General features: G+C 59.2%; 206 protein-coding genes, 4 tRNA genes and 1 riboswitch (2 of these 211 running past the window's edge). Of the genes, 110 read left to right on the forward strand and 100 right to left on the reverse strand.

What is annotated here, in order from left to right:
- From TM1040_RS18020 to TM1040_RS18040, 5 genes are all read left to right on the forward strand, one after another.
- Window positions 1–271: the 3' end of an ABC transporter ATP-binding protein gene (locus TM1040_RS18020; protein WP_011540031.1), read on the forward strand. 569 nt of this gene lie to the left of the window's left edge; only the last 271 of its 840 coding nucleotides appear in the window; the start codon falls outside the window, past its left edge; it ends in the stop codon at window positions 269–271.
- Window positions 268–1,017, forward strand: a complete 750-nt coding sequence (locus TM1040_RS18025) for an ABC transporter ATP-binding protein (RefSeq protein WP_011540032.1) — start codon at window positions 268–270, stop codon at window positions 1,015–1,017. Before TM1040_RS18020 ends, TM1040_RS18025 begins: the two co-directional genes overlap by 4 nt.
- Window positions 1,018–1,020: 3 nt before the next feature.
- Window positions 1,021–1,509 carry a GAF domain-containing protein gene (locus TM1040_RS18030; protein ID WP_011540033.1) on the forward strand — a complete coding sequence of 163 codons (489 nt, stop codon included), beginning with the start codon at window positions 1,021–1,023 and terminating at the stop codon, window positions 1,507–1,509.
- Between the two features lie 229 nt (window positions 1,510–1,738).
- Window positions 1,739–1,900 (forward strand): DUF1328 domain-containing protein, encoded by a 162-nt coding sequence (locus TM1040_RS20105; RefSeq protein ID WP_044026923.1) that lies wholly within the window; start codon window positions 1,739–1,741, stop codon window positions 1,898–1,900.
- Window positions 1,901–1,954: 54 nt separating this feature from the next.
- Window positions 1,955–2,452 (forward strand): Dps family protein, encoded by a 498-nt coding sequence (locus tag TM1040_RS18040; RefSeq protein WP_011540035.1) that lies wholly within the window; start codon window positions 1,955–1,957, stop codon window positions 2,450–2,452.
- Between the two features lie 155 nt (window positions 2,453–2,607).
- Here TM1040_RS18040 and TM1040_RS18045 read toward each other — a convergent pair whose 3' ends face one another.
- Window positions 2,608–3,429 (reverse strand): response regulator, encoded by an 822-nt coding sequence (locus TM1040_RS18045; RefSeq protein WP_011540036.1) that lies wholly within the window; start codon window positions 3,427–3,429, stop codon window positions 2,608–2,610.
- 112 nt (window positions 3,430–3,541) lie between these two features.
- On the opposite strand from TM1040_RS18045, the gene TM1040_RS18050 reads away from it, so the two are divergent.
- The 3 genes from TM1040_RS18050 to TM1040_RS18060 are packed head-to-tail and all read left to right on the forward strand — an operon-like array spanning window position 3,542 to window position 6,144.
- Window positions 3,542–3,739, forward strand: a complete 198-nt coding sequence (locus tag TM1040_RS18050) for a NepR family anti-sigma factor (protein WP_044026925.1) — start codon at window positions 3,542–3,544, stop codon at window positions 3,737–3,739.
- On the forward strand, window positions 3,740–4,297 hold the full coding sequence (locus tag TM1040_RS18055) for an RNA polymerase sigma factor (RefSeq protein WP_011540037.1): 558 nt from the start codon (window positions 3,740–3,742) through the stop codon (window positions 4,295–4,297).
- A 5-nt stretch (window positions 4,298–4,302) separates the two neighbouring features.
- The gene (locus tag TM1040_RS18060) at window positions 4,303–6,144 is read left to right on the forward strand and encodes a sensor histidine kinase (protein ID WP_011540038.1); all 1,842 of its coding nucleotides are present in this window, start codon (window positions 4,303–4,305) and stop codon (window positions 6,142–6,144) included.
- A gap of 124 nt (window positions 6,145–6,268) precedes the next feature.
- Here the strand turns inward: TM1040_RS18060 and TM1040_RS18065 are convergent, their stop codons facing one another.
- Window positions 6,269–6,856: an exopolysaccharide biosynthesis protein gene (locus tag TM1040_RS18065; RefSeq protein ID WP_011540039.1), complete on the reverse strand. Its 588-nt coding sequence runs from the start codon at window positions 6,854–6,856 to the stop codon at window positions 6,269–6,271.
- Between the two features lie 213 nt (window positions 6,857–7,069).
- Here TM1040_RS18065 and TM1040_RS18070 point away from each other — a divergent pair, with 213 nt between their 5' ends.
- Entirely contained in the window at window positions 7,070–7,558 is a 489-nt protein-coding gene (locus tag TM1040_RS18070) for a hypothetical protein (protein ID WP_011540040.1), read from the forward strand.
- A 12-nt stretch (window positions 7,559–7,570) separates the two neighbouring features.
- Window positions 7,571–7,699: an entericidin gene (locus TM1040_RS18075; protein WP_044026926.1), complete on the forward strand. Its 129-nt coding sequence runs from the start codon at window positions 7,571–7,573 to the stop codon at window positions 7,697–7,699.
- A 42-nt stretch (window positions 7,700–7,741) separates the two neighbouring features.
- Here the strand turns inward: TM1040_RS18075 and TM1040_RS18080 are convergent, their stop codons facing one another.
- From TM1040_RS18080 to TM1040_RS18105, 6 genes are all read right to left on the reverse strand, one after another.
- Window positions 7,742–8,770, reverse strand: a complete 1,029-nt coding sequence (locus tag TM1040_RS18080; RefSeq protein WP_011540041.1) for an AbrB family transcriptional regulator — start codon at window positions 8,768–8,770, stop codon at window positions 7,742–7,744.
- Window positions 8,757–9,524: a citryl-CoA lyase gene (locus tag TM1040_RS18085; protein WP_011540042.1), complete on the reverse strand. Its 768-nt coding sequence runs from the start codon at window positions 9,522–9,524 to the stop codon at window positions 8,757–8,759. The genes TM1040_RS18080 and TM1040_RS18085 overlap by 14 nt, the downstream gene beginning before the upstream one ends.
- Window positions 9,521–10,708 (reverse strand): CaiB/BaiF CoA transferase family protein, encoded by a 1,188-nt coding sequence (locus tag TM1040_RS18090; protein WP_011540043.1) that lies wholly within the window; start codon window positions 10,706–10,708, stop codon window positions 9,521–9,523. The genes TM1040_RS18085 and TM1040_RS18090 overlap by 4 nt, the downstream gene beginning before the upstream one ends.
- Complete coding sequence (locus tag TM1040_RS18095; protein WP_011540044.1) at window positions 10,698–12,218, reverse strand: tripartite tricarboxylate transporter permease; 1,521 nt, start codon at window positions 12,216–12,218, stop codon at window positions 10,698–10,700. Before TM1040_RS18095 ends, TM1040_RS18090 begins: the two co-directional genes overlap by 11 nt.
- Before the next feature lie 12 nt (window positions 12,219–12,230).
- Window positions 12,231–12,716: a tripartite tricarboxylate transporter TctB family protein gene (locus TM1040_RS18100; RefSeq protein ID WP_011540045.1), complete on the reverse strand. Its 486-nt coding sequence runs from the start codon at window positions 12,714–12,716 to the stop codon at window positions 12,231–12,233.
- A gap of 86 nt (window positions 12,717–12,802) precedes the next feature.
- Window positions 12,803–13,783 carry a tripartite tricarboxylate transporter substrate binding protein gene (locus TM1040_RS18105; RefSeq protein WP_011540046.1) on the reverse strand — a complete coding sequence of 327 codons (981 nt, stop codon included), beginning with the start codon at window positions 13,781–13,783 and terminating at the stop codon, window positions 12,803–12,805.
- A 102-nt stretch (window positions 13,784–13,885) separates the two neighbouring features.
- Here TM1040_RS18105 and TM1040_RS18110 point away from each other — a divergent pair, with 102 nt between their 5' ends.
- The 3 genes from TM1040_RS18110 to TM1040_RS18120 are packed head-to-tail and all read left to right on the forward strand — an operon-like array spanning window position 13,886 to window position 16,940.
- The gene (locus TM1040_RS18110; RefSeq protein ID WP_044026928.1) at window positions 13,886–14,551 is read left to right on the forward strand and encodes a response regulator transcription factor; all 666 of its coding nucleotides are present in this window, start codon (window positions 13,886–13,888) and stop codon (window positions 14,549–14,551) included.
- Window positions 14,548–15,933, forward strand: coding sequence for a sensor histidine kinase (locus TM1040_RS18115; protein WP_011540048.1), 1,386 nt, complete (start codon window positions 14,548–14,550; stop codon window positions 15,931–15,933). Before TM1040_RS18110 ends, TM1040_RS18115 begins: the two co-directional genes overlap by 4 nt.
- Complete coding sequence (locus TM1040_RS18120) at window positions 15,903–16,940, forward strand: ABC transporter substrate-binding protein (RefSeq protein ID WP_044026929.1); 1,038 nt, start codon at window positions 15,903–15,905, stop codon at window positions 16,938–16,940. Before TM1040_RS18115 ends, TM1040_RS18120 begins: the two co-directional genes overlap by 31 nt.
- Window positions 16,941–16,944: 4 nt before the next feature.
- On the opposite strand, the gene TM1040_RS18125 is transcribed toward TM1040_RS18120, so the two are convergent.
- Window positions 16,945–19,329: a 1-deoxy-D-xylulose-5-phosphate synthase N-terminal domain-containing protein gene (locus TM1040_RS18125; RefSeq protein WP_011540050.1), complete on the reverse strand. Its 2,385-nt coding sequence runs from the start codon at window positions 19,327–19,329 to the stop codon at window positions 16,945–16,947.
- Between the two features lie 11 nt (window positions 19,330–19,340).
- Window positions 19,341–20,543 (reverse strand): methionine gamma-lyase, encoded by a 1,203-nt coding sequence (locus TM1040_RS18130; RefSeq protein WP_011540051.1) that lies wholly within the window; start codon window positions 20,541–20,543, stop codon window positions 19,341–19,343.
- Between the two features lie 113 nt (window positions 20,544–20,656).
- Between TM1040_RS18130 and TM1040_RS18135 the strand changes: the two genes are divergently transcribed.
- Window positions 20,657–21,115, forward strand: a complete 459-nt coding sequence (locus TM1040_RS18135; protein WP_011540052.1) for an Lrp/AsnC family transcriptional regulator — start codon at window positions 20,657–20,659, stop codon at window positions 21,113–21,115.
- 56 nt (window positions 21,116–21,171) lie between these two features.
- On the opposite strand, the gene TM1040_RS18140 is transcribed toward TM1040_RS18135, so the two are convergent.
- The 7 genes from TM1040_RS18140 to TM1040_RS18170 form a co-directional block, all read right to left on the reverse strand.
- Window positions 21,172–23,055, reverse strand: coding sequence for a beta-N-acetylhexosaminidase (locus tag TM1040_RS18140; protein WP_011540053.1), 1,884 nt, complete (start codon window positions 23,053–23,055; stop codon window positions 21,172–21,174).
- A gap of 35 nt (window positions 23,056–23,090) precedes the next feature.
- Entirely contained in the window at window positions 23,091–23,546 is a 456-nt protein-coding gene (locus tag TM1040_RS18145) for a GNAT family N-acetyltransferase (RefSeq protein WP_011540054.1), read from the reverse strand.
- Window positions 23,539–24,468, reverse strand: coding sequence for an ATP-binding cassette domain-containing protein (locus tag TM1040_RS18150; RefSeq protein WP_011540055.1), 930 nt, complete (start codon window positions 24,466–24,468; stop codon window positions 23,539–23,541). The genes TM1040_RS18145 and TM1040_RS18150 overlap by 8 nt, the downstream gene beginning before the upstream one ends.
- Window positions 24,458–25,270 carry an ABC transporter ATP-binding protein gene (locus tag TM1040_RS18155; protein ID WP_011540056.1) on the reverse strand — a complete coding sequence of 271 codons (813 nt, stop codon included), beginning with the start codon at window positions 25,268–25,270 and terminating at the stop codon, window positions 24,458–24,460. The genes TM1040_RS18150 and TM1040_RS18155 overlap by 11 nt, the downstream gene beginning before the upstream one ends.
- The gene (locus TM1040_RS18160; RefSeq protein WP_011540057.1) at window positions 25,267–26,175 is read right to left on the reverse strand and encodes an ABC transporter permease; all 909 of its coding nucleotides are present in this window, start codon (window positions 26,173–26,175) and stop codon (window positions 25,267–25,269) included. The genes TM1040_RS18155 and TM1040_RS18160 overlap by 4 nt, the downstream gene beginning before the upstream one ends.
- Window positions 26,175–27,152, reverse strand: coding sequence for an ABC transporter permease (locus TM1040_RS18165; RefSeq protein ID WP_044026931.1), 978 nt, complete (start codon window positions 27,150–27,152; stop codon window positions 26,175–26,177). Before TM1040_RS18165 ends, TM1040_RS18160 begins: the two co-directional genes overlap by 1 nt.
- A gap of 88 nt (window positions 27,153–27,240) precedes the next feature.
- A complete protein-coding gene (locus tag TM1040_RS18170; RefSeq protein ID WP_011540059.1) occupies window positions 27,241–28,896 on the reverse strand; it encodes an ABC transporter substrate-binding protein in 1,656 nt (551 codons plus the stop codon).
- Window positions 28,897–29,247: 351 nt separating this feature from the next.
- Between TM1040_RS18170 and TM1040_RS18175 the strand changes: the two genes are divergently transcribed.
- Window positions 29,248–32,538, forward strand: coding sequence for a hybrid sensor histidine kinase/response regulator (locus TM1040_RS18175; protein WP_011540060.1), 3,291 nt, complete (start codon window positions 29,248–29,250; stop codon window positions 32,536–32,538).
- Between the two features lie 5 nt (window positions 32,539–32,543).
- Here the strand turns inward: TM1040_RS18175 and TM1040_RS18180 are convergent, their stop codons facing one another.
- Complete coding sequence (locus TM1040_RS18180) at window positions 32,544–33,446, reverse strand: MurR/RpiR family transcriptional regulator (protein WP_011540061.1); 903 nt, start codon at window positions 33,444–33,446, stop codon at window positions 32,544–32,546.
- A 175-nt stretch (window positions 33,447–33,621) separates the two neighbouring features.
- On the opposite strand from TM1040_RS18180, the gene TM1040_RS18185 reads away from it, so the two are divergent.
- The 7 genes from TM1040_RS18185 to TM1040_RS18215 all read left to right on the forward strand — a co-directional run bounded on the left by TM1040_RS18185 (window position 33,622) and on the right by TM1040_RS18215 (window position 40,443).
- Window positions 33,622–34,143 carry a TRAP transporter small permease gene (locus tag TM1040_RS18185; protein WP_011540062.1) on the forward strand — a complete coding sequence of 174 codons (522 nt, stop codon included), beginning with the start codon at window positions 33,622–33,624 and terminating at the stop codon, window positions 34,141–34,143.
- The gene (locus TM1040_RS18190; protein WP_011540063.1) at window positions 34,140–35,426 is read left to right on the forward strand and encodes a TRAP transporter large permease; all 1,287 of its coding nucleotides are present in this window, start codon (window positions 34,140–34,142) and stop codon (window positions 35,424–35,426) included. The genes TM1040_RS18185 and TM1040_RS18190 overlap by 4 nt, the downstream gene beginning before the upstream one ends.
- Window positions 35,427–35,475: 49 nt before the next feature.
- On the forward strand, window positions 35,476–36,519 hold the full coding sequence (locus tag TM1040_RS18195; RefSeq protein ID WP_011540064.1) for a DctP family TRAP transporter solute-binding subunit: 1,044 nt from the start codon (window positions 35,476–35,478) through the stop codon (window positions 36,517–36,519).
- A 63-nt stretch (window positions 36,520–36,582) separates the two neighbouring features.
- On the forward strand, window positions 36,583–38,049 hold the full coding sequence (locus tag TM1040_RS18200; protein WP_011540065.1) for a M81 family metallopeptidase: 1,467 nt from the start codon (window positions 36,583–36,585) through the stop codon (window positions 38,047–38,049).
- A complete protein-coding gene (locus TM1040_RS18205) occupies window positions 38,049–39,104 on the forward strand; it encodes a D-TA family PLP-dependent enzyme (protein WP_011540066.1) in 1,056 nt (351 codons plus the stop codon). Before TM1040_RS18200 ends, TM1040_RS18205 begins: the two co-directional genes overlap by 1 nt.
- Window positions 39,101–40,027 (forward strand): sugar kinase, encoded by a 927-nt coding sequence (locus TM1040_RS18210; RefSeq protein WP_011540067.1) that lies wholly within the window; start codon window positions 39,101–39,103, stop codon window positions 40,025–40,027. The genes TM1040_RS18205 and TM1040_RS18210 overlap by 4 nt, the downstream gene beginning before the upstream one ends.
- A gap of 26 nt (window positions 40,028–40,053) precedes the next feature.
- A complete protein-coding gene (locus tag TM1040_RS18215) occupies window positions 40,054–40,443 on the forward strand; it encodes a RidA family protein (RefSeq protein WP_011540068.1) in 390 nt (129 codons plus the stop codon).
- 84 nt (window positions 40,444–40,527) lie between these two features.
- Here the strand turns inward: TM1040_RS18215 and TM1040_RS18220 are convergent, their stop codons facing one another.
- From TM1040_RS18220 to gpmI, 3 genes are read right to left on the reverse strand one after another with little or no spacing between them, the layout of a single operon-like run.
- Window positions 40,528–41,865 (reverse strand): S41 family peptidase, encoded by a 1,338-nt coding sequence (locus TM1040_RS18220; RefSeq protein WP_011540069.1) that lies wholly within the window; start codon window positions 41,863–41,865, stop codon window positions 40,528–40,530.
- Window positions 41,866–41,872: 7 nt separating this feature from the next.
- Window positions 41,873–43,018 carry a murein hydrolase activator EnvC family protein gene (locus TM1040_RS18225; RefSeq protein ID WP_049763253.1) on the reverse strand — a complete coding sequence of 382 codons (1,146 nt, stop codon included), beginning with the start codon at window positions 43,016–43,018 and terminating at the stop codon, window positions 41,873–41,875.
- Window positions 43,015–44,535 (reverse strand): 2,3-bisphosphoglycerate-independent phosphoglycerate mutase, encoded by a 1,521-nt coding sequence (gpmI, locus tag TM1040_RS18230; RefSeq protein ID WP_011540071.1) that lies wholly within the window; start codon window positions 44,533–44,535, stop codon window positions 43,015–43,017. The genes TM1040_RS18225 and gpmI overlap by 4 nt, the downstream gene beginning before the upstream one ends.
- Before the next feature lie 225 nt (window positions 44,536–44,760).
- On the opposite strand from gpmI, the gene TM1040_RS18235 reads away from it, so the two are divergent.
- A complete protein-coding gene (locus TM1040_RS18235; protein ID WP_011540072.1) occupies window positions 44,761–45,222 on the forward strand; it encodes a DUF1203 domain-containing protein in 462 nt (153 codons plus the stop codon).
- A gap of 3 nt (window positions 45,223–45,225) precedes the next feature.
- Here the strand turns inward: TM1040_RS18235 and TM1040_RS18240 are convergent, their stop codons facing one another.
- Window positions 45,226–45,699 carry a GNAT family N-acetyltransferase gene (locus TM1040_RS18240; protein WP_011540073.1) on the reverse strand — a complete coding sequence of 158 codons (474 nt, stop codon included), beginning with the start codon at window positions 45,697–45,699 and terminating at the stop codon, window positions 45,226–45,228.
- Window positions 45,699–46,628 carry an ABC transporter ATP-binding protein gene (locus tag TM1040_RS18245; RefSeq protein WP_044026936.1) on the reverse strand — a complete coding sequence of 310 codons (930 nt, stop codon included), beginning with the start codon at window positions 46,626–46,628 and terminating at the stop codon, window positions 45,699–45,701. The genes TM1040_RS18240 and TM1040_RS18245 overlap by 1 nt, the downstream gene beginning before the upstream one ends.
- A 70-nt stretch (window positions 46,629–46,698) precedes the next feature.
- Between TM1040_RS18245 and TM1040_RS18250 the strand changes: the two genes are divergently transcribed.
- Both TM1040_RS18250 and TM1040_RS18255 read left to right on the forward strand, forming a co-directional pair.
- Window positions 46,699–46,881: a zinc-finger domain-containing protein gene (locus TM1040_RS18250; protein ID WP_011540075.1), complete on the forward strand. Its 183-nt coding sequence runs from the start codon at window positions 46,699–46,701 to the stop codon at window positions 46,879–46,881.
- A gap of 53 nt (window positions 46,882–46,934) precedes the next feature.
- Window positions 46,935–47,420 (forward strand): flavodoxin family protein, encoded by a 486-nt coding sequence (locus TM1040_RS18255; protein ID WP_011540076.1) that lies wholly within the window; start codon window positions 46,935–46,937, stop codon window positions 47,418–47,420.
- A 67-nt stretch (window positions 47,421–47,487) separates the two neighbouring features.
- Here the strand turns inward: TM1040_RS18255 and TM1040_RS20110 are convergent, their stop codons facing one another.
- Window positions 47,488–48,021, reverse strand: a complete 534-nt coding sequence (locus TM1040_RS20110; RefSeq protein WP_011540077.1) for a hypothetical protein — start codon at window positions 48,019–48,021, stop codon at window positions 47,488–47,490.
- A gap of 30 nt (window positions 48,022–48,051) precedes the next feature.
- On the opposite strand from TM1040_RS20110, the gene polA reads away from it, so the two are divergent.
- Window positions 48,052–50,859, forward strand: a complete 2,808-nt coding sequence (gene polA, locus TM1040_RS18260; RefSeq protein ID WP_011540078.1) for a DNA polymerase I — start codon at window positions 48,052–48,054, stop codon at window positions 50,857–50,859.
- Between the two features lie 168 nt (window positions 50,860–51,027).
- Here the strand turns inward: polA and TM1040_RS18265 are convergent, their stop codons facing one another.
- Together TM1040_RS18265 and TM1040_RS18270 are read right to left on the reverse strand one after the other, a co-directional pair.
- Window positions 51,028–51,795 (reverse strand): hydroxypyruvate isomerase family protein, encoded by a 768-nt coding sequence (locus tag TM1040_RS18265; protein WP_011540079.1) that lies wholly within the window; start codon window positions 51,793–51,795, stop codon window positions 51,028–51,030.
- A 218-nt stretch (window positions 51,796–52,013) separates the two neighbouring features.
- The gene (locus TM1040_RS18270) at window positions 52,014–52,595 is read right to left on the reverse strand and encodes a DUF1285 domain-containing protein (protein WP_044026937.1); all 582 of its coding nucleotides are present in this window, start codon (window positions 52,593–52,595) and stop codon (window positions 52,014–52,016) included.
- 64 nt (window positions 52,596–52,659) lie between these two features.
- Between TM1040_RS18270 and TM1040_RS18275 the strand changes: the two genes are divergently transcribed.
- The 4 genes from TM1040_RS18275 to TM1040_RS18290 are packed head-to-tail and all read left to right on the forward strand — an operon-like array spanning window position 52,660 to window position 59,446.
- Window positions 52,660–53,667: an AAA family ATPase gene (locus tag TM1040_RS18275; RefSeq protein WP_011540081.1), complete on the forward strand. Its 1,008-nt coding sequence runs from the start codon at window positions 52,660–52,662 to the stop codon at window positions 53,665–53,667.
- Complete coding sequence (locus TM1040_RS18280) at window positions 53,664–54,572, forward strand: DUF58 domain-containing protein (RefSeq protein ID WP_011540082.1); 909 nt, start codon at window positions 53,664–53,666, stop codon at window positions 54,570–54,572. Before TM1040_RS18275 ends, TM1040_RS18280 begins: the two co-directional genes overlap by 4 nt.
- Window positions 54,569–57,358 carry a DUF4159 domain-containing protein gene (locus TM1040_RS18285; RefSeq protein ID WP_011540083.1) on the forward strand — a complete coding sequence of 930 codons (2,790 nt, stop codon included), beginning with the start codon at window positions 54,569–54,571 and terminating at the stop codon, window positions 57,356–57,358. Before TM1040_RS18280 ends, TM1040_RS18285 begins: the two co-directional genes overlap by 4 nt.
- 45 nt (window positions 57,359–57,403) lie before the next feature.
- Window positions 57,404–59,446, forward strand: a complete 2,043-nt coding sequence (locus TM1040_RS18290) for a membrane protein (protein ID WP_011540084.1) — start codon at window positions 57,404–57,406, stop codon at window positions 59,444–59,446.
- A 198-nt stretch (window positions 59,447–59,644) separates the two neighbouring features.
- Here TM1040_RS18290 and TM1040_RS18295 read toward each other — a convergent pair whose 3' ends face one another.
- From TM1040_RS18295 to TM1040_RS18305, 3 genes are all read right to left on the reverse strand, one after another.
- The gene (locus TM1040_RS18295; protein ID WP_166485566.1) at window positions 59,645–60,481 is read right to left on the reverse strand and encodes a 2-keto-4-pentenoate hydratase; all 837 of its coding nucleotides are present in this window, start codon (window positions 60,479–60,481) and stop codon (window positions 59,645–59,647) included.
- 65 nt (window positions 60,482–60,546) lie between these two features.
- Window positions 60,547–62,619, reverse strand: a complete 2,073-nt coding sequence (gene pbpC / locus TM1040_RS18300; RefSeq protein WP_011540086.1) for a penicillin-binding protein 1C — start codon at window positions 62,617–62,619, stop codon at window positions 60,547–60,549.
- Window positions 62,620–62,723: 104 nt separating this feature from the next.
- Window positions 62,724–68,171 carry an alpha-2-macroglobulin family protein gene (locus tag TM1040_RS18305; protein WP_011540087.1) on the reverse strand — a complete coding sequence of 1,816 codons (5,448 nt, stop codon included), beginning with the start codon at window positions 68,169–68,171 and terminating at the stop codon, window positions 62,724–62,726.
- 151 nt (window positions 68,172–68,322) lie between these two features.
- On the opposite strand from TM1040_RS18305, the gene TM1040_RS18310 reads away from it, so the two are divergent.
- Complete coding sequence (locus tag TM1040_RS18310; protein WP_011540088.1) at window positions 68,323–70,608, forward strand: response regulator; 2,286 nt, start codon at window positions 68,323–68,325, stop codon at window positions 70,606–70,608.
- Between the two features lie 44 nt (window positions 70,609–70,652).
- On the opposite strand, the gene lpdA is transcribed toward TM1040_RS18310, so the two are convergent.
- From lpdA to TM1040_RS18335, 5 genes are read right to left on the reverse strand one after another with little or no spacing between them, the layout of a single operon-like run.
- Complete coding sequence (lpdA, locus tag TM1040_RS18315) at window positions 70,653–72,011, reverse strand: dihydrolipoyl dehydrogenase (RefSeq protein ID WP_011540089.1); 1,359 nt, start codon at window positions 72,009–72,011, stop codon at window positions 70,653–70,655.
- Complete coding sequence (locus TM1040_RS18320; RefSeq protein ID WP_011540090.1) at window positions 72,012–73,277, reverse strand: dihydrolipoamide acetyltransferase family protein; 1,266 nt, start codon at window positions 73,275–73,277, stop codon at window positions 72,012–72,014. It abuts the gene before it with no gap.
- A 4-nt stretch (window positions 73,278–73,281) separates the two neighbouring features.
- Window positions 73,282–74,295 (reverse strand): alpha-ketoacid dehydrogenase subunit beta, encoded by a 1,014-nt coding sequence (locus TM1040_RS18325; RefSeq protein WP_011540091.1) that lies wholly within the window; start codon window positions 74,293–74,295, stop codon window positions 73,282–73,284.
- A 1-nt stretch (window position 74,296) separates the two neighbouring features.
- Entirely contained in the window at window positions 74,297–75,538 is a 1,242-nt protein-coding gene (locus TM1040_RS18330; RefSeq protein ID WP_011540092.1) for a 3-methyl-2-oxobutanoate dehydrogenase (2-methylpropanoyl-transferring) subunit alpha, read from the reverse strand.
- On the reverse strand, window positions 75,535–76,605 hold the full coding sequence (locus TM1040_RS18335) for a Glu/Leu/Phe/Val family dehydrogenase (RefSeq protein ID WP_011540093.1): 1,071 nt from the start codon (window positions 76,603–76,605) through the stop codon (window positions 75,535–75,537). The genes TM1040_RS18330 and TM1040_RS18335 overlap by 4 nt, the downstream gene beginning before the upstream one ends.
- Before the next feature lie 119 nt (window positions 76,606–76,724).
- On the opposite strand from TM1040_RS18335, the gene TM1040_RS18340 reads away from it, so the two are divergent.
- Window positions 76,725–77,192, forward strand: a complete 468-nt coding sequence (locus TM1040_RS18340; protein ID WP_011540094.1) for an Lrp/AsnC family transcriptional regulator — start codon at window positions 76,725–76,727, stop codon at window positions 77,190–77,192.
- 84 nt (window positions 77,193–77,276) lie between these two features.
- On the opposite strand, the gene TM1040_RS18345 is transcribed toward TM1040_RS18340, so the two are convergent.
- The 7 genes from TM1040_RS18345 to TM1040_RS18375 form a co-directional block, all read right to left on the reverse strand.
- Window positions 77,277–78,422, reverse strand: coding sequence for an iron-containing alcohol dehydrogenase (locus TM1040_RS18345; protein ID WP_044026938.1), 1,146 nt, complete (start codon window positions 78,420–78,422; stop codon window positions 77,277–77,279).
- 93 nt (window positions 78,423–78,515) lie between these two features.
- Window positions 78,516–79,898: an aldehyde dehydrogenase family protein gene (locus tag TM1040_RS18350; RefSeq protein ID WP_011540096.1), complete on the reverse strand. Its 1,383-nt coding sequence runs from the start codon at window positions 79,896–79,898 to the stop codon at window positions 78,516–78,518.
- 102 nt (window positions 79,899–80,000) lie between these two features.
- Complete coding sequence (locus TM1040_RS18355; RefSeq protein WP_011540097.1) at window positions 80,001–81,353, reverse strand: glutamine synthetase family protein; 1,353 nt, start codon at window positions 81,351–81,353, stop codon at window positions 80,001–80,003.
- Between the two features lie 75 nt (window positions 81,354–81,428).
- Window positions 81,429–82,463 carry a TRAP transporter substrate-binding protein gene (locus tag TM1040_RS18360; protein WP_011540098.1) on the reverse strand — a complete coding sequence of 345 codons (1,035 nt, stop codon included), beginning with the start codon at window positions 82,461–82,463 and terminating at the stop codon, window positions 81,429–81,431.
- Window positions 82,464–82,517: 54 nt separating this feature from the next.
- Window positions 82,518–83,837 carry a TRAP transporter large permease gene (locus tag TM1040_RS18365; protein WP_011540099.1) on the reverse strand — a complete coding sequence of 440 codons (1,320 nt, stop codon included), beginning with the start codon at window positions 83,835–83,837 and terminating at the stop codon, window positions 82,518–82,520.
- Window positions 83,834–84,421: a TRAP transporter small permease subunit gene (locus TM1040_RS18370; RefSeq protein ID WP_011540100.1), complete on the reverse strand. Its 588-nt coding sequence runs from the start codon at window positions 84,419–84,421 to the stop codon at window positions 83,834–83,836. The genes TM1040_RS18365 and TM1040_RS18370 overlap by 4 nt, the downstream gene beginning before the upstream one ends.
- Entirely contained in the window at window positions 84,418–85,182 is a 765-nt protein-coding gene (locus tag TM1040_RS18375; protein WP_044026940.1) for an N-formylglutamate amidohydrolase, read from the reverse strand. The genes TM1040_RS18370 and TM1040_RS18375 overlap by 4 nt, the downstream gene beginning before the upstream one ends.
- Before the next feature lie 113 nt (window positions 85,183–85,295).
- Here TM1040_RS18375 and TM1040_RS18380 point away from each other — a divergent pair, with 113 nt between their 5' ends.
- From TM1040_RS18380 to TM1040_RS18390, 3 genes are all read left to right on the forward strand, one after another.
- The gene (locus tag TM1040_RS18380; protein WP_011540102.1) at window positions 85,296–86,153 is read left to right on the forward strand and encodes a MurR/RpiR family transcriptional regulator; all 858 of its coding nucleotides are present in this window, start codon (window positions 85,296–85,298) and stop codon (window positions 86,151–86,153) included.
- A 63-nt stretch (window positions 86,154–86,216) separates the two neighbouring features.
- Window positions 86,217–87,371, forward strand: a complete 1,155-nt coding sequence (locus TM1040_RS18385; RefSeq protein WP_011540103.1) for an AMP-binding protein — start codon at window positions 86,217–86,219, stop codon at window positions 87,369–87,371.
- Window positions 87,371–88,474: a thiolase family protein gene (locus TM1040_RS18390; protein WP_011540104.1), complete on the forward strand. Its 1,104-nt coding sequence runs from the start codon at window positions 87,371–87,373 to the stop codon at window positions 88,472–88,474. The genes TM1040_RS18385 and TM1040_RS18390 overlap by 1 nt, the downstream gene beginning before the upstream one ends.
- Before the next feature lie 60 nt (window positions 88,475–88,534).
- On the opposite strand, the gene katG is transcribed toward TM1040_RS18390, so the two are convergent.
- Entirely contained in the window at window positions 88,535–90,751 is a 2,217-nt protein-coding gene (katG, locus tag TM1040_RS18395) for a catalase/peroxidase HPI (protein WP_011540105.1), read from the reverse strand.
- 178 nt (window positions 90,752–90,929) lie between these two features.
- On the opposite strand from katG, the gene TM1040_RS18400 reads away from it, so the two are divergent.
- Complete coding sequence (locus TM1040_RS18400; protein WP_011540106.1) at window positions 90,930–91,853, forward strand: hydrogen peroxide-inducible genes activator; 924 nt, start codon at window positions 90,930–90,932, stop codon at window positions 91,851–91,853.
- A gap of 9 nt (window positions 91,854–91,862) precedes the next feature.
- Here the strand turns inward: TM1040_RS18400 and TM1040_RS18405 are convergent, their stop codons facing one another.
- The 4 genes from TM1040_RS18405 to TM1040_RS18420 are packed head-to-tail and all read right to left on the reverse strand — an operon-like array spanning window position 91,863 to window position 96,174.
- Window positions 91,863–92,651 carry a carnitinyl-CoA dehydratase gene (locus TM1040_RS18405; RefSeq protein ID WP_011540107.1) on the reverse strand — a complete coding sequence of 263 codons (789 nt, stop codon included), beginning with the start codon at window positions 92,649–92,651 and terminating at the stop codon, window positions 91,863–91,865.
- The gene (locus TM1040_RS18410; RefSeq protein ID WP_011540108.1) at window positions 92,648–94,687 is read right to left on the reverse strand and encodes an acetate--CoA ligase family protein; all 2,040 of its coding nucleotides are present in this window, start codon (window positions 94,685–94,687) and stop codon (window positions 92,648–92,650) included. Before TM1040_RS18410 ends, TM1040_RS18405 begins: the two co-directional genes overlap by 4 nt.
- Before the next feature lie 6 nt (window positions 94,688–94,693).
- Window positions 94,694–95,008, reverse strand: coding sequence for a SelT/SelW/SelH family protein (locus TM1040_RS18415; protein WP_011540109.1), 315 nt, complete (start codon window positions 95,006–95,008; stop codon window positions 94,694–94,696).
- A gap of 2 nt (window positions 95,009–95,010) precedes the next feature.
- On the reverse strand, window positions 95,011–96,174 hold the full coding sequence (locus tag TM1040_RS18420; RefSeq protein ID WP_044026941.1) for an acyl-CoA dehydrogenase family protein: 1,164 nt from the start codon (window positions 96,172–96,174) through the stop codon (window positions 95,011–95,013).
- A gap of 84 nt (window positions 96,175–96,258) precedes the next feature.
- Between TM1040_RS18420 and TM1040_RS18425 the strand changes: the two genes are divergently transcribed.
- The gene (locus TM1040_RS18425) at window positions 96,259–97,206 is read left to right on the forward strand and encodes a GlxA family transcriptional regulator (protein ID WP_011540111.1); all 948 of its coding nucleotides are present in this window, start codon (window positions 96,259–96,261) and stop codon (window positions 97,204–97,206) included.
- Between the two features lie 45 nt (window positions 97,207–97,251).
- On the opposite strand, the gene TM1040_RS18430 is transcribed toward TM1040_RS18425, so the two are convergent.
- Window positions 97,252–97,635: an arsenate reductase family protein gene (locus tag TM1040_RS18430; protein ID WP_011540112.1), complete on the reverse strand. Its 384-nt coding sequence runs from the start codon at window positions 97,633–97,635 to the stop codon at window positions 97,252–97,254.
- An 87-nt stretch (window positions 97,636–97,722) separates the two neighbouring features.
- On the opposite strand from TM1040_RS18430, the gene ade reads away from it, so the two are divergent.
- From ade to msrA (TM1040_RS18460), 6 genes are all read left to right on the forward strand, one after another.
- On the forward strand, window positions 97,723–99,528 hold the full coding sequence (ade, locus tag TM1040_RS18435) for an adenine deaminase (RefSeq protein ID WP_011540113.1): 1,806 nt from the start codon (window positions 97,723–97,725) through the stop codon (window positions 99,526–99,528).
- Window positions 99,521–100,987 (forward strand): AMP nucleosidase, encoded by a 1,467-nt coding sequence (locus tag TM1040_RS18440; RefSeq protein WP_011540114.1) that lies wholly within the window; start codon window positions 99,521–99,523, stop codon window positions 100,985–100,987. Before ade ends, TM1040_RS18440 begins: the two co-directional genes overlap by 8 nt.
- A gap of 143 nt (window positions 100,988–101,130) precedes the next feature.
- Window positions 101,131–101,424: an HU family DNA-binding protein gene (locus TM1040_RS18445; RefSeq protein WP_011540115.1), complete on the forward strand. Its 294-nt coding sequence runs from the start codon at window positions 101,131–101,133 to the stop codon at window positions 101,422–101,424.
- Window positions 101,425–101,564: 140 nt separating this feature from the next.
- Entirely contained in the window at window positions 101,565–102,482 is a 918-nt protein-coding gene (locus TM1040_RS18450; RefSeq protein WP_011540116.1) for a DMT family transporter, read from the forward strand.
- A 121-nt stretch (window positions 102,483–102,603) separates the two neighbouring features.
- Window positions 102,604–103,053, forward strand: a complete 450-nt coding sequence (msrB, locus tag TM1040_RS18455) for a peptide-methionine (R)-S-oxide reductase MsrB (RefSeq protein ID WP_011540117.1) — start codon at window positions 102,604–102,606, stop codon at window positions 103,051–103,053.
- Entirely contained in the window at window positions 103,050–103,565 is a 516-nt protein-coding gene (gene msrA / locus TM1040_RS18460; RefSeq protein ID WP_011540118.1) for a peptide-methionine (S)-S-oxide reductase MsrA, read from the forward strand. The genes msrB and msrA (TM1040_RS18460) overlap by 4 nt, the downstream gene beginning before the upstream one ends.
- A 77-nt stretch (window positions 103,566–103,642) precedes the next feature.
- On the opposite strand, the gene TM1040_RS18465 is transcribed toward msrA (TM1040_RS18460), so the two are convergent.
- From TM1040_RS18465 to TM1040_RS18485, 5 genes are all read right to left on the reverse strand, one after another.
- A complete protein-coding gene (locus tag TM1040_RS18465; protein WP_011540119.1) occupies window positions 103,643–105,649 on the reverse strand; it encodes a hydantoinase/oxoprolinase N-terminal domain-containing protein in 2,007 nt (668 codons plus the stop codon).
- A 73-nt stretch (window positions 105,650–105,722) separates the two neighbouring features.
- A complete protein-coding gene (queG, locus tag TM1040_RS18470; protein WP_011540120.1) occupies window positions 105,723–106,766 on the reverse strand; it encodes a tRNA epoxyqueuosine(34) reductase QueG in 1,044 nt (347 codons plus the stop codon).
- A 108-nt stretch (window positions 106,767–106,874) separates the two neighbouring features.
- The gene (locus TM1040_RS18475) at window positions 106,875–108,221 is read right to left on the reverse strand and encodes a serine hydrolase domain-containing protein (RefSeq protein ID WP_011540121.1); all 1,347 of its coding nucleotides are present in this window, start codon (window positions 108,219–108,221) and stop codon (window positions 106,875–106,877) included.
- The gene (locus TM1040_RS18480) at window positions 108,202–109,626 is read right to left on the reverse strand and encodes an alginate export family protein (protein ID WP_011540122.1); all 1,425 of its coding nucleotides are present in this window, start codon (window positions 109,624–109,626) and stop codon (window positions 108,202–108,204) included. Before TM1040_RS18480 ends, TM1040_RS18475 begins: the two co-directional genes overlap by 20 nt.
- 387 nt (window positions 109,627–110,013) lie before the next feature.
- Window positions 110,014–110,089: transfer RNA gene (locus tag TM1040_RS18485), tRNA-Lys, on the reverse strand.
- A 246-nt stretch (window positions 110,090–110,335) separates the two neighbouring features.
- Between TM1040_RS18485 and dapF the strand changes: the two genes are divergently transcribed.
- From dapF to TM1040_RS18500, 3 genes are read left to right on the forward strand one after another with little or no spacing between them, the layout of a single operon-like run.
- Window positions 110,336–111,163 (forward strand): diaminopimelate epimerase, encoded by an 828-nt coding sequence (gene dapF / locus TM1040_RS18490; protein ID WP_011540123.1) that lies wholly within the window; start codon window positions 110,336–110,338, stop codon window positions 111,161–111,163.
- Window positions 111,160–112,425 (forward strand): tRNA (N(6)-L-threonylcarbamoyladenosine(37)-C(2))-methylthiotransferase MtaB, encoded by a 1,266-nt coding sequence (mtaB, locus tag TM1040_RS18495; RefSeq protein ID WP_011540124.1) that lies wholly within the window; start codon window positions 111,160–111,162, stop codon window positions 112,423–112,425. Before dapF ends, mtaB begins: the two co-directional genes overlap by 4 nt.
- 17 nt (window positions 112,426–112,442) lie before the next feature.
- Entirely contained in the window at window positions 112,443–112,964 is a 522-nt protein-coding gene (locus tag TM1040_RS18500; RefSeq protein ID WP_011540125.1) for a chloramphenicol phosphotransferase CPT family protein, read from the forward strand.
- Between the two features lie 141 nt (window positions 112,965–113,105).
- Here the strand turns inward: TM1040_RS18500 and TM1040_RS18505 are convergent, their stop codons facing one another.
- From TM1040_RS18505 to thiB, 7 genes are all read right to left on the reverse strand, one after another.
- Entirely contained in the window at window positions 113,106–113,897 is a 792-nt protein-coding gene (locus tag TM1040_RS18505) for a cytochrome c1 (RefSeq protein WP_011540126.1), read from the reverse strand.
- 18 nt (window positions 113,898–113,915) lie between these two features.
- Window positions 113,916–115,244: a cytochrome b gene (petB, locus tag TM1040_RS18510; protein ID WP_011540127.1), complete on the reverse strand. Its 1,329-nt coding sequence runs from the start codon at window positions 115,242–115,244 to the stop codon at window positions 113,916–113,918.
- A 15-nt stretch (window positions 115,245–115,259) separates the two neighbouring features.
- Window positions 115,260–115,820 (reverse strand): ubiquinol-cytochrome c reductase iron-sulfur subunit, encoded by a 561-nt coding sequence (petA, locus tag TM1040_RS18515; RefSeq protein ID WP_011540128.1) that lies wholly within the window; start codon window positions 115,818–115,820, stop codon window positions 115,260–115,262.
- Between the two features lie 224 nt (window positions 115,821–116,044).
- A complete protein-coding gene (locus TM1040_RS18520) occupies window positions 116,045–116,647 on the reverse strand; it encodes a glutathione S-transferase (RefSeq protein WP_011540129.1) in 603 nt (200 codons plus the stop codon).
- A 117-nt stretch (window positions 116,648–116,764) separates the two neighbouring features.
- Complete coding sequence (locus TM1040_RS18525) at window positions 116,765–117,460, reverse strand: thiamine ABC transporter ATP-binding protein (RefSeq protein WP_011540130.1); 696 nt, start codon at window positions 117,458–117,460, stop codon at window positions 116,765–116,767.
- A complete protein-coding gene (locus tag TM1040_RS18530; protein WP_011540131.1) occupies window positions 117,447–119,018 on the reverse strand; it encodes a thiamine/thiamine pyrophosphate ABC transporter permease ThiP in 1,572 nt (523 codons plus the stop codon). The genes TM1040_RS18525 and TM1040_RS18530 overlap by 14 nt, the downstream gene beginning before the upstream one ends.
- A complete protein-coding gene (gene thiB / locus TM1040_RS18535) occupies window positions 118,994–119,974 on the reverse strand; it encodes a thiamine ABC transporter substrate binding subunit (RefSeq protein WP_011540132.1) in 981 nt (326 codons plus the stop codon). Before thiB ends, TM1040_RS18530 begins: the two co-directional genes overlap by 25 nt.
- A 52-nt stretch (window positions 119,975–120,026) precedes the next feature.
- A riboswitch (TPP riboswitch) is annotated at window positions 120,027–120,131 on the reverse strand.
- 319 nt (window positions 120,132–120,450) lie between these two features.
- Here thiB and aroC point away from each other — a divergent pair.
- Window positions 120,451–121,563 (forward strand): chorismate synthase, encoded by a 1,113-nt coding sequence (gene aroC / locus TM1040_RS18540; RefSeq protein WP_011540133.1) that lies wholly within the window; start codon window positions 120,451–120,453, stop codon window positions 121,561–121,563.
- A gap of 247 nt (window positions 121,564–121,810) precedes the next feature.
- Here aroC and TM1040_RS18545 read toward each other — a convergent pair.
- Together TM1040_RS18545 and TM1040_RS18550 are read right to left on the reverse strand one after the other, a co-directional pair.
- Window positions 121,811–121,897: transfer RNA gene (locus tag TM1040_RS18545), tRNA-Leu, on the reverse strand.
- A 156-nt stretch (window positions 121,898–122,053) separates the two neighbouring features.
- Window positions 122,054–122,140, reverse strand: a tRNA-Leu gene (locus TM1040_RS18550).
- Window positions 122,141–122,341: 201 nt separating this feature from the next.
- Between TM1040_RS18550 and TM1040_RS18555 the strand changes: the two genes are divergently transcribed.
- Window positions 122,342–123,331 (forward strand): complex I NDUFA9 subunit family protein, encoded by a 990-nt coding sequence (locus TM1040_RS18555; RefSeq protein WP_011540134.1) that lies wholly within the window; start codon window positions 122,342–122,344, stop codon window positions 123,329–123,331.
- 58 nt (window positions 123,332–123,389) lie between these two features.
- Here the strand turns inward: TM1040_RS18555 and TM1040_RS18560 are convergent, their stop codons facing one another.
- Window positions 123,390–124,193, reverse strand: a complete 804-nt coding sequence (locus tag TM1040_RS18560) for an undecaprenyl-diphosphate phosphatase (RefSeq protein WP_011540135.1) — start codon at window positions 124,191–124,193, stop codon at window positions 123,390–123,392.
- A 232-nt stretch (window positions 124,194–124,425) separates the two neighbouring features.
- On the opposite strand from TM1040_RS18560, the gene TM1040_RS18565 reads away from it, so the two are divergent.
- The 5 genes from TM1040_RS18565 to TM1040_RS18585 all read left to right on the forward strand — a co-directional run bounded on the left by TM1040_RS18565 (window position 124,426) and on the right by TM1040_RS18585 (window position 132,241).
- A complete protein-coding gene (locus tag TM1040_RS18565; protein WP_011540136.1) occupies window positions 124,426–125,868 on the forward strand; it encodes an NAD(P)-dependent oxidoreductase in 1,443 nt (480 codons plus the stop codon).
- A 74-nt stretch (window positions 125,869–125,942) separates the two neighbouring features.
- Complete coding sequence (gene gltB, locus TM1040_RS18570; RefSeq protein ID WP_011540137.1) at window positions 125,943–130,475, forward strand: glutamate synthase large subunit; 4,533 nt, start codon at window positions 125,943–125,945, stop codon at window positions 130,473–130,475.
- Between the two features lie 144 nt (window positions 130,476–130,619).
- Complete coding sequence (gene mtgA, locus TM1040_RS18575) at window positions 130,620–131,363, forward strand: monofunctional biosynthetic peptidoglycan transglycosylase (protein WP_011540138.1); 744 nt, start codon at window positions 130,620–130,622, stop codon at window positions 131,361–131,363.
- A gap of 69 nt (window positions 131,364–131,432) precedes the next feature.
- Window positions 131,433–132,098 carry an FtsZ-binding protein FzlA gene (locus TM1040_RS18580; RefSeq protein ID WP_011540139.1) on the forward strand — a complete coding sequence of 222 codons (666 nt, stop codon included), beginning with the start codon at window positions 131,433–131,435 and terminating at the stop codon, window positions 132,096–132,098.
- A gap of 67 nt (window positions 132,099–132,165) precedes the next feature.
- Window positions 132,166–132,241: transfer RNA gene (locus TM1040_RS18585), tRNA-Thr, on the forward strand.
- 156 nt (window positions 132,242–132,397) lie between these two features.
- Here the strand turns inward: TM1040_RS18585 and TM1040_RS18590 are convergent.
- Genes TM1040_RS18590 through TM1040_RS18600 form a run of 3 tightly spaced genes read right to left on the reverse strand, consistent with a single transcriptional unit; the run spans window position 132,398 to window position 135,972 of the window.
- The gene (locus tag TM1040_RS18590; RefSeq protein ID WP_011540140.1) at window positions 132,398–133,882 is read right to left on the reverse strand and encodes a heme biosynthesis protein HemY; all 1,485 of its coding nucleotides are present in this window, start codon (window positions 133,880–133,882) and stop codon (window positions 132,398–132,400) included.
- 10 nt (window positions 133,883–133,892) lie between these two features.
- Window positions 133,893–135,212 (reverse strand): COG4223 family protein, encoded by a 1,320-nt coding sequence (locus TM1040_RS18595; RefSeq protein ID WP_011540141.1) that lies wholly within the window; start codon window positions 135,210–135,212, stop codon window positions 133,893–133,895.
- A gap of 49 nt (window positions 135,213–135,261) precedes the next feature.
- Complete coding sequence (locus TM1040_RS18600) at window positions 135,262–135,972, reverse strand: uroporphyrinogen-III synthase (RefSeq protein WP_044026947.1); 711 nt, start codon at window positions 135,970–135,972, stop codon at window positions 135,262–135,264.
- A gap of 101 nt (window positions 135,973–136,073) precedes the next feature.
- Here TM1040_RS18600 and tsaD point away from each other — a divergent pair, with 101 nt between their 5' ends.
- Genes tsaD through TM1040_RS18625 form a run of 5 tightly spaced genes read left to right on the forward strand, consistent with a single transcriptional unit; the run spans window position 136,074 to window position 139,275 of the window.
- A complete protein-coding gene (gene tsaD, locus TM1040_RS18605; RefSeq protein WP_011540143.1) occupies window positions 136,074–137,171 on the forward strand; it encodes a tRNA (adenosine(37)-N6)-threonylcarbamoyltransferase complex transferase subunit TsaD in 1,098 nt (365 codons plus the stop codon).
- Window positions 137,168–138,130: an NAD(P)H-dependent glycerol-3-phosphate dehydrogenase gene (locus TM1040_RS18610; protein ID WP_011540144.1), complete on the forward strand. Its 963-nt coding sequence runs from the start codon at window positions 137,168–137,170 to the stop codon at window positions 138,128–138,130. The genes tsaD and TM1040_RS18610 overlap by 4 nt, the downstream gene beginning before the upstream one ends.
- Window position 138,131: 1 nt before the next feature.
- Window positions 138,132–138,404, forward strand: coding sequence for a YciI family protein (locus TM1040_RS18615; protein ID WP_011540145.1), 273 nt, complete (start codon window positions 138,132–138,134; stop codon window positions 138,402–138,404).
- Complete coding sequence (locus tag TM1040_RS18620) at window positions 138,404–138,826, forward strand: EVE domain-containing protein (protein WP_011540146.1); 423 nt, start codon at window positions 138,404–138,406, stop codon at window positions 138,824–138,826. The genes TM1040_RS18615 and TM1040_RS18620 overlap by 1 nt, the downstream gene beginning before the upstream one ends.
- Window positions 138,827–138,879: 53 nt before the next feature.
- Window positions 138,880–139,275, forward strand: coding sequence for a DUF1761 domain-containing protein (locus tag TM1040_RS18625; protein ID WP_011540147.1), 396 nt, complete (start codon window positions 138,880–138,882; stop codon window positions 139,273–139,275).
- 200 nt (window positions 139,276–139,475) lie between these two features.
- Here the strand turns inward: TM1040_RS18625 and TM1040_RS18630 are convergent, their stop codons facing one another.
- On the reverse strand, window positions 139,476–139,817 hold the full coding sequence (locus TM1040_RS18630) for a DUF2853 family protein (protein ID WP_011540148.1): 342 nt from the start codon (window positions 139,815–139,817) through the stop codon (window positions 139,476–139,478).
- A 224-nt stretch (window positions 139,818–140,041) separates the two neighbouring features.
- Window positions 140,042–141,427 (reverse strand): adenosylhomocysteinase, encoded by a 1,386-nt coding sequence (gene ahcY, locus TM1040_RS18635; protein WP_011540149.1) that lies wholly within the window; start codon window positions 141,425–141,427, stop codon window positions 140,042–140,044.
- A gap of 278 nt (window positions 141,428–141,705) precedes the next feature.
- Between ahcY and TM1040_RS18640 the strand changes: the two genes are divergently transcribed.
- Window positions 141,706–142,302 (forward strand): HD domain-containing protein, encoded by a 597-nt coding sequence (locus tag TM1040_RS18640; protein ID WP_044027301.1) that lies wholly within the window; start codon window positions 141,706–141,708, stop codon window positions 142,300–142,302.
- A 2-nt stretch (window positions 142,303–142,304) separates the two neighbouring features.
- Here the strand turns inward: TM1040_RS18640 and TM1040_RS18645 are convergent, their stop codons facing one another.
- The 3 genes from TM1040_RS18645 to TM1040_RS18655 all read right to left on the reverse strand — a co-directional run bounded on the left by TM1040_RS18645 (window position 142,305) and on the right by TM1040_RS18655 (window position 144,789).
- The gene (locus TM1040_RS18645; RefSeq protein WP_011540151.1) at window positions 142,305–143,522 is read right to left on the reverse strand and encodes a glycosyltransferase family 61 protein; all 1,218 of its coding nucleotides are present in this window, start codon (window positions 143,520–143,522) and stop codon (window positions 142,305–142,307) included.
- Between the two features lie 8 nt (window positions 143,523–143,530).
- Entirely contained in the window at window positions 143,531–144,085 is a 555-nt protein-coding gene (locus tag TM1040_RS18650; RefSeq protein WP_011540152.1) for an ActR/PrrA/RegA family redox response regulator transcription factor, read from the reverse strand.
- An 80-nt stretch (window positions 144,086–144,165) separates the two neighbouring features.
- Window positions 144,166–144,789 (reverse strand): SCO family protein, encoded by a 624-nt coding sequence (locus tag TM1040_RS18655; protein WP_011540153.1) that lies wholly within the window; start codon window positions 144,787–144,789, stop codon window positions 144,166–144,168.
- Window positions 144,790–144,907: 118 nt separating this feature from the next.
- On the opposite strand from TM1040_RS18655, the gene regB reads away from it, so the two are divergent.
- From regB to trxA, 8 genes are all read left to right on the forward strand, one after another.
- Entirely contained in the window at window positions 144,908–146,305 is a 1,398-nt protein-coding gene (regB, locus tag TM1040_RS18660; protein ID WP_011540154.1) for a sensor histidine kinase RegB, read from the forward strand.
- A gap of 85 nt (window positions 146,306–146,390) precedes the next feature.
- On the forward strand, window positions 146,391–147,941 hold the full coding sequence (locus TM1040_RS18665) for a PAS-domain containing protein (RefSeq protein WP_011540155.1): 1,551 nt from the start codon (window positions 146,391–146,393) through the stop codon (window positions 147,939–147,941).
- Window positions 147,942–147,982: 41 nt separating this feature from the next.
- A complete protein-coding gene (gene tsaE / locus TM1040_RS18670) occupies window positions 147,983–148,459 on the forward strand; it encodes a tRNA (adenosine(37)-N6)-threonylcarbamoyltransferase complex ATPase subunit type 1 TsaE (RefSeq protein ID WP_011540156.1) in 477 nt (158 codons plus the stop codon).
- A complete protein-coding gene (locus TM1040_RS18675; protein ID WP_011540157.1) occupies window positions 148,456–149,454 on the forward strand; it encodes an aminoglycoside phosphotransferase family protein in 999 nt (332 codons plus the stop codon). Before tsaE ends, TM1040_RS18675 begins: the two co-directional genes overlap by 4 nt.
- Entirely contained in the window at window positions 149,451–150,131 is a 681-nt protein-coding gene (locus TM1040_RS18680; RefSeq protein ID WP_011540158.1) for a nucleotidyltransferase family protein, read from the forward strand. Before TM1040_RS18675 ends, TM1040_RS18680 begins: the two co-directional genes overlap by 4 nt.
- A 1-nt stretch (window position 150,132) precedes the next feature.
- Window positions 150,133–153,066, forward strand: a complete 2,934-nt coding sequence (addB, locus tag TM1040_RS18685) for a double-strand break repair protein AddB (protein ID WP_011540159.1) — start codon at window positions 150,133–150,135, stop codon at window positions 153,064–153,066.
- Window positions 153,063–156,428 carry a double-strand break repair helicase AddA gene (addA, locus tag TM1040_RS18690; protein ID WP_011540160.1) on the forward strand — a complete coding sequence of 1,122 codons (3,366 nt, stop codon included), beginning with the start codon at window positions 153,063–153,065 and terminating at the stop codon, window positions 156,426–156,428. The genes addB and addA overlap by 4 nt, the downstream gene beginning before the upstream one ends.
- A gap of 61 nt (window positions 156,429–156,489) precedes the next feature.
- Complete coding sequence (gene trxA, locus TM1040_RS18695; RefSeq protein ID WP_005616100.1) at window positions 156,490–156,810, forward strand: thioredoxin; 321 nt, start codon at window positions 156,490–156,492, stop codon at window positions 156,808–156,810.
- Between the two features lie 140 nt (window positions 156,811–156,950).
- Here the strand turns inward: trxA and TM1040_RS18700 are convergent, their stop codons facing one another.
- On the reverse strand, window positions 156,951–157,145 hold the full coding sequence (locus tag TM1040_RS18700) for a DUF1127 domain-containing protein (RefSeq protein WP_011540161.1): 195 nt from the start codon (window positions 157,143–157,145) through the stop codon (window positions 156,951–156,953).
- Between the two features lie 235 nt (window positions 157,146–157,380).
- On the opposite strand from TM1040_RS18700, the gene hslV reads away from it, so the two are divergent.
- From hslV to TM1040_RS18720, 4 genes are all read left to right on the forward strand, one after another.
- A complete protein-coding gene (gene hslV / locus TM1040_RS18705; protein ID WP_011540162.1) occupies window positions 157,381–157,938 on the forward strand; it encodes an ATP-dependent protease subunit HslV in 558 nt (185 codons plus the stop codon).
- The gene (locus TM1040_RS18710; protein ID WP_011540163.1) at window positions 157,935–158,990 is read left to right on the forward strand and encodes a membrane protein; all 1,056 of its coding nucleotides are present in this window, start codon (window positions 157,935–157,937) and stop codon (window positions 158,988–158,990) included. Before hslV ends, TM1040_RS18710 begins: the two co-directional genes overlap by 4 nt.
- Window positions 158,991–159,005: 15 nt before the next feature.
- Window positions 159,006–160,316 carry an ATP-dependent protease ATPase subunit HslU gene (hslU, locus tag TM1040_RS18715; protein ID WP_011540164.1) on the forward strand — a complete coding sequence of 437 codons (1,311 nt, stop codon included), beginning with the start codon at window positions 159,006–159,008 and terminating at the stop codon, window positions 160,314–160,316.
- A 79-nt stretch (window positions 160,317–160,395) separates the two neighbouring features.
- On the forward strand, window positions 160,396–161,517 hold the full coding sequence (locus tag TM1040_RS18720; RefSeq protein ID WP_011540165.1) for an alpha/beta hydrolase: 1,122 nt from the start codon (window positions 160,396–160,398) through the stop codon (window positions 161,515–161,517).
- A 7-nt stretch (window positions 161,518–161,524) separates the two neighbouring features.
- On the opposite strand, the gene TM1040_RS18725 is transcribed toward TM1040_RS18720, so the two are convergent.
- The 3 genes from TM1040_RS18725 to TM1040_RS18735 are packed head-to-tail and all read right to left on the reverse strand — an operon-like array spanning window position 161,525 to window position 163,838.
- Window positions 161,525–162,127: a Smr/MutS family protein gene (locus TM1040_RS18725; RefSeq protein ID WP_011540166.1), complete on the reverse strand. Its 603-nt coding sequence runs from the start codon at window positions 162,125–162,127 to the stop codon at window positions 161,525–161,527.
- Window positions 162,127–163,185 carry a murein transglycosylase A gene (locus TM1040_RS18730; RefSeq protein ID WP_011540167.1) on the reverse strand — a complete coding sequence of 353 codons (1,059 nt, stop codon included), beginning with the start codon at window positions 163,183–163,185 and terminating at the stop codon, window positions 162,127–162,129. The genes TM1040_RS18725 and TM1040_RS18730 overlap by 1 nt, the downstream gene beginning before the upstream one ends.
- A complete protein-coding gene (locus tag TM1040_RS18735; protein ID WP_011540168.1) occupies window positions 163,182–163,838 on the reverse strand; it encodes a Tim44/TimA family putative adaptor protein in 657 nt (218 codons plus the stop codon). The genes TM1040_RS18730 and TM1040_RS18735 overlap by 4 nt, the downstream gene beginning before the upstream one ends.
- 114 nt (window positions 163,839–163,952) lie before the next feature.
- Between TM1040_RS18735 and TM1040_RS18740 the strand changes: the two genes are divergently transcribed.
- Window positions 163,953–164,450: an FxsA family protein gene (locus TM1040_RS18740; RefSeq protein WP_011540169.1), complete on the forward strand. Its 498-nt coding sequence runs from the start codon at window positions 163,953–163,955 to the stop codon at window positions 164,448–164,450.
- A gap of 64 nt (window positions 164,451–164,514) precedes the next feature.
- On the forward strand, window positions 164,515–165,009 hold the full coding sequence (secB, locus tag TM1040_RS18745; protein ID WP_011540170.1) for a protein-export chaperone SecB: 495 nt from the start codon (window positions 164,515–164,517) through the stop codon (window positions 165,007–165,009).
- A gap of 59 nt (window positions 165,010–165,068) precedes the next feature.
- On the opposite strand, the gene dnaQ is transcribed toward secB, so the two are convergent.
- From dnaQ to TM1040_RS18765, 4 genes are read right to left on the reverse strand one after another with little or no spacing between them, the layout of a single operon-like run.
- Window positions 165,069–165,800, reverse strand: a complete 732-nt coding sequence (gene dnaQ, locus TM1040_RS18750) for a DNA polymerase III subunit epsilon (protein WP_011540171.1) — start codon at window positions 165,798–165,800, stop codon at window positions 165,069–165,071.
- On the reverse strand, window positions 165,793–166,386 hold the full coding sequence (gene coaE / locus TM1040_RS18755; RefSeq protein WP_011540172.1) for a dephospho-CoA kinase: 594 nt from the start codon (window positions 166,384–166,386) through the stop codon (window positions 165,793–165,795). The genes dnaQ and coaE overlap by 8 nt, the downstream gene beginning before the upstream one ends.
- Entirely contained in the window at window positions 166,386–167,216 is an 831-nt protein-coding gene (locus tag TM1040_RS18760) for a shikimate dehydrogenase (protein ID WP_011540173.1), read from the reverse strand. Before TM1040_RS18760 ends, coaE begins: the two co-directional genes overlap by 1 nt.
- Entirely contained in the window at window positions 167,213–167,812 is a 600-nt protein-coding gene (locus TM1040_RS18765; RefSeq protein ID WP_011540174.1) for a Maf family protein, read from the reverse strand. The genes TM1040_RS18760 and TM1040_RS18765 overlap by 4 nt, the downstream gene beginning before the upstream one ends.
- A gap of 418 nt (window positions 167,813–168,230) precedes the next feature.
- Here TM1040_RS18765 and TM1040_RS18770 point away from each other — a divergent pair, with 418 nt between their 5' ends.
- The 7 genes from TM1040_RS18770 to TM1040_RS18800 all read left to right on the forward strand — a co-directional run bounded on the left by TM1040_RS18770 (window position 168,231) and on the right by TM1040_RS18800 (window position 175,629).
- Window positions 168,231–168,686: a CopD family protein gene (locus TM1040_RS18770; RefSeq protein WP_011540175.1), complete on the forward strand. Its 456-nt coding sequence runs from the start codon at window positions 168,231–168,233 to the stop codon at window positions 168,684–168,686.
- Window positions 168,687–168,816: 130 nt separating this feature from the next.
- The gene (gene rho, locus TM1040_RS18775; RefSeq protein ID WP_011540176.1) at window positions 168,817–170,088 is read left to right on the forward strand and encodes a transcription termination factor Rho; all 1,272 of its coding nucleotides are present in this window, start codon (window positions 168,817–168,819) and stop codon (window positions 170,086–170,088) included.
- A gap of 30 nt (window positions 170,089–170,118) precedes the next feature.
- Window positions 170,119–171,405, forward strand: coding sequence for a tRNA uridine-5-carboxymethylaminomethyl(34) synthesis GTPase MnmE (gene mnmE, locus TM1040_RS18780; RefSeq protein ID WP_011540177.1), 1,287 nt, complete (start codon window positions 170,119–170,121; stop codon window positions 171,403–171,405).
- A 12-nt stretch (window positions 171,406–171,417) separates the two neighbouring features.
- A complete protein-coding gene (gene mnmG, locus TM1040_RS18785; protein ID WP_044027305.1) occupies window positions 171,418–173,292 on the forward strand; it encodes a tRNA uridine-5-carboxymethylaminomethyl(34) synthesis enzyme MnmG in 1,875 nt (624 codons plus the stop codon).
- Window positions 173,289–173,906, forward strand: coding sequence for a 16S rRNA (guanine(527)-N(7))-methyltransferase RsmG (gene rsmG / locus TM1040_RS18790; RefSeq protein WP_011540179.1), 618 nt, complete (start codon window positions 173,289–173,291; stop codon window positions 173,904–173,906). Before mnmG ends, rsmG begins: the two co-directional genes overlap by 4 nt.
- Window positions 173,899–174,711, forward strand: a complete 813-nt coding sequence (locus TM1040_RS18795) for a ParA family protein (RefSeq protein ID WP_011540180.1) — start codon at window positions 173,899–173,901, stop codon at window positions 174,709–174,711. Before rsmG ends, TM1040_RS18795 begins: the two co-directional genes overlap by 8 nt.
- Window positions 174,712–174,729: 18 nt before the next feature.
- Window positions 174,730–175,629: a ParB/RepB/Spo0J family partition protein gene (locus tag TM1040_RS18800; protein ID WP_011540181.1), complete on the forward strand. Its 900-nt coding sequence runs from the start codon at window positions 174,730–174,732 to the stop codon at window positions 175,627–175,629.
- Here TM1040_RS18800 and TM1040_RS18805 read toward each other — a convergent pair.
- Genes TM1040_RS18805 through rph form a run of 4 tightly spaced genes read right to left on the reverse strand, consistent with a single transcriptional unit; the run spans window position 175,619 to window position 178,447 of the window.
- Window positions 175,619–175,972 (reverse strand): YbaN family protein, encoded by a 354-nt coding sequence (locus TM1040_RS18805; protein WP_011540182.1) that lies wholly within the window; start codon window positions 175,970–175,972, stop codon window positions 175,619–175,621. The two genes, TM1040_RS18800 and TM1040_RS18805, sit on opposite strands and share 11 nt — an antisense overlap.
- 3 nt (window positions 175,973–175,975) lie before the next feature.
- Window positions 175,976–177,130 (reverse strand): radical SAM family heme chaperone HemW, encoded by a 1,155-nt coding sequence (gene hemW / locus TM1040_RS18810; RefSeq protein WP_011540183.1) that lies wholly within the window; start codon window positions 177,128–177,130, stop codon window positions 175,976–175,978.
- A complete protein-coding gene (rdgB, locus tag TM1040_RS18815; RefSeq protein WP_011540184.1) occupies window positions 177,123–177,737 on the reverse strand; it encodes an RdgB/HAM1 family non-canonical purine NTP pyrophosphatase in 615 nt (204 codons plus the stop codon). Before rdgB ends, hemW begins: the two co-directional genes overlap by 8 nt.
- On the reverse strand, window positions 177,734–178,447 hold the full coding sequence (rph, locus tag TM1040_RS18820; protein WP_011540185.1) for a ribonuclease PH: 714 nt from the start codon (window positions 178,445–178,447) through the stop codon (window positions 177,734–177,736). The genes rdgB and rph overlap by 4 nt, the downstream gene beginning before the upstream one ends.
- Before the next feature lie 138 nt (window positions 178,448–178,585).
- Between rph and hrcA the strand changes: the two genes are divergently transcribed.
- Together hrcA and TM1040_RS18830 are read left to right on the forward strand one after the other, a co-directional pair.
- Window positions 178,586–179,650 (forward strand): heat-inducible transcriptional repressor HrcA, encoded by a 1,065-nt coding sequence (gene hrcA, locus TM1040_RS18825; protein ID WP_011540186.1) that lies wholly within the window; start codon window positions 178,586–178,588, stop codon window positions 179,648–179,650.
- Between the two features lie 9 nt (window positions 179,651–179,659).
- Window positions 179,660–180,223: a nucleotide exchange factor GrpE gene (locus TM1040_RS18830; protein ID WP_011540187.1), complete on the forward strand. Its 564-nt coding sequence runs from the start codon at window positions 179,660–179,662 to the stop codon at window positions 180,221–180,223.
- A gap of 86 nt (window positions 180,224–180,309) precedes the next feature.
- Here the strand turns inward: TM1040_RS18830 and mutS are convergent, their stop codons facing one another.
- Window positions 180,310–182,949 (reverse strand): DNA mismatch repair protein MutS, encoded by a 2,640-nt coding sequence (mutS, locus tag TM1040_RS18835; protein ID WP_011540188.1) that lies wholly within the window; start codon window positions 182,947–182,949, stop codon window positions 180,310–180,312.
- Between the two features lie 120 nt (window positions 182,950–183,069).
- Complete coding sequence (locus TM1040_RS18840; RefSeq protein WP_011540189.1) at window positions 183,070–183,918, reverse strand: flagellin; 849 nt, start codon at window positions 183,916–183,918, stop codon at window positions 183,070–183,072.
- Window positions 183,919–184,243: 325 nt separating this feature from the next.
- Here TM1040_RS18840 and TM1040_RS18845 point away from each other — a divergent pair, with 325 nt between their 5' ends.
- Both TM1040_RS18845 and TM1040_RS18850 read left to right on the forward strand, forming a co-directional pair.
- Window positions 184,244–186,499 carry an NADP-dependent malic enzyme gene (locus tag TM1040_RS18845; protein ID WP_011540190.1) on the forward strand — a complete coding sequence of 752 codons (2,256 nt, stop codon included), beginning with the start codon at window positions 184,244–184,246 and terminating at the stop codon, window positions 186,497–186,499.
- Between the two features lie 19 nt (window positions 186,500–186,518).
- Window positions 186,519–187,391 carry a ribokinase gene (locus TM1040_RS18850; RefSeq protein WP_011540191.1) on the forward strand — a complete coding sequence of 291 codons (873 nt, stop codon included), beginning with the start codon at window positions 186,519–186,521 and terminating at the stop codon, window positions 187,389–187,391.
- 60 nt (window positions 187,392–187,451) lie between these two features.
- On the opposite strand, the gene msrA (TM1040_RS18855) is transcribed toward TM1040_RS18850, so the two are convergent.
- The 5 genes from msrA (TM1040_RS18855) to TM1040_RS18875 form a co-directional block, all read right to left on the reverse strand.
- Window positions 187,452–188,123: a peptide-methionine (S)-S-oxide reductase MsrA gene (gene msrA / locus TM1040_RS18855; RefSeq protein ID WP_011540192.1), complete on the reverse strand. Its 672-nt coding sequence runs from the start codon at window positions 188,121–188,123 to the stop codon at window positions 187,452–187,454.
- A 138-nt stretch (window positions 188,124–188,261) separates the two neighbouring features.
- The gene (locus tag TM1040_RS18860; protein ID WP_011540193.1) at window positions 188,262–188,543 is read right to left on the reverse strand and encodes an SCP2 sterol-binding domain-containing protein; all 282 of its coding nucleotides are present in this window, start codon (window positions 188,541–188,543) and stop codon (window positions 188,262–188,264) included.
- A gap of 90 nt (window positions 188,544–188,633) precedes the next feature.
- On the reverse strand, window positions 188,634–189,020 hold the full coding sequence (locus tag TM1040_RS18865; protein WP_011540194.1) for a DUF1036 domain-containing protein: 387 nt from the start codon (window positions 189,018–189,020) through the stop codon (window positions 188,634–188,636).
- 101 nt (window positions 189,021–189,121) lie between these two features.
- Window positions 189,122–189,583: a DUF1810 domain-containing protein gene (locus TM1040_RS18870; protein WP_011540195.1), complete on the reverse strand. Its 462-nt coding sequence runs from the start codon at window positions 189,581–189,583 to the stop codon at window positions 189,122–189,124.
- A complete protein-coding gene (locus TM1040_RS18875; RefSeq protein ID WP_011540196.1) occupies window positions 189,583–190,806 on the reverse strand; it encodes an argininosuccinate synthase in 1,224 nt (407 codons plus the stop codon). Before TM1040_RS18875 ends, TM1040_RS18870 begins: the two co-directional genes overlap by 1 nt.
- Before the next feature lie 130 nt (window positions 190,807–190,936).
- Between TM1040_RS18875 and TM1040_RS18880 the strand changes: the two genes are divergently transcribed.
- Complete coding sequence (locus TM1040_RS18880) at window positions 190,937–191,692, forward strand: hypothetical protein (protein WP_011540197.1); 756 nt, start codon at window positions 190,937–190,939, stop codon at window positions 191,690–191,692.
- 72 nt (window positions 191,693–191,764) lie between these two features.
- Window positions 191,765–192,991, forward strand: a complete 1,227-nt coding sequence (gene ilvA / locus TM1040_RS18885) for a threonine ammonia-lyase IlvA (protein WP_011540198.1) — start codon at window positions 191,765–191,767, stop codon at window positions 192,989–192,991.
- Window positions 192,992–193,022: 31 nt separating this feature from the next.
- On the opposite strand, the gene TM1040_RS18890 is transcribed toward ilvA, so the two are convergent.
- The gene (locus tag TM1040_RS18890; RefSeq protein ID WP_044026952.1) at window positions 193,023–193,346 is read right to left on the reverse strand and encodes an Hpt domain-containing protein; all 324 of its coding nucleotides are present in this window, start codon (window positions 193,344–193,346) and stop codon (window positions 193,023–193,025) included.
- 173 nt (window positions 193,347–193,519) lie between these two features.
- Between TM1040_RS18890 and TM1040_RS18895 the strand changes: the two genes are divergently transcribed.
- Window positions 193,520–194,791, forward strand: coding sequence for a PP2C family protein-serine/threonine phosphatase (locus TM1040_RS18895; RefSeq protein WP_011540200.1), 1,272 nt, complete (start codon window positions 193,520–193,522; stop codon window positions 194,789–194,791).
- 6 nt (window positions 194,792–194,797) lie between these two features.
- On the opposite strand, the gene TM1040_RS18900 is transcribed toward TM1040_RS18895, so the two are convergent.
- A complete protein-coding gene (locus TM1040_RS18900) occupies window positions 194,798–195,241 on the reverse strand; it encodes an NUDIX hydrolase (protein ID WP_011540201.1) in 444 nt (147 codons plus the stop codon).
- Window positions 195,242–195,317: 76 nt separating this feature from the next.
- Here TM1040_RS18900 and TM1040_RS18905 point away from each other — a divergent pair, with 76 nt between their 5' ends.
- From TM1040_RS18905 to TM1040_RS18940, 8 genes are all read left to right on the forward strand, one after another.
- Window positions 195,318–196,295 carry an Hsp33 family molecular chaperone HslO gene (locus TM1040_RS18905; RefSeq protein ID WP_011540202.1) on the forward strand — a complete coding sequence of 326 codons (978 nt, stop codon included), beginning with the start codon at window positions 195,318–195,320 and terminating at the stop codon, window positions 196,293–196,295.
- Window positions 196,296–196,300: 5 nt separating this feature from the next.
- Window positions 196,301–196,900 carry a CoA pyrophosphatase gene (locus TM1040_RS18910; protein WP_011540203.1) on the forward strand — a complete coding sequence of 200 codons (600 nt, stop codon included), beginning with the start codon at window positions 196,301–196,303 and terminating at the stop codon, window positions 196,898–196,900.
- Window positions 196,897–198,057 (forward strand): CCA tRNA nucleotidyltransferase, encoded by a 1,161-nt coding sequence (locus TM1040_RS18915; protein WP_011540204.1) that lies wholly within the window; start codon window positions 196,897–196,899, stop codon window positions 198,055–198,057. Before TM1040_RS18910 ends, TM1040_RS18915 begins: the two co-directional genes overlap by 4 nt.
- 227 nt (window positions 198,058–198,284) lie before the next feature.
- Window positions 198,285–200,123 (forward strand): ABC transporter ATP-binding protein, encoded by a 1,839-nt coding sequence (locus TM1040_RS18920; RefSeq protein WP_011540205.1) that lies wholly within the window; start codon window positions 198,285–198,287, stop codon window positions 200,121–200,123.
- Window positions 200,120–201,964 carry an ABC transporter ATP-binding protein gene (locus TM1040_RS18925; protein ID WP_011540206.1) on the forward strand — a complete coding sequence of 615 codons (1,845 nt, stop codon included), beginning with the start codon at window positions 200,120–200,122 and terminating at the stop codon, window positions 201,962–201,964. The genes TM1040_RS18920 and TM1040_RS18925 overlap by 4 nt, the downstream gene beginning before the upstream one ends.
- A 58-nt stretch (window positions 201,965–202,022) precedes the next feature.
- Window positions 202,023–203,267, forward strand: coding sequence for a class I SAM-dependent RNA methyltransferase (locus TM1040_RS18930; protein ID WP_011540207.1), 1,245 nt, complete (start codon window positions 202,023–202,025; stop codon window positions 203,265–203,267).
- 27 nt (window positions 203,268–203,294) lie between these two features.
- A complete protein-coding gene (locus TM1040_RS18935) occupies window positions 203,295–204,080 on the forward strand; it encodes an ion transporter (RefSeq protein WP_011540208.1) in 786 nt (261 codons plus the stop codon).
- A gap of 74 nt (window positions 204,081–204,154) precedes the next feature.
- The gene (locus tag TM1040_RS18940; protein ID WP_044026953.1) at window positions 204,155–204,670 is read left to right on the forward strand and encodes a L,D-transpeptidase family protein; all 516 of its coding nucleotides are present in this window, start codon (window positions 204,155–204,157) and stop codon (window positions 204,668–204,670) included.
- A gap of 106 nt (window positions 204,671–204,776) precedes the next feature.
- Here the strand turns inward: TM1040_RS18940 and TM1040_RS18945 are convergent, their stop codons facing one another.
- Window positions 204,777–205,271 (reverse strand): CAP domain-containing protein, encoded by a 495-nt coding sequence (locus tag TM1040_RS18945; protein WP_044026955.1) that lies wholly within the window; start codon window positions 205,269–205,271, stop codon window positions 204,777–204,779.
- 168 nt (window positions 205,272–205,439) lie between these two features.
- Here TM1040_RS18945 and TM1040_RS18950 point away from each other — a divergent pair, with 168 nt between their 5' ends.
- Window positions 205,440–206,057: a L,D-transpeptidase gene (locus TM1040_RS18950; RefSeq protein ID WP_011540211.1), complete on the forward strand. Its 618-nt coding sequence runs from the start codon at window positions 205,440–205,442 to the stop codon at window positions 206,055–206,057.
- 142 nt (window positions 206,058–206,199) lie between these two features.
- Entirely contained in the window at window positions 206,200–206,382 is a 183-nt protein-coding gene (locus tag TM1040_RS18955) for a hypothetical protein (RefSeq protein ID WP_011540212.1), read from the forward strand.
- An 87-nt stretch (window positions 206,383–206,469) separates the two neighbouring features.
- Here TM1040_RS18955 and hemH read toward each other — a convergent pair whose 3' ends face one another.
- Window positions 206,470–207,534, reverse strand: a complete 1,065-nt coding sequence (gene hemH, locus TM1040_RS18960) for a ferrochelatase (RefSeq protein WP_011540213.1) — start codon at window positions 207,532–207,534, stop codon at window positions 206,470–206,472.
- A gap of 101 nt (window positions 207,535–207,635) precedes the next feature.
- The gene (locus TM1040_RS18965; RefSeq protein ID WP_011540214.1) at window positions 207,636–208,475 is read right to left on the reverse strand and encodes a hypothetical protein; all 840 of its coding nucleotides are present in this window, start codon (window positions 208,473–208,475) and stop codon (window positions 207,636–207,638) included.
- An 11-nt stretch (window positions 208,476–208,486) separates the two neighbouring features.
- Between TM1040_RS18965 and TM1040_RS18970 the strand changes: the two genes are divergently transcribed.
- The 4 genes from TM1040_RS18970 (at window position 208,487) to TM1040_RS18985 (ending at window position 210,825) form a co-directional block, all read left to right on the forward strand.
- Window positions 208,487–209,218, forward strand: a complete 732-nt coding sequence (locus TM1040_RS18970; protein ID WP_011540215.1) for a ComF family protein — start codon at window positions 208,487–208,489, stop codon at window positions 209,216–209,218.
- Between the two features lie 71 nt (window positions 209,219–209,289).
- Complete coding sequence (gene grxC, locus TM1040_RS18975; RefSeq protein ID WP_011540216.1) at window positions 209,290–209,547, forward strand: glutaredoxin 3; 258 nt, start codon at window positions 209,290–209,292, stop codon at window positions 209,545–209,547.
- A 4-nt stretch (window positions 209,548–209,551) separates the two neighbouring features.
- Entirely contained in the window at window positions 209,552–210,385 is an 834-nt protein-coding gene (locus TM1040_RS18980) for a carbon-nitrogen hydrolase family protein (protein WP_011540217.1), read from the forward strand.
- Complete coding sequence (locus TM1040_RS18985; RefSeq protein WP_011540218.1) at window positions 210,385–210,825, forward strand: MarR family winged helix-turn-helix transcriptional regulator; 441 nt, start codon at window positions 210,385–210,387, stop codon at window positions 210,823–210,825. The genes TM1040_RS18980 and TM1040_RS18985 overlap by 1 nt, the downstream gene beginning before the upstream one ends.
- A 306-nt stretch (window positions 210,826–211,131) precedes the next feature.
- Here the strand turns inward: TM1040_RS18985 and ubiG are convergent, their stop codons facing one another.
- Complete coding sequence (gene ubiG, locus TM1040_RS18990; RefSeq protein WP_011540219.1) at window positions 211,132–211,875, reverse strand: bifunctional 2-polyprenyl-6-hydroxyphenol methylase/3-demethylubiquinol 3-O-methyltransferase UbiG; 744 nt, start codon at window positions 211,873–211,875, stop codon at window positions 211,132–211,134.
- A gap of 51 nt (window positions 211,876–211,926) precedes the next feature.
- Here ubiG and pip point away from each other — a divergent pair, with 51 nt between their 5' ends.
- The 6 genes from pip (at window position 211,927) to infB (ending at window position 219,382) form a co-directional block, all read left to right on the forward strand.
- Window positions 211,927–212,907, forward strand: coding sequence for a prolyl aminopeptidase (gene pip, locus TM1040_RS18995; RefSeq protein WP_011540220.1), 981 nt, complete (start codon window positions 211,927–211,929; stop codon window positions 212,905–212,907).
- Window positions 212,904–213,755: an ABC transporter substrate-binding protein gene (locus TM1040_RS19000; protein WP_011540221.1), complete on the forward strand. Its 852-nt coding sequence runs from the start codon at window positions 212,904–212,906 to the stop codon at window positions 213,753–213,755. Before pip ends, TM1040_RS19000 begins: the two co-directional genes overlap by 4 nt.
- Window positions 213,756–213,991: 236 nt before the next feature.
- Window positions 213,992–214,603, forward strand: coding sequence for a ribosome maturation factor RimP (rimP, locus tag TM1040_RS19005; RefSeq protein WP_011540222.1), 612 nt, complete (start codon window positions 213,992–213,994; stop codon window positions 214,601–214,603).
- Window positions 214,603–216,219, forward strand: a complete 1,617-nt coding sequence (gene nusA / locus TM1040_RS19010) for a transcription termination factor NusA (protein ID WP_011540223.1) — start codon at window positions 214,603–214,605, stop codon at window positions 216,217–216,219. Before rimP ends, nusA begins: the two co-directional genes overlap by 1 nt.
- Before the next feature lie 29 nt (window positions 216,220–216,248).
- Complete coding sequence (locus tag TM1040_RS19015) at window positions 216,249–216,866, forward strand: RNA-binding protein (RefSeq protein ID WP_011540224.1); 618 nt, start codon at window positions 216,249–216,251, stop codon at window positions 216,864–216,866.
- A gap of 8 nt (window positions 216,867–216,874) precedes the next feature.
- Complete coding sequence (gene infB / locus TM1040_RS19020; RefSeq protein ID WP_011540225.1) at window positions 216,875–219,382, forward strand: translation initiation factor IF-2; 2,508 nt, start codon at window positions 216,875–216,877, stop codon at window positions 219,380–219,382.
- A gap of 529 nt (window positions 219,383–219,911) precedes the next feature.
- Here the strand turns inward: infB and mutT are convergent.
- The 3 genes from mutT to TM1040_RS19035 are packed head-to-tail and all read right to left on the reverse strand — an operon-like array spanning window position 219,912 to window position 222,429.
- Window positions 219,912–220,322 carry an 8-oxo-dGTP diphosphatase MutT gene (gene mutT, locus TM1040_RS19025; RefSeq protein ID WP_011540227.1) on the reverse strand — a complete coding sequence of 137 codons (411 nt, stop codon included), beginning with the start codon at window positions 220,320–220,322 and terminating at the stop codon, window positions 219,912–219,914.
- Window positions 220,319–221,545, reverse strand: coding sequence for a bifunctional glutamate N-acetyltransferase/amino-acid acetyltransferase ArgJ (gene argJ, locus TM1040_RS19030; protein ID WP_011540228.1), 1,227 nt, complete (start codon window positions 221,543–221,545; stop codon window positions 220,319–220,321). The genes mutT and argJ overlap by 4 nt, the downstream gene beginning before the upstream one ends.
- A 32-nt stretch (window positions 221,546–221,577) precedes the next feature.
- Window positions 221,578–222,429, reverse strand: a complete 852-nt coding sequence (locus tag TM1040_RS19035) for a peptidylprolyl isomerase (protein WP_011540229.1) — start codon at window positions 222,427–222,429, stop codon at window positions 221,578–221,580.
- Between the two features lie 177 nt (window positions 222,430–222,606).
- Here TM1040_RS19035 and secA point away from each other — a divergent pair, with 177 nt between their 5' ends.
- The 3 genes from secA (at window position 222,607) to TM1040_RS19050 (ending at window position 227,903) form a co-directional block, all read left to right on the forward strand.
- On the forward strand, window positions 222,607–225,294 hold the full coding sequence (gene secA / locus TM1040_RS19040; protein ID WP_011540230.1) for a preprotein translocase subunit SecA: 2,688 nt from the start codon (window positions 222,607–222,609) through the stop codon (window positions 225,292–225,294).
- 135 nt (window positions 225,295–225,429) lie between these two features.
- Window positions 225,430–226,326 carry a hypothetical protein gene (locus TM1040_RS19045; RefSeq protein ID WP_011540231.1) on the forward strand — a complete coding sequence of 299 codons (897 nt, stop codon included), beginning with the start codon at window positions 225,430–225,432 and terminating at the stop codon, window positions 226,324–226,326.
- Window positions 226,327–226,349: 23 nt separating this feature from the next.
- Complete coding sequence (locus TM1040_RS19050; RefSeq protein ID WP_011540232.1) at window positions 226,350–227,903, forward strand: phosphate ABC transporter substrate-binding/OmpA family protein; 1,554 nt, start codon at window positions 226,350–226,352, stop codon at window positions 227,901–227,903.
- Between the two features lie 158 nt (window positions 227,904–228,061).
- On the opposite strand, the gene dxs is transcribed toward TM1040_RS19050, so the two are convergent.
- The gene (dxs, locus tag TM1040_RS19055) at window positions 228,062–229,999 is read right to left on the reverse strand and encodes a 1-deoxy-D-xylulose-5-phosphate synthase (protein WP_011540233.1); all 1,938 of its coding nucleotides are present in this window, start codon (window positions 229,997–229,999) and stop codon (window positions 228,062–228,064) included.
- Between the two features lie 30 nt (window positions 230,000–230,029).
- On the reverse strand, window positions 230,030–230,686 hold the 3' portion of the coding sequence (locus tag TM1040_RS19060) for a polyprenyl synthetase family protein (RefSeq protein WP_011540234.1). The gene runs 207 nt beyond the window's last position; only the last 657 of its 864 coding nucleotides appear in the window; the start codon falls outside the window, past its right edge; the stop codon is at window positions 230,030–230,032.

Raw genomic sequence — 230,686 nt, forward strand, 5'->3', positions numbered from 1 at the left:
GCAGGCGCAGGTTCTGGACCTCATCGACGAGCTGGTGCGCGACAAGGGCATGGGGCTGATCCTGATCTCGCATGACCTCAATCTGGTGGCGCGCTATTGCGACCGCATCCTCGTGATGCACGCGGGCGAAGTGGTCGAAAGCTGCGCTGCAGAGGACCTGCACAAAGCGACGCATCCCTATACCCAAGGCCTGCTGGCGGCGGTGCCTCGGATAGAAGAAACGCGCGAGGAACTCCCCGTCCTCGACCGCAGCGCATGGAGCGGCACATGAGCGCGATCATTTTGAAAAACCTCGATATCTCCTATGGCCACACCAAGGTGGTTGAGGGCGTGAATATCGAGGTCGCCGAGGGTGAAAGCTTTGCTCTGGTCGGTGAAAGCGGCTCTGGCAAGTCCACGATCCTGAAGGCCATCGCAGGCCTCGCGCCCGACTGGAGTGGCGAGATTTCGGTGCTGGGACAGCCCCGCGGTCGCGCTGTGGATCAAGGTTTTGCCACCCGCTGTCAGATGGTGTTTCAAGACCCTTACGGGTCACTACATCCGCGCAAATCCGTGGACACGGTGCTGAGCGAGCCACTCAAGATCCATGGGCTGGGCAATCGTGATACCCGCGTGATCGAGATGCTCGCCGCCGTGGGCCTCGACCAGCGGTTCCGCTTTCGCTACCCTCATCAGCTTTCGGGCGGGCAACGCCAGCGGGTCGCCATTGCGCGCGCCCTGATGCTCGAGCCCAAGGTAATGCTCCTTGATGAGCCCACATCAGCGCTGGATGTCTCGGTACAGGCGGAAATCCTGAACCTTTTGAAAAAACTACGCCGCGAGCAGGGGCTGACCTATCTGATGGTCACCCACAACCTGCCTGTCGTGAGCTTCATGTGCGACCGCATGGCTGTGATGAACAAGGGCCGCATCGTCGAGATCGCGCCCGCAACCGCGCTCCACGATGGCAGTTTCACCGACCCCTATACGCAATCCCTTTACGCCGCATCTGGCGGCAATCCAGACCGCAAGGACTAAGACATGACGGACACTCACACAGCGCGCCTGAGTTTTGAAAAAGCGCTGTCGGACGCCACCACCCAAGATCAGGCCTATGATGCGCTTTGTGCGCTGACCAAGGCCACCGTGGGCGCAAAGCTGTTTACGGTAATGACCGCCGATATGGACGCCATGCTTGCACGGCGGGTCTATACAGATGACGCGGAGAACTATCCGACGACCGGGACCAAAGAAATCGAGATGAACCGCTGGTTCGAGCAGGTTCATGGCCGTCACGAGACCTTTGTGTCCAACACATTGGCCGACATCGACACCGTCTTTCCCGATGCGGAGCTGATCGGCAAGCTCGGCTGCGGGTCGGTCATAAACCTGCCGGTGATCCTTGGCGGCAAGATGGTGGCCACGATCAACATCCTGCACGAAGAGGGCTATTACACCCCCGAGCGCGTCGCACTGGCACAAGAGGTCCTGACCCTTCCAGCAATGGCCGTGCTTGCGCTCGCCGCCTGAAAAGACACCCGCGTATCCCGGACAAGGTGCCGGGACACGCTTCTATTGTGACAGTCTTCCTTGCCCGCAGTCCTTGAATTAAGGCCCTGAAGAACCTTATATTTTCACACAGGGCGCATGCCGTTCCTGGTGCGGGCCTGAAATTCCGGGGAACAAAACCCGTCTCCCGCCGTTGTCTCCCCGAAGCCCACAGAGGGTGGGCACTAAAACACGGCAAAGGAGACACCCGATGCTTAGTTGGGCACTGGCATTTCTCGTGATCGCGCTGATTGCAGCCGTCTTTGGCTTTGGCGGCATCGCCAGCGCCTCGGCTGGGATCGCGCAGATCCTGTTTTTCATCTTCCTCGTGATGTTTGTCGTCGCGCTGATATTGCGCGCGGTGCGTGGCTAACAGCCACAGTCACAGCAACCACATCACACAACCTCCCTTTGGAAAGGAGATACCATGTCAAACGCATTGAATGTTAAACCGCAGTTGGCCCCCGTCGAAACCGGCGTGCGCGACACCAAAGCGATCGCTGAAGGCCTGAGTGACGTTCTGGCGGACACCTACCGCCTCACGCTCAAGTCTCATATCTACCACTGGAATGTGGAGGGGCCACTGTTCTTCTCACTGCACAACCTCACCGAGGAGCAGTACCAGAACATGTTCGCCGCCGCCGACGAGCTGGCAGAGCGCATCCGCGCCCTCGGACATCTCACGCCGGGCAAGATCAACGGTGTTTTGTCCGACAGCATTGTCGACGACCTCGGTCAGATGCCCAGCGCAGGCGAGATGTGCAAGGATCTGGAACAAGACCATATGAAACTGGCGCACCGCCTGCATGCGCTCGTCGAACTTGCCGAAGAGCGCAAGGATATGGTGACCGGTGACCTTGCAACGGAACGCGCAGCGTTTCACGAAAAAGCAGCTTGGATGCTGCGGGCTTTGTCTGCCTCGTAAGCCAGCAGTGATCCAAATCCGCGCCCCACACGCCCTCTGGTGTGTGGGGCGCGGCTATTTTGAAATGTGGATTCTGAAAGCGCCGCATATGGCGGTCAGTTCCATAGAAAAAGCCCCGGACCAATCCTTGTCCGGGGCTTGTTGCGCGCTTTCCCTTAACTGGTGAGCGTATCGGTCGAGGCAAAGAACATCGCCTGACTGATCGCAGAGATCACCTGGTCGGGCACATAAGGCTTTGCGATCATAAAGGCGGGCTCGTGACGTTCACCGGTCAGCAGACGCTCCGGGAAGGCGGTGATAAAGATCACCGGAACGTCGCCCAGCTCCTCCAGAAGATCCGCCACCGCATCGATGCCGCTTGAATTGTCGGCAAGCTGAATATCGGCAAGGATCAGGTCGGGCTTTTCCTCGAGCCCCAGTTTCACCGCAGCCTTGCGCGTGCGCGCAATCCCAGTGACCTCGTGGCCCATCATGGAACAGATGCCTTCGAGGTCCATGGCGATGATGGCCTCGTCTTCGATGATCATGATCTTGCCGCTCACGGATTGCTGCATCTCGTCGCGGGCCAGCTGGATCAATCCTGCAGCCTCGCTCTCAGACAGATCCATGATAAGAGCCACTTCGCCAACAGAGAAGGCTTCGACAGTATTGAGCAAGAGTGCCTCTCGGGTGTTTGCCGTCAGCGAGGACAGATGCTGCAGCGCCCGCGCACGGGGGCCTTCATCGGCCTCCAGCACCGGCTGACCAGAGCTGCTCCAGAGAGTGTGAAACACTTTGAACAATGCCACCTTGCCGCCTGCGCTCTGCGCATCAAAACAAGACGGATCGGCAAGGATCGCTTCGAGAGTCGAGGCCGCATAGGCATCACCGGATTGCTGCGCCCCGGTGAGCGCGCGCGCATAACGGCGCAGATAAGGCAGATGCGGAGTAATCACGTCCGACAGTGTCAGAGCCTGGCCTGTGGTAGAGGTCGACAATTTTTTTCTCCTGTCACCAATATTTCTCGGAACAAACGCATGTCCCGCGCGTTTGTTCCATGGAAATGCATTTTTTTGCGCGCGAGAGTCATAGGTGTTGCGGGAGAGACGAATGGCCAACAAATTTTCACAGCAGCCGTGGGACACGCTGATCGACGAGAACCTCAAGCGGGTTTTCGACGAAGATGCGAATGCGGATTTGCCACCGCATCTGATGGACCTACTTGACCGATTGGACAAGATCCCTGTCGCAGAGGGGTCGCAGGGCGCCCCAGATGCGTCCGCGTCTTCTGGCGAGGAGGCCGATTAAATGGACAGACAAAGCGCCAAGGCTGAATTGACCAGCCATATGAAGGTGCTGCGCGCCTTCGCCATGAGCCTGACCCGCAATGATGCGGCGGCGGATGATCTTGTACAGGACACGGTTCTCAAAGCGTGGAGCAACCTCGACAAGTTTCAGGAAGGCACCAACATGCGCGCCTGGCTCTTCACCATCCTGCGCAACACCTTTTACTCAGGCCGCCGCAAGGCAGTAAGAGAGGTGGAGGATTCCACCGGCAGCATCACCGAGAGCCTTTCGGTCAAACCCGCTCATGACGGACGTCTGCAACTGGAAGAGTTCCGGCGCGCCTTGGGTGAATTGCCCGTGGAACAGCGCGAAATCCTGACTCTGATCGGAGTGCTGCAATATTCCTACGAAGAGGCCGCCGAGGTCTGTGGCGTCAAGGTGGGCACCGTCAAAAGCCGTCTCAACCGGGGCCGTGAGGCGCTTGCAGCCAAGATGCAGTTGGATGCGAATGAGCAGTTGGAACTGACCGATGCTGCCACCCACGCGGTTGTTGCAGCCAACAATGGGACTGCCGCGTGAACCGAATGAACTTCCCGTCTCTCGCCCTCTTGAAGGGCGGGGACGCCCGCACGCACGAAACCTCGCTCTCTGAAGATCCGACCGCGCAGAACCGCGCGGCAGGCTGGACACGCAGCCTGTCCCTGCGCCTTGCGGTCATGCTTTCGATTGCCATGGTGCCACTGGGTCTGATCGCGGTTGATCAAACCGTCCGGCTGCAAAAAGAGGTCAACACCTCCAACAACCTCAGCCTTCAGGCGCTCACTGCGGAATTTGCACAAGAAGAGCGCGAGATCATTAAATCCGCCTTCGCATCGGCAGAAACCCTGACGCTTTCGGTGCCCGAAATCGCACATGACCTGTCGCGATGCAGCTCTTTGATGCGGCGCTTCATCTCCACCACCGATGCGCGCTACAGCTTTGCAGGGTTCCTGCCCCAGGACGGGGTTATGGCCTGCGCGTCAAGCGGCGGAACAATCGACTACTCCGAAAACCCCGATTTTCCAGATTGGATGCGCCGTCCAAAGCGCGAAATACGGGTGAATTCTTATGGGCCCGTGGCTGGCTCTGCGGTGCTGATCATATCCGAACCCGTTTTTGCCAGCACGGGCGTATTTCTCGGCAACCAGATCATTCATGTTCCACATGATCGCATCGACCAACAGTTCCAGACCAAGCTTGGGGATCGCCCTCTGGATCTTGTCACCGTCAGCGCAGAGGGAGAGATCCTGAGCGCATCCGGTGCGCGCGAAACAGCCCTAGAGCGGCTCCCGATTGATCTGACTCTCTCAGAGCTGATCTCGATACATGACGGCCAGATCGAAGCCAAAAACGCAGCGGGCGAGGTCAGGCTGTTCTCGATTGTTCCGATCCTCAGCGATACCTTTTATGTGATCGGCAGCTGGGATCCCGAAGGGATCAGCCTGGCGCAAGAGACCAGCGCGCTGCGCTATCTTTTTTTGACACCTGCGCTCTTTCCCATCCTGATGTGGCTCGTCAGCCTGGTGCTGATCTATGTGGCGCTGGATCATCAGGTTGTGCGGCACCTGCGCGTGATCGGATTGCAGATGCGCCAATTTGCAAGTTCCCGTGTACTGCCCGATGTGCAGACCAACGGGTTGATGCCGCATGAATTGGAAGTGATCCAGAACCAGTTTACCTATGTGGCCGAAAAACTGCTTCATGATGAAGCGCATCTGTTTGACGCGATGCACGACAAGGATGTGCTGCTGAAGGAGTTGCACCACCGGGTCAAAAACAATCTTCAGCTGATCTCTTCCATCATCTCGATGCAGATGCGCCGCACGCGCAATCAGGTGACAGCGGCGGCGCTCAAGACCGTGAACCAGCGTGTCACAAGCATGGCGACGGTGCATCAGACGCTCTATCAGGCATCGGAACTCGGTCAGGTCCAAGCCAACGATCTTCTGCGCGATGTGGTGCGCCCGCTGACGGAGCTGGCACCTACCACCGCACCGGTGCCCAAGATCGACATCACCTTGGACCCTGTGGTGCTCTATCCGGATCAGGCGGTTCCTCTGGCGCTCTTGACGGTGGAGGCTGCAACCAATGCGTTGAAATATCTCGGCGTCGACAAGGCCGGAAATCGATGGGTCCGCGTGTCTCTGACGACAATCGAGGACGGACGGGTCTGCCTGATGATCTCCAATTCCACCAATGATGAGACCGATTTCGAAGATGAGGGCACGGGGCTTGGCAGCCAATTGATCCGAGGCTTTGCACGCCAGCTCGAATGCAGCCCCGAGATCACCGAGGGTGAAGACAGCTACGCCATCAGCGTGACCTTCGACACCTTGCCGTTTGACTCCGAAGATACGGGCAAGACCGGCATTGAGGACGAGGACTGACAGCTGTCTCGCACCTTGGTCGCGCGCGATCATCGCTGATTTGCCAAGATCGGTCCTGCCCCGGCTGGGGCGGGCGTCTTGGCGCGTGTGGACTCTGGTCTGGGCTTCGGGTGCGCCGCACCCGTCAGAGCAGGTGTAGGGCGGCCCCGCCAAGTGCCAGCCCCAGTCCCGCGACCGTCACCAGCGCGATCAGCCCGTCCCCGATCAACATTGACAAAGCCAGCAGAGCGACCACGCCCCCCAAAATCGACGAGGTAAACGGCACGATTTCGAGAAAGGGCATAATCAGACCGCAGAGCAGGCAGATGCCCTGTATCACCCGCAAGAACGGCGGCGTCAGCAAGGACGTCAACCGGCGTTTGAACCGACGATCGAGCCATGCTGCAAATGCGCGCAGCGCGCGAATGGCATATTGTGTCTTGTCCGCTGGCAACGACCGTTTCGACAGCACCTCGGGCATCCACAGGTGGTTGCGCCCCATCAGCATCTGTACCGAGATCAGCGCAATCGTGACGCCGCACGCAGAGGAAAACAGCGGAATGCCACTGAGCGGCGAGACCAATGCGAGCGACGGAGCCAAGAGCACCGCAGCAATCGATTTGACCCCCAACTCATCCATGAGGTCCGACACCCGCAACCCGTCCGCCCCCTCGCGCAAGAGGGCGTCGGTCTGGTCCAGGACGTCTTCGACTGGGTGGCTGGTCTGGGTCATCGCATCCGTTTTCTCGTAACTTCCGTCTCGGAGATAAAACGTGGCGACAGCAAAAAAGTTCCCTCCTGCCTCGCGGCTATGTCAGCGGCTCAAACGGAGGCGGAACAACACTGCTGCGAAATTTTCTATAAAAATCAGGAACATTTCATCACTGCTGCGTGTTCTTGCGGCAGATCCCTCGGGGATACGACCACCGGAAGAAGGAGTGAAAAGATGAAACATCTGATCCGAACCACTGCCCTTGTCGCAACCATGGCAACCGCCGCAGGCGCATCAACGATGGTGCAGGACATTGATGTCACCGCCGATGTAAGCGCACTTGAAAACCGGGACGCCGTGTCGGTCTGGGGCGCGCTCGAGACTGATCTGGAGAGAGCGTTGGCTGCGCAATTGGTGGATCAGATCGCTTCTGAGGGTGCTGAAGACGCCGCCGATATCGACATTGAGATCGACACGCTGGCGCTGGCCTCCAGCCTTGAGACCGAAATGGGCCTTGCCAACTCAGTTCTTGAGGGGGACGTCTCTGTGGATCTGCCGGGCAGCCAGTACGATCAGCGTTACAGCTTGACGGTGCGCGCCGAGCAGGCGCACGTCCACTATCCCCAAGGCACTGATGTGAGCGCGCTCAATGTGGGCAGCGAGGTCTTCTACACCGCGATGGTTGACGCTTTTGCCGCCCATGTGGCCGAGAAACTGAAATAACGGAGGGACATCATGCGTATGCGATACCTGTCTTTGCTTGCCATCCTGGGGTTGGCAGCCTGCGAAACAGCGGAGGGTCTGGGCCGCGATGTGTCCACCCTCGGGGCTGAAATCGAACAAGAGGCGCAGGAGGCTCAATAACCTCTTTGCACAATCCCCGGCGCCCGCTGCGCCGGGGATTTTTTACCCCGCCTTCGCGCGGCGCAATGCCAGCGGCATCAGAACGGTCAGGATCATCAGCCGCATTACGTGATGGGCGGCCACAAAGGCTGGATCAAGCCCGAGGGTGACCGCGATGGCGGCCATGGCCTCTACCCCGCCGGGGGCAAACGCCACGATCAGCAGGGCCGGAGACAGGCCCATGACCTGCATGGCCACACCAATCGCGATCAGCGTGACCGTGACATTGATGCCCGTCACCCAAAGCCCCGCGGCAAAATCGACCTTCAAATCTGCAAGCCTCTGTCCCACAAAGCGCGAGCCAATCAGCGTCCCCATCACCAGAAACGCCAGAATGGTTGCAGCTTCCGGAGGTCGCCCCGGTGTCACCGCAAAGATATGTCCGGCGGCGCTGCAAAAGATGCCCGCCAGCAAATAGGCGGCGGGAATGTTCAATCGATCAAACACTGCGCCCACCACCAAAGTGACCCCCACCAAAGCCGCCAGATGCCAGTTTGAGAGCACATATTCGGGCATGAGCTCCACACCCGTTGCGCCAAACACCAACGAGACCAGCACCGGCACACAAAGGGTGAGAAACAGCACCCGGATGCTCTGGACCACCGCAATCCGAGAGGTCTGCCCTCCGTCACTGAGCGACAGCGCCAGCACATAGCTCAGATGCCCCGGCGCAGCCGCCAGAGCCGCATCACGCGGACTGAACCGCATCCAGCGCTCAAGACCGATGCGGCTGATCTGCAAAGACACAAAGAGGCTCACTGCAAGGATCGCAATGGTCACGGGCCATGCCAGCGCCGAGGCCAGCATTTCACGCGTCACGCTGCTGCCGATATTGATCCCCAAGAGCACAAAGGCCGTGGTCCTGAGCCACACGGGCATCCGGATCGGCAAACCAAACAGTGCAGCCAGAGACACCGCTGCCGCTGAACCGGTCAGGGGGGCCGAGGGAAATCCAATCGCTTCAAAAATCAATGTGCCAAGCACGGCAACGCCAAGCGCGCCCACAAGGCCAAACACGTCAGTTAGGGTCATACGTCCATCTGTATTTGGGCGGGGTCGGTCCCTTGTTGCGCCCGCCCTGTTGCTGCTGCTCCCATGCGTGGGACAGAATGCCCACCGAACGCGACAGGCAAAACAGCCCCCGCGCCAGAGGCGGGGCAAAGCCAAGCTCCGCGTAGATCACAGCCGTTGCCCCATCGATGTTCATTGGCAGGGCAGTTCCTTTTTCTGCCGAGATATGCGCCTCGATGGCTTCGGCAATGCGCAGAAACCGTCCCGAGACAGCCCCCGTTTCGGCGATTTCGGACACCAGCGCCATCAGGCGCGGCGCACGGGGGTCGGTCGGTTTGTGAAACCGATGACCAAAGCCTGGGATGATCTTGCCGTGCTCTGCGCGCCAATCATCAAGCGCCGTTGCCAGATCCCCGCCGTGGGCGTCAACGTGGTGATACAGCTCCACCGCCTGCTGCCCGGCCCCGCCGTGCACGTCGCCAAGCATATTCACCGCCGTCGCCATCGCATTGTTCAGGGGCAAGCCGCAGGTCACGGCCATCCGCGCCGCGGCAATCGAGGGGGCTTGCGGGCCATGATCCACGGCCGAGACCAAGGCGGCCTCGAACAAACGCGACTGCGGCGCCGTGGGTCGGTCCCCACGCACCATTAGCCAGATCATCTCGGCAAAGCTGACGTTGCCAATGAGATCCTGAATTGGGTGACCCCGAAGCTCGATACGGCCCGGTTCCATGTCGATGATCGACGTGCGCCACCAATCACTCACATCGCTCATATCACGCGCTCCTGTCGCAAGGTTTCGATCTCTTCTGCGCTGAGGCCGAGGTCCTGCCAGATGCTGGTATTGTCGGCACCAAGCACGGGTGGCGCCTGATCCGGGACCGGGCGATGGGTGCCAAACCGCACGGGCGCGCCCGCAAGCGACAGCGGCGCGCCTTCGGTCTCGACCTCAGCAATCAGGCCACGATCCTTGATCTGAGGCTCTTCGAGAATTTGCGGCACCGTCAGCACCGGCCCCGAGGGCACGCCCAGCGCGTTGAGTTCGGCCACCCAGTTGGCGGCAGGCCGGGTCCGCAGCACGCATTCGAGTTCCGCGCGCAGCATGTGCCGGTTGCGTTTTCGATCCTCACGGGTTGCATAATCCGGGTGGTCGAGCAGATCCGCGCGTCCGAGATGGCGCGCCATGGATTGCCATTGCTCATCCCGGTTTGCGGCCACATTGATCGGACCATCCGCACAGGCAAAGGTACCCGAGGGCGCAGAAGTTGTGTTCTCATTGCCATGCGCGCCCGGCGTCTGCCCCGCGATCAGGTGGTTGGAGACCACCCATCCCATGGTGGAAATCACCGCCTCCGTCATGGAGATATCCAGAAACGCGCCGCGCTCCGGATCGTTGAGCGCTGCCGAGATTGCAAACGCGGCCGTCATGCCGCCCACGGTATCGGCAAGCGGATACCCCACACGCAATGGTGCGCTTTCGCCATCGCCGGTGATCGACATCACGCCGCTGATGCCCTGCACGATCTGGTCATAGGCGGGGTTGTTCTTCCACGGGCCATCTTGGCCAAAGCCGCTAATGGCGCAGTAGATGAGGTTTGGATTTTCCGCCTTGAGGACCTCATAACCGAGCCCCAGCCGGTCCATGACTCCCGGGCGAAAATTCTCGACTAGGACATCAGAGCTGCGGACAAGACGCTTGAGAAGCGCCTTGCCAGTTTCATGTTTCATGTCGAGGGTCACGGATTTCTTCTGCGCGTTCTGCGCCAGAAAACTGACCCCCATCAGGGATTTATTCCGCTCCGGGTCGGCACCCAGTTGGCGAGCAAGATCGCCGGTGCCGGGGCGCTCGACCTTGATGACTTCTGCCCCCAACAGGGCCAGCTGATAACAGCAATACGGCCCTGCTAGCACATTGGTCAGGTCGAGGACCCGAACACCCGAGAGCGGTTTAATCCCCATCAGCCACCCCGGCAGCACGGGCGCGGGCACGGCGGGCCCGATAGCTCGGCACGATCACCAACAGGATGGCGAGCACCAGCAGACCTAGCGTCATCGGACGGTCCAGAATGAAGGACACCCCGTCATAGATCTGCATCGAGCGGGCAAAATTATCCTCCAGCATCCGCCCCAGAATGAAGCCGATGAGCAGAGGCGCCAGCGGATAATCCGCAAACCGCAGCACTGTCGCGCAGATCCCGAAGCCCACGAGGATTAACAGCTCTGTCGCGTTGTTCTGCCCGATGTAGGATCCCATAAGGGTGAAGAACAGAATGAACGGAATGAGATAGTTGCGCGGGATCGACAGGACTTTGGCGATATAGGGGATGAGCGGCAGGTTCAGAACCAAGAGCACGAGGTTGCCGATATACATCGAGATGATGACCGCCCAGAAGATATGCGGGCTGTCCACCATTAGCCGCGGCCCCGGCGTCACATTGAGTGCGATGAGCGCCCCCAACAGGATCGCCGTGGTGCCGGATCCCGGAATACCCAGCGTCAGGAGCGGTACAAACGAACCGGTACAGGCTGCATTGTTTGCGGTCTCTGGCGCGGCCAGCCCCTTGATGGAGCCTTTGCCGAACTCCTTTTGCTCGGATTCAGTGGCAATGTTGCGCTCCACCGCATACCCGAGGAAGGACGCAATCGTCGCGCCTGCGCCCGGGAGCACCCCGATAAAGAAGCCCTGGATGGACTGGCGTCCGATCACGGGCGCGATCTTGCGCGCCTCCTGGCCGGAGATCCGCAAGCCTGTGATCTTGCCCCCGTTCTCGCCCCCTTGGGCGGCGCGTTTGGGGTTCATTACCAGAAAGATTGCTTCAGGCAGGGCAAACATTGCCATCGCCAGCGTGATGAAGCTGAAGCCAGATTGCAGATCCATCAGCCCCATGGTGAAGCGCGGCATATTGAACAAGGCGCCCTCGCCCACCGTGGCCATCATCAAACCCAGAAGCGTCATCATCAGGGCCTTGGCCACATTGCCGGTGCCTGCAAAGGCCGCAATCGCGGAAAGACCCACGACCATCAGCGCGAAATACTCGGCCGAGTGGAACAGGAGGGCAACCGTCGACAGCATCGGCGCAAAGACCATCAACAGGATCGCACCGATGGTGCCCCCCATGAAGGACGAGATCGCCGCAATGGTCAGCGCCTTGCCGGCCATGCCTGCGCGCGCCATCGGATAGCCATCGAAACTGGAGGCCACGGTGCCCGCCACCCCCGGCGCATTGAGCAGGATCGACGAGGTCGAGCCCCCGAAGATCGCACCATAATAGACCCCGGCCAACAAGATCAGCGCGGCAGAAGGATCGCCCAGCGTGATCGCAACGGGGATCATGATTGCAATGATGGACATGGGGCCAAGCCCCGGCAGCATCCCAATGAATGTCCCGATCAGACAGCCGCCGATCACCATCAGGATGTTTGTAACGGAAAAGGCCGTAGAGAGGCCGATCATCAAACCTTCGAGCATCTGAGCCTCCGATTATCCGAGAAAGAACGGCAAGGGCCGCAAGAAGATGCCCAGCACGCCCTCAACGAGATACCAGACGATGCCGGTGGCAAGGGCCGCGACCGGCACCAAAACCCAGAGCTTGCGCTCGCCAAGGATCATCGCGCCCACGATCAGGAACCCGGAGGTGGACAGCAAGAACCCTGCCGGGCGCAGCAAAAGCGCATAAGCGACCATCAGCCCCAGCAAGAGCGCTGCCTGACCGATGTTGTAGTCCCCAAGACGGCGGTAATCGATGTCCGGAGTCTTGGTCTCGCCACTGGGTTTTTCGAGTCCCAGCACAATCACGGCAGCGGTGATGATTGACAGAACGGCCAGAACCTTGGGGAAGGTGCTCGGCCAGATCGGGTTTCTCTGCATGAACGGCGGCAGCAGCTGATCCATGGTGAAAAAGGCCGCATAGCCATAGGCCAGAGCGATGCCGAGAATGATCAGCGCGATCCAACGGTCGAGCGCCATGATCTCCTCCTGTTTTTGATGTGAGGGGGTACGGGAAAGGGTCCGGCGCCGGGAGTGGCGCCGGACCTAAGGTCACTGCTCGAAGATTAGAGGAAGCCCAGTTGCTTCATCAGGTCGCCGATGACCTTTTCCTGACCTTCAAGGAAGGCTTTGAACTCATCGCCGGAGTTGTGGATGTTGACCCAGCCGTTGCGCGCGCGCACGTCTTCCCACTCGGGGGTGTCATACATCTTGGCCAGCACGTCCTGATAGGCGGCAACCTTGTCTTCAGACAGGCCCGGCGCGCCAAAGAACCCACGCCAGTTCACAAAGGTCGTGTCCAGACCCTGCTCTTTCATAGTAGCGGCTGCATCGTAGGCCGGGACGCGCTCATCCGCGGTCACGCCGAGGATTTTCACTTCGCCGGCTTCGGCCAATGCGATCGCCTCGGAGAACCCGGTGGAGAGCGCCTTGATTTCGCCAGACAGGAGCGCAGCCATCGCCTTGCCGCCCGCATCATAGGGGATGTATTTCAGCGCGGTCGGATCTTCGCCCGCAGACTGCATCACCATCGCTGCAACAAGGTGATCCATGCCGCCGGGAACCGAGCCACCGCCGACAGCAGTGCCGCGCGGATCTTCACGGTAGGCCGCAAGGAACTCTTCCATGTTGTTGATCGGGCTGTCCTTGGCCACGACCAGTGCCGCGTAGTCGCCAATGGTGCCCGCAACCAGCGTCAGGTCACGGAAGTTGTGCGGGAACACGCCGGTCAGGGAGCGGATCACGATCGGGGTGGAGTTCACCATCAGCGTGTCTTCAAGGCTCTCGGCGTTCTCGATGAGATACCCGATGGCCTTGCCACCGCCACCGCCGGACATGTTTTCATAGGATGCGGTGCCCACAAGACCGGATTTGGTCAGCGCCTCACCCGTGCCACGGGCGGTACCGTCCCAGCCACCACCGGCGCCACCGGGGATCAGAAAGTGCAGCTTATCGAGCGCCTGCTCGGCCATCACCGGAGAGCCGAAAGTCAGAGCCGCAGCAGCAGCAGCCATCAGGGTGCGACGACCCAGTGCAAAAGATGTCATAATGTTCCTCCCATTTGACAAACGCGCAAAAGCGCGATCATGAATCATGGTATTCCGGCCCAAGCTGACACAAACCTGACACGGAGCAGATGTTTCGCCGCCATGCGCTACTTACTCGTCGAAGATAACGATCAGCTGGCCAATGCGGTGCTCGATAGGCTCACGCTGGACGGACATGTTGTGGACCGGGCACCGGACCTTGGTACGGCGGATGATTTTATGGCGACCACGGAATACGACATGATCCTGCTCGATATCATGCTGCCGGATGGCGATGGGCGGCAGTTCCTGCAGGCGCATCGAGCTGCACAACGGGATACACCTGTGATTGTATTGACCGCACGTTCTGAAGTTTCGGACCGGGTCAGTGTCCTGGATCTCGGCGCCGATGATTATATCGTCAAACCCTTCGATTTTTCCGAACTTGAGGCCCGGTGCCGGGCCGTACAACGCCGCAGATCCGGGGGAGCCAGCAATATTCACAGCTTTGGCGATGTGGTATTCGATCCTCTCGCCTGCACCCTGACAGTGAACGGACGCGAGGTGCGACTTCGCAACCGGGAATTGCGCCTCTTTGAGATCTTCATTGCGGCCCCCGATCAGGTTTTCTCCAAATCCAAGCTGGTGGATCGGCTGTTTTCCTACGACGTCGATGCTTCTGAAAACGCGATCGAAGTCTATGTCGGACGGCTGCGCAAACACCTTGAAGGGGCGCGGGCGCAAATCGTCACCGTGCGTGGGCTGGGCTACCGGCTGAGCCTCTCATGAGCACGCCAATCCTGCTCCGGGGCTCTATTCGCAGGCGGCTCATTATCCAGTTGCTGACAGGGGCCGCGCTGTTGGCGGGGCTGATGTTTTTGGTGGTTCAGAACTATGCGCGCGACCTCGCCGGGCAAAGTCAGGATGAAATCCTTTCGGCGTCTGTGACCGCGATTCTTGATTCGGCATCGGTGCGCAACGGAGATCTGACCGTCGACATCCCCTATTTCGCCTTCTCCATGCTGGGCAATATCAGCGAAGATCGCGTGTTCTACGCCATCACGCGCAACGGCGCCTTTATGACGGGATATTCCGATCTCCCGCGCCCGGTCGCCAGCACCGGTCTCTCGCCGCGGTTTCAAACCGCGCAATATGATGGAGAGGAGATCCGCATGGCCACGGCCACCCGGCGTCTTTCTGTAAGCGGCACACCCGATTTCATCGAAGTGACCGTCGCCCAGACACGGTATGGTTTGCGACAGCAGCTTGCTGGGATTTCGCAAACGGTGGCCGGGTTCGGCATTGGCTTTTTTGCGATTGCCGCCTTCTTTGGCATCCTCGCCGCCCAATCCGCGATCCAGCCCCTGCGTGCGCTTGCCGGGGCTGTGTCGCGCCGGGGGCTGTCGGACCTGCGTCCGGTTTCGGCTCCGGTGCCTGCCGAGATGGAATCTCTTGTGGGCGCGCTCAATGGTTTCATGAGCCGGCTCAAAACCTCTCTATCGCGCTCGGAGGACCTGATCGCAGAGGCTGCACATCGCGTCCGGACCCCGCTTACAACCGTACGCACACAGGCCGAGATCACCCTGCGGCGGGTCGACAAGCCCGAGAACCGCCAGGCCGTGCGCGAGATGATCCGCGCCATTGATGAGAGCAGCCGGGCCGCAGGGCAGCTTTTGGATCACGCCATGGTTTCCTTTCGCTCGGACCACCTGGAGATGGAAGACGTAGAGCTCACACGCCTTGCCCGCGACGCTGTTTCGCGCCTGCACCCGATGGCAGAGCTGCGCGACATCGACATAGAAATCACGCTGCCCGATGCGCACATGGTCGTCAAAGGCGACCCGATCTTGATGCAGAGCGCGCTTTTGAACCTTCTGGACAACGCCATCAAATACGCGCCCCCCGACAGCATCGTGCATGTCACCGTTCGCCCCACAGAGAGCGGCGCGGAGATCACTGTGCGCGACGAAGGCTCAGGCTTTCCAAAGGCCGACATGGGCCGGTTGACACGCCGCTTTGTGCGGGGCGGCAATACCGAAACCGTTGTGGGGTCTGGTCTCGGTCTCACGATTGCAAATGAGGTCGCCCGCGCCCATGGCGGCCGCCTGTTCCTGACCAATCACAGCGACAAAGGTGGCGCATGCGCAAGCTTGTCTTTTCCCTTGGCCTGATTTTTTCGGGCCTGATCAGCCTTGCGCTTGCAGCGCCACTTCAGGCCTTTGAAATCGAGGATCAAATCAGCGTAGGCCCTGCGGACGCGCGCCGGGTGCTTCGGGTGATCTCCACCGGGGACGCAGAGTTTTTTGAGCCGACGTTGCGTGAATTCCTGTCTGATCTTCCAGATGTCCGCATCGTTTATACCGTGGCCAGTTCCGGCGAGATGATGAAGGCGCTTGACGAGGACGGATTTGACGCTGATCTGGCGATCTCCATTGCAACGGACCTGCAGACCAAGCTGGTGAATGACGGTCAAGCGCAGCCCTATAGTTCGGCCACAACAGAGCGGCTCCCGGCGTGGGCGCGCTGGCGCGATCATCTCTTTGCCTTTACCCAGGAACCGGCAGCGGTTGTATTGTCGCGCAAGGCGCTGGAAGGGTTGCCGATGCCCCAGAACCGCCAGGACCTGATCGCCCTGATCCGGGATTACCCGGAACGATTCCAAGACAAGGTCGGCACCTATGACATCCGCGCATCTGGTCTTGGCTATCTCTATGCCACACAGGATGCACGCACCTCGGAAACCTACTGGCGCCTCAGTGAGGTAATGGGGTCGGTCGGATTGCGGCTCTATTGCTGCTCCAGCCAGATGATCGACGATGTCGCTACTGGCGAATTGGCAATGGTTTACAACGTCTTGGGCAGCTATGCGCGCGAGAAAAGCAATTGGGATGACGTGATCGTGCTGCTGCCGCAGGATTACACGGTTGTCGCCCTGCGCACCGCTTTCATCCCCCGCGACAGTCAGGCGCCCGAACTGGCGGGGTTGATGATCGACCATCTGATTGCCCGAGGCTGGCAGGCAGCCCCCGGTGCGTTCTCGGTGCTGGACGACGATTCATGGAGCGATGATGCCCAGGCCCTCCGTCGCATTCGCATGGGGCCCGGGCTGCTGGTCTATCTCGACGCGCTCAAGAAGGCAGCCTTCCTGGAGGAGTGGAGCAGCGCCGTATTGCGCTAGGGTCCTAGCCCGCCTGCCCGCCGGGGATGCGGCGCGCGCCCGTGGTGAGCTCGCCCACGGAACGCGCGAGGCTGTGCCGATCGAGACCGAAGTGACGGTAAAGATCCCCGATGGTGCCGGTCTGGCCGAAATGCTCGACCCCATGCGACACAACCCGATGCCCTGCAACCGAGCCCAGCCACGAGAGCGTCGCCGGATGACCATCAATCGCGGTGATCAGGGTGCAATGGGCAGGCAGTTCCCCCAAGAGACGCTCCACATGCGACACCGCCTGCGGGTTGCCCCGCGCCCGTTCCCGCTGCGCGGCGGTCCAGCCTGCATTGAGACGATCCGCCGAGGTCACCGCCAGAACGGCAACGTCGCGGCGATGCTCACCGACCAGACCTGCCGCCGCAATCGCCTCATCCGCGACCGCACCTTGATAGGCGATCACAACTGAACAGTTCGGCCCCGGCTTGCGCAGCCAATAGGCCCCATCAATGGCCCCCTGACGGAAGGCATCATCAACCCGTTGCCCCGGCTGTTCGAGCGGTTTGGTGGTCAGGCGCAGATAGACCGATCCGCCGGTTTCATCGCGCAGCCAGGTGCGCTCGTCCGGGTCGCCTTCGCCATCGCGCTGCATGTAGTCAAAAGCCCATTCCATAATGACCGCGAGCTCATCGGCAAAGGCCGGTTCAAAACTCGCAAGCCCATCCTGCGCCATGCCCGTAAGGGGCGTGCCCACGGATTGATGCGCGCCGCCCTCCGGCGCCAGCGTCACCCCCGAGGGCGTGCCGACGATCATGAAGCGCGCATCCTGATAGCACGCGTAGTTGAGCGCATCCAAGCCCCGGTGCACAAAGGGATCATAAACCGTGCCAATCGGGATCACCCGCTTGCCCCAGAGACTGTGCGACAGGCCCGCCGCGCCCAGCAGCAGGAACAGGTTCATCTCCGCGATACCCAGTTCGAGATGCTGGCCCTTGGGGTCAAAATTCCACTTGGCCGTCGAGGGAATGCGATGTTCGATAAAGGCGTCCTTTTGGGCCTCTCGCGCAAAGAGCTTGCGGCGATTGACCCATGGACCAAGCCCCGTGGTGCCGGTCACATCCGGAGAGGTGGTCATGATCCGCGCCGCAAGATCGCTGTCGCCGCGCGCCAGATCGTCAAGGATCTTGCCAAAGGCCATCTGCGTTGAAATCTCGCGGCTTGTGTCCACCGCAACCGCCGGCACCGAAAGCCGCGCGTCCGAGTGGCGCCGCGCGCCCTTGGCAAAAAACGGCACCTGATCGAGATAGGCCTGAAAGCCCTTCGTGTCAGAAACGGTCGCCATCAGCTCCCACTCCTCGCCCTCGGCCACACCCATATGGGTCTGCCACTCGGCCATCTGCGCCTTGGTCATGAGGCCGCCGTGGTTGTCCTTGTGGCCCGCAATCGGCGTGCCCCAGCCCTTGATTGTGTAGGCCAGAAAGCAGGTCGGACGGTCGTGGTCGATGGCGGCGAATGTATCGGCCATCGTTTCCACGCAATTGCCGCCGAGGTTCTCCATCAGCGCCGCCAGTTCCGCGTCGCTGCGCTTGTCGATCAGTGCCGAGACCGCGCCCTGGTCGCCCAGATCCTCCATCAGGCGTTTGCGCCAGTTGGCCCCGCCCATATAGGTCAGCGCGGAGTATTCCACGTTCGGGCAGGCGTCGATCCAGTCACGCAGGGCCTCGCCGCCGGGTTCCTCAAAGGCGGCCCGTTGGAGGGCGCCATATTTCACCCGGACCACATCCCAGCCGAACGCCTCGAAGATTTTCTCGATCCGGCCAAACAGCCCCTCGCGCACGATGCCATCAAGGCTCTGGCGGTTGTAGTCGATGATCCACCAGGTATTGCGCAGGTCGTTCTTCCAGCCCTCCTGCAAGACCTCATAGATATTGCCCTCATCAAGCTCGGCATCGCCCACAAGCGCCACCATCCGGCCCGGAGTGACATCGCCGCCCCAGTCCTTTGCGGTGATGAAATCCTGCACCATCGACGCAAGCGCGGTGATCCCCACGCCAAGGCCCACAGAGCCGGTGGAGAAGTCCACATCGTCAATATCCTTGGTGCGGCTCGGGTAGCTTTGCACACCGCCGTAGCCGCGGAAGTTCTCCATCTTCTCGCGAGTCTGGTGGCCCATGAGGTATTGCATGGCGTGAAAGATGGGCGAGGCATGCGGCTTGACCGCCACCCGGTCCTCGGGGCGAAGCGCCGAGAAGTAGAGCGCGGTCATGATCGACACCATCGACGCAGAAGACGCCTGATGGCCACCGATCTTGATGCCGTCCTCCTTGGCGCGCAAATGGTTGGCGTTGTGGATCATCCAATGGGACAGCCACAACAGTCGCTGCTCCACCGTTCTCAGATGTTCAATGTTCTGGGACATGGACCCGCCTTTCACTCGGCAGCCTGACGCATCTGAGGCGACAGAGCTTGCTGAAGATCATCGAGAATGTCCGAAACCTCTTCAAGCCCCACGGACAAGCGCACCAAGCCATCGCTGATGCCATGTTCCGCGCGTTCCTCGGGGGTATAGGTGGAATGTGTCATCGAAGCCGGGTGCTGGATGAGCGTCTCCGCATCGCCAAGCGACACCGCGCGCTGGATCATCTGCAGGCGGTTCATCAGGCTGATCCCGGCCTCCATGCCGCCCTCGAGTTCAAAGGCAATCATGCCGCCGGGCTGCGCCATCTGCGCCTTGGCGATCTCGTGCTGTTCAGAGCTCTTGAGACCGGGGAAATAGACCTTGGCGACGCCGGGCTGGGCCTCTAGCCACTCCGCGACGGTCTGCGCCGAGGCACAATGACGGTCCATCCGTAGCGCCAGTGTTTTCAAGCCGCGCATGATCAGCATCGCATTGAAGGGCGCCATCACCGCACCGGTCATGTCCTTCATGCCGACAAGGCGGATTTCGGTCAAAAGCTCGGCGCTGCCCGCCACAAGCCCTGCGACCACATCGCCGTGACCACCAAGGTATTTGGTCGCCGAATGCAGCACCAGATCCGCGCCAAGCTCGATCGGGCGCGTGAGGTAGGGCGTCGCATAGGTGTTGTCGACCACAACGCGCGCGTCGACGGAATGCGCAATCTCTGCGGCGCGTTTGATGTCGACCAAGCGCATGTTGGGGTTGGCGGGCGTCTCGAAATAGACGACGCGGGTCTTCTCGCTCACGGCGGCGCTCAGGGCGGCGGGGTCGGTCATGTCGACGTGGGTGATGGTCACGCCCCATTTTGCAAGCCCATGGCGCATATAGGCAAAGGTGCACCCATAGAGCGTCTTGTCGACGATCACCTCGTCACCGGGGCTGAGGAGCGTCCAGAGAATCGCCGTCACCGCGCCCATGCCGCTTGCCAGCGCCAGACCGGCTTCGGCCCCTTCTAGCGTTGCGATACGCTGCTCCAGAAGCGAACAGGTCGGGTTCGAGATTCGGCTGTAGATATGCCCCTCGCGCTCGCCTGCGAACATCTCGCCGCCGGCTTCGGCATTTTCGAACACGAAGGTGGAGGTCAGATGCAGCGGCGGCGTCAGCGCGCCCTCGTTCTGCATCGGGTCATAGGCGTGGTGGATGGCGCGGGTGGCAAAGCCTTTGGTCTCGGACATGGGGGTCTCCTTCCTCATTTGCCTGCCATGATGCGCCTCCACACAGGGCGAGAGATTGCAAAAACTACCAATGCGAGACATGATATTGGCAGATTATGCCAATAGGTGACGATATGGACTCAAAGGATCGCCAGATCATTCGCGTGCTGCAGGCCAAGGGCCGGATGACCAATCAGGACCTGGCCGAGGCCGTGAACCTGTCGCCCTCGCCCTGCCTGCGCCGGGTCAAGAACCTGGAAACCGCCGGGGTAATCCGGGGCTACAGCGCCGATGTGGACGCCCGTGCCTACGGGTTGCCGATCACGGTATTTGTCCGCATCAAGCTAGAACGCCACAACGAGGAAGATGTCCGAAGTTTTGAGCGCCGGGTGCAGATGATCGACGAGGTGCTCGAATGTCACATCCTGACCGGAGCCACAGATTATCAACTGCGGGTGGTGGTCGCGGATCTCGATGCCTATGAGGATTTTATCCGCAATCGTATCCACCCCATCGGCGGGATCGCCTCCATTGATACCAGTTTTGTCTATAGCACCGTGAAGAATACATCGGTCTTTCCACGGCTGGGATAACACCGGGATGACAATGGCCCCGAGCGATCCCCGAGGCCATTGGCTTGCCTTCCGCCTCAGAGGCGCGGCATCAACTCTGCAAGCGACTTGAACCGGTCATAGGCTTTGTTTTCGGCTGCGCTCCACCCGGCCTCTGCAATGGCGCTGAGGCGCGGAAAGATCATGTGATTGCGCCGGGCCATTGTGGTCAGATGCTCACTCCAGACGCAGGCCTGCACACCTTTGAGCCGCCCCTGAAGCACTGGGTCGCCATTGTCGGCCTCAAACGCATAAGTCTTGTCGAGCGGGGTGAAACCCGCCCAGCTGGCGCCCGGTGCATACCACGCATCCGACAGCGCCATATCAAGGTAGTAGGCCTGCCCAGGCGTGCTGATGACGTCATAGCCTTCTTGCGCCAGCTCCGCGGTTTTCTCGATTGTGGTCCAGGCAAACAAAAGGCTGTGCTCGGGATCAAGACCACCGCCATGGGCCACCTCTTCCCAACCGCCAAGCTTGCGACCAAGCCCCGCCAGATAGGTCTGGATGTGACGCAGGAAATAAGCCTGCAATTGCGGCGTGTCCTTTAGACCCGTTTCGCGCATCATCGCCTGCGCTTTGGGCGATTGCATCCAAGCGCCCTCGGCCACCTCATCGCCCCCCACATGAACGACCTCAAACGGGAAGATCTCGCAGACCTCGGCCAAAACGGTCTCGGCAAAGGTATAAGACTCCTCGATCGCCGGGTTGAGCGCGTTGTTGGCAAACCCCTGCACCGACCAGTAGCTCTCGGGCTCTTCGGGATCGACCAGATCAGGCAACGCGCCCAGAACGCAAGCACAGTGACCGGGCACGTCGATCTCCGGCATTACTTCGATGCCGAACTGCGCGGCGTGTTTCACCACCTGACGGGCCTCGTCCTGGGTGTAAAAACCGCTCTGCCCGGTCATGTCTGGGCCAAGCTGCGGCAAGACGGGCAGGTCCATGCCGGTATGTGCGGCGGTCTCAGTGAGCTGCGGATAGGCTTTGATCTCCAGCCGCCAGCCTTCATCGTCAGTCAGGTGCCAATGGAACCGGTTCATCTTGTGCCACGCCATGATGTCCACGTAGCGCAGAACCTGATCGAGCGGGTAAAACTGGCGCGAGACATCCAGATGCGCACCGCGCCAACCGTGGCGGGGGGCGTCCTCGATCTCTCCGCTGAGCGGCACGCCATAGCGCTGAGGCTCAGCGTGGGCATGGGTGAGCATCTGCGCCAGCGACACCAGACCGTAAAACAGCCCCCGCCCGCTGCCGTGATGCAGGGTGGTTTTCCCTTCGTCCCAAGTGATACGATAGCCATCTGCGGGGAGTGTCTGATCCGGCGTAATGCAGAGCAGTGCCACGTCCTCCTTGGCGGTCAACACAAACGGTGTCGGCGCAAGCGGATGCAAACGGCGAGTCAGCTCAGAGACGCGCGATACCAACTGCATCACCGCTGCGTCATCACTCTGAAGCGCGAGATGCACAGGGGCGGTCTCAGCCCAGTTCGAGATAGCGACACGCTTGGGTTCGGGCAGAATCCCGCATGTTAGAGCCGCATTTTGCACAGCTGTTGCGTGACCTTCCACCACAGAGGCCTGCAAGTCCCCGGCAAATGCCAGCACGAGCGTGTCATCCTCCAAGAGGACTCCCGCTGATTTTGGCCCCTCATTGGAATGAAGCGCCGGACGGGTGAGGCTATGCTCCGTGAACCGCCAAGTCTCTCCCGGTGCGAGCACGAATCCCTCGTCCGAGGCGTATTCGTGAAAGTTTGCCTGCCGCCGCACAAGCCGTGCCCCGGTGCAGTTCGAAGGCCGCAAACACCGCGTGAGCGTTGCGTAAACGAGGCGCGGGTTGGTCACGGGGGTTGTGCCACAATTGGTCAGCGCGAACTCCATCGCGCCTTCTTCGGCATGCCAGAGGCTATCGAGGTGAAAATGCATTTGAACTGTCCTGTTGGGTCTATGTTCTGGAGCGTTCAGACGAGGGCATTGTCAAAGACACCGTCGTCTGAGTTCGGGATGACCACCGCGCCGCAGGCCTGTTCGTAAAAGGCCACCGGGCCTGCCTGACCGATGATGCCATAGGCAAACCCTTCGTCCCGAAGACGATGCAGCGCGGCCAGCAAGAGCGCCTTGCCGAGCCCCTTGCCACGGGCCTCCGGGTCGACGCCGGTCGGGCCAAAAAAGCCCCGGCAGGTGACGTCGAAACAGGCAAAGCCCAAAAGGCGTGATCCTTCGGTGGCAATCAGCACCCGCGAGGGCCGTGCAGCCAGTGCTACGGTACATTCATCGACCCATTTAGAGCTGAAGTGCTGACCCACGAAGGCAAGGAGCACATGCGATTCAAACGGCAGCGCAGGGCGGATTTTGATGTCGGGTGCAAGATCCGGCATCCGCGGAAGGCGATAGAGCGGCACCAACATGTCAGGCATGGGCAACCTCCGCGTGTTCCGCGATCACATGACCGGGAGAGACCTCGCGAAAGGCCTGCACATCATGGGCGCTCTGTCCGCGGACCCGCCGCGCCTCGGCGGCAAAGCCCGCATCGCTGCCGGTAAGACGCAATTCCGGGTCGGGAACGGCAGCGCGCAGAAGTTTCGTATAGCCATGTTGCGGCGCACCGACGACCCGTGCTGTGGGGCCGCGCTCGACCACCTGGCCGCGAAACATCACCGCCGTGTCTTCGGCGAGATACTCGGCGGTGGCAATATCATGGGTGATATAGAGGAGCGACAGCCCGTGTTCGTCCTTCAGGCGCTGCATCAGACCAAGGATGGATTTTCGGATCGACACATCGAGCATCGAGGTCGGCTCATCCGCCACGATCAGACGCGCCTTGACCGCCAGTGCGCGTGCGAAATTCACCCGCTGACGCTGCCCGCCGGACAGTTCATGCGGGAACTTTGCGGGCGTCGAGACGGGATCCAGTTCCACATCCTCAAGGATCATGCGCAGGGCCGTTTCGGGGTCTGCGTCGGGCTGGTGCAGCGAGAGCGCGCGCAACAGGTGGTGACGGATCGTATGCGCGGGGTTAAGCGCCGAAAACGGATCCTGAAACACCATCTGAACCGCTTGCCGGTAGCGCATCTGATCCGCGCGTGTGGTCAGCTCGGCGATATCTTGGCCCTCAAAGAGGATCCGCCCTGAGGTTGGCGTGTGATGCCCCACGATCATCCGACCCACGGTGCTTTTGCCCGAACCGCTCTCCCCGACCAGCGCCAGCGCACGGCCCGGCATCAGATCAAGCGAGACATTGCGCAGGGCATTCACTTGGGTTGCGCGGCCAAAGGCGGGGCGCAGGGTAAAGGTCTTGCTGAGGTTCTCGAGGCTCAGAATAGGCGTCTCAGACAGCATGGCGCGCTCCTTCCGGGCGTTTGGCGAGGATCGGCATCGCCTCCCACAGGCTGCGGGTGTAGTCGTGGCTTGGGTTGGTCACGATCTGCGCGGCGGTGCCGATCTCGACGATCTCGCCCGCGCGCATGATGCCGATGCGATCCGAGATCTGCGCCATCAGGGCGATGTCGTGGGTGATGAACAGAACCGAGAACCCAAGCTTGTCCTTGAGGCGCAGCACCTCTTGCAGGATCTCCCGCTGCACCACCACGTCAAGCGCCGTCGTTGGCTCATCCATGATAATAAGCTTGGGCTGCAAGGTGAGCGCCAGCGCAAGCGCCACCCGCTGCCGCATCCCGCCCGACAGCTGATGCGGGTGGGCGTGCATGCGGTCTGCGGGGATACCGACCATTTCCAGCATGTCGGCGGTACGCGCCATGGCGTCTGCCTTGGTGATCGTCCCATGCGCGCGCAGCATGTCGTAGAACTGACGAAAGATCGTCATCACCGGGCTCAGAGAGTTCATCGCGCTCTGGAACACCATGGAGACCTCCGACCAGCGCCAGGCACGCAAATCCTTGTCAGAGAAAGACAGGACATCGCGCCCCTCAAAGAGGATGCGCCCCCGGCGCACCAAAGCCGGCGGTTTGTGCAAACGCATCAGCGCATAGGCCACCGTGCTCTTGCCACAGCCGGACTCGCCCGCAAGACCAAGGATCTCATTGGGCTGGATCTCAAAAGAGATGTCCCGAACGGCGGTAAAAGGCGCGCCTGCAGTCAGATAATCGACCCGCAGGCCCTCGACGGAAAGAAGGGCGCTCATTGCTCGGCCTCCTGCATGCGTTGGCGCAGCAAGCGCTTTTCGATCCGCAGCGCCTTGGCGACATTGCCAAGGGTGCGCATCCGGGGGTTTGCGATCTCGTCCACGCCGAAGTTCATCAGCGACAGGCCGACACCGATCAGCACGATCGCCGCACAAGGGGCCAGAACCTCCCACCATGCGCCAACCATGATCGCCGAAGCGGTCTGCGCATTATAAAGCATGGTGCCCCACGACAGGGCCAAGGGGCTGCCAAGGCCGAGGAATTCAAGCGTGGCCTCGGTGATGATGGTGAAAATGACGGAGCCGATAAAGTTGAACCCTATGATCGACAGCAGGTTCGGCAGCATCTCGACAAGGATCATCCGCCACGTAGGCTCTCCGATCATCGCGGAGGCCTGAATAAAGTCGCGGGTCTTGAGCGACATCGCCTGTGCACGGGTGACGCGTGCGCCCCAGGCCCAGGAGGTCAGACCGATAATAAGCGCGATCGCCCAGGGTCCGACCTGACCGAGGAAAGCGGCCAGAACCAGCAGGAGCGGCAGTTGTGGCAGCACCAGAACCACATTGGTAAAGAAGTTGAGGATATCATCCACAAGGCCGCCAAAATAGGCAGCGGTGATGCCGATGAAGGTGCCAATCGCGGTCACGATCAGGCCGGCAACAATCCCCACCATCAGCGAGGTACGCGTGCCCCAGACCAACTGGCTGAACACGTCGCGCCCCATGCGGGTGGTCCCGAGCCAGTGTTCGACCGAGGGCGGCTGATGCGGACGGCCCACGCGGGCAATGGGATCAAACGGTGCGATCAGGGGCGCGGCAATCGCAATCGCCACATAGATCAGCACGATGGTGAGCCCGATAGCGGCCTTGCGATTGCGCAGAAAGGTACGAAGGAGATCTGACATCAGGCCCTCTTCAGTCGGGGGTCAAGGAAGACGTAGGCCAGGTCCACCGCGAGGTTCGCGAGCAGCATGGCAAGTGTCATGATGAGAAGCTGGCCCTGGATCAGCGGGAAATCCCGCCCCACGATGCCGAGGTACAAAAGGTTGCCGACACCCGGATAGTTGAACACCACCTCGGTAATGAGCGAGCCACCAAAGAGTGCCCCGAAACTAAGCGCCAGCGCGGTGACGGATGGCAGCAGTGCGTTGCGAGCGGCATAGGCATAGCGCACGCGCGCATCGCTCAGCCCCTTGGCTTCGGCCATGGCGAGGTAGTCCTCGCCCAGTTGCCCGATCATGTTGTTGCGCATGGTGATGAGGTAGCCGCCGATCAGCACCACGCTCAGCGTCACCACCGGCAAAAAACCGTGATATGCCACGGATGAGATGAACTCCCAGCTCCAACTTGGGTCGAGCTTGGGATCAAAGGCGTAGGAGGTCGGGAAGAAGCGGTTGCGCACCGCAAGGAAATAAAGCCCGCAGAGCGCGACGACCACGGCCGGAACCGACTGCAGCGCAAGCGCGGTGGGTGAGGCGATCACATCCGTAAGCTGCCCGCGCCGCCAGGCTGCCAGCACGCCCAGAAGGGTGCCTACGGAAAAGGAAATCAACAACGCCGCCCCCGTCAGGAACAGGGTCCACGGCAACGCCTGCGTCAGCACATCGGCAACCGGCATCGGGTAGAACTTGATCGACAACCCAAAGTCCCAGGTGAAGATCGAGCCAAGATAGGCAAAATACTGTTCGTGCAACGGTGCATCGATGAACCCGAAGGTGGCCATCAGCGCCTCGCGCGCTTCGGGTGCGATCATGCCACCGGAGTTCGCCAGCATGATATCCGCCGGGTTGCCGGGCAACAGGCGCGGGATCATGAAGTTGAAGGTCGCGGCCACCAGAAAGGCAACGGCATAAAAGCCGAGCCGCTTCAAAAGAAAACGCATCAGGTCAAACCATCTGTCGGGAGGGGAGTGTGGGGCGCCAAAAGCGGGACCACTCATCAGATGAGCGGTCCCGAAGGTCGGGGAGGAATTACTCGACCGGGCGCAGGTTCAGGAGGTGGATCAGACGGGCCGGGTTGGTTTTGTGAACCACCGGGTTGGCCACCGGGTTGTCAGCGTTGAAGAAGCCTTCGAAACGCTTGGTGTTGTACTGATACCAGCGCGGGTTGTTGAACACATAGGCCAGCGGCATGTCTTCACCGACGATCTCTTGTACATCGGACATGATCGCCATCTGCTTGTCGGTGTCGCTGGTCTGGGTGAAGGCATCCAGAAGGTCGCTCAGCTCTTCGTTGTAGTACCGCGACGCGGCAAAACGCGACTTGGCCTGATTAATCTCGTGGAGCGAGTCCAGATACTGGTTGAAGGGGGTCGCACCAACACGAACCGAGTTGATCGCCATGTCATAGTCGCCCTTGATCAGCTTTTCGGTCCAGATCGCGGATTCAGGTGTTGAGACATTGGCCTTGATCCCGGCTGCATTCAGGCCCTCGACCGCGATCTGGCTGCTGTTGACCCAGTCGGTCCAGCCGTTGGGCACGATGACTTCAATGTCGATCTGCTCACCGCTTGGGGTTTCCACAAAGCCGTCACCGTCAATGTCCTTGAACCCGGCCTCGGCCAGCTGTGCCTTGGCGCCCTCGATGTCATATTGGGTAAACGCGCCAAATTTGTCCTCGACTTCGGGGTTGTTCCACGCGTGATAAGCGCGGCCCAGACCAGAGGGATACTGGTTGATCGTCGGATAGCCATAGCCTGCAATTTCCACCATCGCTTCGCGGTCGAAGGCCATCGACACCGCGCGGCGGAAGGCGACGTTGTTCACGGCTTCTTTGTCGCCGGCTTCTTTGGCCTCGAAGTTCATGTAGAACGCCACGAGAGAGCCTGCGGGCAGCCAATAGCTGTGATGCTCGGGGTCCTTGGCGACAAAGGTGTTGTCGATGTCGGGCAGGAAGGACCCCATCCAGTCCAGTTCGCCATTCGCGGCCGCTGCCAGCGCCTGATCGTTGTTGGCGATCTGCGGGAAACGCATGCAGTCGACCTTGAGGCTCTCAGCGTCCCAGTAATTGTTGTTGCGGCACTGGATGTATTCCTGCGGCGTGAAACGGCGGATCTCTGTCAGCGGACCGGACCCCACGGGATCAGGGTTGGTAAAGGTCACGGGATCGGAGACGTTGCTCCAGACGTGTTCGGGGACGATTGGCACACGCACGATCTGGTACATGGCCTGGCTTGAAGGGGTGGAGAGGTTGAACTTCACCGTCATCTCGTCGAGTTTCTCGACACCAGAGAGCATCTGCGCCATGCCGACGCTGTCGAGGGCCGGATCGCTCAGCGCCAGATCAAAGGATTTGACCACATCATCGGCGGTGAATGCTTCGCCATCGGACCACTGAACGCCATCGCGCAGGGTCACGGTGATGGAACTCAGATCATCGGAATACTCAAATGCGGTCGCCAGACGGTAGATCGGCTTGCCGCCGTCGAGCGCGTTGAAAATGATCAGCGGCTCGTACATGAAATGCATGACGGACGGCGCCGCGGTGGTCTGGTTGAACGGGTTGAAGTTCTCCACCCAAGCGGTGACCTGTTCCGGCAACGCGCTCAGCACGGTTTCCTCTGCCTGTGCGGCAGTGGTCCAGAGCGCAACCGAGGCCAAGAGCCCGGCGGTAGCAGTGAATTTCATGTTGTGTCTCCCTGTGATGACGGGTTTTCCCGCCTCGTGTCATTCCCCGTTCCCGCCCGGTGAAGGGCGCCCACGGAGCAAACCATGGGGGGCATTTGATCTCCTCACCAAACGCCGGGGATGTTCCACAATGAAGTCCGCGCTGCCCTCACAATGGTACCCGAAAAATCGGAAATATCGTCAAAACGCTGCGCACGCCGTTTTGACGTATCGCAATAGACAAGTCATTCCAAACTGTTAGAGACCCTTCTAGAGATTTATGCCTGCGCCGGGTTCTGTCCTCTCCCCTTGCCTCAGGTGAGGCTAGACCGCAGGATCGCGCAGATTGCTACCAAAAGAACCGGAGCCACCGTGCCGCTACAGGGAATTCGCGCTCGCCTTTTGTTCACCTTCCTCCTCGCGTCCGTTTTGCCGCTGACGCTGGGCGGGATGGTGTTTTATCGGCTGGTCAATCAGACCATCGCCACCGAGACCTTTCAGAAGGTAGCCTTTGTGCGCGATGCCAAGGCCAGCGAGATCATGCAGTATATGACCTACGCGCGCAGGCAGGCGGAAAACCTCGCCCAATCGGCCAATGTGCGCTACTCGGTCGGAGAGTTTTACGGCTTCAGCCATGCGCTTCGGCAGATGCAGGGCACGCCCGAGGAAGCCGGTGCCAAGCTGCGCAATATCTTTGATATTGATGGCCCTGCAGCGCCGCCTTCGGGGATTGGCAGCGAAGACCGGCTGCTGCGCGAAGCTTTGGAGTATTCCAACACTCACCGCCGGTTTCATGCGGGATTCCTCGACTTTCTGAATGAGGCCGAGTTCGACAATCTCTATCTCGCCGATCGCCACGGGCAGGTGGTCTACTCGGTTCACAAGGATCGCTACCTCGGGCGCGTGCTGCAGCCGCAGACGCCGGGACTGGGACAGGCCTATACACGCGCGGTAAACCAGCCTGGGTTTGATCCGGTGTTTCAGGATTATGCGCGGGACGCGGTGACCGGTCAGCTTGTGGCTTACCTCGCGGTGCCCGTGCGGCTCCATGGTAGTAATAAGGGCGCGATGATCCTACGGATGCCTCCGAACAGCCTGCACCGTCTGATGATCGAAAGCGAAACCGCCCTCACCGTGCTGTCGTCGCAGGGCACTATCATCGCCACCAGTGCGCCACCTCCAGACAATGCCACCGAAAGCCTTCCTGAAGCGATGCGTGCTAGCGAGGGTGTCGCACTGCTTGAGGCTGGCCTCTCCGGTGATCCGTCGCTTTCGGCCTGGCGTGTGTTGGAGCCCCCCTTCCCTGCATGGACCGTCGTCGCCGAGGCGGATCGGGATGCGGCATTCGCCAACAGCAGCCAGCTGCGAAACGCATTGTTCCTGATCGGCGCGGTTGCCGTCACGGGGCTTGGGCTTTTGTCATTTGTCTTTGCGAATGCGCTCACCCGCCCGGTTCGGCGTCTCTCGGAGGCGGCCAGCGCGGTTGCCACCGGCAGTCTGAATGAGGCCCTGCCAGAATACGAGCGCCCAGTCGAATACGCGCGCCTTTCACGCGCAGTGAACCAGATGCGGCGCGCTCTGCGTGACCAACTGGATATGATCCGGGACAAGAACGCGGAGCTGCAGGAAAACCTGCGCCAGATAGGTGAAAAGAACGCCAAACTCGAGGAGGCGGACCGGATGAAGGATCGCTTCCTCGCCAATACCTCGCACGAGTTGCGCACGCCGCTAAACGGCATCATCGGCATCCTCGAGACGCTCGAAGGCGGGGCCATGGGCGATATGCTGCCCGCGCAAGCCAGCCAGTTACGCCTGATCACCTTCAGCGCGCGCCGCCTGTCGCGGCTTGTGGACGATCTTCTGGACATCTACCGCATCCGCGAGGGTCGGATGCGGCTTGATCTGCAACCGGTGGATGCCTCGCACGCGTTGCGCAATGTGCTGCAACTCCTGCAACCGACCTTTCAGGTGGATCCCGCCAAATTCCACGTCGATCTCCCCGGGGACTTGCCTGCCCTAACCGCGGACCCGGTGCGCTTTGAACAGATCCTGTTCAACCTGCTGTCAAATGCGGTGAAATACGGTGGTGGCAGCGAAGTCTACATCACCGCCGAAGAGCGCCCATCTGGTCATGTGGCGCTGGCGATCCGCGATCACGGTCCCGGCATTGCCGCCGACAGCATGGAACGCATCTTTCACCCGTTGGAACAGCTGATGCCGGATGGATCCGGGCAGGCCACAGGCACCGGACTGGGCCTGACGATCGCGCGCCACCTGGCCGATCTGATGGCGGGTAGCATCGAGGTCTCGAGCACCCCCGGCGAAGGATCGGAATTCCGGGTGGTGCTGCCGCTGTCTGACCTGCCCGCCGTGGCACCGCTTGAGGAGTGGCTGCCAAACCCGCCCGCCCCGGTGCCGATGATGCACACCAAACCGGGCGAACCCAGCCCGATTGCGCCGGATGGTTCGCCCCTGATCCTTGCCGTGGATGACGAGCCGATCAATTTGCAGGTCCTGCAGAATGTCCTTCTACCGCAGGGATACCGCATCACCACCGCCCGCAACGGCTCCGAAGCGCTGCGCAGCGTGGCACAGGAGCGGCCAGACCTTATTGTGCTCGATGTCATGATGGCGGGATTGAGCGGCCTCGACGTCGCCCGCGATTTGCGCCGTCGTCATGGGCTGCATGAGTTACCGATCATCTTGCTGACCGCACGCGGCCGCACCAGCGATATGCTGGCGGGGTTTGAGGCGGGGGCAAACGACTATGTGGTGAAGCCCTTTGTCAAAGACGAACTACTGAGCCGTATCCGCACCCTTCTCGAAGCCAGCCGGGCGCGCAGCCGCGCCGAAGAGAACCGAGAACTGAAAGAAGAGATCGAGCGCCGGATCCAGATCGAGGACGCCCTGCGTCTGTCGCAACGGCGGATGACGCAGCTGCTCGATGTTTTGGAGGATGGGCTGATCTGCATCAACGCCCGCGGGGTCGTCACCTATGTCAACGAAGCCGCTCAACAGGTGCTGAAGCAGCGTGTGACTGTGAATCGTAGCCGGCTCAGCGATGTCCTGCCTCAGGACGTGCTGGCGCCGCTCGAACAAACGGAGGTCGAGGACGAGCCGATCCATATGGAGATCACCCTGCGCGGCACCTCCCATCAGGTCAGCCTCTTTGCCATGCTGCCCGAAGCGGGTGGCGGGCGGGCGGTGCTCTTTACGCAGGCGCAGTCCTCGCGGGATCAGTTCGTCCACTCCCTGCGCGATGTGGTCGACACGTCGCTGCCCTCGCTGATCCCCGGCGACGTAACCGAAGACGCCAGCACCACCCCAGGCGACACCTATCGCGACACCATCGTCACGCTGATGTCGGACTCGCTGGACATCTGGAGTGCGGCCACGGGAAAGGGCAAGATTGACTTTGCCGAGACCAGCGGCATCTGGCGGGTGAATCTCGACAAGACATCTTTGCAGACGCGCACACTCGACAAATATCTGCTGATCGAAACCCTGCCCGACAATCCGCGCTGGCGAGATGTTCTAAAAACCGTGAGCTTTGTGCTCTCTCTCAAGGAACGCGAGACCGCAGACCCGGCGCTCGCGCAGCGGTTCGAGGCACTGGAAACCCAGCTTGAAGCATTTCGTACTCTGATCGCCCAACGCGGGTGACCGTTTCAATCCCCGAGCGGCTGAGGTCCAGTGCGACCGTGATAAGCGGTGAGCGAGGCCCGGATGCGGCGCAGGTTCTCTGTCGTGGCCGCTGTCCGCGCCTGCGCCACGGACATCGCAAGCGCGTCGACGATCACCAGATGCGCATAGCGCGACGCGGTGGGCTTCAGAATGTCGGGATCTTCGGGCAGATCGGCTTCGATCGCGACTGTCGCTTCTTGCGCCAATCGGCTGCCTGGTCGGGCGATCGCCACTACGGTCGCACCATAGCCGCCGGCAATCGCTGCAGCGCTGACGATCTCATCCGCCGCGCCACTAGCAGAGACCAGCAGCAGGACGTCCCCCTTGACCAGGGTTGCGGCGCGCATTTGCAGCAAATAGCTGTCAGAGATCGAAACGGCTGGAATACCAAGCCGGAACATACGGTTGGCCGCCTCCTGTGCAACCATGGTCGAGCCCCCGCCAACCCCGGCCACAACAATCTGCCCCGCCGCGGCCAGGGCCGCCGCCGCCGCATCCAGCCGTTCTGGCACCAGCTGCTGACGCATCACATTGACGGTTGCATAGAGCGCGCCGAGCACCTGATCGACAGCGCCTGCACCACCTTCGGGAACCTCGCGCTGACTGGGCGCGAGGTATTGCAGGCTCACGGCGAGATTCTGCGCCAGCCGCAGCTTGAACTCGCGAAAGCCATCACAGCCCATGCTCCGACAGAAACGCACAACCGTCGGCGTGCTGACCCCCACTGCGCCCGCCAGCTCGGCAATCGTCATGTTGGAGATCTCTTCAAGGTGCGCCGAAACGAAGTCCGCGACCTTTTGCTCGCGCGCGGCAAAACTGCCGTTCAACTCCCGCAGGTTGGAGATCAGATCGACTGCTCCCTGCGTGGGACTGTTCTCAGGTGCCATCTGGCTCTCCCGTAATTTCATCCCGTGATTCTGTACCTAAGATACATTTTCAGGTCAATTCGAGCCCGATTTCTTCGTTTCAGCGTCGATATTTGTAGCTTAGTAACAAATAATGCTTGACTGAACGCCTACCTGCTCCTGAATATGTACCTAAATTACAAATCAGGGAGTCATCATGATCGGGGATTTTGCAGGGCGGCTCAGCCACCAGATCAATCGCGGCACGGAAGTGATCCTCGCCGCGTTGATGGTGGCGCTGGTGCTCGACGTCTGGATTGGCGTTGTGGATCGCTACTTCTTTCACTGGCAACTGCCCTGGCCCGAAGTCCTCGCGCGATACCTGATGATCTGGGCTGCGATGCTCGCTGTGTCATCGGGGATCGCGCGGCGCGAACATATCGGACTGACGGCTGTGCTAATGATCCTGCCTGCCCCTTTGCGTCGTGGCATGCTGATCCTCATCGACCTGATGACCTTTGCCCTGTTTTTCTACGTCCTGTGGTTCGGGATCGGCTTTGCAGAGAGTGGCGCCAAACGGCAGGCGATGATCCTGGGCGCGACTTTGCAGCCCTTTTACATGGCGATCCCGGCCGCCGCGGCGTTGGCCTGCGTGCAAGTCGTCCTGGTGATGATCCGCGATGCAGGCGGCCAGCTCGACCTCAATGACACCGATTCCAAGGAAGGAGCAGGCGCATGATCGTCGGCATCTGTTTTGTCGTGCTTCTCGCAGTTGGCATGCCCATCGGCTTTGCCATTGGTCTTGCGGGTGTCATCGGGATTTTCACCATGGGGGGCGGCAGCACGTTCCTTGCAATTGGACCAAGCAAGATCTTCAACGGGCTCAATATTTTCCCGTTCCTTGCGATGCCGTTCTTTATCCTGGCGGGCGAGATCATGAACAGCACCGGGATCACCGGACGATTGGTGAAGCTGGCCGAGGTGCTTGTGGGCCGCTTTCGCGGTGGCCTTGCGCATACCAACATGCTGGCGTCGGTCTTTTTTGCGGGTCTTACCGGGTCTGCGACTGCGGATGCGGCCGCCTTTGGCCGTACGTTGGTGCCCGCGATGGTGAAACAGGGCTACAAACGCGATTACGCCTGCGCGGTCACGGCTGCCGGGTCAATCATCGGGCCGACCATTCCTCCCTCCGGGCTGATGGTGGTCTATGGCTCCTTGATGGGGGTCTCGATTGGCGGGTTGTTCGCAGCGGGATTGCTGCCGGGCCTGGTGATCTGTGCGGTCTGCATGGGCGTTATTGCCATTGGCGGCAAACGCGAAAACCTGCCCAAAGCAGCGCGTGGCGCAAGCTTGGGTGAAGTATGGCGCACCTTCCTGTCGTCGATCACCGCGCTTTTGATGCCGATCATTATTCTCGGCGGTATTCTGGGCGGGATCGTCACCCCTACCGAAGCAGCCTCCATCGCCGTGGCCTACGCCCTCTTTATCGGCTTTTTCGTCTATCGCACGCTGACCTTCCCGGATCTCTACGGGATGCTGATCCGCACCGCGCGCATTACCGGGGTGATCTTCGTGATCATCGCCTTTGCGAGCATCCTCGGCTGGTGGATGAGTTTTGAGCGCATCCCGCAGGCCATCGCGGGCAGCGTGCTGGGCCTGTCGGAAAACCCCTATGCGGTGATCGCGATCATCATCTGCATCCTCCTGGTGATCGGCATGGTGATGGACATCACCGCGATCCTGATCATCCTCGGCCCGGTGCTTGTGCCGCTCACAGAGCAAATCGGACTGGAGCCAATCCACGCCGGGATCATCTTTGTGCTAGCGCTCAACATCTCCTTGATGACGCCCCCCGTTGGGGCCTGCCTCTTCGTATTGTCGTCGGTGACAGGCGAAAAGCTCGAGCGGATTTCGGTGAAGCTTGCCCCCTTCTTAATCGCGGAAGTGATCATTCTCTTCCTCTTCGCATTCTGGGAGGACGCGGCTCTGTTGCTGCCGCGTGCGCTCGGATTTGCCCCCTAACCGGGGCCAAACAACCCCACCTTCAAAAACCAACAGTGAGGAAAAACAAATGAAATCAGTCCTGAAGACAGCTGCCGTTGGCGCGATCGCCGCCCTGACCGCAAGCTCCGCCATGGCCGGTGGCACCATCCGCTTCGGCCACGACAACAAGACCGATCCGTTTGAAAACCCGGCTCACGCCTGTACCGCCGTGTTCCAGAACATCGTCACCGCAGACACCAACGGCAGCGTCACGGTCGAAGTCTTCGGTTCCAACCAGCTTGGCACTGCAGCAGAGCACGTCCAGCAGGTGCGCGATGGCGTCATTCAGGCAACACTCACCTCCACCGGTGCGCTTGCGTCTTATTATCCTCGCATCGACGTGCTGAACCTGCCGTTTGCATTTGCCAACAACGCCTCGACCTATTCCGTGTTCGACGGTGAATTCGGCGAGGCCCTGGCCGCGGACATCGAAGCCGAGCTCGGCGATGTCGTTGTGCTTGGTTTCCCGGACACCGGCGGCTTTTTTGCGGTGACCAACTCTCAGCGCCAGATCGCGAATCTTGAGGATTTCGACGGCATCCGCATCCGCACCATGACCCTGCCGAGCCACCAGAAGATCGTGCAGGCGCTTGGGGCCGAGGCCTATCCGCTCAGCTGGGGTGAGGTCTATTCTGGCCTGCAAACCGGCGTAATTGACGGTCAGATGAACCCGGTGCCGATCATCTCCTTTGCGAACTTCGCAGAGGTGCAAAAGCACATGACGCTCACCAACCACCTGTTCTCGCCCTACACCTTCATGGTCAACAAGGCGTTCTATGACGGTCTGACCGAAGCGGAGCAGAACACCCTGCACACCGCCGCCGAAAGCTGCGTCACCGCGAGCCGCGGCCTGTCGCGCATCATCGAGGCATCCGATCGTGGTCTGGCGGGTCTGATGGACAAGATCGAAGTGACCGCCCTCTCCAGCGAGCAGCGTGCCGCGATGGCCGGTGCCACACAGCCCGCGTTTGAGACCCATGTGGCGGAGAACCTCGACGCCAAGGCTGGTGAACTCCTGGCGCTCTTCAAATCCGAAGTCGGGAAGGCAAACGACGCCTCTTATCTCGACTAACGGTCCCCGACCGGGGCGTGGGTTCGCTCACGCCCCGGAACCTCAATTTCAAGGATTTGTCTCATGCGCGTCTTTTGCGCTTCTCTTGCCACAGAAACCAATACGTTCTCGCCGCTGCGCACCGATTTCTCTGATTTTGCGCAAAGCTTCTATGCCCCTCCCGGAGAACACCCGGAGACGCCAACGCTGTGTTCCGCCGTGTTCCCAGCCCTGCGGCGGCGCGCAAAAGCGGAAGGTTTCACCCTGATCGAGGGCACCGCCACATGGGCAGAACCCGGTGGTCTGGTCAGTGCGGCAACGTGGGAGCATCTGCGCGATGAGGTGCTGGGTCAGCTGAAGGCGGCCCTGCCCGTGGATGCCGTCGTGCTTGGTCTGCATGGCGCAATGATCGCGGATGGCTGCGTGGATTGCGAAGGCGAGTTGATCGCTGCTGCCCGCGCGCTGGCTGGACCGGAGGCCAAGATCGGCGTGAGCTTTGACCCCCACAGCCATCTCAGCGCCAAGCGCGTGGACAATGCAGACGTCATCACGGTGTTCAAGGAATTCCCCCATACCGATTTTGTCGAGGCGGGCGAAGCCTGCGTTGAGCTGACACTGCGTGCGGTGCGAGGCGAAATCACGCCTCGGATCTCGGTTTTTGATGTGCGCATGATGGATGTGCTGCCGACCAGCATCCAACCCATGCGCGGCTTTGTCGACAAGATCGTGGAACTGGAGGCGCGCGCCGAGATTCTCTCGGGATCTGTCATTCATGGGTTCATGGCGGGCGACAGCCCTGATCTCGGTGCCAAGGTCATCGTGATCTCGGACGACGACGCGAGCAAAGGCGACAGGATCGCGCGAGAACTTGGTCTGGAGCTCTTTGGTTTTCGCGGACGCACAAAACCTGATTTCTTGCCCGCGGCCGAGGCGCTGCGCCGAGCCGACACCAGTTCCAACACCCCGGTTGTGGTGGCCGATGTCTGGGACAATCCCGGCGGCGGGGTGGCGGGGGATTCTACAATTTTGCTGCGCGAAGTTCTCAAGCAGAACCTCGATGGGGTGGCCTTTGGCACCATCTGGGATCCAATGGCCGTCCGCCTGTGTTTCGCCGCAGGCGAGGGCGCCACGCTTGATCTGCGCTTTGGCGGCAAGACATCGGCCCATGCGGGCGCACCTGTGGATGCAACTGTCACAGTGATGCGCCTTCAACGCGACGCGGTGCAGAGCTTTGGCACCTCGGTTGTGCCGCTTGGCGATTGCGCGGTGATCCGGATTGGTGATCTCGACATCGTCCTGAACACCAATCGCAGCCAGACGTTCTCGCCCGATCTCTTCACCAATCTCGGCATTGATATTGCGCAAAAACGCATCGTGATTGTTAAATCGACCAACCACTTCCACGGGGCCTTCGCGCCTGTCGCCGGAGAGATCCTCTATGCGGCCGTCGACGGCCCCTACCCGAACGACCCCGCGCGCACGGATTATACCCGCCTCAAACGCGCGATCTGGCCGCGTGTCGAAACCCCGCATGCCGAGGAGACAGCCTGATGACCCTGCCCATCGATACCCCTGCCGTTCTGGTCGATCTGAACGTGGCAGAGGCCAATGTGCGCGCCTTCCAGAGCTATTGCGACCGGCACAGCCTCAAGATGCGCCCTCATATCAAAACCCATAAGCTGCCACAGCTGGCCGAGTATCAGATCGCGCAGGGAGCTATTGGCATCACCTGCCAGAAGATCACCGAAGCCGAAGCGATGGTCGCGGGCGGCGACATGCGCGACATCTTGATCACCTATAATATCCTCGGCGCAGAAAAGGTCGCCCGATTGCGCGCCCTCTCTGAACGGGTGGCGCTCTCGGTGGTGGCAGACAATCTCACTGTGGTGGAGGGGCTGAGCGCCGGGTTTGCCGGCGCGAATAAACCCCTGCCGGTGCTGGTCGAATGCAACACCGGAGCAGACCGATGTGGGGTGGAAACACCCGAGGCGGCGCTCGCGCTCGCGCAAGCGATTGACGCGGCGCCGGGGCTCAAGTTTGCAGGGCTGATGACCTACCCTCCGGTTGGCGGTGCCGCAAAGGTCACCACATGGCTCGCCGAAGCCAAGGCCCGGATAGAGGCCACGGATCTGACGGTGGAGGTGATTTCCTCGGGCGGATCGCCCGACATGTGGCAAGCACATGAGATGCCGCTCGCCACGGAGTACCGGGTCGGCACCTACGTCTACAATGACCGCTCGCTTGTGACACGCGGCATCTGCACCTGGGACGATTGTGCCCTAACCGTTCTGGCCACGGTGGTTTCCACCCCTTCCGCGACCCGCGCAGTCATTGATGCTGGTTCCAAGGTTCTAACCTCCGACCTGCTTGGGCTGGAAGGCTATGGGCATGTTCTGGGGTATCCCGACTTCATGATTGATCAACTGAGCGAGGAACACGGGCGGATCACCTCGGCGCAGCCCACCGGGCTACGGGTCGGCGATCAGGTTCGGATTGTGCCGAACCACGCCTGCGTTGTCGCCAATATGCTCGATCATATCACCCTGATGCGCGCGGAAGAGGTCGCAGGTCAGGAAACCGTCGCGGCACGGGGGCAAGTTTGGTGAATACGCCTCAGATCCTCTGTCTTGGTGAGCCGCTGGTAGAGTTCAACCAGACCCCCGAAGGCCCCTTTGCCATGGGGTTTGGTGGCGATGTCTCCAACGTCGCCATCTCCGCCGCCCGTCACGGCGCACAGACCGGGTTGATCACCCGCGTGGGCGATGATCCGTTTGGCGCAGCGCTCTGCGATCTTTGGGCCAACGAAGGCCTTGTAACTGATCATGCAGCGCGTGCTCAGGGAGAGGAAACAGGGGTCTATTTCGTGACCCATGATGCCAGCGGCCATCATTTCACCTACCGCCGCAAGGGCTCTGCCGCATCGCGCCTGACACCTCAAGATCTGCCGATGAACGCCCTACAGACCTGCCCCATTTTCTACGCCTCTGGCATCAGCCTTGCAGTGTCATCGAGCATGCAGGATGCGGTCATCGAAGCCGCCCAACAGGCGCGCGCTGGTGGCGGTATTTTTGCCTTTGACCCCAATCTGCGCGTGGCGCTCTGGCCGCTTGAGGTCGCGCGTGAGACCACGCATCGCTGCATGCAGATCTGCGACGTGGCCTTGCCAGGGCTTGAGGATGCGCGCCAGTTGACCGGCCTGCATGATGCCAAGGACATCGCCAGCTTTTATCACGAGCTGGGACCACGCATTGTCGCACTGACGCTTGGCGCCGAAGGTGTTCTGATCTCAGTCGAAGGCACGCAGCGCGTTCTTTCCGGGCACCGGGTCGATGCCAAGGACGCCACCGGCGCAGGCGATTGTTTCAACGGAGCGTTCCTCGCGACCCTCTTGGCCACGAACGATCCTTTTTCAGCGGCAGAGCACGCCAATATGGCGGCGGCTCTGTCGACCACTGGATATGGCGCTGTGACGCCGATCCCAACCCTTTCCCAAACCCGCAGCGCGCTTGAAACCGCTCAGCGGGCCTAAACTCCCCAACTATCAGGAGACTCCTCATGACTATCGAACGTATCGGCGCAGAGCGCACCGGCGCAGGTGGACAGAACCTGCCGTTTTCCCCTGCCACCCGCGCGGGTGACTTCGTCTTTATCTCTGGTCAGGTCGCGATGAATGAGCGCGGTGAGATCGAGCCCGGCGGCATCGAGGCGCAGACCAAGCGCACCATGGAAAACGTGATTGCCGTGCTGGCCCAGGCGGGTTGCACGCTGGATGACGTGGCAAAGGTGAACGTGTGGCTCGATGATCCCCGCGATTTCTGGACCTTCAACCGCGTCTACGCGAGCTATTTCCCCAACGGCGCGCCATCGCGCTCCACTGTGCGCTCGCAGCTGATGGTGGATGCAAAGATCGAAATCGACGTCACCGCCTATAAGCCGCTGGGCTGATCCCGCGCCACGTCACGCAACGATGCACAAAAAACGGGCCGCCCGATGGGGCGGCCCGAATTCTGTCTGGAAGGCGCGTTTGACTTAGTCTTTAGGACCCAGAGCCGAGAGGCCTTTCAGAATATCGATGGCGTAGGCCAGCTGATAATCCTGTTCACGCAGTTCTGCGGCTTTTTCAGCCTTCTCGCGATCCGCTTCGATCTGGCGCACCTCATCCTCGGAGAGGCTGTCATTGTTCAGACGACCACGCAGGTCCGCCTCTGAACGGGGACCAAAGGCGCTGCTGGCGGGTTCATCTTCCTCAGCCTCGGGGCGGCGACGCGGCTGCGCTACAACGATGTCCGGGCTGACACCCAGTGCCTGAATGGAGCGGCCAGAGGGCGTGTAATACCGCGCGGTGGTGAGGCGCATGGCTCCGTCGCTGCGGAGGGGCATCACGGTCTGAACCGACCCTTTGCCAAAGGATTTGGTGCCCACAACGATCGCGCGGCGGTGGTCTTGCAGCGCGCCGGCGACAATCTCGGACGCGGAGGCGGAGCCACCGTTGATCAGCACCACAATCGGCTTGCCACCAACCAGGTCCCCCGGCGTTGCATTGAACCGCTCGCCATCCTCGGGATTGCGACCACGGGTAGAGACGATTTCACCGCTTTCAAGGAAGCTGTCGGCTACGCTGATCGCCTGGGTCAGCAACCCGCCCGGGTTGTTGCGCAGGTCAAGCACGATGCCGTTCACGTTGTCCATGCCGCCCAGCGCCTCGACTTGCTCTTCGAGCTTGGCCTCGAGGTTGGGCGTGGTCTGTTCATTGAACGTCGTGACCCGCAGCACCACCGAGTCCCCTTCGGTCCGACCGCGTACAGCCGTCAGCTTGATGGTGTCGCGAATAATGGAAACATCAAAAGGCTCGTCTTCGCCTTCGCGCACGATGGTGATGATGATTTCAGACCCCACCGGGCCGCGCATCAGTTCGACCGCTTCATCAAGTCCAAGCCCCAACAGGCTCTCGCCATCCACATGGGTGATAAAATCGCCCGCCTCGACTCCGGCTTCGTCTGCGGGTGTGCCATCCATCGGCGACACCACTTTGACAAAGCCGTCTTCCTGCGTGACTTCGATGCCAAGGCCACCGAACTCCCCACGGGTCTGCACCCGCATCTTGCTCGCATCATCAGGGGACAGATAGCTAGAGTGCGGATCCAGGGACTGCAGCATGCCGCCAATCGCCGCCTCGATCAGCTCTTTTTCGTCGACCTCTTCGACGTATTGCGCCCGAATGCGCTCGAAGATGTCACCAAACAGATCGAGTTGCTCATAGACGGTTGTGTTATTGCTCTCCTGTGCCAGCAACGGCGCTGCCACGTAGGTTGTTGCCACAAAGCCCGCAAGCGTCCCGCCCAGAGCCGCCATCGCAAATTTCTTCATCTCTTGCCTATCCACCTTGCCCTGTCCGGAACCACGTTTCAGGGTCCACGGGACTGTTTTCCATTCTGACTTCTATATAGAGCGTTTCCGAGCGACCAGTTCCACCCCCTTCACCGCTAAGTGACAAAATCGCGCTGCTCGCTGCCACCTCGCCGCCCATCAGCCCGACGGGCGTGCCTTCCGGGATCACCTGTCCTGCCTCGCCAAAGACTTCGGCAAGCCCCGACAGGATAAAGAGCGTGTCCGGCTGCGGCTCCAGAATCACCACATTGCCGAGATCCAGAAGCGGGCCAAGGTAGCGGATCGTCGCCGCCGTGGGCGTGCTAACAAGAGCGCGTGGACGCGTTGCCACAAGGATGCCCGCGCGGGCGACCCCGGCGGCGTCCTGCTCTCCGTATCCGCGCAACAGCAACCCCTCGACCGGAAGAGGCAGATCGCCCCTCAAGTCGGAAATATCAGCGCCATTCGGTTCGACTCCACTGGCTTCGGCAATGAGCGTCAGCCCATCGGCAAATCCGGTGAGCGTCTCGGTCGAGGAAATCAGGATAGCAGTCTGCACCGGATCCTCGATAAAGCGTTTGGGCAAATCCTGCCGATCAGCAATAGCGGTCGAGAGCGCCGCCCGCGCGGCCTGCACCCCTTGCAGCCCCTTCTCAAGTTGCAGGGCTGCGCTTTGCTGCAAATGCCGCAGATCGCGCACCTCCTGGAGGTCATTTCGCAGCGCATCGGCACGCGCTTGCAGGCCCGGTGTCACCTCTGCCAGCATCATGGCAGAACGGGCCGCCCCCAATGGACCGGATGGGTGCAGCATCAGCACCGGTGGAGTCGACGTCTCGATCGTGGTGATCACGCCAAGAAGATCGGCCACCTCATCCTCTCGGGCCTTCAATTGCGTGGTGAGCTGGGTTTCGCGCCGCGCCACCCGGCGCAGCCCCTCGCGCATGGCCTGAAGCCCGGCCTCATAAGCGCGAACGGTTTCCGTGAGCGCCTTCACCCGATCATTCGCGCTCTTGGCAGCATCAAGGCGTTCGGACGCCTCTTCGAGCGCCACCGCCGCCTCGAGGGCCGCATCGCCCGGATCCTGAGCGACAGCAGGGACGGGCAGAGCCATGCAAAGCCCCAGTGCCAGCATCATCGCACGCAACGACGTCATACGAGCAGGCTCTCTCCGGTCATCTCTTCGGGTTGATCGAGCCCCATCAGTGCCAGAAGCGTCGGCGCGAGATCCGCAAGCCGCCCATCCTTCAGCGCTGTCCCCTCTGGCCCACCAACAAGCGCCACCGGCACGAGATTGGTGGTATGGGCCGTATGTGCCCCTCCGGTTTCGGGATCAACCATCAGCTCGCAGTTGCCGTGGTCGGCGGTCACGATCATCGCCCCGCCTGCATCTTTCAGGGCCGCGACAACCTCGCCAAGCCCCTGATCCACCGCCTCGCAGGCCTTGATGGCTGCATCGAGATCACCGGTATGGCCGACCATGTCGGGATTGGCGTAGTTGGTCACGATGAGGTCATAGCCAGCCCGGATGGCTTCGACGAATTTCGCGGTGACTTCTGGCGCAGACATCTCGGGTTGCAGATCATAAGTCGCCACCTTGGGCGATTTGGGCATAAAGCGATCTTCGCCTACCTCGGGGGTTTCCTTGCCACCATTGAGGAAGAAGGTCACATGCGGGTACTTTTCGGTCTCGGCGAGACGGAACTGGCGCTTGCCCTGTTTGGCCACCCATTCGCCGAGCGTGTTGACGATGGCGCGCTTGGGGTAGGCAGTGGTCATATAGGCATTATGACCCTCAGAATACTCCACCATTCCCAAGAGCGCCGCCAGTGCAGGACGCGGACCGGTGTCGAACTCGGCAAACCCTGGCTCACCAATAGCGCGCAGAATTTCCCGCGCGCGATCCGCGCGGAAGTTCAGGCAGAAGAAACCGTCTCCTTCCTTGATACCATCAAACCCCTCGACCACCGTTGCCTTGACAAACTCATCAAGCTCATCGCGGCCATAGGCATTTTCGACGGCGTCCCTCGCGGTGGCGGCGGTGAACTGACCGGCGCCCTTTACCATCGCGTCATAGGCCTCAGAGACCCGCTCCCAGCGATTATCGCGGTCCATGGCGAAATAACGTCCGGTGACGGTGGCAATCTGCGCGCCCGGCGCCATCCCGGCCTCCAGTTGATCGAGATAGGTGAGCGCAGATTTCGGGGCCACGTCACGCCCATCGGTGATCGCGTGCAGCCAGACCGGGACGCCCGCATCGCGGATCGCTTTGATCGCAGCCAGGATATGCGTCACATGGCCATGCACGCCACCATCCGAGACCAGCCCCATCAGATGCGCAGCACCACCTGTCTCTTTCAGCTTGGCGATGAACGCCTGAAGCGCGTCGTTATCGTAGAAAGACCCATCTTCGATCGCGAGGTCGATCTGACCCAGATCCATCGCGACCACGCGACCCGCGCCGATATTGGTGTGGCCGACTTCGGAGTTCCCCATTTGCCCGCTTGGCAGGCCGACATCTGGACCATGCGTCACAAGCCGCGCGGTCGGGCAGCTCTGCATGATCGCATCCAGCGTCGGTGTCTTTGCAAGATAGGGCGCATTCGCAGGCCCCGGTTCGGCGCTGCCCCAGCCATCAAGGATGCAAAGTACAACGGGTTTGGGTGTGGTCATGGCGCGTCTCCGGTTGGCGGGTGCGGGTTTCGTGTCGGGTTCTACAACCTGTCGCACGATTGGGAAACCGGGGAGTGCGCAATCCGCAGCATTGTGCGCCCTGCCGGTGTGTTTTTGCGCATGTCACGCCGTCTAAGCAGGAGCCGAAGCCGCAAGATCCGGGTCGCGGGCCAGCCCACGGGATTGCTAGCCAATGTCCTGACACGCAGCAACAGGATCGCGCCTATGCCCCACATCATCGCCCTGCCCACCAATACCGTACGCGCATATCAGAGCGGTCAGGCAGACGCCTATGGCCAGACACCGAAGCGGACACTTTCAGACGGGGGCGGCAACCCCTGTCGTCACTGCCTGCGGTTCATTCCCAAAGGCGCCAAGATGCTGATCCTTGCGCATCGCCCGTTTCCCGCGCCACAGCCCTATGCGGAAACCGGGCCGATCTTTCTCTGTGCCGAGGCCTGCACGCGACACGACAGCGATATGGTGCCAGAGATTTTCACCCGCTCGCCCGACTACCTGATCAAAGGCTATTCTGAGGACGACCGGATTGTCTACGGCACCGGGGTCGTTATCCCAAAGGAGCAAATGATGGCGCAGGCAGAGAAAATCTTTGCTGATCCGCATGTGCGCTATATCCACGTCCGGTCCGCACGCAACAACTGCTATCAGGCCCGGATCGAGCGCTGAGCCTCAGAGCGTCTTTGACATCGCGTAGTTGTGGATCCTGACGCCTCGGCGCTCAAAATCGCGCCGGTGGTCCTCGGCAAATCCCTGGCGCAAAAAGAAACGCCGCGCGGCCTCGCTGGCTTCGACAAAGAGCGAGGCCAGCGCGAGGCTGCGCGCCTCATGCTCCAGTCGCGCATAAAGCGACGCACCAATGCCCGCACCGGCAACGTCAGGCGCAAGATAGAAGCAGTCGATATGCCCGTCGGGTTCGAGCTCGATAAACCCTTGCGCCACATCTTGTGTATCGGCAGCAACCCAAATGCGGCGCCCGTCTTGCGCACGTTCCAGCACGCGGTCAACGGGGGCAGGTTCCGGGCTCCAGGCAGCGCATTGTTCCGGGGTGTAGTCGCGCGCGCCCACCTCATGCACAGCGGTGTGAAAAATGCGGGCCCAATCGACAGCATCACGGGGTTCAAACGGACGGATCTGCATCAGCATCAGCGGGACTTTGTCAGTGCGAGGAAGACATCCTCGAGGTCGGCTTCTTCGGTTTTGACGTCACGGATTGAAATCCCGGCGGCCCGCACCGCTTCGAGCACCGCCTCGGCCGACGTTTCATTGCTGTGATAGCGCAACACCACGGCCCCATCGCCGCGCAGTTCCGCCTCAATCCCAGGCCCTTCTGGCAGGGTCGTCACTGGGGCGGCAGGCTGCACCACCATGGCGCGGGCATCCAGACGGCCCAAGAGGTTCGCGGTCGAGTCCCGTGCCACCACTTCGCCCTGATTGATGATGGCGATCTCGTCGCACATCTCCTGCGCTTCCTCGAGATAATGCGTGGTGAGGATGATGGTCATGCCCTGCGCGTTCAGCTTACGGACGTTCTCCCACAGCATCTGGCGCAACTCGATGTCCACACCGGCGGTAGGTTCATCGAGCACCAGAATATTGGGGCGATGCACCAGCGCCTTGCCCAACAAAAGCCTGCGCCGCATGCCGCCCGAGAGCGTACGCGCATAGGCTTCGGCCTTGTCCTCCAGCCCGATGAGTTTCAGGATGCCGTCGCTGTCTCGCTCGGATTTTGGCACGCCATAGAGCCCCGCCTGCACCTCCAGCGCCCCGCGCGGGGTAAAGAACGGGTCGAGGTTCAATTCTTGCGGCATCACCCCGATCGAGGCGCGGCTTTGACGGGGATTGGCGTCCTGATCAAAGCCCCAGATCGTCACCTTGCCCGACGTTTTCAGCACCAGACCGGCGAGGATATTGATCAGCGTCGATTTGCCCGCGCCATTTGGCCCCAGAAGTCCAAAGACCGATCCACGCGGCACGGTGAGGTCGATCCCCTTCAGTGCGTGCTTCTCGGGCTGGCCTTTGCGGCCCTTGTAGGTTTTGCGCAAAGCTTCAATACGGATTGCCTCGTCAGTCATCGCGGCTCTTGCCCCCGGTATTTCCATGGCTCATAAAGCCCCTAACGCATTAGCCAGAGGATCGCCAGCGATGACCATTGAAGCGCCGGAAACCAAGATCGTAGACAGCTACCGTGTCGCCTGCGACGGAGGCGAAGGCGCGCTGGGGCATCCGCGGGTCTATCTTCAGATCCCCGAGGACGAGGGCTTTGTGGAATGTCCCTACTGCGATTGCAAATACATCCACCGGGATTTTGAAGGCAAAGTCGCCTAAGCCAGGCCTGCCTGCGCTTTTGATCCGCACCCGGGTTCGTTAGTCTGCCGGACATGGCAGAGCTGTTGATCATATATCATTCCCGCACCGGCGGCAGCCGGCAGATGGCCGAGGCCGCTTATGCGGGCGCTTCGAGCGAGGGGTCCGCGCGTCTGGTCCACGCCGAGGAGGCCGGGCCGGAGGATTTGCGGGCGGCAAGCGGCTATCTGTTCTGCGCGCCAGAAAACCTCGCGGCGCTGTCTGGTGCGATGAAGGAGTTCTTTGACCGCTGTTACTATCCCGTTCTGGGTCAGCTAGAGGGCCGCGCGTATGCGCAGATGATCTGCGCCGGATCGGATGGCGAGAGCGCCGCGCGGCAACTGGCACGGATCGCTCAGGGCTGGCGGCTGAAGCCGGTGCAGGAACCGCTGATTATCTGCACCCACGCACAGACTCCGGAGGCGATTCTGGCCGACAAGGTCATCCCCGAGGAAGAATTGCAGATGTGCCGCGGCTTAGGTCAGGCCATGGCAGCAGGCCTTGTGATGGGAATGTTCTAAATCTGTCGAACTGACAGATGGGCCAATACCCTACCTGAAGGCCACAACGATGCATGCGTGCAATATATCACAGTGCGGATCGGCGCTCTTTCAGGCCATTCAAAGCATCACATAGCTGATCAAAATGGCCCCCTGCCGATTGCAGCCGCTGAATGAGGTCCCAACCGCCCCAGACCTGAAACGCCTCGGACGCATTTAATTCACCTCTCCCCCAAATCGTGCCGGGCTTCGCGCGATCATAGGAAAAACTTGCGTTTCCATAGCTGCCGTCCTCGCAGATAAATTGAGCAGAACCACTGGCATCTGCTGTACTTAAAATCTCCCATTTTCCGCGGCACGCTACGCCATCTTGGGTCTTTCCCTCGATATTGCCCGACAACCATCCAAACGTCGCCCCACGGATGCTTTGCCCATTTTCGAAACAGGCCAAAAGCGGTGTACAGTGGTCACTCCGACCCGGGTTCGAGGTGCAACCAGACAAGAAAGCTGCCGCCTCGGAACTTGAGGCTTCGCGTTGGCAGGATGTAATCAAGAGACCGCTCAGGCCGAGCAGAGTGATTGCAGTGACGCGACGGATCGGAGATAAGGCGGATAAGAACATCTGGGAAACAATCAGTTGGGGTCAAACACCATGAGCACTAGCAATTTTGGCAAAGGCTGTCACCTCCACCTGATCGATGGCTCCGCCTTCATCTTTCGCGCCTACCACGCGCTGCCGCCGCTGACGCGCAAATCCGACGGGCTGCCCATCGGCGCGGTCTCGGGGTTCTGCAACATGCTGTTCAAACAGGTCGAGGACAACAAGGGCCCCGATGCGCCGACCCATGTGGCGGTGATCTTTGACCACTCCGGCAAATCGTTTCGCAACGATATGTACGATCAGTACAAGGCCAATCGCCCCCCCGCGCCGGAGGATCTGGTGCCGCAGTTCCCGCTGACGCGCGAGGCCACCCGCGCCTTCAACATCGCCTGCAAGGAGATCGAAGGCTTTGAGGCCGATGACATCATCGCTACATTGGCCTGTCAGGCGCGCGAGGCCGGGGGCCGCGTGACGATCATCTCGTCAGATAAGGACCTGATGCAGCTGGTCGGGGACGGGGTCGAGATGCTCGACGCGATGAAGAACAAGCGCATCGACAGCGATGGCGTGCGCGAGAAATTCGGCGTCGGCCCCGACCGGGTTGTGGATGTGCAGGCGCTTGCGGGCGACTCTGTTGACAACGTGCCCGGCGCGCCCGGCATCGGCATCAAGACCGCCGCGCTCCTGATCAACGAGTTCGGCTCGCTGGAGGATCTGCTGGATCGCGCCGAAGAGATCAAGCAGCCCAAGCGTCGTCAAACCCTGATCGAGAAGCGCGACCAGATCGAGATGTCGAAACGGCTGGTGCAGCTGGATTGCGACATGGAGCTGGACTTCACGCTCGACGATCTGGAGGTGCGCGATCCGGATGCAGATACGCTCTTGGGCTTCCTCGCCGAGATGGAATTCCGCACCCTGTCCAAGCGAATGGCCGACCAGCTGGGCCGCGAGGCCCCGACCATCCCCGAAGCGCCCTCCGCCGCAGCCGCCGCGCTGGAGCTGCCCGAAGCGCCGGGCTTTGACAGTGCCGAATATACCACCGTGCGCGACGCCGAGACCCTTCAGCAGTGGATCGATCTCATTCGTGAGCATGGCTATGTCGCGGTCGATACCGAGACCACCGGCCTTAACGAGATGATCGCGGATCTCGTTGGCATCAGCCTATGTGTGGTTCCGGGGCAGGCCTGCTATGTGCCGCTCACACATAAGACGGGGAACTCCGACGATCTCTTTGGCTCTGACGATCTGGCCGAGGGGCAGATGCCGCTCAAGGACGCGCTGGAGATGCTGAAACCGGTGCTGGAGGATGACGCCATCCTCAAGATCGGCCAGAACATGAAATACGATGCCAAGATCTTTGCCCGTAACGGCATCGACGTGACCCCGATCGACGACACCATGTTGTTGTCCTATGCGCTTCATGGCGGCATGCACGGACATGGGATGGATACGCTGTCGGAGCGCTATCTCGACCATCAGCCGATCCCGATCAAATCGCTCTTGGGGAGCGGAAAATCCGCGATCACATTTGACCGGGTGTCGATAGAGGACGCCACGCCCTATGCGGCCGAGGACGCCGACATCACCCTGCGCCTCTGGCAGCAGTTCAAACCGCAGTTGCACCAGAAACAGGTGACCACCGTCTACGAGACCTTGGAACGCCCGCTGGTGCCGGTGCTGGCGCAGATGGAACAACATGGCATCAAGGTGGACCGCGACACGCTCAGCCGTATGTCGAACGCGTTCTCACAAAAAATGGCCGCGCTCGAGGCAGAGATCCACGAGCTCGCGGGCGAGACCTTCAATGTCGGCTCCCCCAAGCAGCTGGGCGAGATCCTTTTTGACAAGATGTCTCTGCCGGGGGGCAAGAAGGGCAAGACCGGTGCCTATGCCACCGGGGCGGACATTCTTGAGGATCTGGCCACGGAGCATACCTTGCCCGCGCGCGTGTTGGACTGGCGGCAACTCTCCAAGCTGAAATCCACGTACACAGACGCGCTTCAGGAGCACATCCATCCCGAAACCGGGCGGGTACATACGTCTTATTTGCAGACCGGCGCCAACACTGGGCGTCTGGCCTCGAGCGATCCCAACCTGCAAAACATCCCCGTGCGCAGCGAAGAGGGACGCCGCATCCGCGAGGCCTTTGTCGCAGACGAGGGCAATGTGCTTCTGTCGCTCGACTACAGCCAGATCGAGCTGCGCATCCTGGCCCATGTTGCGGGAATCGATGCGCTAAAACAGGCGTTTGCCGACGGCCACGACATCCACGCGATGACCGCCTCCGAGGTCTTTGATGTGCCACTTGAGGAGATGACTCCGGACATTCGCCGCAAGGCCAAGGCGATCAACTTTGGCGTGATCTATGGGATTTCGGGCTTTGGGCTTGCACGCAACCTGCGTATTCCGCGCGGCGAGGCCCAGGGATTTATCGACCGCTATTTCGAGCGTTTCCCCGGCATTCGTCAGTATATGGATGACACGGTGAACTTCGCCAAGGAGCACGGTTATGTGCAAACGCTCTTTGGCCGTAAGATCCACACGCCGGAGATCGCAGCCAAGGGACCGCGTGCGAGCTTTGCAAAACGCGCGGCTATCAACGCGCCCATTCAGGGCACGGCCGCAGATGTCATCCGGCGCGCCATGGTGCGTATGCCAGAGGCCATCGCCCACCTGCCCGCGCGCATGCTGCTGCAGGTCCACGATGAATTGCTGTTCGAAGTGCCCGAGGATCACGTCGAAGAGACGATTTCCGTCGCCCGCGAGATCATGGAAGGCGCGGCTGATCCGGCAGTGCATATGGATGTAAAACTGGTGGTCGACGCGGGACGCGGCCAAAACTGGGCCGAGGCGCATTAAGCGGCAGGAAACAAAACACGGTTTTGCCCCCTCATCAGTTGTTCCGACGCCACGACAGCGGCGGCGGGATCGACGCTAGAAACTCATCTCTCGATGATTGTCTTTGGATGATCCCCAGAGCCGGCATTCGCCCCCCAAATTGCAGGGACGACGTCAAATAGAGCGCCGTCAAGCGGTCTGCAGGGCCTTCATCCAGCGCAGGCTGTCTTCGGTTCTTGGGGTGCTCGGGGTGTATTCCGCGCTGACCCAACCACTATAGCCGCTGTCATCGATCGCCTGAAACAACGCATCAAAATCCACCGGTCCGCGCCCCGGCTCGCAGCGTGACGGAGCTGCTGCAAATTGCACATGGCTCGCGCGGCTCCCAAAAGTCTCCCAGACCTTGAGCGCATCTCCGTGGATAAGTTGGGCGTGATAAGCGTCGAACTGCAGGGTGACATTGTCGCGCCCAACCTCATCGAGAATGTCGATCGCAAGGTTGTAATCGTCGAGGAAATAGCCCGGGAAATCTCCGCTGTTAAGCGGTTCGATCGTGAATTGCTGCTGCGGCGCAGACTCCGCCGCTGCCTGCAGGTTCTGCACAAAGGTCCGCCGCGCGGCCTCCCCTTTGGCTGGCCCCGCCATGATGTGGATACGTCCCGCTTTCAACATGTCGGCATAGCGCAGTACCCGACGAATATCGCGCTGAAAGCGCTCCGCCTGTTCGGGAACGGCAGCATAGCCCGGATCGCCACCGGTGTAATTGGGCGGCGGGGCATTGATCAACAAAAGCTCCAGCCCATTGGCAAGAAGCGCACGCTGCGTTTCTTTGGCGGCAAACTCATAAGGAAAGAGAACTTCCACCGCCTCGAACCCAGCAGCCGCGGCAGCCGAGAATCGGTCAAGGTAAGGAAGCTCCGCAAAGAGCATGGATAGATTGGCCGCGAACTTAGGCATTCTCACCTCCTGCTAGATGTGCAGCCCTCGCCACGCCACTATAGCACAGTCCCCGGGCGCGCGTGTGCGGGTTTTGTTTTAAACTTGAACTGCACGTACCTTCGTAGTGCGCCGATATGCACCCGGCACGCAAAGAAGAAAACGCTGGCTTTTGCGCAATTTTAATGGAGTGCGCGGATCCTCGCCCAGAGCATGCTCACTGCGCCCAGCACCTGCCCTCAGGTCAAATCAAGCGCATCGGCCTTGATGATGCGAAAGAAAGCGCCCTGCGACCAGACACCGAACCAGCCATCATGCGTCTCGCCCAATTCCATCAGGCGATAGAAGCTCTTGCGGTCCACCAGCGCCTCCAGTCCGGCGCGCACATGCACATAGGGCGCAGGCTCGCCCGTCTCAGGATCCGTCTCAACGCGAATGGCATTCTCTGGTCCGGCAAGGGTTTCATCCCCAACCTGCGTGGTGAAGGTCAAAATCTGTTCTTTTCCCACACCAGCCGCTTCAAAATCCACCGCCACAAAAGGCGCGTCCTCAACGGTGATGCCGACTTTCTCTACCGGTGTAACCAGATAGAACTTGTCTGCCTCACGTTTCAGAATCGAGGAAAACAGCTTCACCAGTTCAAAGCGGCGAATTTCAGAGCCAAGATAGCTCCAACGGCCGTCGCGATGAATGCGGATGTCGAGATCGCCGCAATAAGGCGGATTCCACAGGTGCACCGGAGGCAAACCGCCGTCGCCGGCCGCCTTTGCGCTGACTTCAAGAGCATCCGCATCCGGTTTCACAACTTTTTGTCCGCTCATTCGTTTTGCCATTCCATTCCCGCGCGATACACTCAAACCATATAAGCCCACAGAAAGGGAAGTCATGAGCGAAGCACAGGATCTATTGACCGACATCGAAGCGCTGGAGGTTCGCCTGCAAGACGCGCGCGCCTCGATCAAACGTCGCTTCATCGGACAGGAGCGGGTCGTGGACCTGACTCTGGCGACCCTCTTGTGCGGAGGCCATGGGCTTTTGATCGGCCTACCCGGCCTTGGCAAAACCCGACTGGTCGAAGCGCTTTCGACCGTTATGGGCCTCAATGGAAACCGGGTGCAATTCACGCCGGACCTGATGCCCGCCGACATCCTTGGCTCCGAAGTTCTTGATACAGCCCCTGATGGCACCCGCGCCTTTCGCTTCGTACAGGGACCAATTTTTTGTCAGCTGCTGATGGCGGATGAAATAAACCGCGCCTCACCCCGGACCCAGTCGGCGCTCCTACAGGCGATGCAAGAGAAAACCGTGACCGTCGCGGGCGCCGACCGGGCGTTGGATGCACCGTTTCATGTGCTTGCGACGCAAAACCCGATCGAGCAGGAAGGCACCTATCCGCTGCCTGAGGCACAGCTCGACCGGTTCCTCATGCAGATCGACATCCACTACCCCGACCGCGAAACCGAGCGCGATATTCTCATCGCGACCACGGGTGTCGAAGAGGAAGCCGCGCATCAGGTCTTTACCGCCGAGGAATTAATCGCGGCCCAAACCCTCTTGCGCCGCATGCCAGTGGGCGAATCCGTGGTCGAAGTGATCCTTGACCTTGTGCGCGCCTTCCGTCCCGAAGACCCTGCTGCAAGTGAGCGCGTGGCGCAGACCGTGGCCTGGGGGCCCGGACCACGGGCGGCACAGGCGCTGATGCTGGCGGTGCGGGCACGCGCCTTGTTGCAAGGCCGACTGGCCCCCAATACCGAAGACGTCATCGACATGGCGCGCCCGATCCTGAGCCACCGCATGCAACTCAACTTTGCCGCGCGCGCCCGCGGCGACAGCCTTGCCGAGCTGATCGACGAAACCGCCGCCTCCCTCGTCAAAGCCGAGGCCGCCGCGTGAGCCTGCCCCTCGCCTCTCCCGACAGGACGGCGCGCGGCCCCGCAGGCCAGATCCGCAGCCGCGCCGAAGAGGCCGCCAGTGTCCTGCCGCCGCTGTTGGTGCAGGCCCAACAACTCGCCGGGGCGGTCTTGCTCGGCGAACACGGCCGCAGGCGCTCTGGGGTGGGCGATGATTTCTGGCAATATCGCCCCGTGCAGCAAGGCGATAGCCGTCGCATGATCGACCATCGCCGCTCCGCGCGTGGCGATCAGCAATTTGTCCGCGAGCGGGAATGGCAGATTGCCCAGACTGTCCATCTCTGGGTGGACCAGGGACAGTCCATGCGCTTTGCCTCAGATGGAAAACTGCCCCAAAAGATCGACCGCGCGCGCCTGCTGGCCCTAGCGTCTGCAGTGCTGATGGTGCGCGGTGGCGAACGTGTCGGGCTCACAGGTGGGCTGTTGCCGCCACGGCGCGGAAACATGCAAATCCTGCGATTGGCCGAGCATTTTACCACTCAGGACGACGCCACATATGCGCCACCCGAACATCGGGCCCTCATTCCGCATGCGCGGGCCTTGTTCATCTCTGACTTCCTCGGACCCTTTGAGGAGCTCGAGATCGCGCTGAGCAAAGCCGCAGATCGCGGCCTTCGAGGGGTGCTGTTGCAGGTGCTTGATCCAAGCGAAGAGCTGTTTCCCTTTGCAGGGCGCACCCGGTTCGAGGGACCGCACAAAGCGCATGTTCACGAAACACTCAAAGCATCTGCCCTGCGGGACCGGTATCTTGAGCGTCTCGCGCAACGGCGCGATGCACTCGAAACACTCTGCCGCGCGGCAGGCTGGACGCTTGGGCTGCATCACACCGGCGACAGCGCCCAATCGGGGCTGCTGTGGCTCTATCACGCATTGGAGCGGCGGCAATGACGATGATCGCGGGCATAGGTTTTGCAAGCCCCTGGCTTCTGCTTGGGCTCTTGGTGTTGCCGATCCTGTGGCTTTTGCTGCGTGCAATCCCGCCCGCGCCCAAACGGCAGCCCTTTCCTGCCGTGACGCTTTTGCTCGGGCTCAAGGATGACGAGAGCCTTTCGGATCGCACGCCTTGGTGGCTTTTGCTGTTGAGGATGCTGGCCGTCGCGGCAGCCATCGTGGGGCTCTCCGGGCCGGTGCTGAACCCCGCACAAGAACAGAGCGGCGATGGGCCGTTGCTGATCGTGATGGATTCCGGCTGGGGCGGCGCGCCTCATTGGGAGCAAAACCGCAGCCACATTGAGGCAGAACTCAGTGAGGCAGGCCGGGCCGGACGCCCGGTTGCCCTGTTGCGCCTGACCGAGCCTGAGCCACTGCAATTTCGCGCCGCAGGATATTGGGGACGCCAACTCCCGGGCATGACGCCAGCACCCTGGGTTGCGTCCCCTGAACAGGTGCGTGCCGCGATGGACCTCATTGCAGAGGTCGAGGGCGGATTTGACACGCTCTGGCTCAGTGACGGGCTGGCAATGGCGGCGCGCCAGGATCTGGTCACGGCCCTTGGTGAGCGCGGCAACATCGAAGTCTATGAAAGCGGCGCTCCCGTGATCGGGCTTCTGCCCGCGACCTATGCCGATGGAGCGATCACACTCAGTGCCCAGCGCAGTAATACCGGGCTGACGCAGGAAATCACGGTGCAGGCCTTGGGTCCGGATCCCAATGGCACCGAAAGGGCGCTGGCCTCCACCACGATCACCTTTGACGCAGCGGCCAGCGCTGCAGAGACTCAGATCGCGCTGCCGATGGAGCTGCGCGCCCGCATCAGTCGCTTTGAAATCCTCAATACGCGTTCCGCCGGGGCGGTTTCGCTCACCGATGATCGCTTGCGGCGGCGGGAAGTGGCACTCATTTCCGCCCAGAGCGAGGATGAGGGCCTCGCGCTCTTGTCAGCGCTGCACTACCTGCGCCAAGCGCTGGAACCGACGGCGGAGCTGCTGGAAGGCTCGTTGACGGATCTGCTACCCGCAAACCCGGATGTCGTGGTTCTGGCGGATGTGGCCCGCCTTGCTCCCGCCCAGGAAGAAGCCCTGATCGACTGGGTCGAGTCGGGTGGGCTTTTGTTGCGGTTCGCCGGACCACGGCTTGCTGCCAGCGACACCGCACGCGACACTGAGGAACCCTTGATGCCCGTGCGCCTGCGCATCGGCGGGCGCAGCATCGGCGGCGCGATGAGCTGGGGTGAGCCCAAGGCGCTTGCGCCCTTTGCAGAAGGCTCGCCCTTTTACGGGTTGGACATTCCTCAGGATGTCGCAGTGAGCTCTCAGGTCATGGCACAGCCCGACCCGGAGCTGGCCAGCCGCGTGGTGGCGGAACTCAGCGATGGCACCCCGCTGGTGACCCGCAAACCGCTTGGTCAGGGGCAGGTGATCCTGTTTCATGTCACTGCAAATGCAGAATGGAGCAGCCTGCCGCTTTCGGGGCTGTTCGTAGACATGCTTGAGCGCCTTGCAGTTTCTTCCGCTTCCAAACCGCCCAGCGCTGACGATCTGGAAGGCACCACGTGGCAAGCCGTCGAAGTGCTGGATGGCTTTGGCCGGTTGACGGACGCGGACACGCTTTCAGGAGTCGCAGGTCCAGACCTCATCGACGCGCCCTCGGGTCCAACATTGCAACCCGGGCTCTATACCAGCGGCAGCGGAGCCTATGCGCGCAATGTACTGCGCGATGGTGATGGTATTGAACCTTCGATCTGGCCTGCCTCGGTTCCAGTCCTTACCTACGAAGGCGCGGCTGAACGGCCCCTTGGGGGGCTGCTCCTCAGCCTGGCATTGGTGTTGCTTGCGGTGGATATTGCGGCGGCTCTGTGGGTCTCAGGCCTTTGGTCTCCGGCCAAAGTAGCTACAATTGCACTCGGGATGGGCCTCGCGGGTAGCGGCTTTATTGCTCTGCCGCCCGCAGCACAGGCGCAGATGGCCACCCCACTCAACCTCCCCTCTGAAACCGAGCTCACCTCTGAGCTGACTCTGGGCCATGTTCTGACCGGCGATGCGCGAGTCGACCAGATCGCCGCAGAGGGGCTGCGCGGCCTCAGCAATGTCATGACGCTCAGAACATCTGTCGAACCCGCGGCACCCTATGGGGTGGACCTGGAAACTGATGAGCTCGCGTTCTTTCCCTTTCTGTATTGGCCCGTCACCGAGGGCCAGCCGCTGCCCTCATCAGAGGCCTACAGCAAGCTCAACGCTTATCTGCGCACTGGTGGGATGATCCTGTTTGACACCCGCGACGCGGATCTGACGCAGACAGGGGCCAGCTCGGGCGCGGCACGGCGCTTGCAACAACTGGCGCTGCCGCTGGATATCCCGCCACTGGAGCCGATCCCCGCCGACCACGTTCTGACTCGCGCTTTCTACCTGCTTCAGGATTTTCCCGGTCGTCACCCACGCGGACAGATCTGGGTCGAAGCCGCACCGCCGGATGCCAAGCAGGTCGACGGCCTCCCGTTTCGCAATCTAAACGACGGGGTGACACCCGTGGTGATCGGAGGCAATGACTGGGCGGCCGCATGGGCCGTGGATGAACGCAATTCGCCGCTTTATCCAGTGGGGCGTGGTTTTTCAGGGGAACGCCAGCGCGAACTGGCCCGCCGTTTTGGGGTCAACCTGCTGATGCATGTGCTGACGGGGAACTATAAATCCGATCAGGTCCATGTGCCTGCGCTTCTGGACCGACTGGGGCAGTAAAATGATGCAGAAACCAAATCCTGCGGCGCAAGGAGCTCGTGTGGCATGACCCAGACCATCCTCTTTGATCCCCTTGTGCCCTTGGCGCTGCTGGCCGTGTTGGCAGGCCTGAGTGTACTGGCCATGGCCCTCGCCATCTGGCGCAGGCTAGCCGGCTGGGCCTTGCGCGCGGGGGCTGCGCTGGTGCTCTTGGCGGCGCTCTCTGGGCCAGTCATCCAAGTGGAGGACCGCAGCCCCCTCAGCGACATTGTGATCGTGGCAGAGGACCGCACCGCCAGTCAGACCCTTTCCGATCGCCCTGATCAGATGGCGGCGGCCCGCACGGAACTGGAGGCGGCGCTGGCCAAGCGGGCCAATACGGATGTACGCTGGATCGCCGTCGAAGACAGCCCCGATGACGGTGGTACGCAGCTGATGGACGCGCTGACCCGCGCCCTCGCGGATGAGCCGCGCGCGCGCGTGGCAGGGCTCATCGCGCTCTCGGATGGACAGGTGCATGATATGGAGCGCGCACCAGAGCTGCCCGCCCCTTTGCACCTTTTGATGACCGGCCGCGACAGCGACTGGGATCGCCGCCTGATTGTCCGCAACGCACCCTCTTTCGGCATCATAGGCGAGCCAATCACCCTGACACTCCGGGTTGAAGATCAAGGCGCCGCGCCCGAGGGACTTCAGTCCACTGAGTTGCAAATCGCGATTGATGGCGGCGCGGCGCAGAGCTTTCGACTGCCCGTCGGAGTTGATTTTGACCTGCCGCTGACGCTGCCGCACGGTGGGCGCAACGTGATCGAATTCCGCGTGCCCGAGGCAGAGGGCGAGCTCACAACCCGCAACAATGCCGCACTTTTGCAGATCAATGGCGTGCGCGACCGGCTGCGGGTTCTTCTGGTTTCCGGCGCGCCACACCCCGGAGGGCGGACGTGGCGCAACCTCTTGAAGTCGGACAGTGCGGTGGATCTGGTCCATTTCACCATTCTGCGCCCGCCGGAGAAACAGGACGGCGTTCCCGTCGACGAACTGTCTCTGATCGCTTTTCCAACCCGCGAGCTGTTCCTCGAAAAGATTGAGGATTTTGATCTCATTATCTTTGACCGTTACAAACGGCGCGGCATCCTGCCCTCTGCCTATCTGGAGAATGTGGCCAATTATGTGCGCCGAGGTGGGGCTGTTCTGGTTGCCGCAGGCCCCGATTTTGCAAGCGCCGACAGCATCTTTCGCACCCCTCTGGCTGAGGTTCTGCCGGCGCGCCCCTCCGCCCGCGTCCTTGAGGAGCCTTACCGTCCTGTCATCAGCGAGTCCGGTCTTCAGCATCCGGTGACAGCAGAGCTGACCGGTGCAGAGAGCTGGGGTCGCTGGATGCGGCAAGTCGAACTCGACACCACGGGCGGCGTCACATTGATGCACGGCGTGGGCGAGCGTCCGCTGCTCACGCTTGACCGGGTCGAGGAGGGGCGTGTAGCGCTGCTGGCCTCTGATCATGCTTGGCTCTGGAGTCGCGGGTATGACGGCGGTGGCCCGCAGCTGGAGCTTTTGCGACGCCTCGCGCATTGGATGATGAAGGAGCCCGAGCTTGAAGAAGAGGTCCTCACCGCTGAAGCCACGGGGCAACGTATGCGGATTGAACGCCGCACGCTTGGCGAAACCGTAGGACCAGTCACCATCACGGCTCCTGACGGCACCACTTCCGAGATCGCGTTGCGACAACAGCGTCCTGGCCTTTGGGAAGGTCGCTATGAAAGTGATCAGATCGGGCTCTACCATCTCGAAGAGGGTGAAGAGCGTACCGTGATCGGGCTTGGTCCCGCCGCGCCACGCGAATTCGAGCAAACAATTGCGACAGCCGATCTGGTGGGGCCACTCGTGCGCTCGCTACGCGGCGGTACCGTCGCTCTTGAGGACGGCATGCCCTCTTTGCGCAACATTCGCGAGGGGCGCCCCGCTGCGGGGCGCGGCTGGATCGGGCTGGTACCACGGGGCGCATATGAGACAACCGCCGTGACCCAATCCCCGCTGCTTCCTTCATGGTTCTTGCTACTTCTGGCGGCGACACTCATGATTGGCGCGTGGCTGCGAGAGGGGCGCAGCTGAGTCAGTTGTCATATCCATCGGAGCCGCCCCCTCGATCTCTAGAGCATCATTGAAGCGGGCACATGCGCCATGCTTTGTGACGGGCAGATCCCAGCACACCCGTTGGATTAGGCGCCGCGCCCTTCGCGCGGCGCATCGGGCAAAGACCGGTGTGAAAACCCTCGAGGTGTAACAGTCTCACGGGTTCATTCGGCCCAGTCAGGATGTCGGCGCAAAACGAATGGAGACCTCCGGATCCCCCGGCAGCCCCATATAGATCACCGACGCGCCTCCTCTAAGATCTGCCGGAGGCACCAAGGGACCAAAAGAGCCGACAGAGACCAAATCACCGGCCTTGAAGGTCACGCCCACCTCGTGCAGCCAAAGGATCGTCTCTGCAGGATGGCCCAAAACAGCGGTACCCGAAGCAGAGACAACCGTATCACCTGTGCCGTCGCGCAGAGTCACGGTCATTTCCGCCAACGCCGCTGTGAGCGCGGTGGGATCCGTGACGGGCACCTCTGCACCCAAGACGCCTTTGCGCGCACCAACTCCCATTGCGGTGATCGTCTCGACCGTCATCGGCTCACCCGGTGCCAAAGCCAGATCCGGCAACTCGATAAAGGGCCGGATGCTTTTGATATTCTGCATCACTTCCTCGGGGGTGGTGGCCCAGTTCACCGCCGAGTCTCCGATCTCAAGAACCAGATCCGCTTCCACCATGGGCACCGTGCCCCAAGGCATCTCGATCGTCGCGCCACTCTCCAGCATCATGTCACGATAAAGCACACCACGAACCGGTTCGCTGGCCTCGAAACGCGCCTGTGCCGCCGCGCTGGTCAATCCCGCCTTATACCCAATCACCGGGCCGAAGTGTTCCGAGAGCGCTTCTGCGACCCGCGCTTGTGTGCAGAGCGCATCCACCATGCTCCCCCCTGCGCCAAGCGCGGTCGCGGGCTGGCGGTCAACATAGGCGGACACGAACTGCGCAACTTCTTCTTCGCTTGCGCATTCAGCCCGGGCAATATCTGTTCCAAGGGTCAGAGCTACGCTCATCGTCAGGATTCCAACCAGACCCGATGTTCTCAACGAAATGCCTCTTTTCTCCTCAAGCCAGCGCATTAGCCGGTCTCCTCGATTTCAACGGTCACCCGTGCAGATTGCCCGTCTGCATCGATCACCACAAGCGTTGCATGGCCCGGCCCGGGGCTCGGAAGGTCGAGGTCGCGTGACCTCAGGCCTTGGGCCACCGGCACGCCATTGGCCAGCACGGTAAAGGGCAACCGACCTCCCCGCAATTTCAACGCCATCCGCCCCTCCACCAACGAAAGCCGGGCATGGGTGGGTGGGAAAAGCACCTCTGGCGCCCCGGCGCCGGCCTCTGAAAAAGTCTCTGACCGGGCGCGAAACCGTTGCAGAGGGGCCGGGAGCTCTGCGGTCTCCAACACCAGTGCGTTCGAAGGGGGCGGGGACAGAGGATCAATCTCCGGTTTTAAAACGGCAAAGGCTTCGAACAGCACCGGTGCCGCCAGCTCCGCGCCAAAGACACCCGGCACCGGCGTGCCGTCCGCTCGTCCGAGCCAGACTCCGATCACATGCCGCCCGTCCCAGCCCACAGCCCAAGCATCTCGGTGCCCGTAAGACGTGCCTGTCTTGTAGGGCAACATACCACCGCGCGCCCCGGCGGGCGCCGGAGCATCGCGCAGGATGTCCCCAAGATACCAAGCTGCAACCGGCGACATTACCCTTGGGGTCTTTTCCCGCGCAGCTCCGGTCTCGGAGGTAAGCCTCGGTGCCGTTCCGCCGGCAGCAACGACCGCATACATTTGCACCAGATCATGAAGACTCACACCAACACCGCCGAGGCTGACCGCCAGCCCCGGCTTTCCGCTAGGGAGTTGGGGTCGCATGCCGACCTGCCGCATTGCGGCCATCAGCCGCGACGGTCCAAGCGCCTCGGTCAAGGTGACGACCGGGGTGTTCAAAGACATCTGCAACGCGTCGCGCACCCGCACATCTCCGCGAAATGCACCATCAAAGTTCTGAGGTGCGTAGCCACCAAAGGACACGGGCGCATCGCGGATCAGCGTATCAGGATGCGCAAGCCCATCGTCAAAGGCGAGACCGTAGACCAGCGGTTTCAGAGTAGAGCCCGGCGAACGCACCGCGCGCGCCATATCGACGTAACTCCGCCGCGCGGTATCCGTGTAATCGGGCGCCCCGATCCGCACCAATATCTCCCCGCTTTGGTGATCGGCAACAATCATCGCTGCGCTCAGCCGTGCACCAGAGACCTTGACCCTGCGCGATAGCACCGCCTGAAGCCGCGCCTGAAGCATCGCATCCAATGTGGTGTCAAACCGCGCCTGTGCCGGGGCTGTCGCGCGGAGTTGATCGCTCAGATGAGGTGCCAGCAGGGGGAACGCCCGCCGCCTGTCAGGTAGCGGCGCAACGGCGGCGAGATGTGCCACTTCCGTCGTCAGTACGCCTGCGTCTTGGCTGCGATTGAGCACGCGTCTCCGTGCCTCTCGCGCCGCACTTACCGATCGGTCAGGACGGCGTGTCTCTGGTGATTGCGGCAGTGCCACCAGAAGCGCAGCTTCCGCAGCGGTCAAGCGATGTGGCTCCTTGCCAAACCAGGAAAGACTTGCGGCGCGCACCCCTTCGAGATTCCCACCAAATGGTGCGTGAATGAGGTAGAGATTGAGGATCTCGGTCTTGGAGAGCTTGCGTTCCAGAGCCAGCGCGACACGGATCTGGCGCAGCTTTCCAGACCAGCGCCCGGTCGGCCCATCCTCGAGCAACCGTGCGACCTGCATCGTGAGAGTGGAGCCCCCCGAGACGGTCCGTCCATTCCACACGGCCTGCCCAAAGGCGCGCAGCATCGCGACCGGATCTACTCCGAAGTGGGTGTCGAACCGTTTGTCTTCATAGGCGCGCAACATGCGCAGATACGTGGGGTCCACTTCTTCAGAGCGGACCGCCATGCGCCAGATGCCATCTTCTACCGGAAAAGCGCGCAGGAGCCGACCATGGCGGTCCCGCACTTCAACCGAAGTTTCGGCCAAGGTCTGTGGTAGGCGCGTGTCCTCAACCCATTGATCCAGCGCTTTTCCCGCAATGACCGCTGCAATCAGCAGGCCCAGAAGTGGAAGCCTGAGCGGTGAGCGCCAGCGCCTGTGAGGGCCTGCCACACTGCCAACTGACCGATCGGTAAGGACACGCCCGGGCGCAGCAGAAGTCTGATGCGCCCGCCGCTCAGCGGGCGCCCTTTGCAGGCGAAGCCAATCCGGCGTGATCATCGCACCTGCAAACGTCCTGCCGCGGTATTGGCGCGATAGGCAGGCCGGTACATATCCTCGACCGAGGCCGCGGGATGGTGGAAGGACCCGGGACTCACCGCGCGCACCATATAGGCCAGCGTGATCGGGTCCGTGCCCCGCGACGTCACCGCCGCAAGGAAACGGTCAGATCGGAACTCAGCATGATCCGCGTCCCAGAGGCTCAGCCAATCCAGATCCCTAAGATCGCCCGAGCGCAGCAGATTCGGATTGTCGATTTCAAGACCGGCCGGAAGCGGATCATTCACCATCAAACGTGCGCCAATGTCTTCCTGTGGCAAGACCCGCAGAACCGTCACCAACCGTGTTCCAACATCGACCTCTGTCAGATCGACCGGCGCCCCTTCGAGAGTGTAATACTCCCGCGTCAGAGCAAAGCCATAGCCCCGCGCAGCCGGCGGCACGACGGGCACCCCGATCCGCGTCAACGTGATGTCGGTGCTGCGCCCAGAGGCGGCCGTCACCGACAGCTCTTTTGGGCTGCCCCCTGCCATCACCTCGACAAATGCTCCGGCAACAGGCTGGCCATTCACACGCAGCCCCGAGTCCTCGGGGGCGTCGACCAAGGCCTGCGCCGCCAGCAAGCTCCAAGCTGCCTCCTGAGTGGAGCGCAGACCATCGCTATCCGCAACGCGCGCGGTGAGGTAGTCGCGATTGACGGCCGCACTGCCAGCCTCGACTGCAAGCGCCAGAACTGCGGCCGTGTCGCGGAGTTGAGTGCCGTAATCTACACGCCACAAAGGCTGTTCCGCCCCCTGGCCCGCGATCATCTGCGCGGCGCGGGCAAACATCTTGTCCGCGCGGCGCTGATCCCCGTAAGCCGCCAACGCGGCCCCAAGCTGGGCCGCTCCCATCGGGGTCGAGAAGGCCTCTGCCTTCACATCGGCGTAGTAGCGCAGATCCCCCATTGCGGCAGCCCCCTCCCGCGCCAGCACCAGGAGCGCATAGGCGATTTCTTCACCGCCGTTGTCAAAGTCGGGCGCATAATTCAGGCGGTTGCGCAAATTATCCATCGCGCGGGCAAAGGCCTGATCGGGAACCACATAGCCTTTGGCGCGCGCGCGGCTCAGGAAATCCGAAGCATAGGCATCCAACCACAAATCGCCGCTCTCGGCACGCCACAGGCCAAACGCTCCGTTCGCGGCCTGCCGGGTTAGCACCTTGCGGATCGCGCTGTTGATACGGGCATCGACTTTCGGACGATCCCCGAGGCCAGCGGCATCCGCGACGGAAGACAGGTACAACAAGGGTAGCGCTTTGGAGGTGACCTGCTCGGTGCAGCCATAGGGGTAGCCATCAAGCTGCGCCAGCAAACCTGGCACATCGAACTTCGCCAAAGGACCCGCAGACATCACTGCCCGCGCAGATCCCGGCCTCAGCCCTTCGAACACATCTGCGTTGAAGAGGAAGCTGTCTCCGCTCGCTAGCGAGAAGCGCCGAGTTTCCGAGACCTCTGGGTCATTGGCCCGCACGGGCAACCGCAGCATTTGCTCGAGAACCGCACCGCCCGGCGTTGTCAGACTGAGCCGCAGCTCGGGATCCCCGACCGCGTCTGCCGTCACTGGCACCTCAAGGATAACGCGGCCCTTCTCAGCAAGGCCCACAGAGGCAGGGACAGCACCGAGGCGCACGCCCGCTCCACGGACGTCGACCGCCAGCCCAACCTCGCCTGCCGGCCCGTCGGCATGGGTAATATCAAGCCGGATGCGGCTCTGATCTCCCGGGGCGAGGAAACGTGGCAGCGAGGCTGTCAGCACGACAGGGTCTCGTACGACCATATCGGCCTCAGCCTGCCCCACGGATCGATCCGTCCAGGCCACCGCCATCAAACGTACAGTGCCATTGAAGTCGGGCAATGTGATCGGCAAGCGCAGGCTGCCGGTTTCATCCACTTTGACAGCGCCGTGAAAGACCGACATCAGATCCTGTGTCGGAGGCGGAGATTGAAATTGCCCACCAAGGCCCGCGTCCCCTCCAGAGCGCACGCGCCCCAAGGCGCCGTTGCCCGGATCAATGAGACGGCCATAGATATCGCGCAGTTCCATCCCGAGACGCCGTTGGCCGTGGAAATATCCTACCGGGTCCGGGCTCTGATAGCCGGTGAGGTTCAAGATACCAACATCCACGGCGGCGAGCGTCAGCCAGACTTCTTCTCCTGCGTCGGCACCTGCAACCTTCACGGTCGCTTCGATCGTTTGGCGTGGGCGAGTGATCTCTGGCACGGTGATGGCGACATCCAACTCCTGCCCCGGCTGCGCCACTGTCGCATGGGCGATGCCCAGGGCACGGGTTGGCGTCCGCCCCTCACGGCTGGCAACCGGCTGCACCACAGAGGCGCTGACATAGGCCCCGCTGCCCCATTCGGAGGTGACCTCAAGCGGGATCACATTTTCCCCCGCCTTCACTGCGACCGCTTGTCGATGGATCAACTCGCTTCCCATGACAGAAATCAGCGCGGTTCCTGCCGTTTGTGGCACGATGCGCAGACGCGCAGTGTCACCGGGGGCGTAGCTCTCACGGTCCAGTGACAGTTCCAATCGATCCGGAGTCTGCGCATCGGATGCGGGCACGTACCACCCCGCATAGAAATCCTGCGCCGCAGTGACATATTCGCCATCCAGGCGTTCCACCACCAGCTCGTAACGTCCCCAGTCCACGGGCGCTGTGATCGCCACCGGCTCACTGCCCAGCATGGCTTCGCCCGAGGCTACGCGGGTGCGGCGCGTGATCGGCTCCCACTGCCAATCGCCATAAAGCTGATACCACTGATAGCGCGTCTCTACGCGATTCATCACCCATTGCACCTGCATTGGCATGGGACTGAGATCCGGCCCCAGAGCGACCAGCTCGAAACCAGCCTCGGTGCCTTCGGCGACCACGTCATCTGCAAACTGAGCCTTAAGCCCGATCACAGGGGTTGCGGGGCGCACGGGCACGGTCTGCGCGCGCTCTACCGGGCGTGCGGAGCCATCCGCAAGCCTGAGCCGCAGCCGCGCTTCAAGCGGAAGGCCTGCTGCCTCGATGTCGGGCAGGTCACCGGTCGCAACAGCGCGCCCCTGGGCGTCGGTGTCATCGGCGCTGAAATAACGGGTCTGGCGGGTGGTCTCCGCATCATAGCGCCCAAAACGGTAACCGGGCCAATCAGAGAGTTGGCGTACCGGGCTGAGCGAAACATCGCCTTCGACACTCAGACCTGCACCCGGCGCTCCGAACAGGAAGCGCGCTTTTACATCGACAACCATCTGCCCGCCTGGACGCAGGCGCGCCACGTCGCGAATTTCCTGTTCGAAATCAATACGCTCCGGCAGAAAGTCCTCCACAAGAACGGTTTGGCGGGCGAGTGGGTCAGCCTTGGGGTCCGTGTAGATTTCAACGCTCCAGGAGCCGCGCGGCACACTGTCCCCGACGGGCAGGGCAAAGACATGTCCGCCTGCACTGCCGCCGTCTGAGATATGGCGCGAATATTCAACACCATCCGGACGTTTCAGCACTGCGATGAGCGGCAGTCCCTCGATGGCCTGTGCGCGAGGATCGCGAGACAGAGCGGTGACATTGATGGTTTCACCAGCACGATAGGCTCCGCGATCGGTGGTCAGGAAGACATCCACTGGCCCCGGCGCAGGCCGCCCCTCGACACCGCGATCAGAGAGATCAAACCCCGCATCCCGCAGCGACAAGAAGGCAAAATCCTCTTCACCTGCGCGCGCCAGCAGCATCGCCGGTGCAGCGCTTCCCGTACCGCGTGTAAGCCCCGGCGCGAAGCGCGCATACCCGGTGACGTCACTGGTCGCTCGCGCAATCACCGCATTGGCTTCGGAAATCAGCTCCACCTCGACCCCTGCGCGGGCCTTGGCATCGGAAAGCCCCTGCACCTGCACATGCAAGCCGTCTGCCCCCGACATGGAGCTAAGGCCAAGGTCAGTCAGAACGAACCACTGCATCGCCGCAGGGCTGTCATAAGGGTCCGCACCCGGGATCGAGGCGCTGAGGGCGTAGATGCCAACAGGTTGATCCGCCAGCACATCATTCAGTGGCAGCCGGGTCGTCATGTCCCGGTTCAGCTCTTGCTGGACCTCTGCAGTGCCACTCCAGAGCACTTCTGCCAGGGTGGCGTCAAAATTTTCGCTCTGCCATTGATTCAGCGGGCGCGCAAAGAGATCGTCCTGCATGCTGCGCAGAAGGTTGCGATCGCTGACCCGAGAGAGTTTCAGGTCGAGCATGTCAACATTTACGGTTTCAACCGGAAGGGCGGTCACATCGCTGCGCGCGAGCACATAGGCCCGACCGGGAAAGCGCACCGAGGGACTGCGGTCGCGAATATAGTGACGCAGGTCCACATCCTTCACGAGCGCCTCACCGTTGGCTGCAGGCAGACCACGGCGCAGCGTCACCCGGAGGTGCTGGCCGTGGGTCAATCCCGTCAGACACAGCTCTTGCCCCGAAGCCTCTGCGGCCAGTCCCTTGGCGTCGGATTTCAGATAATCGCCGTAGGTTACACCCGTTTGGGCCAGCTCTTCGGAGAACACGATGCATATACGCGGATCGGCACTGTCGGCTTCGACCCGCGTATCACTGACCCGAAACCCGTATTTTGCTACCGCGCGATCCAAGAGAGCGGCAATATCCTGACGCGGAGCGATATCCTGCGCCAGCCGAAGCATGGAGACCATGTCGCGGCCACGTCCGAGTTTTTCCAGCGCAAGTGCAGCTTCTGTGAGGGCGGTTGCCTGCAAGGGCGCAGCATCCGCGCGTAAATAGCCGTTGAGCGCCGCCGAAGCCGCCTCGGCAAGATTGCGACGGGTCTCGCTGCTACGGTCTGTCGGTATCGCCCTTACGAAACGCGCATATTCCACCCAGAGGTCCGGCGCATCGCTGAGGGCCACCGCCTCGCCCATCCAGCGTGCGGCCATTGTCGCATTGTTGCCAGCGAAGAACTGTTGCGAACCGTCAACCAAAACGCCGAGATCACGCCCGCTCAGGGGGTATCGCGACCCGATGTCGCTCGCGAGGGTGCGCGCTGCGGACAGATCGTTACCTCCTCGCAACGGCAAACGGGATGCCCGATCAGCCGCACGCGCTGCCAGATCTGAATCAACAGGTACTTTGCGCACGGTGAGCGCGCCCACAAAGGTCGAAGGCGCGCTGAGTTCCGATTTGGGGAAACAGGCGTTGGATTTCAGATTGTAGACGAATCCCACACAAGCCCCCTGAGTCGCGCAAGCGCGCTGGCAGGCTTCGAGCGAGGTATCAAACAGTGCCTGAAGATCAGCGCCGAAATGATCGGTATCGGGTTGGGTCACAAACCGATGCGCTGGCAATGGTTTAGATTCGCTTGTCTGTGCAATCGCAACAGAGCCAAGAACATTAGAAAAAAGAAAAACGAGTAAAATCAAAAGGCGCTGCATGGAATCCTCCCTGTCACCAGAGAAAGGCTCGCATGCGGTTAACCTCATAGCAAGCATGCGCGCCATAACACCAACGCTAAAGGCAAATTAAGGAATGCCTGCGAGATTGGTGCCGCGGGCAGGGAAACAACTAGTGTTGGAGTTGGCGCATATGTCGCTTGCTGAAAAATTGGCTCAGGAACGCAGGGCGCGATTGGCAGCCGAGCGACTTCTGGAGCTGAAACAAGCTGAACTGACCGATGCGAACCGCAAGCTCGGCCGCCATGCGCTTGCGCTAACCAAACGGATCGGCGCCACTCAGGCAGAAATCGCGACCTTCAAGAACGAAAATGAAAAGGTCAAAAGCGACCTCAACACAGCCAATGAAAAGGTCGAGCAGGCCGAACGGCGCCTGTGGCACTCTATTCAGGCCTTTCAGGACGGTTTTGCCTTCTTTGACAGTGACAGCAAGTTGATCGGCGCCAACACTGCCTATCTCAATATCTTTGAGGGGGTAGAGGAGGTATCGCCGGGCGTCTCCTATGTGCGCATCCTGCAAATCCTGACCGATGAGGGGCTGATCGACACCGAGGAGCTCTCGGCGGATTCGTGGCGCGCGATGATGACGGAGCGCTGGATGTCGCCCGCGCCAGAACCAACGGTGGTGCGGCTGTGGAATGATCGCTACCTGAAGCTGATCGACCAACGCGGCCATGACGGTGACATCGTGAGTCTCGCCCTCGATATCACCGCAACTGTCCACTACGAGGAAGAGCTTCGCAGCGCCCGAGAGCGCGCCGAGGCTGCGAATCGCGCGAAATCCGCCTTTCTGGCCAATATGAGCCACGAGATCCGTACGCCAATGAACGGTGTCGTCGGCATGGCCGAGCTCCTGAGCGACACCACGCTGACCGAAGAGCAGCGCCTTTATGCCAATACAATCAAGAACTCGGGCGAGGCGCTTCTGGTCATCATCAACGACGTTCTCGACTATTCCAAGATCGAGGCGGACAAATTGGCGCTGCATCCCGAGGCCTTTGATCTTGAAGCCTGCATGCATGAGGTCGTCATGCTGCTGCAGGCCAATGCCCGCGACAAAGGGCTGACGCTGCTGGTTGACTACGACCTCTTTATGCCGACGAATTTCATTGGCGACCCAGGGCGCATCCGCCAAATCCTCACCAATCTTATCGGCAATGCGATCAAATTCACCAACGAAGGGCATGTTACGGCTCGCGTGACCGGGGTGCCGCATCCCGAAGACAATACCGTGATGCTGCATATCTCGATCGAGGACAGCGGCATCGGCATTCCTGACGACAAGATTCAGCACATCTTTGGCGAATTCAATCAGGTCGAGGATGAAACCAACCGGCAGTTTGAGGGCACGGGGCTTGGTCTCGCGATCACCGAACGCCTGATCAAGTTGATGGACGGCGAGATCTGGGTCGAAAGCCAGTTGGGCAAAGGCTCGTGTTTTGGCTTCCGCCTGCCGCTTGTGGTGGCGGATGGCTCACAGGTGAATGCGCCCGAACTGCCCGAAAACCTGAACTGCGTGATGATCGTCGATGATATGGATATCAACCGCGAGATCCTGAACCGTCAACTTCAGCGCCTGGACCTCAAGGTGGTGGCCGTAACCAGCGGTGCCGAGGCACTCGACGTTCTCAATGCCGAAATCGATTTGGTCATCACCGATCGCAACCTACCGGGGATGGACGGGCTGAAACTGGCGCGCAGCCTGCACCATGCTTCGCCACAGACGCCGGTACTGCTGCTTTCTTCTGATCCTGCTGATGGGAGCGACCCTGCCCTCAGCGATCTCTTTGCTGGCATTCTGCAGAAACCGATTCCTCGCGGCGCCCTGTTCCGAGCCCTCTCCAAACTTGATGCGCCATCTGTACATCCCGCCCGACCGCAAGATGTGCCACCGGCTGCTCCCGCCATCGAGCCGCCTTCAGACGCCCCCGTGCAAGTGCCTGCACCCGAAGCGGGCGTGGACTTCGGATCCGGCGCGACGATCGCTTCGGATCTGCGCCGGATGCGGGTTCTGGCGGCGGAGGACAACCGCACCAACCAGCTGGTCTTCCGCAAGATGGTCAAGGATATGAACATCGACTTGCGCTTTGCAGGCAACGGGTTGGAGGCGGTTGAGCTCTACCAGAGTTTTAAACCGGATATGATTTTCATGGATATTTCCATGCCCAAAATGGATGGCAAAGAGGCCACGCAGGCCATTCGCGAGCTTGAAAAAGAAAACGGTCGCAGAGTGCAGATAGTGGCCTTGACGGCGCATGCGATGGATGGCGATTCCGAGGGCATACTGGCCGCAGGCCTTGACGACTACCTCACCAAGCCCCTGCGGAAATCGGTGATCCACGACCGGATCATGAAAAACATGCCCACGGCCGTGGCTCCGCTGCAAGGCGAAGGCGATGATCTGCAAGCCACAGGCTGAGACCGCCTGACACGTAGGCGGCCCAGATTTCTGCGCTCTCGCTGTCAGATGTGCAACGCGTGACCAAGCGCCTTCAGACAGGCCTCTTGCAAACCCTCGGACTGTGTTGGATGCGCATGGATGGTGGCGGCGATATCCTCAAGGCAGGCGCCCATCTCGATGGCGAGCGAAAACGCCGAAGAGAGCTCGGATATGCCCACGCCGACACCCTGCAGCCCCAGAACCGCATTGTCCGCTTCGCGCCAGACCACCCGAATGAAACCCTCATCGCGTTCGGTTGTCATCGCACGACCATTGGCCACAAACGGAAACTCGGCCGATTTGGTGCCCTCGACCTCGCCGGGGAGCACGCCACAGGTGACAATCTCCGGATCGGTAAAACACACGGCAGGGATCGCGCGCTTGTCCCACTCTACCGCTTGCCCGGCCAGATATTCCGCCACCATCTCCCCCTGCGCCATCGCACGATGGGCAAGCATGGGCTCTCCGGTCACGTCCCCGATTGCATAGATCCCCCGCATCGAGGTCTGGCAGACCTTGTCGATGCGGATGAAAGGCCCGTTCATCGTCAGAGACAACTCATCAATACCAATGCCCTGAGTGCGCGGCCTGCGCCCGACCGTCACAAGCACACGCTCTGCAGCGATTTCACCAGCATCAGTTTGCAGCGCGCCGCCCTCATGTGACTGCGCTTTGGTGCCCGTCATGACCGTCACGCCGAGCTCCTCAAGGCGTTTGTGAACAGGACGTGTCAGCGCCTTGTCATATAGCGGCAGTATACGGTCCTCGGCCTCAACCACGGTGACCTTGGACCCAAGTTTTGCAAACACGGTGCCAAGTTCGAGGCCGATATAGCCGCCGCCGACCACGGCTAGGCTCTCGGGCACTTCGGTCAGGGAGAGCGCTTCGGTCGAAGACATCACCGCCCCCCCAAATGGCAGGAAGGGCAGTTCCACCGGGGCCGACCCGGTTGCGATCACGATGTAGTCGGCACGGATCTGTATCTCGCCCTCGTCGCCTGCAACGGTAACAGTCTTGCCATCCACAAAGCGGGCGCGGCCTGAGATCATCTTGACGCCTGCTTTACGCAAGAGCCCGCCTACCCCGCCAGTCAAGCGCTCTACAATGCCATCTTTCCACGCAACGGTTTGCTCAAGATCAATAGTCGGGCCTGCGGCCGAAATCCCAAGCGGGCCTGCGCCTGCATGGGTCATTTTGTAGAACTCGTCGGCGGCATGGATCATCGCCTTGGACGGAATACAGCCGATATTGAGACAGGTGCCACCGGGGCGGGCCTCATCGACGATGACCGTATCGAGCCCGAGCTGCCCAGCGCGAATGGCGCAGACATAGCCGCCGGGGCCAGCGCCGATCACCAGAACTTTGCGTTTTATATCAGTCATCTAGCCCTCAACAAACAGCATCGCTGGCGTTTCCAGCAGGAGTTTCAGTTTTTGCACGAACACCGCCGCATCCCAGCCGTCGATCACCCGGTGGTCGAAAGAGCAGGAGATATTCATCATCTTGCAGGGCTGGAATTGCTGACCGTCCCAAACCGGGCGCATCTGCATTTTGTTGACCCCAACAATGGCTACTTCGGGGTGGTTGATGATCGGCGTGGTCGCAATCGCGCCCAGCGCACCAAGCGAGGTAATGGTGATGGTGCCACCCGTGAGCTCATCCCGCTTGATCGATCCATCCCGCGCCGCTTCTGCAAGGCGCGCGAGTTCGGCCGCATTGTCCCACAGGCTACCCGCCTCAGCGTGATGCACCACGGGTACATTGAGCCCGTTCGGCGTCTGGGTCGCAATACCGACATGCACGCCGCCGTGGCGGTGAATGATGCCCTTTTCATCATCGTAGCGCGCATTGAGCTCCGGCTGTTCACGCACCGCCTCCACGATGGCACGCATCAGGAAAGGCAGCAGCGTGAGCTTGGGGCGCTGGTCCTTGTATTTGCGGTTCAATGCTGCCCGCAGATCTTCGAGCGCCTCCATCTCGATTTCTTCGACGATGGTGATATGCGGGATCTGGCGTTTGGAAATCGCCATCTTCTCCGCGATCTTGCGGCGCATGCCGACCACACGCACATCCTCGACGCCCGTGTTCTTGCCGCGCTTGACGCTGCCTTGTTGGATGCCGCCAGAGGCGATCCAGTTCTCGAGATCCCCGTGGCTGATACGCCCACCCGGGCCGCTCCCGGGCACTTGACGCAGATCCACACCTTCCTCGCGCGCCCGTGCGCGGACCGAGGGTGCCGCCAGAGGTTTGGTGTTCTTTGCGCGCGCGACGGGTTTTCCGGTTTTCACCACGGGTCGCGCGGGCTCTGCCGGCTTGTCCCCTCGTTCTGGCTCCGGCTCCGCCTTCTGCTCTTTGGGGGCCGGGGTTGGTTCGGGTTCAGCGACAGAGGCTGCCTCATTGCCTTCACCATCCACTTCGATTCGTACCAGCACGCAGCCGATCGCGAGCATATCGCCGATCTCTCCCCCGAGTTCGACCACCTTGCCCTCTACCGAGGAAGGCACCTCGACGGCAGCCTTGTCGGTCATGACAGCTGCGAGCACATCGTCTTCCTTGACGATGTCACCCGGCTTTACATGCCACTCCGTAAGCTCGGCCTCAGCGATACCTTCACCTACGTCGGGCAAGCGAATTGCAAAGATTCCCATCCGCTCAGTCCTCCATGCATTTCTTCAGCGCTTCGCCCACCCGTTCTGGGCCGGGGAAGTAATTCCATTCCTGCGCATGCGGGTAGGGCGTATCCCAGCCAGTAACGCGAATGATGGGCGCTTCGAGGCTGTAGAAACAGTTTTCCTGCACAATCGACATCAGTTCCGCGCCAAAGCCAGAGGTCTTGGTCGCCTCATGCACGATGACGCAGCGCCCGGTCTTTTCCACAGAGGCCACGATGGTCTCGAGGTCCAGGGGCAGCAGAGTGCGCAGGTCGATCACCTCGGCGTCGACGCCGCTTTCTTCGGCGGCGGCTTCGGCGACATAGACCATGGTGCCATAGGCCAGCACCGTGACGTCGTTGCCTTTGCGACGGATGGCGGCCTTGCCAAGCGGGATCGGGTTGTAGCCGTCTGCGACATCACCCAGTGGGTGCTTCTTCCAACTGGTAACGGGACGGTCGTGATATCCGTCAAAAGGCCCATTATAGAGCCGCTTTGGCTCCAGAAAGATCACCGGATCCGGGTCTTCGATCGCAGCGAGGAGCAGCCCCTTGGCATCGCTTGGATTGGAAGGCACTACCGTTTTCAGACCAGAGGAATGGGTAAAGAATGCCTCGGGCGACTGGCTGTGGGTCTGCCCGCCAAAGATGCCCCCACCGGTGGGCATGCGGATCACGATCGGGCAGGTGAAATCCCCCGCCGAGCGATGCCGCAGGCGGGCGGCCTCTGAGACGATCTGGTCAATGGCCGGATAGACGTAATCGGCGAACTGGATTTCGATCACAGGGCGCAGACCATAGGCGGCCATCCCGATCGCGGTGCCAACAATACCCGCCTCGTTGATAGGCGTATCAAAGCAGCGTGACTTGCCGTATTTCGCCTGCAGGCCTGCAGTGACACGAAACACACCGCCAAAATACCCGACATCCTCACCGTAGACGACAACACGGTCGTCTTTCTCCATGGCCACATCATGCGCGTCGCGCAGGGCCTCAATCATGGTCATCTGGGCCATGTCAGTATCCCGCTTCCTGTCGTTGCCTAATCAGATGAGGCGGCATTTTCTCGAACACGCCCTCGAACATGTCGCGCGGCGAGGGGCCCTTGCCACCACCGAGCGTGCCGACCTTTTCGGCCTCTTTCTGGGCGGTGATGACCTGATCCATCAACTCCGCCTCAGCCTGACTGTGGCGCTCCTCACTCCACTCGCCGATCCGGATAAGGTGGCGTTTGAGACGGTCGATGGGATCACCAAGCGGCCATGCCGCGCCCTCATCTGCGGAGCGATAGGCCGAAGGGTCATCGCTGGTGGAATGGCCACCCGCGCGATAGGTCACATGCTCGATCAAGGTGGGGCCAAGGCCCAGACGTGCGCGTTCGGCCGCCCATTTGGCCACCGCGTTGACCGCGAGATAGTCGTTTCCATCTACCCGGATCGACGCGATGCCAAAGCCATGCCCGCGCGCAGCAAAGGTGCCCACCCCACCGCGTGCGATGCCCTGAAAGGTCGAGATCGCCCACTGGTTGTTGACGATATTGAGCACCACCGGCGCATTATAAGTCGAGGCAAACACCATCGCGGCGTGAAAGTCGCTCTCGGCGGTGGAACCATCGCCAATCCAGCCTGCGGCGATCTTGGTATCACCGGAAATCGCTGAGGCCATCGCCCAGCCGACAGCCTGCACGAACTGGGTGCCGAGGTTGCCCGAAATCGAAAAGAAGCCGTGTTCTTTTGAGGAGTACATGATCGGCAACTGCCGCCCGTGCAACGGGTCGTCGGCGTTGGAATAGATCTGGTTCATCATGGTGACCAGCGGATAGTCCCGCGCAATCAACAGGCCCGCCTGCCGATAGGTGGGAAAATTCATATCCCCATCCTTGAGCGCGCGAGAGAAGGCACAGCTGACGGCCTCCTCGCCAAGATGCTGCATGTAGAAACTGGTCTTGCCCTGGCGCTGCGCGTTCAGCATCCGCGCATCAAAGGCGCGCAGAAGCATCATGTCCCGCAATCCTTCGCGCAACTCTTCCGGAGAGAGCGTTCCGGCCCAGTCGCCCACCGCTTCGCCCTCTTTGTTGAGGACACGCACGATGGAAAACGCCATCTCACGCATGTCGTCAGGGTCCACATCGACCGAAGGCCGCGCCACGGCTCCGGCGCGGGGCACCTCGAAATACGAAAAATCAGGCGTATCGCCCGGACGGCAGCCCGGCTCCGGGACATTCAGTGCGAGCGGTGCATAGGTTTCGTTGTCGCTCATGCTGCACCTCGCGCGGTGTTCGAGGCCTTGGCGAGAATATCTGCAACCATGTCGTCTGCCACGGCGGTGGTGGTGCGCCCGGTCTTGTCGCTGAGGTCAACCAAGGTGCGGATGCGTGCGGCAACGCCATCCAGCCGCTCGGTGCGGTAGCTTGTGCCCGCTTTATGGATCTCGCCTGCGACACTGATGATGCCGCCAGCATTGACCACATAGTCTGGCAGGTAGCGAATACCCCTTGCGCGCAGCGCATCTGCGACCTCGGGCGTCTCAAGCTGGTTGTTCGCAGCACCACAAACGAGTTTTGCAGACAGTTTTTGCGCTGTTGCCTCTGTCAGCACGCCCCCAAGTGCGCAGGGTGCAAAGATGTCCATCTCGGTCTCAAAAATCTCTGCAGGGTCGCAAATCGTTGCACCAAATGCAGTTTTTGCATGCTGAAGCGCAGCCTCATTGATGTCGGCCACAATCAGCTCCGCCCCGGCACCGTAGAGCTTTTCGGCCAGAGACATTCCAACGTGGCCCAGACCTTGAACCAGCACCCGACGCCCGGAGAGATCGCTGGTGCCAAAGACCACTTCTGCCCCGACCAGAAGACACTGGAACACCCCCTGCGCGGTAAAGGGAGAGGGATCTCCGGTCCCATGCGCCCCATCTTCAAGCCCAACGGCATATGGGGTTTCCTCGGCGACGATCTTCATGTCGTCCGGCGAAATTCCCACATCTTCGGCGGTGTAATAGCTGCCATCGAGGCTCTGGACGGCGCGCCCAAATGCACGGAGCAATGCGGGGGACTTGTCGCTTTGCGGATTGCCGACGATCACGGATTTGCCGCCACCAAGCGCCAGATCTGCCATGGCGTTCTTTGAGGTCATCCCCTCCGCCAGACGCAGCACATCCATGCGCGCCTCATCCACGGTGGCGTAATTCCACATCCGACACCCCCCCGCCGCAGGGCCAAGAACTGTGGAGTGCACACATATAAAGGCCTGCAGCCCGCTTTCGGGGTCTTGTGCAAAGACGAGGCGTTCATAGCCTTCGGGTGCCGTTTCCTCGGTCAGGTTCAGTGTCATGGTCTCTCCACCGCGCAGAAATCTGATTTGGAGATTTTATCGCGAAACACTGGTGGAAAAATTCCATATCCCCCATAATAACACGCAAACATTAGTGCTTATCACTACACAAGGGGTTTATGTTGGCGAAATACGCTGCAGACCGATTGGACCGCGCGATTCTACGCGCCCTCCGCGAGGATGGCCGCATGTCGTTGGTACAATTGTCGGAACGTGTTGGATTGTCTGCGACCCCGGTCAAACGACGCCTGCGCCAGCTCGAAGATAGCGGCTTGATCGAGGGTTATGTGGCGCGGATCGACCGTAAGGCCGCCGGATTTGGCATCACCGCATTTGTCTCGGTTGAGCTTGAAAAACAGGACGCCGAAGCTGTCGCGAGCTTTCAGCGAAAAGTGGCACGGTTTGAAGAGGTCGTGACCGGGAGCCTGATGACGGGTGCGCAAGATTTCCTGTTGGAGGTGGTCGTGGAGAGCCTGGAGGAATTCGAGACCTTCCTGCAAACCAAACTCATGCGCGTGGAGGGGCTGCGCGCGGTGCGGTCACGATTTGCGCTGCGCAAGTTTATTGATCGTGCCCGCATCCCTTGATTTGCGCAGTACCGCACAAAAAGAGACCGCGCCCAGATCCTGGGCACGGCCTCTTCCTCGGTGTTTCGGGGACCGATTATTCTATCAAAGCGCGGCTTTGAACAGCTGGGTGAGGTTTTCCTCAGTCAGCTTGACGGGATTGCCGCCGCAGCTGGGATCAATGATCGCGCCTTTGACCAGCTCCGGGATCGACTCTTCGGTCACGCCCAACGCAGACAGGCCGCGCGGGATGCCGAGGCTGTCGTTGAACTCTTGCACGAAGGCCTTGAAGCCCTCAAAGCCGCCCTCGATCCCGAGGTAGGCCGCTGCCATGTCAAAGCGTTCGGAAATCTCGGACGCGTTGAATTCCAGCACTGCAGGCATGCAGACCGCGTTGGTGGTGCCGTGGTGCGTGTTGAAATGCGCGCCAATCGGGTGGCTCATGGCGTGAATCGCGCCAAGACCTTTTTGGAACGCGGTGGCGCCCATGGCAGCCGCAGACATCATGTGCGCGCGCGCCTCAATGTCGGTGCCGTCCGCATAAGCGCGCGGAAGGTAGTCCTTGACCAGGCGCATACCCTCGAGCGCCATACCCTGTGACATCGGGTGGTAGTGCGGCGAGGAAAACGCCTCGACGCAATGGGCAAAGGCATCAAGCCCGGTGCCGGCAGTGATGAATTTGGGCATCCCGACGGTAAGCTCCGGATCGCAAATCACCACGGTGGGCAGAACCTTGGGGTGGAAGATGATCTTTTTCTGGTGGGTGGCGCTATCGGTGATGACAGAGGCACGCCCGACCTCAGATCCGGTGCCCGCGGTGGTCGGCACGGCAATGATCGGGGCGATCGCATCCGCGTCCGCGCGGGTCCACCAGTCGCCGATGTCCTCAAAATCCCAAACCGGGCGGGTCTGGCCCGCCATGAACGCAACCATTTTGCCCAGATCGAGGCCGGAGCCGCCGCCAAAGGCGATCACACCGTCATGGCCGCCTGCCTTGTAGGCCGCAACACCCGCGTCGAGGTTTTTCTCGTTCGGGTTGGGGTCGACCTCAGAAAACATCCCGCGCCCAAGGCCTGCGGCCTCCATGATATCGAGCGTCGATTGAGTGACGGGCAGATCTGCAAGCCCCTTGTCGGTGACCAAGAGCGGCTTTTTGATCCCGGCTTGCGCGCAAGCATCGGCCAGTTCCTTGATCCGGCCTGCGCCGAATTTGATTGCGGTCGGATAAGACCAGTTTCCAATGAGAGACATCAGCATGTTCCTATGGTGAGCCGGGGTGGGGGCGCTGCCCCCGCTTGCCATCCGGCAAGCTCCCCCGGGATATTTTTGAGAAGATGAAGGGCCTTAGGCGGTGACTTTTTTCAGGTGGTAGGACTTCGGCCGGGTCAGGTTGTGATAGCCGATCACCGAAAGACCACCGCCGCGACCGGTGTTCTTGCAGCCGGTCCAGCAGAGCCCCGGATCGAGGTAATCTGCGCGGTTCATGAACACGGTGCCGGTCTCGATTTGGTCGCCCACAGCCTGTGCGCGCTCCAGATCCTTGGTCCAGATGGAAGCGGTGAGGCCGAAGTCGCTGTCATTCATGAGTTTGATCGCTTCCTCATCGGAGGAGACCTTCATGATGCCCACGACCGGTCCAAAGCTTTCATCGCGCATCACGCGCATCTCATGGGTGACATTGGTCAGGATCTGCGGAGTCAGATAGGCACCCCCATCATCCGCATCCATTGTGGCGATGTGCGCCACGGCACCCTGTTCGATCGCCTCGGCGATCTGGTCGCGCACCTCTTGGGCAAAACGCACGTTGGCCATCGGGCCGATGGTGGTTTCCGCATCCAGCGGGTTGCCGAGCTTGTAGCCATTGACCACCGCCAGCGCTTTTTCAACGAAAGCGTCATAGAGGCTCTCGTGGACGTAGATGCGCTCGATTCCGCAGCAGCACTGGCCAGAGTTGAACATCGCGCCGTCGATCAGCGTATCAACTGCGGCGTCCACGTCCGCGTCTTCCATCACGTAGCCCGGATCCTTGCCACCGAGCTCGGTCCCAACGCCCGTGAAGGTGCCCGCTGCGGCACGTTCCATTGCCTGGCCGCCGCCGACAGAACCGGTAAAGTTCACAAAATCAAACGCCTTCTCCGCGATCAAAGCAGAGGTGGTATCGTGATCGAGGAACACGTTCTTGAACACATCCTCAGGCACGCCCGCCGCATGGAACGCCTTAGCCATCCGCTCACCGACCAAGAGCGTCTGGGTGGCGTGCTTCAGCACCACGGTGTTGCCCGCGATAAGCGCTGGCGCGACGGTGTTGATCGCGGTCATGTAGGGGTAGTTCCAGGGCGCCACCACAAAGACCACACCATGCGGAATGCGTTTGATGTAACGCTTGAAAGTGGCGTCCTCGCCAACCTCGATGTCCGCAAGCGACTCGGCAGCGATCTGCGCCATATGCGACGCGCGCTCGTTGAACCCACCAAATTCGCCGCCAAACCGTACCGGACGCCCCATCATATGGGCAAGCTCAGGCACGATTTCATCGTTCATCTCGCCAATGGCGGCGACGCCCGCCATCACGAGATCGATACGTTCCTGTAGCGGACGCGCGGCCCAAGCCTTTTGCGCAGACCGCACGGCGGCCACCTCGCTACGGGCGGCGTCCAGATCCAGCGTCTCGCGGCTGGCGTAGACCGATCCGTCGATCGGCGAAATACAATTCAGTGTCTTGCCCATTGGCCAACTCCTCCGGGGGCGCAGGATACGGCCCCGATTATCTTCATCTTCTCCCAAATATCCCGGGGGTGCGGGGGCTGGCCCCCGCCCGCCCAGCGGATATCAGGCTTTCTCAAACCCGCGCGCGACCTCATAGTCGGTCACAACGCGATTGAATTCTTCAATCTCCCACTCTGCCGCGCGGGCATAGTGCGTGATCACGTCTTCACCAAAGGCCTCGCGCAGCATCTCGGAGCCCAACAGCGCCTTACGCGCTTCCAGCAGGCTGCGCGGGATATGCTGTTGTGTGTCGCCAGCATAGGCATCGCCATTGAACGGGTCCTGCAGTTCCAGTTTTTCCTCGATGCCCTTGAGCCCAGCCGCCAACATCGCAGCCTGCGCCAGATAAGGGTTCATGTCGGAACCCGGAACCCGGCATTCAACCCGAACACCCTTGGTTCCATCGCCACAGAGGCGGAAGGCCGCCGTGCGGTTATCAACAGACCAAACCACCTGCGTAGGTGCAAAAGTGCCTTTGGCAAACCGCTTGTAGCTGTTGATATAGGGCGCCATGAAATAGGTGTAGTCGGCGGCGTATTTCAACAAACCCGCCATATAGTGGTCCATCAGCTTTGATTTTCCGAGCGGCGCGCTCTCGTCAAAGAAGGCGTTGCCGCCATCCTTCCAAAGCGACTGATGCACATGCGCAGCAGACCCGACCCGTTCGTGGTGCCATTTGGGAAGGAACGTCGCCGCAAAACCCTGCTGATGCGCGATCTCCTTGATGCCATGTTTTGCGATCGTGTGATGATCGGCCGTTGCCAGCGCCGCGTCATACTTGATGTTCAGCTCTTCTTGGCCGGCCTCTGCCTCGCCTTTGGAGCCCTCGATCGGGAGCCCCATGGCGCGCAGGTGATTGCGGATCGGGCGCATCACAGGCTCCTCTTTGGAGGTCTGCATGATGCTGTAGTCTTCGTTGTAGGTTGAGATCGGCTCGAGCTTGTTAAAGCCGCCAGCGGCGATCTCGTCATGGGTGCCTTTGAACAGGAAGAACTCAAGCTCGGTTGCCATCACGGGCGACAGCCCCAACGCCTCGCAGCGCGCGATCTGCGCCTTGAGCATCTCACGCGGCGAATGCGCGACTGGTGCGTGGGTGTGATGGTCGATGACATCACAAAGCACCATCGCAGTTCCCTCAAGCCACGGAACCGGGCGCAGCGTCGTCAGGTCCGGCTTCATGATGTAGTCGCCGTAGCCGCGTTCCCAGCTGGTTGAGGCATAGCCATCCGGTGTCGCCATCGCGAGATCGGTGGCCAGCAAGTAGTTGCAGCAGTGGGTCTCGCCGTCTGCCATTTCGAGGAAGGCCTCGGCGTGGAAGCGTTTGCCCATCAGGCGGCCTTGCATGTCCACAATGCAAACCAAAACCGTATCCACTTGTCCGGCTGCGATCTGTTCCTTGAGATCCTCGAAAGTCATCTGGCGTTCCCTGTTGTTTTGACAGGGGGCAGAGTGAAACCCCGCCCCCGACATTGATTGCTATTGCACGTGTGATCAGCCGTAACGATACGGACGACCGGCTTTCGCCATATCGGCGTTGTACTTCTTGAAGATCTCGACAACCTTCGCCTTGGTTTCGGATTCGGCTGCGATCTCGTCCCAGAACTTTACCGCGGCATCTTCGACCTGCTGCCATTCTGCATCGGGGATCGAGGTCAGCTTCATCTTGTCGCCATTGACGCGCAAGGAGGCTTCGCCACCCCAGTACCACCACTGGCGATAGTAATGCGACTGGTCGGTGCAGACACGGAACAGCGCCTGCAGATCTTCGGGCAGCTCGTTCCAACGGTCCATGTTGGCAAAGAAGCTGCCTGCCCATGCACCGGAAATGTTGTTGGTCAGGAAGTAGTTGGTCACATCGGCCCAACCCACGGTGTAATCTTCGGTAATGCCCGACCAAGCAACGCCATCCAACTCGCCGGTCTGCATTGCAACTTCGATGTCTTCCCACGGCAGGGTGACAGGCACGACGCCGAACTGGCTCAGGAAGCGGCCCGCAGTCGGGAAGGTGAAGACGCGCTTGCCCTTGAGATCCTCAAGCGAGTTGATCGGATCTTTGGTGGCAAAGTGGCAAGGATCCCAAGCGCCTGCGGAGATGTGCTTGACGCCCACCTTGGAGTATTCCGCATCCCAGATCTCGTTGAGGCCGTACTGGTTGAACAGCACCGGCACGTCGAGCGAGTAGCGCGACGCAAAGGGGAAATAGCCGCCAAAAACGGTCACTTCTGTCGGAGACGCCATGGAATCGTCATCAGACTGTACCGCGTCGATGGTGCCTTTCTGCATGGCACGGAACAGCTCACCCGTGGGGACCAGCTGGTCGGCGTAGAAAAGCTCGATCTGCATGCGGTCGCCTGCGATCTTGTTGAACATTTCAATCGCCGGGTCGATCACATGCGCTGCAAGCGCGGGACCGGCGTAGGTCTGCATCCGCCATGTGATCTTACCAGACGCCAGCGCAGGCGCTGCAAGCGGTGCAGCGGCAGCGCCCAAGGCGGTGGTCTTTAGAAAATTACGACGTGTTGTCATCAGTAGTACCTCTCTGTGGTTATCGTCTGGGGCCGTTTGAACAGGGCCTTCTGCTTATTGTCCGTAAATGGTCTCCGGCAGCCAAAGTGCGATCTGCGGGAACACCATGATAATTGCCAGCGCCACGACCATGATCGCCACAAACGGCACGATCGAACGGTAGATATCGGTCAGCGAAATTTCTGGCGGCGCCATGGCGCGCATCAGGAACAGGTTGTAGCCAAAGGGGGGCGTCATATAGGCGATCTGGGTCGTGATCGTGTAGAGGACGCCATACCAGACCAGATCGAACCCAAGTGCTGCAACCAGGGGCACATAGAGCGGCGCCACGATCACAAGCATCGCAGTGTCATCCAGGAAGGTGCCCATGATGATGAAGCTGAGCTGCATGAGGATCAGGATGACCCAGGGGCTGAGCCCCAGCTGTTCGGTAAAGAGGCTGTCGATGGCCTTCACCGCGCCAAGCCCGTCGAAGACCGCGCCAAACCCAAGCGCCGCAAGGATGATCCACATGAACATACATGAGATCGCCAGCGTGTTCTTGGTGCAGGATTCAAAGATCTTCCACGTCATGCGACGCTTTGCAATCGAGGCAGCCAGCGCCGTGAGCGCCCCAATCGCGGAGCTCTCGACAAGCGAGGTCCAGCCATTCACAAAAGGCACCATCATCGCCGCAAAGATCAACAGCGGCAGCGCGCCCGAACCGAGAAGGCGCAGTTTCTCTGCACGGGGCACCTCGTGGGCGTCTTCCATTGCCGGACCAAGGGCCGGGTTCGCCTTGCAGCGCAGCCAGATGTAGATGATGAAAAGTCCCGCCATCATCAGTCCCGGAATCACACCCGCCAACCAGAGTTGCCCAACCGGCTGGCGCGCAATCATGGCATAGAGCACCAGCACCACCGAAGGCGGCACCAGAATGCCCAGAGACGAGCCAGCCTGGATCACGCCCGTGACCATGGTCTTGTCGTAGCCACGGCGCAAAAGCTCCGGCAGCGCAATCGTGGCACCAATCGCCATGCCCGCAACCGACAGGCCATTCATGGCAGAGACCAGAACCATCAGGCCGATGGTGCCGATGGCAAGCCCGCCATTGATCGGCCCCATCCAGACGTGGAACATCTTGTAGAGATCATCCGCCAGACGGCTCTCGCTCAGGACGTAGCCCATAAAAATGAACATCGGCAGCGTCAGCAGCGGGTACCATTTCATCAGCTTCATCGCGGCCGAGAACGGGATGTCATAACCACCCACGCCCCACAGCAAAAGCGCAGCAACGGCCCCCACAGCCCCAATCGCACCAAAGACGCGCTGCCCGGTGAAGAGCATGAGCATCATGGATGCAAACATAAAGATGGCGATATATTCCTGGCTCATGAGGGGCGCTCGCTTGGGATGTCGTAGCCCTTGAGGCGGGCGATGTCTTTGAAGAGTTCAGAGATGGCTTGCAGCAGCATCATGAAGAAGCCGAAAACCATGATCGATTTGATCGGCCAGATGAAGGGGCGCCATGCTGTCGAGGCGCGCTCCATATGGCCCACCTCCTCGGCGCCTGTGATTAGGCCCCAGAAGAAGGCAAAGGGATTGTCACCCCAGTAGCCCAGCGAATAGGCTGTGGAGCCAAGACCGCCATAAAAGAGAATGGCGAGGTAGGTGATCAACGCCAGCACGGTGAAGGCATCAAACCAGGCTTTCCGCCGGGTGGACCAGTTGTGATAAAATAGGTCCATGCGCACATTCGACCCGATCTGGATCGAGTAGGGTCCACCAAGTATGTAATAGGTGACCATCGCGAACTGTGCCATTTCCAGCGTCCAGAGCGAGGGCAAAAAGAAGGTCTTGGAGATCGAGGACCACAAGAGGATCCCCATCATCACAAAGAGCCCCCACATCATCAGGCGTCCGATCCGGTAATTCACCGCATCGACGACCCGCACATATCCCAGCATCGCTCCGATCATACGGCTGCGTCCTCCAGTGTGGCGCGAATCCAGGGTGCAAGCGCTGTGGCCCAAGCGTCCTGCTGCGCAGGCGTTGCAATCAGATCGTTCCGGATCTCCAGCATCACATTCAGCAAGCCATTGTCACAGCCATGCACGTCCAACGTATGTGCGACGCCATCGCTGGCGCTGTAAGGCTCGTTGAGACGCACGTCCCAAGCGAGGCCTTCTGGCTGATGCGCCAGCATTGCCTTGGCAAAACGGTCGTCGCGACCATGCAGGAGACCAAGCTCAACCGCACGGGTCTCACCATTGTAGACGGGGGTGAAGCTATGAACCGTGACCATCAGGCGCAGAGCAGACTCGCGTGTCGCGATCTCCTCAGCCAAAGCGGCGCGGAACGGTTCATACACCGCCTCCACCCGCTGCGCGCGCGCCGCGTCCGACAGGTCTCGATTGCCTGGAACGTCAAAAATCTCGGAAGCCGGGGGAATCGCCGTGGGCGACTCGGGCGGACGGTTCAGGTCGTAAACCAAACGCGAGATACAGCCCTCGACTAATGGCCCCTTGAGCAACTCTGCCAATTTGCGCGCCACGCCCAGCGCGCCCGGATCCCACGCGATATGACTGTCACGCGCCGCATCATCCAACCCCAGCGCATCAAGCGAGGGAGGAATCCAATTGGCGGCGTGCTCGCACACGATGATGACCTCAGCCTCCGCAGCGGATGGCGTCTTGGCAAACGAGGGACCGAAATCAAAGGCAAAGGTATCTGTATTCATGTGAAGCATGCTCTTCAGCCGACACCCTTCTGTCAATATACTTTCTGTAAAAATTCTTTCATCAACGCCCAACCTGTAATAAAATGCCAAAAACCCGAGCAGGAGAGCCGTGGATGCCGACGATTGCCGAGAAACTGAAATCACGCGAATCTGACCTGACGCGTGCGGAACGGCAACTTTCGGCGGCGATCTTGGACAACTATCCGATTCCCGGTCTTGGCAGCATCACAGAGCTTGCGGAACTGGCTGAGGTCTCGACGCCGACCGTCGCGCGTATGGTGCAAAAACTGGGGTTCTCTGGCTATCCCGAATTTCAGCATGCCTTGCGCGAAGAATTGCGCGAAATCATCTCTAACCCTGTGGAAAAAAGGGCAGAACAGGCGCCGGAGCTACCAGAAGGCCATATGCTTAATCGGTATGCTGTTGCGGTCTATGACAATATTCGCGCCACGCTGGAAAATGTGAACCTCGAGGAGTTCGACACGCTCTGTGCGCTTCTCGCGGACACCAATAGTCGCGTACATATTGCCGGCGGGCGCCTGAGCGGAACGCTGGCACAGAACTTTTATCTGCACCTGCAGATGATCCGAAGAGATGTCTTCATGATTCCGCCGCGCGCCTCCTGGACCCACTCGGTTCTGGACCTGCTTCCGGGCGATACGCTGATTCTCTTTGACATCCGACGCTATGAGAACGCGACCCTTCTTCTGGCTGAGATGGCGCATGAACGCGGCGTGAAAGTGGTTCTGTTTACGGATCAGTGGCGCTCGCCAATTCAAAAAGAGGCAACATTCACCTTTGCCGCGCGCATCGCGGTGCCCTCGGCATGGGATTCAGGGGTCGCGCTTTTGTTGTTGATCGAAAGTATGATCGCCAAGATCCAAGAGGACCATTGGGACACCGTGAAGGCGCGCAATGACGAGCTCGAAGCCGCCTTCGACCGTACACGCCTGTTTCGCAAATTCACCTGAGACCTGTTCGCCCGCCGCATTCATCGGTAGTTTGCCTCCCAACCGGGATGCACAGGCACAGCGATGACAGCGCGCAAGGACAGATTTCACCTCTCACCAGAGACCCGCATCCTCACGCCCGAGGTGGCAGGTCTGGCGGAATTGCTGCATGCGCTCCGCGAGGGCCAGTCCATTCTTGCACAACCGGGTGCCGTCCCGATCCAAGCCCAAGCGGAACAGACGCAGTGGCTCTACTGCAAAAGCTCAGGCTCGACGGGATACGCAAAAACCATTCGGCGCAGCCCCGAAAGTTGGATTCGAAGCTTCGAGATGGACCGAGAGCTTTTTGCGCTTGGCGCCAGGGATACCTATGCAAGCCTTGGCAACCTTTCGCATTCGCTCACGCTATTTGCGGCGGTTGCGGCGTGCCAAATCGGTGCCGACCTCGCGATGCTGGGCGACTGCGGTCCGCGAGAACAGCTTAGTCGACTGGGCGAGTTCCACGCCTCGGTGCTCTATGCGACGCCAGCGCAGTTGCGACTGCTGCGCCGCGCTGCGGGAAAACGTCAACTGGAAGGGCTGCGATTGCTGTTTTCATCGGGTGGCAAGCTCGACCACGAGACGCGCGCCGGGCTTCAGCAGCTCTTTCCGGGCGCCCAGGTGATTGAGATCTTCGGCGCCACCGAAACAAGTTATATGACCATCGCAGGCCCGGACGCGCTCGAAGGGTCTGTGGGACAAGCCTACCCTGGCGTTGAAATCAGGATCGACAGCCCTGATGCGAATGGCGTGGGCGAAATCTGGATACGGAGTCCGTTTGTCTTTGATGGCTATGTAAAAGGAGAGAGCCAAGAGACACGTTGGAACAACGGGTGGCTCACCATCGGAGAGATGGGACGGCTGGACGAGTCGGGCAACCTCTTTGCCAAGGGGCGCAAAAATCGCATGGTGACGGTGGCCGACAAGAACGTTTTTCCCGAGGAAATCGAAGCCGTCCTGATGAGCGTCCCCGAGGTCGAGATCGCCGTTGTCTGTGCAGTTCCGGATGCGCTGCGCGGGCATGTGATCCATGCCGCGGTTCAAGGCGAGGCCAGTCCCGCTGCGCTCCGGCAGCTTTGCCGCCATCAAATCGGCGATCACGCCGTGCCTCGCAGCATACGCAGGGTGGCGAAGATCCCGATGCTGACGGCGGGCAAACCGGACCTGCAGGCCTTGCGCGATCTTTGGGACGATCTGTGATGCCCTCCATTGTCAGCGCGCGCCGTACCGCGGTGATCCCGCGCGGAGGCGCCTTTGCGGCGCTAGAGCCACATGAGCTTGCGGCCCCTGTGATCCGCGCCTGCCTGGAAGACGCGGGCCTCGCGGGGGATGAGGTCGGAGAGCTGATCCTGTCCAATGCCTTGGGTGCAGGGGGAAATCCAGCGCGGGTAGCAGCGCTGGCGGCTGGGCTGCCAGACCATGTCGCGGGGCTCAGTATAGACCGCCAATGCGCGGGCGGACTGGATGCAATCCTACTTGGGCATGCATTGGTTCAGGCTGGTCACCATGAGGTCGTGATCGCCGGTGGCGCAGAAAGCTATTCCCGCCGTCCGCAGCGCAGCCGCACTTTCGCCGATGGACGCCCACCAGAGCCTTACGCGCAAGCACGATTTACCCCGTGGCCGGATCGTGATCCGGATATGGCGGTGGCCGCGGCAGATCTGGCACGCATGCAGCACATCACCCGAGCAGAGCAAGATGACTGGGCCCAGCGCAGCCATGCTCTCGCAAGCTTGCATGAAGCCAGACGCGCCGAAGAGATCGTTTCAATTAACGGCGCGGTCAAAGATAGTTTCACGCGCACCCTCACCGCCCGCCACTGCGCGCGCGCCAAAGTTGTCACTGGCGACATAACGGCTGCGAATATGGCGGTGGCGGCGGATGCGGCGGCCTTTGTGGTTATTGTGAGCGAAAAAATCGCGCGGCGTCTGCGCACGCGAGGGCTTTCGCTGATTGCAGGCGCAACACTCGGCGCGGACCCAGAGCAGCCAGGCCTCGCCCCGCTGCCCGCAATCCAAAAAGTGCTCACTCAGGCGCAAATTGAGCGCACAGATCTATGCCGCGCAGAAATCATGGAAGCCTTCGCAGTGCAGGCACTGGCCTGCGTGCGCGGCGCAGCTTTGCCCGCGGACATCGTTAACCCCGCAGGAGGCGCACTGGCACAAGGTCATCCCGTGGGCGCTTCGGGCGCTCTCCTCGTGGTACGACTGTTTCACGCGCTGCGCTGCGGAGATGGAATTGCTCTGGCCGCCATTGCCGCGGCTGGTGGCATAGGCTCTGCTGCCCTCTTTGAGGCTACATGAAAATGTGAAAAAGGCGCCGCGAAATGCAGCGCCTTTCCAATCATCGTAGATCCACCCAGATCACTTCAGATCAAAGCGATCCAGTTCCATCACCTTGACCCAGGCCTTGACGAAGTCGGCAACCATTTTGCCCGCATTGTCGTCCTGCGCGTAGACCTCGGACAGAGCGCGCAGCTGCGAGTTGGAGCCAAAGATCAGGTCGGCACGGGTGCCGGTCCATTTGACCTCGCCAGTGGCGCGGTCTGCGCCTTCAAAGATCTCGCCGCTGTCGTCCGTAGCGGTCCATTTGGTACCGAGATCGAGCACGTTGACGAAGAAATCATTGGTCAACTGGCCCTTGCGCGAAGTGAGAACGCCGTGGGCGCTGTCACCATAGTTCGCTCCGATTGCGCGCAGACCACCGACCAGCACCGTCATTTCCGGCGCCGAAAGTGTCAGCAGCTGCGCTTTGTCGACCAGCATCTCCTCGGTGGAGACCGAGAATTTCTTTGGCGCGTAGTTGCGGAACCCGTCGATCTGCGGCTCCATCACGTCAAAGCTTTCAACATCTGTCTGCTCGTCCGTGGCGTCGGTGCGTCCGGGTGTGAACGGCACAGTCACGTCAAAACCGGCGTCCTTGGCCGCCTTTTCAACGGCTGCGGAGCCCGCAAGAACGATCAAATCCGCCAATGACACCTTTTTGCCACCGGACGCGGCCGCGTTGAAAGAAGACTGAATACCTTCGAGCGCATTCAGGACTTTTTCCAGCTTGGCCGGTTCGTTTACTTCCCAGTCCTTTTGCGGCGCAAGGCGGATGCGGGCACCATTGGCGCCGCCACGTTTGTCTGAACCGCGGAACGTGGACGCAGAAGACCATGCAACGTAGACCAGATCCTGGACCGAAAGGCCGGAGGCGAGAATGTCTGCCTTGAGGGACGCAATATCTGCCTCCTCGATCAGCGCGTGATCGACGGCGGGCAGTGGATCCTGCCAGATTAGGTCCTCATCCGGAACATCCGCACCCAAATAGCAGGCCTTGGGCCCCATATCGCGGTGCGTCAGCTTGAACCATGCGCGCTTGAAGGCCTCGGCGAACTCCTCCGGGTTTTCATGGAACCGCTTGGAGATCGGCCCATAGATCGGGTCCATCTTCATCGCCATATCGGCGGTGGTCATCATGATCGGGACCTTTTTGCCGGAGCCGTCCACCTCGGGGGCGTGGTCATCCTCTTTGAGGTCCTTCGCATGCCAGATCCAAGCACCCGCCGGGGATTTGGTCAGTTCCCAATCATAGCCGAACAGGACATCAAAATAACCCATATCCCACTGGATCGGATTCGGCGTCCAAGCGCCCTCGATCCCAGAGGTAATAGTGTCCACGCCCTTGCCGGATTTGTGCGAAGAGAGCCAGCCCTGACCCATCGCCTCGATGGGCGCAGCTTCTGGTTCGGGGCCGACTGCGTCCACCGGGCCGTTGCCATGCGCCTTGCCAAAGGTGTGCCCCCCGGCGGTCAGCGCCACGGTTTCCTCGTCGTTCATCGCCATCCGGGCAAAGGTCTCGCGAATGTCACGGCCGGATGCGATGGGGTCCGGGTTCCCGTCAGGCCCTTCGGGATTCACGTAAATGAGACCCATCTGCACGGCAGCCAGCGGGTCCTCCAGCACGCGATCACCGGAATAGCGGGCCTGCGCGTGATCCGAGGTGGCAAGCCATTCGTCTTCAGCCCCCCAGTAAATGTCTTCCTCGGGCTCCCAAACGTCGGCACGGCCACCACCAAAGCCAAAGGGCTTCAGCCCCATGGACTCGATCGCGCAGTTGCCCGCGAGGATCATCAGATCGGCCCAAGAGAGCGCATTGCCGTACTTCTTTTTGATCGGCCACAGCAGCATGCGCGCCTTGTCGAGGTTGCCGTTGTCCGGCCAGGAGTTCAGTGGCGCGAAACGCTGCGTGCCCGTCGAGGCGCCGCCACGACCGTCTGCGGTCCGGTAGGTCCCTGCCGAATGCCAAGCCATGCGGATCATAAGCCCGCCATAGTGACCGTAGTCCGCTGGCCACCAATCCTGACTGTCGGTCATCAGCGCGATCAGGTCTTTCTTCACAGCGTCCAGATCGAGGCTCTTGAACGCCTCGGCATAGTTGAACGTCTCGCCGAGCGGATTCTGGCGCGCCTGATGTTGATGCAGGATCGAGAGGTTGAGCTGGTTCGGCCACCAGTCACGGTTTGATCTGCGACCCTTGTTGGTGTTCGCGCCCGAAAAGGGGCAGCCGCCGCCTGCGCCAATATCTTGTCCGTCCATGTCTTCCTCCAGAAAGTGTCCTTGGTGGGAACAGTTGTTCAAATGTCGGGGGCATCGCGGTCTTGGTTGCTGTTGGCGAATCCACAGAAGTCCTGACAGCTGCCCTCACAAATCTTTATAGCAAGAGTTCAGAATTATTCTAAGTTGCATTTTCTCATAATCGCTATAAGAAAAACAAATGATCAATATCACACTCAAGCAGCTCCGGTACTTCGAGGCGCTCACCCGGCATGGGCATTTTGGACGCGCGGCGGATGCCTGTGCGATCTCGCAACCTGCCTTGTCAATCCAAATCAAAGAGTTGGAGGAGACGCTTGGCATCGTTTTGTTTGAACGCAGTGCGCGCCATGTGCGCCTGACAGGTTTCGGACAGGACTTTGCAGAGCGCGCACGAGAAATCCTGCGGTCTGTTGATGAGTTGGGCGATCTGGCACGCGTCGCACAGGACCGGATGGTCGGTCGGCTCCGCATTGGGGTTATCCCCACGGTTGCGCCCTATCTACTGCCTACGCTGATCCAGCGTCTGAACGCCCGGCATGACGGACTTGATGTCCATATCCGCGAAACCCTGACGCAGCGCCTGATCACGGAACTTTTGGAAGGGCGGCTGGACACAGCGATTGTCGCGCTCCCGGTGTCAGAATCGGGATTGGTCGAAACCGCGCTGTTTGAAGAGAAATTCGTCTTGGTCCGTCAGGCTTCGGATGCGGGCGCGCCGGTTCCCTCGCCCGAAGGCATGCGCGAAATGAAGCTCTTGTTGCTGGAAGAAGGCCATTGTTTTCGCGATCAGGCCCTGTCCTTTTGCAGCCTGCGTCCGGCGCTGCCGCGTGACGGGCTGGACGGCAGTTCATTGTCGACACTGGTACAGATGGTGGGCGCCGGTATCGGCGTTACGATCATCCCCGAGATGGCCGTCGCTGTGGAGACACGCTCTGCACCCGTCTCTCTTGCTCGTTTCCCAGGAGATGAGCCAGGGCGCACGATCGGGATGGTCTGGCGCAAGACCAGCCCCCTCGCGCCACAACTACAAGACATCGCAGAGGTGGTGCGAGAGGCTGCCGAAGCGCTGGCACGCCGAAACAGAGATGTCTTACCGCTCTAGGAAAGGGGCTTAGCGCCCCTTCCAGACCGGATCGCGCTTTTCCGCAAATGCGCGCGCGCCTTCAAGATTGTCCTCGGATCCATAGAGCACATCGACCGTGCGCAACTGCCGTCCGGTGATCCGATTCATTGCGTCCTGAAACTTGGAATCCTCTGCGTCGCGCACGATTTCCTTGATCGCCGCGTAGACAAGCGGCGGACCGGACGCGAGCAGACGCGCGAGTTCCCAGGCACGATCCATCAACTGATCCGCTGCAACGATCTCATTCACCAGACCCCAGCGGTGAGCTTCCTCCGCATCAAACCACCGTCCGGTGAGCAGTAGCTCCATCGCGACGTGATAAGGGATGCGTTTAGGGAGCTTGATCGAAGCCGCATCGGCCACGGTGCCCGAGCGGATCTCTGGCAAAGCAAAACTCGCATGATCTGCCGCGAGAATCATATCCGCCGAAAGCGCCAGTTCCAGACCACCTCCGCAAGCAATGCCATTCACCGCTGCGATAACCGGTTTGTTCAGGTCGCGCAGTTCTTGCAGGCCACCAAACCCCCCGACCCCATAGTCGCCATCCACGGCATCGCCGCCTGCCGCCGCTTTCAAATCCCACCCGGGGCAAAAGAACTTGTCGCCACCACCGGTTATGATCGCCACCCTTAGCGCATCATCGTCGCGAAAGGCCTGAAAGGCCTCTCCCATCTGCCGCGAGGTCGCAAGGTCGATCGCATTGGCTTTGGGCCGGTCCAGTGTCACCTCAAGGATGGCCCCCTCACGGCGGGTCTTGATCGGGCTGTCTTGGCTCATTTTATTTTGTCCTTTCTGCGCATCAATGCATCTGCTGCGACGGCATCGCTAGGCGTGCAAATCAGCGGATTGATCTCGATTTCCTCAAGGCCCTCGGCCTCGGCGATCACATAGGCTTCGACCGCTCGGATCGCCCGCATGATCGCTGCGCGATCCGCAGGCGGTGCGCCTCGGTAGCCTTTCAGGAGTGGAGCGATGCGCAAGCTGTCAAGCGCAGTACTCAGCGCCGAATCCGAGGCCGGCAACAACACAGACGTGCTGTCCTGCATGACCTCCGTCAGTGTGCCACCTGCCGCCAGTGTCAGCACAAAACCATGTGCGGGATCTTTGGTCACCCCGACAAGCAGCTCCGCAACCGCACCGGTGATCATCTCTTCGACGAGGAACCGATCCGTGGGCATAGCAACGGCGGCATCGCTCACCTCTTGCCCACTTCGAAGGTTCAGGCGCACGGCGCCCTCTTCTGTCTTGTGGGCGATCCCCTCGCCCTTGAGCGCAACCGGGTAGCCGATGTCTGCCGCCACCGCTCGCGCTGCAACCACGCTGCGGGCAGGTTTGGAGCGCGGCACACGCAGGCCAAACCGTGCCAGCCACGCTTTGGCCTCGCCCTCCGGCACCAGATCAGGATTGCTATGGCTCTTGGTGGGCAACAACAGCGGGTGTGTGAGCTCCGGCAACGGGTGCCCTGCCGCCTCTGTCGCGGTGATCGCCTCAGATAGCCCCATGAACGGCACCACGTCGGCGGCGATGAGTTGCTCCATCACCGTTTCCGGCAGGAGCTCCGGCAAGGTTGCCACGAGCGCAATGGGCTGACCCGTTTGTTGCCGCACCGCGATTGCAGCCTCGATGACGCAGTCCCAGTCCGAGGCATCGCATCGGTCATCGCGGGGGAAGTCCACCACAATCATGGTCAGGCCCAGCTGCGGATCGACCATGGCGGCAAAAGCGCGCGTCATCGCGTCCACATCGCGCCAGATGTAAGTGTGGTAGTCCAGTGGATTGGCAAGCGCGACCATTGGTCCAAGAGCGGCGCGCAGATCCGTACGCTGGCGTTCATTCAACGGAGGAAAAGAGACGCCGCGCCCATGCGCCGTATCTGCCGCAAGGCTCGCTTCACCGCCGGAACAACTGATTGTTGCGATCCGCGTGGAGGGCAAGCGCCCAACCATGTGCATCAGCTTCAGCGTCTCCAGAAAGGATGGCAGATCATACAGCCGTGGAATACCCAGACGCCCCAGCAAGGCGCTGGCACCGGCGTCCCCCCCCGCGAGTGAGGCCGTGTGCGACACCGTTGCCGCCCGAGCCTGCGCAGATCGACCCACCTTGAGCGCGATGATCTGTTTGCCGAGTTGGCGGGCTTTTACTGCGAGCGATTCAAAAGCGCGCAGATCGCCAAATCCCTCGATATGAAGCCCCAGCGCCGTCACCCGATCGTCTTCGAGGAGCGCCTCTCCAATTGCGGCGATCCCAGTCTGAGCCTGATTGCCACAGGTCACGACATACGCGAGCGGCAGCGCCCGTTTCTGCATCGTGAGGTTGAGCGCAATGTTGGAGCTCTGGGTGATGATCGCCACCCCTTTTTCCACGCGCTGACCACCATGTTGATCCGGCCAGAGCAGCGCCCCGTCGAGATAATTGATAAACCCATAGCAATTGGGGCCAAGGATCGGCATCGATCCTGCAGCCTCCAGCAGGTTCTGCTGCAGGTTTGCACCTTCGCTGTCCTCGGCCTCGGCTTCGAGAAATCCGGATGCAAAGCAAACCGCGCCCCCGGCGCCACGCTCTGCCAGCGCCCGCACCACATCAATGGTCGCAAGGCGGTTGATCCCGACAAAGCTTGCATCCGGCGCCGAAGGCAGAGCGGCAACATCGGCATACGCCGTGAGCCCGGCCACCTCTTCGGCCTTTGGATGCACGGGCCAGATCTCCCCCTCAAACCCCATTCTGCGGCATTGTTCGATTACGGCAAGACACCACGCACCTCCGCCGACAACGGCGATGGTTTTGGGTCTAAATAGCCTGTTTAGAGACTGCATATAGATCTATTCGCTTGAACTGTTGCGGTCCAGATGCCCGAGGCTCTGTTCCGGATTGATAAGGTCACGCACACGGGTTTTGAGCTCTTTGACATCTGGAAAACCGCCATCGCGCTTGCGCTCCCAGATCAGTTGGTCTTCCACGGAGATCTCAAAGGTGCCCCCGATTTCGCCGGGGACCAAGGTCACACCAGCAAGCTGTTCTTGAAAGGTCGAGAGCAATTCCTGGCTCATCCATGCCGCACGCAACAACCAGTTGCACCCGATACAATATGTGATGGTGATATGCGGTTTTGTTGTGGGTTCAGCCGTGGTCGACACGATCAGCCTCCGTGTGGTCTCAGCATCTCGCGGCTGATGATGTGCCGCTGGATTTCACTGGTCCCTTCCCAGATACGTTCAACGCGCGCGTCGCGCCAGATCCGTTCCAGCGGGAGTTCATCCATCAGCCCCATGCCGCCGTGGATCTGGATGGCCTCATCCGCAACCATAGCGAGCATTTCGGTCGCTTTCAGCTTGGCCATGGACATGTCGGCCTCGGTGACGCTGCCCTGATCGAACTTCCAGCCCGCCTCCCAGGTCAAGAGATTGGCGGCTTTCAACTCCATCGCCATGTCGGCGAGCTTGAACGACACGCCCTGGAATTTGCTGATGGGCTGACCAAACTGTTTGCGCTGCGCGGCGTATTCCACCGCATGTTGCAGCGCTCGATCCGCACGCCCCAGACAGGTGGCCGCAACCTGCAGACGGGTGGCACCAAGCCAGGTGTTTGCCACCTCGAACCCCTGGTCGACCTCGCCAAGGATCGCCGACGACGGCAAACGGCAGTCATCGAACTCCAGCACCTGATTGGTGTATCCCCGATGCGACACATTGCGATAGCCGTCGCGCACTGCAAAACCGGGAGTTCCTTTGTCCACAAAGAACGCCGTGATCTTTTTCTTCTTGCCGCGCGGAGTGTCCTCCTCGCCGGTCGCCATAAACACGATGGCAAAGTCGGCAATATCCGCGTGAGAGATAAAATGCTTGGTCCCGTTCAAGACCCAGTCGTCGCCTTCCTTGCGCGCCGATGCTGTCATGCCACGCAGATCGGAGCCAGCGCCCGGCTCGGTCATTGCAAGACAGTCCCATTTTTCGCCGCGAATACAGGGGAACAGATATTTTTCTTTCTGCTCGTCCGTGCCCGCAAGAAGGATATTCGAAGGACGTGCCACGGCCGTCCAGTGAAGCGCATAGTTCGCGCGCCCCAGCTCTTTTTCGTACATCAACCACGACAGGGTATCGAGCCCTGCCCCACCGACCTCCTCGGGCATGTTTGCCGCATAGAGACCAGCCTCGATGGCCTTTGACTGGAGCTCTTTAATCAGATCCATATCCAGATGGCCGCTGCGCTCGACCTCGAGTTCATGCGGATACAGCTCGTTTTCGACGAAGGCCCGTGTGGTTTCGACGATCATCGCCTGTTCTTCAGTCATCCCAAAATGCACGAGCTCTCTCCTTGTTGGCGTATCTGCTTGCTCCACACCCTATCCTTGGCGTAGCGTCCAGATCGTGCAGATAAGGCGAATTTCATGCAGAAATGGACAAATGATCTTGCCACAGCGAGCCAGGTGGACATTCTCCTCTTTGATGACTTTTCCGGTCATTGCCTCGCAAATACCGTGGAGCCGATGCGTGCCGCCAATACGCTAGCAGGGCGCGAACTCTACCGGTGGCGATTTCTATCACTGAACAGCAGCCGTGTCGTTTCATCCTCCGGCATGGAGGTGACGGCCCATGCGCAACTGGCAGACTGCCGCGGGGACATGCTGGCCGTGATGCCAAGCTACAACTTTCTGCGCCATGATACGCCAGAAACCCGGCGCGCCCTCCGTGCTGCGGCCATGCGCTATCGCGAGTTGGCGGGGCTGGATACCGGTCCCTGGCTTCTGGCCGCAGCGGGCTTGCTGGATGGGCGACGGGCAACCATTCATTGGGACGAGTTGGAGCGGTTGGCGGAGGCCTACCCCGACATTGACGTCCAGCGCAGCCGCTACGTGCTTGATGGGAATAGGATCACCTGTACCGGCGCGCTCGCGGCGTTTGATCTGATGCTGGAGCGGATCGGCATCGCTCATGGTCAAGCGCTGCGGCTGGAGGTTGCGGCCCTGTTTATGTCCACCGAAGGCAGCGGCCCCACACCGGAATCGATGCTGGCACGCACAAAGGTCGTGGCCCGTGCCGTCGGGGTGATGCAAGCGCATGTCGAGGAGCCGCTCTCGATCCCGGAGATCGCTCGGCAAATCGGCCGTTCGCGCAAGGATCTTGAGGCACGCATGAAATCCGATCTGGGCGCCACTCCTGCAAAAGTCTATCGACGGCTGCGCCTCATTCAGGCTCGAAAGCTCATATTAGAGACTGATATTGGCATCTCAGAGGTTGCGACCCGCACCGGATATGAAAATCCGAGCGCGCTGACACGGGCTTTTCGAGTTGAATTCGGAACAACACCCCGCGCCCTGCGCGCCCCGACCTCGTGACGTCAGCCACCGGTCTTTCTTACCCTAGGTATCAACCACGCGCCCTTAGGCCATTAAAACCGAGGCCTCCTGCGATTTGCCGTCCAAAAGCTCGAGCACCGCAGCTGCAGGTCGGCACAGCTTCACCCCATTTCGGCAGGCAACGATCGGTCGATTAACCAACTCCGGATGGGCGACCATCTTCTCAAGGATCAGATCCGCGCTCACATCATCGTCCAGGAGGCCGAGCGCCTCGGCAGGAGAGCGGGTGCGCCGCAGCGCCGTATGCGGGGTCAGCCCAGCGGCAGCAAAAAGCCCCAAAAGCTGCGCGCGTGTCCAACCTGTGCTCAGATACTCCACAATAGTTGGCGCGTACCCTGCGTCGCGGATCATCCGCAAAACGTCCCGTGATTTGCTGCAATCGGGATTGTGGTAAATGACGATATCCAAGGGCGTGCTCCGGCATGAGGTCATGAGGCTGTTATGAACTCGGATTACGGGTCTTGCACCCATCTGCGCAATCAATAACAGTAGGCCATGACACATAAGACCTTCCCAAGCTGGCCCGACGTCGCCCCCCAACTGATCGAAACTGCTGCCGGACGCAGCCCCGCCGATACCGTGATCCGTAACGGTAAATGGGTGAACGTGCACACGCGCGAGGTTCTTGAGGGACATGACATCGCGATCAAGGCAGGCAGGATCGCCTATGTCGGACCGGATGCCTCCTATTGCACGGGGCCAGAGACCGAGGTGATCGACGCTGAGGGGCGCTACATGATGCCTGGGCTCTGCGATGGACATATGCACATCGAATCCGGGATGCTGACCCCCGCAGAATTCGCCCGCGCCGTTATCCCGCATGGCACAACGACCATGTTCACTGACCCGCATGAGATCGCAAATGTCCTGGGACTTGAGGGCGTGCGCTTGATGCATGACGAGGCGCTGTTGCAGCCGGTCAATATCTACACGCAGATGCCGTCCTGCGCCCCCTCTGCGCCGGGGCTGGAGACCACCGGCTATGAGATCTCCGCCGAGGATGTCGCTGAGGCCATGACCTGGCCGGGGATCATCGGCCTCGGTGAAATGATGAATTTTCCGGGTGTCGCTCATGGTGATCCAAAGATGCTAGCGGAAATCGCCGCAACCCAGCGCTCCGGCAAAACTGTAGGCGGCCACTATGCCTCGCCAGATCTTGGACCGGATTTTGCAGCCTATGTGGCAGGCGGCCCCGCAGATGACCACGAAGGCACCTGTGAGGCGGACGCCATCACACGGATGCGACAGGGCATGCGGGCAATGGTGCGCCTCGGATCCGCCTGGTATGACGTCGAGGCCCAGATCACAGCGATCACCGAGAAGGGCCTTGATCCGCGCAATTTCATCCTTTGCACCGATGACTGCCACTCCGGAACGTTGGTCAATGAGGGTCATATGAACCGCGCAGTGCGTCACGCAATCGACTGCGGCTGCGATCCGCTGATCGCGATCCAGATGGCGACGATCAACACCGCAACACACTTTGGGCTCGAGCGCGAAATTGGCTCCATCACCCCCGGTCGACGGGCCGATATCATCCTGACATCTGACCTGAAAACGCTGCCCATCGAAGTGGTGATCGCGCGTGGGCAGATTGTGGCTGAATCAGGCTCTATTAAGGTGGAATGCCCCCATCTTGATTGGCCAGAAAGCGCTCGCGGTACGGTGCACCTGGGCCACACGCTCGCTGCGACGGACTTTGAACTGGCAGCACCAGAAGGGGCAAATGCCGTCACCGCAAATGTGATTGGCGTGGTGGAGAACCAAGCCCCGACCAAAGCGCTCAAAGCGGAGCTGCCGGTGCGCGATGGTCTGGTTGAGGGTGAAGGCGATGTCTGCCAGATCGCCCTGGTTGAGCGTCACCGGGCCACAGGCGGCGTGACCAACGCCTTCGTGTCGGGTTTCGGCTACGAAGGGAAAATGGCGATGGCCTCGACCGTGGCGCATGACAGCCATCACATGATTGTGGTCGGCACTGACCGCACCCAAATGGCCCTTGCCGCCAACCGTCTGGCCGAGGTCGGCGGTGGCATCACGATTTTCCGGGATGGCGCAGAGCTGGCGTTGGTGGAGCTGCCTATTGCCGGTCTGATGTCTGACAGCCCTGCCTCAGAGGTCGCCGCCAATGCACAGAAACTCGTGGAGGCCATGCAGGCCTGCGGCTGCACTCTGAACAATGCCTATATGCAACACTCTCTCTTGGCACTTGTGGTGATCCCGGAACTGCGGATCAGCGATCTTGGCCTTGTAGACGTGCGTAGTTTCAAGAAAATTCCAGTAATCGAGCCGTTCAATGAATGATGTAAAAACACCCGACCTGCCCGCTGCCGAAAGCTTTACCGACGCCAAAGCGGCCGTAGCGCGCCTGATTGAGCTCTACGATAGCGCAACCAATTTTCTCTGTGACGAGTTTATTGCCGCGATGAGCGCCGGAGCTGCGCCGAGCAGCCGCATGCGAGCCTACTATCCCGAAGTGCGCTTCACCACCACGACCTACGCGCAGGTGGACAGTCGCCTGAGCTTTGGTCATGTGGCCGATCCCGGCATCTATTCCACCACCGTCACACGGCCCGATCTGTTTCGTCATTACCTGGAGCAGCAAATCGGGTTGCTGATCAAGAACCACGACCAGCCGGTGACAGTGGGGGTATCGCAAACGCCGATGCCAGTGCATTTTGCCGTCGCCTCGCGCCCGGGACTGACAGTACCGCAGGAGGGCGCCGCGCGCTTCACCCTGCGCGATGTCTTTGATGTGCCGGATCTCGCCACAACAAACGACGACATCGTAAATGGCACCTATGTGCCCGAAAACGGTGTCGGTCCGCTGTCGCTCTTTACCGCCCAGCGCGTCGACTACTCTCTGGCGCGTCTGTCACACTATACCGCGACCGACCCGGAGCATTTCCAGAACCATGTGTTGTTCACCAACTACCAGTTCTACGTGACAGAGTTCGAAGCCTATGCGCGCGAACAACTGGCCGATCCAGACAGCGGCTACACCAGTTTTGTCTCCACCGGAAACGTCGAGATCACCAAAGCGGATGGAGAGCTGCCAGCATCGCTCAAAATGCCGCAGATGCCGACTTACCACCTGAAACGCCCCGACGGAAACGGCATCACACTGGTCAACATTGGCGTTGGCCCGTCAAACGCGAAAACCGCAACCGATCACATTGCGGTCCTGCGCCCACACGCCTGGCTGATGGTGGGCCATTGTGCGGGTCTGAGGAACTCTCAGGCATTGGGAGATTTTGTGCTTGCTCATGCCTATCTGCGCGAGGATCACGTTCTGGATGACGACCTGCCGGTCTGGGTACCGATCCCGGCATTGGCAGAAATTCAGGTCGCGCTCGAGGAAGCCGTGGCAGAGGAAACCGGACTCGAAGGCTATGATCTCAAGCGGATCATGCGGACTGGCACCGTTGCAAGCCACGACAACCGCAACTGGGAACTGCGCGACCAGTCTGGTCCCGTGCAACGTCTGAGCCAATCCCGTGCGATTGCTCTTGATATGGAGAGCGCCACCATCGCCGCCAATGGCTATCGGTTCCGGGTTCCCTACGGCACGCTCCTGTGCATTTCCGACAAGCCCCTGCACGGTGAATTGAAGCTGCCCGGCATGGCGTCCGATTTCTATCGCACGCAGGTGTCGCGGCATCTGCTGATCGGGATCAAGGCAATGGAGCGACTGAGAACAATGCCGCTCGAGCGTCTCCACAGCCGGAAACTGCGCTCTTTTGACGAAACGGCCTTCCTGTAAAGGCGAAAATATGCTGTTTTCCACGGAAAATTGCTTGTTTGGCGCTTGATCTTGTGCGCTACGCGTTGTGTTGTCCCACTACATAACGCTAATGTTACGCGATGAGGCCCCAACACGTCGGGCAGTTTCAAGGAGAGCTAAGAATGTCCAAACCGATGACCAAAACTCAGCTTGTGGCAGCACTGGCTGAGGAAATGGACAGCGACAAGAAAACCGCTGGTGCCGCTCTGGATGCCGTTTGCAACCTGATCACCCGCGAAGTGTCTGGCGGCGGTGCCGTGACTCTGCCGGGTGTTGGCAAGATCTACTGCCGTGAGCGTCCCGAGCGCGAAGTCCGCAACCCGGCAACCGGCGAGAAGTTCATGAAAGAAGCAGACAAGGTCGTGAAAATGACCATCGCCAAAGCGCTCAAGGACAGCGTCAACGGCGAAGGCTGATCCACATCTGGATCAAGGCCAATGGCTTCGGGGCTGCCCTTTTGGGCGGCCCTTTTCTTTTGTACCAATCTCTTCGCGCTGCCTTTCCAGCCTCGCGGCAACTGGCTAACGTCCCGCCTTATCAATAGGGGACAAGTGATATGGATCTGCGCGCGATTTTGATGGGGTTGGCCTTCGCCCTGATGTGGTCCTCTGCCTTTACCTCGGCGCGGATCATCGTTGCGGATGCGTCTCCGCTCTTTTCTCTGGCGATGCGGTTCTTGCTCTCTGGTCTCATAGGCGTGGCGATCGCACGCGCCATGGGGCAGACGTGGCGCCTGACGCCCGCACAGTGGAAGGCGACGATCCTTTTTGGGATCTGCCAGAATGCGCTCTACCTCGGCCTGAACTTCGTGGCGATGCAATGGGTCGAAGCCTCTATGGCAGCCATTATCGCCTCCACAATGCCGCTCCTGGTCGCCTTGGCATCCCTGGTGCTGTTTCGCGAGCCGATCCGGCCTCTCGGCATGCTGGGTTTGGTCGCGGGCGTTGCTGGTGTTGCCTTGATCATGGGCACCCGGATCAGCGCCGGTGTCGACCTCCTTGGCATTGCGCTCTGCGGTCTTGGAGTGCTGGCGCTTACCACGGCGACGCTAGCCTTGCGCGGGGCGACCTCGGGTGGGAACTTCATGATGGTGGTTGGTCTGCAGATGCTTGTGGGCTCCGCTGCGCTCTTTCCCGCAGCCTTTGCGTTTGAGACCATTCGTGTTGACCCAAGCTGGCCTCTGGCGATCGCTTTTGTCTATACCACTTTCGTCCCCGGTTTGGCCGCGACTTTGATCTGGGTGATGCTCTTGAACCGGATCGGGGCTGTGCGCGCTGCGACTTTCCACTTCCTGAACCCGGTCTTCGGGGTCGCTGTTGCAAGCTCACTCCTTGGCGAGAGGCTCGGGCTCCTCGATATGGCTGGGGTCGCGGTTGTAACCTTCGGAATTCTGGCGGTGCAACTAGCGCGGCAACCCGCTACCGCAGCCCCAGCGCGCACGTCTACAGCCGAGCCGCAGATGGGTCAGCGTTGAACGACGGTGTTCACATTTGCGCGCATCTCAAGCACAAGAGAGCCAACAGGGATGGATTGGGGTTTGAAAACGCGCCCGCCAACCCCAGCTATAGACGCATCCAATCAGGTGGGAGGGCCCCATGACCAAGTATTTCAAGAACCCCGACGCCATCGCTGCGCTGTCAGAAGAAGAATTCTACGTCACACAGAATTCTGGCACCGAACGTCCCGGCACCGGCAAGCTCCTGTCCAACAAGGAGCCCGGCATCTATGTGGACATCGTATCGGGCGAGCCGCTGTTTGCCTCTTCCGACAAATATGAATCAGGCTGTGGCTGGCCAAGCTTCACCAAGCCGATCGAACCCGCACATGTGCAGGAACTCGAAGATCGCACCCTCGGCATGATCCGTACCGAGGTGCGCTCTACCCATGGCGACAGCCACCTCGGCCATGTCTTTCCCGACGGCCCTGCTGATCGCGGCGGTCTGAGATATTGCATCAACTCGGCGTCCTTGCGCTTTATTCACCTCGACGACATGGAGGCTGAAGGCTATGGCGCCTACATCAACCAAGTGGAGGACCACCGATGACCACAACTGAACGCGCCGTTCTGGCAGGCGGCTGCTTCTGGGGCATGCAGGAGCTAATCCGTCATCGCAAGGGCGTCCTCAGCACCCGCGTCGGCTATACCGGTGGTGATGTGCCCAATGCGACGTACAAGAACCACGGCACCCACGCAGAAGGCATCGAGATCACCTTTGATCCCGAACAGACCTCCTATCGCGAGATGTTGGAGTTCTTTTTTCAGATCCATGACCCAACAACGGTCAATCGTCAGGGTAACGATATCGGTATGAGCTATCGCTCTGCGATCTACTACGTCGATGCGCGTCAAAAACAAATTGCCGAGGACACGATTGCAGATGTCGAAGCTTCCGGAATTTGGCCCGGCAAGGTCGTGACCGAAGTGGAACCCGTTGGGGATTTCTGGGAGGCAGAGGCAGAGCATCAAGACTACCTGCAGCGCCTGCCCAATGGCTATACCTGCCATTTTCCCCGTCCCGACTGGGTCCTGCCCAAACGGGATCAAGCTGCAGAATAACTCTCGATAGAGCCTAGTTTCGTGGATTCTTACAACAAATAGGCCGCCTCCAGTTGGGGGCGGCTTTTGTTTGGTCGCTAAGCATGTGCCACACGCGGGCGACCGCTTGCTTCTACGGTGAGGGTTGCCTCGACAAACACCTGCCGCGCCTCAACCTCTGCGGTGCGCAGATCCTTGGTCACATGCACATGGATATCTCCTGCCCCGGCTTCCTCTGCGGCTGCAACGGTCTCGGCGCGCAGGGCGTATTCTAGCGCCGTCAGTGCTGCTTCGCTCTCGGTGAAATCCACGGGGCCATCAGCCAGATGTACACGAAAGCGACCCTCGGACGGGGCTGTCACAGTGCCCGAACGGCGCTGCACAATCCGTCCGACCACGGCGCCGATTGCGTTTGCAACACCAGCGTGTTCAGGCAGGATCATATTGCAGCGTAGACGCTCCCCCACCGCCGGGTAATAACTAGGTGCTGATGCGCCCAATCCGATCACATCCACATTCACCCGCGCATCAAGCGCCACAAGCCCGGTGTGCCCCTGAAGCCCCCGTTGCAGCAGAACATGCCGCGCCAGATCAGACGGACTGCCACCAAACAGAGCCCGTTCTTCGGAGAAAACAGACTCTAATAAGGTCAATGCAGTCTGTTCGGTAAGTTGATCCACGATCATTTGGGCCAGCGTGTCCGCATCCTTTGCAACCATGTCGCCGCTCCCGACGCGGCGCTTGGCAAAGATTGTCAGCGCCTTGTGTGCCGCCTCATTATCCCAGGTCGACACCCGCCCGAGAGCGTGACTCGCATCCGAAGGCGTCACACCGGCCATTTGCACCAACCCACGGTCGATCAGTCGGCTCAGGGCACTTTGGTCCACGCGCGATCGCAGCACCTCGCCAAGCGGACGGACATCCTGTCCGATCCGAGACAACAGAGCCTCCTCACGCGCACTCAGACCATGCGCTTGTTGCCCGGTCACGCCACGCACGAAACGCCCGTCATATTCCCCGATCACCTGCGCATGAAGCTGTGTGTCGAGCGCCGCATGAACGGTTTCCGGCGCCTGCGTGGCGATCAGGGAGATCGGCAAGACCCGGCGCGGCCCCAGCGCAACGCCACCACGCAGCCCTTCCCGCTGCAAATGCACTTCGCTGTCGCCTCCAAGCCCCGTGGTGCGCATGGCGACTGCCTCGACCATGGTGCGATATCCGCCAACTTCTGCACCGTCCGGATCGATCTTTGGCAGGCCGCGTTCGATCAAGGCAACATCGGTGGTGGTGCCACCGATATCGCTGACCAACGCATTTTCTGCTCCAGTCATCCATCGCGCTCCGACAATGGAGGCGGCAGGCCCGCTGAGGATCGTCTCGATGGGGCGTGCGCGGGCCTGGTCCGTGGACATCAGGGCACCGTCACCCCGAACCACCATCATCGGCGCCTCCACCCCCAGCGCCGTCAACGTATCCGCAGCACGACCGATCAACCGGTCGATCATCCCAATCAGCCGCGCATTCAGAACGGCCGTCAGCGCCCGCTTGGGCCCATTGAGCTTTGCCGAGAGCTGATGCGAACAGGTTACAGGCGCGCCGGTGTGCTCTTGAATGAGGCGCGCGACTTCCAATTCATGGGCCGGATTGCGTGTCGCAAAAACGCCCGCAACGGCAAAGCCGCTCACACCAGTAGATTCAGTCTCTAAAAAGGCGATAAGAGCCTCTTTGTCCAACACAGCTGCTTCGGAACCTGCATGGGTGTGGCCACCAGCGAGGAGCAGGACCGGATCCCCCTTGAGCGCAGTGTCCAGGCCGTGACGCTCCAGATCCTGCGCGCTGAAGCCGATGTAGATCAAAGCCACGCGCCCGCCCTGCCCTTCAACCAATGCGTTGGTTGCAAGCGTAGTGGACAATGCGGCCATGGAAATATCCGCGGGCGCAACACCGGACTGCGCCAACACCGCGCGGACCGCGCCGCCGACCCCAATCGCAAGATCCTCGCGTGTGGTGAGCGATTTGGCCGAGGCAATCACCTCGGACTCATCGCGGATCAACACCGCATCGGTGTAAGTCCCACCCGTGTCGATCCCAAGCAATATCGCCATCTCGCCCTCGCAGTCCGTATTTGTCTGCTACGGTTTAGCGACTGGTTGCGTCACGTCCACTCTGTTTGCGTCATTACGGCAACCGGGCTGCCGCCCAGCGCGCAGCCTCGGCAACCGTGGGATCAGGATCATCGCAAAGCGCCTGCGCAAACACATGCAACCCTGCATCACCCGAGTTCCCGATAGCATAGAGCACATTCCGCACAAAGCGATCCCGGCCAATGCGTTTGATCGGTGAGCCAGAGAACCGCGCACGAAACGCAGCGTCATCCAGCTGCGACAACTCCGCAAGGGGCGGAGCAATGGTTCCCTCACGCGCGGCATAACGCATATCAGAGGCCTCTACCGCAAACTTGTTCCACGGGCAGGCTGCAAGACAATCGTCACACCCATAGATCCGGTTGCCAAGCTTTGTGCGCAACTCCTCCTCAATCGGACCTTTGTGCTCGATTGTCAGATATGAGATGCAGCGCCGCGCATCGAGCTGGTACGGCGCGGGAAAGGCGTCGGTCGGGCACGCCGTCAAACAGGCGCGGCAGGACCCGCAACGATCCGGCTCCGGCGCATCCACAGGCAGGTCTAATGTTGTAAAGATAGACCCTAAAAAGGCCCAGTTGCCCCAGTCTCTGCTCACAAGGTTGGTGTGCTTTCCTTGCCACCCCAGCCCAGAAGCCTGGCCGAGTGCTTTTTCAGGCACCGGCGCGGTGTCGACAAAAACCTTTACCTGCGCCTCGTCAGGGGCCTCTTCGATCAACCACCGCGCCAAGCGTTTTAGACGTTTCTTGACAAGATCATGATAGTCCTTCCCGCGCGCGTAAACCGAGATCGCGGCACGATCAGGCAAGCCAACAACGGCCATGGGATCTTCGTCCGGTGTGTAGCTTTCAGCCAGCATGATAACAGAGCGCGCCTCCGGCCAGAGCGCGGCAGGGTTTTCGCGCCAGTTGATCCGCTCGGCCATCCATTTCATTTGACCGTGATACCCGGCCTCGAGAAACGCGCGCAGACGCTCCGGCACCTCAGGGACATCCCAGGGCCGACACAGACGTACCGAGACAAAGCCTTCAGCCTTTGCCTGCGCAATCAGTCGTGTCTTGAGTTCGGCTGCCGTTTCCATCGTCACAGACCTAGCGATCCCACAAGAGAGGTCAATATCAGAGCGGCCATGACCAGGGCACACTGAGGCCAATCGCGACGGATCCGCAAACCTGCGACCGGCTCCTCCTTAGGGGCGTGTTGCCATCAAATGCTCTGCGACAGCTTGATAGGCAGGAAGCGAGGTCGGGTCGATAAATCCGTTCTGCGCTTTGGGAAATGAGGAAAGCCGTACCAGCACCATTTCGGCCGTGGGATCCACATAGATTGTCTGACCATGAACACCGCGCGCCGCATAAGCGCCATGCGCATTGTGGAGTACCCACCACTGGCTGGTGTAGCTGCCAGCACCAAAGGTGGGAAAACCATCGCCGAACTTGGACCGGTCGCCACCGGCGCTGATCTTGGCAACCACCTCGGTGGGGAACAGGCGCTGCCCATTGAGCTCCCCTTCGTTCAGCATCAGCTGTCCCAATCGCCCAAGATCACGTAGACCCGCGGTGATGCCGCCACCAGCGAATGGAACACCCTTGGCGTCCACGGTTTGATAGGCATCCTGCTCCACCCCCATCCGGCGCCAGAGACGATCGGACACAATATCGGTGACCGACTGCCCCGACACGCGACTGATGATCCAGCCCAGCATATCGGAGTTGATGGTTTTATAGTGAAACGCGTCCCCGTGATTGCCCTCTGGCGCCACCTGCTGCAGGTATTCCCAATACCCGTTCGGCCCTACATACCCCTCTGGTTTTGGGAGCGGGCTAGCCGCTTTGGAATAGAGCCAGATATCCGCGTTGGGGTCCGAGTAGTCCTCGGAGTACTGTACCCCGGTTGTCATATCCATCACCTGACGCACGGTCGCAGTCGCAAAGGCGCTGTCGCCGATCTCTGGGATGATGTCACGCACCAATGCTGTGTCATCTAGCAGCCCCTCAACAACCATGATTTCCGCCACAAGACCGGTAAAAGACTTGGTCATGGACATGATCGCGTGTTTGCCGCCCTCTTCAAGGCAACCAAAATAGCGCTCATAGACAACTTCGCCTTTATGCAGGATCAGCATGCCATCGGTGTAATTCGCGTAAAGCGACTGCTCCCACGTCATCTCTGCATCACTGTTCTGAGGCATGAAGGTGACCGCATCGATCTCCGCTCGCAGCTCGGCAAACTCTGACGCGGAGGGGTAGGTCAACGGCACCGGATCGCTGAGTCCGCGACTGATCTCCTCGGTCGGTAAGAACTCGCGCAAATGGCAGACCGACCAGCGCAGTCTTGGAAAGCTGAAGTAGACGCTGTCAGGTTGGGTAATGATCTTGTCAGCGGGCGGTGGAAAGCCTTGCATCCAGCCCATGACATTGGGGTCGGATTCTTGCGCAGACAGCGGTGCGGATTGCGCGCCCGCCTGCGATGAGACGACAAGCGCAACCGCCGCCGCCAGAGTTGCTGCAAAGAAATTAGAAGTTGACGACGACATTGATGAAACCTCCTGTCCAAGGGTCCGCAGTTGCACCGATGACATTGTCGATGCCAGCACCGGGAAAGGACACAGAGATCCCAGCAGTCAGAAACGTATTGCGGTTGATAATTCTGCTGTATTCGAGAAACAGGTCATCGGCGAGATGACTATCCGTGACCCCCGACACGACATTCCCGTTCAGATCGACGCGCGTTGCCTGCCCGAATTGGACGGGGCTGTTGAGCTCATTCGCCCGGATGTGCGCATAGCGTAGCGTCCAGGTGTCCTGTCGTGACGGTTGAAGGCGCAAGGCCAGAGTTAGCGCGTTCACATTCGAGTTGATGAAAGTGGAAGCGGATTTTGATCCCGTGGCCCAGGCGCTTGGGCTGCCTTGATAATAGAGCGGATCAAACCGCTCGAGTTTTGTGGTGTTTGGATCGTCTCCGGAAAAGCTCTGATATCCAATGGTGAGATTCGGGGACCAGGCCAGACCCTCGAATGTGTAGCCCGCCGTGACCCGTCCGGCCCAAGCCTCCAGGTCGATGCGGTCATTCCATTGATAGGCGACCTCTCCGGTGAACGTCCAATTCTCCAGCCCGTTATCAAATGGATTTGTGCGCCCATACAGGCCAAGCGTACGAGTTCCTTCGCGCCCCCCGGGAAGGATGCTCGGGGCGCCGACACCACCGGGGGCTGCTTTCGGATAAGACGATTCGGAGTTCAGAACATCCACATAGGTGACGCCCAGATAGCCACCTGCCGGGGCGTCGTACCGCAGATCAACCCCCGCCAGATTGTTGTTTCCATCTGTCGAGGGCAGTTCATTCGGATCAAGGTAGAATGCCGTCCCCGAGACCTGCCCCAATGTGAACCGGCCAATCGCCGCCCCTTCCCAGGCCTTGCGGGGCCCAAATTTCAACGCACCACGTTCAAAACCACTGGTCGCGCCATTGGCAATCAGCATGCCTGTGCCCAGCGTGAGCTCGCGCGCACCAAGAGACAGATCATACGTCGCATCCGTTCCAAGCCTGCCACGAATCGCGATGTAGGCCTCCTCCAGTGTGGTGGCGCCAGTATCGCCGTAGTCAAAAGCATCCTTCCCCCATGTGTAGGACGCCACGCCGGAGAGCTTGCCATAGAGAGTCGCGCCGGTATCAAGCCGATATTCAAAGCTGATGCCCGGCTTGATGTAGCTTTCAAGCCAGCGGGTATCGGGATCAAACCCGCTACCCGGCGCGGTGGTGGCAGCGAGATCCCAAAAGAGATTGTCCTCTGCCACTGCATTCAATCCCGCCTGAAAATGCCCACGCACTGTCAACGCATCGCGCTCGTATAAGAGCATCGGGTCGCGTTCCTGAGCAGACGCCGCAATGGCAAGGGAGGAGGCGCTCGCAACAAGGCAATATCGACTCAAGACTCTCATGGCTTTCTCCCTCACTCGATCTATGGCTTGGCACAATCCTAGGCTGATTTTCGTCGAGGCTAGCATCTTAGATCGCACCACGATAGCGCGCCTGCAGAATCACCCACCAAAGTCCCAATGCGGCTTCATCCGGCAGGGGTTCAAATCAACAAGCGACCAAGCCCGTCTGCCAATCTCGATTCGTCATAGATTTTGGGGCTTTAAGCGCGATACAGCGACAGCGAGATCGAGTTGGCGTAAGAGGTGTCGAGTTTAGAGAAGTGAGCGATTTCCTGCACCAGCTCTCACAGGAAGCGAAACTCAATATCGGTTTTGCGTGATATCTACGCGTTCCGATCGGGTATTGTGAATGCAGTTTTCGCTGCAAGCCGCGATATTTGGAGAAAGTGGTGAGCCGTGCAGGATTCGAACCTGCGACCCACTGATTAAAAGTCAGTTGCTCTACCAACTGAGCTAACGGCCCACTCTCTGTGAAGACTTATTCCGGCCTTCTCGGACAACCTGATAACTGGATTAGTCTATAAAGATCAACCTGTTATTCAGAACCGGACCGTTGCGCGTTGGTGTGTTGCACCGTTCCGATAGGGGGGGCTTCTACGGTTTAGCCAGCAGAGGGTCAACCCCTTTTTCGAAGTTTTCTGCGCTATCTCTGGATTCATTTTAACATCAGGTCTATATGCGCTTCATGACCTCCCCAGGATCCGATCATATGTTGCCGTTCATGAAGATGCATGGGCTTGGAAATGACTTTGTCGTCATCGATGCCCGCGAGTCAGATATCGAAATCACCCCTGCAATGGCCAAGGGGATTGCCCACCGCCAGATGGGTCTCGGATTTGACCAACTCGCCGTCATCGCTACCGCTGACGCGTCTACAGAAGCGGATGCGCATCTGGTGTTCTACAACGCTGACGGCTCTACTTCAGGGGCCTGCGGGAATGCGACACGCTGTATCGCAAGGTACCTGATGGATCAGAGCAACAAGCCGTCGCTGCGGTTGACAACCGACCGGGGTGTCCTGATTGCAACGGACGCAGGTGAGGGGCTGACCTCGGTGAATATGGGTGCGCCGCAGCTCAGTTGGGATGAAATCCCGCTCGCGGAGGAGTTGGAAACGCTAGAACTCCCCATCGAAGGCGCGCCAAGCGCCACTGGCATGGGCAACCCGCATTGTACGTTCTTTGTTGAGGACGCAGAGGTGATTCCACTGGCGGAATTTGGTCCTCGTTACGAACATCATCCCCTCTATCCGGAACGCACCAATGTTCAGATCGCCCATGTCGTCGGCCCGAACCATCTCAGGATGCGCGTCTGGGAGCGCGGTGTTGGCATTACCCTTGCATCAGGCTCCTCCTCCTGCGCAACAGCGGTAGCAGCCGCACGCAAGGGTCTCACAGGGCGCAAGGTACAGATCGATCTGGATGGAGGGACGCTGTGGATCGATTGGCGCGACGATGGGGTCTGGATGACCGGACCAACAATGCATGTCGCCAATGGCAGCTTTACACGGCAATTCCTCGAAAGCTTGTCCGAATGAGCAACGCGCCAAAATTCACAACGCTCGGCTGTCGGCTCAATGCCTATGAAACAGAGGCCATGAAGGAGCTCAGCCGCCAGGCGGGCCTTGAGGGTGCCGTAGTGGTCAATACATGTGCCGTAACCGCCGAGGCAGTGCGCAAGGCGCGTCAGGAAATTCGCAAACTGCGGCGCGATCACCCGGATGCGCCCATTATCGTCACCGGATGTGCCGCCCAGACCGAGCCGGAAACCTTTGCCGCGATGAGCGAAGTCACGCAGGTGATCGGCAACACCGAAAAGATGCAGCCCGAAACATGGCAGCGCATGGCCAAGGGGCTGGATTTCATCGGCGCCACCGAAAAAGTTCTAGTGGACGACATCATGTCGGTGACAGAGACCGCAAGTCATCTGATTGATGGGTTCGGGACGCGGTCCAGGGCCTATGTGCAGGTCCAAAACGGCTGCGATCATCGCTGTACCTTTTGCATCATCCCCTATGGACGCGGCAATTCCCGCTCCGTGCCTGCCGGCGTTGTTGTGGATCAGATCAAGCGTCTGGTCGACAAAGGCTACAACGAGGTGGTGCTGACCGGGGTCGATCTGACCAGCTGGGGTGCGGATTTGCCCGCAAGTCCCAAGCTGGGAGACCTTGTGATGCGAATCTTGAAGCTCGTCCCAGATTTGCCCCGTCTGCGTATCTCGTCGATCGATTCGATCGAAGTGGACGAAAACCTGATGCAGGCCATCGCCACAGAGCCACGCCTGATGCCCCACCTGCATCTGAGCCTGCAACATGGCGATGATCTCATTCTAAAGCGGATGAAACGGCGCCATCTGCGCGATGACGCCATTCGGTTCACGGAGGAAGCCCGCAAGCTGCGTCCGCAGATGACCTTTGGCGCGGATATCATCGCCGGCTTTCCGACCGAAACCGAATCGCATTTTGAAAACTCGCTCAAACTCGTAACCGAATGCGACCTCACCTGGCTGCATGTCTTCCCCTATTCCAAGCGCGAGGGAACCCCAGCCGCCAAGATCCCGTCACAGGTCAATGGCAATGTGATCAAGGAACGTGCTGCGCGCCTGCGTGCCATCGGCGAAGCACAGATTGCCAGACACCTCTCCGAGCAGATCGGTCGTCAACATAGCATCTTGATGGAAAACCCTCACATGGGGCGCACAGAACAGTTCACCGAAGTGCGCTTTGCCACACCACAGACCGAAGGCGCCCTCGTTCAGGCGCAGATCACCGGGAGCGATGGGCTGCAGCTCACCGCCTGACGCCGGGAGGTCGTCCAATGGCGCTGATACTGTTTCTGCATGGCCCCTCCAGCAGCGGCAAATCCACACTCGCCAAAGCGATCAGAGAGGCTTCCTCCCGACCGCTCCTGCATCTCTCCATCGATCATCTGCGCGACAGCGGAGCCTGGGAGCCGCAGGCCTACCCGGATTGGGCAGGAGCGCGCGCTGGATTCTTCTCCGGCTTTCACAGGGCGGTCAAAGCCTTTGCGGATGCCGGGAACGACCTGATCCTTGAGCATATCCTCGACACGCCGGGCTGGCATGCTGATCTCCAGCAGCTCTTTTGCGGCCACAAGGTCATTTTCATCGGCCTCACGCCCTCGCTATCCACGCTCGAGACCCGCGAGGCCGCGCGCGGCGACCGCCCGGCGGGCAGCGCAGCGCGGGATTTTGAACATGTTCACCGCGACCTCAGCTATGATCTGACGCTGGATGGCTCCGCCCCCCTCCAGGAGAGTGTCAGATCCATCCTGTCGATGACCTCTGCACCACTAGCCCGCTCCCGGTTCTTCAACTGATCCCCTCCCCCTTCTTCTAACGGCAAATATCCCGGGGTGAATGCGCCGTCAGGCGCAGAGGGGCTGGCCCCATTTCTAGAATCAAAAAAAACCCCCGCATCCGAAGATGCGAGGGTTTCTCAAACTTTCAGCAGGATACCCTTAGGAGGTTTTCTTGCCTTTGTGCGGGGCCCAGAGGCGTTTGTTGGTGAGGTAAAGCAGAACCGACAGCACGGTCAGGAACAGCACACCAACAAAACCGGCTTGCTTGCGCGCCATCATCTTGGGCTCTGCAGTCCACATCAGAAACGCCGAAACATCCTTCGAGAGGTTCTCGAGGTCGTTTTCATGACCGTCGATGAACTCCACCTGCTCATCCGCGAGCGGCGGTGCCATCGAGATCCAGCCACCGGGGAAGGCGGTGTTCTTGTAGAACGTGGTCCCGGCTTCCACCTTGGTTTCGCCGGTGTAGCCGGTCATCAGGGAGGCGATGTATTCCGCGCCGCCCATGCCCTTGAAGAGCTGGTTGATGCCAAGGCCATAGGGACCGTGGAAACCCGCACGCGCCTTTGCCATCAGGCTCAGATCCGGTGCGCCAAGGGCCGTGTTCTCGGGGAAATGATCCACCGGTTTGGCCGGGCGGAAATCATCAAGCTCGGGGTCGAACACCTCGAAGTTGTCCGCCGCGTAAGCCCGGACCTGATCTTCGGGCATGCCCGGGCCATCAGAGTCAGAGAGAGTGCGGATCGGTACTTGCTTCAGACCGTGACATGCCGCGCAGACCTCGGTGTAGATCTGAAGGCCACGCTGAAGCTGGTTCTGGTCGTAGGTGCCAAACGGCCCCTCAAAAGAGAAGGCGTAGTCTTCGACATGGCCGCCTGCCCCAGCCGCGAAAGACGCGGCCGGAACAAGTGCCAGAGCAAAGGCAGCACCGGTTACAATTTTCTTGAACATTGGTAGCTGTCCTTCTTCTTATTCAGCAGGAGTAGCTTCGGATTTCTTGCCGTAGTGGGCATTGAAATCGTCTTCGATGGTGGCGGGGATAGGCTCTGGCTTCTCGATCACACCCAGAAGCGGCAGGATCACGAGGAAGTATGCGAACCAATAGGCCGATGCGATCAGCGAGAAGGTCGCATAAGGCTCTTCCGCAGGCATCGCCCCCAGCCACATCAGGGCAAAGAAGTCGATGACCAGAAGCAGGAACCACCACTTGAACTGCGGGCGGTACTTGCCCGAGCGTACACGAGAGGTGTCGAGCCAGGGCGCCAGCGCCATGACGGCAATCGCACCAAACATCGCCAGAACACCAAAGAACTTCGCATCGATGATACCACCGGTCACAAAGGAGGCGATCTGTACAACCCAAACTTCAGAGGTGAAGGCACGCAGGATCGCGTAGAACGGCAGGAAGTACCATTCCGGAACGATATGCGCAGGTGTCACCAGCGGGTTGGCCTCGATGTAGTTGTCCGGGTGACCAAGATAGTTCGGCATGAAGCCGACAATCGCCCAGAAGATAACCAGCACAACCGCAAGGCCGAGGAAATCCTTGATCACGAAGTAGGGCCAGAACGGCAGGGTGTCTTTCTTGGCTTCTTCCTTGGAACCGCGACGCACATCAACACCGGTCGGGTTGTTGTTGCCCGTGGTGTGGAAGGCCCAGATGTGAACGATCACGAGGGCCGCAATCACAAAGGGCAGAAGGTAGTGCAGCGAGAAGAAGCGGTTCAGGGTCGCATTGCCCACCGAGGGTCCGCCCAGAAGCCAGGTCTGGATCGGCTCGCCGATGAACGGGATCGCGCCAAAGAGGCCGGTGATCACGGTTGCACCCCAGAAGGACATCTGACCCCAAGGCAGAACGTAGCCCATGAAGGCGGTGCCCATCATCATCAGATAGATCAGCATGCCCACGATCCACGTGATTTCACGCGGGGCCTTGTAGGACCCATAAAACAGGCCGCGGAAGATGTGAATGTAGACGGCAACAAAGAACAGCGATGCACCATTCATGTGCAGATACCGCAGCATGTAGCCGCCGTTCACGTTGCGCATGATGTGCTCGACAGAGGCAAACGCCAGATCGGCGTGCGGCGTGTAGTGCATCACCAGCATGATGCCGGTCACGATCTGCAGCGCCAAACAGAAAGCGAGGACGATACCCCAGATCCACCACCAGTTCAGGTTCTTCGGGGTGGGGATCATGATGGTGTCATAAACGAGGCCAACGATCGGCAGGCGGCTGTGCAGCCACTTCTCTGCGCCCGTCTTTGGCTCGTAATGGTCGTGCGGAATACCAGACATTGCGTGCGCCCCTCCTTATCCCAGCTTGATGGTGTTTTCGTCGGTGAACTCAGCCACCGGGATGTGAAGGTTCTGCGGTGCGGGGCCTTTGCGGATACGACCTGCGGTATCGTAGTGCGAGCCGTGGCACGGGCAGAACCAGCCGTTGAATTCGCCGGCACCGTCGCCGAGCGGAACACAGCCGAGGTGGGTACAGACACCCATCATCACCAGCCATTCACCATTCTCATCAAGAGTACGGTTTTCATCCGAAGCATCGGTCCCCGGCTTGTTGGGGTTCTCCGAAGAGGCGTCGATCAGCTCTGCCATCTCGACAGCGCGTGCTTCGTCAATTTCTTCCTGTGTGCGGCGGCGAATGAACACCGGCTTACCAAGGAACATAACAGAGATCTGCGTGCCGACGTCGACGCCTGAAATGTCCACAAGGATGGAGGACAGGGCCTGAACGTCAGCCGAGGGATTCATCTGGTTGACCAGTGGCCAAACGGCGGCACCCGCGGTGACTGCCCCTGCGCCAGCGGTGGCGTAGTAGAGGAAATCTCTCCGGGTTCCTTCGTGGTCTTCTGCGTGGGACACGAGTTTTCTCCAAGTTTCAGCGCCCGTTTAGGGCAAACATGCGCTTACACCGCAATAAACGCGGTGACTCAGCCGCGTGTCTAGCGATGCAAACCGGGTTCGTCTAGCGGTCAAAGCAGCGCAGGCCCGCTTGAATGATGCATTCTGTCGCAGAACTGTTGCACTGCTGCGCCTTTAGTACCTATCTGCGTTAGCTTCCTTTAAAACGAAGTGAACTCCGATACTCAACTTTGGCGCGGATTCGTGGCCACCATGGCGGGGCGCGTTTCAAAGGTTTTGAACCATGCGGCCAACTCGGGCGCAGCGGCGCGCCAGTTCAGATCAGGGTGCCTAAAATCCACATAGTCCAGGGCCGCAGCAACAGCCAATTGGCCAATATTTATTGGGCCGGACAACAAAGGCATCCAGCGCGTCTCTACAGCACTGCAACCGCCAAGCACCTTGCGAGTCTGTCCCTCGAGCCAAGCATCCCATTGTTTTTCAGCTGGGCGCAGGCGCTTTTCGTAAGACATGGAGACCGCAGCATCCATGATCCCGTCGGCTGTCGCCTCCAGAACCTTTATGTCCCAACCGCCACGGTACAGCGTGCTCCCTGCGCGGGAGTCCAAAAATTCGCAAATAACCCGACTGTCATAAAGGGTGGGGCCGCCTTCGCGGGCCAGAGCTGGGATTTTTGCCAGCGGATTGCTGGCAGCAAGGGCCGAATCCGGTTCTGTCACCGTGGTGGCAACAAGCTGCAGTTCCACGTCATCCAACTGCTCTGTCTCGTGCAGAACCAGAACCACTTTGCGAACAAAGGGGGAAGCGGGCGAATAAAAAAGCTTCATCTCATGAGGTCTCCCAAGTTGGCGCAACTCTAGCGGGTAGATGCCCGTTTGGGAAATGGGTGATCGCAAAAACCGCACAGAGCGGCTGGCATTTCGACGCAATCCCTCGTCACGAAATCAGGCTCCGAGGTATCCCCGAAGCGCTGGCGGCGGGTTGTCCAACAAGGCATGCGTCGGCGCAGGAGGATACAATTGACCTTCGGCTATCAGGATCACCTGATCGGCAATGCGGCGCGCATCATCTGGATCATGACTCACCATCAACAAGGTGACACCGTTTTCAGAGGTGATTTCCTTGACGAGATCGAGCATCTCGGCCTTGAGCGCCGGCCCCAGTGCCGCAAACGGCTCGTCCAGAAGCAAAATATCGCGTCTTTGCACCAACACCCGGGCCAGCGCCGCACGGCTTTGCTGCCCTCCCGAAAGCTCTGCTGGCTTGCGCTCCTCCAGGCCGCCCAGCCCCACACGCGCAATGGCCTCCTCCACAGTCTGCCTCTCCTTCGGCCTGAGCTTCCGATTGGGATCAATCCCAAGCCCGGCATTCTGGCGCACGGTCAGGTGTGGAAATAGATTGCCATCCTGAAAGAGCATCGCCACCGGGCGTTGTCCCGGCCTGTGCGCAGTGAGATCCTCGCCACGCCAGAGGACCTGACCCGCGTGCAACGGTTGAAACCCCGCAATCGCCTCGAGCAGGGTGGATTTCCCGGCACCCGAAGGCCCGATAACCGCCACGGAGTCGGCCGCGCCTATCGACGCCGTGCCCGACAGACAAAAGCTGCCTTTGCGAATATCGAGATCTTCAAGCCTCAGCATGAAAACGCCCTCCCCGGTCCAGCGCCCAGAATGCACCTATCGACAACACAAACAACAGGAGCGCCGCTGCCTGCGCCGCCTCCATCCGGTAGGCCCCCATCAGCCGGTAGACCTGGAGCGGCAGGGTGGCGACTTCTGGATCAGCAAAAAGTGCGATTACACCAAGATCGCCAAGCGAAAGCGCAGCAGTAAGCCCGGTCGCGAATCCGATCTGCGCGCGGCAGCGCGGCAGCAGAACAATCCTCCAGACCGTACCCGCGCGCATATCCAGCGCCAAGGCAAGCCGGCCATTCTGCCAAAGCACCTGCCGCAGGCGTGGCACGAGGATGCGCAGCGCAAAGGGCAAGGCCATTACCATGTTCACGAGGGCCGTCACCGGTAGAGCCAAGAGGCGCGGATCCACAAAGGGATAGACCATGACAAACAATCCAGTCCCAATCACCAATGGCGACGCGGCGAGCCCAAGGATCCCCGCGACCTCGCCCAAGCGCTTGCGTCCAAGCGCGATGCTCGCCGAGAGCGGCAGCGCAACAATCAACAACAGCACCGTACTCAGGGTTGCAACCTGCAAAGAGACCAATGCCGCGCTCCAGACCGAACGCGGCAGCGTCCAAAGCCCCGGGAGCCCTGCCATCACCACCGACAGCAATGGCAACAGCAGGAACAGAGCAGCAGCGAAAATCCAGACACCATCCAGACAGCGCGTGAATGCGCCTTTGCCGTCCCAACGCATCACCGCACGATCAAGTCCAGCCCCCAGCCCCTCGGTGGTGGAGGCCCGAAGCGCTAGAAGTGCTGCCACAATGGTCAGACCAAGCTGCACAGTCGCAAGCATCGCCGCCCGCCCAAGATCAAAGTCAAAATGAAAGGCCTGGTAGATCGCGAGTTCCAGCGTGGTGGCGCGAGGCCCGCCCCCCAGGGTCAAGGCAACCGCAAAGCTGGAAAGGCAGATGGCGAAAATCACCGCCGCAGCACCCGGCAGGACCTGTCGCAGCATCGGCAATTCGATCAAGAACCATATTGCGCGCGGCCCCGCGTTCAACTGTGCCGCCAAACGAAAGCGTTCGGCCGGGATTTCTTGCCAGCCCTGAAGGATCAGACGGGTCGCCAGTGGCAAGTTAAAGAACACATGGGCAATCACTACCCCGTGCAGCCCGTAGATCTGCAAGGGCGGCACGCCGATGAGGCTGAGGATGTCACTCACCCAACCAGACCGCCCAAAGACAGAGAGCAATCCGAGAATGGCAACAATCACGGGCAGGATGAATGGCGCGCCGAGCAAGGTAATGAGTGCACGCCGCCCCCAAAAGCGCCGCCGCGCCAAGGCACGCGCCACAGGCACGGCAAGCCCGACACTCAGCAGCGCAGACAGGCTTGCTTGGACGAGCGTGAAGCGAAGCGCGGCCCAATCGGCTGCGGCAAACCTAGCGCCCCCGTCAGCATGCCAGGCGACCGCGACAAGTGTGCCCAGAACCAAGAGCAACACACCAAGAGCAGCGCAGGTTCCGGGCCAGGTCGCGACGACGGGCAAGCTTATCGGCTGAGCGCTGCGCGCCATTCTTCCAACGCCTCGGCGCGCAGCGCAGCGGCTTCGTCCTCGGGCAGAAGCAGTGATTTCTCCGGGCTGATCAGGGTTTCAAACCCCTGTGGCAAGCCTGAATCAGGCGTGACGGCGGGGTACATCCAGTTTGTGGTTGGGATGATCGACTGGAAGGCATCAGAGACCATGAACTCGAGGAACTGATCCGCCAATGCGCTCTCATCGCTCGCCGCGAGCTTGCCCGCGACCTCGACCTGCATGTAGTGACCTTCATCGAATAGTGCAGCCGACTTGCTGTCGTCCTCTTCGGCGATCAGATGATAGGCGGGCGACGTGGTGTAGGAGAGCACCATATCTGCCTCGCCTTCGAGGAACAGTCCGTATGCTTCGGACCAGCCTTTGGTGACGGTGACGATATTGTCGCTGAGACCTTCCCAGAGGGCAGGCGCGTCCTCCCCATATGCGGCCTTTACCCACATCAAGAGCCCCAGTCCCGGCGTCGAGGACCTTGGATCCTGGATCACGATTTTCAGATCACTGTCAGCCAAGGCTTCAAAGTTCGAAGGTGCCGGAACATCTGCGTTGTGAACAAATGCAAAATATCCCCAGTCATAGGGGGCAAAATGCGTGTCGCTCCAGGTGATTGGCAGTGCGTAATCGGCCTCAACCGACACTGGCGCAAACAATCCGGTTTCCTTGGCTGCCGCGGTAAGGTTGGTGTCGAGCCCTAAGACCACATCCGCGTCAGACCGAGCGCCTTCCAGTTTGATCCGCGCGAGCAGCGCAGCGCCATCGCCCGCGCCGACGAATTTCAGATCGCATCCGCAGACCGCTTCAAAAGCCTCTTCGACGGCCGGTCCGGGTCCCCATTCCGAGACAAAGCTGTCGTAAGTATAGACCACCAATTCCGGCGTATCCGCAGCGGCAACTGCAGTAGCTAAACAAGTGGCGCTCGCAAAGATGAGGGATTTCATGTCGTCCTCCAATATGCGGCGTCAGGCAAGGAGGAGAGCGCGGTGTAGACACCTTGTCATACCAAACCTTCCCTACGCCGGTATAATCCGGTTCAGGTTCAGCGGGTTCGCCCATAGGCATCTCAGCACGACCGCTCGCGCACCCCGAGGTGGGGCGACACTAGAAGCGCAAGGTAGGCTTTGCAAGGGGCTGGCATGCGAGGCTCTGCCTCGCGCTCCGGGATATTTGAGGTTCGCAGAAGGCCAGTGGACGTTATTCTTTTAACTGGGAGGATCGCCGGGGTGCGACCCAAAGGGACAGAAGGGGGGCGATGCCACACTGCCGATGTTAGACATCTGCGGAAACCTTCAAGAACCAAGCCCTGCAGCATCAAATCTGTGCTGGTTTTTGCGCTTATCTGACCTGTTGCGACGCGGGTCTCTTTTCCCGGGCAGGCTTTCTCGCTAAAGGATCAAATCAAAGGAGATCCGCGCGCATGTCCATGAATTCTTTTGGCCACCTTTTTCGAGTCACCACCTGGGGTGAAAGCCATGGGCCCGCTTTGGGCGCTACGGTTGATGGCTGCCCGCCAAATGTCGCAGTCTCGGAAGAGATGCTTCAACACTGGCTCGACAAGCGCCGCCCCGGTCAGAACAAGAACACCACCCAGCGCAATGAGCCTGACGCGGTGAGAATCCTCTCTGGTGTGTTTGAGGGAAAATCGACCGGCACGCCGATTCAATTGATGATTGAAAACACCGACCAGCGCTCACGGGATTATGGCGAGATCGCCCAGACATTCCGCCCAGGACATGCGGACATTACTTACTTTCAGAAATACGGCAACCGCGACTATCGCGGTGGTGGACGATCCTCTGCACGCGAAACCGCAGCGCGGGTGGCAGCAGGTGGCGTAGCGCGCGAAGCCCTCAAGTCCTTGGCCCCGGGGATCGAGATCAAGGGCTATATGACCCGCATGGGGGAAATGGAAATCGACCGCGCGCGGTTTGACTGGTCTGCCATCGATCAGAACGACTTCTGGATTCCCGATGCCGCCGCTGTTCAGGACTGGGAAGACTATCTGCAGGCCCTTCGCAAGCAGCACGACTCGGTTGGCGCTGTTGTCGAAGTGGTCGCGCGCGGCGTACCCGCAGGCATCGGAGCGCCAATCTACGGCAAGCTCGACACCGATCTCGCAGCGGCAATGATGTCGATCAACGCTGTCAAAGCCGTCGAAATCGGCGAAGGCATGAATGCTGCGTTGTTGAAGGGCTCCGAGAACGCGGATGAGATCTTCATGGGCAATGACGGTGCGCCTGTCTACTCGTCGAATCACGCGGGTGGTATCTTGGGAGGAATCTCAACGGGCCAAGATGTGGTGATCCGTTTCGCCGTGAAGCCGACCTCGTCCATTTTGACCCCGCGCCAGTCGATTCGCAAAGACGGGACGGCTGCCGAAGTCATCACCAAGGGCCGCCATGATCCCTGTGTCGGTATCCGCGCAGTGCCCGTGGCAGAGGCCATGATGGCCTTTGTGATTCTCGATCACATCCTGTTGCACCGCGGGCAGATTGGCGAGAATCAGGGCGTGATCGGCGCGCCCGACTGAACCAATCAAGAGCGCGCGTTCTGCGGGCTCTCGCGAACAGCCGCCGCACATAGAGCGGACCCACAGAGATAGCTAGCGGAGTGGCACACGGGGGGTGTTGTGAGCGCGTTTTTACGCACTTGGCAGTTTCATGTGCCTGCCCGACTTCAGAATACGGCTCTCGATGCAATTGGCGCCGCGCCAAATGCGGTCGATCCATTCACGACACAGATGCCATTGGCTGAACATGGGATGCTTTGGGGAATTTTGGTGCCCAGAAGAGGACTCGAACCTCCACGTCCATACGGACACTAGCACCTGAAGCTAGCGCGTCTACCAATTCCGCCATCTGGGCACAGATGTCGTGGGAGTGGCGTATAAGCCGGAAACGCTGGAGCGGCAAGCGGAAAATGCACCTCCGAACGTGCAAAAACACGAAGCAAGATCGAACTCGCAGGATGCTTGCAAAGCGTCTGCAATCAATTGCTTAAGCTATATTGAGAGGGAATTTTGGTGCCCAGAAGAGGACTCGAACCTCCACGTCCATACGGACACTAGCACCTGAAGCTAGCGCGTCTACCAATTCCGCCATCTGGGCACAGATGTCGTGAGAGCGGCGTATAAGCCGAGTCTTGGGGAGCGTCAAACGGAATTTTGACATTTTTGCAAAATCATAGGGCAACAAAGCCCAGCGCCCTGCGGTTCCGACAAACAGCGTCGTTTTGACCTTTGTTTGACCTTGTTTGACGGGGGCCGGAGCGGTAAATCGGGACAACAGCTACGCGAGAGGAGCCAAGTCATGTCCAAACTGGTCACCATTTATGGCGGTTCAGGGTTTGTCGGTCGCTATATCGCGCGCCGCATGGCAAAAGAAGGCTGGCGCGTGCGCGTGGCCGTTCGTCGCCCGAATGAGGCAATGCACGTCAAACCCTATGGTGTGCCGGGGCAGGTTGAGCCGGTTTTCTGCAACATCCGCGATGACGCTTCTGTCGCTGCTGTTATGGCAGGCGCAGATGCGGTGGTAAATTGCGTGGGTGTTCTGAACGAAGTCGGCAAAAACACGTTCTCTGCGGTGCAGTCCGAAGGGGCTGGTCGCATCGCGCGGATCGCGGCTGATACAGGTGTTGAACGTCTTGTTCATGTTTCTGCGATTGGTGCAGATGCTGATGGCGACAGCGCGTATGCCCGCACCAAGGCCGAAGGGGAAGCTGCGGTGCTTGAAGCTTTTCCCTCTGCAATGATCCTGCGTCCCTCGATCATCTTTGGCCCCGAAGACCAGTTCTTTAATCGCTTTGCGAGCATGACGCGCTTTGGCCCCGTTCTGCCCATCGCAGGAGGGACGACACGGTTTCAGCCGGTCTATGTCGATGACGTCGCGAAAGCTGCTGTTGCGGGTCTGACTGGGCAGGCTGCTGCAGGAACCTATGAGCTTGGTGGCCCCGAGGTCAAAAGCTTTACAGAGTTGATGTCGCAAATGCTTGATGTGATCCATCGCCGCCGTCTCGTTGTGTCGCTACCGAATTTTGTCGCCCGCCTCATGGCTTTTGGGTTCGATATGGCGCAGGCGGTGACCTTTGGCCTGTTTACAAACGGCCTGCTGACGCGCGACCAACTAAAGAACCTGCAAAACGACAATGTGGTCAGTGAAGGCGCCAAAGGTCTGGCAGACCTCGGGATCGAACCGGTTACCATGGGGTCCGTTCTACCCGACTATCTGTGGAAGTTCCGCCCATCCGGTCAGTACGACGAATTGATGAAATCGGCCGGTAACCTGCGCGGAGACATCTGACGCGGATCACTGGTCCTGGTGATTTGAAAGGTGCGACCCAGGTCGCGCCTTTTTTGTTTTAGCCATAGGCGATGAACAACAGCACCATACCGAGCGCCACGCGATAGATCACATAGGGTGTGAAGCTCACGGACCTGAGAAGGCGCATCATCAACGCAAGCGCAGCAAGGGCGGAGGCCATCGCCAGCAGCGCAGCAATCCCCATGTCCCGCATCAAATCAACATCGGCGTCCAGTGCAACCTCGGTGCCGAGCAGCACGCCTGAGGCGATAATCGTCGGGATCGACATCAACATTGCAATCCGAGCGCCGTCCTCTCGATTGTACCCGAGGCTGCGCGCGCCTGTGATGGTGATGCCTGACCGGGACGTGCCTGGGATCAAGGCCAGCATCTGCCACAAACCCATAATCACTGCGTCGCGCACCCCCCAATCCGAAGCGGACTTATCGATAGGGCCGCGTTGGTCGGCTATATAAAGCACGACGCCAAAAACCAGCATCGTCCAGCCAATGACCGCGACAGAGCGCAGGGACTCGCTGAGACCCGTGAAATACAGGAAAGTGCCAAAAATCACTGTGGGAATGGTCGCCACGATCAAGCCGAGCGCAAGTCGCGCACCTTTGGTGTCGAGCCGACCAATCAGCGCGCGCGGCAGGCCGATGAGCCCAGCGCGCACATCCCGCCAGAAAAACAGGACCACCGCAGCAAGCGTGCCAACATGCACGGCAACATCAATCGCCTGCCCCTGATCCTCCAGCCCCGTGAGACGTGGCAGAAGAATCAGATGTCCCGACGAGGAAACCGGGAGGAATTCAGTCACACCCTGAATCAGAGCAACGAGGATCAACTGCAGCAACGGCATTGGAATTCCATCTCGGGTCGCGGGTCAAAAATGAAAACAGTCTAGCGCCTGTATAAACCCTTTGTTTTTATGAGGAAGTCCGATTTTAGGTCCGATTCGGACCAAAAAACATCTATACAAGCCGCGAGAAATGGATATTCACAGGTAACACGCGAAATAATAGGTCAGCATTAGTTACCTATGTGAGCGCTACACAAGACCTATCGCCGCCAGCCAAAAGGAGAGTATCGCCGTGGCCAAGCAACCGATGCTAAAGTTCGTGAAGATCGATCGCGACATGCCCGAAAAACGGGACGCCGAGACGCGCAGAGAAGACTTCGACGAGATCTATGCTGAATTTGCGGCGGTAAAGGCAGAAGAGCAGGCCAGCCGGTGCAGCCAGTGCGGCGTGCCATATTGCCAGTCGCATTGTCCGCTCCACAACAATATTCCGGATTGGCTGCGTCTGACGGCGACCGGGCGCCTGGAAGAGGCCTATGCCACATCGCAGGCGACGAATACCTTCCCTGAAATCTGTGGCCGCATCTGCCCGCAGGACCGTCTCTGTGAAGGCAACTGCGTGATTGAACAGTCCGGCCACGGCACCGTAACCATTGGTGCAGTCGAGAAATACATCACCGATACCGCGTGGGACAAAGGCTGGGTCAAGCCCAACGCCCCGATCGAAGAACGTGCGGAATCCGTCGGTATCATCGGTGCGGGCCCCGGCGGCCTTGCAGCAGCTGACATGCTGCGCAAGGCAGGCGTGCAGGTCACGGTATATGACCGCTATGACCGCGCTGGCGGGCTGCTGACCTACGGCATCCCGGGCTTCAAGCTCGAAAAAGAAGTTGTCATGCGCCGCAATCAACTGCTGGCCGACGGTGGCGTCACTTTTGTGATGAACTGCAATATCGGCGAGGACATATCTTTTGACGAAATCCGCGCCAAGCATGACGCAGTGATCATTGCAACCGGCGTGTACAAATCCCGCGATCTGAACATGCCGGGCTCTGGTGCCAAAGGGATCGTGAAGGCCATCGACTTCCTCACAGCCTCCAACCGGGTGGCGAACTTTGGTGACACCGTACCAGAGTATGAGGACGGTACCTTCAACGCCACGGGCAAGAAGGTTGTCGTGATCGGCGGTGGCGACACCGCGATGGACTGCGTGCGCACCTCGGTGCGTCAGGGCGCCGAGTCGGTGAAATGCCTCTATCGTCGCGACCGTGCAAACATGCCCGGCTCGCAACGCGAAACCCAGAATGCCGAAGAAGAAGGCGTCGTCTTTGAATGGCTCTCCGCCCCAAAAGGCTTCACCGATGCAGACGGCAAGGTCTCGGGCGTCATGGTGCAGAAAATGCGTCTCGGCCAACCCGATGCCTCTGGCCGTCAGGCCCCCGAGGTCATCGAGGGTGCGGACTATGTCGAAGAAGCAGACCTCGTCATCAAAGCGCTGGGATTCGAACCCGAAGACCTGCCGACGCTCTGGGGCCAGCCGAACCTGCCGGTCACCCGCTGGGGCACCATCAAGGCAGAGTTCAAAACCGGCGCGACCAATCTCGATGGGGTTTACGCCGTTGGGGACATTGTGCGCGGCGCGTCGCTGGTGGTCTGGGCGATCAAGGATGGTCGCGACTGTGCAGAAGCGATCATTGAGCGTTTCAACAACAAGGCCGCCGTCGCCGCCGAGTAATCAACAGGTTTCCCAAGCGGTCCGGCGCCCCTGACACAAGGCGCGGCGCCACCGCCAGGCAGAGGAGAATGAACATGACAAAATATGATGAGAACTGGGTGCGCGCCGAAGAAGCAAAGCGCAAGTGGATGGCTGAAAACGGTCTCTACGCCGAGGAGGAAGAGCACTCTTCCTGCGGTGTGGGTCTCGTGGTCTCCGTGGATGGTTCCAAGAGCCGCAAAGTGGTTGATGCAGGCATCGACGCGCTCAAGGCAATCTGGCACCGTGGTGCTGTGGATGCAGACGGCAAAACCGGCGATGGCGCAGGGATCCACGTTCAGATCCCGGTTCCCTTCTTCTGGGATCAAGTCAAACGCACTGGCCACAATCCTCGCGAGGATGAACTCCTGGCGGTGGGTCAGGTATTCCTACCCCGTACCGACTTTGGCGCGCAGGAGACCTGCCGGACTATCGTCGAAACCGAAGTCCTTCGCATGGGCTACTACATCTACGGCTGGCGTCATGTGCCGGTGGATGTGACCTGTCTCGGAGAAAAAGCAAATGCGACCCGCCCAGAGATCGAGCAGATCTTGATCTCCAACTCCAAGGGCGTGGATGAGGAAACCTTCGAGCGCGAGCTCTATGTGATCCGTCGCCGGATCGAGAAAGCCGCCGCCGCCGCACAAGTGGGTGGACTCTATATTGCGTCGCTCTCCTGCCGGTCGATTATCTACAAAGGCATGATGCTCGCCGAACAGGTCGCGGTTTTCTATCCCGACCTGATGGATGAGCGCTTTGAGAGCGCCTTTGCGATCTATCACCAGCGGTACTCGACCAACACCTTCCCGCAGTGGTGGCTGGCGCAACCGTTCCGCATGCTGGCGCACAACGGCGAAATCAACACCCTCAAGGGCAACGTCAACTGGATGAAGAGCCATGAAATCCGCATGGCCTCTTCGACCTTTGGCGACCACGCCGAAGACATCAAACCCATCGTGGCGTCGGGGTCCTCCGACTCTGCCGCGCTGGATTCGGTGTTCGAGGTTCTGGTGCGCGCAGGTCGCTCCGCACCGATGGCGAAAACCATGCTGGTGCCGGAGAGCTGGTCCAAACAGGCCGAGGAACTGCCGCAGGCCTGGCGCGACATGTACTCCTATTGCAACGCCGTGATGGAGCCCTGGGATGGTCCGGCCGCACTTGCGATGACCGACGGTCGCTGGGTGTGTGCAGGTCTTGATCGCAACGGCCTGCGCCCGATGCGCTATGTGGTGACTGGCGATGGTCTGGTGATCGCGGGTTCAGAGGCCGGTATGGTTCCGATCGACGAAGCCTCCGTTGTGGAAAAAGGCGCGCTAGGTCCGGGTCAGATGCTGGCCGTGGATATGGCCAAAGGCCAGCTATATCACGACGTCGAAATCAAGGACAAACTCGCCCGCGCCCTGCCCTTTGGCGAGTGGGTTGAGAAGGTCACCGATCTCGATGAGGTTCTGGGTGGCGTGCAGGAAACGCCGCTGTTTTCCGGTGAAGAACTGCGCCGCCGTCAGGTCGCCGCTGGCTACACCATTGAAGAACTGGAGCAGATCCTTGCGCCCATGGCCGAGGACGGCAAAGAAAGCCTTGCTTCCATGGGCGATGACACGCCCTCTGCGGTTCTGTCCAAACAGTATCGCCCGCTGAGCCATTTCTTCCGCCAGAACTTCAGCCAGGTGACCAACCCGCCGATCGACAGCTTGCGCGAATTCCGCGTCATGAGCCTCAAAACCCGGTTCGGGAACCTCAAGAACGTGCTGGATGAGGATAGCTCCCAGACCGAAATCGTTGTCCTCGAGAGCCCCTTCGTCGGCAATTCCCAATGGGATAAGCTGGTCGAGAACCTTGGGTCCAAACTGGCCGAAATCGACTGCAGCTTTGCCCCCGGTCGGGGCGCCCTGAACGCAGCTCTGGCCCGCATTCGTGCCGAAGCCGAAGAAGCCGTGCGCTCTGGCGCAGGTCACATCGTTTTGACCGACCAGCACTCCGGCGCGGACAAAGTTGCGATGCCGATGATCCTCGCGACATCTGCGGTGCACTCGCATCTGACCCGCCAGGGCCTTCGGACCTTCTGCTCGCTGAACGTGCGTTCTGCCGAATGTATCGACCCCCATTACTTTGCAGTGCTGATCGGCTGTGGCGCAACGGTGGTGAACGCCTACCTGGCCGAAGATTCGCTCGCAGACCGTATCGAGCGCGGCCTTCTCGACGGCAGCCTCACCGAAAACGTCGCGCGTTACCGCGAGGCGATTGACCAAGGTCTGCTGAAAATCATGGCGAAGATGGGGATCTCGGTGATTTCCTCCTATCGCGGGGGTCTGAACTTTGAGGCTGTTGGCCTCTCACGCGCGATGGTCGCCGAGTACTTCCCCGGCATGACCTCGCGGATCTCCGGCATCGGTGTGCACGGCATTCAGGTGAAGGCCGAAGAAATCCACGCAAAAGGCTGGAACACTCAGGAAAACGTGCTGCCCATCGGTGGCTTCTACAAGGCGCGCAAGTCCGGCGAGACCCACGCCTGGGAAGCAACCTCGATGCATATGATGCAGATGGCCTGCAACAAGGCCTCGTTCGAGCTGTGGAAGCAGTATTCGGCCAAGATGCAATCGAACCCGCCGATCCATTTGCGCGACCTTCTGGACATCAAGCCGCTCGGCAAACCTGTCCCGCTCGAGGAGGTGGAAAGCATCACCGCAATCCGCAAGCGCTTTGTGACACCGGGCATGTCTCTGGGTGCGCTCTCTCCGGAGGCACATAAGACGCTGAACGTGGCGATGAACCGGATCGGTGCCAAATCCGACTCTGGCGAAGGCGGTGAAGATCCGGCGCATTTCGTGCCAGAGCCCAACGGCGACAACCCCTCTGCGAAGATCAAGCAGGTGGCGTCGGGCCGGTTTGGTGTGACCGCCGAATACCTGAACCAATGCGAAGAGCTGGAGATCAAGGTCGCGCAGGGTGCAAAGCCCGGCGAGGGTGGCCAGTTGCCGGGCATGAAAGTCACCGACCTGATTGCGCGCCTGCGCCATTCGACCAAGGGCGTGACCCTGATTTCCCCGCCGCCGCACCACGATATCTACTCGATCGAGGATCTGGCGCAGCTCATCTACGACCTGAAGCAGATCAACCCGCGCTGCAAAGTGACGGTGAAGCTGGTGGCCTCTTCTGGTGTTGGCACCATTGCCGCGGGCGTTGCCAAGGCCAAAGCCGACATCATCCTGATCTCGGGCCACAACGGCGGCACCGGGGCCTCTCCCGCGACCTCGATCAAATACTGCGGTCTGCCATGGGAGATGGGTCTGACCGAGGCGCATCAGGTTCTGGCGATGAACAATCTGCGCGACCGCGTCACCCTGCGGACCGACGGCGGCCTGCGGACCGGACGTGACATCGTCATGGCCGCGATGATGGGGGCCGAGGAATACGGCATTGGCACCGCCGCGCTGATCGCCATGGGCTGTATCATGGTGCGCCAATGCCAGTCGAACACCTGCCCGGTGGGCGTCTGCACTCAGGACGAGGCCCTGCGTGGCAAGTTCACCGGCAACGCCGACAAAGTCGTGAACCTCATCACCTTCTACGCACAGGAAGTGCGCGAGATCCTTGCTTCCATCGGGGCACGCAGCCTCGATGAGGTGATCGGTCGCGCGGATCTTCTGGCGCAGGTATCGCGTGGCTCCGCCCACCTTGATGACCTCGACCTGAACCCGCTCCTGATCACCGTCGATGGCTCCGCCAGCATCGTTTACAATCGCGACAAAGATCGCAACGCGGTGCCGGACACGCTGGATGCCGAGATTGTGCGTGACGCTGCCCGGTTCCTGAAGGACGGTGAGAAAATGCAGCTCTCTTACGCGGTGCAGAACACACATCGCACCGTGGGCACGCGCACCTCGAGCCATATCGTGCAGAACTTTGGCATGCGCAACACGCTGCAGCCGGACCACCTGACCGTGAAACTTCAGGGTTCGGCAGGTCAGTCGCTCGGCGCCTTTGCGGCACCTGGCTTGAAACTCGAAGTTTCAGGCGATGCCAACGACTATGTCGGTAAAGGCCTCTCGGGCGGCACGATCGTGGTACGTCCGCCGATGGCATCGCCGCTCAACGCCGCTGAAAACACCATCGTCGGCAATACCGTGCTTTATGGTGCGACCGATGGTTACCTCTTTGCAGCGGGCCGCGCTGGTGAACGCTTTGCGGTGCGCAACTCCGGCGCCAAGGTCGTCATCGAGGGCTGCGGCACCAACGGCTGTGAATATATGACCGGCGGTGTCGCGGTGATCCTCGGCAGCATCGGAGCAAACTTCGGTGCCGGGATGACTGGCGGGATGGCCTATCTCTATGATCCTGATGGGAATGCCGAGACCCTGATGAACATGGAAAGCATCGTCACCTGCCCGGTGACAGTGGACCATTGGGAAGCGCAGCTCAAAGATCTGATCGAACGCCATGTCGCAGAAACCGGAAGCCGCAAGGCTGCCGAAATCCTGCAGCACTGGGACAGCGAAAAAACCCATTTCCTTCAGGTCTGCCCAAAGGAAATGCTGAACAAGCTGCCGCACCCCATTTCGGTCGAGACCTCGGCGATCCCGGCTGAATAATTCATAATCCCCGCGAATAAGATGAACGTCTTATTCCCTGAGCCCCGCAGATCATTTCTGTGGGGCTTTTTTTGCTGAGCACGAAGGCGCTGCATCATGCTTTTCCCTGTTGGAGAGCCGGGGTGCTCCGGCCTATAGAGGGGCATGGCAAAGGCTGCACGCAAAAAGAAATCAGCACCGAAATCTCCATCCGGGCTCGCGCGCTTTTCGCCGCGTGCGCTGTATCGGCGACTGCGCCGTTCGGTGTTGCGGGTCGTCTTTGGCGGCCTTGCGGCCTTCTTGGCGCTGATCCTGCTCTACTCTGTCGTGAATCCCCCGATCACCCATACGATTTGGGTTGAGAAACGCCGCTTGGGCGATGTGGATCGTGAATGGGTGCCGATCGAGCATATCTCGCCCCACATGGCCCGTTCAGTGGTCGCCGCAGAGGATGCAAGATTCTGTGAACACTGGGGTTTTGACGTTCATGCGATTCGCAGCGCGCTGGAATCGGGCGCCAATCGCGGAGCCTCCACCCTAACGCAACAGGTGGTGAAAAACGTCTTTCTCTGGCAGGGGCGTAGCTGGTTTCGCAAGGCGCTCGAGACCTTTATCACGCCGGTCGTCGAGGCCACCTGGAGCAAGGAACGCATTGTCGAGGTCTACCTGAACGTTGCCGAGATGGGCGAGGGCATCTTTGGCGCCGATGCAGCCGCGCGGCATTATTTTGGCGTGGGCCCAGATCAGCTCAGCGCACAGCAAGCCGCCCTGATCGCAGCCCTTTTGCCCAACCCAAAGGAGCGCTCCGCCGCCGATCCCGGCAATTTCATGCGCAAAAGAGCGCGGCAGATCATGGATGGAGCCGCCACAATTGAACGCGACGGACGCTCTGCCTGTTTCGAGCATTGAAGTTTCTGCTCCGGCAAGGCATTGCTGGTGCACCACGATATCACAACACCCGGAGAACCGAGGACGCCCATGGCTCGTCTCTATCATGTCCCCCTGTCGCCCTTCTGTCGCAAAGTGCGTCTGTCTCTGGCGGAGAAGAAGATTGAGGTGGAGCTTGTCGAGGAGCGCTACTGGGAGCAGGATGCGGACTTTTTGCGCCGCAACCCAGCCGCAAAGGTCCCTGTCTTGCGCCTCGATGGGATTCTCATGGCAGAAAGCGCGGCGATCTGTGAATATATCGAAGAAACTCGCCCAGACCCATCCCTGATGCCGAAGAAGCCAGCCGAACGGCTGGAAGTGCGCCGTCTGGTGAGCTGGTTTGACGACAAGTTTCACCATGAAGTCACCTCAAAGCTGCTCTACGAGCGCGTCAACAAAAAGATGACTGGCGAGGGATATCCTGACAGCGGCAACGTGAAATCAGGGGCGAAGGCGATCAAATACCACATCGATTACCTGTCCTGGCTGCTGGACCACCGCCGCTGGCTTGCAGGGGATTCGATGACGCTTGCAGATTTTGCCGCCGCAGCACATCTGTCTTCTCTGGACTATATCTCAGATGTGGATTGGAACCGCTCTGCAGTGGTGAAGGATTGGTACGCGAAAATCAAATCGAGGCCCGCGTTCCGCTCCATTCTGGCCGATCAGGTTCCGGGGTTCCGCCCCCCTTCGCACTACGCCGATCTGGACTTCTGAAACCACGCCGCGCGCGCAATTCATCCTTGATTGATCCACGGGATGAGGGTATCCCCGGCAGCGCTTCGCCTCAATAGCTCAGCTGGTAGAGCAGGTCCTTCGTAAGGACAAGGTCGGGGGTTCGAGTCCCTCTTGAGGCACCATTTCTTTTTCCCCAGTTCAGACGCTTAGACAGGGATCGCAAGATTTCTCAGGGTGCCAGACATGCATCCCCGCAATCTGAACCTCAAACCGGCCCGAAGCATCAACGGGTCTCTCCACAAGCGACCGGACCACGGCCGCTTGTGGCTCCCGAGAGATCAGCGTTTGTCGTCAGGATTATCCGTGCGCTGAGTTTGGTCTCCATCCTCACGAACATCGCTGGGCTCGGGATCAATGATGGTGAGGGCACCTGTGCCGTTGTCATCTTGGCGTCCCGCCAACAAGGGGAGCATCGCAGCCCCTGTTGCCGAATGATACTCCGGTGTTTCGGGACGTTTCCAGGTCAACGTGTCAAAGCTGGCGCAGTTTTCACAGGTCGGCGCCCACTCCGCGTGAATGTGGTTGCAACTTTCACAGACCCACTGCGGTCCACGCGGAGCGGTCAGGGCCTTGGTAAGCCAACCTTGAACCATCGCATCCGGACCGCCCTCGCCTTTCTCAATGGCCGCCATCAAGGTCAGCGCGCGCGCATCTGGTGCGCGATCCACGAGGTCGCCCAGCGCGCGGCGGGCTTCGGGGAAATCCTCGGCCACGATCAACAACTCAGCCCGCACCAAGCGGGTTTCATCGTGATCTGGCTTCAGCCGCAACAGCGGCTCGAACCGCTTCACGCGCGCTTCAGCCGTCTCATTGGGCTCGATTTCGGCGAAGGCGTGGGCGAGATCCGGATGCGGCTGTGCTTCCCATGCTTTCTTGAGAATCCGCACCGCATTGCGAGGCTTGCCCTTGGCGATATAGCTGCGGGCCGCAAGCGCAGCCGCCGGAACCAGGTCGGGCGACAGGCGGTTCGCCTCGATCGCCTGCTCCTGCTGCTCGGGAGTGGCTTCTTCGGCCAAGAGCGCCTTGGAGGACGACAGGGCCAGCACCGCATCCCGGCGCTTGAACACCTCACGCGGCAGGGTTCCAGTCTTGAGTTTTGTCGCCAAAGTCTGACGCGCCCCCGCCCAATCCTCGGCCTGAGCTTGGAGCTTCAGGAGCGTATCTTGTACTTCTTCGTGCTTGGGACGCAGGGCGAGCGCCTTTTCAGCCAGCTGCCGAGCCGTCTCGGTGTCACCCTCGGACAGTTTCTGTTTCATGATCCCGCGCACACCGACAAAGCGGGTCGACTGGTCTGAAAGCAGGCGCTTATAGGCCTCTGCAGCCTTGTGGGTGTCACCTGCCATCTCGGCCGCTTGCGCCACCACGAGATCGGTCAGCGCCGGGTCCTGCAGATAGCGCTCCGCCTTTGCAGCCTTGGTCAGCGCCGTGCGACCTTCGCCAACTGCCAGTGCCATAAGACTATCCGAAAGCGCCTGATACCCGCGCCGCTCGCGCCCCTTGTCAAAGTACCGCGACAAAGCGGTTTCATCGCCATTCAGGAACCGCAGCGTCGCAAGAAGCAGCGATAGAAGCTTAAAGAACAACCACGTCAGGAGCATGAGCGCCAGAAGCGCCATCACCGACTGAAGCGCACCAAGTGTATATTCGGTGCCAGCAACAGTGATCTGCACGCCACCGGCGGTTTCCATCAGGACACCCGCACCGAAGGCCAGAAGCGCAACGATCGCGACAAATACGAGAATCTTCAACAATGACCAGAGCATGGCGACGTCCTTAATTGGCGTTCAGGCTTTGCGACAGCGCGTCGGTGGCGGCTTCGGCTTCTAGACGGGTGCGGGCCGCGATCTGCCAGGCCTCAAGTTCTGCCTTTGCACTCTCGGGCAGAGCGGCGAGTTCCTCGAGAGCGGCGGCAATATCTCCGCCATCCACAGCGGCACCGGCACGTGACAGAATCGCGTCGGGATCATCCCCGTCACGCGGCTGAACAGAACGCGCTCCGAGGTGGCGGTATACGTAGGCCATGAGGCCACCGCTGCCCTTGGTTTCTTCACGCGCGGCAGCCAATGCAGCCCGAGCCGCCGGGGCAAACCCATCGCGCAACCCCGTCAGCGTCGCAACGCCGGTATCGGCAGCGCTTGTGATCGCCTCGGGCGCCTCAACGCCAAGGCTGCGCAACTCCGAAAGCAGATCAGCATAGGGCGCGCCTGCATCCAGGGCTGAGCGCAGTCGTGACACCACGGATTGTGCGGCGGCAACCCTGGCAGCCTCTGCACTCGCGCGCTCCATCTCCTGGGCTTCGGACACCATCCGCTCCACTTCGGCCTGCTGGGTGCTGAGGCTCTCTCGTACGCGCTGCAGTTCTGCTTCGAAGGCCTCCACGGCATCAGCGGGGGCGCCTTCGGTGATGGGACGCGCCTCCAGCGCTGCAACGCGATCCGTGAGGCGTTGCAGTGCTTGGGCCAGCTCCTCGCTTGTGTCAGAGCTGGGCTGATTGAACTGAGATTGCGCCTCTTCAAGATCCTTCAGGCGGGTCGTGAGAGGCCCAAGATCAGGTATTTCGATCTCAGCGACACTCCCTCGCAGATCCGTCACCTGCGATTGCAGTTCAGCCTGAGCCGTACGCAAAGGCGCGATGTCAACACTACTATCGCGCCACGATGGCGGCAGGAAATTATCAAGAACACCACCTTTACCAGCGACAAAGCCGATCAATGCCGCAACCACGCCGCCCAGAACCGCGGATCCAAAACTACCACGCTTCTCAATGATGCGTTCTTCGATCACCGGTGCAGGCGGTGTTTGGCTCTCCTGCTCTCCGGTCTCGGTCTCGGTCTCGGTCTCGGTCTCGGTCTCGGTCTCGGTCTCGGTCTCGGTCTCGGTCTCGGTCTCGGTCTCGGTCTCGGTCTCGGTCTCGGTCTCGGAATCAGCCTCTTCGGGCACCACAGATGGGTCAAGCTCCGCTGTCTCGCCGTGATTTGCCTCTAGATCCGAGGCAACGGCGTCCGGCTCCTGTGGCTGATCGGCCACCTCGGTTTCTTTGACGTCCTCTGGGTCCGGTTTCGCCGCGTTCTCAGTTTTCTTGTCGACTGCCACTTTGGCCTCCCCCGATTCCCAAACGTACTCAACACCCTAAGGACAGACCCTAGTCCTCGGGCGGCTTGGTCTCAACCCGAAGCAAGGCTGCTGCGACATCACAGACCAGTTCCGCCATCGCCTCGGCCGTTGGGAACTTACTTACGTGTCGCACGCGACTTTGCAAGCGCGGCATCGCCTCTGCCACAGCGTCACTCATTGCAATCAATGACAAATGCGCCTTTTCTGGACACAGGCTGTCAAAATGGGCAGCGGTGCGCGGTGAAAAAAGCGGCACGATCAAGGGGATCTGCGCCGTCAGCGCAGCCTCTGCCTCAGCACTCAGAGGGCATAAAGCCTGACGGTATATCGCTTGCCCACTGCAGGACACACCGCCTTCGCTGAGACGCTCGGCAACCGCGCCACGGGTGTACTCGCCGTGCAGATGCAGCAATTTTCCAGATGGCCGGGACGCCAACAGGGCCTCCACCAAAGTGTCGGCCGTATCGCCCACAAATTGCGCCGACCAGCCTGCCTCGCACGCGGCGCTGGCAGTGCGTTCCCCAACGCAATAGGCCCTGAGACGCAGAGGTTGCGCCGCTGACGCGACCCGCACGCCCTCACCCGAGGTGAAGATCACCGCATCGATGCCGCCAAGGTCGATGAGGCCTTGCAGCGGCGCGATCTCCATCAACGGCGAATAGATAATCGGCAGCTCACGACACATCTCAGATGGCAGAAGATCAACAAACCGCTGCGCCGCGGAAAGCGGGCGGGTCATCAACAGAGATAGGCCCTTCCTGTTCACCTCGGCGCTCCCGGGATTGTTTGCCTCACCTCATGGTGGTAGCTGCGCAGTACAAAGGATGCAACGGTAGGGCCATGACTCAGACGCTCACACTTCTTGGACTGGAAAGCAGTTGCGACGACACAGCAGCCGCCGTTGTACGACAGACGACAGGCGCCAAGGCGGAAATCCTGTCGTCGATCGTGTTCGGCCAGACCGAGCTTCACAGCGCGTATGGCGGCGTGGTGCCCGAGATCGCCGCGCGCGCCCATGCTGAAAAACTCGACAGTTGCGTGCGCGACGCTCTCGCCGAGGCCGGCCTCACCCTAGGCGACCTGGATGCCATCGCCGTCACCGCAGGCCCAGGGCTGATCGGGGGCGTGATGTCTGGCGTGATGTGCGCAAAAGGGATCTCTGCTGCCACCGGACTGCCACTGATCGGAGTGAATCACCTTGCCGGGCATGCTCTGACGCCGCGCCTGACTGACGATATCACCTATCCCTACTTGATGCTGCTGGTGTCAGGTGGCCATTGCCAATATCTGATCGCACGCGGGCCAGAGACGTTCTCGCGCCTTGGCGGCACAATAGACGATGCACCCGGCGAAGCCTTTGACAAGACCGCGCGACTTCTTGGGTTGCCACAACCCGGAGGACCGTCTGTACAGGCGGAGGCAGAGCATGGCGATCCGGAGCGGTTCCGCTTTCCACGCCCTCTGCTTGATCGCCCTGATTGCAACCTGTCTTTTTCGGGGTTGAAAACCGCCTTGATGCGAATGCGGGACCAGATCATCGCAGAAAAGGGAGGCCTGACACGTCAGGATCGCGCCGATCTCTGTGCTGGTTTTCAGGCGGCAATCGTTGACACACTTGTGGAAAAAACCCGTCGCGCCCTCCGGCTCTATCTCGAGGATAAGCCCCAGCACCCAACGTTGGCCGTGGCCGGAGGTGTCGCTGCCAATACTGAAATCCGGAACGGATTGATGGCTCTATGCTTTGAGTTAGAGACTGATTTTCTCGCACCCCCTTTGGCGCTTTGCACCGATAACGCAGCGATGATCGCCTATGCAGGACTGGAGCGCTACAAAACCGGAGCGCGTGATGGCATGTCGCTTTCGGCACGTCCGCGCTGGCCGCTGGATAAAACCAGCCCAGCGCTGATCGGCAGCGGCAAGAAAGGGGCCAAGGCATGAGCGTCGCGGTCCTCGGCGCGGGCGCTTTTGGCACGGCATTGGCCATCTCCCTCGCGCGCAAGGCGCCGACAACGCTCTGGTGCCGCAGCAAAGACCATGCAGACGAGATACGCAGCACGCGTGAAAACACCCGTCGCCTGCCGGGCGCGCCCTTGCCCGATGCTCTGGCCGTCACGTCGGATATTGCCTGTCTTGGCGCCCATGACGTGATCCTGCTTGCTGTTCCGATGCAAAAAATGCGCGGTTTCCTGACCGCGCATCACGCAGCGCTTTCCGGCAAGACATTGGTAGCCTGCTGCAAAGGCATCGAGCTCGACAGTGGTCTTGGCCCGGTGGCGGTTCTGCGCGACACGGTGCCTGACGCAACTGCAGCCCTGCTGACGGGCCCAAGTTTCGCGGCAGACATTGCCCTCGGCCTGCCAACCGCATTGACGCTGGCCTGCGATCCGGATGAGACCGGGAAAGCCCTGCAAGCCACCTTGTCCACCGATAACCTGCGCCTCTATCGCACCACCGACCTGACCGGAGCGGAGATCGGCGGCGCACTGAAGAACGTCATCGCCATCGCCTGCGGAGCAGTGATCGGCGCAAGGCTCGGTGACAGTGCCCGCGCGGCGCTCATGACACGTGGCTATGCAGAGATGCAGCGCTTGGCACTGGCCCGCGGTGCCCGGCCGGAAACGCTGGCAGGGCTTTCGGGGTTTGGTGACCTCACCCTCACATGCGGTTCGGAACTGTCGCGCAATTTTCGCCTCGGTCTGAGCCTCGGCCGTGGAGAGGCCTTTGATCCCTCTATTACGGTGGAGGGCGCAGCAACGGCACGTGCCACCGCCAAAACGGCCCAAGAGATGGGATTGGAGATGCCAATCACGCAAACGGTAACCAATTTGTTGGATCAAAGGTTGACGATCTCCGACGCGGCGGATCAATTGCTTAAAAGGCCATTAAAAGAGGAATAAAATGCTCATTGCATTGATTGCCCGCGACAAACCCGACCATCTGCAGACGCGCCTCGACAATCGTGCGGCGCATCTCGCCTATATCGAAGAGACCGGCGTTGTTGCGCAGGCGGGCCCGCTTTTGGACCAAAACGGCGAGATGGTTGGCTCTCTGGTGATCCTCGACGTGGAGGACATGGCCGCCGGTGAAGCCTGGGCCGCAAACGACCCCTACAACAAGGCCGGACTCTTTGAGGCCGTTGAACTTATCACCTGGAAGAAGGTGATCGGCTGATGGCGTATTGGCTGTTCAAATCCGAACCAAACACCTGGGGCTGGGACGATCAAGTCGCCAAAGGGGAAGCTGGTGAGGAATGGGACGGCGTGCGCAACTACCAGGCCCGCAACTTCATGCGGGAAATGAAACTGGGCGACCGCGGATTCTTCTATCACTCATTGAAAGAAAAATCCGTGGTTGGCATTGTCGAGGTCTGCGCCAAATCCCACCCGGACAGCACAACAGATGATCCGCGTTGGGACTGCGTGGACATCAAAGCCATTCGCCCGTTTGTAAAACCGGTCTCCCTTGATCAGATCAAGTCGAACCCGATGCTTGAGAACATGGTTCTTGTCAAAAACTCGAGGCTCTCGGTGCAACCGGTGACAGATGCGGAGTGGCAAGAGATCTGCAAGATGGGGGATACACCTGCAGATTGACCCGGCGAGCAAAACTGGCATGCTGACTCTGACAAATGTCTGCGAGGAATGGCATGGAAATTCTCAGCGTAATTGCCGCGACCATCGCGGCCTTTGTTGCGGGCGCGGCCTATTATGGTGCGCTGGCTGAGCCTTGGATGGCGGCATCAGGCGTCGAACGAGATGAAAACGGCAAACCCAAAGGCGGCCAGAATCCAAGTGTTTTTGCCTTTGCCTTCCTTTGCCAACTGGTTGTTGCGGGCATGATGCGCCATGTCTTCAGCCTCTCTGGGATTGAAACACTCGGTGCAGGGCTTCTCGCTGGAATGGGCGTGGGGCTGTTCTTCATCACCCCCTGGATCGCGCTTAACAATCTCTACGGCATGAGGCCACGTCAGCTGACCATTATCGACGGTGGATATGCAAGCCTCGCCTGCAGCATCATGGGAGCGGTTCTGGCGCTGATATGACTCTGAGTGTTGTACCAAAGCAAAAGGCCGCTGCTGATGCCGCGGCCTTTTCCCACTCAACGCCCACTCCCAAAGCGATCGCCAGTGATACTCGCAATAGTTGCGCTTACCTTTGTGTATCCAATCGACGGCCACACAGGCAACGCTCATGATTTTAAAATCTTTTTAAAACGCAAGCGAAGTACGGAGCTGCGCTTTGTTTAGCTGTAGACCGATTCTTTTCCAAAATGCTTGGTCAGCATGTAGTACACAACTGCGCGATACTTGTTGCGTTCTGATTTTCCGTAAGTCTCCACGACCAGGTTGATCGCCTCCATCAGCTCCGGCCCATCGCTTAGACCCAGCTTCTTGATCAAGAAGTTGTTCTTCACGGTTTCCAGCTCTTCGGGTTGACTGGCGGCAACGGTGGAGGCGTCCGCATTGTAGATCGCCGGACCACAGCCGATTGTCACCTTGGTCAAAAGATCCATGTCTGGCGTCACGCCACATTTGTTCTGCAGATCAGCCGCATATTGCGCAATCAGCTCATCTCGTTTGCCCATCGCTTCACTCTCCCATTCTGGACGTGTTCTTACATTCAGCATTACTGAATTTTTACGGTAGGCAGGTTTTGACATGCGACAAAGGGTATTTCTGCGCCCAAAACATCAAAAATGAGCTCCGGCTCACGTCACGAGAGCGCATCTCGACAAATTATCCTCAAGCCGTTACCAAGAAAAACCCGGCACACAGGCCGGGGTTTTCCAAATCATCAAATGAGACACGATCAGTAACGATAGTGCTCCGGCTTGAACGGACCTTCGGGCTTCACACCGATGTAAGCCGCTTGTTCGGGTGTCAGCTTGGTCAGCTTTGCACCGACGCGCTCCAGATGGAGGGCTGCCACTTTCTCGTCGAGGTGCTTGGGCAGAATATAGACCTTGTTGTCATATTGATCGCCACGGGTCCAAAGCTCGATCTGCGCCAGCACCTGATTGGTGAAGGATGCAGACATCACAAACGACGGATGCCCGGTTGCATTCCCGAGGTTCAGCAGACGCCCCTCAGAGAGGAGAATGATCCGATTGCCCGAGGGCATCTCGACCATATCCACCTGATCTTTAATGTTGGTCCACTTGTGGTTCTTCAGGTTTGCGACCTGAATTTCATTGTCGAAGTGACCGATGTTGCCGACGATGGCCATATCCTTCATCTCGCGCATATGCTCGATGCGCAGGATGTCTTTGTTGCCGGTGGTGGTGATGAAGATGTCGGCGTCCAGCGCCTCCTCCAAGAGTACCACCTCGTAACCGTCCATGGCCGCCTGAAGGGCACAGATAGGATCTGCTTCGGTTACTTTCACGCGTGCACCAGCACCGCTGAGGGACGCCGCAGAACCTTTGCCCACGTCACCGTAACCACAGACAACGGCAACCTTGCCCGCCATCATGGTATCGGTGGCGCGACGGATACCGTCCACGAGGCTCTCTTTGCAGCCGTATTTGTTGTCAAATTTCGACTTGGTAACGGAGTCGTTTACGTTGATCGCCGGGAAGGGAAGTTGGCCCTGTTTGACAAGCTCGTAAAGACGGTGAACGCCGGTGGTTGTCTCCTCGGAAACGCCTTTGATCTGGTCGCGCATCTTGGTGAACCAGCCCGGAGACTGCTCCATCCGCTTTTTGATCTGCGCCTTGATGACTTCTTCTTCTTCGGAGGTGGGAACCGAAATGATGTCTTCTCCGGCCTCTGCCCGTGCGCCCAGCAGGATATAGAGCGTCGCGTCGCCGCCGTCATCGAGGATCAGGTTCGGGCCTTCGGGGAATTGGAAAGACCTGTCGAGGTAGTCCCAATGCTCTTCGAGGCTCTGGCCTTTGATTGCAAAGACCGGAATACCTGCCTCGGCGATCACCGCGGCTGCGTGGTCTTGGGTCGAGAAGATATTGCAGGATGCCCAGCGCACATCTGCGCCCAGCGCCACCAGCGTCTCAATCAGGACGGCCGTCTGAATCGTCATGTGCAGCGAGCCAACGATACGGGAGCCTTTCAGCGGCTTTTCTTCACCATATTCCTTGCGCAACGCCATCAGGCCCGGCATTTCAGTTTCTGCAATGTCCAGCTCTTTGCGGCCAAAGCCCGCCAGCGAGATGTCCTTGACGATATAGTCTCCGGCCATTTTTTGCTCCGTTTGAGATTTCCACAGGATTCTTGGGTGTGGAGGTAACACCGCAAAGGTTGATAAGCAACGAAGATGGGGCTGGGGGACCTACACCCCGGTGGATCATCGCGCAGCTTTCGCTGTTGTTTTTTTGGCTTGCCTGACCTTGAAAGCTCAAACTCTGCATCCGGGGCTAGCGAGCTGCATCAGGACCTACCTCTACCTTGGACTGCAGGTTTGCAACCACACGGCAGGAAGAGTAGCTAGAGCCCAGCAAGACAAACATGGACCAGATCATGCCTGCAAAATCCCCCCGCGCCTGGCAACGTATGCTTTCCGGGCGACGTCTTGATTTGCTGGATCCCACGCCAGTCGACATAGAAATCGAGGACATTGCGCATGGGCTGGCCTTTGTGGCGCGCTGGAACGGACAGACGCGAGGCGATTTTGCCTATTCGGTGGCAGAGCACTCGCTGCTTGTTGAGGAACTGCACGGTCGCATGTTTCCCAAAGCCCCGATCAAGTGGAAACTCGCAGCCCTCCTGCATGACGCGCCAGAGTATGTGATCGGCGATATGATCTCCCCTGTCAAAGCCGCTGTTGGCCCGGGCTACGGGGAGCTTGATGACCGCCTGACTTCCGCGATCCACATCCGCTTTGGCCTGCCCGCTTCGCTTCCCAAGACTGTGAAAGCGCAAATCAAACGCGCGGACAAAGTCTCAGCATGGATGGAAGCAGTTCAGATCGCGGGGTTTTCCGAAGCCGAGGCGACAAAGTTCTTTGGCAGACCCAATCCAGACTTGATCGAAGGGCTTGATATCCATTTGCGCCCGCCTGTGGAGGTGCGCCGGGATTTTGTCAGTCGCCACGAAGCCTTGCTGAAGCTGTTGTAAAGTTAGCCGTCGTTTTGCGCAGCGGCGCGAGCCTGCCTGCGGGCGTGTCTTGCTGCGCGACGGGCGCGACGCTCCGCCCGTTCCTTTTCCTCGCGCGCCTTGCGAAACGCGGGGGACTCGACAAAGCGATCACTTTTAATGCCTTTGTCTTTGAGCACCTGATTGCGCGCGGCGTCATCCAGCACCGGCCAGTTTTTCCCACCCGAAATAAAGCCTGCCTCGTGGAGCGCCCGGCCGATAACAGAATGATCCAGTTCCCCAAAGCTCAGACGGCTGGAGCGTTGATTGTTCTTGGGCACCCATTCCGTGCGTAATGCACCAATCACCAAGGGGTCGCACTTGCAGAAGTAACGTACGTTGTCGGTCAACAGCGTATGCGCGGTGGATTTGCGCCGCAGAACCATCGCAACCTTCTGATCGGGCCGCCCCACCATTGCATAAAGATGCAGCGCGGAACCATCAGCCGCGATCACCTTGCGCGCCGCCTTGTAGCGCGCCAGCTGCTCCGACAGGGTATGTTCCTGTGGGTGGAAAATCTCGTAGCCCTCCGCCGCGAGGAAGGCTTCCATCTGCTCTTCGCCCAACAGCCCGCCCTTGCCGAGCCCCAGCTTGGAGCGTGAGATGTAGATCTTCTCCGGCCCCTCGGGTTTGATGTCGCGCGCAAAACGGGCATGGATCGCGTTGCGGTACTTGGGCGTTGCCTCGGTAATCCTCCCAAGGCCAAACCCCTGCCCGGGGATCACAAGTTCCTCAACCAGAGACGGATCCGCTGCAACGCGGATTGGCAGGTCCCTCTGCATGAGATCGACGAATTCGGCCTGAAACCCGCGCACCTGATCTCTGACGGCGGGGCGTTTTGGAATGAACAACACCCCATCCACCGGCGCATCCAGTTCTGACAGCGCCCAGAGACGGGCGGTGCTTTCGACCAGAAAGTGCCCGAAATGCGCCCATAGCACGCCACCCCACAGCCAACGTCCAGAGATTTTTTCCGCAAACTCCGAGGGTTTTGGAGGTTCTGTCGTGATGGGTCGATGCCTGCGCCACAAGGCACCCTCAGCACAATAGCTGCCGTCCTCGCGCAAAAGACCGGCGGCCTGCACGAGGTTGCTCTCGACCGGAGGCACCACCGTCACATTGCGCAGCACCGAGATGCTTTCCGACCAGCCGCCCTCCGGCGAGGGAGGCGTGGTCGGTGCCGGGTGTTCAGTTGCGCACATCCGGTGGCTTACCTTGGGCTGCGCTTGGCTAGGATGCGTTGCAGGGTCCGACGGTGCATATTCAAACGCCGCGCTGTTTCAGACACGTTCCGATCGCAGAGCTCATACACGCGCTGGATATGTTCCCAGCGGACACGATCAGCGCTCATCGGGTTTTCAGGGGGCGGGGGCAATGCGTCATCACCAGCCAGAAGAGCATTGGTAATGTCCGTCGCATCCGCGGGCTTCGACAGATAATCGGTCGCACCAATCTTGACTGCAGCAACAGCCGTTGCAATTGCGCCATACCCGGTCAGGACGACGATGCGGCTGTCGGGGCGTTTTTCCCGCAGGACTTCGACGACATCGAGCCCATTGCCATCCTCAAGCCGCAGATCCACAACCGCATATGCTGGCGGACGTGCCGAGACAATAGCCTGACCCGCAGCAACGCAATCGGCTGTCTCCACTGCAAAGCCGCGTTTCTCCATCGCTTTTGCAAGGCGGCGCAGAAACGGTTCATCGTCATCCACCAAGAGGAGCGAGGGATCAGGTCCGATCTCGGACTGAACTGCTTCGGCCATTCACTTTCCTTCCAGCGTCAAGCGCATTTGTGTTCAGAGATATACGCCCCGTGACGGAAACGTCAAACCTCTGCCAGATCTCAGCTGTTGTCGATAAAACAGGCGACACGGTCCGCCATCTGCTCTGGCGACACGTCCCGGCGGAAAAAGTCCACAAAACCGTGTTCGGGCAACACGAGGTAGGACATGGTGGTGTGATCTACGAGATAGTAGTCCTCGTCCCCTTCCTGCGCCTTGTAATAGGTCTTGTAAGCCTGGCTTGCGGCCTTGACCTGCTCGGGGGATCCGGTGAGACCGATCATCTTCTCATGCAGGTTAAAGGCAAAGTCACCGACCACTTCGGGGGTGTCGCGCTTGGGATCGATCGAAATGAACACCGGGGTCGTCGAATAGCCCCGATCCGCCAGTACATCCACAGCCTCGGCGTTACGCGCGGTGTCCAGCGGGCAAACATCAGGGCAGAACGTGTAGCCAAAATACAGAATCGAAGGCTCGGTGATCACATCCTTGTCGGTCACGGTCTCACCTTTGGCGTTCACCAGCTCAAACGGCCCCCCGATCGCCGCGCTGCCGCCTGCAACAGCACTGGCTCGGCACTGCGCAAATGCATCGTCAGATGCGCCGCCCCGCAGGGTCAAATACCAAACGCCGCCCAAAAGAGCCGCGACACTGGCAAACGCCAGAATTGCGATATTTCTCATCATGTCTCGTTTCCTCACAGACCTGAACGGGTCGAGGCACAGGGAAGTCGCACCTCTGTTGATCCCGGTTGGCGCTAGACCTATCAACAATTACCGGTGATGCAACGGGAGCAAACGTCACATGAGCGAGACCACCCTTGGGTTGATGAGCGGCCAGAAACGCAGCCATTGGGTGCGCCTGCGTACTCTGATCGTTTTGCGCTGGGTTGCAATCATTGGCCAGGCCACCGCAATTGGTGTTGCCCAGACCCAATATGACCTGCAGCTTTCGCTCTGGCCTTGCTATCTTGCAATCGGCGTTTCCGCCCTGGCCAACCTGGTGGCATGGATCGTTTTTCCTGAAAACAAGCGTCTGACGGAATTTCAAAACTTCCTGATGGTTCTCTTTGATCTGCTGCAGCTGTGCTTTCTGCTGTACATGACCGGAGGGCTCAACAATCCATTTGCCCTTCTGGTGCTGGGGCCTGTGACCGTTTCCGCCTCGGTGATGCGATTGCGCTCGACGCTGATTATCGGGACAAGCGCCGTCATTCTCGTGACGCTATTGGTTCCGTGGCATGTGCCGCTTCAAACAGCCGCAGGTGAAATCCTGAAGATGCCCGTGCTTTTTGTGTTTGGTCACTGGTGTGCTTTGGTCATCGCGATCCTGTTCATGGGGGCCTATTCCTATCGCATCAGTGCAGAAATTCGCTCCATGTCCGATGCGCTTGCCGCGACGCAGCTGGCACTCTCTCGCGAGCAGAAACTGACAGACCTCGGTGGAGTCGTTGCCGCCGCCGCGCATGAGTTGGGCACCCCTTTGGCCACTATTAAGCTAACGAGTTCAGAACTTATCGAAGAGCTGGACCAAAATCCGGAACTACAAGACGACGCGCGCCTCATCCGCGAACAGGCCGACCGCTGCCGCGATATCCTGCGCAGCATGGGACGGGCAGGCAAGGATGACCTGCACCTGCGCCAGACGCCTCTGTCAGCACTGGTACATGAAGCGGCCGAACCACATTTTGAGCGTGGCAAGGAAATCCGACTGAGCGAGCACCCCGCCGAGGGTGACGCTCTGAACCAGCCAAGTGTTCTGCGCAAACCCGAGATCATTCACGGGCTGCGCAACCTCGTACAAAACGCCGTTGATTTTGCGCAGTCAAAAGTCTGGATCGAACTGCACTGGAGCGCAGAGACCATCACCGTGCGGATCAGCGATGATGGCAACGGGTTCCCGGGACATTTGATCGGGCGTTTGGGGGACCCTTTCATGCGCCGCCGCGCCCCCCACGCAGAGCGCGGCAACCGCCCGGAGTACGAAGGCATGGGGCTTGGCCTGTTTATCGCCAAGACCCTGCTGGAGCGCACAGGGGCACGGCTGAAATTCCTGAACGGTCGTGATGTCGCCATGTCGCCGGACCTCTCGCCGGCACAAAGGGGCGCTCTGGTGATCGTGACATGGCCCCGGCGCAAGATCGATGCCGTAAGCGGTGACACCCCTGTGCCGACCGGAGAAAATATTCCGATACAGTTTTAACTATTCACTTTTGGGAAACCAGTTAAACTTCACTTAACCATTGTCATGGAAACTCAACGCAAGGAGAAATAGCGAGGCTGTGTCCATGCAAGAATTGATGTCCGTCGAGTGGTTCATTCTGGTGACCCTCTGCATCGCCAGCGCAGCGGTTGCGGTCTGGTTTCTGAACCCCAAGGCCGAGGCCAAGGGGATGGAGCACGAATTGCTGATCGCCGATGGCCGCACGGATGCGGTTTTCCTATTTGACGACCAGACGCTGATTGCCTGGTCATCGGGCGCGCGCAAGTTCCTCGATGACAATGCCGAAGATTTCAGTTGGGGCAAGCTGCGGGACAAGCTGTCGCGCTCCTACCCGGGCCTACCGCAGTCACCCGGTTTCCTGCGCGATGTCGGCTCCCTGACACTATCTGGCACTGCAGAGGCAGACAACCGCGAGGCCCATTGCGAATGGATCGACGGCGTTACCCGTATTCAGCTGCGCCGCGCCGCCTCGGACATCGGCCACGTCGGCGATGATCAGGAACTGACCACCCTGCGTGCAGCCGTGCATCAGGCCCCCTACCCCGTTTGGCTGCAATCCGATGATGCCCGCGTCACCTGGACCAACCTTGCCTACGATCGTCTGAACCAGAAAATCCGTGGCCGCGGCAATGATACCTCTGCACCTCTGTTTCCAAACCTCGACGCGCCGATGAACAGCGGTCGCGCGGAACGGATCTCCATCGAGCTGCCGGAAACCGACAAGAAGCTCTGGTATAATGTCTCCACCACCGAGACCGAAGCCGGTTGGCTCTGTCATGCCATGGACGTCAACGCCGTGGTGGATGCTGAGATCGCGCAACGCAACTTTGTGCAGACGCTGGCAAAAACCTTTGCGCAGCTTTCCATCGGCCTTGCGATCTTTGACCGCAACCGCCAACTGGTCCTGTTCAACCCCGTCTTGATCGACCTCACCGCCCTGCCGGCGAGTTTTCTGAGCTCGCGCCCCAACATGATGTCCTTCTTTGACCGCCTGCGCGACCAACGCATGATGCCGGAACCAAAGAACTACTCGAGCTGGCGTCACCAGATGGCGGATCTCCTGGAGGCTGCCGCCGAGGGCCGCTATCAGGAAACATGGTCTTTGCCCTCCGGGTCGGTCTATTCGGTCTCTGGCCGTCCACATCCTGATGGGGCCATCGCCTTTCTGTTTGAAGACATCACCGCCGAAATCACTCTGACCCGTCAGTTCCGCTCTGAACTGGAGTTAGGCCAGTCGATCCTCGATCATATCGACGACGCCTTTGCGGTCTTCGGCGCCGACGGTAGCATGGTCTATTCCAACACCGCCTACCACACGATGTGGAAAACCGACCCCGACGCAAGCTTTGCCAAAATCACCATCACCGATGCCTGCCGCACCTGGCAGGAGCTCTCGGGACCAACCCCAACCTGGGGTGAAGTGCGCGACTTTGTAGCCGGTGGCACCAGTGATCGTTCTGATTGGTGGTCTCGCGTGGACATGCGCAACGGTGAGCAGTTGCTCTGCCGCGTGCAGTCGCTCCAGAACGGCTCCGTTATGGTCCGTTTCCAGCAGATCGACCTGCCGCTGGCGCCGCCAGAACAAGAGCGTTTCGCCGTCCTCAAGGATAGCTGAACCCGCTTGCGGAGCCTCGCGCTGAACGTCATTGTGGCGCCATGACACAACGCTCTGCGACTTTCAGGCTGCCCAGCAGCGACGCAACCACAGAATTGGCTCGACACATCGCCCGGATCCTCGTTCCGGGCGATGTTGTCTTGCTCCAGGGCCCAATCGGCGCCGGAAAAACGCATTTCGCCCGCAGCCTGATCCAATCTCTGATGGAGGTGCCAGAAGACGTCCCCTCCCCTACGTTCACGCTGGTGCAAGTCTACAATGTCGCCACAGGAGAGCTTTGGCATGCCGATCTCTACCGGCTCTCGCATGTAGATGAGGTCGAGGAGCTAGGGCTTTTGGCGGCATTTGAGGACGCGATCTGCCTGATTGAATGGCCCGAGAAACTCGAAGATCTGCGCCCCGCGTCAGCACTGACAATGGAGCTCTCTTTAGACGAGGACCATGACGACGCCCGGATGGCCGAACTCATGTGGACTGACGCCTCTTGGGACGCGCGACTGGAAGGAATTGCGCCATGACATCTCGCGAGGACGAAATCAGAGATTTTCTGGCCACCCATGGCTATGCGGACTGGAACCGCACCCCACTGGCCGGAGATGCCTCCAGCCGTCGCTACCAGCGGCTGCGCTCTCCAACTGGGGCCAAGGCGGTCTTGATGGACTGGTCCCCAGAGGAAGGCGGCGACACGCAACCGTTTGTGGATCTCGCCCAATACCTGCGCAATCTCGATATCTCCGCTCCAGAGATTTATGCCGAGGAACACGCGAGGGGCTTGCTGTTGATTGAGGACCTGGGCGACGCCTTGTTTACGGAGGTCATTAACAACGACCCGGCGCAGGAAATGCCGCTCTATCGCGCTGCTGTAGATCTGCTGATACATCTGCACGACGCGCAAACTCCGGAGCTGGCGCGACTTGACCCAGAGACCCTGAGCGAGATGACCCGCCTTGCTTTCAGCGAGTATCGCTATGCAATCCTCGGAGATGCGGCAGAAGACAATCGGAAGCGATTTGAACACCGGTTTGCGCAAATCCTGAGCGCGCAACTTGAGGGCGACATGGTCTTTGTCCACCGCGACTTTCACGCCCAAAACCTGCTGTGGTTGCCGGAGCGCGAAGGCCTCGCTCGCGTCGGAGTGATCGATTTCCAGGATGCCAAACTCGGCCACCGTGCCTATGATCTCGTCTCACTTTTGCAGGATGCGCGCCGCGATGTTCCTGCCCAAGTCGAAGCACAGATGATAGACCACTATATTCAAGCCACAGGCGTCGATGAGAGCCATTTTCGCAGCGCCTACGCGGTCATCGCAGTGCAGAGGAACATGCGCATTCTCGGGATTTTTGCGCGGCTATCGCAACGCTTTGGCAAGCGTCACTACATCGAGTTCGTGCCCCGGGTCTGGGCGCATTTTGAACGCGGGTTGGCCCACCCTGCCCTTGCGAGCGCGGCAGAAGAGATCCTGAATGCCCTGCCCGCACCGGCGCCCGAGGTCCTAGAAAGGCTCCGCGCATGACCGCTCCCAATGTCGTTATGATCTTTGCCGCCGGTTTTGGGACCCGCATGGGGGCGCTTACGGCCGATAAGCCCAAGCCTATGATCGACCTTTGCGGACGCCCGCTGATAGATCATGCGCTGACACTGGCACACGCGCTCAATCCCGAACGGGTGGTAATCAACACGCATTACAAGGCTGAGGTTCTCGAGCGTCACCTTGAGGGCCGTGATGTGCTCATCAGTCATGAGGACAAGGAGATTCTCGACACTGGAGGCGGGCTCAAACTGGCGCGCGCGCTGCTTGATGCCTCCGTCAGCTATACGTTGAACCCGGATGTCGCATGGCGCGGACCAAACCCGCTCAGCGTGCTCCGCGACGCATGGCGCCCGGCAGACATGGATGCACTGTTGCTGTGTGTGCCGACCGCGCGTGCCGTTGGACGCTTGGGTTCGGGTGATTTTTCAACAGACTCGCGGGGTTGTATCCGACGCGGCGGAGATATGGTCTATACCGGTGCACAGATCATATCGCTCGACACATTGGATCGGGTGTCAGAAAGCGCCTTTTCTCTCAATGCGATATGGGATCAGCTGATTCCAGAGGGCCGAGCAACCGCCGTGGAATATCCGGGCCACTGGTGTGACGTTGGCCGCCCTGAAGGGCTCAAGTTGGCTGAAGAAATGATTGCAGAATAAGATGTTTGATCCGTCTCAAACCAAACCCAGGCTGTTTGCGGTCCCTTGTGGTGTAGATTTCCCACGCGCACTTTATGACGGACTCACTGCCCGTTTTGCCGATGCCCTCCCGGAAGAGTTGGCACGGGTCGAGTTGATCCTCAACACGGAACGCATGCAACGCCGCGTGCGGCAGTTGTTTGACGCAGGACCAGCGCGTCTCTTGCCTCGCATCTCGCTCCTGTCGGGATTGAACAAAGAAGCAAATCTACGTGGCCTGCCACCTGCACTGCCTCCGCTGCGCCGCCGTCTGGAGCTTTCGCAGTTGATCGCAAAGCTACTGGATGCGCAGCCCGATTTGGCTGCTCGCGCCTCGCTTTACGATCTTTCCGACAGCCTGGCCGAATTGATCGACGAGATGCAGAGTGAAGGCGTGAGCACCGATCAGATCCGCGCGCTTGATGTGTCTGATATGTCCGGGCACTGGAAACGGGCGCAGGACTTCATCGGCATCGCGGATCAATTTGTGGACATGCACGAAGGTGCGCTCGACGTGAATGCCCGGCAGCGGCAGGTTGTGATGGATCTGATCGCAGAATGGGAACAGACGCCACCAACGCATCCCATCATTTTGGCAGGCTCAACCGGGTCTCGGGGCACGACGCTTCTTCTGATGGAGGCGATTGCTCGCCTACCACAGGGCGCGGTCGTCTTGCCGGGATTTGATTTTGACCAGCCAGAACCCGTCTGGGAGAGCCTGACAGATGGGTTGGTTGCGGAAGATCATCCGCAATACCGGTTTCACAAACTGATGCGCGACCTTGATCTACGCCCCTCGGATATTTGCCGCTGGGTTGATACAACGCCCCAATCTCCTGCTCGCAATCGGTTGATTTCTCTCGCACTTCGCCCAGCTCCGGTGACGGATGCCTGGATGAGTGAAGGCCCCTACCTCAAAGATCTGGACCAAGCCACAGAGGCGCTGACGCTGGTGGAGGCCGCAAATCCCCGAAGCGAAGCCTTGGCTATCGCTTTGCGCCTGCGTCAGGCAGCCGAGGACGGTCAGACCGCAGCCCTGATCACGCCCGACCGCATGCTGACACGCCAGGTCTCTGCCGCGCTGGATCGCTGGGACATTCTGCCAGACGATTCTGCGGGATTGCCGCTTCAATTGTCGCCCCCTGGACGGTTTCTGCGACATGTGGCCGATCTGTTTTGTCGCCCTCTTCAGGCCGATATGTTGCTCACGCTTCTCAAGCATCCGCTCACCCATTCCGGCGCGGAGCGAGGTCTGCATTTGCTGCACACCCGTGATCTGGAGCTCCATATGCGCCGCAACGGACCGCCCTTCCCGGACTGCGAGAGCCTCAGTGCCTTTGGGAGCACGCGCGATTTGCAGCCGGGTTGGTCAGATTGGCTAGCGCAGAGCTTTGCCGGTCGAGATCGGACGGGCACGCGCGCCCTGAGTGACTGGGTGTCAGATTTGCGTGAGACCGCCGAAGGGATCGCAGCAGGATCGCAGGTCGGCGGCACGGGCGAGCTCTGGGACAAAAAAGCAGGGAACGCAGCGCGCGACGTTCTTGAGGAATTGCAGGCACAATCACCTCACGGTGGCGACATGACCGCGCGCGATTTTGCAGACCTCCTGGGCGCACTCTTGTCGCAGGGCGAGGTGCGGGATCGCGATGCGCCATATGGATCCATTATGATCTGGGGCACGCTCGAGGCCCGCGTGCAAGGCGCCGATCTTGTTATCCTCGGTGGTCTCAACGAGGGGAGCTGGCCAGAAGCCGCGCGTCCTGATCCCTGGCTCAATCGTAAATTGCGCCACGAGGCAGGCCTTTTGCTGCCAGAGCGGCGCATTGGCCTATCCGCACATGATTTTCAGCAGGCTGTCGCAGCGCCCGAAGTCTGGCTCACGCGTGCTGTCCGCTCCGAAGAGGCCGACACGGTCCCGTCGCGCTGGCTCAACCGTATGACTAACCTTCTGGGAGGTCTACCGGATCAGGGCGGACAAGCCGCGCTGTCGGCCATGCGAATGCGCGGCCAGGTCTGGCTGGATTGGGCAAGCGTTCTTGATGCGCCAGTGCCAACCCCTCTGAGCCCACGCCCCTCGCCGCGCCCGCCAGTTGCAGCACGGCCCCGTAGATTGACGGTGACAGAAATTCCAAAACTGATCCGTGATCCTTATGCGATCTACGCCAAACATGTACTGCGCCTGAAACCCGTGGATCCGCTGCTGCAGGAACCTGATGCACTGCTGCGCGGCACAATCATCCACAAGGTTTTGGAAGACTTTATAAAATCCGCTCAAGAGCAGCCGGAAAATCTCTCGGCCCGTCACTTCATCGACCACGCTCGACGCGTCCTCGAAACCGAGGTGCCCTGGCCCGTTGCGCGCACGCTTTGGCTAACCCGCCTAAAGAAAGTGGCCGAAGATTTTGTCACCGGTGAACGACAACGTCAGTCGCGGGCGCGCCCATCAGGGTTTGAGAAATCTGGCCAGGTCCGTCTTGATCCACTTGATTTCGAAATCGCGGCCAAGGCGGACCGGATCGATGTGGACGAGCGTGGCTTGCTCCATCTGTATGATTACAAGACGGGCGACCCGCCTTCGGAAAAACAGCAGAAATCCTTTGAAAAACAGCTTCTGATCGAGACCGCCATGGCCGAACAGGGCGCGTTTTCAGACTATGGTGCGGCGCGGGTGGAGCGTGCGCTCTATATCGGGTTAAAGCCTCCGGTGAAGGAGGTTGCCGCACCCATTCTGGACGAGCCACCCGCAAAGGTGTGGGCGGAGTTGCGCAGTCTGGTTGAGGCGTATTTCGACGCAGAGCAAGGCTTTAGCAGCCGCCGAATGGTACACCGGGATGATTTTGCCGGGGATTACGATCACCTTGCCCGCTATGGCGAATGGGATCGCAGTTCGGATCCGGTGCCGGAGGATTTGACATGAGCCGCAACGCCGCCTCAGAGGCACAGTTTCGCGCCGCCCGCCCAGATGCCTCTACTTGGCTTGCCGCCAATGCCGGCTCGGGCAAGACCAAGGTGCTCACGGATCGCGTCGCGCGGCTGTTGCTGCGCGGCGTTGAGCCGCAGCATATTCTCTGCCTGACCTATACCAAGGCGGCGGCGAGCGAGATGCAGAACCGCTTGTTTCAACGTCTTGGGGAATGGGCGATGCTGCCCGATGCCAAACTGCGCGCAGCATTGGTGGATCTCGGTGCTGAGGACGCAGCCATAGGCGATGGGCTGGCGCAGGCCAGAACCCTGTTTGCGCGCGCGATCGAGACTCCCGGTGGTCTCAAGATCCAGACCATTCACTCTTTTTGTTCATCACTCCTGCGCCGTTTCCCGCTTGAGGCCGGTGTCAGCCCACAGTTTACCGAAATGGAAGACCGCGCGGCCGCCATGCTGCGCGCCGAGATCGCAGAGGATATGGCGCAAGGCCCGGACGCACATGTTGTAGAAGCGGCCTCCTTCCATATCGGTGGCCTGGATTTTGAGACCCTGACGGCCGAGATCTGCCGCCGCCAAGCCGGGTTCGACCCGGCGCTGGACCACAACAGACTGGGTGAGGTTTTTGATCTTCCAGCCGGGTATGACCGTAGCGCGCTGCAAGCCGAGGTTTTCCTAGGCAATGAGGAAGAGATCCTGTCGCGTACCATCGAGATGCTGAAATCGGGCGGAGCGACGGACACCAAGAACGCTGACAAACTTGCCCGGATCACTGCGGTCACCCCGGATGTGCTCCCCCTTCTGGAAGATGTGTTCCTTACCGGCAAAAGCGCCAAAGATCCCTTCAGCGCCAAGATAGGCAGCTTTCCCACCAAGAAACTGCGCGAAAGCAACGGTGTCCTGATGGATCAGCTTGAGCCTTTCATGGCGCGGGTCGAAGCTGCCCGCCCCAAGCGGCTCGCACTGGATGCGATGGAAAAATCCATCGTTCTGCATGATTTTGCCCGGGTTTTTCTGCCCGAATACGAGCGACGCAAACAGCTGCGTGGTTGGTTGGACTTTGATGACCTGATCGTCAAAGCCCGAAATCTTTTGAATGATCCCGCGGTTGCAGCCTGGGTGCTCTATCGTCTGGATGGCGGCATCGACCACATCCTTGTGGACGAAGCGCAGGACACAAGCCCAGTGCAGTGGGATGTGGTTGAAAAGCTCGCACAGGAGTTCACCGCAGGTGAAGGCGCGCGCGCCGATGTGGAGCGCACGATCTTTGTGGTCGGTGACAAGAAACAGTCGATTTATTCCTTTCAGGGCGCCGACCCGGACGCCTTTGACCGCATGCAGGCGGAGTTTGGGAACAGGCTCAAGGACACCGGCGAAGGTTTGCAAAACGCCAGCCTCGCATTTTCCTTTCGATCCTCGGCGGCAATTCTTGGCCTTGTGGATGTCGTCTTTGACGGAGAACACCGTGCGGGGTTTGCCGACGATGCCAAGCATCAGGCATTCAAGTCCGATTTGCCGGGGCGTGTCGATCTGTGGCCTTTGGTGGAAAAAACCGATGACGAAGAAGAGCGCGATTGGACCGATCCCGTTGATCGTCCCAGCCCTCGCCACCATTCCGTAATCCTTGCAGAGCGGATTGCCAATCACATCAAAGAGATGATTGCGCAAGGTGTGACGATCCCCGAAGACGGCCCCGAGCGTGGTACGTTTCAGCGCCGCCCCGTGCATGCAGGCGATTTCCTGATCCTTGTGCAGCGACGTTCGGATCTCTTTTCCGAGATCATTCGCGCCTGCAAGGCCGCGGGCCTGCCGATTGCGGGCGCGGACCGCCTGAAGGTGGGCGCGGAACTGGCGGTCAAAGACATTGCAGCGCTATTGCGGTTTCTCGCATTGCCCGAGGACTCCCTGTCGCTTGCCGAGGCCCTGAAATCCCCGATCTTCGGCTGGAGCGAGCAGCAGCTCTTTGACCTCGCACATCGGCGGAGTGAAATGCACCTCTGGCCTGCGCTGCGAGCACGTTCCGAGGAATTTCCCCAGACCATGGAAATCCTCAATGATCTACGCCGCCAGGCAGACTTTCTTAGGCCCTATGATCTTATTGAGCGCATCCTGACCCGTCATCTGGGGCGCGCCAAGATCCTTGGCCGCCTTGGAACGGAGGCCGAAGACGGGATCAACGCGCTGTTGTCGCAGGCCTTGGCCTATGAACGGACCGAAGTGCCAAGCCTCACCGGGTTCCTTGTCTGGATGCAGACCGATGATCTTGAGATCAAACGACAAATGGGGGCCGCAAGTTCGATGATCCGTGTAATGTCGGTGCATGGATCCAAAGGGTTGGAAGCACCGATTGTGATCCTGCCTGATACCACCAAACGCCGTCCGTCCCCCGCAGCCGAGGTGATGGAGGTCGACGGCACCCCTCTCTGGCGTATGAGCAGCGATCAGATGCCCCCCGCCATGGATGCCGCACGCGTCTTTGCACAGGAAAAGCAGGCCAACGAGCGTCTCCGCCTCTTGTATGTGGCGCTGACGCGCGCGGAAAAATGGCTCATCGTGGCTGGGGCTGGTGATCTCGATAAGGGGGGTGACAGCTGGTACCAGCGGGTTGAGGCCGCCATGAAAACCATGGGAGCCCTGCCCTATGACGCGCCCGGCGGAGAAGGCTTACGCTGGGCTCATGGCGACTGGGAAGCCCCCGTCTTTGTGCCATCGGATTTGACCGAAGAAGACGAAATCACGTTGCCAGAGGTCTTTCGTCGCGCCGCCCCTGCCTATGTCGCGCCAGCGGCCACCCTGCGTCCCTCGGAGGATCTGGGCGGTGCAAAGGCTCTGCCTGGCGACAGCGGCCTGAGCGAAGAGGACGCCAAAGCGCGGGGCACTGCATTGCACCTCTTGCTGGAGCATCTGCCCAAGCTTCCAGAAGAGGACTGGGACAACCGCGCCGAAGCCATTGCGCAGCATGAGGATTGGAAGGCCCTCTTGGCAGAGGCCCGCCAGGTGCTTTGCTCAGATGACTGCGCAGATATCTTTGCCCCCGGTACGCTCGCAGAGGTGCCGGTCTCTGCCGATCTGGGCACAGTTCGGCTGCACGGTATCATTGACAGGCTGGTAATTACCCCGGATCGCGTGCTTGCGGTCGATTTCAAGTCAAACGCCGTGGTCCCGCAAAGCGCCGAAGCCTGTCCAGAAGGTCTGCTGCGTCAGATGGGTGCCTATGATGTCGCCCTGCGCCAGATCTATCCAGATCGCCAGATCGAGACTGCAATCCTCTGGACGCGCACGGCGACGCTCATGTCACTACCGGTCACCTTGATTACACAGGCCCGTGAACGGGCGGGTTTCCAGCGACTGGAACCTTGACGCCATGTCTGAGCGTCCATAGGTTTCGCTCCAGTTGCCAATCTTCTCAGGAGACATATCCATGTCCACCGTAGCCGTTACCGACGCCACCTTCGACGCCGAAGTCAAGAATTCCGATGTCCCCGTTGTGGTGGACTTCTGGGCCGAATGGTGTGGCCCGTGCAAACAGATCGGCCCCGCTCTGGAAGAGCTGGCAGCCGAGTATGGCGACAAGGTAAAAATCGCCAAGGTTGATGTCGACAGCAACCCGAATGCCGCTGCTGCCATGGGTGTGCGCGGCATTCCAGCTCTGTTCGTGTTCAAGGATGGTCAGGTGGTTTCCAACCGCGCCGGCGCCGCTCCCAAGGCCGCGCTCAAGAGCTGGATCGACGAATCCATCTGATCTGAGACCCAGATAAACATAGAAAAGGCGCGTCCCTCGGGAGGCGCCTTTTTTCATGAGAATGTGGAGAGCCACCCCACAAAAGGAAAAGCCGCCCTGCGTCAGGACGGCTCTTACTTCACCAGATATGTCATCGAGCGTTACAGTGCTGCGATGTCGGCACGGGTCAGGCCGATGTCTTCCAGTTGCGCGTCGCTCAGCTGCGACAGAGCTTTGCGGGTAATGCGGGCTTCGTTCCAGTCAGCAAAGTTGCTGCGCAGGTTGAAGAAGAAATCGACTGCGCGCAGAACTGCGACAGAGCCGGCCGGTGCAATGATGTTGCTTGCGTTTGCCATGATCGTGTTCCTTGATAGATCCAGCCGACTTCATGTCGGTTGTTGATGCGTATTTAGGTTTGCTTTCTGAGTCTCACAATTGCCCATTTTTCAGCCCCGTATTGCATCCAGCGCATAGCAATTAGGCAGAATTTAAACTTTGCCTCGCGTCCTCCCCGAGGGATCATCCCCGACCCTGCCCTTGTGCCGCGTGGGGGATACTTCCATATAGGTCAGCAAAGAAACGGAGGCTTTTATGGCAGAGGATCAATTCCCCGGCTGGCATGGCACAACCATCATCGGGGTGCGCAAAGGGGACGAGGTAGTCGTCGCAGGGGACGGTCAAGTCTCGCTCGGTCAGACCGTGATCAAGGGCAGTGCCCGCAAGGTGCGCCGCCTGTCGCCCGGCGGATATGACGTGGTGGCAGGCTTTGCCGGATCGACGGCGGATGCCTTCACCCTCCTTGAGCGGCTCGAAGCCAAACTGGAGGCAACGCCAGGACAGCTTCAGCGCGCGAGTGTCGAGCTCGCCAAGGACTGGCGCACCGACAAATACCTGCAAAAACTAGAGGCAATGCTGATCGTCACCGATGGCAAGGATCTCTATGTCATCACCGGCGCTGGCGATGTGTTGGAACCAGAACATGATGTGGCCGCCATCGGGTCTGGCGGCAACTTTGCCCTGGCAGCGGCGCGCGGCATGATGGACAGCGACCGCGACGCAGAAACAGTGGCCCGTGACGCAATGGCGATCGCCTCTGACATCTGCGTCTACACCAACGGCAACCTCACGGTGGAGCGCATCGGCAAATGATATCGCGCGATGACCTCAGGGCCGCGGTCGGGTCTGGCCTTCTGACCGAAGCACAGGCCGCGTCCTTGTCGGCCCTCGCGGACAGCCGCCGCGGCGCGCGCGAGGGTCTGGCACCCGGCGATGAACCTTTTGAGTTGTTCAAGGGTTTCAACGAGATTTTCATAGTCATCGGCCTTGTGATCCTCGCGATGGGCTGGATTGCAGTCAATACCGCCTCGATGTTCACCGAGATCGTCAATTACCGCACGCAGGCCACCACAGCTGCGCTTTTTGGCGCGGCAATCCTTTGGGGCCTGTCCGAATATTTTATCCGCCGTCGTCGCATGGTAGCGCCTGCCATTGCCCTATCGGTCATGTTTGCCGGTAATGCCGCAATGGGCTTTGTCGCTCAGTATGCACAGCCCTTCATGATCGCCCAGCAAGACTACTCTTCGCTGCCAATGGCACTCGGGCTGTCAACACTTGCGCTGTTTGTATTCTGGGGGCGCTTCCGCGTGCCATTTGCCATGGCGCTGATTGCGCTCGGTCTCTTTGCCGTAGCGCTGATCGTTGCGGCAGATCAATCCGGTGTGCCAACAGAACTCGGTGATCTCTTCCTTCTGAGCGCCAATGGTCCTTTTGCCTGGATTACGCTTGTGGTTGGTCTGTTGGTCTTTGCCGTCGCCATGGCCTTCGACCTGAGCGATCCTCATCGCGTGACACGGCGCTCAGCACAGGGGTTCTGGCTACATGTGGTTGCGGCTCCCGCGCTAGTGAACACAATCGCCCTGTCGCTGCTCACATCCGATCAGGGCGTGCTACTGGCACTGGTTCTTGGCTGCTTTGCGCTCATTGCCATCGTCATTGACAGGCGATCGTTCCTGATCACCGCAATCGGCTATATCGTGGCGCTGAGTACAACGGTTTTCGACAGCGAGGGCACCGGGATCAGCATCCTGGCGCTTGGCGTGGTTCTGGTGATCCTTGGCGCCTTCTGGGCCCGGATCCGCGCCGCGCTGCTTTCACTCCTTTCTGGTGTGCTGCCGCTTCATCGGCTGCCACCTTCTCACTGACCTCAAGGGATAGACATGACAGATCTGACCCCCCGCGAAATCGTTTCTGAACTCGACCGGTTCATCATTGGCCAAAAGGATGCCAAACGCGCTGTCGCTGTAGCGTTGCGCAATCGCTGGCGCCGCAAACAGCTACCGGATGACCTGCGCGACGAAGTGCATCCAAAGAACATCCTGATGATCGGCCCCACTGGCGTCGGCAAGACCGAAATTTCGCGCCGCTTGGCGAAGCTGGCGCGCGCGCCTTTCATCAAGGTCGAAGCTACCAAATTCACCGAGGTTGGCTATGTCGGCCGCGACGTGGAACAAATCGTGCGTGATCTTGTGGATACCGCAATCGTGCAAACCCGCGAGCACATGCGAGAGGACGTCAAAGCCAAGGCGCATAAAGCCGCCGAGGACCGTGTGCTCGAAGCGATCGCCGGAACCGATGCCCGCGAGAGCACGCTCGAGATGTTCCGCAAAAAGCTCAAGGCAGGTGAGCTTGATGACACGGTGATCGAGTTGGACATCGCCGATACCTCCAACCCCATGGGCGGTATGTTTGAAATTCCGGGTCAGCCAGGTGCAAACATGGGGATGATGAACCTCGGTGATCTCTTCGGAAAAGCCATGGGCGGGCGTACCACACGCAAAAAGCTCACCGTTGCAGAGAGCTATGACGTGTTGATCGGGGAAGAAGCGGACAAGCTTCTGGATGATGAAACCGTAAACAAGGCTGCATTGGAAGCAGTAGAGCAGAACGGGATCGTGTTCCTTGATGAGATCGACAAGGTCTGCGCCCGTTCCGATGCGCGTGGTGGCGACGTCAGCCGTGAGGGCGTGCAGCGGGACTTGCTGCCGCTGATCGAAGGCACCACTGTCAGCACCAAACATGGCCCAGTCAAAACCGACCATATCCTGTTCATAGCGTCCGGTGCGTTCCACATCGCCAAGCCTTCTGATCTCCTGCCCGAGCTGCAAGGACGTTTGCCGATCCGCGTAAACCTGCGCGCCCTCAGTGAAGAGGATTTTGTGCGCATCCTGACCGAAACCGACAATGCGCTGACACGCCAGTACGAGGCGCTCTTGGGCACAGAAAAAGTCAAAGTGACCTTCACCAAGGACGGGATCCACGCCCTTGCGCAGATTGCCGCCGAAGTGAACCACACGGTGGAGAACATCGGCGCGCGGCGTCTCTACACGGTAATGGAGCGGGTCTTTGAGGAGATGTCCTTTGCTGCGCCGGATCGATCCGGTGAAGAGATCATCGTAGATGAGCCCTTTGTGACCAAGAATTTGGGCGAATTGACCAAATCCACCGATCTCAGCCGCTACGTGCTCTGAAATCGGAACGCGTATATCTATGCCTTGCCCGACAACACCGCCGGGCAAGGCTCATCCGAGGCGCAAAAAAGGGGCCAACATGAAGAACGCCATGCTGGTGCTCTGCGTCTTTCTGGGGCTTTCGGCCTGTGCAGATCGCGACCTCATGCCAATTGTGCCGGAGGCCGTTGAAATCGGCACACCCTATACCGTGTTCTCCACCACCACCCGCGCACAAGAAGCGGATGGCACCTATGGTTTTAGGCGCTCCGAGCAGCTGCGGATGATGGAAATGACCGTGACCATCCCGCCAAATCACAGCCCGGGAGAGCTCTCCTATCGCTACAAGAACCCGGACCCACACAAGAATTTTGCAATTGCCGAAGAGCTACCGGTCGCGAGTGTCAGTGACCTTCGGGCCCGGTTTCTGCGCGAGCAGCGGGAAAACAACTGGCCTCTGCGCGAGGTGACAATCTTTGTGCATGGCTATAACAGCACGCACCCGGAAACCGCCTATCGCTCGGCGCAAATGGCGCATGACGTAGAACTTCCCGGATCCCTGGTGATGTATTCATGGCCCAGCCGTGGACGTGCTTTCGGCTATGCCTATGACATCGACAGCATGCTCTTTGCCCGCGACGGGCTTGAGGAGACCGTGCGGCGCGTCAAACAGGCGGGGGCAGAGCGCATCATTCTGGTAGCGCATTCCATGGGAACCGCGCTTGCGATGGAGATGTTGCGCCAGGCCGATCTGCGAAATCCCGGCTGGGCGGCCCGCACGCTCAACGGTGGGGTCATCCTGATCTCACCCGATCTCGATGTGGATGTATTTGAGAGCCAGATGATGGATCTCAAACAGGTTCCGCAGCCATTTGGTGTGATGGTCTCGGAGAAAGATCATATCCTCAATATTTCCGGTCGACTGCGTGGCACAAGCGAGGGGGAGCGTCTTGGAAATATCAAATCAGCAGAGCGGCTGATGAAATGGCCCATTGAGGTGATCGACCTGACAGCATTTAATGCGGATGCAGCCTCTGGGCATTTTGTGGCGGCGACATCGCCTAGTTTGCTGGCGGTCATACGATCCGCCAGCAACGTCAGTCGCCTGTTCGGCCCAGTTGATCCGACGCTGTTTCAACAGATCCTACCGCAGTCTCAAACCATCGTAACCGACCATGGGAAACTCATGCTCGCCAGGCAGCAACGGCAGGAAGAGCGCTGAGGACACGTCAGCGCGTGCGTCTCAAATAGACGTAATATGCGCCTTCGCCTCCATGACTGATATGCGCAGGCGTCACCTGCAGCACCGCCTGTGCGAGAGGTTGCAGGGTGAGCCATTGCGGTACCTGATGTCGCAGAACTCCGCGCGGCACTGGCATCGGACCCGGCTCATCGCGGTCCTTGCCCTTGCCAGTGATCACCAGCACCAGCCGCTTGTTCGAGGCCTGCGCCGACAGGATAAAGCGGGTCAAAGCACCATGGGCGGAGTCCATACGCATCCCGTGCAGGTCAAGCTTGCCTTCGGGTTTGAGCTTCCCGCGCTTCATCCGGCGAAAAGCTTTTTCATCCATCCGCAAGGGATCAGTGGCGAGTTTGCGCGCCGGTGAGGCTTTTAGATCATGACCGGGCAGTTTCGCACGGGCTTTGCTGCCTACCTCGAACTGGGGCAGGGGTGCTGGCGCGCTGCGTCGCGGTTTGGGTTTTGGCAAAGGTGTAGGGGGGTCTGCATGGTCTCCGCCCTTTTTTTCGCGGTTGGCATGCAGCCGTTCAGCGTGTTTCACAACCTGTTGCCAAAGGTCGATCTCATCTTCTGTCAGTTTGCGCCGGGTCATCACAGATCATCCGGCAACATGGCATAGGCGCGTTGAATGGGCATAAGCACCATCATCCGCCCCGGATCGCGCAGTTGCCCGGCCTGACGCCCGGCCTCGTCACCGGGCCCAAAGAAAATATCGGCACGCTGCGCGCCTTTGATGGCAGAGCCGGTGTCCTGTGCAATCATCAGCCGCCGCATCTTGGTCTGCCCATTCTTCTCGATCCAAACGGGGGCGCCCAGCGGCGTATAAGCCGGATCAACCGCTATCGAACGCATCGGCGTGATCGATCTGTTCATGGCGCCCAATGGTCCCCGGTTGGAGGGCACTTTGCGCACCTCGCGAAAGAACACATATGAGGGGTTGTGCATCAACAGCTCCATCCCCGGTCCCGGATTACGGCGAACCCAGTTCTGGATCACACCTGCGCTCACTTGATGCAGGTTGTAGATCCCACGCCGGACCATTTCCTGCCCGATTGAGCGATAGGGATGCCCGTTTGCGCCGCCATACCCAAGACGTATCACAGATCCATCTTGGAGTTTGATCCGACCAGATCCTTGAATTTGCAGGAAAAACAACTCAACCGGATCATCGACCCAGGCGATTTCCAATCCCCGCCCGTCCATGACGCCAGACGTAAGAATGTCGCGTCTAGACAACCAGGTCGACGACTGGCGGGCCTCTGGGGGCATCCGATAGACCGGATACTGGAACCGCCCACCTCGCTGGCGCGCTCCGTTGAGTTCAGGTTCGAAATAGCCGGTGAACAGACCTTCTTTTCCGTCTTCGATCAGAACCGGACGAAAAAACAGCTCAAAGAACGCGCGCGCACCGCTGTCATCTGCGTTCTGGGCCATGGCGCAAAGCGATTGCCAGTCTGCCCCGTCCATGTCCATGCAGGTTTCCCGAAAAACGCGAAGGGCCTCGACATGGTTGTCGAGGTCCCAATCAGAGAGCTCTGTGAACTCAAGTATGCGAAGAGACGGCCCCGTCTCGGATTGCGCTCCGGCGCCGGAAAAAAGGGCTGCGGTTAATAACGCCGCGCCAAGTCCATGCCGAAGCGTCTCCGTCATGCGTCCGTTGCCACCAGCAGCCAATTCGGGTCGCCGGTGCCCATCTGGCGCGAGAAGGTCCAAGTGTCCTTCTGCCGCTTCACGGCTTTGGGGTCACCTTCCACGATTTCACCCGCGCGGTTGCGCACGGCCGAGGTCAGCTCACCGACAAAGCGCACAGTGATTTCTGCTGTAGAGGTCGCTGTGTCAAAGGTGGCGTCGATGATGCTCGTCTCGCGCACACCGATGAATTCTGCCTCGATGGTCAACCCCTGATCTTCACGCGCGGACACTGCGTCAACAAAGCTCTGGAAGATATCATCAGAAATAAACGGCTGAATACCGTCTAGCTCACCGGTTTCGAACCCCATCAAGATCATCTCATAGGCGCCACGGGCACCCTGCACGAACTCGGCCACCTGGAAGGAAGAATCCGAGCGTTTCATATCGCTCAGCGCCTTTGACTGCGGGCTGCCTTCGTCGACATACGCGATGATGTCATCGTCGGGGCTGCCCTCGATCACCTCAAACTTGCGCTGCGGGGCGCGTGTTTCGCTGCTGGCAAGCGGGGGCTTTTCAAACCCTTCACGTGTGCCCAGAACGCTTTTTAGGCGCAGGATCAGAAAAACCGCGATGCCAGCTAGGACCAAAAGCTCAATCAAGGGCGACTCCATTTATACCTCATCGTCCAATAGGACCTGTCGGTTTGAAACCAACGTGTTCTGCTCTTATGTAGGTGACAGGCGGGACCAAGTCCACCGTTCAGCCCCAAGGAGAGGACGCCCATCATGCCACTTTTTCTGGCTTTTCTGCTGGTTCCAATCATTGAAATCGCCCTGTTTATACAGGTTGGCGGTCTGATTGGTCTTTGGCCAACGCTCGGGATCGTCGTTTTGACGGCATTTTTGGGGACCTGGCTGGTGAAAACCCAGGGTCGGCTGGCGCTTGGACAGCTGCGTGGGTCGTTTGAACGTCTTTCCGACCCGACGGAGCCGCTCGCGCATGGCGCAATGATCCTGCTTGCCGGTGCGCTTTTGCTCACGCCTGGTTTTTTTACCGACGCTTTCGGCTTTTTGCTTCTGGTTCCCGGTTTTAGGACCCGCGCCTTTGCCTACCTGAGAACCAAGGTGACCGTCGCCTCCTTTCAGATGGGGCAAGATCCGCGCCAGCATCCTCAACACCCTCGCAAAAGTCCGCAGGGTGACGTCATTGACGGCGATTACGAGGATGTAACGCCGCGTCCGCGCAATGAGGGGCCATCAGGTTGGGTGGAAGGTCCGAAATAAGACTTTGAGCATGGCTCTCCAAGCTGATAAGCACGCTGCGACACGTTAAATTCAGGAGATTTCCATGGCCGAAAATGGCGCAGCCGAAGGCACTGCTCAGCAGCCGCAAGTCCAGATGAACATCCTCGGACAGTTCATCCGCGATCTGTCCTTTGAAAATGTGATGGCGCAGAAAGGCGTGGGGGGCGAAGTGCAGCCTGACGTGAACGTGCAGGTTGCTCTCGACGCCAAAAAGCGCAGCACCGAGAACCAGTACGAAGTCATCACCAAGCTGAACATCGAGTCCAAGAACAAAGCCGGTGGCGAAGTTCTGTTTGTGCTTGAGCTGGAATATGTCGGCATCTTCAACATCGCAGGCGTGCCCGAGGATCAGCTTCACCCGTTCCTGCTGATCGAATGCCCGCGGATGCTGTTCCCGTTCCTGCGTCGTATTGTTTCCGACATCAGCCGCGACGGTGGTTTCCCGCCGCTGAACCTCGACAACATCGATTTTGTTGCAATTTATCGCAACGAGCTGGCCCGTCGTCAGGCAGAAGCCCCTGCCGAAGTGACCAACTGAGCCCTCGCGTTCTGGTCAATTAAAGCTCTGGCGCTGCGATCAAAGATCGCGGCGCTTTTTCATTCCGAGGTAACAGCCCACAAAGCATCCTCGCCAAGTTTGCCCACAAACTCGTCGTGGGCCGCTTTTTCCTCGGCCGTCAGCCGAGAGGGCAGGGGCGTCTCACGCGGCGCGGGGCGCCAATTGGTATCAACTGCGTTTTGTCCACCGCTTGATTGTGCTGAAAGCCCAAAATCCGGCTGCCGGCCTCCGATCAGCTCGAGGTACACATCTGCGAGGATCTCGGAGTCCAAGAGCGCGCCATGCAGCGTCCGGTTGGAATTGTCGATCCCAAAGCGTCGGCATAGCGCATCCAGCGTTGCCGGAGATCCGGGAAATCGCTTGCGCGCCATGGCCAGAGTATCAATAGCCTGATCCATCGGAAGCTGCGGCAGGTTCATCCACCCAAGCTCCGCGTTCAGGAACTTCATATCAAAGCTGGCATTGTGAATGACCATCTTTGAATCACGCACAAAGTCCAGGAACGCCTGGCCTACCTCGGCAAAGAGTGGCTTGTCCTTCAGGATCACCTGACCGGGGGCAGGCGGTTGCGGTGGTTCCAACAGATCGGGACCAATACCATGCACGCCAAAGGCCTCGTGCGGCATCGATCGCTGCGGGTTGATGTAGACGTGGAATGTCTCACCGGTTGGCATATGATTCAGGAGCTCCACAGCCCCGATTTCGACAATTCGGTCGCCAGAAAACGGGTCAAAGCCTGTGGTTTCCGTATCGAGTACGATTTCACGCATGCGCCATTCTCCGTTTGATATCCTCTACGACCGCTGTGACCTGCGCGCGGGCATGTTCCATTGTGTCGGTTTCGATCCTGAAGTCGCTGCGCGCCAGCTTTTCCTCAATCGGCATCTGCTTTGCAAGGATCTGCTCGAACTGCGGCTCCGTCATGGTCCCGCGCGCAAGAACCCTCTGACGCTGCATCTCGGGCGAGACAAACACGCAGGCCACCGCATCCATTTCCGCCTGAGAACCGGTTTCAAACAAAAGTGGGATGTCGAAAACGAGAATGTCTGCCTCCGCAGCTATACGAAATCTCTGCCGGTCGGCCTGGACCAGCGGATGAACGATATCCTCGAGCACCTTTAAGACTGATTTATTTAATGAAATCAGTTCTTTCAGGATATCGCGATCCACGAATCCCGCTGCCGTCACCTCTGGGAAGGCATCCCCGATAGGCGTGACGGCGGCCCCGCCTTTTGCATAGAGCGCGTGGACGGCTGCATCCGCGTCCCAAACCGCACAGCCTGCCTCCTTAAAGAGGGCAGCTGTCGTGGATTTGCCCATCCCGATCGATCCGGTCAGTCCAAGCGAAAAAACCATCAAAGAATAGCGTCACGCGCGGCGCTGTTGACCTCAGGGCGTTGACCAAACCAGCGTTCAAAGCCCGGTACGGCCTGATGCAACAACATGCCCAGACCATCAACCACAGTACACCCAGCCTCTTCGGCGGCCTGCAGAAGCTCCGTTTTGAGGGGGTTATAGACAAGATCCGTGACCACAATACCAGAGTGCAACCCATCCAGTGGCACCCGCAAACGACGCTGGCCTGTCATTCCAAGAGACGTGGTGTTCACTACGAGACTTGCATCCTCGATCACATTCCCGGCCTCCACCCAGTCCACGGCAGTGACCTTCGACCCAAATGTCTGCGCCACTTCTTTAGCGCGGGAGCGGGTTCGATTGGTGAGCCGGATCTCGGGAACGCCGGCCTCAATCAGCGATGCGATCACGGCGCGGCTGGCACCTCCCGCGCCAAAAACGGTCGCAGGCCCCGATTTTGCGTCCCAATCTGGCGCGCCTTCATGGAGGTTGGTAATAAAACCATATCCATCCGTGTTGTCGGCAACGATGGCGCCATCTTCGTGAAAAATCAGAGTGTTCGCCGCGCCCATCAATTTTGCACGATCCGTCACCTTGTCGGCGATTTCCATGATCGACTGCTTGTGCGGGATTGTCACATTCGCGCCTACAAATCCCATTCGTGGCATCATGCGGACAACGGACTCCAGATCCTCTGGTTCCACGTGCATCGGCATGTAATGTCCGTCGACTCCATAAGTCTTGAGCCAGTGACGGTGCAACTGAGGAGACTTTGAATGGGCAATCGGGCAGCCAATCACACCAGCAAGCGGGATCCTGTTCTCTGTCATTGTTCAATAATCCCCTGCAGTCCTAGATAGTTCATGAGCTCCAACATCGGCAAACCCAAGACATTAAAGTAGCTGCCGTCAATGGTTGTAAACAGCCGCACGCCCTCTTCTTCGAGTTTGTACGCTCCAACCGCATGACGGATGCTCTCCCAGTTACGCTCCACATAGCTCTCCAGATAGGCATCGCTGGCCATGCGCATCACCAGCCGCACCTGTCCAACGTGACGCCAGAGGGGCTTGGCATCGCAATAGATCACCGCAGCCGACAAAAGCATATGACGCTTTCCGCGCATCGCTTTCAACTGCTGCAACGCCTGGTTTTTGTCTTTGGGTTTTGACAGGAGCGTGCCTTCAAAATCGAGCACCTGATCGCAGCCCAGAACCATCTCCTCAGGGAACTTTCCCGACACCTTGCGGGCTTTGGCTTCGGCAAGTGTGTCCGCTATATCTCTTGGAGACGCCCCGTCCGCTTCGAGCGCCGTCTTAATGGCGTCTTCATCCACGCGTGCGACTTCTACTCGAAAGTCGACCCCCGCCTGACGGAGCAGTTTTGCGCGGATCTCAGATCCAGAAGCGAGCAGGATGTGGGTACTCATGTGGAAAACCCTATGGGAAAACGTCTGATCATTCTGGGACGTTTTGTATGATTTTGCACCCTCAACGCAAGGGCGGGAGAAGTTCCGAATTCTGGGGTGATTCCTCCGCGATTCCTCCATGGGGGATTGGGATAACTTTGGGGGAGTGGATAACTTCTCTTCTCCCAGCTTGTCCTCCGGTTATCCCCAGATTCACCTTCGTAAAGGATTTCTTAACGGCTATGTTTTTAAGGCTATTAAGAAGTTATTCACCAAGAAGGCGGAAATGAGGCAGCCACTTTGTCCACGTTGTGCAGAACCGTACTGATGACTCGATAATCCACTGGTTTAGGGGTGCACTACAAAAACATCATCCTTATAAAACTTATTAATTATATTAGGGTGGCCCAACGACCCTCCGTACTTGAGGAAACCAGTCATGGATCTCACCGATCTGATGTTCACGCTCTATCCATACGTGAAATCGCTTCACATCATGGCAGTGATCAGTTGGATGGCAGGGCTTTTCTATCTTCCCCGTCTGTTCGTGTATCACGTGGAAGAAGCTGAGAAGGTGAAGGATGTGGCACCGATCTTTCTCACTATGGAACACAAGCTCCTCAGAGTGATCATGGGGCCTGCAAGCGTAGTCACGTGGATCGCAGGGCTCTTTATGGTGTTCACACCGGGCTTGGTGGACTGGTCTTACGTCTGGCCCTGGACCAAGGGTGCCTCGGTGCTTGCAATGACGTGGTTTCATCATTGGCTGATGTTTCGACACAAGGACTTCAAAGAGGGCAAAAACACCATCACAGGCCGCCAGTATCGCCTGATGAACGAGGTCCCAACGCTCTTGATGGTCGTGATCGTGGTCTCGGTGATCTTCAAGTTCTGAAGCGGGGTTTGACTCACTTCCACAGACCCACTATCTAGCGAGAAAGCGGCCCCGACCGGGGATTCCCGCTATTTCCGTATTTTATACTGTGATCCCCTCTCAACGCAGAGGGAACAAGGGCCGTGTGCATATGACCGAGCAATCTCTGAACCTTTCTGATCTCAAGGCGCAAAGCCCGAAGGCCCTGTTGGCTATGGCTGAGGAGCTGGAGATCGAAAACGCCTCCACTATGCGGAAAGGCGAGATGATGTTCCAAATCCTGCGTGAACGCGCGGATGAAGGCTGGAACATCGGAGGGGACGGGGTTCTCGAGGTCCTGCAGGACGGATTTGGCTTCTTGCGCTCGCCCGAAGCAAACTATCTGCCGGGTCCAGACGATATCTATGTCTCTCCTGACATGATCCGCCAGTTTTCGCTACGCACTGGGGATACGGTAGAGGGGCAGATCAAGGCACCACTGGAAAATGAGCGCTACTTTGCGCTGACCACGGTGACAAAGATCAACTTTGAAGAGCCCGAAAAGGCCCGTCACAAGATTGCATTCGACAATCTGACACCGCTCTATCCGGACGAGCGTCTGCAGATGGAAATCGAGGATCCGACGGTTAAGGATCGCTCAGCACGCGTGATTGACCTTGTCTCGCCGATCGGCAAGGGCCAGCGTTCGCTTATTGTAGCGCCGCCGCGAACCGGTAAGACAGTTCTACTGCAAAACATCGCCCATTCGATCGAGCAGAACCACCCTGAGTGCTATCTGATCGTGCTTCTGATCGACGAGCGCCCTGAAGAAGTCACCGACATGCAGCGCTCCGTCAAAGGCGAGGTCGTGTCCTCCACGTTTGACGAACCCGCAGCGCGCCACGTGGCGGTTTCCGAGATGGTCATTGAAAAAGCCAAGCGTCTGGTCGAACATAAACGTGACGTTGTGATCTTGCTCGACTCGATCACGCGTCTCGGCCGTGCTTTCAACACGGTTGTTCCATCGTCAGGCAAGGTTCTGACTGGTGGTGTGGATGCAAACGCTCTGCAACGTCCCAAGCGCTTCTTTGGGGCTGCGCGGAATATCGAAGAAGGTGGCTCTTTGACGATCATCGCGACCGCGCTTATCGACACGGGCAGCCGTATGGACGAGGTTATCTTTGAAGAATTCAAGGGTACGGGTAACTCTGAGATCGTTCTGGATCGCAAGATTGCAGACAAGAGGGTCTTCCCTGCGATCGACATTCTCAAGTCGGGAACGCGGAAGGAAGACCTCCTGGTCGACAAAGGCGATCTGGCAAAAACCTTTGTGTTGCGTCGCATCCTGAATCCGATGGGGACCACCGACGCAATTGAGTTCCTGCTGTCTAAGTTGAAGCAAACAAAGACAAACTCAGAGTTTTTTGACTCGATGAACACCTAAACGGGGTAGGGCGGAGAAAGAGGCCATCCCATGGAGACGATCTTTGCGTTGGCCACCGCCCAAGGAAAGGCCGGTGTCGCCGTTATACGTGTATCCGGTCCGCATGCGATCGAGATCGGCGAAAAACTAACGCGCAGGACGCTACCTGCGCGAGGTATGATATTTTCAAAATTGAAAGATAGCGCAGGTGAGATCCTTGATGAGGCTCTGGTCTTGTCGTTTACGTCACCTGACAGCTTCACCGGCGAAAATATCGTAGAGTTTCAATTACATGGCAGCATAGCTGTCGTATCTGCAGTGATGTCTGCGATTGAGGAAACCGGTGTTGCGCGTCTTGCGGACCCCGGAGAGTTTACCCGCCGGGCGTTGGACAACGGAAAGCTCGATCTAACTCAGGTTGAGGGCCTTGCTGATCTTATTGATGCGGAGACGGAAGCTCAAAGAAAACAGGCGCAGGTCATCCTTGCAGGCACACTGGGGGATCTGGCAGACCGTTGGCGAACAGATCTTATTCGTGCGGCGTCCCTGATTGAGGTTACAATCGATTTCGCGGACGAAGAAGTACCTGTGGATGTCACGCCAGAGGTAAAGCAGCTTCTTTCTGGCGTATTGCACGACATTGAAAAAGAGGTCGATGGCGTTGCTATTGCCGAGCGCATTCGCGAGGGTTTTGAAGTGGCTATTGTCGGCTCGCCCAATGTCGGAAAGTCGACGCTCCTCAATGCGCTTGCTGGGCGCACCGCAGCGATCACATCTGAGTATGCGGGAACAACGCGCGATGTGATCGAGGTTCGAATGGACCTCGCTGGCCTACCAGTTACCTTATTGGATACGGCCGGACTGAGAGAGACTGACGATCATGTTGAGGGGATTGGTATCCGTCTCGCGCAGGAGCGCGCAGAAAGGGCTGACATCCGCGTATTCCTGGCCGAAGAGGATGAGAGTTTCTCAATTCAGATGCGAGAAGGGGATCTCCGACTGCTTCCGAAGGCGGATGAGCGACGGTCTGCGAAGGGCGCGATTTCTGGCAGAACAGGGCAGGGCGTAGATGACTTGGTATCGCGTATATCGGATACCCTTAGAAATCGGACTGCCCATGATGGTATTGCGACAAGAGCACGGCATCGGGAGACGATGAACCGTGCTGTGCTGAGTTTGCGCCAAGCGATTGAAGTCGTTGAACAGGGGCCCGAGTTTTATGACCTGGCAGCTGAGGACATGAGATCGGCGATCCGAGCGCTAGAGTTGCTAGTGGGTCGGATAAATGTAGAGAATCTTCTGGATGAGATTTTCTCGAGTTTCTGTTTGGGAAAGTAAGGAGTGTTTCACGTGAAACATTCACATTATGACGTGGTTGTAGTTGGTGGTGGACATGCTGGAACCGAAGCGGCTCACGCGTCCGCGAGGATGGGCGTGCGCACCGCACTGGTGACTTTGCGACGTGATGGTATCGGCGTCATGTCTTGCAACCCGGCGATTGGCGGTCTTGGAAAAGGTCACCTGGTTCGAGAAATTGACGCCCTCGACGGCGTCATGGGGCGCGTAGCCGACCTCGCTGGTATTCAATTCAGGCTTCTCAACCGACGCAAGGGGCCAGCGGTCCAAGGGCCGCGCGCCCAGGCCGATCGCTCGATCTATCGCAAGGAAATGTTGCGTGCGACAGAGGCACAATCAAATCTGGACATTATCGAAGGTGAGGTCGTTGATTTCCTGATGGAATCTCCGACTAGGGTCCGCGGCATCATACTCGACGATCAAAGTGAAATTCGTGCAGAATGCGTAGTTCTTACGTCAGGTACCTTCTTGAATGGAGTTATCCATATTGGGAATAAGTCATCGTCAGGTGGTCGCATGGGAGACAGGCCCTCGATCAAACTTGCCGAGCGCTTGAAATCCTTTGAACTGCCTTTAGGTCGGCTCAAGACCGGCACACCTCCGCGGCTGGACGGGAGGACGATCAACTGGGATATACTTGATAGTCAACCAGGTGATGAAGATCCTACTCTCTTCTCATTTCTGAGCACAAATACATCGGCACCCCAAATCGCCTGCGGTATTACCCATACGAACGAGAAAACTCACGAAATTATCAGAGATAATCTCGAGCTGTCAGCTATGTATGGTGGGCATATAGAAGGCGTCGGGCCTCGCTACTGCCCGTCTATCGAAGACAAAATCGTTCGTTTTGCGGATAAGACTTCGCATCAGATCTTTCTGGAACCCGAAGGCGTGAACGATCATACGGTTTACCCAAACGGCATATCAACGAGTTTACCTGAAGATGTACAAGTGGACTACGTCCGATCAATAGTCGGCCTGGAAAATGCTGAAGTATTGCAACCTGGCTATGCGATTGAATACGACTACGTTGATCCGCGCGCGCTTAGATCAACGCTAGAACTTCGCGATGTCGAAGGGCTCTATTTGGCGGGTCAGATCAATGGCACCACTGGGTATGAAGAAGCCGCAGCTCAGGGTTTGGTGGCTGGACTCAACGCCGCGTCCCATAGATTGAAACAACAGGAAATAGTGTTTGGACGTTCGAACAGCTACATCGGAGTGATGATTGACGATCTCATCACAAATGGGGTGACGGAACCCTATCGTATGTTTACGTCTCGTGCGGAGTTTAGATTGTCCCTGAGAGCCGACAATGCAGACCAAAGATTGACGCCTATCGGGTATGACCTTGGTTGTATTTCTGAGGTAAGGAGAAGTGAATTTGATCGCAAAATGGATGCGATAACACGAACTAAGAGCGCGCTTACCTCTGTACTTCTTACACCCAAACAACTTCTCGAGGCTGGTATCCAGGTGAATCAGGATGGGAACAAGCGGAACGGGCTAGATGTTCTCGCTTTTCCAAAAGTCGAATTTGATGACATTCTGCCTCTTTTTCCAGAACTAGCTGATACTGAGACTAGTATCCGCGAACAGGTGACGCGGGATTCTCTGTATGCGAACTATATCGCGCGACAGGAGAAGGAAGTCGCGTCATTGAAGCGGGATGAACAATACAGAATTCCCCGTGATTTCAGCTATGAGATCGATGGGCTGTCCATGGAGTTACGGCAAAAGCTTGAACGTTCGAGACCTGAGAGCTTAGCGCAAGCCGCTCGAATTGATGGTATGACCCCAGCCGCACTGGCGCTGATGCTTGGAAGTTTGAAGAAGCTTTCCAGGGGCGAAAGCAAAGCATCATGAGCGATGGTCGAGGAAACTTGGAACTTGATGTTTCACGTGAAACATTAGAACGACTGATGGTCTTCTCAGAGGTCCTTAAAAAGTGGAACCCGAAGATCAACCTGGTTTCTAGAAAGAGCATCGACGATCTTTGGACCCGTCACATTCTGGATAGCATTCAAGTCTTTGATGCCGCTCCAGAGGGCGGGGCTTGGCTAGATATCGGGAGCGGTGGTGGACTTCCTGGCATTATTGTCGCGATTTTGGCAGCGGAAAAGTCACCGGATACTCGGATTACGCTAATGGAGAGTGATCTGAGAAAATGTGCTTTCCTGCGTAATGCAGCACGAGAGTGCGGTGTGTCAGTAACGGTTAAGTCGAAACGTATCGAGAGTGCCCCAGAAGAAAATTGTGACGTCTTATCTGCACGCGCGTTGGCCGATCTTGATAATCTCTTGGGGTTTGCTGAACGTCATCTCGCCGAAAATGGTACAGCGATGTTTCCGAAGGGCGCGAACTGGAAAAAAGAGGTGGATAACGCGCGCAAGAGATGGCGGTTTGAGTGCGATGAGATTACAAGTGTAACTGAGCCTGGTGCTGTCATCCTCAAGATAAAGGGAGTAGAGCGTGTCTGACTTTTCCCGTTTTGGAGTCCCCCGGATCATTGCGATCGCTAACCAAAAGGGGGGCGTGGGAAAAACGACTACTGCGATTAACCTCGCCGCCGCTTTGGTAGAGGAGGGGATGCGTGTTTTGCTGGTTGATCTCGATCCCCAAGGGAACGCGTCGACAGGACTGGGCGTCGAAGTTGATGACAGAGAGCACACGACTTATGATCTGCTGGTTGAGGAAGCAGAACTCTCACAGGTGATCCGCGAGACAGATCTAGAGGATCTTTGCATTGTCCCGGCAAACGTAGATCTAAGCTCTGCTGACATCGAGTTATTTTCTAACGAAAAACGGAGCTTTCTTCTCCACGACGCCCTGCGTCAACCAGCTATGACGGAATATGATTGGGACTATATCCTGATTGATTGCCCGCCGTCGCTCAATCTCCTGACTGTGAACGCAATGGTTGCCGCACATTCAGTGCTGATTCCGCTACAGAGTGAGTTCTTTGCTCTCGAAGGTTTGTCCCAACTCATGCTCACGATCCGTGAGGTCCGACAAGCTGCTAATCCTCAGTTGCGCATCGAAGGTGTCGTTTTGACGATGTATGATCGTCGAAATAACCTGTCCCAGCAGGTTGAACAGGATGCACGGGATAATCTCGGGGATCTCGTGTTTCGGACAAAGATCCCAAGAAATGTGCGGGTAAGCGAGTCACCATCCTACGCGATGCCGGTACTGAATTACGATCCAAGCTCTCTTGGAGCAAAAGCTTATCGTCAATTAGCTGGTGAGATTATTGCCAACCACCAAGACATCGCGGCACAATAAGAAAAAGAGGGGCGAACAATGGCAGATAAAAAGACTAAACCGCGTGGCTTGGGTCGTGGCTTGTCGGCGTTGATGGCAGACGTAAATGCGGATCCGGTGAGCACTGAAGGAGGACGACAGCCCCGAAATGCTGAAATCCTCGTTCCTATCGAAAAAGTGCAGGCGAATCCGGATCAGCCGCGTCGCCAATTCCTCCAAGAGGACCTGGATGATCTTACCGCATCCATCAAGGAGAAGGGTGTTCTCCAGCCGCTCATTGTTCGCCCGCGTGATGGTGGCATCTATGAAATCGTAGCTGGTGAGCGCCGCTGGAGAGCGGCGCAAGCTGCTCAACTCCATGAGGTGCCTGTGCTCATCCGAGATTACTCGGATGTTGAGATGCTCGAAGTTGCCATTATCGAGAACATTCAGCGGTCTGACCTAAATGCACTTGAAGAGGCCCAGAGCTATAAGCAACTGATGGACAAGTTCGGCCATACGCAGGAAAAGATGGCGGAGGCGCTCGGGAAGAGCCGCAGCCACATTGCGAACTTGGTTCGCCTACTGCATTTGCCTGAGGATGTTCAGTCACTTGTTCTGGATCGCAAGTTGTCTGCCGGCCACGCCAGAGCGTTGATTACTTCTGACAATGCCTCGGAGCTCGCAAAGAAAATCGTAAAGGGCGGTCTGTCTGTGCGGGCCACGGAGTCGCTTGTAAAGAAAGATGCGGCAGGGACTACATCTTCGTCTAATTCACGCAAAGCAAAACCGCAGGCAGACAAGGACGCGGATACGCGAGCGCTGGAGAATGACTTGTCAGCGATGATCCGTATGAAGGTATCGATTGACCACAAACCCGGTGGCGAATCTGGGGTTGTGACGATTTCCTACGAGACTTTGGATCAGTTGGATGATCTGTGTAATCTGCTCAGCCGTTAGGGCGTGACCAAATGAAGATCATGACCCCTCCAAGCGTAAGGCCCTGAATAAGCAGGACATGTGTCGGGACATTCAGGATGATCGAAATAGAAAAAACAGCGGCGACCGAAAGGGTGGCCGCTTTTTTTGCGGATGGACCGATGGCGCCACGTTCGTTCCAATCTAGGATCATCGGGCCAAATGTTGCATGTGAGAGCAACCAGTCATGCAGACGTTCTGACGATCTTGCAAAAAAGAAAGCTGCCAGTAACAAGAAGGGCACGGTTGGCAACAGCGGCAGCACGACTCCAACCCCTGCCAAAAGAACGCTCGTCAGACCAAGGCAGAGGTAAATAAATCTCATATATCAATCCGTTAGCAGCTCTCGCAGGACCGCGTTGAGTACCGCGCGCCCTTGAGACGTAGCCCGTAGCCGTGACCCGTCCAGATCTAACATGCCGAGGTTACAAAGCTCTTGAATTTTGGATGGCGAGAGCGGCTTTTGAGCGAGGGCAGTATGCCGATCCAGATCTACACCTTCGAACAGACGCAGCCCCATCATCATGTGTTCATTCACCTGATCTTCTGAGTTCAAAGCATCAAAGGGCAATAGCCCATTGCCTTGTTCCACTGCAGAGAGCCATGCGCCAGGTGCGCGGGGTGCCTCTGTGGCGAAACGGGTTCCGTTCAACGTGATGCGACCGTGAGCGCCCGGACCGATCCCAACGTAGTCGCCATATCGCCAGTAGATCAGATTGTGGCGGCTTTCTGCGCCCGGACGGGCGTGGTTGGAAATCTCATAGCCAGGCAATCCATACAATTCACAGATCTCTTGGGTCGCGAGATACATATCTGCGGCGTGATCATCGGTGGGCAGATCCCGCAGCTTGCCGCGGGCATAGCGATCCCCAAAGGCGGTGCCGTCTTCGATCGTGAGCTGATAGAGCGAGAGATGATCAATCGCCATGCTCAAGGCCTCTGAAAGCTCGGCCTTCCATGCGTTCAATGTCTGGCCCTGGCGCGCATAAATGAGATCAAAGCTCACACGATCAAAACAGTTTCGCGCAACGTCGAAGGCTTTGCGGGCCTCTTCAACGGAGTGGATGCGTCCGAGACGCCGCAGATCCTCATCATTGAGCGCTTGGATCCCCATTGAGATCCGGTTGACGCCCGCATCTCGGTAACCCGCAAAACGACCGGCTTCTACCGATCCTGGATTGGCCTCCAAGGATATTTCAATGTCATTTGCAAAGGTCCAGTTCTCGCGTGCAGCTTCGATGACAGCGGCGACGGTATCTGGATGCATAAGGGATGGCGTCCCGCCACCAAAGAAGATCGAGTTCAGGAGGCGATCGGGGAGCAATTCTCCCATGCGGCGCAGCTCGGCCTGATAGGCGGTCACCCAGGCTGATTGGTCGATCTGGGAAACCACATGGCTGTTGAAATCGCAGTAGGGGCATTTGGCCTGACAGAACGGCCAATGCACATAGAGACCAAAGCCCCCATTCCGCCAATCATCCACCAAAGCAACCCTGCACAAATTTTGCGAGGGCCCGACCGCGGTGGCTTATGCGGTTTTTCTCGTCTTTGTCGAGTTGTGCGCAGGTCACATCGTAGCCTTCGGGCATGAACATCGGATCATAGCCAAAGCCACCTTCGCCTCGGATCGGCCAGACGAGGCTTCCGGCCATGACGCCCTCGAAGACTTCGTCATGACCATCAGGCCATGCGAGGACCAAGGTGCAACGGAACTGCGCCGTGCGCGGGGCATCGGGACCTTTTGCGGTAATTTCATCATTGGCGCGGGTCATCGCCTTCATGAAATCGCGCCCGTTGTTGGTCTCGGCCCAGTCAGCGGTGTATACCCCGGGCGCTCCGTCCAAAGCGTCGATGGTGATCCCACTGTCATCCGACAGCGCCGGGAGGCCCGTTGCCTTGGCTGCAGCATGTGCCTTGATGCGGGCGTTCCCGACAAAGGTGTCCTCGGTTTCCTCGGGTTCGGGCAAGTTCAACTCGCCGGCACCCACAACCTTGACACCGAAGGGGGCGAGGATCTCGGTGATCTCGCCTAGTTTGCCTTCGTTGTGGGTGGCGACGAGCAGAGTGTCGCCGTTAAATTTCCGGGTCATGCGCAGGCGGCCTTTTGCATTTCCGCCAGCTCGGATGTTCCTTTAGCCGCGAGATCCATTAGTTCGTTCATCTGATCGCGAGAGAAAACAGACCCCTCGGCGCTCATCTGGACCTCGATAAGTTTGCCGGATCCAGTCATGATAAAGTTGCCGTCAACGCCCGCTTCGGAATCTTCGGGGTAATCAAGATCAAGCACGGGTTGGCCAGCGTAGATCCCGCAGGAGATTGCGGAGACGGGATCGACAAGAGGATCCATGGTAACATCGCCGGCCTTCATCAGCTTGTTGACAGCCAGACGCAGCGCAACCCAACCACCGGTGATCGAGGCACAGCGCGTACCGCCATCGGCCTGGAGCACGTCGCAGTCGACGGTGATCTGACGTTCACCCAAGGCCACGCGGTCGACGCCTGCGCGCAGGGCGCGTCCAATGAGACGCTGGATCTCGACGGTGCGGCCACCTTGCTTGCCCGACGCCGCTTCACGCCGCATCCGGGTATTGGTGGCGCGGGGCAGCATGCCGTATTCTGCTGTAACCCAACCAAGGCCAGAGCCTTTGATGAACGGCGGAACACGGTCTTCGATGGTTGCGGTACACAAAACGTGCGTGTCACCCATCTTGATCAGGCAGGAACCTTCTGCATGTTTGGTAAAGCCGGTTTCAATGGAAACGCTGCGCATTTCATTCAGGGCACGTCCAGAGGGTCGCATGTGGATATCCTTTTGTTGTTGCCCCGTCGATACCGCTCGTGGGGTTGGCGATGCAAGGGTCATTGACCATATCTAGAGATGCGCTTTAGTGACAAATGAGAGGGACTACGGCGATTGGCCGACAGCATCGGGTAAGAGATGACGGACGCGAACTCAATTCTTCAGGACATGAACGACCGCTCTCGAGAGGTGTTTCGGATCCTGGTTGAAAACTACCTTGATACGGGTGGTCCGGTTGGTAGCCGCACGTTGACGCGCTCTCTGAGCGAGAAGGTGAGCGCGGCTACCGTTCGAAATGTCATGCAGGACTTGGAATATCTTGGTCTTCTGGACAGTCCGCATGTCAGCGCGGGACGTATTCCGACGCAGATGGGGCTGCGTCTGTTTGTCGATGGTCTATTGCAAATGGGAGACCCGAGCCGCCAGGATCGGGAGATGATCGACCGCACGCTTGGGGACAATTCAAGCGATGTTGGTGGGATGCTCGACCGGGTTGGGGCGGCTCTTTCAGGTGTCACGCATGGGGCATCGCTTGTGTTGACTCCCAAACACGAAGCAGAGCTGCGCCATATCGAATTTGTGTCTTTGGCTCAGGACCGCGCGCTGGTGGTACTGGTGTTTTCCGACGGGCATGTGGAGAACCGTTTGTTTACGCCACCTCCCGGACAGACTCCGAGCTCGATGCGCGAGGCTGCGAATTTCCTCAATGCCCTGATCGAAGGGCGGACCCTGAGCGACGTGCGCAAGGATGTTCAGGGGGAAATCGAACGGAGGCGTCAGGAGATCGATTCCCTCGCGCACGAAATGATCGAAAGCGGGCTCGCTGCCTGGGAAGACGAGGGCAGCGATCAGGCGCGCTTGATCGTGCGCGGGCGGGCGAATCTCTTGTCAGAGGACGGCGCGCCGGATGAATTGGAAAAGATCCGCAGCCTGTTTGATGACCTGGAGCGCAAGCGAGACATTGCCGAATTTCTCGAACTGACCGAAGAAGGTGACGGTGTGCGCATTTTTATCGGCTCAGAGAACAAACTTTTCTCACTTTCGGGTTCCTCTTTGGTGGTGTCTCCTTATATGAACGCTGATCGAAAGATCATCGGTGCGGTCGGGGTGATCGGCCCCACGCGCCTGAACTACGGACGGATTGTGCCGATCGTGGACTATACGGCACAACTGGTCGGGAAAATGGTATCCGACCGGAGCTAGAGGTGGATTATGGCAGAGCCCAAGAACGAAGACTTTTTGGACGATATCGAGGCGGCCGAAGCCGAGGAGCTGTCGGCTCAGACCGAGGAATTTGACGACGAAGCGCTGGAGCTGGACAGCCTGCGTGCGGAGCGTGACGATTATAAGGATCGCTTTATGCGGGCGCTTGCGGACGCCGAAAACGCGCGTAAACGCGGCGACAAGGCGCGGCGCGAAGCAGAGCAATACGGCGGCTCCAAGCTGGCCCGTGACATGCTGCCGGTCTACGACAACATGAAGCGTGCGGTTGAGGCGGCTACAGAAGAGCAAAAGGCTGTCTCAGCGGCGCTCATCGAAGGGGTCGAGTTGACCATGCGCGCGCTTCTGGACGTGTTCCAGAAACATGGCATCCAAGTGGTTTCGCCCGAGGTCGGAGACCGATTTGACCCGCAGGTGCATGAGGCCATGTTCGAAGCGCCGGTTCCAGGCACAAAGGCCGGTGACATTATTCAGGTGTCAGCCGAAGGCTTCATGTTGCATGACCGCCTGCTCCGGCCTGCTCAGGTTGGTGTGTCGTCAACACCCGCATCCTAAAAGAAATGGGCCCTGACGGGCCCATGCCTCCGGCGGAGGTATTTAGAAAAAGATGAAAGGGCGGCCGTTTCGGACCGCCTTTCTTCTTAACCCTTGCTTACGTCCTTGAGCCGATAGAGTGTTTCGAGTGCTTCACGTGGGGTGAGGTCATCGGGAAAGATCTCTTCGAGGAGCTTTTCTACCGGCGAGGGGCCTTGGGCGGGTTTGGGCTGCGGCGCTGGCGCGGCTGCAAACAACGGCAGGTCATCGATTTGTACCTTTCCGGCACCGCCACCTTCGCGGCTGCTTTTCTCCAGCATATCGAGGACGCTGCGCGCCCGTGCCACGACCGAGGCAGGTAGACCGGCAAGCTGTGCCACCTGCACACCATAGGAACGATCCGCTGCGCCCTTTTTGACCTCATGCAGGAAGATGACTTCGCCTTCCCACTCTTTGACCGAGACGGTTGCATTCTCGACACCGGTGAGTTTTGTCGCGAGTTGCGTCAATTCGTGATAGTGCGTTGCAAAGAGCGCCCGGGAGCGGTTGACCTCATGCAGATGTTCGAGCGTCGCCCAGGCGATCGATAGGCCATCGTAGGTTGCCGTGCCACGCCCGATTTCATCAAGGATCACCAGTGCGCGATCATCGGCCTGATTCAGAATGGCAGCGGTCTCTACCATTTCCACCATAAAGGTCGAGCGTCCACGCGCGAGATCGTCTGATGCGCCAACGCGGCTGAACAACTGGCTGATCATGCCGATATGAGCTGCTTCTGCGGGGACATAGCTGCCCATTTGAGCAAGCACGGCAATCAGGGCGTTCTGACGCAAGAAGGTCGATTTACCGGCCATGTTGGGCCCGGTGAGAAGCCAGATCGCTGCTCCGTCTTGAGGGCTGAGATCACAGTCATTCGCCACAAAGCTGTCACCGCCTTGATGGCGCAACGCTTGTTCCACAACCGGATGACGTCCGCCGTCCACGTGAAACGCACGAGATGTATCAACGCGCGGTCGGGTCCAGTTTTCCGCGCGTGCAAGATCTGCCAATGCGGTGACCAAATCGATCTCGGCAAACCCGCGCGCGGCCTGATTGAGCCGCGCAGCGCTGTCTAGAATAGCGCCAGAAAGCCTTTGATAGAGCCGTTTTTCGATCTCAAGCGCCAGATTTCCGGCGTTCAGAATCTTGGTCTCGATTTCGCTTAGTTCCACGGTTGTGAAACGGACTTGGTTTGCGGTGGTTTGACGATGAATATAGGTGTCTGACATCGGCGCTGACTGCATCTTTGCGGCGTGCGTCGATGTGGTTTCAATGAAATAGCCAAGCACATTGTTGTGCTTGATCTTGAGTGAGCTGATTCCCGTATGCTCTGCATATTTTTTCTGCAGACCTGCGATGACAGAGCGGCCCTCATCTCTGAGGGTGCGCGCTTCATCGAGTTCGCGATCATAGCCTGCTGCGATAAAGCCGCCATCACGGGCCAGCAGGGGGGGCTCGGCGATCAAGGCGGCATCGAGGAGGGAGAGCAGATCTTGGAACCCTTCGAGGGAGTGTGCCGCATCGCGCAGCAGGGTCGGCAGATCCGGATCCTGTAGTGCCCGTTCGATGTCTTCGCCTTGGCTCAGGGCGTTGCGAATGGCAGCGAGGTCGCGTGGTCCGCCCCGATCAAGCGCAAGGCGCGAAAGCGCGCGGTCGATATCAGGTGTTTTGCGGAGAAGGCCACGCAACGTATCACAGCGAATGGGGTCTTCGACGATCGTATCCAGAGCCTCGAGGCGCGCGGAAATCACGTCGAGATTGCGAGAGGGGCTGGAAAGGCGTTGTTCGAGCAGTCGGGCGCCGCCCGGAGTGACGGTGCGATCCACAACAGACAAAAGAGATCCAGCACGTCCGCCAGATAGCGAGCGGGTGAGTTCGAGGTTACGCCGGGTTGAGGCGTCGATCTGGACTGTCCGATCCTCGGATTCCTGGAGTGGAGGCTGCAACAGGGGCAGTTTGCCTTTCTGCGTGATCTCCAGATAGTCCACGACAGCGCCCATGGCCGAGATTTCGGCCCTGTTGAAGGTGCCAAAACCATCGAGCGCGCTCACATTGAACAGATGGCAGAGACGTTTTTCTGCAGCGGTACTGTCAAAGCTTGCCTTCCCAAGAGGCGTGAGCGGGATTTTGTACTCCTCTGCCAAAGGCAATGTGGCGTCAAAGATGGGGCCATCTGCAACGATCAGCTCTGATGGGGCAAGACGAGCAAGCTCTGGACTGAGACGCACGCGGGCGACGGGCATGACGTGAAACGCGCCGGTTGATATATCGGCCCAAGCCAGGGCGGCCTGGTCACGCAGTTCGGAATAGGCCACCAGGAAGTTATGGCGACGCGCTTCGAGCAGGGAATCCTCGGTAAGCGTGCCGGGCGTCACCAGGCGTACCACGTCACGTTTCACAACGGATTTGGAACCACGTTTCTTGGCTTCTGCGGGGCTTTCAAGCTGCTCGCCCACGGCAACGCGAAACCCTTTGCGGATCAGGGTCAAAAGATACCCTTCGGCGGCATGCACGGGAACGCCGCACATGGGAATATCCTCGCCTTCGTGTTTGCCCCGTTTTGTGAGCGCGATATCAAGCGCCTCGGCCGCGTTGACCGCATCCTCAAAGAACATCTCGTAGAAATCGCCCATGCGATAAAACAGGAGCGCATCCGGGTATTGCGCCTTGATCTCGAGATATTGCGCCATCATCGGCGTGACAGACATGCGAGCCCCCATTTGTCAGGTCGCACGACGTTTACATGGCTCGAGTCGTGAGGAAAACCCGGCAAACAAAATGCCGAGCCCCGCCTGTGCGGAACTCGGCTTGATGGGATGGTTTCACGTTCAGGAGTAGAGAGACCGCAAAGAACCCGGTGACGCATTGGCAATCGAGAGCGACAGGCCGCTCAATTGCTCTTGCACGCTCAGGGCTTCATAGCGGGTTGCGGCATCTTCCATGTCCGTGTCTGTGAGCTCGCTGATGCCGAGCCTAACCGCATCGCTCAATTTGTCGAGGAACACGTCCTGCTCGGCCATCTGCTGTGCTCCGGCCCCAAGCGAAGCGGCACCTTCGGTGGCATACCGCAAGAACCCCTCGATCTCGCCAAGTGCGGTACGCGCCGAGGCAGCATCCGTCACCGTCGTGCGGTTGTTGATGTCAAAGCTGGCGCTGCCTTCAAAATCCACACTGTCCACGGTGATACTGGACAGCGTCGGCGCATCATCGCCTGAACGATCCTGAGAGGCTGCAACGGTGAGGCTTGTGCCACCATTGCCGTCAGTGTCTGTCGCCAACAGGTTGACGCCGTTGAAACCGGACGAAGAAATGATCGTGTTGATCTGCTCGGTCTTCTGAGCAAGCTGCTCTTCGATCTTGCTGTAATCACTGACACCGGAGTTGGCTTGGATCGTCAACTCTTTCATATCTGTCAACAGCGATGTGATCTGCTCAGCGCCAGCGGAAGCGACAGCGACTGTGGCTTCTCCGATATTCAATCCTTTGGATGTGGCTTCAAAGCCTGCCAGATCGGATCCCATGATCTCTGAGATTGCCCAGATTGCAGCAGAATCTTTGGCTTTGTCGACTTCCTTGCCGGTGGAGACGTCTTCCTGGACCTCCTCTTTCTCCACCTGTCTGTCGGATAGGACCCGAAGCGCGATCTCCGCGCCCGGATTTGTGTTGATACTCGTCATTTGCGCACCCCTTTAATAGCTTAATACCTGGTATGCATGCTTCGTTGGACCGTGCGGGATGATCCCGTCCGGACGGGGGATGCCGTTCTGACAAATGCGGTCGCACGTTAGGACGCCGCGCCACTTGGGCAGCAAGTGCAGTGAATTAACACAATACAACTGTAGCAAAGCCGCGTCTGAATTGGGGCTGAAATTTGACAAACCCTTACGATTTTAAGTCAGGATTTGAAAGAAATGCAAAATAGTGAATTGTGAAAGCCGTGCATTGAGAGGTTTGGCTGGCTGAGATATGACAGTTTTCGACTAGGAGAGGACGAAGACCGACATGCCCAAAGCCAAGATTACCGATGAAGAGGCACTGGCCTTTCACTTGGAACCCAGCCCCGGTAAATGGGAGGTCACCGCGACGGTTCCGATGACCACGCAGCGGGATCTGTCCTTGGCCTATAGCCCCGGTGTTGCGGTGCCTTGCGAAGCCATCGCTGAAAACCCCGAAACCGCCTATGACTACACAAACAAGGGCAATCTTGTTGCGGTGATCTCCAATGGGACCGCCGTTCTGGGTCTTGGCAACCTCGGCGCGCTGGGTTCAAAGCCCGTGATGGAAGGGAAATCGGTCCTCTTCAAACGCTTTGCAGATGTGAACTCGATCGACATCGAACTCGACACCGAGGACCCGGACGAATTCATCAAGGCGGTTAGACTGATGGGGCCGACCTTTGGCGGCATCAACCTTGAGGACATCAAGGCGCCCGAGTGTTTCATCATCGAACAGAAGCTCAAGGAAGAGATGGACATTCCGGTCTTCCATGACGACCAGCATGGCACCGCCGTGATCTGCGCCGCCGGTCTGATCAACGCGCTGCATTTATCGGGCAAGAAGATCGAAGATGTGCGGATTGTCCTCAATGGGGCAGGGGCGGCGGGCATTGCTTGTATTGAGCTCTTGAAATCCATGGGCGCGCGGCACGAAAACTGCATCGTCTGCGACACCAAGGGCGTGATCTATCAGGGCCGTACCGAGGGGATGAACCAGTGGAAGTCAGCGCATGCGGTGAAGACAGAACTGCGCTCGCTCGAAGAAGCCATGAATGGCGCGGATGTATTCCTTGGCGTTTCGGTCAAAGGTGCGGTGACGCAGGACATGGTAAAATCCATGGCCGACAACCCGGTTATCTTTGCGATGGCAAACCCCGATCCGGAAATTACGCCCGAAGAGGCGCATGAGGTTCGCGTGGATGCGATCGTGGCGACGGGACGTTCGGACTATCCGAACCAGGTAAACAACGTTCTCGGCTTTCCTTATCTCTTCCGCGGAGCGCTCGATATTCATGCCCGGGCCATCAATGATGAGATGAAGATCGCCTGCGCGCATGCTTTGGCGCGCCTTGCGCGCGAGGATGTGCCGGATGAGGTCGCGCTGGCCTATGGTAAATCCCTGTCCTTTGGTCGCGACTACATCATCCCGACGCCCTTTGATCCACGCCTGATCCACCGCATTCCGCCAGCGGTTGCCAAGGCCGGCATGGATACTGGTGTAGCCCGTCGTCCGATCATCGATATGGACGCCTACGAACACGGTCTGCGCGGACGTATGGACCCGACGCAATCGATCTTGCGCGGTCTCAATGCACGCGCGCGTGCAGCGCAGTCGCGGATGATCTTCGCCGAAGGTGATGATCCACGCGTTCTGCGTGCAGCCGTCACCTATCAGCGCTCAGGATTTGGCAAGGCTCTGGTCGTGGGACGTCAGGACGACGTCAAAGCCAAACTTGAAGAAGCGGGTCTGGGCGATGCCGTGCGTGAGCTGGAGGTCGTGAACGCCGCCAATACGCATCACTTTGAAACCTATAAGGATTTCCTTTACGAGAGACTGAACCGCAAAGGGTTTGATCGCAAGGATATTCACCGTCTGGTGGGGCGTGATAGACATGTGTTCTCTGCGCTGATGCTTGCACATGGACATGGCGACGGTCTGGTTTCGGGCGCGACTCGCAAGTCTGCGCATGTGCTCGACCGGATCAACCATGTGTTCGACGCAGATGCGGAACATGGTGCCGCTGGGGTCACGGCATTGCTTCACAAGGGTCGCATTGTCTTGATCGGAGACACGCTCGTTCATGAATGGCCTGACGAGAATGACCTAGCCACCATTGCAGAGCGTGCAGCTGGTGTGGCGCGCCACATGGGTCTTGATCCGCGTGTGGCCTTCGTCAGTTTTTCGACCTTCGGCTATCCGGTCTCGGAGCGGGCGGAGAAGATGCATATTGCGCCAACCGTGCTTGATAAACGCGGTGTAGATTTTGAATACGAAGGCGAAATGACCGTAGATGTCGCCCTCAACGCCAAGGCGCAGGAGCATTATCCGTTCCAGCGCCTGTCTGGTCCGGCCAATATCCTGGTGGTTCCGGCGCGTCACTCGGCATCGATCTCGGTGAAGCTGATGCAGGAGATGGGTGGTGCCACGGTTGTGGGTCCGATCCTTTCGGGTGTCGACAAACCGATCCAGATCTGCTCCACCACCTCGACCGCAAATGACGTGCTGAACATGGCCGTTCTTGCGGCCTGCAACATCGGTTGAACCAGAAGGGAGGCTGCTCATGGCGATCTGGAACCTTGGGTCGATCAACATCGACATGGTCTATTCGCTGCCGCATATGCCGCAGCCGGGCGAGACGCTGGCAGCCACTTCCTTTGATCAGGGTCTGGGCGGCAAGGGCGCAAATATGTCGGTTGCCGCCGCCCGCGCTGGGGCGCATGCCTGCCATATCGGGGCCATTGGTCCAGAGGGGAAATGGTGTGTGGATCGGTTGATGGAGTACGGTGTCGATACGCGCCATATCGTGCAAAGCGATACCGCGACCGGTCATGCCATCATCGCTGTGGATCCGGCCGGTGAAAATCAGATCATCCTCTATCCCGGTGCTAACCGTGGGCTTGGTGCCGATCAGATCGGCCAAGCACTCAGCGCGGCAAACGCAGGGGATATTCTGCTGATGCAGAATGAGACCAACATGCAGGCCGAGGCCGCAGAGATGGGGCGCAAACTGGGGCTGCGCGTCGCATATGCGGCGGCGCCTTTTGATGCGGCAGCGGTTCAGGCGGTTTTGCCCTTTGTGGATCTCTTGTTTCTCAACGAGGTCGAGGCGGCACAGCTTCAGGACGCCACAGGAAAACCACCTCAGGATCTGGGTGTCGACGATGTGATCGTGACACTCGGGGCTGAAGGCGCGCGCCATTTTGACGGTCGCACCGGCGCTGTGAGCGATGTGGCTGCGCAGAAGGTGACTGCAGTGGATACCACCGGGGCGGGGGACACATTCACCGGATATGTTCTGGCTGCGCTGGATCGCGGATTACCGATGGCGCAGGCCATGGCGCAGGCCTCGCGGGCCGGAGCCTTGATGGTTACACGTCACGGAGCGGCAGATGTTATCCCGGACCTCAAAGAGGTTCAGGACGCCAAATTCTGACGTCCCTGTTCTACAGAACCACCAAGAAGGGGGCCCTAGCGGCCCCTTTTTTATGAGTTATCAAAACCCGTAGCTTCCAATGAAAGGCGCATCGCGCCCCCAAAGCTCTGCAATTCGCGCGTCGCGCCCACAGGCTTTGCGATAGCGGACATAGGCCTTTGACTGGCGTAAGGGTCCAAAACGGGTCAGAACCAGACCCTCTCCCTTGTAGTAGTCCTGATGGTAGGCTTCGGCCTCATAGAAAGGCGAGGCTTCAAGAATTGGCGTTACAATCTGCTGCCCAAGCTCCGCCTCTGCCTCTGCTTTTACGGCTTGTGCAATGGCCTTTTCGTCTTCGTTAGAGACAAAAACAGCAGTCCTATACGGGGCGCCGCGATCGCAGAATTGACCCCCTGTATCCGTAGGATCAATGGATCGGAAAAACAGGTCCAAAAGGCTCTCGCGGCTGACGATGGTCGGATCGAAGAGGATTTTGACTGCTTCGTAATGTCCTGTGCGCCCACTGCCGATCTGTTTGTAGGTCGGGTTCTCAGTGGTACCACCAGTGTAGCCGGAAATCGCCTCTGACACGCCCCGCACGGATTCAAAATCGCTCTCGACACACCAGAAGCATCCGCCTGCAACAATGAGCGTGTCCTGAGTTTGCGCGCGCAACGCGCTGCCTTTGGTCAGGACGCCAACGATGATCAGCGCCGCCAATGTGAAATGTTTGAGTGTGTCCAGACGTCCCATGGCATCCTCCTGAAGCGCCGGCCTTTGCCGGTAAAGTCAGGATGCCTGATGGGAAAAACTCCGCCAAGATGATGACATCAGAAGTCACGCATCGGTGACGGCAATTTACCGTCATACCAAGAGATCAGAGCCAATGTTTCAGCCGATGAGCTTTCCAAGCTTCATCGCAACCCCCATATCGCCAGAGATCTTGATCTTGCCCATCATCACTGCCGTCATCGGGTTGAGCTGCCCGCGCAGCAGCTTTTTCAGATTTTCGGTCGAGAGCCGCAAGGTGCAATCGGTTGAAAGCTCGTCTGTCGTCACGCGACCATTGTCGAGAACAATCACCCCGTCTGAACCGCAGTCGAACTTCAAGGAGCCATCAAAGCTCTTGCCATCCAGACCCTTGCGGATGTCTGTCGCGATCTGTTCCAGCATGAGTTTCCCTCCCCATCACGTGTTTCTCACAGCCATAGGTTCAGGGCCGGGGATGTGACAAGCGTGACCAAGGGGAAGGACCGGGATTTGCTAGTCTGTCAGGTTTTGCGTCCAGTCGAGCGAATTGCCGGTATCGACCTCAAAAAAGCCGCCGGTCTTGTACCCGCGTGCGGTGCAATTTTCATCGCCGCGGATCGTAAAGACGTCGTTGATGTAGCAAAACGAGTAATCCCCGGTCCAGTTTCCGGTCTTACTCTCAGCGCGGATATAGTAGTAGCGGTTCTTCAGATCGCCAACGATCGGAATTGCACATTCCCCGGGTTGCAAGGTCCACCAACCTTCGGAGACCCATTCTTCACCGTCTTTGTAGCCGATTGAGGCGAAGGCCTCGTTGCCTGTTTCGTTGCAGATCTCGAAATCAGCCAGGGCAGCTGAGCCACAGACCACCATCAGGGCGCTGACGAGTAAAGGCTTCATTTTGCCCTCCGAACATAGGTTTCATGCCACTTCAAACCTAGCAAATTTGAGGCAGAGTGCGACAGGTCTTTTTGGACATAAATTTCCCAGTATCAGGAGAATCAGCCAATTTCACCGAGGGTCAGAGGGCAGGGAGTCCCTTCAAAGAACACTTTGATGATTTCGCCGCATTGTTTGGGCGCATCTGTTACGGCACCAAAGAGCGTCATCGAGGAGCGTAGTTTTTTGGCGTCGATCTCGCCGAGGATCTCTGCTGCGGTGGTGCCATTGCGCGCGAGCATCAGGTCGCATGCCGCAATCAGTCGCTCCCGCAGGACAGGATGCGCGAGGTAGGCCTGCGCTTCGTTCAGATCCTCGAGCCCATAGAGCTGCGACATATGAGATTGGCCGAGGCTGGCCAACTGGGGAAAGACGAACCACATCCAGTGGCTCGTCTTTTTCCCGGCTTTGAGTTCGGTGACGACATCAGTCCAGACAGCATCCTGAGCTTCGACAAACATGTCGAGCTCTTCTTCCAGATCCTCTTCTAAGAACTCTTCTTCGAAGTCGTCATCCATGCTCATTATTTTACTCGACGGTTGCGCGCTGCCAAAAGCTTCAGACGCAATGCGTTGAGCTGGATGAAGCCCTGCGCGTCTTTTTGATCGTAGGCGCCCGCGTCTTCTTCAAAGGTCACATGTGCCTCGGAATAGAGCGAGTGTTCGGACCAGCGACCAACCGTTTTTGCGGAGCCTTTGTAAAGCTTTACGCGTACGGTGCCGGTGACGTGCTTCTGGCTCTCATCAATCAGGGCCTGCAGCATTTCACGCTCCGGAGAGTACCAGAAGCCATTATAGATCAGCTCTGCATAACGCGGCATGATCGAGTCCTTGAGATGGCCCGCGCCGCTATCGAGGGTGATCTGTTCAATGCCACGGTGTGCTTCGAGCAGGATGTCGCCGCCCGGGGCCTCGTAGATGCCGCGGGATTTCATGCCGACAAAGCGGTTCTCGACGAAATCCAGACGGCCAATGCCGTGCTTGCGGCCATATTCGTTGAGCTTGGTCAGGATCGTCGCAGGCGACATGGCCTCGCCGTTGATCGCAACCGCATCGCCTTTTTCAAAGGTGATTTCGATGAACTCGGGCTCGTTGGGCGCATCTTCCGGGTTTACGGTACGCTGATAGACGTAATCGGGCGCCATTTCTGCCGGATCTTCCAGAACCTTACCCTCAGAGGAGGTGTGCAGCAGGTTTGCGTCGACCGAGAAAGGCGCCTCGCCACGCTTGTCCTTTGCAATCGGGATCTGGTTTGCCTCGGCAAATTCCAGCAGTTTGGTGCGCGAGGTCAGATCCCACTCGCGCCAAGGTGCAATCACCTTAATGTCGGGGTTCAGAGCATAGGCGGACAGCTCGAACCGGACCTGGTCGTTGCCCTTGCCGGTTGCACCATGGGACACGGCATCAGCGCCAGTTGCCTCTGCGATCTCGACAAGACGTTTGGAGATCAGCGGGCGCGCAATCGAGGTGCCCAGCAGGTAGAGACCTTCGTAGACCGCATTGGCACGGAACATCGGGAAGACGAAATCGCGGACGAACTCCTCGCGGATGTCCTCGATAAAGATGTTTTCGGGTTTAATGCCGAGAAGCTCTGCTTTTTTTCGTGCAGGCTCCAGTTCCTCGCCCTGGCCGAGATCGGCAGTAAAGGTGACAACCTCGCAGCCGTATTCGGTCTGCAACCATTTCAGGATGATCGAAGTATCAAGGCCACCGGAGTAGGCCAGCACAACTTTCTTGGGCGCGGACATGGGTTTTCCTCTTGGTCAGAACGCCAAGGGCCGTAGCGCCTTTTGCCGGAGGTTGCAAGGTTTACGGCTTTTCTGAACTGCTCAAGGTGATACTGTGGGAAGTAAGTCTATTGATACCGAGGATATTTAAGTGACTGGTTGGAAAATATTTTCTCATTCTTTGGGTATGGTACTGCGGAATCTGGGCTGGGCCGTGCAGATTGCCTTGGTCCCGGTTTTGATAGCTGTCGTCTGCATCGCGGCCCTATTGTGGACGCATGTCGGAGAGCTCATCGCTAGTATGGGACGGCAGGGCTATGTTCCCAGCGGTGCTTTCATCACCTCAATCTTGCTTAGCGTCGCCATTTTCATCATGGCGCAGCTTTGGGTGTTTGTGAATTGGCACCGCTTTGTGTTGCTGGAAGAATATCCAACGAGCTGGTTTCCAACTATTCACGGAGACCGCATGCTCGCCTATTTTGGAACAGGTCTTTTGCTCGGTCTCATCATGGCGCTCGCTTGGATTGCAGGGGGTATCTTTTCCTCGGTGGGTTCGGTACTCGGCTCACCCGTGATCAGCCTCTTAATTCTGTTCATTGTCATGGTCGGGGTAGGACTTCTTTTCTTCAGGTTGATGCCAACTCTTCCTGCTGCAGCAATTGGTAACACTCTGAGTTTGCGCGAGTCGTGGGAGGCGACGAAGGGAACTGCAGGAACGGCTGTCGTCCTGTTTATCGTGCTGGTCGGGATTCAGATAGTACTCCAGGCCGTTACAAATTTGTCGATTTACATCTTTGCGCCTCTTGGCCTCGTGTTCGCACTTGTCTCTGCATTGATCATGACACTGGTCAACGTGTCGATCTTGACCACTGTTTATGGCCACTACGTCCAGGGTCGTTCTATCTGAAACGGCTCCAACATCATGCGTGAAACGCTGCGCCCTCTTGCCTTGGGCGTGGCTTTGGGTCACGAAATCCATATGACCAACTTCAGAACCCAGGCCAAAGCGGCCGAGGCGGCGATGCGCGATGTCTTCCCGCCCACGCCGCTGCAACGCAACGAACTCCTGTCGCAGCGCTTTGGTGCGGAGATTTACCTCAAACGCGAGGATCTCAGCCCGGTGCGCTCCTACAAGATTCGCGGCGCGCTCAACGCGATGCGAAAGCAGACCAGCAAGGATCTGTTTGTCTGTGCTTCGGCGGGAAATCACGCGCAGGGCATGGCTTACATGTGTCGGCAAATGGACAAACGGGGTGTGATCTTTATGCCGGTGACCACACCTCAGCAGAAGATCCAGAAGACCCGCATGTTTGGCGGTGACAACGTCGAGGTGCATCTGATCGGGGATTACTTCGACGATACATTGTCCGCCGCGCAGGCGTGGTGCGCAGAAAAAGGAGGGTATTTCCTCTCTCCTTTTGACGACGCGGATGTCATCGAAGGTCAGGCATCAATCGCAGTGGAAATCGAGGCGCAACTCGGCAAGGCGCCGGATCATATCGTTCTACCGGTGGGCGGCGGGGGTATGTCCTCTGGCGTGGTTCGGTATTTTGGCGAGGATGTGCATGCGCTTCTTGTGGAGCCTGAGGGCGGCGCCTGCCTGAAGGCGGCGCTTGAGGCAGGTCATCCCACACCGCTCAACCGGGTGGATACCTTTGTGGACGGCGCCGCCGTTGGCAAAATTGGCGAGCGGCCTTTTGATATTTTGCGCAGCGTGCCGTTGCCGGATGTCCTGACTGTGTCAGAGGACCGGATCTGCACCACCATCCTCGAGATGCTCAATGTCGAAGGTATCGTTCTGGAACCTGCAGGCGCGCTCGCCGTCGAGGCGCTGGGCGACCTGCGCACATGGATTAAGGGTAAGACCGTGGTTTGTCTGACTTCCGGCGGGAACTTTGATTTCGAGCGACTGCCAGAGGTCAAGGAACGGGCGCAGCGCTATTCCGGGGTGAAGAAATACTTCCTGCTGCGCCTGCCGCAACGTCCCGGCGCGCTCAAGGAATTCCTGAACATTCTTGGGCCGGATGATGACATCGCACGTTTTGAATACATGAAGAAGTCTGCGCGCAACTTCGGCTCGGTCCTGATCGGGATCGAGACCAAGCGCCCAGAGAACTTCGCGCCGCTGTTTGCGCAACTGGATGCGGCGGGTTTCACCTACACCGACATCACAAATGACGAGACACTGGCGCAGTTCGTGATCTGAGAAGATGAAGCAACACGTTGCGCCGCGTCGTCTATGCCAGTTCTCGGACGTTTTGGAGGAAGCTCGTCTTGGAAGCTGTATAGCTCGACATCACCCGGGTCAGGTCGACCGCATCGGCCTGACCGGTAGCTGCCATCCGCTCACCCTGAAAGCAAAGATCAGAGAACTCTTGGAACCCAAGGTTGAGTGCACTGCCCTTGAGGAAATGCAGATCCTGCTCCAGCTGGGATCGGTCGCCGGATTTCAGCTTGTTTATGACGTCCTCAACTTCTTCGAGAAAGAGTTCGATCACCTCCTCAAAGCCGTCGTCTCCGACTTCTTCTTTCAACTCACGTACGCGTGGCCAATCAATCATTGTCTTCTTCCAGCAGCTTCGGGCGAGACACATCTAGCCTATGTCAAAGCGAGTAAAAGTATAGTAAAGAACAAAAAATCGACTAAAAGTTTATTTTTCATCAGCTATTAAGTTGATCAGGTGTTTTCTAAGAAGGTCACAAGGGGACACGCCGCGTTAATGAGGGATTGTCGGTGCTGCCAGAGCATTCAATTGAAGGTGAAGACGTGCCTGTAAGCGGGTCCATCCGACGAGTGTTGGTGGTGGACGATAGCCGCTTGCAGCGTCGAATCCTTGTCGCTTCCCTCAAGAAGTGGGGCTTTGACGTCGTCGAAGCCGAGAGCGGCGAGGATGCGATGGACATCTGCCGCGCCGATCCGCCTGATCTCATCCTGAGTGACTGGATGATGCCGGGGATGAACGGCATTGAATTTTGCCGCGCCTTTCGCGCCGACTCGCATGAAACCTATAGCTACTTTATTCTGCTGACCTCAAAGAGCGAGAAAAACGAAGTAGCAGAGGGGCTTGATGCCGGCGCGGATGATTTTCTGACCAAGCCTGTAAGCTCGGACGAGCTGCGCGCCCGTATCTCTGCGGGGGAGCGGATCCTGCGTATGCAGCGCGAACTCTTTGAGAAAAACCGGATTGTGTCGGAAACGCTGGATGAGTTGCAGACCGTATATGATGCGATCGACAAGGACCTTATTCAGGCCCGCAAGATCCAGGAATCTCTGGTTCCGGAGCTGACCCGTGCTTTCGGCGCGTCAGAGGTAAACCTGCTGCTGAAGCCCTGTGGACATATCGGTGGTGATCTGGTCGGAATGTTCTCGCCGGGGATCAATCGCCTCGGCTTTTACTCCATCGATGTTTCGGGACATGGCATCACCTCCGCGATGATGACCGCACGGCTGGGGGGCTATCTGTCCTCGACCTATTTCGACCAGAACGTCGGAATGGAAAAGAAATTCAACCGTTTCTACGCTCTGCGCCCCCCGGAAGAGGTTGCGAGTGTCCTGAATGCCCGTTTGATTGCCGACACCGGGATCGAAGAGTATTTCACGATGGCCTACTGCATCGCGGACCTGCGCACGGGCGTCATCAAGATGGTTCAGGCCGGCCATCCTCACCCACTGCTTTTGCGCGCGGATGGCTCGATGGAGTTCATTGGCAAAGGCGGGGTGCCGGTCGGGCTCGTGCCCGATGTTGCCTATGAGCAAGAAGAATTTGTGATGGAGAAGGGTGACAGGCTGCTTCTCTATTCAGATGGTTTCACAGAAGCGCATCTCAAAGACGGATCTATGCTCGACACCGAAGGCCTGGTCGAGTTGGTCAACCGCTGTGACCCAAGGCGCAGCGGCAAGGAATTCCTCGACGACCTCTATTGGCACCTCACGCAAGTGATGGGCGATGACAAAGGGCTGGAGGACGATATTTCTGCCACCCTGTTTGAGTTTCAAGGCCCTTAGGGGCAGTCAAACATACCGCGCCAGCAGCGCCGCAAAATGTCGATCCCCCGCGTTACCCAGAACCGAAACTGCGTCATTGACCGGCATCCACAATGCGCGGTGACCCGCTTCAACGGGGGCGCTGCGCTGCAGGACGGGGCGGGCGCAATAAATATGACACAGTTTTTCGGCCCAGAGGTCATACTCCGGCATGTAGACGAACCGACGAAATGCGCCGATGCGTCGGGGACTGGCGATGGCCCAACCCGTCTCTTCATAGACCTCGCGATGGAGCGCAGGCAGCGGCGATTCGCCCGGATCGATCCCGCCGCCAGGAAGCTGGATATCGGGCGCCGGACTATACTGGCAGGTCAACAGCAACTGACCATCGCGGGGCAGCAGAGCATACGCGCCGGGGCGCAGCCGATAGGTTTGATCCCTGCGCGGCACCTCTCCAAAACGTCTGATCACCTCTCTCCCCTTCACTCTGATGCTGAAAAGCCTATATAGCGTCGGTATGCCAACAGCCGGCCGTTAAGGAAACCCCATGACACTTGGTTCAAAAATCGCGTGGGACGACACCGTCCTGCCCTTCCAGCTTGATGCATCCGACATGCGTGGCCGCGTGGCGCGGCTGGACGGTGTGTTGGATGGTATCCTGAAACAACACAATTATCCGCAACCGGTCGAGGCACTGGTGGCTGAGATGGCGCTGCTTACTGCGCTGATCGGTCAGACCATGAGCCTGCGTTGGAAGCTGTCTTTGCAAGTTCAGTCCAAGGGAGCGGTGCGGATGATTGCTACCGATTACTACGCCCCCGAAAAGGAAGGCGAGCCTGCCCGAATTCGCGCCTATGCGAGTTTTGACGCTGATCGTATCACGGATGGCGCTCCTTTTGCCCAACTGGGCGATGGCTACTTCGCAATCCTGATCGATCAGGGTGGAGGAACGAAGCCCTATCAAGGGATTACGCCGCTGGCGGCAACGTCTTTGTCGGAATGTGCGCAGGCCTATTTTGCGCAGTCCGAACAGCTGCCGACGCGTTTTTCGCTCAGCTTTGGCAAGTCCTCCGAGCCGGGCAAGCCCGAGCACTGGCGCGCAGGTGGCATCATGCTGCAGCATATGCCCAAGGCCTCTCCGTTCGCCGCTGAGGCCAGTGGCACTGGGGATGTCTTGACCGCCTCTGATCTGGTCTCCGGCGAAGAAGAAGAAAACTGGAATCGCGTCAACATCTTGCTGGAAACGGTCGAAGATCTTGAGCTGATCGGCCCCTCGGTATCGCCCAGCGAGCTGCTTTTGAGGCTGTTCCATGAGGAGCGGCCACGGGTTTATGACGCGCAATCTGTCCGTTTCGGCTGCACATGCTCCGAAGAACGGGTGCGACAGAGCCTGTCGATCTATTCCGCAAAGGATATCGGAACAATGACCACCGAGGACGGGCGCGTCACCGCGGATTGTCAGTTCTGCGGCGCGCATTACGATCTTGATCCGGCGACGGTTGGTTTCGACGCGGCAGGGGACTGATCCCGTTGAGCGCGCTTGCGGAGACCATCGCCAAGGCGCTGACACGCGCTCGCACGGAAACGTCGGATTTCGATCTAAACCCGGAAACCGTGCTGCCTGCGGGGCGGAAGTTGCGCCCCGCGGGTGTGCTCGTCGGAATTGAGACCTACGGCGCAGTGCCACAGGTCGTCCTGACAAAGCGCTCCTCCGTGCTCAAACACCACCCCGGCCAGATTGCCTTTCCCGGTGGCAAAGTGGACCCAACGGACAATGACGCGACTGCTGCCGCCCTAAGGGAAGCGTGGGAAGAAATCGCGTTGCCGCGAGAGCTGCCTCGAATCCTCGGTCATTTGCCCTGCCACGAAACCGTGACAGGGTTTCAAGTGACCCCCGTGGTTGCGGTCATAGATCAGCCGTTCGAGGCTCGTGCCGAGGCGGGCGAAGTGGCAGAGGTCTTTCGGGTGCCGCTTTCTCATGTTCTTGATATTGAACGATATCAGATACAATCTCGACGCTGGCGCGGCACAAAACGGTTCTACTTTGCGGTGCCATTTGGCCCCTATTACATCTGGGGGGCAACCGCGCGTATGTTGCGCGGATTTGCTGCGATCATGGACACTCGATGAAGATTGATGAACCCTGGCTCCATTCTCCTGCGACGCGCAAACTCTGCGATGCGCTGACCTCTGCCGGAGCGGAAATCTATTTCGTCGGCGGTTGCGTGCGCAATGCCCTCCTTGGGGAGCCTGTTTCGGATCTCGACCTTTCCACCAGCGCGACACCGCAATATGTCACCGAGGCTGCGGAGCAAGCGGGTCTTAAGGTCATACCAACTGGGATCGAGCACGGCACTGTCACGGTGGTGGTGGATGGAGACCCCTTTGAAATTACTACCTTTCGCAGGGATGTCGCGACCGATGGGCGCCGGGCGGTCGTAGCATTTGCCACGGAGATCTTAGAGGACGCGCGACGGCGCGACTTCACAATGAACGCCCTCTATGCGCGCCCCACTGGCGAAATTGTCGACCCTCTCTCGGGGTTCGAAGACCTCAGGGCGCGCCGGGTGCGGTTTATCGGGGACGCCACGCGACGGATCCAAGAGGACTACCTGCGCATCCTGCGATATTTCCGTTTTCACAGCTGGTATGGCGATGCCGAGGCCGGGTTTGACCCCGAGGCATTGGCTGCGATCGCCGCTACGCAGGAGGGGCTGGATCATCTATCGCGTGAGCGGGTTGGCGCAGAGATCATGAAGCTTCTGTCTTCGTCCAACCCAGCGCCCTCGGTCGCGACCATGCGTCAGATCGGTGTGCTGGCGCATGTCTTGCCTGGTGCGGATGACCGTGCGCTTGCCCCCCTTATTCATCTCGAGGCAGATCTGCCAGCAGAGGCGGAAACGCGCCTTGCAGCACTTGGTGGAGAAGATCTTCAAAATACCCTTCGACTGAGCAAGGCGAGCGCGGCGCGCGTCACGCTCTTACGGACGCTTGCGACCGGGACCGCCACTGCGGCAGAGATTGCCTATCGTCAAGGTGTCGACACGGCAAAACGCGCCATGATGTTGCGGTCGGCATTGTTTGAGATGCCAGTTTTGCCCGATCTAGAGTCTGATATTGCACTTGGTGCAGTCGCTGAGTTCCCGATTTCAGCCAAAGATCTGATGCCTCATGTGCAGGGTGCAGCACTTGGACGAGCGCTTAGAACGCTCGAAGCAGAGTGGATCAGGAGTGGTTTTCAAAGCGACAGGGAAACGCTTTTGAAGCGGCTGCCGGATCTCAACTAAGTGCCTTGAACGATGCCATGGATTGAAACGCGTGACAAAGCGCGCGGGTCACGCTACCCATAAAGCGTGGAACACACATGGCAGGAGGAATGCTGATGTATTACGGGATCTGGAACGACATTTAACGTCCGAGTCCTGCCCGTAGGGTGAATCGGGGACTTCGGTCGCCGCCTTTTACCATGCCTATCGCATTCTTCCAGACTTGCTCAATTTGATGGAGCAGCCCCATGTTTCGCTTCTTTGAAAATCTCATAAACCCCTATTGCGACTATCCGGAAACGGATGTTCCACCGACCCGGCTCTGGCCATTCATGCGAGAGTACGCCCGTCCTTTCCGGTCTGTCTTTTGGATGGCGGGGCTGATGTCCATTGTTGTCGCCGCAATCGAAGTTGGCTTGATCTCTTATATGGGGCGGGTTGTGGACATCCTTGCAGGCCCCCCGGAGGAAGTCTGGGCCACGCATGGCACAGAGCTGATCGGGATGGCCCTGTTCATCCTCTTGGTGCGACCGGTGTTGCAGCTGGTGGATGTGTTGCTGCTCAACAATACGATTTTGCCGAACTTCGGCACGCTGATCCGCTGGCGCGCGCATAAACATGTCCTGCGGCAGTCCGTGGGTTGGTTTGAAAACGATTTTGCAGGGCGCATCGCCAACCGTATCATGCAAACGCCGCCCGCTGCGGGCGAGGTCGTATTTCAGGTCTTTGATGCGATCACCTTTGCGCTGGCTTATCTGATCGGTGCGGCGGTATTGCTCTGGGGTGCTGATCCACGTCTGTTGATGCCGCTCATCATCTGGTTTGTGCTATATGCAGCCCTGATCCGTTGGACCATCAAGCGGGTGGGACCGGCGAGCCAGGCCGCATCGGATGCGCGTTCCACTGTGACCGGGCGGGTTGTGGACAGCTATTCCAACATTCATTCAGTGAAAATGTTTGCCCACCACAGCCGCGAGCTCGACTACGCCAAAGATGCCATCGAGAACACGCGCCGCACCTTTCAGGCGGAAATGCGGATCTTTACGATCATGGATGGCGTTCTTGTGTTGTTGAATGGCCTCCTGATTGTCGGGGTTGTGGGTTGGGGCATTGCGCTCTGGATGCAGGGACTGGCTTCGGTGGGAGTTGTGGCAGCTGCAACCGCCTTGACGCTGCGGCTGAACGCGATGACCGGATGGATCATGTGGGCACTTACCAGCTTCTTCCGTCAACTCGGGGTCGTGGCCGAAGGCATGGAAACGATTGCGCAACCCATCGAGTTGGTGGACACCGAGGATGCCAAACCTTTGCATCTCAGTAAAGGAGAGATCACCTTTGACGCGCTGTCTCATCACTACGGGCGGGGCGCGGGCGGGCTTGATCGGCTTAACCTTACGATCCACCCGGGAGAAAAGGTCGGCCTTGTTGGGCGCTCTGGTGCTGGCAAGTCCACCCTCGTGATGCTGCTGCTCAGGTTCTATGACCCCGAGGAAGGGCGCATTCTGATCGACGGGCAGGATATATCGCAGGTGCTTCAGGATAGCCTGCGCCAGCATATCGGGATGGTGCAGCAAGACAGCTCGCTCCTGCATCGCTCGGTCTGCGATAATCTTCTCTATGGTCGCCCCGATGCATCCGAAGAAGAGATGATCGCAGCTGCCCAGAAGGCTCACGCGCATGACTTCATTCTTGATCTCGAAGACCCCCAGGGGCGCAAGGGATATGACGCCCATGTCGGCGAACGTGGGGTGAAGCTCTCCGGTGGGCAGAGACAGCGGGTGACGCTGGCGCGTGTAATTTTGAAAGATGCACCCATCCTTTTGCTGGACGAGGCGACCTCTGCGCTCGACTCAGAGGTCGAGGCCGCCATCCAGGAGACGCTCTATGGCATGATGGAGGGCAAAACGGTGATCGCCATCGCGCATCGACTTTCGACCATCGCGCAGATGGACCGGATTTTGGTGCTCAATGAGGGAAAAATCGTCGAACAGGGTACACACGAAGCGCTTTTGTCAGAGGGTGGCCTATATGCACAGTTCTGGGCGCGCCAATCGGGCGGGTTCCTGAATATAGAGGCCGCAGAATGAAGCTTGGAAACCTGATCGACGCATTTCAACCCGCTGATGGTCCGCCGCCACAGACATTGGGGGCGTTCTTGCGCTGGTGTCTCTCCGGCGCTTGGCCAATGCTGGTAATTGCGGCGATCTGCTCTGCGCTTGCGGGCGGGATGGAGGCGGGAACGGCCTTTATCCTCGGCAAGGTGATCGACACAGCGATTGCCAGCGGGCCGGAGGGGTTCTTTGGTGCCAATATTGGGGTCATTTTCGCAGCTTTGGCGTTTTTCTTGCTCCTCAGGCCTCTGCTCTTTGGCCTCTCTGCGGCGACCAACGCGATCATTTTGCAGCCGAACGTCAATCCATTGGTTCTATCGCGCCTCAATCGTTGGACATTGGGGCAGTCCGTCCGTTTCTTCGACGATGATTTCGCTGGTCGTATCGCACAAAAGCAGATGCAGACCGCCAGCGCCGTGACCTCCGTTGTGACCGAAGTCATCAATGTGGTCGCCTTTGCATTGGCGTCGCTTGTGGGGGCGATGGTGTTGCTCGGTTCCGTCGATCTGCGCATCACCCTGCTGTTTGTGGTCTGGTTGGTTGCGTATTTTGCCCTGATCCGCTGGTTTTTGCCGCGCATCCGGAAAAAGTCGGCCCATCGTGCGGGCGCGCGTGCCAATGTGTCCGGGCAGGTGGTCGACACCATCACCAACATCAAGACGGTACAGCTATTTGCGCATTCTGCGCATGAGGAACGCAGCGCCCAGGATGCCATGGTGACATTTCGCGACCGGGCGCTCGAATTTGGGTATCTGTCGGCCGCTTTCCGATTCTGTCTGATGACCCTTGCCGGGGTCTTGCCCGTGCTTTTGATCGGTGCTGCGCTGTGGCTGTGGCAAAACGGAAGCGCCAGCGAAGGGGATATCGTTGCGGCTGGCGCTGTCTCTATCCGTATTGCGCAAATGACGGGCTGGGTGAGCTTCACCTTGATGGCGATCTACTCCAACGTCGGAGAGGTCGAGAACGGTATGAAGACTCTGACGCGCCCGGATCGCATCGAGGATCGGCAGGACGCCGAAGGACTTCGGGTGACATCGGGACAGATCGTGATCGAGGATCTGGGCTTTCGCTATGGGCGCGACATCGGAGGGATCTCCGATCTGTCACTGGCGATACAACCGGGCGAAAAACTCGGTATTGTTGGCGCGTCCGGAGCTGGAAAATCGACACTGGTTTCGCTTCTTTTGCGGCTCTATGAGGCGGAAAAGGGCCATATCCTGATTGATGGCGCGGATATCTCCAGAGTGAGCCAGGATTCGCTTCGCAGCCAGATCGGTATGGTCACGCAGGAAACGGCGATGTTCAATCGCTCGGCGCTCGACAACATTCTCTATGGCCGTCCGGATGCAAGCCGCGACGATGTGATTGCCGCTGCCAAGGCGGCCGAAGCGGATGCCTTCATCGCGGATCTCGAAGACGCACAGGGCCGCACCGGGTATGACGCCTTTCTCGGCGAGCGCGGTGTGAAGCTTTCTGGTGGGCAGCGCCAAAGGATCGCGCTTGCCCGTGCCATTCTGAAAGATGCGCCCATCCTGGTCCTCGACGAGGCGACATCTGCGCTCGATTCGGAGGTTGAGGCATCCATCCAATCTGCTCTGACGCGGGTGATGGATGGCAAAACCGTGCTAGCGATCGCGCACCGCCTGTCAACGCTGACGGAAATGGATCGAATTGTTGTTATGGATCAGGGGCGCATCATCGAGCAGGGCAGCCACGAGCAGCTGCTGGAGCGCAACGGGCTCTATGCGCAGTTCTGGAACCGGCAGTCTGGCGGTTTCATTCGCACCCAAGACGCGCCAAGCGCCGCCGCACAGTAATTTGGATCCGCGCGTTTTCGGACTTTTGCCAAAGCTGCGCGCGCGGTAAGGCAGACCCATGACAGACGCAGCCAGAACCACAGCCACGATCGAACGTTTGGGACACCAGGGCGACGGAATTGCTCCTGGGCCTATCTATGTGCCCCGAACCCTCCCAGGAGAGCGCGTCACCGGCGTTCTTGAGGGGCAGAACATGACCGATATTCGGATCGAGGATCCCTCCGAGCACCGGGTCCAGGCCCCGTGTCGCCATTACAAATCCTGCGGAGGCTGCCAACTTCAGCATGTGAGTGATGAGTTTGTGGCGCAGTGGAAGGTCGAGATCGTTCGAAATGCGCTGCTTTCGCGCAAGTTAGAGACTGATTTTCGCCCGATCCAAACCTCGCCCACGCACTCGCGCCGGCGCGCAACCCTGACTGTGAAGCGCACCAAAAAAGGCGCAATGGCAGGGTTTCACGGACGTGCATCGGACGTCATTACGGCCATCCCCGACTGTCACCTGCTTGCACCCGAACTGATCGCCGCCCTGCCGATGGCCGAAGATCTCGCGCTGATCGGTGCAAGCCGCAAGGCGCCGCTGTCGGTCACCATCACAACATCGCAGGCCGGACTCGATGTTTTGGTCAAAAATGGCAAGCCGCTCGACGGTCCCCTGCGCATTCAGCTGGCGCAGGCGGTGGACCGTCACAGCCTTGCCCGTCTCACATGGGATGACGAGCTGTTGGCGATGGAGCAGTCACCAACGCAAGCCTTTGGTGGTGCGAATGTCTGCCCGCCACCGGGTGCTTTTCTGCAAGCCACACCCGAAGGTGAATCGGCGCTTGTGGCTGCGGTACGCGAAGGCGTCGGTGACGCGCGGCGTATTGTCGACCTTTTTGCCGGGGCGGGCACGTTCTCGCTCCCCTTGGCGCAAACCGCCGAGGTTCACGCGGTCGAGGGTGAGCGCGAGATGATGCAGGCGCTGGAACTAGGCTGGCGCAAGGCGCAAGGTCTTAAGAAAGTCACGACCGAGACCCGCGACCTGTTTCGCAATCCGCTTTTGGTGGAGGATCTACGCCAATTTGGAAAGGTCTATGATGCGGTTGTCATCGACCCGCCCCGCGCAGGCGCAGAAGCTCAGATCGCGCAGCTGGCCAAAGCAAAACTGCCTCTGATCTCTTATGTGTCCTGCAATCCGGTCACATTTGCGCGCGATGCCGAAGTTCTGGTTGCGGCAGGCTACAAATTGAATTGGGTGCAGGTTGTTGACCAGTTTCGTTGGTCATCGCATACGGAGCTGGCAGCCTCATTCAGCCTGACCTGACCGCAAACCAAAAGGAGCGCAGTTTACATGATTGATCGATTGAAATCCGTATTGGACAGCGATGGATTCAGCCGCTTCATCACCGCGGTCATCCTTGTCAACGCGGTGACATTGGGGATGGAGACCTCCGATACGATCATGCAGCGCATGGGACAGCTGGTTTTGTTGATCGACAAGGTCTGCCTGATCATCTTTGTGACAGAGATCGCTGCCAAGCTTTTGGTGCGCCGACACAGGTTCTTTTTGAGCGGCTGGAACATCTTTGATTTCCTGATTGTCGGCGTTGCGCTTGTGCCGGGCGCGCAAGGGTTCTCTGTGCTTCGGGCGCTGCGTATCCTGCGCGTGCTGCGCGTGATTTCGGTCGCGCCCCGTTTGCGCCGCGTGGTGGAGGGGTTCATCACTGCCTTGCCGGGTATGGGATCGGTGTTCCTGCTGATGGCGATCATCTTCTACATTGGTGCCGTCATGGCGACGAAGCTCTTTGGAGACAGCTTTCCAGACTGGTTCGGCAGTCTTGCGCTTTCGGCTTATTCGCTGTTCCAGATCATGACGCTTGAGAGCTGGTCGATGGGAATCGTGCGCCCGGTGATGGACATCTACCCCTATGCCTGGGCGTTCTTTGTGCCCTTCATTATGGTCACGACCTTTGCGGTGGTGAACTTGCTTGTGGGTTTGATCGTGAACTCGATGCAGGATGCCCATTCCGAAGAAGAGGGCGAGCGCACCGATGCCTATCGCGATCAGGTCCTGTCGCGGCTCGAGGCCATCGAGGCGAGTCTTGCTCGGTTGCAGGACGACAAGACGCAAAAGTGATTATCATTTGTTAACCAAGTTTGCTCTAACATTAAGGCAAGAGCTCAAAACTAAACGAGTGGACAGATTAGACGATGCACAGGCGCACATTCGGGGCAGGCATGCTCGCAACGCTCGGAGCAGCAGGCTGTTCGAGCGGCCCCCAAATACGGCGGTATAACGGCCCACCGGTGACTTCGATCGTAGTCAACAAGGGCAGCCGCAAGATGTACCTGCTGAATGAGAGCAAGGTACTCACAGAGTATAAGGTTGGGCTGGGGTTCGCACCGGTTGGGCACAAACAGGTCGAAGGCGATGGGCGCACCCCAGAAGGAACTTACCTCATCGACCGACGCAATCCGCGCAGCCAGTTCTACCTGTCGCTCGGGATCTCCTATCCCAATTCGGCCGACCGGGCTCATGCCAGATCTCTGGGCGCCAGCCCCGGCGGTGATATTTTTATCCATGGCGAGCCCAATGACCGCGCAGATCGCCGCCGCGCGGCACGGGTGCGCGACTGGACGGCAGGTTGCATCGCCGTAACCAACGATGAGATCGAAGAAATCTGGTCGATGGTCAACAATGGGACCCTGATCACGCTCCGGGCCTGACAGGGTTTAGACAGGCTCAACCTCACAGAAGAAACACAAAGGCCGCTCTCGAAGTGAGGCGGCCTTTTGGATTTGGAACCTTGGTGGTGTGAGTTGATGCTCTGGCTTATTGAGCCATCAGCAGGGTCCACCAGATCTTGCCGTTTTGCTCTTGGAACCAAGAGAACCCCATATTGCGCGCGTTGGGATCCATGATCACGGCGCGAGTGCCGCCGTCTTCCATCCAAGCGGTAAGGGTTTGAACTTCGTTCTCGTAGGTTTCCGAGATGTTTTCGCCAAGGAGCGTGCCCTCATAGCCAACGCGTGCCACGCGATCGAGCGGTGACGAGCCATCGGAGCCAAAGTGCCAAGGGCGGTTTTGCACTGACATATCTCGCGAATGCGTCGCGGCGGCGGCGTTCAACTTGCTATCGAGTTGTACCGGCGGGTTTCCTGCAGCTTCGCGCAGTGCGTTCACCGAATCGAGCATACGAAACTGCGTGCGCTCTTCGTTGCGAATCTTGTAGACACCGGATCCGGTTGCACTGCCATCGTTGCCGGTCGTACATGCCGCAAGGACAAAGCTCGTCAATGTCGCCAGAATCAGGAATACGCGTGTCATTCTAAATCCTAAAAGTGTTCGATGAGAGCGTCCCATAACTTTCCTGTGACTTATAGGCAAACCCGGCGGGGTCACATTCGCGAGATTTCGGGGGATTGAATTGCGACTGCGGCATTCCAGCCATAGACTGCTCAGATCCAGAGCCCCTCAGCCAGAGAGTACCTTCTGATGACACGTAAAATCCCATTTTTAACGTCGCGCCGGCAGTTTCTTGCCGGGTCCGCATCGCTTCTGGCCTCTCCTGCGCTTGGCCAGTCGCTTCCTGATGTAGAAGAGCCGGCATTTGATCCGCTGCGCCCCCCGCCGGAGCCGGAACCCAATGTGAAGCGGAATATTTCCTCTTTCCGCGCCAAAAGCTGGAAACCCTATTTTGACAACCTGCGTCGCGGAGCGATCCTTGTGGATATCGACAGCCGTGCACTGCATTTCTGGTCCGAGGATCAGAGCGTTTACAAGCTTTTCCCCTCTTCGGTACCGCTCAGCGATGATCTGACCCGCCGTGGCCGCACACGCGTCGTGCGCAAGGTCGAAGGGCCAAGCTGGGCGCCGACCCCCAACATGCGCAAGCGCAACCCCGAATGGCCCGCCTACATTCCCCCGGGGCCGGACAATCCGCTTGGATCACACGCGCTCTACCTCAGTTGGCAGTACTACCGAATCCACGGCACCCACGACACGCGCAAGATCGGGCGAAAGTCTTCGAACGGCTGCATCGGTCTCTACAATGAGCATATCGCAGAGCTTTATAAACTTACCCGTTCGGGCACGCAGGTGTTGCTAATTTGACGACAACAAGCGCAAGCTGGAACAGTGAGAATTAACAAGCAATTGCAATCCGGTTGGAAACCCGCTTAGTAAAACTTACGAGGTAAGTCTTGAGTGCGCACATCATATATGTGTGCTGTGCGCGTATTCTGGAGGTTATAATATGAAGAAACTCGTTATCGCTGCCGCTCTGGTCGCTGCCGCTTCCGCCGCATCCGCTGGCAACCTGGCAGAGCCGATTGTTGAAGCACCGGTCATCATCGAAGAAGCAACCGGTTCTTCTTCCGGCATGCTCCTGCCGCTGCTGCTGCTGGTCATCGTGGCCGCTGCTGCTGCAAGCAACTAATCGTTGCCAAAAGAATAAAAGAGGCGGCTGGAACCCCAGCCGCCTTTTTTTGTGTCCACAGGTTTGTGGTCGGGCGTTGCTTGGGGGTTACGCCTCAAGCCATCCTTTGAGGTTGTTGCGGATCACGCTTGAAAGCGCGGCAATATGCGCTTCGCTGTCGTTCAGGCAAGGAATGTAGGTGAATTCTTCGCCGCCCGCGTGTTCAAAACTCTCGAAAATCTCCTCATTGATCTCCTCCAGAGTCTCGATGCAATCCGCCGAGAAGGCCGGAGCGATCACGGCGATGTTCTTCTTGCCCTGTTTCGCCAGTTCGGCGACATGCTCAACCGTGTAGGGGCGCAGCCATTCCTCTGGACCAAAGACAGACTGGAACGTGGTCATGATCTTCGATTCGTCCCAACCCAGGCGCTCGCGCAGCAGGCGCGTCGTCTTTTGGCACTGGCAGTGATAGGGATCGCCCTGCATCAGGTAGCGCTTTGGCATGCCATGATAGGAACAGACCAGGATATCCGGGGTCTTGTCCAGTTTGGCATAGGCGTCTTCCACGGATCTGGCGAGCGCATCAATGTATTCGGGTTGGTCGAAGTAGGGCTCGATCGTACGTACGGCGGGTTGCCAGGGCTGCTCCATCAGCACACGGAAGAACTGATCATTTGCAGTTGCAGAGGTCGCCCCCGCATAGTGCGGATAAAGCGGAACAAAGAGGATCTTGCGGCAGCCAGCGGCAATCATCTTCTCTACCTTGGATTTGGTGGAGGGATTGCCGTAGCGCATGCAGAAATCGACCATGACCTGATCGCCATAGAGCTCTTCCATCGCCTTGGCCATGGCGTTGGTCTGATCCTTGGTGATCGTCATCAATGGGCTTTCGCCCCGCTCATGGTTCCAGATCGACTTGTACGCTTCGCCAGAGGCAAAGGGGCGTTTGGTCAGGATGATCAGCTGCAGGAGCGGCTGCCATTTCCAGGACGGGTAGTCGATCACACGTTTGTCCGAGAGAAACTCGTTCAGATAGCGCCGCATCGGCCAATAGCTGTAGTGATCCGGGGTGCCGAGGTTTGCGAGCAGGATCCCGACCTTTTCCGCCTTGACCGGCGGATGATCCGCAGGGGCATTGTCAGGGCGGGTCGCAGTTGAGGTCGCATCCAGCATGGGCAGTGTCCTGTGTGGTATCGAATGAATATCTGTCTGTGTCTAAGTCTTTACGAGCGGAAAGGCCAATTAGATCACCTCACTGCGGCTATTGGCTCCGCTTATCGCTCGCTATCTGGCAGTTTGACTTCGGGCACTTTCAGCGCGTCCGCGAGCCGGGTTTTTGCAGATCCCGGTCGCAGGGGTTGCGGTTGGCTGTCGGCAGGGGACCATCCGGTGAGGCATACCAGCTCGAAGGTCGCCATGCGCTTGCCATCGTCAGCGGCAAAATTTTGCGCGTAGATGTGATCCGCAAGGTGAAACAGGCTCCGGCGCGTCGGTGTGCGGAGCCTGTCTGACATCGTGTTGGTTTCGCCCATGGCGCGCAGGTCATGCATCAGATGAGTGAGATCACGGTAATGCACCGTCAAGGGCACCAGATCCGCCACGGGGAGCGCAAAGCCTGCGCGTTGCAGCAAGGCGCCGAGATCACGGATCTCGCCCATCGGGGCCACCCTCGGGGAAAGGCCCCCACTCACATAGGTCTCCGCTTCGGCGAGCGCACTGCGCAATTCGTGCAGGGTTTGGCCGCCAAGCGTGACAACCAGCAGCAGCCCGTCTTCCTGCAAGGCGCGGCGGCATTGGATCAGCTGTCCGACGGGATCATTGGCGCAGTGCAGTGCCATCACATGAATCACCAGATCATGCGCCTGTGGCTCCAGATCCAGAACATCATGATCTTCGACTATTTTGGCGCCGGGCAGCAGATCTTTCCAAGGCTCCGCAAAAGGCGCGATAATCGCGGGCTTGGTAAAGACTCTCTTAACCATGCTGAGCCGATCCTCGATTTCGTCTCTGGCCATGTCGTGCAGGAACATCGCCTCCGGTTTGCGCCGGGCGCGACGCAGTCGAAGTGCATCACGGTCAAAGATCTGGGGATGAGCCATCGGTTCTTTTGTCATGAGGTGTACCTATGACGTTGCGGGCACGGATTCAAACAGCAGTTTCACTCGTCTACCCTGCACGCTGCCTGAACTGCGGCGGGCTGGTCGAGAGCGACTTTGGCCTGTGTGGCGCGTGTTGGCGTGACACCACCTTTATTTCAGGGCTCGTATGCGAAGGATGCGGTGCGCCGCTCCCGGGCGAGGATGACGGACAGATGGTTCATTGCGACGCTTGCCTGCGTGCGCCGGGTGAATGGGACCGGGGGCGGGCGGCTCTGGTTTACACGGGACAGGGTCGCCGGTTGGTGCTGGCACTGAAACACGGTGACCGAACCGACCTGGTGCGCCCTGCGTCTGCGTGGATGGCGCGGGCTGCACGCGTGCTCTTGAGCCCAAAGCCCCTACTGGTGCCGGTTCCGCTTCATTGGACGCGGCTGCTGCACCGCCGGTACAATCAATCCGCCTTGCTGGCCCAGGCGATCGCGGCACGTGAGGAATGCGACTGTTGTCCCGATGCGCTGATCCGTGTTGCAAAAACGCCCATGCTCGAAGGGTACTCGCGCTCGGAGCGTCGCGCGCTCCTGAGTGACGCCATACGTCCCAATCCCCGGATGGCGTCGCGATTAAAGGGCAGGCGGGTGCTGCTCGTGGATGATGTCATGACCAGCGGATCGACGCTTTCGGCTTGTGCGCGCGCCTGTATGGATGCAGGCGCAAAAAGCACAAATGTCGCTGTTCTCGCCCGGGTCACGGGCTCGTGAAAACTCTGGCAAAGCTTGATAAAGGTGCCCACATGGCGCAAAACCCACAAGCAACGCCTATGGAGACCCACATGAAACCGGTCGAAATCTACACTTCTCCCCTCTGCGGTTTTTGTCACGCCGCGAAACGCCTTTTGAACCAGAAAGGTGTGAGCTTTTCCGAGGTCGACGTTCTGGCAAATCCTGACCGCAAGTCTGAGATGATCCAGCGCGCCAATGGCGGTCGCACGGTGCCGCAGATCTTTGTTGGCGACATTCACGTGGGCGGTTGTGACGAGCTTCACGCTCTGGACCGGGCAGGGAAGCTCGACTCGCTGCTGGCGTCCTGATCCGATGGTTCGGATTGCGCTCCTGCAGATGACGTCTTCCGACTTGCCGGAAGAGAACCTTGCAGCGGCGCGCGAAATGATCGCGCGCACGGCCGCTGCAGGGGCGCAGTTTGTGTTGACGCCAGAGGTCACCAATTGCCTCTCGACCAGCCGGACACAGCAACAGGCTGTTTTGCATCCCGAAGAGAACGACCCCACCCTTGCCGGTCTGCGTGATGCGGCTCGGCAGCATGGGGTTTGGCTGTCGATCGGCTCTCTTGGGGTGAAAACCACCGATGCGGACGGCCGGTTTGCCAACCGGCAGTTTCTGATTTCCCCCGATGGCGAGATCAAGGCGCGCTATGACAAGATCCACATGTTTGATGTGGAGGTCACGCCTGAAGAGACCTATCGCGAATCCGATGGCTACCGCCCTGGAACCCGCGCCGTGCTTGCGGACGCTGGATTTGCAAAGATCGGTATGACGATCTGTTACGATGTGCGCTTTCCTGCGTTGCATCGTCGTCTTGCCCAAGCCGGGGCAGAAATCATCACGGCGCCGGCTGCCTTCAGTCATGTGACGGGAGCAGCGCATTGGCACAGCCTCCTGCGGGCGCGGGCGATTGAAACCGGGTGTTTCGTGCTTGCCGCTGCGCAGACGGGGGTTCACGACACCAGTCGTGGCGCTGCCCGCCAGACCTATGGGCATTCGCTTGCCGTTGCCCCTTGGGGCGAGATTTTGGCGGATGCTGGCACCGAAACTGGAATTACCTGCGTTGACCTCGATCTCGAAGCGGTGAAAAAGGCGCGCAAACGCGTCCCGTCTCTGACGCACGACCGGGAGTTTGACGGACCCTGATGGATGAGAAGCATTCCCTTGCGATTTCGCTCTTCAGCGAGATTCTTATGGCGGACCAATTGGCCCGTGCTCGGCTGAGCAAGGCTCTGCCCAAAGGGATGGAGCTTTCGCATTTTTCTGTACTCAATCATCTGACACGCGCGGGACTTGAGCGTTCTCCGGCGCAGTTGGCGAAAACATTTCATGTGACTCGCGGCGCGATGACCAACACGATCTACAAGCTCGAAGTTGCAGGGTTTGTGCATGTGCGCCCGGATTGGGATGATGCGCGCCGTAAAATGGTGGCCATCAGCCCCGCAGGCCGCAAAGCGCGGGATGCTGCGCTTGCCTCGATCATTCCGATGATTTCCGAAGTCGTGAGCGAATTGGGCGGAGACCGTGTGCGCGCTGCGCTTCCTATCTTGCGCGAGTTTCGTGGCAAGCTTGAGGTCGGAGAGTGACGTCCTGAAACGCACATTCTCCTCGGACCAAACAAAAAGAGCGTCGGGTAATTCCGACGCTCTTTTTTCTGGAGGGGCCGTGAGTGGTGTGAGTGAGTCTCCAATTTATACGCTGCACCGGGCCGATATGCTTGTGGAGCTGGGTGTCCGAGCCAGTGACGCGTCATGCAGACGACATTATCCGCCTATCAAAGCCTGCACAACGACGCGATGGGATGCGCAACTATACTAAAGTATATGGCCCGATTCCGCACAAGCGACAGAAGCGCCATTTTACCATATATCGTTGCTGATTTTATGAATCACCTAGGATTTTGTGCTCGCAGTGACATAGTTCACGCTCAGATCACGGTCGGAGATCGACCATTTCCACAGGATCGGATTGAACACGAACCCTTTGCGATCCACCGGATTGAGGCCGGCCTGTTCCAACAGTGCGAACAGTTCATCAGGGGTGATGAATTTGGACCATTCATGCGTCCCGCGCGGCAACCAGCGCATGACCACCTCGGCACCGAAGATCGCCATCGCATAGCTTTTGGGGTTTCGATTGATGGTCGAGCAGATCTGTAGCCCGCCCGATTTCAAGAGCTGCTGTGTAGCGGTCAGATAACTGAGCGGATCCGCCACGTGCTCCACCACTTCCATATTGAGAACGACGTCGAACTGTTCGCCAGCTTCGGCCATGGCTTCGGCTGTGGTATGGCGATAGTCGATCTCGAGCCCCGATTGCTCGGCATGGATTCGCGCGACCGGCAGATTGCCTTCCGCTGCGTCTGCACCAACCACCTCGGCGCCGAGCCGTGCCATGGGTTCGCTCAAAAGGCCGCCGCCGCACCCGATATCGAGAATGCGCAAGCCCGCAAAAGGGGCATCTGTTTTCAGGTCTCGGTCAAATTCACCTGCAATCTGAGACGTAATATAGTCCAGACGACAGGGGTTTAGCATGTGCAGAGGCTTAAACTTCCCGTTTGGATCCCACCATTCTGCCGCCATCGCCTCGAACTTCGCGATCTCGGAGGGGTCTACCGTGGACTGTTGCGCTTGCATTCCTGTCTCCGTGTGTTTTCTTGTGTGTTCAGAGGACAACTTAGGTCAGTAATGGACAAATACCCGGATCAAAAGCGCGCAGTGCAGTTTCTTTATCCGCCGATCGAGCCTTTCGATCAGCGCATGCTGGATGTGGGGCAAGGTCACAGGATCTACATGGAGCAATGCGGAAATCCCGATGGGGTGCCGGTCATTGTCTGCCATGGCGGCCCCGGTGGTGGTACCAGCCCGGCGATGCGTCGGTATTTTGATCCAAAGGTCTATCGTATCATTCTGTTTGATCAGCGTGGGTGCGGTCGCTCCAGACCTTATGCGTCCTGCGAAGACAACACGACATGGCATCTGGTCGCGGATATGGAACTGATCCGCGAGCTTTTGGAGATCGACTCTTGGATGCTGTTTGGCGGCAGCTGGGGTGCAACATTGGCGCTGATCTATGCGCAGACTCATCCTGAGCGCACAACGCAGTTGATCCTGCGCGGGGTGTTCTTGATGACCGAAGCTGAACTCGACTGGTTCTATGGTGGGGGTGCAGGGAAATTCTGGCCGGAAACCTGGGCCAAGTTCACCGATCTCGTGCCCAAGGACGAACGGGACGATCTGATTGCGGCTTACCACAAGCGGCTGTTCTCTGGTGATCGCGACGAGGAAATCCGCTTTGGTCGTGCTTGGTCGGCCTGGGAAAATGCCTTGGCGTCGGTTTATTCCAACGGTTTGTCGGGTGAGAGTCCTGGAGATTACGCGCGGGCTTTTGCGCGGCTTGAGAACCACTATTTCTCCAATGGTGGCTTCCTGCATATGGATGGACAGATCCTTGCCAACATGGGGCGCATTGCCCACATCCCTGGCGTGATCGTGCAGGGGCGGTATGATATGATTTGCCCGCCGCAAGCGGCCTACAGCATTCATCAGGCTTGGCCGAACTCCGATCTGATCATGGTACGAAACGCGGGACACGCGCTTTCGGAGCCGGGAATCAGCGCGGCTTTGGTCAGATGTATGGATCAGCTGGCAGAGGAAATGACCCAATGAAGCGCCTGGATCGTCGTGCTTTGTTTGCAAGCGGTGCGGCTGCGGCTTTGTTGGCAGCAACCGGCGCGGGGCTTGCGCAGACGCCGCGTCGGGGTGGGACACTGCGGATTGCGATCCCGCGTGAAGATGCGTTTCTGGCGCGGCTTGCGCGCGCGGCCGTTTACGACCAACTGACAGAGGTAGCCCCCGATGGTGTGCTGCGTGCAGAGCTTGCATCCGCATGGCGCAGTGATGAGACGGCGCGGCATTGGAAACTCAATTTGCGTACAGATATCCCGTTTCACGACGGACGAATGATGACCGGCGCAGATGTCATTGCCTCCCTTGAGGCGCATCTGAAGTCGGGCGCCCTCCGGCTGGAAGGGGTGAAAAATCTCGATCTCTCGTCAGACGGGGCAGTCGTCATTGATCTCGCGGAGAGCAATCCTCATCTGCCGTATCGGTTGGCGGATACTGGTTTGGTGATTGCGCCGGATGGTGCTGTTGATGCTGTGCTGGGCGATCTGAATGGGACGGGTCTCTATCAGGTGGACCGCGCGCAGGAAGATCGTCATTTCCGAGCGCGCCGGGTGGCGCAGAACTACCGCGATGAGGTCGCGGGCTGGCTCGATGCGCTGGACCTGATCGTTATTCCCGATGCGCAAGTGCGGGCCGAGGCACTGCGCGATGGCTTTGTGGACGTCGCAGCCTTGCCAACGGCGGAAGGGCTCCAGGGGCGGTTTCAATTCTATCCGTCCGATCAGGAGATCGCCCTGGCCGCGGCAGAGCATGTGGCCCTGCCGTCGCGCATTTCGTCGCGCGCGCCCCTTGATGACCACCGCATTGCGGAACGGTGGTGGATGGTGTGATTCGACAGCATCCAGACTGATCGTCTGCGCTGCGTGACGTGACACCGGTGCTGACATACAACCCTGTGAAGCGGCGGCAAAACCTTGGCGCTTTTGCTCCGATTTAGGAAAGGCTTGCCAAACGCGGCGCACGCGCGTATATCCTCGCACAACAGCGGCGCGTCGGGCTCTGGTCTTGAGGCACCTTTGATTGATTTCGACGGGCCGCGGCCCGTTTTTTTGTGTTTGGAGGTCAGATGACCAACGACCTGATTGCCAAAGCTGCGATTGACCGTCGCCTGGCCGAGATCATCACCCCGGTGATCGAGGATCTGGGTTACGAGCTGGTCCGTATCCGGCTGATGTCTGGCAAAACCACGACGCTGCAGATCATGGCAGATCGCCCCGATGGGGGGATCGAGGTTGATGATTGTGCCGCGATCTCAAACGCTGTGAGCGCCACACTCGACGTCGAAGATCCGATCCTTGACGCCTACACGCTTGAGGTGTCGAGCCCCGGAATTGACCGGCCGCTGACGCGTCTCAAGGACTTCGACATGTTCGAAGGCTACGAGGCCAAGCTGGAGACCGCAGATCTCATCGACGGCCGTCGCCGCTTTAAGGGCGAGCTGGCAGGCATCGAGGACGACGAAGTACTCATCAATATTGAGGAACACGGCGAGACCGTGACCATCGGTCTCAAATTCGACTGGCTGAGCGATGCAAAGCTGGTGCTGACCGATGACCTGATCAAGGAAATGCTGCGCCAGCGGAAGGCCGCTGGTGTTCTGAACGAAGACGCCTTTGACGACATCGAGACCGAAGGGTCCGCAGAAGGGACCACAGGGTCCGAAGAGGAGAACAAGTAATGGCTATCACCTCTGCAAACCAGCTGGAGCTGTTGCAAACCGCCGAGGCCGTGGCGCGTGAGAAAATGATCGATCCCGGTCTGGTGGTCGAAGCGATGGAAGAATCCCTCGCCCGCGCCGCCAAGAGCCGCTACGGCAGCGAGATGGACATTCGTGTCTCCATTGACCGCAAGACCGGTAAGGCGACTTTCACTCGTGTGCGCACCGTGGTCGAAGACGAAGAGCTCGAAAACTACCAGTCCGAGCTGACCGTCGCGCAGGCCAAGCAGTATATGGAAGACCCCAAGGTCGGCGACACCATCGTTGATGAGGTTCCCCCGGTCGAGATGGGCCGGATCGCGGCACAATCCGCCAAGCAGGTGATCCTGCAGAAAGTGCGCGAAGCAGAGCGGGATCGTCAGTACGAAGAGTTCAAGGATCGCAACGGCACCATCATCAATGGCGTCGTCAAGCGAGAGGAATACGGCAACGTCATCGTCGATATCGGATCTGGCGAAGGCATTCTGCGTCGCAACGAGAAAATCGGCCGTGAGAGCTATCGCCCGAACGACCGTATTCGCTGCTTCATCAAGGACGTACGCCGCGAACCCCGTGGCCCGCAGATCTTCCTCAGCCGCACCGCGCCGGAGTTCATGGCCGAGCTCTTCAAGATGGAAGTGCCTGAAATCTATGACGGCATCATCGAGATCAAGGCTGTGGCCCGTGACCCCGGTTCGCGTGCAAAGATCGCTGTTGTGTCCTATGACGGGTCGATCGATCCGGTTGGCGCCTGTGTCGGTATGCGTGGCTCCCGCGTGCAGGCGGTCGTGAACGAACTGCAGGGCGAAAAGATCGACATCATCCCTTGGAACGAAGATCAGCCGACCTTCCTTGTGAACGCGCTGCAGCCCGCAGAGGTCTCCAAGGTTGTCTTGGACGAAGAAGCCGGCAAGATCGAAGTGGTTGTGCCCGACGAGCAGCTTTCTCTGGCGATTGGCCGTCGCGGTCAGAACGTACGTCTGGCGTCTCAGCTGACCAACCTCGACATCGACATCATGACGGAAGAGGAAGAATCCGCACGCCGTCAGAAGGAATTCGAGGCGCGCACCGCACTGTTCATGGAAACGCTCGATCTCGACGAGTTCTTTGCACAGCTTCTGGTTTCTGAAGGCTTCACCAACCTCGAAGAGGTCGCCTATGTCGAACTCGACGAACTCTTGGTGATCGATGGCGTCGACGAAGGCACCGCCGAAGAACTGCAGGCCCGCGCGCGCGATTATCTCGAAGCCAAGGCCAAGGCCGCGCTCGACAACGCCCGCAGCATGGGCGTCGAGGACAGCCTTATTGACTTTGACGGCCTGACACCCCAGATGGTTGAGGCACTGGCGAAGGATGATGTGAAATCGCTTGAAGACTTCGCAACCTGTGCGGACTGGGAGCTTGCGGGTGGCTGGACCACCGTCAACGGCGAGCGTGTCAAGGATGAAGGGATTCTCGAGCCCTTCGATGTGAGCCTCGAAGAGGCGCAAAATCTGGTGATGACGGCGCGGATTATGCTCGGCTGGGTCGACCCGGCAGAACTTGAATCCGATGCTGATGATCTCGAGGAAGAAGCCGAAGGGGAAGCGGAAGCCTGACCTGCTTCCCAAACTCCCAGGAGATGTGAATGACCCGTGGTGGTGCAGAAAAATCCCGTAACGACGGGCCGGAACGTAAATGTCTCGCCACCGGCGAGACACAGCCCAAGGCTGGGTTGGTCCGTTTCGTGCTGGGGCCTGACAATCAGGTCTACCCGGATGTGATGGGTAAACTGCCGGGACGCGGTGTTTACATCTCAGCCACGCGTTCTGCGCTGGAACAGGCGGTAAAGAAGAAACTCTTTGCCCGCGGTTTCAAGGCGCAGGTCGCGGTTCGGGATGATCTGGCCGACGAGGTGGAGCGCCAAGTGTTGCGCCGCACTGTCGACCTGATCAGACTGGCTCGAAAGTCGGGCGACGCCGTGGGTGGCTATGAGAAGGTCAAGGATTGGTTGGACAAGGAAGAGGCGCGGGTTTTGATCCAAGCCTCTGATGGGTCCGGGCGAGGAAAGTCGAAACTGAGCACGCCGCATCGCGGAAAATACATCGGATGCATGACGGCAGACGAGCTTGGGATGGCTTTTGGGCGTGAAACTGTCATACATGCCGCGCTCGCCTCTGGTGGACTCAGCCAACGTGTTGTAGAGGAAGCCCAGCGATTGCAGGGTTTGCGCGAAATGGGCGGCATCGGCCGCACGGAAGGATAAAGAGCTTTATGAGCGATAGTGACGGCAAAAAGACATTGGGTCTTCGTGGTAGCGGGTCTCGGCCCGGCAATGTGAAACAGAGCTTCAGCCACGGTCGGACCAAGAATGTTGTGGTGGAAACCAAGCGCAAGCGCGTGGTTGTCCCCAAGCCGGGCGCAGGCAAAGGCGGCGCCGGTGGCGTTGCTGCCGGCGATGCTTCGCGGCGCCCTGCTGGTATTTCTGATGCGGAAATGGACCGCCGCCTGAAGGCGCTTCAGGCAGCCAAGGCCCGTGAGGCCGAAGAGGCCGCCCAGCGTGAGGCCGAGGAAAAAGCCCGCGCCGAAGAGCGTGAGCGCCGCCGTGCCGAACAAGAGGCCAAGGAGCGTGAACAGCGCGAGGCCGAAGAAAAGGCACGTCAAAAGGCCGAAGAAGAAGAGCGCAAGCGCCAGGAAGAAGCAGAAGCCGCCAAGAAGCGCGCCGCTGCTGACAAGGCCGCTGCTGCCGCACCCAAGTCTGACGCAGGCGTTGCGCCTGCGCGTCCGGCTCCTGGTGGGGCGCCGAAACCTGCCGCTGGCCCGCGCAAGGCCGAGCGTGAACGCGAAGAGCGCGGTCGTGGTGCCAAGGGCCGCAATGATGGTGGTCGCCGCTCCGGCAAACTGACCCTGAGCCAGGCCACCGGTGGCGAAGGCGGGCGTCAGCGCTCTGTCGCGTCCATGAAGCGCAAGCAAGAGCGTGCGCGTCAAAAAGCCATGGGTCAGGTCGAACGCGAAAAGATCATTCGTGACGTCCAGCTGCCCGAAGCCATCGTGGTGTCGGAGCTGGCCAACCGTATGGCAGAACGTGTGGCTGACGTTGTGAAGGCGCTCATGAACATGGGCATGATGGTGACGCAGAATCAGACCATCGATGCCGATACCGCGGAACTCATCATCGAAGAATTCGGCCACAACGTGGTGCGTGTTTCCGATGCGGACGTCGAGGACGTCATCAAGGAAATCGAAGACAAAGAAGAAGATCTGCAGCCGCGTCCGCCAGTCATTACCATCATGGGTCACGTTGACCATGGGAAGACCTCGCTTCTGGATGCGATTCGCGACGCCAAGGTTGTCGCCGGCGAAGCGGGCGGGATCACCCAGCATATCGGTGCTTACCAGGTGACGACCGATAGCGGTGCGGTTCTGTCGTTCCTCGACACGCCCGGCCACGCGGCCTTCACCTCGATGCGCTCTCGTGGTGCTCAGGTAACCGACATTGTGGTGCTGGTCGTTGCCGCAGACGATTCGGTGATGCCGCAGACTGTCGAGGCGATCAACCACGCCAAGGCGGCGGGTGTGCCGATGATTGTTGCGATCAACAAGATCGACAAACCTGCTGCTGACCCGAACAAGGTGCGCGCAGAATTGCTGCAGCACGAGGTTATCGTCGAAGCGATGTCTGGTGAAGTTCAGGACGTCGAAGTCTCTGCCCACACGGGCCAGGGTCTGGATGAACTGCTTGAAGCTATCGCGCTGCAGGCGGAAATCCTCGAACTGAAAGCCAACCCGAACCGTGCAGCCCAAGGTGCTGTGATCGAAGCACAGCTCGACGTGGGTCGCGGTCCGGTCGCAACGGTTCTGGTTCAGACCGGCACGCTGCGTCAGGGCGACATCTTTGTTGTCGGTGAGCAGTACGGTAAAGTCCGTGCGCTGATCAACGACAAGGGCGAGCGCGTCAAAGAAGCTGGTCCGTCGGTTCCGGTCGAGGTTCTGGGTCTCAATGGCACGCCAGAGGCAGGTGACGTTCTCAACGTCACGGAAACCGAAGCACAGGCCCGTGAGATCGCAGAATACCGCGAGCAAGCTGCCAAGGATAAGCGTGCCGCTGCGGGTGCCGCCACCACGCTCGAACAGCTTATGCAGAAGGCCAAAGAAGACGAAAACGTCTCCGAGCTGCCGATCCTCGTCAAAGCGGACGTGCAGGGCTCTGCCGAAGCGATCGTTCAGGCGATGGAAAAGATCGGCAACGACGAGGTGCGCGTGCGCGTGCTGCACTCCGGTGTGGGCGCGATCACCGAAACCGACATTGGTCTGGCAGAAGCGTCGGGTGCTCCGGTCATGGGCTTCAACGTCCGTGCGAATGCTTCCGCGCGCAACACTGCCAACCAAAAAGGCGTGGAGATCCGCTACTACTCGGTGATCTACGACCTCGTGGATGACGTGAAAGCTGCGGCCTCGGGTCTGCTCTCGGCAGAGATCAAAGAGAACTTCATCGGTTACGCGGAAATCAAGGACGTGTTCAAAGTGTCCAACGTCGGCAAGGTCGCTGGCTGTCTGGTCACCGAAGGTGTGGCGCGCCGCTCTGCCGGTGTGCGTCTGCTGCGCGATAACGTGGTGATCCACGAAGGTACGCTGAAGACTCTCAAGCGCTTTAAGGACGAAGTTGCTGAGGTTCAATCTGGTCAGGAATGCGGTATGGCGTTTGAGAACTACGACGATATCCGGCCCAAGGATGTCATCGAGATCTTTGAGCGCGAGGAAGTCACCCGCACACTCGACTGATCTAATCTCCGGATCATCGCCAAGATAGAAAACCCCGGTCCGCTGTGGCCGGGGTTTTACGTTTCAGAGGCGAGCGCGGGATACGCGCTGTCAGCGCTGACGTCTCACGGTTGATGGCACTGGCCAGAAGATAAAAAAACCGAAGACGATGCTGCCAGCCTCGTCTCCGGTCCAAAGTTGATGGTCCCGGTTATAAAGCTGCCATAGCCGTTGAGCCGGGACCGGGTGCATTGTCTGCCCTGACAATGCAGCTGCTGATAAGTGCCCCGCGGGAAGCGGTGAACATGGTGTTCAGGCACATTTGCGGCATCAAGTTCCGGCGCTGCCACACCTGTCTCAATGCCGAAATCACGAGGGCTTTCTTGTTGTTCTGATTGATCCTGCCATCCCGGTGAAATCACCCCCAGGATGCAGGAAGGTGGTTAACAAAAGGTTTCGTCGCAAGCGAAGGGGAACAACATATGGAAAACCCCAGATCTACGCACATAGATCTGGGGCTCTGATGGAGAATTAACGATCTTGAGAGCGCTTACAGCCAGTCGCGTAGGATCGTGATCAGTGGGATATCCGCTGGCGGCATGGGGTAGTCCCGCAGCTCTTGTGGGCGCACCCATTTTAGCACCTGACCTTCACGCGCTTGCGGTATGCCCTCCCACTTGCGGCAGGCAAAGAGTGGCATCAGCAGGTGAAACTTCTCATAAGAGTGGCTGGCAAAGGTCAGAGGAGCAAGGCAGCTCGACCAGGTGTTGATCCCCAGCTCTTCTTGCAGCTCCCGGATCAGAGCGACCTCCGGAGTTTCGCCAGCTTCGACTTTGCCACCCGGAAATTCCCAGAGCCCAGCCATGGATTTGCCTTCGGGACGTTGCGCCAGAAGAATGCGCCCCTCCACATCAATTAGCGCAACGGCTGAGACCAGAACGACTTTTTTGTCAGTGCTCATGAGCGATAGTCCGCGTTGATGGTGATGTACTGATGGGTCAGATCGCAGGTCCATACGGTTGCGACACCGGTTCCGATGCCAAGATCGACCTTCAGGGTGATTTCGTCTTTCTTCATTTCTGCGGCGCCGAGGTCCTCTTTGTAAGAGGGGGCAACCCAGCCTTTTTCGGCGACCAGAACATCGCCAAACGAGATCGACAGGCGGTCGCGATCCGCTTGGGCTCCAGACTTGCCGATTGCCATGACAACGCGACCCCAGTTGGGATCCTCGCCCGCAATCGCCGTTTTGACCAATGGTGAGTTTGCAATCGCAAGCCCATGCACCTTGGCCTCGGCATCATTGGCGGCGCCGGTGATTTGGATCTCGACGAATTTGGTGGCGCCTTCGCCATCCCGCACAACCTGATGTGCAAGATCAAGCATCACTTCGCGCAGTGCCTCGCCAAAGGCCTCATTGTCTGTGGCATCCACACCAGAGGCCCCCGTGGCGCAAAGCATGAGACTGTCCGAGGTGGATGTGTCGCTGTCCACGGTGATGCAGTTGAAGGACGTCTCATTTTGCGCCGACAGCAGCGCCTGAAGCTTGTCCTGATCATAGGCAGCGTCTGTAAAAATATAGACCAACATGGTCGCCATATCCGGCGCGATCATGCCGGACCCTTTGGCGATCCCCGCGATCTGGACGGGCTTGCCGTCAATCGTGATCGTGGTTGCTGCGCCTTTCGGAAACGTATCCGTGGTCATGATCGCCTCGGCCGCATCTTTGATCGCGCTGCCCGAGAGTGCTCCGTTCAGCTCGTCCAGCTTTGTCAGGATCCGCTCATGGGGCAGGGGCTCGCCAATCACTCCGGTAGATGCGGTGAAGACACGATCCTGCGGCAGGCCCGTCGTCGCGGCCACGGCGGAGGTGATCTCCGCCACTGAGGTCTGACCGTAATGTCCCGTAAAAGCGTTCGAATTGCCAGAGTTTACAAGGATTGCGGTGCCGTGTTCGGGGTTGCTGCCCAGTTTTGCCTGACAGTCCAGAACTGGGGCTGACCGGGTTGCGGAGCGGGTAAAGACCCCGGCGACAGAGGTGCCGGGATCCATGACGGCCAACATCACATCGGTACGCCCCTGATAGCGCACTCCGGCTGCGGTGGCCGCGAAACGCAGACCACCAATTTCGGGCAGATCAGGAAATGCCGCTGGGGCAAGCGGAGAGCGGGGCAGGGATTTGGCCATTTTGGTCTTCCAGTATGAGGGAGTGGGAGAGATCAGTTCTCGATCAGGCTCATGTCACGCAGGACGGAGGGCTCGAGGTTTTCAATCTCTGGCCGATTGATTGTCGCCGTCGCGGTCAGCTGGCTGATTCGATCTTCGACCGCTTGCTGAGCGAGTTCCTGAGCGATTTCATCCCGCACGTCTTCGTATTCGGGGGCTTCAAGTTTGCGGCGATCATTCAGCTTGATGATGTGCCAGCCAAACTGGGTCTGCACCGGGCCGGATACTTCGCCAGAGCGCATGTCGGAGATGGCGGCCTCGAACTCCGGAACCATGCGACCGTTTTCAAACCAACCAAGCGCGCCACCATTCGGGCCACTGGGGCCGGTCGAGGATTCCTTGGCCAATGCAGCGAAATCCGCGCCCTCATCAAGCTGGCTCTTGATTTCCAACGCGGCTTCTTCGCTTTCTAGCAGAATGTGGGAGGCGTTGAACTCATCGCCGCCGTCGTCGCTGCTGTAACGCGCATCATAGGCATCGCGAATTGCATCCTCGGTCTGGGCTCCTTCCATGACCGCTTCGATCACATCAGACGCCAAGAGCGAGCGCTGCTCGTGTTCGACAGAGAGACGCACATATTCCGGAATGTCCCCGTGCAGCTGCTGTTTCAGCACAGTTTGCTGAATCAGCTGGTCGAGGAGGGCTTTGAACAGCAGATCATCCGGCAGGCTTTGATATTGAGCAGGCAGTTTTGCGCGCGCAACGATCATATTGCCGACGGTGATGTCTTCTCCATTGACCGTCGCAACCACCGTATTGGCGTTGAGTTCGGCAAATGCAGGTGCTGCGAGGCCGAAAGCAGTCGCAAACACGACGCCTTGCAAAAAAGTGAGACCTTTGCGCATGGAAACCTTCCTATATTCCTGCCACGGCGGGTCGTGGCGTTGACACTCATTTTCCTGCCCCTTACATCGCCATAGGGCCTGCGGCAGGACCGTCTTTCCACCTTTGTTTATGGGTTGCGAACACGGCGGGCAAGCCTGCCGCTGAACAAGGCCGTGAACTGGACTTTTGGAGCGCACATGCTGGGTATCGGAACTCTCGCCAAAAAGGTCTTCGGAACACCGAACGACCGCAAAATCAAGGCGACACGGCCGCTGATTGCAAAGATCAACGCGCTGGAGCCTGAGTTCGAGGCACTGAGCGACCAGGGCATCAAAGACAAGACCGAAGACCTGCGCAAACGGGCGCTTGCGGGTGAAAGCCTTGACGATCTGTTGCCCGAAGCCTTTGCCAACGTGCGCGAAGCAGCGCGCCGCGCCCTTGGCCTGCGGGCGTTTGACACCCAGCTGATGGGCGGAACCTTCCTGCATCAGGGCAATATCTCCGAGATGAAGACGGGTGAAGGGAAAACCCTTGTGGCGACCTTCCCAGCTTACCTCAACGCGCTGACCGGCAAAGGGGTGCATGTCGTCACGGTGAACGAATACCTCGCCAAGCGTGACAGCGAGTGGATGAGCAAGGTCTTTGGTGCTTTGGGCATGACCACCGGCGTGATCTACTCAAACCAGCCCGAGGCGGAGAAAATGGCCGCCTATCAATGTGACGTGACCTACGCCACCAACAATGAGCTTGGCTTTGATTACCTGCGCGACAACATGAAGCCCTCTCTGGACCAGGTGTTCCAGAAGCAGCACAACTTTGCGATCGTGGATGAGGTCGACTCGATCCTGATCGACGAGGCGCGCACGCCGCTGATCATTTCCGGCCCGGCCGAGGATCGTTCCGAGCTCTATGAAACCATCGACAAGCTGATCCCGACGCTGGATGAGGGTCACTATGAGATCGACGAGAAAACGCGCGGTGTGACCTTCACGGACGAGGGCAATGAATTCCTCGAAGAGTCGCTTCTGAAGGCGGGGCTGCTGGAAGAAGGGGCGAGCCTTTATGACCCCGAGAGCACGACGATTGTTCACCACGTCAACCAGGCCCTGCGGGCGCACAAGCTGTTCCAGCGCGACAAGGACTATATCGTGCGCGACGGCAATGTTGTTCTGATCGACGAATTCACGGGCCGCATGATGCCCGGTCGCCGTCTCTCCGAGGGGCTGCATCAGGCCATCGAGGCGAAGGAAGGCACAGATATCCAACCGGAAAACACCACGCTGGCGTCGGTGACCTTCCAGAACTACTTCCGCCTTTATGACAAGCTCTCTGGCATGACCGGCACGGCGATGACCGAAGCTGAAGAATTTGCCGAGATCTATGGACTGGGTGTGGTCGAGGTGCCCACGAACAGACCGATCGCGCGGATCGACGAGGACGACAAGGTCTATCGCACAGCCAACGAAAAATATGCGGCCATGATCGCGGAGACCAAGCTTGCCCATGAAAAAGGCCAGCCGGTTCTTCTCGGGACCACGTCGATTGAGAAATCCGAACTGCTCAGTCAGCTCCTTCAGCAGGAAGGCATCGAACACAACGTTCTGAACGCGCGCCACCACGAGCAAGAAGCCAAGATCGTTGCCGAGGCGGGCCGTTTGGGCGCAGTGACCATCGCCACCAACATGGCGGGGCGCGGCACCGACATTCAGCTTGGCGGCAACATTGATCTGAAGGTGATGGAGGCGCTTGAGGCCAACCCCGACGCCGACCCGGCTGTTCTGCGTGCTGAGGAAGAAGCCAAACACGCCGAGGAAAAGCAGAAAGTGCTCGAAGCGGGTGGCCTCTATGTGATGGCCTCCGAACGCCACGAAAGCCGCCGCATCGACAACCAGCTGCGCGGTCGTTCCGGACGTCAGGGGGACCCGGGCCGCACCAGTTTCTACCTTAGCCTCGAAGATGATCTGATGCGCATTTTCGGCTCCGAGCGGTTGGACAAGCTGTTGTCGGGTCTGGGCATGAAAGAAGGCGAGGCGATCATTCACCCGTGGGTGAACAAATCGCTTGAGCGCGCGCAGGCCAAGGTCGAAGGCCGTAACTTCGACATGCGCAAGAACGTGTTGAAGTTCGACGACGTGATGAATGATCAGCGTAAAGTGGTCTTTGCGCAGCGCCGCGAGATCATGGCCTCTGACGATACCCATGAGATCGTCACTGACATGCGCCATGAGGTGATCGATGATCTCATCGATATTTACATGCCGCCCAAAACCTATGCCGACCAATGGGATACCCAAGGGTTGCAGGACGACGTGCGCGAGAAGCTCAACATTGATGCTCCTGTGGTCGAATGGGCCGCAGAAGAGGGTGTCGACGACGAGCAGATCCGCGAACGTCTGGTAGAGGCCTCCGACAAGCTGATGGCCGAGAAGGTCGAAGCCTTTGGTCAGGAAGGCATGAGCAACATCGAAAAGCAGGTGCTGCTGCAGACCATCGACGCCAAATGGCGCGAACATCTGCTGACGCTCGAACATCTGCGCTCCGTTGTCGGCTTCCGGGGCTACGCCCAGCGTGATCCGCTCAACGAGTACAAGAACGAGAGCTTCCAGTTGTTTGAGTCGATGCTGGATTCCTTGCGCGAGACCGTCACCCAACAGCTTTCTCGCGTGCGTCCTCTGAGCGAAGAGGAACAGCGCGAGATGATGATGCAGATGGCGGCACGTCAGGGCATGCAGCGCGCGGCTGCGCCTGCCGCCGAGCCTGTCGAAGCGCCCAAAGAAGGATTTGTCGAGGATGACCCCTCCACCTGGGGCAACCCCTCGCGCAACGACAAGTGCCCCTGTGGATCTGGGAAAAAGTTTAAGCATTGCCACGGCCGGCTGGGTTAATACGGGCGCAGGCAATCTAATTGCCCGAAACCATTGCAGACTGTGACACTGGCCGTCTTTCTTTCCGGCCTCTGCCACAGTCTGGCCACCCTGATGGGATACGAATCCTTAACCTTTTCGGGTAAGGAGGGTGTTATGGGTATTCGAGTTACGGGTCTTATTGCGGTTGCTACTGTCATCTGCGCCTTGGGCACGGGCGTCTATATGCAGCGTACTGCAGATTTGCAGCGTGCGCCGAGCGCGCAGCAGGCCTCCGCACCGCTTCCGACGGAACCTGAAACCGGAAAACTTGTTCTTCAGGATGTGACGTTCACCTCCGCAAGACCGGATACGCACCGACGACGTCAGCCGCTGCGGGACGTGGATACATCGCTCTTGCAATGTGCGAGCACTTTGAACCTCACTGCGATCGACAACGCGATGCTTCAGGTCGAGCTTTCCGCCCCTTGCCGGGCGGGAGAGCGTTTTACGCTGCACCATGGCGGCGTGATGGTGACTTACGCGCTTGATGCTGAAGGGGATTTTCGCGGTGTTTTGCCTGCTTTTACGAAACGCGCCGTTGTTATTGCGGACTTCGCATCAGGGCGCGACCTTGATGCGTCTGTGATGGTCGAGGATCTCGAACAGGTCGAGCGTGTCGTCATGCACTGGCAGGGCCGGAGCGGGCTTGAGCTTCACGCGCTGGAATTTGGCGCGACCTATGGGAGCGCGGGCCATGTCTGGAAAGGCTCCGAACCGGGGCTAGGCGCGGGCGAGGTTCTGTTCCTAGGTGACCCGGATCAGGTCGCTGCGCATCTTGTACAGGTTTACACGCTGCCCAAATCCTCCGGGTATGGCGCGGTCAACATTTCTGTCGAAGCAGAAATTACCGATGCCAATTGTGATCAGGCTGTCGCGGCACAGTTGATCGAGCGGCGCGACGACAGACTGCGCACGCGGGATCTGGTGTTGAACATCCCCGATTGTTCGGCGGTTGGTGATTTTCTGGTGTTGAATAATCTCGTCGAAAGCCTGAAAATCGCCTCCAACTAACTGGGGCGACACCGGGATTTCTCATGAGCTATTACCGTGCGGCGGTCTGCGCCGCACTCTGCTTTTTCAGCTTTGGCCAACCGGTTCTGGGACAGGATGTAACGCTGTCCTCGCCCGATGGCGCCATCGAGGTGAGTGGAGATCTGCTGGGTTTTGATGGTGAGTTCTACCGTGTGGAGACGCAGTTTGGCGAGCTGACCGTGGATGGCTCCGGGGTGCGCTGTGAGGGTCCGGGCTGCCCTAGCCTGTCTGACTTCGTTGCCGAGATCACCTTTGCCGGGTCCTCCACCATGGCAGAGGTTCTCCTGCCCGCGCTGATCGAGGGTTTCTCTCTGCGCAACGGATATCAGACCGCCCGCATGCAACTGGATTCGCGTCAGTTTGAATACACGCTGTCACGCGACGGCCGGGTTGCGGGGCGGTTCACCTTTCAAGTCAGCAATACGGATGAAGGCTTTGCAGATGTCCTGGCCAACCAGGCCGACATCGTGATGGCATTGCGTGAAATCCGGGAAGCCGAGCACCTATTGGCGTCCGAGGCAGGTCTTGGCGATATGTCTTTGTCCAATCGGGGGCGGGTGCTGGCCCTGGATGCCATGGTGCCTGTTGTGGCACCGTCGAATCCGGTGCGACGGATCTCGCTGCCTCAACTTGCGGATATTTACGCGGGCAAGATCACCAATTGGTCCGAGCTTGGCGGCGCTGACGCACCCATTTCGGTGCATTTGCCCGTTGCTGGGGCAGGGTTGGCGCAGGCTGTCGAGGACAAGCTCTTGTCACCTGCCGGGCTCGAACTCTCCGAGAGTATTCGCCGCCATGATCGCGGCAGCACGCTTGTGCGGACGGTCGCCACCGACCCGTTTGCGATTGGCATCGCGAGCTATGCCGAAACTGGCCAGACCCGGATGCTCACGCTTACGGGGGCTTGTGGGTTTTCGCTGTCAGCGGGACGGCGCAGTATCAAGACCGAGGACTACCCTCTGACTGCGCCGATGTTTCTCTATCTGCCTGCCCACCGCCTGCCACGCATTGCCCGGGACTTTTTGACCTATGTGCGTGGCCCTGCTGCCCAGATCGTGATCCGTCGCGCAGGGTTTGTGGATCAGGCACCGGAGCATATCCCGCTGCGTCTTCAGGGGGAACGGCTCAGCAATGCGATACGATCTGCAGGGGAAGACATCCCGCTCAGCGAGCTGCAACGATTGATTTCGGGGCTCGATGGATTGCAGCGATTGACCACCTCATTTCGATTTGAGGCCGGATCGTCCAGGCCTGATGCGCAATCCCGCAACAATATCGATTTGCTCGCGCGTGAACTTGAAGCCGGAGTCTACGACGGTAAGCGCTTGGTTTTTGTGGGATTCTCAGACGGTGAGGGGCCAGCGGAGGGCAACCGTGCCATCGCGATGAAGCGCGCGGAGTCGGTGCGCCGCGCCGTGGAGCGCGCAGCCGAAACCGCAAATCTGGATCGCATTTCGATCGAGACAGCGGCTTACGGCGAAGCACTTCCCATTGCCTGCGATGACAGTGCCTGGGGTCGACAAGCCAACCGGCGTGTCGAAGTCTGGATCAGGTAAGCCTACGCGCTTTGCGTTTCATGACGATCTGTCCAACGGAGGCAGTATCGTTTGTCTGCGGCCAGGTCTGCGATTCAGCGTAACCACATGCGCTGTATCTGCGCGGCGCATCAGGCCATGCGGAGGGGCTCATCGGGCGGGTTGTGCAAGCAAATAGATCAGCTTGCAGGGAGACGCCGCTCATCAAGGCGGGCAACACCCAGAACATCAAGCACTTTGGCCTCAATATGCTCTGCATTCATCGCTGCGCTGTCATACATGTCTTTGGGGCTGGCCTGATCGATAAAGGTGTCGGGCAAGACCATCGACCGGAACTTGAGCCCGGTGTCGAACACGGCTTCCTCGGACAAAAGCTGTGCGACATGAGAGCCAAAACCGCCAACTGCGCCTTCCTCGATGGTGATGAGCGCCTCGTGTTTCTCCGCGAGGGAGAGGATCATGTCGCGGTCCAAGGGCTTGGCGAAGCGCGCATCTGCAACGGTTGGGGTGATCCCCCGCGCGGCAAGCGCTTCAGCCGCTTTGCGAACCTCGCCCAAACGGGTGCCAAAGGAGAGGAGCGCAACGCGGGAACCCTCCTCGATGATGCGGCCCTTGCCAATTTCCAGGACTTCGGGTTGTTCGGGCATCTCCACGCCTTCGCCCTCTCCGCGCGGATACCGAAAGGCGATAGGACCCGCGTCATAGGCCGCGGCAGTGGCAACCATGTGCTTGAGCTCTGCCTCATCCGCGGCGGCCATCACCACCATACCGGGCAGGTTGGCCATGAAGGCGATGTCAAAAGACCCGGCATGGGTGGCGCCATCCGCGCCCACGAGTCCTGCGCGATCAATTGCAAATCGGACCGGCAGGCGCTGGATGGCCACATCATGCACCACCTGATCGTACCCTCGCTGCAAGAAGGTCGAATACATCGCGCAGAAGGGCTTCATCCCGCCAGCTGCCAGAGCCGCGGCAAAGGTCACACCATGTTGTTCTGCAATGCCCACATCAAACGTGCGCGACGGATAACGCTCTGCCATCAGGTTGAGGCCGGTGCCATCGGGCATGGCGGCAGTGACAGCGCAGATCTTTGAATCCTGTGCCGCCAGATCGGTCAGCGTTTTCCCAAAAACTGACGTGTAGGATGGCGCGTTTGAGGGTGCTTTTTTCTGCTCGCCAGTGACCATGTCGAACTTTGCAGTTGCATGGCCTTTGTCGCGCGCCACTTCCGCCGGGCGATAGCCTTTGCCCTTTTTGGTAACGGCATGGATCAGGATTGGGCCAGCGGCGCGCGCCTTCACGGTGCGCAACACCGGTAGCAACTGATCCATGTCATGCCCATCAATGGGGCCGATGTAAGAAAAGCCCAGGGATTCAAACAGGGTGCCCCCCATAGCCATGCCCTTCAGCATATCCTTGGCGCGTTTGGCGCCTTCGCGGAAGGGCTCGGGCAGCAAGGACACCGCTCCCTTGGCGGCGGCTTTGAGGTCATGAAACGGCGCCTCTGTATAAAGGCGGCTGAGATAGGAGGAGAGCGCACCAACCGGCGGAGCAATCGACATCTCATTGTCGTTGAGGATCACGATCAGGCGTTTGCCAAGGTGGCCAGCATTGTTCATCGCCTCAAACGCCATGCCTGCGCTCATCGCACCATCGCCGATAACAGCAATAGCGTCACCGAGGCCTTCTTCGGTCACTCCGCCCAGATCCCGCGCAACAGAGAACCCCAGCGCAGCAGAGATCGATGTGGAGCTATGCGCTGCGCCAAAGGGGTCAAAAGCGCTCTCGGAGCGCTTCGTGAACCCCGACAGACCATCCTTCATGCGCAAGGTGCGAATGCGGTCGCGGCGGCCGGTCAGGATCTTGTGCGGATAGCACTGGTGCGAGACGTCCCAGATCACCTTGTCCTTGGGCGTGTCAAACACGGAGTGCAGCGCCACGGTGAGCTCGACAACGCCAAGGCCGGCCCCAAGATGCCCGCCCGTGACGGAGACCGCAGAGATGGTCTCTTGCCGTAGCTCATGAGCGACCTGCTCCAACTGCGCATCGGAGAGGCGTTTCAGATCAGCAGGCGATGCGATCTGATCAAGGAGCGGGGTCTGTGGCCGGTCGGTCATGCGGGTCTGGGCTCCTTCGGGGCGCGCGCGTTAGCTGTCGCGCGAGATAACGAAGCGGGCGGCGTCCTTCAAGGTGTCGCCTGCCGCGCCATAGGGGGCAAGGGCTGCGCAGGCTAGGTCAGCCAACTCTCGAGCGCGGTGTTTTGCGCCTTCAAGCCCAAGATGCGACACGAATGTGGCTTTGCCCGCATCAGCATCTTTGCGCACAGCTTTGCCGACGGTCGCTGCATCGCCTTCTACATCTAAGATGTCGTCCGCGATCTGAAAAGCCAGCCCAAGTGCTTGGGCATAGTGACGCAGTGGCGCCGGATCTGCCCCGGCAAGCCGCGCTCCGGCACATGCGGACCATTCGATCAAACAGCCTGTCTTGCGGGCCTGGAGGGTCGTGATTTCATCAAGCGTCAGCGGGGTTTCTGCCGTTTCAGCCGCGATGTCCATCATCTGACCAGAGACCATTCCGTCCTTGCCCGCCGCTTGGGCAAGGGTGCGGATGAGGCTGAGCGCATTGGGTCCAACGCTGTCGCGAGCGAGCAGTTCAAACGCCAATGTTTGCAGGCTGTCCCCGGCAAGCACGGCGGTGGCCTCGTCCCATTTGCGATGCAGCGTCGGCTGGCCTCGGCGCAGATCATCGTCATCCATCGCAGGCAGGTCGTCATGCACAAGCGAGTAGGCATGAATGCACTCAAT

The sequence above is a fragment of the Ruegeria sp. TM1040 genome, from assembly GCF_000014065.1.
GTDB lineage: Bacteria > Pseudomonadota > Alphaproteobacteria > Rhodobacterales > Rhodobacteraceae > Epibacterium.

Coding starts and splice junctions, on each gene's coding strand:
- TM1040_RS18025 (WP_011540032.1), top strand. CDS start 268: ATGAGCGCGATCATTTTGAAAAACCTCGATATCTCCTATGGCCACACC.
- TM1040_RS18030 (WP_011540033.1), top strand. CDS start 1,021: ATGACGGACACTCACACAGCGCGCCTGAGTTTTGAAAAAGCGCTGTCG.
- TM1040_RS20105 (WP_044026923.1), top strand. CDS start 1,739: ATGCTTAGTTGGGCACTGGCATTTCTCGTGATCGCGCTGATTGCAGCC.
- TM1040_RS18040 (WP_011540035.1), top strand. CDS start 1,955: ATGTCAAACGCATTGAATGTTAAACCGCAGTTGGCCCCCGTCGAAACC.
- TM1040_RS18050 (WP_044026925.1), top strand. CDS start 3,542: ATGGCCAACAAATTTTCACAGCAGCCGTGGGACACGCTGATCGACGAG.
- TM1040_RS18055 (WP_011540037.1), top strand. CDS start 3,740: ATGGACAGACAAAGCGCCAAGGCTGAATTGACCAGCCATATGAAGGTG.
- TM1040_RS18060 (WP_011540038.1), top strand. CDS start 4,303: ATGAACTTCCCGTCTCTCGCCCTCTTGAAGGGCGGGGACGCCCGCACG.
- TM1040_RS18065 (WP_011540039.1), bottom strand. CDS start 6,856: ATGACCCAGACCAGCCACCCAGTCGAAGACGTCCTGGACCAGACCGAC.
- TM1040_RS18070 (WP_011540040.1), top strand. CDS start 7,070: ATGAAACATCTGATCCGAACCACTGCCCTTGTCGCAACCATGGCAACC.
- TM1040_RS18075 (WP_044026926.1), top strand. CDS start 7,571: ATGCGTATGCGATACCTGTCTTTGCTTGCCATCCTGGGGTTGGCAGCC.
- TM1040_RS18080 (WP_011540041.1), bottom strand. CDS start 8,770: ATGACCCTAACTGACGTGTTTGGCCTTGTGGGCGCGCTTGGCGTTGCC.
- TM1040_RS18085 (WP_011540042.1), bottom strand. CDS start 9,524: ATGAGCGATGTGAGTGATTGGTGGCGCACGTCGATCATCGACATGGAA.
- TM1040_RS18090 (WP_011540043.1), bottom strand. CDS start 10,708: ATGGGGATTAAACCGCTCTCGGGTGTTCGGGTCCTCGACCTGACCAAT.
- TM1040_RS18095 (WP_011540044.1), bottom strand. CDS start 12,218: ATGCTCGAAGGTTTGATGATCGGCCTCTCTACGGCCTTTTCCGTTACA.
- TM1040_RS18100 (WP_011540045.1), bottom strand. CDS start 12,716: ATGGCGCTCGACCGTTGGATCGCGCTGATCATTCTCGGCATCGCTCTG.
- TM1040_RS18105 (WP_011540046.1), bottom strand. CDS start 13,783: ATGACATCTTTTGCACTGGGTCGTCGCACCCTGATGGCTGCTGCTGCT.
- TM1040_RS18110 (WP_044026928.1), top strand. CDS start 13,886: ATGCGCTACTTACTCGTCGAAGATAACGATCAGCTGGCCAATGCGGTG.
- TM1040_RS18115 (WP_011540048.1), top strand. CDS start 14,548: ATGAGCACGCCAATCCTGCTCCGGGGCTCTATTCGCAGGCGGCTCATT.
- TM1040_RS18120 (WP_044026929.1), top strand. CDS start 15,903: ATGCGCAAGCTTGTCTTTTCCCTTGGCCTGATTTTTTCGGGCCTGATC.
- TM1040_RS18125 (WP_011540050.1), bottom strand. CDS start 19,329: ATGTCCCAGAACATTGAACATCTGAGAACGGTGGAGCAGCGACTGTTG.
- TM1040_RS18130 (WP_011540051.1), bottom strand. CDS start 20,543: ATGTCCGAGACCAAAGGCTTTGCCACCCGCGCCATCCACCACGCCTAT.
- TM1040_RS18135 (WP_011540052.1), top strand. CDS start 20,657: ATGGACTCAAAGGATCGCCAGATCATTCGCGTGCTGCAGGCCAAGGGC.
- TM1040_RS18140 (WP_011540053.1), bottom strand. CDS start 23,055: ATGCATTTTCACCTCGATAGCCTCTGGCATGCCGAAGAAGGCGCGATG.
- TM1040_RS18145 (WP_011540054.1), bottom strand. CDS start 23,546: ATGCCTGACATGTTGGTGCCGCTCTATCGCCTTCCGCGGATGCCGGAT.
- TM1040_RS18150 (WP_011540055.1), bottom strand. CDS start 24,468: ATGCTGTCTGAGACGCCTATTCTGAGCCTCGAGAACCTCAGCAAGACC.
- TM1040_RS18155 (WP_011540056.1), bottom strand. CDS start 25,270: ATGAGCGCCCTTCTTTCCGTCGAGGGCCTGCGGGTCGATTATCTGACT.
- TM1040_RS18160 (WP_011540057.1), bottom strand. CDS start 26,175: ATGTCAGATCTCCTTCGTACCTTTCTGCGCAATCGCAAGGCCGCTATC.
- TM1040_RS18165 (WP_044026931.1), bottom strand. CDS start 27,152: ATGCGTTTTCTTTTGAAGCGGCTCGGCTTTTATGCCGTTGCCTTTCTG.
- TM1040_RS18170 (WP_011540059.1), bottom strand. CDS start 28,896: ATGAAATTCACTGCTACCGCCGGGCTCTTGGCCTCGGTTGCGCTCTGG.
- TM1040_RS18180 (WP_011540061.1), bottom strand. CDS start 33,446: ATGGCACCTGAGAACAGTCCCACGCAGGGAGCAGTCGATCTGATCTCC.
- TM1040_RS18185 (WP_011540062.1), top strand. CDS start 33,622: ATGATCGGGGATTTTGCAGGGCGGCTCAGCCACCAGATCAATCGCGGC.
- TM1040_RS18190 (WP_011540063.1), top strand. CDS start 34,140: ATGATCGTCGGCATCTGTTTTGTCGTGCTTCTCGCAGTTGGCATGCCC.
- TM1040_RS18195 (WP_011540064.1), top strand. CDS start 35,476: ATGAAATCAGTCCTGAAGACAGCTGCCGTTGGCGCGATCGCCGCCCTG.
- TM1040_RS18200 (WP_011540065.1), top strand. CDS start 36,583: ATGCGCGTCTTTTGCGCTTCTCTTGCCACAGAAACCAATACGTTCTCG.
- TM1040_RS18205 (WP_011540066.1), top strand. CDS start 38,049: ATGACCCTGCCCATCGATACCCCTGCCGTTCTGGTCGATCTGAACGTG.
- TM1040_RS18215 (WP_011540068.1), top strand. CDS start 40,054: ATGACTATCGAACGTATCGGCGCAGAGCGCACCGGCGCAGGTGGACAG.
- TM1040_RS18220 (WP_011540069.1), bottom strand. CDS start 41,865: ATGAAGAAATTTGCGATGGCGGCTCTGGGCGGGACGCTTGCGGGCTTT.
- TM1040_RS18225 (WP_049763253.1), bottom strand. CDS start 43,018: ATGACGTCGTTGCGTGCGATGATGCTGGCACTGGGGCTTTGCATGGCT.
- gpmI (WP_011540071.1), bottom strand. CDS start 44,535: ATGACCACACCCAAACCCGTTGTACTTTGCATCCTTGATGGCTGGGGC.
- TM1040_RS18235 (WP_011540072.1), top strand. CDS start 44,761: ATGCCCCACATCATCGCCCTGCCCACCAATACCGTACGCGCATATCAG.
- TM1040_RS18240 (WP_011540073.1), bottom strand. CDS start 45,699: ATGCTGATGCAGATCCGTCCGTTTGAACCCCGTGATGCTGTCGATTGG.
- TM1040_RS18245 (WP_044026936.1), bottom strand. CDS start 46,628: ATGACTGACGAGGCAATCCGTATTGAAGCTTTGCGCAAAACCTACAAG.
- TM1040_RS18250 (WP_011540075.1), top strand. CDS start 46,699: ATGACCATTGAAGCGCCGGAAACCAAGATCGTAGACAGCTACCGTGTC.
- TM1040_RS18255 (WP_011540076.1), top strand. CDS start 46,935: ATGGCAGAGCTGTTGATCATATATCATTCCCGCACCGGCGGCAGCCGG.
- TM1040_RS20110 (WP_011540077.1), bottom strand. CDS start 48,021: ATGTTCTTATCCGCCTTATCTCCGATCCGTCGCGTCACTGCAATCACT.
- polA (WP_011540078.1), top strand. CDS start 48,052: ATGAGCACTAGCAATTTTGGCAAAGGCTGTCACCTCCACCTGATCGAT.
- TM1040_RS18265 (WP_011540079.1), bottom strand. CDS start 51,795: ATGCCTAAGTTCGCGGCCAATCTATCCATGCTCTTTGCGGAGCTTCCT.
- TM1040_RS18270 (WP_044026937.1), bottom strand. CDS start 52,595: ATGAGCGGACAAAAAGTTGTGAAACCGGATGCGGATGCTCTTGAAGTC.
- TM1040_RS18275 (WP_011540081.1), top strand. CDS start 52,660: ATGAGCGAAGCACAGGATCTATTGACCGACATCGAAGCGCTGGAGGTT.
- TM1040_RS18285 (WP_011540083.1), top strand. CDS start 54,569: ATGACGATGATCGCGGGCATAGGTTTTGCAAGCCCCTGGCTTCTGCTT.
- TM1040_RS18290 (WP_011540084.1), top strand. CDS start 57,404: ATGACCCAGACCATCCTCTTTGATCCCCTTGTGCCCTTGGCGCTGCTG.
- TM1040_RS18295 (WP_166485566.1), bottom strand. CDS start 60,481: ATGAGCGTAGCTCTGACCCTTGGAACAGATATTGCCCGGGCTGAATGC.
- TM1040_RS18305 (WP_011540087.1), bottom strand. CDS start 68,171: ATGCAGCGCCTTTTGATTTTACTCGTTTTTCTTTTTTCTAATGTTCTT.
- TM1040_RS18310 (WP_011540088.1), top strand. CDS start 68,323: ATGTCGCTTGCTGAAAAATTGGCTCAGGAACGCAGGGCGCGATTGGCA.
- lpdA (WP_011540089.1), bottom strand. CDS start 72,011: ATGACTGATATAAAACGCAAAGTTCTGGTGATCGGCGCTGGCCCCGGC.
- TM1040_RS18320 (WP_011540090.1), bottom strand. CDS start 73,277: ATGGGAATCTTTGCAATTCGCTTGCCCGACGTAGGTGAAGGTATCGCT.
- TM1040_RS18325 (WP_011540091.1), bottom strand. CDS start 74,295: ATGGCCCAGATGACCATGATTGAGGCCCTGCGCGACGCGCATGATGTG.
- TM1040_RS18330 (WP_011540092.1), bottom strand. CDS start 75,538: ATGAGCGACAACGAAACCTATGCACCGCTCGCACTGAATGTCCCGGAG.
- TM1040_RS18335 (WP_011540093.1), bottom strand. CDS start 76,605: ATGACACTGAACCTGACCGAGGAAACGGCACCCGAAGGCTATGAACGC.
- TM1040_RS18340 (WP_011540094.1), top strand. CDS start 76,725: ATGTTGGCGAAATACGCTGCAGACCGATTGGACCGCGCGATTCTACGC.
- TM1040_RS18345 (WP_044026938.1), bottom strand. CDS start 78,422: ATGTCTCTCATTGGAAACTGGTCTTATCCGACCGCAATCAAATTCGGC.
- TM1040_RS18350 (WP_011540096.1), bottom strand. CDS start 79,898: ATGGGCAAGACACTGAATTGTATTTCGCCGATCGACGGATCGGTCTAC.
- TM1040_RS18355 (WP_011540097.1), bottom strand. CDS start 81,353: ATGACTTTCGAGGATCTCAAGGAACAGATCGCAGCCGGACAAGTGGAT.
- TM1040_RS18360 (WP_011540098.1), bottom strand. CDS start 82,463: ATGACAACACGTCGTAATTTTCTAAAGACCACCGCCTTGGGCGCTGCC.
- TM1040_RS18365 (WP_011540099.1), bottom strand. CDS start 83,837: ATGAGCCAGGAATATATCGCCATCTTTATGTTTGCATCCATGATGCTC.
- TM1040_RS18370 (WP_011540100.1), bottom strand. CDS start 84,421: ATGATCGGAGCGATGCTGGGATATGTGCGGGTCGTCGATGCGGTGAAT.
- TM1040_RS18375 (WP_044026940.1), bottom strand. CDS start 85,182: ATGAATACAGATACCTTTGCCTTTGATTTCGGTCCCTCGTTTGCCAAG.
- TM1040_RS18380 (WP_011540102.1), top strand. CDS start 85,296: ATGCCGACGATTGCCGAGAAACTGAAATCACGCGAATCTGACCTGACG.
- TM1040_RS18385 (WP_011540103.1), top strand. CDS start 86,217: ATGACAGCGCGCAAGGACAGATTTCACCTCTCACCAGAGACCCGCATC.
- TM1040_RS18390 (WP_011540104.1), top strand. CDS start 87,371: ATGCCCTCCATTGTCAGCGCGCGCCGTACCGCGGTGATCCCGCGCGGA.
- katG (WP_011540105.1), bottom strand. CDS start 90,751: ATGGACGGACAAGATATTGGCGCAGGCGGCGGCTGCCCCTTTTCGGGC.
- TM1040_RS18400 (WP_011540106.1), top strand. CDS start 90,930: ATGATCAATATCACACTCAAGCAGCTCCGGTACTTCGAGGCGCTCACC.
- TM1040_RS18405 (WP_011540107.1), bottom strand. CDS start 92,651: ATGAGCCAAGACAGCCCGATCAAGACCCGCCGTGAGGGGGCCATCCTT.
- TM1040_RS18410 (WP_011540108.1), bottom strand. CDS start 94,687: ATGCAGTCTCTAAACAGGCTATTTAGACCCAAAACCATCGCCGTTGTC.
- TM1040_RS18425 (WP_011540111.1), top strand. CDS start 96,259: ATGCAGAAATGGACAAATGATCTTGCCACAGCGAGCCAGGTGGACATT.
- ade (WP_011540113.1), top strand. CDS start 97,723: ATGACACATAAGACCTTCCCAAGCTGGCCCGACGTCGCCCCCCAACTG.
- TM1040_RS18440 (WP_011540114.1), top strand. CDS start 99,521: ATGAATGATGTAAAAACACCCGACCTGCCCGCTGCCGAAAGCTTTACC.
- TM1040_RS18445 (WP_011540115.1), top strand. CDS start 101,131: ATGTCCAAACCGATGACCAAAACTCAGCTTGTGGCAGCACTGGCTGAG.
- TM1040_RS18450 (WP_011540116.1), top strand. CDS start 101,565: ATGGATCTGCGCGCGATTTTGATGGGGTTGGCCTTCGCCCTGATGTGG.
- msrB (WP_011540117.1), top strand. CDS start 102,604: ATGACCAAGTATTTCAAGAACCCCGACGCCATCGCTGCGCTGTCAGAA.
- msrA (WP_011540118.1), top strand. CDS start 103,050: ATGACCACAACTGAACGCGCCGTTCTGGCAGGCGGCTGCTTCTGGGGC.
- TM1040_RS18465 (WP_011540119.1), bottom strand. CDS start 105,649: ATGGCGATATTGCTTGGGATCGACACGGGTGGGACTTACACCGATGCG.
- queG (WP_011540120.1), bottom strand. CDS start 106,766: ATGGAAACGGCAGCCGAACTCAAGACACGACTGATTGCGCAGGCAAAG.
- TM1040_RS18475 (WP_011540121.1), bottom strand. CDS start 108,221: ATGTCGTCGTCAACTTCTAATTTCTTTGCAGCAACTCTGGCGGCGGCG.
- TM1040_RS18480 (WP_011540122.1), bottom strand. CDS start 109,626: ATGAGAGTCTTGAGTCGATATTGCCTTGTTGCGAGCGCCTCCTCCCTT.
- dapF (WP_011540123.1), top strand. CDS start 110,336: ATGTTGCCGTTCATGAAGATGCATGGGCTTGGAAATGACTTTGTCGTC.
- mtaB (WP_011540124.1), top strand. CDS start 111,160: ATGAGCAACGCGCCAAAATTCACAACGCTCGGCTGTCGGCTCAATGCC.
- TM1040_RS18500 (WP_011540125.1), top strand. CDS start 112,443: ATGGCGCTGATACTGTTTCTGCATGGCCCCTCCAGCAGCGGCAAATCC.
- TM1040_RS18505 (WP_011540126.1), bottom strand. CDS start 113,897: ATGTTCAAGAAAATTGTAACCGGTGCTGCCTTTGCTCTGGCACTTGTT.
- petB (WP_011540127.1), bottom strand. CDS start 115,244: ATGTCTGGTATTCCGCACGACCATTACGAGCCAAAGACGGGCGCAGAG.
- TM1040_RS18520 (WP_011540129.1), bottom strand. CDS start 116,647: ATGAAGCTTTTTTATTCGCCCGCTTCCCCCTTTGTTCGCAAAGTGGTT.
- TM1040_RS18525 (WP_011540130.1), bottom strand. CDS start 117,460: ATGCTGAGGCTTGAAGATCTCGATATTCGCAAAGGCAGCTTTTGTCTG.
- TM1040_RS18530 (WP_011540131.1), bottom strand. CDS start 119,018: ATGGCGCGCAGCGCTCAGCCGATAAGCTTGCCCGTCGTCGCGACCTGG.
- thiB (WP_011540132.1), bottom strand. CDS start 119,974: ATGAAATCCCTCATCTTTGCGAGCGCCACTTGTTTAGCTACTGCAGTT.
- aroC (WP_011540133.1), top strand. CDS start 120,451: ATGTCCATGAATTCTTTTGGCCACCTTTTTCGAGTCACCACCTGGGGT.
- TM1040_RS18555 (WP_011540134.1), top strand. CDS start 122,342: ATGTCCAAACTGGTCACCATTTATGGCGGTTCAGGGTTTGTCGGTCGC.
- TM1040_RS18560 (WP_011540135.1), bottom strand. CDS start 124,193: ATGCCGTTGCTGCAGTTGATCCTCGTTGCTCTGATTCAGGGTGTGACT.
- gltB (WP_011540137.1), top strand. CDS start 125,943: ATGACAAAATATGATGAGAACTGGGTGCGCGCCGAAGAAGCAAAGCGC.
- mtgA (WP_011540138.1), top strand. CDS start 130,620: ATGGCAAAGGCTGCACGCAAAAAGAAATCAGCACCGAAATCTCCATCC.
- TM1040_RS18580 (WP_011540139.1), top strand. CDS start 131,433: ATGGCTCGTCTCTATCATGTCCCCCTGTCGCCCTTCTGTCGCAAAGTG.
- TM1040_RS18590 (WP_011540140.1), bottom strand. CDS start 133,882: ATGCTCTGGTCATTGTTGAAGATTCTCGTATTTGTCGCGATCGTTGCG.
- TM1040_RS18600 (WP_044026947.1), bottom strand. CDS start 135,972: ATGACCCGCCCGCTTTCCGCGGCGCAGCGGTTTGTTGATCTTCTGCCA.
- tsaD (WP_011540143.1), top strand. CDS start 136,074: ATGACTCAGACGCTCACACTTCTTGGACTGGAAAGCAGTTGCGACGAC.
- TM1040_RS18610 (WP_011540144.1), top strand. CDS start 137,168: ATGAGCGTCGCGGTCCTCGGCGCGGGCGCTTTTGGCACGGCATTGGCC.
- TM1040_RS18615 (WP_011540145.1), top strand. CDS start 138,132: ATGCTCATTGCATTGATTGCCCGCGACAAACCCGACCATCTGCAGACG.
- TM1040_RS18620 (WP_011540146.1), top strand. CDS start 138,404: ATGGCGTATTGGCTGTTCAAATCCGAACCAAACACCTGGGGCTGGGAC.
- TM1040_RS18625 (WP_011540147.1), top strand. CDS start 138,880: ATGGAAATTCTCAGCGTAATTGCCGCGACCATCGCGGCCTTTGTTGCG.
- TM1040_RS18630 (WP_011540148.1), bottom strand. CDS start 139,817: ATGGGCAAACGAGATGAGCTGATTGCGCAATATGCGGCTGATCTGCAG.
- ahcY (WP_011540149.1), bottom strand. CDS start 141,427: ATGGCCGGAGACTATATCGTCAAGGACATCTCGCTGGCGGGCTTTGGC.
- TM1040_RS18640 (WP_044027301.1), top strand. CDS start 141,706: ATGCCTGCAAAATCCCCCCGCGCCTGGCAACGTATGCTTTCCGGGCGA.
- TM1040_RS18645 (WP_011540151.1), bottom strand. CDS start 143,522: ATGTGCGCAACTGAACACCCGGCACCGACCACGCCTCCCTCGCCGGAG.
- TM1040_RS18650 (WP_011540152.1), bottom strand. CDS start 144,085: ATGGCCGAAGCAGTTCAGTCCGAGATCGGACCTGATCCCTCGCTCCTC.
- TM1040_RS18655 (WP_011540153.1), bottom strand. CDS start 144,789: ATGATGAGAAATATCGCAATTCTGGCGTTTGCCAGTGTCGCGGCTCTT.
- regB (WP_011540154.1), top strand. CDS start 144,908: ATGAGCGAGACCACCCTTGGGTTGATGAGCGGCCAGAAACGCAGCCAT.
- TM1040_RS18665 (WP_011540155.1), top strand. CDS start 146,391: ATGCAAGAATTGATGTCCGTCGAGTGGTTCATTCTGGTGACCCTCTGC.
- tsaE (WP_011540156.1), top strand. CDS start 147,983: ATGACACAACGCTCTGCGACTTTCAGGCTGCCCAGCAGCGACGCAACC.
- TM1040_RS18675 (WP_011540157.1), top strand. CDS start 148,456: ATGACATCTCGCGAGGACGAAATCAGAGATTTTCTGGCCACCCATGGC.
- TM1040_RS18680 (WP_011540158.1), top strand. CDS start 149,451: ATGACCGCTCCCAATGTCGTTATGATCTTTGCCGCCGGTTTTGGGACC.
- addB (WP_011540159.1), top strand. CDS start 150,133: ATGTTTGATCCGTCTCAAACCAAACCCAGGCTGTTTGCGGTCCCTTGT.
- addA (WP_011540160.1), top strand. CDS start 153,063: ATGAGCCGCAACGCCGCCTCAGAGGCACAGTTTCGCGCCGCCCGCCCA.
- trxA (WP_005616100.1), top strand. CDS start 156,490: ATGTCCACCGTAGCCGTTACCGACGCCACCTTCGACGCCGAAGTCAAG.
- TM1040_RS18700 (WP_011540161.1), bottom strand. CDS start 157,145: ATGGCAAACGCAAGCAACATCATTGCACCGGCCGGCTCTGTCGCAGTT.
- hslV (WP_011540162.1), top strand. CDS start 157,381: ATGGCAGAGGATCAATTCCCCGGCTGGCATGGCACAACCATCATCGGG.
- TM1040_RS18710 (WP_011540163.1), top strand. CDS start 157,935: ATGATATCGCGCGATGACCTCAGGGCCGCGGTCGGGTCTGGCCTTCTG.
- hslU (WP_011540164.1), top strand. CDS start 159,006: ATGACAGATCTGACCCCCCGCGAAATCGTTTCTGAACTCGACCGGTTC.
- TM1040_RS18720 (WP_011540165.1), top strand. CDS start 160,396: ATGAAGAACGCCATGCTGGTGCTCTGCGTCTTTCTGGGGCTTTCGGCC.
- TM1040_RS18725 (WP_011540166.1), bottom strand. CDS start 162,127: ATGACCCGGCGCAAACTGACAGAAGATGAGATCGACCTTTGGCAACAG.
- TM1040_RS18730 (WP_011540167.1), bottom strand. CDS start 163,185: ATGACGGAGACGCTTCGGCATGGACTTGGCGCGGCGTTATTAACCGCA.
- TM1040_RS18735 (WP_011540168.1), bottom strand. CDS start 163,838: ATGGAGTCGCCCTTGATTGAGCTTTTGGTCCTAGCTGGCATCGCGGTT.
- TM1040_RS18740 (WP_011540169.1), top strand. CDS start 163,953: ATGCCACTTTTTCTGGCTTTTCTGCTGGTTCCAATCATTGAAATCGCC.
- secB (WP_011540170.1), top strand. CDS start 164,515: ATGGCCGAAAATGGCGCAGCCGAAGGCACTGCTCAGCAGCCGCAAGTC.
- dnaQ (WP_011540171.1), bottom strand. CDS start 165,800: ATGCGTGAAATCGTACTCGATACGGAAACCACAGGCTTTGACCCGTTT.
- coaE (WP_011540172.1), bottom strand. CDS start 166,386: ATGGTTTTTTCGCTTGGACTGACCGGATCGATCGGGATGGGCAAATCC.
- TM1040_RS18760 (WP_011540173.1), bottom strand. CDS start 167,216: ATGACAGAGAACAGGATCCCGCTTGCTGGTGTGATTGGCTGCCCGATT.
- TM1040_RS18765 (WP_011540174.1), bottom strand. CDS start 167,812: ATGAGTACCCACATCCTGCTCGCTTCTGGATCTGAGATCCGCGCAAAA.
- TM1040_RS18770 (WP_011540175.1), top strand. CDS start 168,231: ATGGATCTCACCGATCTGATGTTCACGCTCTATCCATACGTGAAATCG.
- rho (WP_011540176.1), top strand. CDS start 168,817: ATGACCGAGCAATCTCTGAACCTTTCTGATCTCAAGGCGCAAAGCCCG.
- mnmE (WP_011540177.1), top strand. CDS start 170,119: ATGGAGACGATCTTTGCGTTGGCCACCGCCCAAGGAAAGGCCGGTGTC.
- rsmG (WP_011540179.1), top strand. CDS start 173,289: ATGAGCGATGGTCGAGGAAACTTGGAACTTGATGTTTCACGTGAAACA.
- TM1040_RS18800 (WP_011540181.1), top strand. CDS start 174,730: ATGGCAGATAAAAAGACTAAACCGCGTGGCTTGGGTCGTGGCTTGTCG.
- TM1040_RS18805 (WP_011540182.1), bottom strand. CDS start 175,972: ATGAGATTTATTTACCTCTGCCTTGGTCTGACGAGCGTTCTTTTGGCA.
- rdgB (WP_011540184.1), bottom strand. CDS start 177,737: ATGACCCGGAAATTTAACGGCGACACTCTGCTCGTCGCCACCCACAAC.
- rph (WP_011540185.1), bottom strand. CDS start 178,447: ATGCGACCCTCTGGACGTGCCCTGAATGAAATGCGCAGCGTTTCCATT.
- hrcA (WP_011540186.1), top strand. CDS start 178,586: ATGACGGACGCGAACTCAATTCTTCAGGACATGAACGACCGCTCTCGA.
- TM1040_RS18830 (WP_011540187.1), top strand. CDS start 179,660: ATGGCAGAGCCCAAGAACGAAGACTTTTTGGACGATATCGAGGCGGCC.
- mutS (WP_011540188.1), bottom strand. CDS start 182,949: ATGTCTGTCACGCCGATGATGGCGCAATATCTCGAGATCAAGGCGCAA.
- TM1040_RS18840 (WP_011540189.1), bottom strand. CDS start 183,918: ATGACGAGTATCAACACAAATCCGGGCGCGGAGATCGCGCTTCGGGTC.
- TM1040_RS18845 (WP_011540190.1), top strand. CDS start 184,244: ATGCCCAAAGCCAAGATTACCGATGAAGAGGCACTGGCCTTTCACTTG.
- TM1040_RS18850 (WP_011540191.1), top strand. CDS start 186,519: ATGGCGATCTGGAACCTTGGGTCGATCAACATCGACATGGTCTATTCG.
- msrA (WP_011540192.1), bottom strand. CDS start 188,123: ATGGGACGTCTGGACACACTCAAACATTTCACATTGGCGGCGCTGATC.
- TM1040_RS18860 (WP_011540193.1), bottom strand. CDS start 188,543: ATGCTGGAACAGATCGCGACAGACATCCGCAAGGGTCTGGATGGCAAG.
- TM1040_RS18865 (WP_011540194.1), bottom strand. CDS start 189,020: ATGAAGCCTTTACTCGTCAGCGCCCTGATGGTGGTCTGTGGCTCAGCT.
- TM1040_RS18870 (WP_011540195.1), bottom strand. CDS start 189,583: ATGAGCATGGATGACGACTTCGAAGAAGAGTTCTTAGAAGAGGATCTG.
- TM1040_RS18875 (WP_011540196.1), bottom strand. CDS start 190,806: ATGTCCGCGCCCAAGAAAGTTGTGCTGGCCTACTCCGGTGGCCTTGAT.
- ilvA (WP_011540198.1), top strand. CDS start 191,765: ATGACCAACTTCAGAACCCAGGCCAAAGCGGCCGAGGCGGCGATGCGC.
- TM1040_RS18890 (WP_044026952.1), bottom strand. CDS start 193,346: ATGATTGATTGGCCACGCGTACGTGAGTTGAAAGAAGAAGTCGGAGAC.
- TM1040_RS18905 (WP_011540202.1), top strand. CDS start 195,318: ATGACACTTGGTTCAAAAATCGCGTGGGACGACACCGTCCTGCCCTTC.
- TM1040_RS18915 (WP_011540204.1), top strand. CDS start 196,897: ATGAAGATTGATGAACCCTGGCTCCATTCTCCTGCGACGCGCAAACTC.
- TM1040_RS18920 (WP_011540205.1), top strand. CDS start 198,285: ATGTTTCGCTTCTTTGAAAATCTCATAAACCCCTATTGCGACTATCCG.
- TM1040_RS18925 (WP_011540206.1), top strand. CDS start 200,120: ATGAAGCTTGGAAACCTGATCGACGCATTTCAACCCGCTGATGGTCCG.
- TM1040_RS18930 (WP_011540207.1), top strand. CDS start 202,023: ATGACAGACGCAGCCAGAACCACAGCCACGATCGAACGTTTGGGACAC.
- TM1040_RS18935 (WP_011540208.1), top strand. CDS start 203,295: ATGATTGATCGATTGAAATCCGTATTGGACAGCGATGGATTCAGCCGC.
- TM1040_RS18940 (WP_044026953.1), top strand. CDS start 204,155: ATGCACAGGCGCACATTCGGGGCAGGCATGCTCGCAACGCTCGGAGCA.
- TM1040_RS18945 (WP_044026955.1), bottom strand. CDS start 205,271: ATGACACGCGTATTCCTGATTCTGGCGACATTGACGAGCTTTGTCCTT.
- TM1040_RS18950 (WP_011540211.1), top strand. CDS start 205,440: ATGACACGTAAAATCCCATTTTTAACGTCGCGCCGGCAGTTTCTTGCC.
- TM1040_RS18955 (WP_011540212.1), top strand. CDS start 206,200: ATGAAGAAACTCGTTATCGCTGCCGCTCTGGTCGCTGCCGCTTCCGCC.
- hemH (WP_011540213.1), bottom strand. CDS start 207,534: ATGCTGGATGCGACCTCAACTGCGACCCGCCCTGACAATGCCCCTGCG.
- TM1040_RS18965 (WP_011540214.1), bottom strand. CDS start 208,475: ATGACAAAAGAACCGATGGCTCATCCCCAGATCTTTGACCGTGATGCA.
- TM1040_RS18970 (WP_011540215.1), top strand. CDS start 208,487: ATGACGTTGCGGGCACGGATTCAAACAGCAGTTTCACTCGTCTACCCT.
- grxC (WP_011540216.1), top strand. CDS start 209,290: ATGAAACCGGTCGAAATCTACACTTCTCCCCTCTGCGGTTTTTGTCAC.
- TM1040_RS18980 (WP_011540217.1), top strand. CDS start 209,552: ATGGTTCGGATTGCGCTCCTGCAGATGACGTCTTCCGACTTGCCGGAA.
- TM1040_RS18985 (WP_011540218.1), top strand. CDS start 210,385: ATGGATGAGAAGCATTCCCTTGCGATTTCGCTCTTCAGCGAGATTCTT.
- ubiG (WP_011540219.1), bottom strand. CDS start 211,875: ATGCAAGCGCAACAGTCCACGGTAGACCCCTCCGAGATCGCGAAGTTC.
- pip (WP_011540220.1), top strand. CDS start 211,927: ATGGACAAATACCCGGATCAAAAGCGCGCAGTGCAGTTTCTTTATCCG.
- TM1040_RS19000 (WP_011540221.1), top strand. CDS start 212,904: ATGAAGCGCCTGGATCGTCGTGCTTTGTTTGCAAGCGGTGCGGCTGCG.
- rimP (WP_011540222.1), top strand. CDS start 213,992: ATGACCAACGACCTGATTGCCAAAGCTGCGATTGACCGTCGCCTGGCC.
- nusA (WP_011540223.1), top strand. CDS start 214,603: ATGGCTATCACCTCTGCAAACCAGCTGGAGCTGTTGCAAACCGCCGAG.
- TM1040_RS19015 (WP_011540224.1), top strand. CDS start 216,249: ATGACCCGTGGTGGTGCAGAAAAATCCCGTAACGACGGGCCGGAACGT.
- infB (WP_011540225.1), top strand. CDS start 216,875: ATGAGCGATAGTGACGGCAAAAAGACATTGGGTCTTCGTGGTAGCGGG.
- mutT (WP_011540227.1), bottom strand. CDS start 220,322: ATGAGCACTGACAAAAAAGTCGTTCTGGTCTCAGCCGTTGCGCTAATT.
- argJ (WP_011540228.1), bottom strand. CDS start 221,545: ATGGCCAAATCCCTGCCCCGCTCTCCGCTTGCCCCAGCGGCATTTCCT.
- TM1040_RS19035 (WP_011540229.1), bottom strand. CDS start 222,429: ATGCGCAAAGGTCTCACTTTTTTGCAAGGCGTCGTGTTTGCGACTGCT.
- secA (WP_011540230.1), top strand. CDS start 222,607: ATGCTGGGTATCGGAACTCTCGCCAAAAAGGTCTTCGGAACACCGAAC.
- TM1040_RS19045 (WP_011540231.1), top strand. CDS start 225,430: ATGGGTATTCGAGTTACGGGTCTTATTGCGGTTGCTACTGTCATCTGC.
- TM1040_RS19050 (WP_011540232.1), top strand. CDS start 226,350: ATGAGCTATTACCGTGCGGCGGTCTGCGCCGCACTCTGCTTTTTCAGC.
- dxs (WP_011540233.1), bottom strand. CDS start 229,999: ATGACCGACCGGCCACAGACCCCGCTCCTTGATCAGATCGCATCGCCT.